The 230,686-nt window shown below is 69.3% G+C and carries 182 protein-coding genes, 2 tRNA genes, 1 other RNA gene and 42 pseudogenes (2 of these 227 running past the window's edge); 126 read left to right on the top strand and 101 right to left on the bottom strand.

Annotated elements, in window-relative coordinates:
• Together H3H54_RS17050 and H3H54_RS17045 are read left to right on the top strand one after the other, a co-directional pair.
• Nucleotides 1–349: the 3' portion of a DUF993 family protein gene (locus H3H54_RS17050; protein ID WP_316249235.1), read on the top strand. 53 nt of this gene lie to the left of the window's left edge; the window shows 349 of its 402 coding nt (coding positions 54–402); the start codon falls outside the window, past its left edge; the stop codon is at nt 347–349.
• Entirely contained in the window at nt 346–1,212 is an 867-nt protein-coding gene (locus tag H3H54_RS17045) for a sugar phosphate isomerase/epimerase (RefSeq protein ID WP_262424789.1), read from the top strand. The genes H3H54_RS17050 and H3H54_RS17045 overlap by 4 nt, the downstream gene beginning before the upstream one ends.
• Before the next feature lie 294 nt (nt 1,213–1,506).
• Here the strand turns inward: H3H54_RS17045 and H3H54_RS17040 are convergent, their stop codons facing one another.
• Nucleotides 1,507–2,511 carry a LacI family DNA-binding transcriptional regulator gene (locus H3H54_RS17040; protein ID WP_262424788.1) on the bottom strand — a complete coding sequence of 335 codons (1,005 nt, stop codon included), beginning with the start codon at nt 2,509–2,511 and terminating at the stop codon, nt 1,507–1,509.
• Between the two features lie 177 nt (nt 2,512–2,688).
• Nucleotides 2,689–3,471, bottom strand: a complete 783-nt coding sequence (locus H3H54_RS17035; protein ID WP_262424787.1) for a sugar phosphate isomerase/epimerase — start codon at nt 3,469–3,471, stop codon at nt 2,689–2,691.
• A gap of 152 nt (nt 3,472–3,623) precedes the next feature.
• Here H3H54_RS17035 and H3H54_RS17030 point away from each other — a divergent pair, with 152 nt between their 5' ends.
• Nucleotides 3,624–4,166: a hypothetical protein gene (locus tag H3H54_RS17030; protein WP_262424786.1), complete on the top strand. Its 543-nt coding sequence runs from the start codon at nt 3,624–3,626 to the stop codon at nt 4,164–4,166.
• Here H3H54_RS17030 and H3H54_RS17025 read toward each other — a convergent pair whose 3' ends face one another.
• The gene (locus tag H3H54_RS17025; RefSeq protein WP_262424785.1) at nt 4,167–4,793 is read right to left on the bottom strand and encodes a CE1759 family FMN reductase; all 627 of its coding nucleotides are present in this window, start codon (nt 4,791–4,793) and stop codon (nt 4,167–4,169) included.
• A gap of 70 nt (nt 4,794–4,863) precedes the next feature.
• A complete protein-coding gene (locus tag H3H54_RS17020) occupies nt 4,864–6,027 on the bottom strand; it encodes an LLM class flavin-dependent oxidoreductase (RefSeq protein WP_262424784.1) in 1,164 nt (387 codons plus the stop codon).
• A 311-nt stretch (nt 6,028–6,338) separates the two neighbouring features.
• Here H3H54_RS17020 and H3H54_RS17015 point away from each other — a divergent pair, with 311 nt between their 5' ends.
• From H3H54_RS17015 to H3H54_RS16990, 6 genes and pseudogenes are all read left to right on the top strand, one after another.
• Nucleotides 6,339–7,358: an isopenicillin N synthase family oxygenase gene (locus H3H54_RS17015; protein ID WP_262424783.1), complete on the top strand. Its 1,020-nt coding sequence runs from the start codon at nt 6,339–6,341 to the stop codon at nt 7,356–7,358.
• Between the two features lie 8 nt (nt 7,359–7,366).
• On the top strand, nt 7,367–8,725 hold the full coding sequence (locus H3H54_RS17010; RefSeq protein ID WP_262426523.1) for a cystathionine beta-synthase: 1,359 nt from the start codon (nt 7,367–7,369) through the stop codon (nt 8,723–8,725).
• Nucleotides 8,722–9,878 (top strand): annotated as a pseudogene (locus tag H3H54_RS17005) (cystathionine gamma-synthase). The gene H3H54_RS17010 and the pseudogene H3H54_RS17005 overlap by 4 nt, the downstream one beginning before the upstream one ends.
• A gap of 163 nt (nt 9,879–10,041) precedes the next feature.
• A complete protein-coding gene (locus H3H54_RS17000; protein ID WP_262424782.1) occupies nt 10,042–12,051 on the top strand; it encodes an alpha/beta fold hydrolase in 2,010 nt (669 codons plus the stop codon).
• Nucleotides 12,052–12,060: 9 nt separating this feature from the next.
• Nucleotides 12,061–12,483: pseudogene (locus tag H3H54_RS16995) on the top strand (tyrosine-protein phosphatase); the annotation flags it as partial.
• A 37-nt stretch (nt 12,484–12,520) separates the two neighbouring features.
• A complete protein-coding gene (locus H3H54_RS16990; RefSeq protein WP_262424781.1) occupies nt 12,521–12,871 on the top strand; it encodes a tyrosine-protein phosphatase in 351 nt (116 codons plus the stop codon).
• A 68-nt stretch (nt 12,872–12,939) separates the two neighbouring features.
• Here the strand turns inward: H3H54_RS16990 and H3H54_RS16985 are convergent, their stop codons facing one another.
• The 3 genes from H3H54_RS16985 to H3H54_RS16975 form a co-directional block, all read right to left on the bottom strand.
• Complete coding sequence (locus H3H54_RS16985; protein WP_262424780.1) at nt 12,940–14,133, bottom strand: hypothetical protein; 1,194 nt, start codon at nt 14,131–14,133, stop codon at nt 12,940–12,942.
• 364 nt (nt 14,134–14,497) lie between these two features.
• Nucleotides 14,498–14,581: transfer RNA gene (locus H3H54_RS16980), tRNA-Ser, on the bottom strand.
• A 69-nt stretch (nt 14,582–14,650) separates the two neighbouring features.
• Nucleotides 14,651–15,664 carry a LacI family DNA-binding transcriptional regulator gene (locus H3H54_RS16975; protein ID WP_262424779.1) on the bottom strand — a complete coding sequence of 338 codons (1,014 nt, stop codon included), beginning with the start codon at nt 15,662–15,664 and terminating at the stop codon, nt 14,651–14,653.
• A gap of 132 nt (nt 15,665–15,796) precedes the next feature.
• Between H3H54_RS16975 and H3H54_RS16970 the strand changes: the two are divergent.
• The 6 genes and pseudogenes from H3H54_RS16970 to H3H54_RS16945 form a co-directional block, all read left to right on the top strand.
• Nucleotides 15,797–16,549 (top strand): annotated as a pseudogene (locus tag H3H54_RS16970) (HAD family hydrolase); the annotation flags it as partial.
• A 241-nt stretch (nt 16,550–16,790) separates the two neighbouring features.
• Entirely contained in the window at nt 16,791–17,546 is a 756-nt protein-coding gene (locus H3H54_RS16965) for an HAD family hydrolase (protein ID WP_262424778.1), read from the top strand.
• Nucleotides 17,547–17,713: 167 nt separating this feature from the next.
• A complete protein-coding gene (locus tag H3H54_RS16960; protein WP_262424777.1) occupies nt 17,714–18,028 on the top strand; it encodes a hypothetical protein in 315 nt (104 codons plus the stop codon).
• Nucleotides 18,003–18,668: a cell division protein FtsQ gene (locus H3H54_RS16955; protein WP_262424776.1), complete on the top strand. Its 666-nt coding sequence runs from the start codon at nt 18,003–18,005 to the stop codon at nt 18,666–18,668. Before H3H54_RS16960 ends, H3H54_RS16955 begins: the two co-directional genes overlap by 26 nt.
• 44 nt (nt 18,669–18,712) lie before the next feature.
• A complete protein-coding gene (locus H3H54_RS16950; RefSeq protein WP_262424775.1) occupies nt 18,713–20,566 on the top strand; it encodes an ABC transporter ATP-binding protein in 1,854 nt (617 codons plus the stop codon).
• On the top strand, nt 20,566–21,390 hold the full coding sequence (locus H3H54_RS16945) for an energy-coupling factor transporter transmembrane protein EcfT (protein ID WP_262424774.1): 825 nt from the start codon (nt 20,566–20,568) through the stop codon (nt 21,388–21,390). The genes H3H54_RS16950 and H3H54_RS16945 overlap by 1 nt, the downstream gene beginning before the upstream one ends.
• A gap of 400 nt (nt 21,391–21,790) precedes the next feature.
• Here the strand turns inward: H3H54_RS16945 and H3H54_RS16940 are convergent, their stop codons facing one another.
• Both H3H54_RS16940 and H3H54_RS16935 read right to left on the bottom strand, forming a co-directional pair.
• The gene (locus H3H54_RS16940) at nt 21,791–21,898 is read right to left on the bottom strand and encodes a methionine/alanine import family NSS transporter small subunit (protein ID WP_262424773.1); all 108 of its coding nucleotides are present in this window, start codon (nt 21,896–21,898) and stop codon (nt 21,791–21,793) included.
• An 82-nt stretch (nt 21,899–21,980) separates the two neighbouring features.
• Nucleotides 21,981–23,628: pseudogene (locus tag H3H54_RS16935) on the bottom strand (sodium-dependent transporter).
• Between the two features lie 346 nt (nt 23,629–23,974).
• Here H3H54_RS16935 and H3H54_RS16930 point away from each other — a divergent pair.
• The 4 genes from H3H54_RS16930 to H3H54_RS16915 all read left to right on the top strand — a co-directional run bounded on the left by H3H54_RS16930 (nt 23,975) and on the right by H3H54_RS16915 (nt 28,347).
• Nucleotides 23,975–25,345, top strand: coding sequence for a M20 family metallopeptidase (locus H3H54_RS16930; protein ID WP_262424772.1), 1,371 nt, complete (start codon nt 23,975–23,977; stop codon nt 25,343–25,345).
• Between the two features lie 33 nt (nt 25,346–25,378).
• Complete coding sequence (locus H3H54_RS16925) at nt 25,379–26,962, top strand: AbgT family transporter (RefSeq protein WP_262424771.1); 1,584 nt, start codon at nt 25,379–25,381, stop codon at nt 26,960–26,962.
• A 225-nt stretch (nt 26,963–27,187) separates the two neighbouring features.
• Nucleotides 27,188–27,652 (top strand): CidA/LrgA family protein, encoded by a 465-nt coding sequence (locus H3H54_RS16920; RefSeq protein WP_262424770.1) that lies wholly within the window; start codon nt 27,188–27,190, stop codon nt 27,650–27,652.
• Nucleotides 27,649–28,347, top strand: a complete 699-nt coding sequence (locus H3H54_RS16915) for an LrgB family protein (RefSeq protein ID WP_262424769.1) — start codon at nt 27,649–27,651, stop codon at nt 28,345–28,347. The genes H3H54_RS16920 and H3H54_RS16915 overlap by 4 nt, the downstream gene beginning before the upstream one ends.
• A 34-nt stretch (nt 28,348–28,381) precedes the next feature.
• Here the strand turns inward: H3H54_RS16915 and H3H54_RS16910 are convergent, their stop codons facing one another.
• A complete protein-coding gene (locus H3H54_RS16910; protein WP_262424768.1) occupies nt 28,382–28,783 on the bottom strand; it encodes an arsenate reductase ArsC in 402 nt (133 codons plus the stop codon).
• A gap of 25 nt (nt 28,784–28,808) precedes the next feature.
• Entirely contained in the window at nt 28,809–29,234 is a 426-nt protein-coding gene (locus H3H54_RS16905; RefSeq protein WP_262424767.1) for a helix-turn-helix transcriptional regulator, read from the bottom strand.
• An 84-nt stretch (nt 29,235–29,318) separates the two neighbouring features.
• Between H3H54_RS16905 and arsB the strand changes: the two are divergent.
• The 5 genes and pseudogenes from arsB to H3H54_RS16880 all read left to right on the top strand — a co-directional run bounded on the left by arsB (nt 29,319) and on the right by H3H54_RS16880 (nt 35,367).
• Nucleotides 29,319–30,436: pseudogene (arsB, locus tag H3H54_RS16900) on the top strand (ACR3 family arsenite efflux transporter).
• Nucleotides 30,433–30,876 carry a low molecular weight phosphatase family protein gene (locus tag H3H54_RS16895; protein WP_262424766.1) on the top strand — a complete coding sequence of 148 codons (444 nt, stop codon included), beginning with the start codon at nt 30,433–30,435 and terminating at the stop codon, nt 30,874–30,876. The pseudogene arsB and the gene H3H54_RS16895 overlap by 4 nt, the downstream one beginning before the upstream one ends.
• A 69-nt stretch (nt 30,877–30,945) precedes the next feature.
• The gene (locus H3H54_RS16890) at nt 30,946–31,302 is read left to right on the top strand and encodes an iron chaperone (RefSeq protein WP_262424765.1); all 357 of its coding nucleotides are present in this window, start codon (nt 30,946–30,948) and stop codon (nt 31,300–31,302) included.
• A 212-nt stretch (nt 31,303–31,514) separates the two neighbouring features.
• Nucleotides 31,515–33,276 (top strand): annotated as a pseudogene (locus tag H3H54_RS16885) (ABC transporter ATP-binding protein).
• Nucleotides 33,273–35,367, top strand: a pseudogene (locus H3H54_RS16880) (ABC transporter ATP-binding protein). The pseudogenes H3H54_RS16885 and H3H54_RS16880 overlap by 4 nt, the downstream one beginning before the upstream one ends.
• Nucleotides 35,368–35,536: 169 nt before the next feature.
• On the opposite strand, the gene H3H54_RS16875 reads toward H3H54_RS16880, so the two are convergent.
• Nucleotides 35,537–36,913, bottom strand: coding sequence for an NAD-dependent succinate-semialdehyde dehydrogenase (locus H3H54_RS16875; RefSeq protein ID WP_262424764.1), 1,377 nt, complete (start codon nt 36,911–36,913; stop codon nt 35,537–35,539).
• Between the two features lie 563 nt (nt 36,914–37,476).
• On the opposite strand from H3H54_RS16875, the gene H3H54_RS16870 reads away from it, so the two are divergent.
• The 3 genes from H3H54_RS16870 (at nt 37,477) to H3H54_RS16860 (ending at nt 39,752) form a co-directional block, all read left to right on the top strand.
• On the top strand, nt 37,477–37,791 hold the full coding sequence (locus H3H54_RS16870) for a helix-turn-helix transcriptional regulator (protein ID WP_262424763.1): 315 nt from the start codon (nt 37,477–37,479) through the stop codon (nt 37,789–37,791).
• A gap of 450 nt (nt 37,792–38,241) precedes the next feature.
• Entirely contained in the window at nt 38,242–39,519 is a 1,278-nt protein-coding gene (locus H3H54_RS16865; RefSeq protein WP_262424762.1) for a hypothetical protein, read from the top strand.
• 53 nt (nt 39,520–39,572) lie between these two features.
• Complete coding sequence (locus H3H54_RS16860) at nt 39,573–39,752, top strand: hypothetical protein (protein ID WP_262424761.1); 180 nt, start codon at nt 39,573–39,575, stop codon at nt 39,750–39,752.
• A gap of 75 nt (nt 39,753–39,827) precedes the next feature.
• Here H3H54_RS16860 and H3H54_RS16855 read toward each other — a convergent pair.
• Nucleotides 39,828–40,300: pseudogene (locus tag H3H54_RS16855) on the bottom strand (DUF779 domain-containing protein).
• A 100-nt stretch (nt 40,301–40,400) separates the two neighbouring features.
• Between H3H54_RS16855 and H3H54_RS16850 the strand changes: the two are divergent.
• Entirely contained in the window at nt 40,401–41,405 is a 1,005-nt protein-coding gene (locus H3H54_RS16850; RefSeq protein ID WP_262424760.1) for an aldo/keto reductase family protein, read from the top strand.
• Between the two features lie 200 nt (nt 41,406–41,605).
• Here the strand turns inward: H3H54_RS16850 and H3H54_RS19795 are convergent.
• A pseudogene (locus H3H54_RS19795) lies at nt 41,606–43,178 on the bottom strand (alanine/glycine:cation symporter family protein).
• 280 nt (nt 43,179–43,458) lie between these two features.
• Here H3H54_RS19795 and ffs point away from each other — a divergent pair.
• From ffs to H3H54_RS16815, 6 genes are all read left to right on the top strand, one after another.
• An RNA gene (gene ffs / locus H3H54_RS16840) (signal recognition particle sRNA small type) lies at nt 43,459–43,554 on the top strand.
• 103 nt (nt 43,555–43,657) lie between these two features.
• Nucleotides 43,658–44,167 (top strand): hypothetical protein, encoded by a 510-nt coding sequence (locus H3H54_RS16835; protein WP_262424759.1) that lies wholly within the window; start codon nt 43,658–43,660, stop codon nt 44,165–44,167.
• Nucleotides 44,053–44,628: an NAD-dependent epimerase/dehydratase family protein gene (locus tag H3H54_RS16830; RefSeq protein WP_262424758.1), complete on the top strand. Its 576-nt coding sequence runs from the start codon at nt 44,053–44,055 to the stop codon at nt 44,626–44,628. Before H3H54_RS16835 ends, H3H54_RS16830 begins: the two co-directional genes overlap by 115 nt.
• Complete coding sequence (locus H3H54_RS16825) at nt 44,607–45,032, top strand: DUF1731 domain-containing protein (RefSeq protein ID WP_262424757.1); 426 nt, start codon at nt 44,607–44,609, stop codon at nt 45,030–45,032. The genes H3H54_RS16830 and H3H54_RS16825 overlap by 22 nt, the downstream gene beginning before the upstream one ends.
• A 116-nt stretch (nt 45,033–45,148) precedes the next feature.
• Nucleotides 45,149–46,348, top strand: coding sequence for a hypothetical protein (locus tag H3H54_RS16820; RefSeq protein ID WP_262424756.1), 1,200 nt, complete (start codon nt 45,149–45,151; stop codon nt 46,346–46,348).
• Between the two features lie 226 nt (nt 46,349–46,574).
• A complete protein-coding gene (locus tag H3H54_RS16815; protein WP_262424755.1) occupies nt 46,575–47,222 on the top strand; it encodes a hypothetical protein in 648 nt (215 codons plus the stop codon).
• Between the two features lie 24 nt (nt 47,223–47,246).
• Here H3H54_RS16815 and H3H54_RS19235 read toward each other — a convergent pair whose 3' ends face one another.
• The 4 genes and pseudogenes from H3H54_RS19235 to H3H54_RS16800 form a co-directional block, all read right to left on the bottom strand.
• Nucleotides 47,247–47,600 (bottom strand): hypothetical protein, encoded by a 354-nt coding sequence (locus H3H54_RS19235; RefSeq protein ID WP_316249073.1) that lies wholly within the window; start codon nt 47,598–47,600, stop codon nt 47,247–47,249.
• Nucleotides 47,601–47,617: 17 nt separating this feature from the next.
• Nucleotides 47,618–48,571, bottom strand: a complete 954-nt coding sequence (locus H3H54_RS16810) for an MFS transporter (protein ID WP_316249072.1) — start codon at nt 48,569–48,571, stop codon at nt 47,618–47,620.
• A 248-nt stretch (nt 48,572–48,819) separates the two neighbouring features.
• A pseudogene (locus tag H3H54_RS16805) lies at nt 48,820–50,223 on the bottom strand (dicarboxylate/amino acid:cation symporter).
• A 155-nt stretch (nt 50,224–50,378) separates the two neighbouring features.
• The gene (locus H3H54_RS16800; RefSeq protein ID WP_262424754.1) at nt 50,379–50,777 is read right to left on the bottom strand and encodes a VOC family protein; all 399 of its coding nucleotides are present in this window, start codon (nt 50,775–50,777) and stop codon (nt 50,379–50,381) included.
• Between the two features lie 134 nt (nt 50,778–50,911).
• Here H3H54_RS16800 and H3H54_RS16795 point away from each other — a divergent pair, with 134 nt between their 5' ends.
• From H3H54_RS16795 to H3H54_RS16775, 5 genes and pseudogenes are all read left to right on the top strand, one after another.
• Entirely contained in the window at nt 50,912–51,409 is a 498-nt protein-coding gene (locus H3H54_RS16795; protein ID WP_262424753.1) for a hypothetical protein, read from the top strand.
• Nucleotides 51,410–51,518: 109 nt separating this feature from the next.
• On the top strand, nt 51,519–52,055 hold the full coding sequence (locus tag H3H54_RS16790) for a hypothetical protein (RefSeq protein ID WP_262424752.1): 537 nt from the start codon (nt 51,519–51,521) through the stop codon (nt 52,053–52,055).
• Between the two features lie 32 nt (nt 52,056–52,087).
• Complete coding sequence (locus H3H54_RS16785) at nt 52,088–55,858, top strand: DNA polymerase III subunit gamma and tau (protein WP_262424751.1); 3,771 nt, start codon at nt 52,088–52,090, stop codon at nt 55,856–55,858.
• A 158-nt stretch (nt 55,859–56,016) separates the two neighbouring features.
• Nucleotides 56,017–56,609: pseudogene (gene recR, locus H3H54_RS16780) on the top strand (recombination mediator RecR).
• 18 nt (nt 56,610–56,627) lie between these two features.
• Nucleotides 56,628–58,328 carry a hypothetical protein gene (locus H3H54_RS16775; RefSeq protein WP_262424750.1) on the top strand — a complete coding sequence of 567 codons (1,701 nt, stop codon included), beginning with the start codon at nt 56,628–56,630 and terminating at the stop codon, nt 58,326–58,328.
• Nucleotides 58,329–58,337: 9 nt separating this feature from the next.
• Here H3H54_RS16775 and H3H54_RS16770 read toward each other — a convergent pair whose 3' ends face one another.
• The 5 genes and pseudogenes from H3H54_RS16770 to H3H54_RS16750 form a co-directional block, all read right to left on the bottom strand.
• On the bottom strand, nt 58,338–59,477 hold the full coding sequence (locus H3H54_RS16770) for an ABC transporter permease (RefSeq protein WP_262424749.1): 1,140 nt from the start codon (nt 59,475–59,477) through the stop codon (nt 58,338–58,340).
• Entirely contained in the window at nt 59,477–60,670 is a 1,194-nt protein-coding gene (locus tag H3H54_RS16765; protein WP_316249071.1) for an ABC transporter ATP-binding protein, read from the bottom strand. Before H3H54_RS16765 ends, H3H54_RS16770 begins: the two co-directional genes overlap by 1 nt.
• Nucleotides 60,671–60,840: 170 nt before the next feature.
• Nucleotides 60,841–62,282 (bottom strand): annotated as a pseudogene (locus H3H54_RS16760) (ABC transporter substrate-binding protein).
• 96 nt (nt 62,283–62,378) lie between these two features.
• On the bottom strand, nt 62,379–63,284 hold the full coding sequence (locus H3H54_RS16755; RefSeq protein WP_262424748.1) for a carbohydrate ABC transporter permease: 906 nt from the start codon (nt 63,282–63,284) through the stop codon (nt 62,379–62,381).
• A gap of 13 nt (nt 63,285–63,297) precedes the next feature.
• On the bottom strand, nt 63,298–64,161 hold the full coding sequence (locus tag H3H54_RS16750) for a carbohydrate ABC transporter permease (protein WP_262424747.1): 864 nt from the start codon (nt 64,159–64,161) through the stop codon (nt 63,298–63,300).
• A gap of 505 nt (nt 64,162–64,666) precedes the next feature.
• Here H3H54_RS16750 and H3H54_RS16745 point away from each other — a divergent pair.
• Nucleotides 64,667–67,014: pseudogene (locus H3H54_RS16745) on the top strand (NAD(+) synthase).
• Between the two features lie 272 nt (nt 67,015–67,286).
• A pseudogene (locus H3H54_RS16740) lies at nt 67,287–68,869 on the top strand (mannitol dehydrogenase family protein).
• Between the two features lie 412 nt (nt 68,870–69,281).
• Here the strand turns inward: H3H54_RS16740 and H3H54_RS16735 are convergent.
• A complete protein-coding gene (locus H3H54_RS16735; protein WP_262424746.1) occupies nt 69,282–70,250 on the bottom strand; it encodes a hypothetical protein in 969 nt (322 codons plus the stop codon).
• Between the two features lie 923 nt (nt 70,251–71,173).
• Between H3H54_RS16735 and H3H54_RS16730 the strand changes: the two genes are divergently transcribed.
• The 7 genes and pseudogenes from H3H54_RS16730 (at nt 71,174) to H3H54_RS16705 (ending at nt 77,988) form a co-directional block, all read left to right on the top strand.
• Nucleotides 71,174–72,541, top strand: a complete 1,368-nt coding sequence (locus tag H3H54_RS16730; RefSeq protein WP_262424745.1) for an aspartate kinase — start codon at nt 71,174–71,176, stop codon at nt 72,539–72,541.
• Nucleotides 72,538–73,635, top strand: coding sequence for an aspartate-semialdehyde dehydrogenase (locus H3H54_RS16725; RefSeq protein ID WP_262424744.1), 1,098 nt, complete (start codon nt 72,538–72,540; stop codon nt 73,633–73,635). Before H3H54_RS16730 ends, H3H54_RS16725 begins: the two co-directional genes overlap by 4 nt.
• A 137-nt stretch (nt 73,636–73,772) precedes the next feature.
• The gene (locus H3H54_RS16720) at nt 73,773–74,525 is read left to right on the top strand and encodes a TetR/AcrR family transcriptional regulator (protein WP_262424743.1); all 753 of its coding nucleotides are present in this window, start codon (nt 73,773–73,775) and stop codon (nt 74,523–74,525) included.
• Between the two features lie 288 nt (nt 74,526–74,813).
• A pseudogene (locus H3H54_RS19790) lies at nt 74,814–74,939 on the top strand (PRC-barrel domain-containing protein); the annotation flags it as partial.
• A gap of 152 nt (nt 74,940–75,091) precedes the next feature.
• On the top strand, nt 75,092–75,337 hold the full coding sequence (locus H3H54_RS16715; protein ID WP_262424742.1) for a hypothetical protein: 246 nt from the start codon (nt 75,092–75,094) through the stop codon (nt 75,335–75,337).
• A complete protein-coding gene (locus tag H3H54_RS16710) occupies nt 75,334–76,620 on the top strand; it encodes a glycosyltransferase family 4 protein (protein ID WP_262424741.1) in 1,287 nt (428 codons plus the stop codon). Before H3H54_RS16715 ends, H3H54_RS16710 begins: the two co-directional genes overlap by 4 nt.
• Nucleotides 76,621–76,707: 87 nt before the next feature.
• Entirely contained in the window at nt 76,708–77,988 is a 1,281-nt protein-coding gene (locus H3H54_RS16705) for an ROK family transcriptional regulator (protein WP_262424740.1), read from the top strand.
• Between the two features lie 83 nt (nt 77,989–78,071).
• Here the strand turns inward: H3H54_RS16705 and ccsB are convergent, their stop codons facing one another.
• Both ccsB and H3H54_RS16695 read right to left on the bottom strand, forming a co-directional pair.
• Entirely contained in the window at nt 78,072–79,139 is a 1,068-nt protein-coding gene (ccsB, locus tag H3H54_RS16700; RefSeq protein WP_262424739.1) for a c-type cytochrome biogenesis protein CcsB, read from the bottom strand.
• A gap of 56 nt (nt 79,140–79,195) precedes the next feature.
• Entirely contained in the window at nt 79,196–79,546 is a 351-nt protein-coding gene (locus H3H54_RS16695) for a hypothetical protein (protein ID WP_262424738.1), read from the bottom strand.
• A 59-nt stretch (nt 79,547–79,605) separates the two neighbouring features.
• Here H3H54_RS16695 and H3H54_RS16690 point away from each other — a divergent pair, with 59 nt between their 5' ends.
• The 7 genes and pseudogenes from H3H54_RS16690 (at nt 79,606) to H3H54_RS16660 (ending at nt 85,942) form a co-directional block, all read left to right on the top strand.
• Nucleotides 79,606–80,196 (top strand): TetR/AcrR family transcriptional regulator, encoded by a 591-nt coding sequence (locus H3H54_RS16690; RefSeq protein ID WP_262424737.1) that lies wholly within the window; start codon nt 79,606–79,608, stop codon nt 80,194–80,196.
• 200 nt (nt 80,197–80,396) lie between these two features.
• Nucleotides 80,397–81,560, top strand: a complete 1,164-nt coding sequence (locus H3H54_RS16685) for an ABC transporter permease (RefSeq protein ID WP_262424736.1) — start codon at nt 80,397–80,399, stop codon at nt 81,558–81,560.
• The gene (locus tag H3H54_RS16680; RefSeq protein WP_262424735.1) at nt 81,557–82,303 is read left to right on the top strand and encodes an ABC transporter ATP-binding protein; all 747 of its coding nucleotides are present in this window, start codon (nt 81,557–81,559) and stop codon (nt 82,301–82,303) included. The genes H3H54_RS16685 and H3H54_RS16680 overlap by 4 nt, the downstream gene beginning before the upstream one ends.
• A 119-nt stretch (nt 82,304–82,422) precedes the next feature.
• A pseudogene (locus H3H54_RS16675) lies at nt 82,423–83,370 on the top strand (phosphoglucomutase/phosphomannomutase family protein); the annotation flags it as partial.
• A gap of 196 nt (nt 83,371–83,566) precedes the next feature.
• Complete coding sequence (locus tag H3H54_RS16670) at nt 83,567–83,839, top strand: hypothetical protein (RefSeq protein WP_262426521.1); 273 nt, start codon at nt 83,567–83,569, stop codon at nt 83,837–83,839.
• A 13-nt stretch (nt 83,840–83,852) separates the two neighbouring features.
• Nucleotides 83,853–84,644 (top strand): sugar phosphate nucleotidyltransferase, encoded by a 792-nt coding sequence (locus H3H54_RS16665; RefSeq protein WP_262424734.1) that lies wholly within the window; start codon nt 83,853–83,855, stop codon nt 84,642–84,644.
• Nucleotides 84,641–85,942, top strand: a complete 1,302-nt coding sequence (locus tag H3H54_RS16660) for a galactokinase family protein (protein ID WP_262424733.1) — start codon at nt 84,641–84,643, stop codon at nt 85,940–85,942. Before H3H54_RS16665 ends, H3H54_RS16660 begins: the two co-directional genes overlap by 4 nt.
• Before the next feature lie 149 nt (nt 85,943–86,091).
• On the opposite strand, the gene H3H54_RS16655 is transcribed toward H3H54_RS16660, so the two are convergent.
• From H3H54_RS16655 to H3H54_RS16645, 4 genes and pseudogenes are all read right to left on the bottom strand, one after another.
• Nucleotides 86,092–86,895, bottom strand: a complete 804-nt coding sequence (locus H3H54_RS16655) for an adenosine deaminase family protein (RefSeq protein ID WP_316249070.1) — start codon at nt 86,893–86,895, stop codon at nt 86,092–86,094.
• 98 nt (nt 86,896–86,993) lie between these two features.
• Nucleotides 86,994–87,218, bottom strand: a pseudogene (locus H3H54_RS19230) (adenosine deaminase); the annotation flags it as partial.
• A 124-nt stretch (nt 87,219–87,342) separates the two neighbouring features.
• Nucleotides 87,343–87,861, bottom strand: a complete 519-nt coding sequence (locus tag H3H54_RS16650; RefSeq protein WP_262424732.1) for a gamma carbonic anhydrase family protein — start codon at nt 87,859–87,861, stop codon at nt 87,343–87,345.
• A 137-nt stretch (nt 87,862–87,998) separates the two neighbouring features.
• Nucleotides 87,999–88,439, bottom strand: coding sequence for a hypothetical protein (locus H3H54_RS16645; protein ID WP_262424731.1), 441 nt, complete (start codon nt 88,437–88,439; stop codon nt 87,999–88,001).
• A 65-nt stretch (nt 88,440–88,504) separates the two neighbouring features.
• On the opposite strand from H3H54_RS16645, the gene H3H54_RS16640 reads away from it, so the two are divergent.
• A complete protein-coding gene (locus H3H54_RS16640; RefSeq protein ID WP_316249234.1) occupies nt 88,505–89,407 on the top strand; it encodes a GAF and ANTAR domain-containing protein in 903 nt (300 codons plus the stop codon).
• Nucleotides 89,408–89,581: 174 nt separating this feature from the next.
• Here H3H54_RS16640 and H3H54_RS16635 read toward each other — a convergent pair.
• Both H3H54_RS16635 and H3H54_RS16630 read right to left on the bottom strand, forming a co-directional pair.
• A pseudogene (locus H3H54_RS16635) lies at nt 89,582–90,430 on the bottom strand (thiamine pyrophosphate-dependent enzyme); the annotation flags it as partial.
• 33 nt (nt 90,431–90,463) lie between these two features.
• Complete coding sequence (locus H3H54_RS16630) at nt 90,464–91,111, bottom strand: thiamine pyrophosphate-binding protein (protein WP_262424730.1); 648 nt, start codon at nt 91,109–91,111, stop codon at nt 90,464–90,466.
• A 355-nt stretch (nt 91,112–91,466) separates the two neighbouring features.
• On the opposite strand from H3H54_RS16630, the gene H3H54_RS16625 reads away from it, so the two are divergent.
• The 3 genes from H3H54_RS16625 to H3H54_RS16615 all read left to right on the top strand — a co-directional run bounded on the left by H3H54_RS16625 (nt 91,467) and on the right by H3H54_RS16615 (nt 94,279).
• Entirely contained in the window at nt 91,467–91,805 is a 339-nt protein-coding gene (locus H3H54_RS16625) for an ATP-binding protein (RefSeq protein WP_262424729.1), read from the top strand.
• A 77-nt stretch (nt 91,806–91,882) separates the two neighbouring features.
• Nucleotides 91,883–92,653 carry a hypothetical protein gene (locus tag H3H54_RS16620; RefSeq protein WP_262424728.1) on the top strand — a complete coding sequence of 257 codons (771 nt, stop codon included), beginning with the start codon at nt 91,883–91,885 and terminating at the stop codon, nt 92,651–92,653.
• A gap of 129 nt (nt 92,654–92,782) precedes the next feature.
• Nucleotides 92,783–94,279, top strand: coding sequence for a sodium:solute symporter (locus H3H54_RS16615; protein WP_262424727.1), 1,497 nt, complete (start codon nt 92,783–92,785; stop codon nt 94,277–94,279).
• A 304-nt stretch (nt 94,280–94,583) separates the two neighbouring features.
• Here the strand turns inward: H3H54_RS16615 and H3H54_RS16610 are convergent, their stop codons facing one another.
• The 4 genes and pseudogenes from H3H54_RS16610 to H3H54_RS16595 all read right to left on the bottom strand — a co-directional run bounded on the left by H3H54_RS16610 (nt 94,584) and on the right by H3H54_RS16595 (nt 97,799).
• Nucleotides 94,584–94,796 carry a hypothetical protein gene (locus H3H54_RS16610; RefSeq protein WP_262424726.1) on the bottom strand — a complete coding sequence of 71 codons (213 nt, stop codon included), beginning with the start codon at nt 94,794–94,796 and terminating at the stop codon, nt 94,584–94,586.
• 359 nt (nt 94,797–95,155) lie between these two features.
• Entirely contained in the window at nt 95,156–95,320 is a 165-nt protein-coding gene (locus tag H3H54_RS16605) for a hypothetical protein (protein ID WP_262424725.1), read from the bottom strand.
• Nucleotide 95,321: 1 nt separating this feature from the next.
• A pseudogene (locus H3H54_RS16600) lies at nt 95,322–96,760 on the bottom strand (rhodanese-like domain-containing protein).
• A 319-nt stretch (nt 96,761–97,079) separates the two neighbouring features.
• The gene (locus tag H3H54_RS16595; RefSeq protein WP_262424724.1) at nt 97,080–97,799 is read right to left on the bottom strand and encodes a hypothetical protein; all 720 of its coding nucleotides are present in this window, start codon (nt 97,797–97,799) and stop codon (nt 97,080–97,082) included.
• Between the two features lie 149 nt (nt 97,800–97,948).
• Here H3H54_RS16595 and arr point away from each other — a divergent pair, with 149 nt between their 5' ends.
• The gene (arr, locus tag H3H54_RS16590) at nt 97,949–98,374 is read left to right on the top strand and encodes an NAD(+)--rifampin ADP-ribosyltransferase (protein WP_262426519.1); all 426 of its coding nucleotides are present in this window, start codon (nt 97,949–97,951) and stop codon (nt 98,372–98,374) included.
• A 3-nt stretch (nt 98,375–98,377) separates the two neighbouring features.
• Here arr and H3H54_RS16585 read toward each other — a convergent pair.
• A pseudogene (locus tag H3H54_RS16585) lies at nt 98,378–101,541 on the bottom strand (amidohydrolase family protein).
• A gap of 352 nt (nt 101,542–101,893) precedes the next feature.
• Here H3H54_RS16585 and H3H54_RS16580 point away from each other — a divergent pair.
• The 9 genes and pseudogenes from H3H54_RS16580 (at nt 101,894) to wecB (ending at nt 109,670) form a co-directional block, all read left to right on the top strand.
• Nucleotides 101,894–102,694, top strand: a complete 801-nt coding sequence (locus tag H3H54_RS16580) for an ABC transporter permease (protein ID WP_262424723.1) — start codon at nt 101,894–101,896, stop codon at nt 102,692–102,694.
• A gap of 5 nt (nt 102,695–102,699) precedes the next feature.
• Entirely contained in the window at nt 102,700–103,788 is a 1,089-nt protein-coding gene (locus H3H54_RS16575; RefSeq protein WP_262424722.1) for an ABC transporter substrate-binding protein, read from the top strand.
• Nucleotides 103,785–104,585, top strand: coding sequence for an ABC transporter ATP-binding protein (locus H3H54_RS16570; protein WP_262424721.1), 801 nt, complete (start codon nt 103,785–103,787; stop codon nt 104,583–104,585). The genes H3H54_RS16575 and H3H54_RS16570 overlap by 4 nt, the downstream gene beginning before the upstream one ends.
• Before the next feature lie 517 nt (nt 104,586–105,102).
• Nucleotides 105,103–105,516: a hypothetical protein gene (locus H3H54_RS16565; protein WP_262424720.1), complete on the top strand. Its 414-nt coding sequence runs from the start codon at nt 105,103–105,105 to the stop codon at nt 105,514–105,516.
• Nucleotides 105,507–106,193, top strand: a pseudogene (locus tag H3H54_RS16560) (glycosyltransferase); the annotation flags it as partial. The gene H3H54_RS16565 and the pseudogene H3H54_RS16560, both read left to right, overlap by 10 nt.
• On the top strand, nt 106,127–106,543 hold the full coding sequence (locus H3H54_RS16555) for a glycosyltransferase (RefSeq protein WP_262424719.1): 417 nt from the start codon (nt 106,127–106,129) through the stop codon (nt 106,541–106,543). The pseudogene H3H54_RS16560 and the gene H3H54_RS16555, both read left to right, overlap by 67 nt.
• Entirely contained in the window at nt 106,536–107,429 is an 894-nt protein-coding gene (locus H3H54_RS16550) for an ABC transporter permease (protein ID WP_262424718.1), read from the top strand. Before H3H54_RS16555 ends, H3H54_RS16550 begins: the two co-directional genes overlap by 8 nt.
• Before the next feature lie 193 nt (nt 107,430–107,622).
• Entirely contained in the window at nt 107,623–108,510 is an 888-nt protein-coding gene (locus H3H54_RS16545) for an ABC transporter ATP-binding protein (RefSeq protein WP_262424717.1), read from the top strand.
• Nucleotides 108,507–109,670, top strand: coding sequence for a non-hydrolyzing UDP-N-acetylglucosamine 2-epimerase (wecB, locus tag H3H54_RS16540; RefSeq protein WP_262424716.1), 1,164 nt, complete (start codon nt 108,507–108,509; stop codon nt 109,668–109,670). The genes H3H54_RS16545 and wecB overlap by 4 nt, the downstream gene beginning before the upstream one ends.
• A 114-nt stretch (nt 109,671–109,784) precedes the next feature.
• Here the strand turns inward: wecB and H3H54_RS16535 are convergent, their stop codons facing one another.
• The 8 genes and pseudogenes from H3H54_RS16535 to H3H54_RS16505 all read right to left on the bottom strand — a co-directional run bounded on the left by H3H54_RS16535 (nt 109,785) and on the right by H3H54_RS16505 (nt 116,390).
• Nucleotides 109,785–110,900, bottom strand: a complete 1,116-nt coding sequence (locus H3H54_RS16535) for a polysaccharide pyruvyl transferase family protein (RefSeq protein WP_262424715.1) — start codon at nt 110,898–110,900, stop codon at nt 109,785–109,787.
• Between the two features lie 60 nt (nt 110,901–110,960).
• Complete coding sequence (locus H3H54_RS16530; RefSeq protein WP_262424714.1) at nt 110,961–112,118, bottom strand: hypothetical protein; 1,158 nt, start codon at nt 112,116–112,118, stop codon at nt 110,961–110,963.
• 16 nt (nt 112,119–112,134) lie between these two features.
• Nucleotides 112,135–112,752, bottom strand: coding sequence for a hypothetical protein (locus H3H54_RS16525; protein ID WP_262424713.1), 618 nt, complete (start codon nt 112,750–112,752; stop codon nt 112,135–112,137).
• Nucleotides 112,749–114,215, bottom strand: a complete 1,467-nt coding sequence (locus tag H3H54_RS16520; protein WP_262424712.1) for a hypothetical protein — start codon at nt 114,213–114,215, stop codon at nt 112,749–112,751. The genes H3H54_RS16525 and H3H54_RS16520 overlap by 4 nt, the downstream gene beginning before the upstream one ends.
• Nucleotides 114,216–114,384: 169 nt before the next feature.
• A pseudogene (locus H3H54_RS19785) lies at nt 114,385–114,720 on the bottom strand (glycosyltransferase); the annotation flags it as partial.
• 31 nt (nt 114,721–114,751) lie between these two features.
• Nucleotides 114,752–115,165 carry a hypothetical protein gene (locus H3H54_RS16515; RefSeq protein WP_262424711.1) on the bottom strand — a complete coding sequence of 138 codons (414 nt, stop codon included), beginning with the start codon at nt 115,163–115,165 and terminating at the stop codon, nt 114,752–114,754.
• A gap of 228 nt (nt 115,166–115,393) precedes the next feature.
• On the bottom strand, nt 115,394–115,822 hold the full coding sequence (locus tag H3H54_RS16510; RefSeq protein WP_262424710.1) for an IS30 family transposase: 429 nt from the start codon (nt 115,820–115,822) through the stop codon (nt 115,394–115,396).
• Nucleotides 115,823–115,844: 22 nt separating this feature from the next.
• Entirely contained in the window at nt 115,845–116,390 is a 546-nt protein-coding gene (locus H3H54_RS16505; protein WP_262426518.1) for a helix-turn-helix domain-containing protein, read from the bottom strand.
• Between the two features lie 298 nt (nt 116,391–116,688).
• Between H3H54_RS16505 and H3H54_RS16500 the strand changes: the two genes are divergently transcribed.
• The gene (locus tag H3H54_RS16500) at nt 116,689–116,859 is read left to right on the top strand and encodes a hypothetical protein (RefSeq protein ID WP_262424709.1); all 171 of its coding nucleotides are present in this window, start codon (nt 116,689–116,691) and stop codon (nt 116,857–116,859) included.
• Between the two features lie 196 nt (nt 116,860–117,055).
• Here H3H54_RS16500 and H3H54_RS16495 read toward each other — a convergent pair whose 3' ends face one another.
• Complete coding sequence (locus tag H3H54_RS16495; protein WP_316249068.1) at nt 117,056–117,439, bottom strand: ATP-binding protein; 384 nt, start codon at nt 117,437–117,439, stop codon at nt 117,056–117,058.
• On the opposite strand from H3H54_RS16495, the gene H3H54_RS16490 reads away from it, so the two are divergent.
• The 3 genes from H3H54_RS16490 to H3H54_RS16480 all read left to right on the top strand — a co-directional run bounded on the left by H3H54_RS16490 (nt 117,420) and on the right by H3H54_RS16480 (nt 120,116).
• Nucleotides 117,420–117,797 (top strand): hypothetical protein, encoded by a 378-nt coding sequence (locus tag H3H54_RS16490; RefSeq protein ID WP_262424708.1) that lies wholly within the window; start codon nt 117,420–117,422, stop codon nt 117,795–117,797. The genes H3H54_RS16495 and H3H54_RS16490 overlap by 20 nt on opposite strands.
• 214 nt (nt 117,798–118,011) lie before the next feature.
• On the top strand, nt 118,012–119,235 hold the full coding sequence (locus H3H54_RS16485) for a putative rhamnosyl transferase (RefSeq protein ID WP_262424707.1): 1,224 nt from the start codon (nt 118,012–118,014) through the stop codon (nt 119,233–119,235).
• Nucleotides 119,236–119,348: 113 nt separating this feature from the next.
• Nucleotides 119,349–120,116, top strand: a complete 768-nt coding sequence (locus H3H54_RS16480) for a hypothetical protein (protein ID WP_262424706.1) — start codon at nt 119,349–119,351, stop codon at nt 120,114–120,116.
• Between the two features lie 27 nt (nt 120,117–120,143).
• Here H3H54_RS16480 and H3H54_RS16475 read toward each other — a convergent pair whose 3' ends face one another.
• The gene (locus H3H54_RS16475) at nt 120,144–120,341 is read right to left on the bottom strand and encodes a hypothetical protein (RefSeq protein ID WP_262424705.1); all 198 of its coding nucleotides are present in this window, start codon (nt 120,339–120,341) and stop codon (nt 120,144–120,146) included.
• A 70-nt stretch (nt 120,342–120,411) separates the two neighbouring features.
• Here H3H54_RS16475 and H3H54_RS16470 point away from each other — a divergent pair.
• Nucleotides 120,412–121,577, top strand: a protein-coding gene (locus tag H3H54_RS16470) for an IS3 family transposase (RefSeq protein ID WP_262424704.1) whose coding sequence is annotated in 2 segments (ribosomal slippage) — nt 120,412–120,696 and nt 120,699–121,577 — 1,164 coding nt in all. Because the reading frame shifts where the segments join, the coding sequence is not laid out codon by codon here.
• 210 nt (nt 121,578–121,787) lie between these two features.
• Here H3H54_RS16470 and H3H54_RS16465 read toward each other — a convergent pair.
• From H3H54_RS16465 to H3H54_RS19780, 4 genes and pseudogenes are all read right to left on the bottom strand, one after another.
• Entirely contained in the window at nt 121,788–121,997 is a 210-nt protein-coding gene (locus H3H54_RS16465) for an ATP-binding protein (protein WP_262424703.1), read from the bottom strand.
• A 237-nt stretch (nt 121,998–122,234) separates the two neighbouring features.
• On the bottom strand, nt 122,235–124,106 hold the full coding sequence (locus tag H3H54_RS16460) for a hypothetical protein (protein ID WP_262424702.1): 1,872 nt from the start codon (nt 124,104–124,106) through the stop codon (nt 122,235–122,237).
• A gap of 276 nt (nt 124,107–124,382) precedes the next feature.
• Nucleotides 124,383–125,357 carry a GDSL-type esterase/lipase family protein gene (locus tag H3H54_RS16455; RefSeq protein WP_262424701.1) on the bottom strand — a complete coding sequence of 325 codons (975 nt, stop codon included), beginning with the start codon at nt 125,355–125,357 and terminating at the stop codon, nt 124,383–124,385.
• 250 nt (nt 125,358–125,607) lie between these two features.
• Nucleotides 125,608–126,018: pseudogene (locus H3H54_RS19780) on the bottom strand (hypothetical protein); the annotation flags it as partial.
• 691 nt (nt 126,019–126,709) lie between these two features.
• Here H3H54_RS19780 and H3H54_RS16445 point away from each other — a divergent pair.
• Complete coding sequence (locus H3H54_RS16445; RefSeq protein ID WP_262424699.1) at nt 126,710–128,323, top strand: hypothetical protein; 1,614 nt, start codon at nt 126,710–126,712, stop codon at nt 128,321–128,323.
• 164 nt (nt 128,324–128,487) lie between these two features.
• Here the strand turns inward: H3H54_RS16445 and H3H54_RS16440 are convergent, their stop codons facing one another.
• From H3H54_RS16440 to H3H54_RS16340, 21 genes are all read right to left on the bottom strand, one after another.
• A complete protein-coding gene (locus H3H54_RS16440) occupies nt 128,488–130,191 on the bottom strand; it encodes a DUF6270 domain-containing protein (RefSeq protein ID WP_262424698.1) in 1,704 nt (567 codons plus the stop codon).
• A complete protein-coding gene (locus H3H54_RS16435) occupies nt 130,191–132,026 on the bottom strand; it encodes a hypothetical protein (RefSeq protein WP_262424697.1) in 1,836 nt (611 codons plus the stop codon). Before H3H54_RS16435 ends, H3H54_RS16440 begins: the two co-directional genes overlap by 1 nt.
• A gap of 43 nt (nt 132,027–132,069) precedes the next feature.
• Complete coding sequence (locus H3H54_RS16430) at nt 132,070–132,291, bottom strand: hypothetical protein (RefSeq protein ID WP_262424696.1); 222 nt, start codon at nt 132,289–132,291, stop codon at nt 132,070–132,072.
• The gene (locus H3H54_RS16425) at nt 132,288–132,812 is read right to left on the bottom strand and encodes a heparinase II/III family protein (protein WP_395962980.1); all 525 of its coding nucleotides are present in this window, start codon (nt 132,810–132,812) and stop codon (nt 132,288–132,290) included. The genes H3H54_RS16430 and H3H54_RS16425 overlap by 4 nt, the downstream gene beginning before the upstream one ends.
• Complete coding sequence (locus H3H54_RS19775; protein ID WP_395962978.1) at nt 132,716–133,804, bottom strand: heparinase II/III family protein; 1,089 nt, start codon at nt 133,802–133,804, stop codon at nt 132,716–132,718. The genes H3H54_RS16425 and H3H54_RS19775 overlap by 97 nt, the downstream gene beginning before the upstream one ends.
• A 44-nt stretch (nt 133,805–133,848) precedes the next feature.
• Nucleotides 133,849–137,874, bottom strand: coding sequence for a glycosyltransferase (locus H3H54_RS16415; RefSeq protein WP_262424694.1), 4,026 nt, complete (start codon nt 137,872–137,874; stop codon nt 133,849–133,851).
• A 160-nt stretch (nt 137,875–138,034) separates the two neighbouring features.
• Nucleotides 138,035–138,556 carry a hypothetical protein gene (locus tag H3H54_RS16410; RefSeq protein ID WP_262424693.1) on the bottom strand — a complete coding sequence of 174 codons (522 nt, stop codon included), beginning with the start codon at nt 138,554–138,556 and terminating at the stop codon, nt 138,035–138,037.
• Nucleotides 138,557–138,825: 269 nt separating this feature from the next.
• A complete protein-coding gene (gene wecC, locus H3H54_RS16405) occupies nt 138,826–140,079 on the bottom strand; it encodes a UDP-N-acetyl-D-mannosamine dehydrogenase (protein ID WP_262424692.1) in 1,254 nt (417 codons plus the stop codon).
• Between the two features lie 174 nt (nt 140,080–140,253).
• On the bottom strand, nt 140,254–140,478 hold the full coding sequence (locus tag H3H54_RS16400) for a hypothetical protein (RefSeq protein ID WP_262424691.1): 225 nt from the start codon (nt 140,476–140,478) through the stop codon (nt 140,254–140,256).
• A 28-nt stretch (nt 140,479–140,506) separates the two neighbouring features.
• Complete coding sequence (locus H3H54_RS16395; RefSeq protein ID WP_262424690.1) at nt 140,507–141,967, bottom strand: heparinase II/III family protein; 1,461 nt, start codon at nt 141,965–141,967, stop codon at nt 140,507–140,509.
• A 34-nt stretch (nt 141,968–142,001) separates the two neighbouring features.
• A complete protein-coding gene (locus tag H3H54_RS16390; RefSeq protein ID WP_262424689.1) occupies nt 142,002–142,187 on the bottom strand; it encodes a glycosyltransferase in 186 nt (61 codons plus the stop codon).
• On the bottom strand, nt 142,184–142,288 hold the full coding sequence (locus tag H3H54_RS16385; protein ID WP_262424688.1) for a glycosyltransferase family 4 protein: 105 nt from the start codon (nt 142,286–142,288) through the stop codon (nt 142,184–142,186). The genes H3H54_RS16390 and H3H54_RS16385 overlap by 4 nt, the downstream gene beginning before the upstream one ends.
• A complete protein-coding gene (locus H3H54_RS16380) occupies nt 142,267–143,253 on the bottom strand; it encodes a glycosyltransferase (protein ID WP_262424687.1) in 987 nt (328 codons plus the stop codon). The genes H3H54_RS16385 and H3H54_RS16380 overlap by 22 nt, the downstream gene beginning before the upstream one ends.
• 712 nt (nt 143,254–143,965) lie before the next feature.
• Nucleotides 143,966–144,178 (bottom strand): hypothetical protein, encoded by a 213-nt coding sequence (locus H3H54_RS16375; RefSeq protein ID WP_262424686.1) that lies wholly within the window; start codon nt 144,176–144,178, stop codon nt 143,966–143,968.
• 604 nt (nt 144,179–144,782) lie between these two features.
• Nucleotides 144,783–145,178, bottom strand: a complete 396-nt coding sequence (locus tag H3H54_RS16370; RefSeq protein ID WP_262426517.1) for a M23 family metallopeptidase — start codon at nt 145,176–145,178, stop codon at nt 144,783–144,785.
• Nucleotides 145,179–145,471: 293 nt separating this feature from the next.
• Nucleotides 145,472–146,596 (bottom strand): LLM class flavin-dependent oxidoreductase, encoded by a 1,125-nt coding sequence (locus tag H3H54_RS16365; protein ID WP_262424685.1) that lies wholly within the window; start codon nt 146,594–146,596, stop codon nt 145,472–145,474.
• A gap of 11 nt (nt 146,597–146,607) precedes the next feature.
• Nucleotides 146,608–147,471 carry an ABC transporter ATP-binding protein gene (locus H3H54_RS16360; protein WP_262424684.1) on the bottom strand — a complete coding sequence of 288 codons (864 nt, stop codon included), beginning with the start codon at nt 147,469–147,471 and terminating at the stop codon, nt 146,608–146,610.
• On the bottom strand, nt 147,468–148,118 hold the full coding sequence (locus H3H54_RS16355) for an ABC transporter ATP-binding protein (protein WP_262426516.1): 651 nt from the start codon (nt 148,116–148,118) through the stop codon (nt 147,468–147,470). The genes H3H54_RS16360 and H3H54_RS16355 overlap by 4 nt, the downstream gene beginning before the upstream one ends.
• Nucleotides 148,004–149,284, bottom strand: coding sequence for an ABC transporter permease (locus H3H54_RS16350; protein WP_262424683.1), 1,281 nt, complete (start codon nt 149,282–149,284; stop codon nt 148,004–148,006). Before H3H54_RS16350 ends, H3H54_RS16355 begins: the two co-directional genes overlap by 115 nt.
• A complete protein-coding gene (locus tag H3H54_RS16345) occupies nt 149,281–150,237 on the bottom strand; it encodes an ABC transporter permease (RefSeq protein ID WP_262424682.1) in 957 nt (318 codons plus the stop codon). Before H3H54_RS16345 ends, H3H54_RS16350 begins: the two co-directional genes overlap by 4 nt.
• Nucleotides 150,238–150,245: 8 nt before the next feature.
• The gene (locus tag H3H54_RS16340; RefSeq protein WP_262424681.1) at nt 150,246–151,793 is read right to left on the bottom strand and encodes an ABC transporter substrate-binding protein; all 1,548 of its coding nucleotides are present in this window, start codon (nt 151,791–151,793) and stop codon (nt 150,246–150,248) included.
• 266 nt (nt 151,794–152,059) lie between these two features.
• Between H3H54_RS16340 and H3H54_RS16335 the strand changes: the two are divergent.
• From H3H54_RS16335 to H3H54_RS19765, 4 genes and pseudogenes are all read left to right on the top strand, one after another.
• A pseudogene (locus H3H54_RS16335) lies at nt 152,060–152,758 on the top strand (PLP-dependent transferase); the annotation flags it as partial.
• A gap of 83 nt (nt 152,759–152,841) precedes the next feature.
• Nucleotides 152,842–153,474, top strand: a complete 633-nt coding sequence (locus tag H3H54_RS16330; protein WP_262426515.1) for a PLP-dependent transferase — start codon at nt 152,842–152,844, stop codon at nt 153,472–153,474.
• A gap of 208 nt (nt 153,475–153,682) precedes the next feature.
• Nucleotides 153,683–154,282 (top strand): LLM class flavin-dependent oxidoreductase, encoded by a 600-nt coding sequence (locus H3H54_RS19770; RefSeq protein WP_395962972.1) that lies wholly within the window; start codon nt 153,683–153,685, stop codon nt 154,280–154,282.
• Complete coding sequence (locus H3H54_RS19765; RefSeq protein WP_395963796.1) at nt 154,216–154,710, top strand: LLM class flavin-dependent oxidoreductase; 495 nt, start codon at nt 154,216–154,218, stop codon at nt 154,708–154,710. The genes H3H54_RS19770 and H3H54_RS19765 overlap by 67 nt, the downstream gene beginning before the upstream one ends.
• Before the next feature lie 45 nt (nt 154,711–154,755).
• On the opposite strand, the gene H3H54_RS16320 is transcribed toward H3H54_RS19765, so the two are convergent.
• Entirely contained in the window at nt 154,756–155,643 is an 888-nt protein-coding gene (locus H3H54_RS16320; RefSeq protein ID WP_262424680.1) for a M23 family metallopeptidase, read from the bottom strand.
• 105 nt (nt 155,644–155,748) lie between these two features.
• On the opposite strand from H3H54_RS16320, the gene H3H54_RS16315 reads away from it, so the two are divergent.
• Both H3H54_RS16315 and H3H54_RS16310 read left to right on the top strand, forming a co-directional pair.
• Entirely contained in the window at nt 155,749–155,937 is a 189-nt protein-coding gene (locus H3H54_RS16315) for a hypothetical protein (RefSeq protein ID WP_262424679.1), read from the top strand.
• Nucleotides 155,934–156,206, top strand: a complete 273-nt coding sequence (locus H3H54_RS16310) for a GNAT family N-acetyltransferase (RefSeq protein ID WP_262424678.1) — start codon at nt 155,934–155,936, stop codon at nt 156,204–156,206. Before H3H54_RS16315 ends, H3H54_RS16310 begins: the two co-directional genes overlap by 4 nt.
• 160 nt (nt 156,207–156,366) lie before the next feature.
• Here H3H54_RS16310 and H3H54_RS16305 read toward each other — a convergent pair whose 3' ends face one another.
• The 11 genes and pseudogenes from H3H54_RS16305 to H3H54_RS16255 all read right to left on the bottom strand — a co-directional run bounded on the left by H3H54_RS16305 (nt 156,367) and on the right by H3H54_RS16255 (nt 167,501).
• Nucleotides 156,367–158,415 carry an acyltransferase family protein gene (locus H3H54_RS16305; protein WP_262424677.1) on the bottom strand — a complete coding sequence of 683 codons (2,049 nt, stop codon included), beginning with the start codon at nt 158,413–158,415 and terminating at the stop codon, nt 156,367–156,369.
• A gap of 435 nt (nt 158,416–158,850) precedes the next feature.
• Nucleotides 158,851–159,303: a hypothetical protein gene (locus tag H3H54_RS16300; protein WP_262424676.1), complete on the bottom strand. Its 453-nt coding sequence runs from the start codon at nt 159,301–159,303 to the stop codon at nt 158,851–158,853.
• A gap of 162 nt (nt 159,304–159,465) precedes the next feature.
• Nucleotides 159,466–159,780 (bottom strand): hypothetical protein, encoded by a 315-nt coding sequence (locus tag H3H54_RS16295; protein ID WP_262424675.1) that lies wholly within the window; start codon nt 159,778–159,780, stop codon nt 159,466–159,468.
• Entirely contained in the window at nt 159,744–160,565 is an 822-nt protein-coding gene (locus H3H54_RS16290; RefSeq protein WP_262424674.1) for a CocE/NonD family hydrolase, read from the bottom strand. Before H3H54_RS16290 ends, H3H54_RS16295 begins: the two co-directional genes overlap by 37 nt.
• 80 nt (nt 160,566–160,645) lie before the next feature.
• Nucleotides 160,646–161,443: pseudogene (locus tag H3H54_RS16285) on the bottom strand (CocE/NonD family hydrolase); the annotation flags it as partial.
• A 98-nt stretch (nt 161,444–161,541) separates the two neighbouring features.
• Entirely contained in the window at nt 161,542–162,843 is a 1,302-nt protein-coding gene (locus H3H54_RS16280; RefSeq protein WP_262424673.1) for an acetyl-CoA carboxylase biotin carboxylase subunit family protein, read from the bottom strand.
• Nucleotides 162,788–163,387: a hypothetical protein gene (locus tag H3H54_RS16275; RefSeq protein WP_262424672.1), complete on the bottom strand. Its 600-nt coding sequence runs from the start codon at nt 163,385–163,387 to the stop codon at nt 162,788–162,790. The genes H3H54_RS16280 and H3H54_RS16275 overlap by 56 nt, the downstream gene beginning before the upstream one ends.
• Nucleotides 163,388–163,485: 98 nt before the next feature.
• Nucleotides 163,486–163,764 (bottom strand): helix-turn-helix domain-containing protein, encoded by a 279-nt coding sequence (locus H3H54_RS16270; protein ID WP_262424671.1) that lies wholly within the window; start codon nt 163,762–163,764, stop codon nt 163,486–163,488.
• A gap of 577 nt (nt 163,765–164,341) precedes the next feature.
• Nucleotides 164,342–165,397 (bottom strand): patatin-like phospholipase family protein, encoded by a 1,056-nt coding sequence (locus tag H3H54_RS16265; protein WP_262424670.1) that lies wholly within the window; start codon nt 165,395–165,397, stop codon nt 164,342–164,344.
• Nucleotides 165,398–165,541: 144 nt separating this feature from the next.
• Nucleotides 165,542–166,652, bottom strand: a pseudogene (locus H3H54_RS16260) (Gfo/Idh/MocA family protein).
• Nucleotides 166,653–166,677: 25 nt separating this feature from the next.
• Nucleotides 166,678–167,501, bottom strand: a pseudogene (locus H3H54_RS16255) (sugar phosphate isomerase/epimerase family protein).
• A 135-nt stretch (nt 167,502–167,636) separates the two neighbouring features.
• On the opposite strand from H3H54_RS16255, the gene H3H54_RS16250 reads away from it, so the two are divergent.
• From H3H54_RS16250 to H3H54_RS16235, 4 genes are all read left to right on the top strand, one after another.
• The gene (locus tag H3H54_RS16250) at nt 167,637–168,254 is read left to right on the top strand and encodes a TetR/AcrR family transcriptional regulator (protein ID WP_262424669.1); all 618 of its coding nucleotides are present in this window, start codon (nt 167,637–167,639) and stop codon (nt 168,252–168,254) included.
• Nucleotides 168,255–168,303: 49 nt separating this feature from the next.
• On the top strand, nt 168,304–169,251 hold the full coding sequence (locus tag H3H54_RS16245; protein WP_262424668.1) for an L-lactate dehydrogenase: 948 nt from the start codon (nt 168,304–168,306) through the stop codon (nt 169,249–169,251).
• Nucleotides 169,252–169,333: 82 nt separating this feature from the next.
• Nucleotides 169,334–170,155 carry an MFS transporter gene (locus H3H54_RS16240; RefSeq protein WP_262424667.1) on the top strand — a complete coding sequence of 274 codons (822 nt, stop codon included), beginning with the start codon at nt 169,334–169,336 and terminating at the stop codon, nt 170,153–170,155.
• 52 nt (nt 170,156–170,207) lie between these two features.
• Nucleotides 170,208–170,708, top strand: coding sequence for an MFS transporter (locus H3H54_RS16235; protein ID WP_262424666.1), 501 nt, complete (start codon nt 170,208–170,210; stop codon nt 170,706–170,708).
• A 69-nt stretch (nt 170,709–170,777) separates the two neighbouring features.
• Here H3H54_RS16235 and H3H54_RS16230 read toward each other — a convergent pair whose 3' ends face one another.
• Nucleotides 170,778–171,911, bottom strand: a complete 1,134-nt coding sequence (locus H3H54_RS16230) for a hypothetical protein (protein WP_262424665.1) — start codon at nt 171,909–171,911, stop codon at nt 170,778–170,780.
• A gap of 133 nt (nt 171,912–172,044) precedes the next feature.
• Between H3H54_RS16230 and H3H54_RS16225 the strand changes: the two are divergent.
• From H3H54_RS16225 to H3H54_RS16205, 4 genes and pseudogenes are all read left to right on the top strand, one after another.
• A pseudogene (locus H3H54_RS16225) lies at nt 172,045–173,090 on the top strand (AAA family ATPase).
• Nucleotides 173,087–174,439 (top strand): DUF58 domain-containing protein, encoded by a 1,353-nt coding sequence (locus H3H54_RS16215; RefSeq protein WP_262424662.1) that lies wholly within the window; start codon nt 173,087–173,089, stop codon nt 174,437–174,439. Before H3H54_RS16225 ends, H3H54_RS16215 begins: the two are co-directional and overlap by 4 nt.
• Nucleotides 174,436–176,427, top strand: a complete 1,992-nt coding sequence (locus tag H3H54_RS16210; RefSeq protein ID WP_262424661.1) for a DUF3488 and transglutaminase-like domain-containing protein — start codon at nt 174,436–174,438, stop codon at nt 176,425–176,427. Before H3H54_RS16215 ends, H3H54_RS16210 begins: the two co-directional genes overlap by 4 nt.
• A gap of 286 nt (nt 176,428–176,713) precedes the next feature.
• Entirely contained in the window at nt 176,714–177,022 is a 309-nt protein-coding gene (locus H3H54_RS16205; RefSeq protein ID WP_262424660.1) for a hypothetical protein, read from the top strand.
• Nucleotides 177,023–177,090: 68 nt separating this feature from the next.
• On the opposite strand, the pseudogene H3H54_RS16200 reads toward H3H54_RS16205, so the two are convergent.
• Nucleotides 177,091–178,535: pseudogene (locus H3H54_RS16200) on the bottom strand (NAD(P)/FAD-dependent oxidoreductase).
• A 558-nt stretch (nt 178,536–179,093) separates the two neighbouring features.
• Here H3H54_RS16200 and H3H54_RS16195 point away from each other — a divergent pair.
• From H3H54_RS16195 to H3H54_RS19210, 8 genes and pseudogenes are all read left to right on the top strand, one after another.
• The gene (locus H3H54_RS16195) at nt 179,094–180,221 is read left to right on the top strand and encodes a metallophosphoesterase (RefSeq protein ID WP_262424659.1); all 1,128 of its coding nucleotides are present in this window, start codon (nt 179,094–179,096) and stop codon (nt 180,219–180,221) included.
• Between the two features lie 31 nt (nt 180,222–180,252).
• Nucleotides 180,253–181,488 carry a 5'-nucleotidase C-terminal domain-containing protein gene (locus H3H54_RS16190; RefSeq protein WP_316249233.1) on the top strand — a complete coding sequence of 412 codons (1,236 nt, stop codon included), beginning with the start codon at nt 180,253–180,255 and terminating at the stop codon, nt 181,486–181,488.
• Between the two features lie 122 nt (nt 181,489–181,610).
• Nucleotides 181,611–182,066 (top strand): annotated as a pseudogene (locus H3H54_RS16185) (lamin tail domain-containing protein); the annotation flags it as partial.
• A 500-nt stretch (nt 182,067–182,566) separates the two neighbouring features.
• Nucleotides 182,567–184,609, top strand: a complete 2,043-nt coding sequence (locus H3H54_RS16180) for an ExeM/NucH family extracellular endonuclease (protein ID WP_262424658.1) — start codon at nt 182,567–182,569, stop codon at nt 184,607–184,609.
• A 27-nt stretch (nt 184,610–184,636) separates the two neighbouring features.
• Nucleotides 184,637–185,479: pseudogene (locus H3H54_RS19225) on the top strand (APC family permease); the annotation flags it as partial.
• Nucleotides 185,362–186,003, top strand: a pseudogene (locus H3H54_RS19220) (amino acid permease); the annotation flags it as partial. The pseudogenes H3H54_RS19225 and H3H54_RS19220, both read left to right, overlap by 118 nt.
• A gap of 3 nt (nt 186,004–186,006) precedes the next feature.
• A complete protein-coding gene (locus H3H54_RS19215; RefSeq protein WP_316249245.1) occupies nt 186,007–186,132 on the top strand; it encodes a hypothetical protein in 126 nt (41 codons plus the stop codon).
• A gap of 98 nt (nt 186,133–186,230) precedes the next feature.
• On the top strand, nt 186,231–187,268 hold the full coding sequence (locus H3H54_RS19210) for an SRPBCC domain-containing protein (protein ID WP_316249066.1): 1,038 nt from the start codon (nt 186,231–186,233) through the stop codon (nt 187,266–187,268).
• On the opposite strand, the gene H3H54_RS16165 is transcribed toward H3H54_RS19210, so the two are convergent.
• Both H3H54_RS16165 and H3H54_RS16160 read right to left on the bottom strand, forming a co-directional pair.
• The gene (locus H3H54_RS16165; protein WP_262424657.1) at nt 187,167–187,862 is read right to left on the bottom strand and encodes a hypothetical protein; all 696 of its coding nucleotides are present in this window, start codon (nt 187,860–187,862) and stop codon (nt 187,167–187,169) included. The genes H3H54_RS19210 and H3H54_RS16165 overlap by 102 nt on opposite strands.
• Before the next feature lie 302 nt (nt 187,863–188,164).
• Nucleotides 188,165–189,676, bottom strand: coding sequence for an NAD(P)/FAD-dependent oxidoreductase (locus tag H3H54_RS16160; RefSeq protein ID WP_262424656.1), 1,512 nt, complete (start codon nt 189,674–189,676; stop codon nt 188,165–188,167).
• A gap of 555 nt (nt 189,677–190,231) precedes the next feature.
• Between H3H54_RS16160 and H3H54_RS16155 the strand changes: the two genes are divergently transcribed.
• The 5 genes and pseudogenes from H3H54_RS16155 to H3H54_RS16130 all read left to right on the top strand — a co-directional run bounded on the left by H3H54_RS16155 (nt 190,232) and on the right by H3H54_RS16130 (nt 196,198).
• Nucleotides 190,232–190,600, top strand: a complete 369-nt coding sequence (locus tag H3H54_RS16155) for a hypothetical protein (protein WP_262424655.1) — start codon at nt 190,232–190,234, stop codon at nt 190,598–190,600.
• Nucleotides 190,564–191,664 carry a hypothetical protein gene (locus H3H54_RS16150; protein WP_262424654.1) on the top strand — a complete coding sequence of 367 codons (1,101 nt, stop codon included), beginning with the start codon at nt 190,564–190,566 and terminating at the stop codon, nt 191,662–191,664. The genes H3H54_RS16155 and H3H54_RS16150 overlap by 37 nt, the downstream gene beginning before the upstream one ends.
• A 187-nt stretch (nt 191,665–191,851) precedes the next feature.
• A pseudogene (locus H3H54_RS16145) lies at nt 191,852–193,014 on the top strand (exonuclease SbcCD subunit D).
• The gene (locus H3H54_RS16135) at nt 193,011–196,124 is read left to right on the top strand and encodes an SMC family ATPase (protein WP_262424653.1); all 3,114 of its coding nucleotides are present in this window, start codon (nt 193,011–193,013) and stop codon (nt 196,122–196,124) included. The pseudogene H3H54_RS16145 and the gene H3H54_RS16135 overlap by 4 nt, the downstream one beginning before the upstream one ends.
• Nucleotides 196,052–196,198: a hypothetical protein gene (locus H3H54_RS16130; protein ID WP_262424652.1), complete on the top strand. Its 147-nt coding sequence runs from the start codon at nt 196,052–196,054 to the stop codon at nt 196,196–196,198. Before H3H54_RS16135 ends, H3H54_RS16130 begins: the two co-directional genes overlap by 73 nt.
• 64 nt (nt 196,199–196,262) lie before the next feature.
• Here H3H54_RS16130 and H3H54_RS16125 read toward each other — a convergent pair whose 3' ends face one another.
• Together H3H54_RS16125 and H3H54_RS16120 are read right to left on the bottom strand one after the other, a co-directional pair.
• Nucleotides 196,263–196,616, bottom strand: coding sequence for a VanZ family protein (locus H3H54_RS16125; protein WP_262426513.1), 354 nt, complete (start codon nt 196,614–196,616; stop codon nt 196,263–196,265).
• The gene (locus H3H54_RS16120; RefSeq protein ID WP_262424651.1) at nt 196,553–196,888 is read right to left on the bottom strand and encodes a hypothetical protein; all 336 of its coding nucleotides are present in this window, start codon (nt 196,886–196,888) and stop codon (nt 196,553–196,555) included. The genes H3H54_RS16125 and H3H54_RS16120 overlap by 64 nt, the downstream gene beginning before the upstream one ends.
• 244 nt (nt 196,889–197,132) lie before the next feature.
• On the opposite strand from H3H54_RS16120, the gene H3H54_RS16115 reads away from it, so the two are divergent.
• From H3H54_RS16115 to H3H54_RS16075, 11 genes and pseudogenes are all read left to right on the top strand, one after another.
• Complete coding sequence (locus H3H54_RS16115) at nt 197,133–197,567, top strand: DUF456 domain-containing protein (RefSeq protein ID WP_262424650.1); 435 nt, start codon at nt 197,133–197,135, stop codon at nt 197,565–197,567.
• A 70-nt stretch (nt 197,568–197,637) separates the two neighbouring features.
• Nucleotides 197,638–199,827: an ABC transporter ATP-binding protein gene (locus H3H54_RS16110; RefSeq protein ID WP_262424649.1), complete on the top strand. Its 2,190-nt coding sequence runs from the start codon at nt 197,638–197,640 to the stop codon at nt 199,825–199,827.
• Nucleotides 199,824–201,705, top strand: a pseudogene (locus tag H3H54_RS16105) (ABC transporter ATP-binding protein). The gene H3H54_RS16110 and the pseudogene H3H54_RS16105 overlap by 4 nt, the downstream one beginning before the upstream one ends.
• An 11-nt stretch (nt 201,706–201,716) precedes the next feature.
• Nucleotides 201,717–202,004, top strand: coding sequence for a hypothetical protein (locus tag H3H54_RS16100; RefSeq protein WP_262424648.1), 288 nt, complete (start codon nt 201,717–201,719; stop codon nt 202,002–202,004).
• 107 nt (nt 202,005–202,111) lie between these two features.
• Nucleotides 202,112–202,498: a class I SAM-dependent methyltransferase gene (locus tag H3H54_RS19195; protein ID WP_316249064.1), complete on the top strand. Its 387-nt coding sequence runs from the start codon at nt 202,112–202,114 to the stop codon at nt 202,496–202,498.
• Nucleotides 202,495–202,584, top strand: a pseudogene (locus H3H54_RS19190) (SAM-dependent methyltransferase); the annotation flags it as partial. The gene H3H54_RS19195 and the pseudogene H3H54_RS19190, both read left to right, overlap by 4 nt.
• A gap of 27 nt (nt 202,585–202,611) precedes the next feature.
• Complete coding sequence (locus H3H54_RS19185) at nt 202,612–202,992, top strand: hypothetical protein (RefSeq protein ID WP_316249063.1); 381 nt, start codon at nt 202,612–202,614, stop codon at nt 202,990–202,992.
• A gap of 106 nt (nt 202,993–203,098) precedes the next feature.
• A complete protein-coding gene (locus tag H3H54_RS16090) occupies nt 203,099–203,719 on the top strand; it encodes a WXG100 family type VII secretion target (RefSeq protein ID WP_262424647.1) in 621 nt (206 codons plus the stop codon).
• Nucleotides 203,716–204,039: a hypothetical protein gene (locus tag H3H54_RS16085; RefSeq protein WP_262424646.1), complete on the top strand. Its 324-nt coding sequence runs from the start codon at nt 203,716–203,718 to the stop codon at nt 204,037–204,039. The genes H3H54_RS16090 and H3H54_RS16085 overlap by 4 nt, the downstream gene beginning before the upstream one ends.
• 108 nt (nt 204,040–204,147) lie before the next feature.
• A complete protein-coding gene (locus H3H54_RS16080) occupies nt 204,148–204,945 on the top strand; it encodes a hypothetical protein (protein WP_262424645.1) in 798 nt (265 codons plus the stop codon).
• Nucleotides 204,942–205,637: a hypothetical protein gene (locus H3H54_RS16075; RefSeq protein WP_262424644.1), complete on the top strand. Its 696-nt coding sequence runs from the start codon at nt 204,942–204,944 to the stop codon at nt 205,635–205,637. The genes H3H54_RS16080 and H3H54_RS16075 overlap by 4 nt, the downstream gene beginning before the upstream one ends.
• A 262-nt stretch (nt 205,638–205,899) precedes the next feature.
• Here H3H54_RS16075 and H3H54_RS16070 read toward each other — a convergent pair.
• From H3H54_RS16070 to H3H54_RS16055, 4 genes and pseudogenes are all read right to left on the bottom strand, one after another.
• Nucleotides 205,900–206,595 (bottom strand): annotated as a pseudogene (locus tag H3H54_RS16070) (ISL3 family transposase); the annotation flags it as partial.
• A 42-nt stretch (nt 206,596–206,637) separates the two neighbouring features.
• Entirely contained in the window at nt 206,638–208,215 is a 1,578-nt protein-coding gene (locus H3H54_RS16065; protein WP_262424643.1) for an OmpA family protein, read from the bottom strand.
• Nucleotides 208,216–208,386: 171 nt separating this feature from the next.
• Nucleotides 208,387–208,596: pseudogene (locus H3H54_RS16060) on the bottom strand (ISL3 family transposase); the annotation flags it as partial.
• Between the two features lie 445 nt (nt 208,597–209,041).
• Nucleotides 209,042–209,692, bottom strand: coding sequence for a DUF6318 family protein (locus H3H54_RS16055; protein ID WP_262424642.1), 651 nt, complete (start codon nt 209,690–209,692; stop codon nt 209,042–209,044).
• Between the two features lie 149 nt (nt 209,693–209,841).
• Between H3H54_RS16055 and H3H54_RS16050 the strand changes: the two genes are divergently transcribed.
• The 5 genes and pseudogenes from H3H54_RS16050 (at nt 209,842) to H3H54_RS16030 (ending at nt 216,509) form a co-directional block, all read left to right on the top strand.
• The gene (locus H3H54_RS16050; protein ID WP_262424641.1) at nt 209,842–211,581 is read left to right on the top strand and encodes an ABC transporter ATP-binding protein; all 1,740 of its coding nucleotides are present in this window, start codon (nt 209,842–209,844) and stop codon (nt 211,579–211,581) included.
• Nucleotides 211,581–213,688, top strand: a pseudogene (locus H3H54_RS16045) (ABC transporter ATP-binding protein). Before H3H54_RS16050 ends, H3H54_RS16045 begins: the two are co-directional and overlap by 1 nt.
• A 75-nt stretch (nt 213,689–213,763) precedes the next feature.
• Complete coding sequence (locus tag H3H54_RS16040) at nt 213,764–214,696, top strand: ABC transporter substrate-binding protein (protein WP_262424640.1); 933 nt, start codon at nt 213,764–213,766, stop codon at nt 214,694–214,696.
• Nucleotides 214,693–215,661: an amino acid ABC transporter permease gene (locus H3H54_RS16035; protein ID WP_262424639.1), complete on the top strand. Its 969-nt coding sequence runs from the start codon at nt 214,693–214,695 to the stop codon at nt 215,659–215,661. The genes H3H54_RS16040 and H3H54_RS16035 overlap by 4 nt, the downstream gene beginning before the upstream one ends.
• Nucleotides 215,661–216,509, top strand: a complete 849-nt coding sequence (locus tag H3H54_RS16030; protein ID WP_395962959.1) for an amino acid ABC transporter ATP-binding protein — start codon at nt 215,661–215,663, stop codon at nt 216,507–216,509. Before H3H54_RS16035 ends, H3H54_RS16030 begins: the two co-directional genes overlap by 1 nt.
• Nucleotides 216,510–216,561: 52 nt before the next feature.
• Here H3H54_RS16030 and H3H54_RS16025 read toward each other — a convergent pair whose 3' ends face one another.
• A complete protein-coding gene (locus tag H3H54_RS16025) occupies nt 216,562–217,284 on the bottom strand; it encodes a hypothetical protein (RefSeq protein ID WP_262424638.1) in 723 nt (240 codons plus the stop codon).
• 427 nt (nt 217,285–217,711) lie between these two features.
• On the opposite strand from H3H54_RS16025, the gene H3H54_RS16020 reads away from it, so the two are divergent.
• Nucleotides 217,712–217,921: a hypothetical protein gene (locus H3H54_RS16020; protein WP_262424637.1), complete on the top strand. Its 210-nt coding sequence runs from the start codon at nt 217,712–217,714 to the stop codon at nt 217,919–217,921.
• Nucleotide 217,922: 1 nt separating this feature from the next.
• On the opposite strand, the gene H3H54_RS16015 is transcribed toward H3H54_RS16020, so the two are convergent.
• A complete protein-coding gene (locus H3H54_RS16015) occupies nt 217,923–218,585 on the bottom strand; it encodes a hypothetical protein (protein WP_262424636.1) in 663 nt (220 codons plus the stop codon).
• A gap of 377 nt (nt 218,586–218,962) precedes the next feature.
• A pseudogene (locus tag H3H54_RS16010) lies at nt 218,963–221,247 on the bottom strand (HAD-IB family hydrolase).
• A gap of 136 nt (nt 221,248–221,383) precedes the next feature.
• Here H3H54_RS16010 and H3H54_RS16005 point away from each other — a divergent pair.
• From H3H54_RS16005 to H3H54_RS15985, 5 genes and pseudogenes are all read left to right on the top strand, one after another.
• Nucleotides 221,384–222,160 (top strand): SDR family oxidoreductase, encoded by a 777-nt coding sequence (locus H3H54_RS16005; protein WP_262424635.1) that lies wholly within the window; start codon nt 221,384–221,386, stop codon nt 222,158–222,160.
• A 69-nt stretch (nt 222,161–222,229) separates the two neighbouring features.
• On the top strand, nt 222,230–222,985 hold the full coding sequence (locus H3H54_RS16000) for a lysophospholipid acyltransferase family protein (RefSeq protein ID WP_262424634.1): 756 nt from the start codon (nt 222,230–222,232) through the stop codon (nt 222,983–222,985).
• Nucleotides 222,982–224,690: pseudogene (locus H3H54_RS15995) on the top strand (FAD-binding oxidoreductase). The gene H3H54_RS16000 and the pseudogene H3H54_RS15995 overlap by 4 nt, the downstream one beginning before the upstream one ends.
• A gap of 5 nt (nt 224,691–224,695) precedes the next feature.
• Nucleotides 224,696–225,289 (top strand): histidine phosphatase family protein, encoded by a 594-nt coding sequence (locus H3H54_RS15990; RefSeq protein WP_262424633.1) that lies wholly within the window; start codon nt 224,696–224,698, stop codon nt 225,287–225,289.
• The gene (locus tag H3H54_RS15985; RefSeq protein WP_262424632.1) at nt 225,286–225,675 is read left to right on the top strand and encodes a hypothetical protein; all 390 of its coding nucleotides are present in this window, start codon (nt 225,286–225,288) and stop codon (nt 225,673–225,675) included. The genes H3H54_RS15990 and H3H54_RS15985 overlap by 4 nt, the downstream gene beginning before the upstream one ends.
• 64 nt (nt 225,676–225,739) lie before the next feature.
• Here the strand turns inward: H3H54_RS15985 and H3H54_RS15980 are convergent, their stop codons facing one another.
• Together H3H54_RS15980 and H3H54_RS15975 are read right to left on the bottom strand one after the other, a co-directional pair.
• Nucleotides 225,740–226,174 (bottom strand): hypothetical protein, encoded by a 435-nt coding sequence (locus H3H54_RS15980; protein ID WP_262424631.1) that lies wholly within the window; start codon nt 226,172–226,174, stop codon nt 225,740–225,742.
• Nucleotides 226,162–226,748: pseudogene (locus H3H54_RS15975) on the bottom strand (alpha/beta hydrolase). Before H3H54_RS15975 ends, H3H54_RS15980 begins: the two are co-directional and overlap by 13 nt.
• 695 nt (nt 226,749–227,443) lie before the next feature.
• Here H3H54_RS15975 and H3H54_RS15970 point away from each other — a divergent pair.
• Both H3H54_RS15970 and H3H54_RS15965 read left to right on the top strand, forming a co-directional pair.
• Nucleotides 227,444–228,209, top strand: a pseudogene (locus tag H3H54_RS15970) (ThuA domain-containing protein).
• Complete coding sequence (locus H3H54_RS15965; RefSeq protein WP_262424630.1) at nt 228,199–229,416, top strand: Gfo/Idh/MocA family protein; 1,218 nt, start codon at nt 228,199–228,201, stop codon at nt 229,414–229,416. The pseudogene H3H54_RS15970 and the gene H3H54_RS15965 overlap by 11 nt, the downstream one beginning before the upstream one ends.
• Nucleotides 229,417–229,538: 122 nt before the next feature.
• On the opposite strand, the gene H3H54_RS15960 is transcribed toward H3H54_RS15965, so the two are convergent.
• Nucleotides 229,539–229,611, bottom strand: a tRNA-Arg gene (locus H3H54_RS15960).
• A gap of 108 nt (nt 229,612–229,719) precedes the next feature.
• Nucleotides 229,720–230,686, bottom strand: the 3' portion of a protein-coding gene (locus H3H54_RS15955) for an LppM family (lipo)protein (protein WP_262424629.1). Its footprint extends 71 nt past the window's final position; 967 of the gene's 1,038 nt are visible here — the last part of the coding sequence; the start codon falls outside the window, past its right edge; the stop codon is at nt 229,720–229,722.

The following is a 230,686-nucleotide window of genomic DNA, read 5'->3' as shown; positions in this document are numbered from 1 at the left end:
CGCGGCCTCCGCCGCCGTGCAGGCACTGGACGCGGGCGACCCCGAGGAAGCGCGACGCATCCTCGACGCCTCCGAGGAGCTGGGCCGGCATGTGTTCTCCGCCCCCACCTTCCACTACAAGACCGGGGTGGCGTTCCTGGCCTGGCTCAACGGCCACCAGAAGGCGTTCGTCATGGTGGGTGGCATGCATAGCGCCCGCAGCCTTCCGCACCTCTCCCGCACCATCGAGCTCGCCGCCACCACCGGCAACCTCGAGCACCCGACGCTCGCCGCCGAGCGCTGGCACTCGATGCTGCGCCTGGCCGGGTACGAGATCGATGCCGCCGTCGTGACAGGAGCCTCCGCATGAACACCCCGCCCTCCGAGCGCCTGGGGACCGGCACCCCGCGCCTGTCCCTGAACCGCTGGAGCTTCCGCACCACGCCGCTCCAGGAGTTCCTCGAGGTCACCGCCTCCCACGGGATCGACGCCGTGGGCCTGTGGCGCCAGGACGTCGCCGAGGTGGGCCTGGACGCCCTGCGCCGACGGGTCGACGACGCCGGGCTGCGCGTCAGCACCGTGTGCCGCGGCGGTTTCCTCACCGCCTCCGCCGAGGCCGACCGCGTCGCGGCGCTCGACGACAACCGGCGCGCGATCGACGAGACCGTCGCGCTCGGCGCCCCCACGTTGGTGCTCGTGGTGGGCGGGGTGGACAAGACGGACAAGGACATCATCGGCGCCCGCGCCCGGGTGAGCGAGGCTGTCGCCGAGCTCGCGCCCTACGCCGAGGAGCGTGGGGTGACGCTGTCCATCGAACCGCTGCACCCGATGTTCGCGGCCGACCGCGCGGTGGTCTCCACCATCGACCAGGCCCTCGACATCGCCGAGGCCTCCGGCAGCGCCGCCGCCGGGGTTGTCGTGGACACCTATCACGTGTGGTGGGACCCGTACCTCGAGCGCGCCATCCAGCGCGCCGCCGCGACGAACCGCCTGTTCAGCTACCAGGTGTGCGACTGGAACCTGCCGCTGGCCGAGGAGCCGCTGAACTCCCGCGGCTACATGGGCGACGGCTTCATCGACTTCCCCTCGATCACCCGCATGATCAAGGACGCTGGCTACACCGGCGACATCGAGGTCGAGATCTTCAACGAGGACGTCTGGGCCACCCCGGCCGACGAATCCGCGAAGATCATCGCCGAGCGCTTCGAGCAGCTGGTGCTGCCTCACGCCTGACGACGAGCTGCGAGGGACGAGCGGGAGGGGTTGGGCAGGCAGGTGGAGCCTGAGGAGCAGGGCGGCCACAGCGGCCTGCCAGCCCCTCGCCACGTTGAGAAAGGTTCCACCCCGGTGGAACCTTTCTCGACGTGGGGCGTCTGCGCGCGATCATCCGCCTGTGTGCCCGACGTATCGGCCGGGGGCCGACTCACTCTTGCCGCGTGCGCCCCAGGTGCGCATCGAGCGCATGGCCTGCTTCGAGGGCGAGCTACGTCAGCTCCTCGCCCGGAGGAGCCATGCCCGGCCGGCCTCTCAGCCGGCGGCAGTGCCCAGCGCCGTCGACTCGCTCAGCAGCACGTCGCCGCGAACATGCACCTCACGGGATGGCGTCGGCGCGGAGTCGTCGTCGCCGGAGGGCTCAGCGGTCTCGAGCACCCACTCCACCGCCTGCTGCGCCATCTCGGCCAGCGGCAACGCGATGGTGGTGAGGGTCGGGTTGGAATCGGAGGCGCCGGGCACTCCGCCGAATCCCGCCACCGCGACCTGGCCGGGGACCTCGACGTCGCGGCGGCGCAGCTCCCCGAGGGCGCCCAGGGCCATGACGTCGGCCGGGGCGAAGACGCACAGCGGTTCGCCGTCGGCGGCGGGAGAGGTGAGCAGGTGGTCGTGGATGCGTTCGGCGAGCATGTGGCCGCCGTCGCGGGTCAGATCCGCCGCCGTGCTCAACTCTGGCTCGATCCCGGCCTCGGTGAGCGCGGCGACGAAGCCGCCGGTGCGGTCCCCGGCCGAGGGGATCCCGGCGATGCCCTCGACCACCGCGAAGCGTCGATGCCCCTCGACCACCAGCGCGGTGGCGAGCTCATGGGACGCGGCGGCGTTGTCCGGCACGATGGTCCGTCCCATCCCGAGGGACTGGCCCAGGCCCACCACCTTGCCGCCGTTGCGCTCGAAGCCCTCGAGCAGGGTGCGGATGGCGGCGTCGGACTCGGTGCCGTAGCGGTGCGATCCCACCAGCACCAGCGCATCGACCTGCTGGGCGATCAGGGAGCGCAGCGCGCGGATCTCGGTGTCGATCTCGCGGTCCGTCTGGGTGAGCAGCACCTGGGACTGCGAGGCGAACACCTGCTGCTGGACCTCGCGGGCGATCGTCGCGAAGTAGGGGTCGGCGATGTCGTGCACCACCAGGCCGATCAGGCCGGAGCGTGACCGGGCCAGGGCCTGCGCCTGGGCGTTGGGGACGTAGCCGAGCCGATCCGCTGAGGCCTGCACCTTGTCCGCGACGGCCTTCCCGGGCACCCTGCTGGAACCGTTGAGCACGCGGGAGGCGGTGGCCAGGAGACCCCGGCGTCCTGGGCGACGTCGCTGAGGCGCACGGCGGGCATCTGGGCTCCTTCTGCAGGGGGTCCGGGAAACGCTGTCCCCGATCTGGCAAGCATAACGACGCGGTGCGCCGCGAGGGGTGGAAAGGCCGACGCCGGGTGGCCATCGGCACGTCTACCGGAGGGTCTCTTCCCCTGCCGCGATCAGGGCGCGCAGCGTCTGCGCCTCACGGTGCAGCAGGGACGGATCGTCCTCGGGGACGAACTCGAGCAGCGCATCGCGCGGCGTGCCCTGAGCGGCGAGGATCCCGAACGCCTCGCGCCACAGTTCAGCGCGATCGGCCAGCGCTAGACGCTCGCTGCGCGGCCACCATGAGAAGACATGGATGGTGGAGGCGCGGGGGAGGACCCGGCGGAGCGTGTCGAGCGCGTCCGCAGCGGGCATGCCCTGATGCGGCTGCCAATAGGAGAGCACCGATCCGCGGTCGACCTCGTCGAGCAGTCGCAGGGTCGAGCCGATCTCGTCGGTGAGCGTGCGGCCGTGGAACTCGAGGCCGACGTCGATGCCGTGCACGGCGGCGCGGTCCGCGAACTCCTGCAGGCGGCGCACGATCCGTGCCCGGTCCTCGGCAGGGACGTCCGCCGAGTCGGCGCTGCCCGCCCAGACCCGGATCCGTGGTGCGCCGAGTTCCCGGGCGGCGGCGAGCGCTCCCTCGAACTCGGCGCGGACCTCCTTGTCGGTGCCCTCGAAGCGGAGGTACGAGCCGTAGGAGGCGACGGCGAGCCCTGCCTGCTCCGTGAGCTCGCGGGCTCGTCGCGCCGCGTCGATGTCGCCGGGCGGGACATGGGCGTCGCCGGCCCATTCGATGCATTCGAGCCCGGCGTCGCGGGCGTGATCGACGATGGTCGCGACGTCGAGGTCGCGGAAGGTGACGGAGCACAGGCCGGGTCGGATCATCGGTCCTCCTGGACGACGTGCGGACGGCAAAGGAAAGCGATTGCCTCGCCCCACTCTACCTTTCATGAGAGACCTCTCATGATCGTCTGTCCTAGCTCTCATGCAAACCGAGTGCACTGTGCTCATCCGCAGGTGACGACGAAGGGGCTGGCATGAGGAAGAAGACGATCTGGACCGTGGTGGCGGGCACCAGCGCCGCCGTGCTCGTCCCGGGTGTCGCCTACGCCCTGGTCGCCGGCGGCGCCTCGATGCCCACCGAGGGGCCCGGGGTCGGCAACGGCGGCGCCGACGCCTCGATCGAGGACCCGAGCCTGGCCTCGCCCGCCCTCGAAGCGGACCTCGAGCCCGCCTCCGAGGGGCCCGGCCCCACGCAGGTCCCCGCGACCGAGTCCCTGAAGTCCGCAGGGTCTGCGCTGTCGCCGATCTCCGCCCCGTCGGCCGTGACCGCGATCTCTGCGATCTCCGCCCCGACGCCGGCCCCCGCGCCGGCCCCGCGATCGACCACGCAGAAGGCGCCGGAGGCCCCGAAGTCCTCGACGAAGAGCTCGACGAAGACCTCGACCACGAAGAAGACCGCACCGGCGCCCAAGAAGAACGTGCAGTCGGCGCCGTCACCGGTCTCCGCGCAGTCCCCGGTCACCCCGCCGTCGCCGGACAGCCCCGACTCACCGCAATCCCCGGACTCCGCGGACTGATCAGTCGCGGCCCAGCAGCTTGCCCATCGGCACGAAGTCGGAGAACTCCGCGTCGAGCGAGCTGCCGGTGACAGGTGCCGCGGCAGCCTCCTGCTCTGTCCCGTCGGCCGCTTCGGCGGAGTCGCCGAGCCCGGAGCGCAGCATGGTCGCGAGCTCCGCAGCGGCCCGGCGCACCCGCACCGTCAGCGGCTGCTCGTCGGCCTGCCCCTCGGTGTCCGCACCGAAGTCCGCCGAGGCGGCGAACACCGCCGTCGGCACCATCTCGGACTTGAGGTAGCTGAACATCGGGCGGATCGCGTAGTCGATCGCCAGCGAGTGGCGGGCGGTGCCGGCCGTTGCGCCGAGCAGCACCGGCTTGCCTTTCCACAGCTCGATGTCGACCGCGTCGAAGAACGTCTTGAACAGCCCGGAGGGGCCGACGTTGAAGACGGGGGTGACGGCGATGACCGCATCGGCCGCCCGCACCTGCTCGATCACCATCGACAGCCGCTCGTTCGGGAAGCGCGTGAGCAGCGCATCGGTGATGTCGTGGGCGTACTCGCGCAGCTCCACGGTGCGCACCTCGACCTCGGTGCCGTCGCGGCCCAGCGCCGCCGCGGCCTCGCGGGAGAGCTGATCGGTGAGCATCCGGGTGGAGCTGGGGTGGAGAGCCCGGCGGTGAGCGCCAGGAGGCGATAGGTTCTGGGTGTCGTGCTCATCAGCGCTGTCCCTTCGCGTCCTCGGCGCGCAGGCCGGTCCAGTTGTCACCGGTCTCGAACCTGTAGGCGTCGTCGAAGGCGCCGCGCTCGGCTTCGGCGGCGGCGACCCGGGCGGCGTGGGTGGGGGCCTCGGGGACGTCGGCCGGACGGCGCGCGTCGAGCTCGCGGCGCAGCACCGGGACGACCTCGGTGCCCAGCAGCTCGATCTGCTCCAGGACTGTCTTCTGTGGCAGGCCCGCGTGGTCCATGAGGAACATCTGGCGCTGGTAGTCGCCGACGTTGTCCGCCATGGTCAGGTAGCGCTCGATGACCTGCTCGGGAGAGCCGACGGTCAGCGGGGTCTGCGCGGTGAAGTCCTCCATCGAGGGGCCGCCGCCGTAGACGGGGGCGTTGTCGAAGTAGGGGCGGAACTCGTTGATCGCGTCCTGGGAGTTCTTGCGCATGAACGCCTGCCCGCCGAGGCCCACGTAGGCCTGATGGGCCTTGCCGTGGCCGTAGTGCTCGTAGCGCTCGCGGTACAGCTGCACCATCTGCTTGGTGTGGGACATGGGCCAGAAGATGTTGTTGTGCAGGAAGCCGTCACCGTAGTAGGCGGCCTGCTCGGCGATCTGCGGGGAGCGGATCGAGCCATGCCAGACGAAGGGTGCGACGCCGTCCAGCGGGCGCGGGGTGGAGGTGAACTGCTGCAGCGGGGTGCGGAACTGGCCCTCCCAGTTCACGACGTCCTCGGTCCACAGGCGGCGCAGCAGGTCGTAGTTCTCGATCGCGATCTCGACGCCCTTGCGGATGTCCTGCCCGAACCAGGGGTAGACCGGGCCGGTGTTGCCGCGGCCCATCACCAGATCGACGCGGCCGCCGGTGAGGTGCTGCAGCATCGCGTAGTCCTCGGCGATCTTCACCGGGTCGTTGGTGGTGATCAGTGTGGTCGCGGTGGAGAGGATGATCTCCTCCGTCTGCGCGCCGACGTAGGCGAGGGTGGTGGTGGGGGAGGAGGTCACGAACGGTGGGTTGTGGTGCTCGCCGATCGCGAACACGTCCAGCCCCACCTGCTCGGCGAGCTTGCCCTGCTCCACCATGGACTTCAGGCGCTCGTTCTCGGTGGGCACCCTGCCGGTGGTGGGATCCGGCGTGATGTCGGCGATGGTGAAGATTCCGAACTGCATGGCTGGGGCTCCTTAAGGGTGCGACTGGTCCTCGGGAGGGGAGTCGGGGTGGCCGGGGCTCTTCGTCCGACACGCCCTCTCAGGTTGATTCAACTTTAAACTATCGGACGGCGAGGCGCAACCGTTCGGTGATGTCCGTCGCCGCGAGACGGCCGTCGACCCTTGGTGCAATAGTTTGCTAATGTCACCCCATGGCTCTACTTATGCTGCGTCGTCGCGTTGTGGACCTGCTGCGGTCGGGCGCGGACCGGTGTCCTGTTGCGCATGCGCGCTGACACCTCGCCACCCACATGACTCGAAGGGCCCCTCTCATGACTACGACATCGCTGTCCCTGCCCGTCCTCGACCTGTCCCTCGCCCACGATCCCGCCACCGCGGAGGACTTCCGCACCTCCCTGCGGGAGGTCACTCACGACGTCGGCTTCTTCTACCTCGTCGGCCACGGCGCGGACCCCGAGCTCGCCCCGCGCCTCATCGACGTGGCCCGACAGTTCTTCGCCCTGCCGGAGGCGGCGAAGCTCGCCATCGAGAACACGCTGAACCCCCACTTCCGCGGATACACCCGCATCGGCGGGGAGCGCACGCAGGGAAAGGTCGACTGGCGCGAGCAGATCGACGTCGGCCCCGAGCGCGATCCCCTGCCCACCGGACCCGACCACCCGGACTACAACGTGCTGCAGGGCCCGAACCCGTGGCCCGCCGCGCTGCCCGAGCTGCGCACTGTCCTCACCGCGTGGAACGCGGCGATGGCCGAGGTCTCCGACCGGCTCCTGGCCGCATGGGCCCAATCCCTGGGACAGCAGCGCGACGTCTTCGCCGCGGCATTCGGCGACGCACCCGCTTCCCTGACGAAGGTGGTGCGGTACCCCGGCCGAGAGCCCGGCGGCACCGAGCAGGGTGTGGGCTGGCACAACGACTTCGGAGTGCTGACCCTGCTGCTGGTCGAGCCGGGCACGCGTGGCCTGCAGGTCGAGTACGACGGTCAGGCGCTGGACGTCCCGCCCGTGGACGGTGCGCTCATCGTCAACATCGGCGAGATGCTCGAATGGGCGACCGACGGCTATCTCAAGGCCACCCGCCACCATGTGCTGGCGCCGCCCGCCGGCACGGACCGCATCTCCGTGCCCTACTTCCACAACCCCTCCCTCGACGCCGTCTTCCCCAGGATCCAGCTGCCGCCCGAGCTGGCCGCCCGAGCGCGGGGCGTGACCGCGGACGCGGACGAGGACGAGATCCTCGCCGAGTACGGCCGCAACGCGCTGAAGAGCCGTGCGCGCGCCCATCCGAACGTGGTGGAGGCACACCATCCCCACCTGAAGAGGAACCGATGAGCCGGGAGATGACGTATGCCCGCTCCGTGGTCGACCTCATCGGCGGCACCCCACTGGTCCGCCTGAACCGCGTCACCGCGGGGATCGAGGCCACGGTCCTGGTCAAGCTCGAGTACCTCAACCCGGGCGGATCGATCAAGGATCGGATCGCGGCGGCGATGATCGAGGACGCCGAGCAGTCGGGTGCCCTCGCCCCTGGTGGCACGATCGTGGAGCCGACCAGCGGCAACACCGGCGTGGGTCTGGCCATGGTCGCCCAGGGCAAGGGGTACCGGTGCATCTTCGTGGCACCGGACAAGGTGGGCGCGGAGAAGCTCGACGTGCTGCGGGCCTACGGCGCCGAGGTGGTCGTCACCCGCACGGACGTGCCGCCGGAGAGCCCGGACTCCTACTACGGAGTCTCCGACCGTCTCGTCCGGGAGATCACCGGCGCCCACAAGCTCGACCAGTTCTCCCACCCCGCCGCCCCGCGGAGCCACTACGAGACCACCGGGCCCGAGATCTGGGAGGACACCGCGGGGCAGGTCACCCATCTGGTCCTCGCCGCCGGCACCGGCGGCACCGTCACCGGCACCGGGCGATACCTCAAGGAGGTCTCGGACGGTGCCGTGGAGGTCGTCGTCGCCGACCCCGAGGGGTCGGTGTACTCCGGCGGGAGCGGACGGCCCTACTTCCTCGAGGGAGCGGGCGAGGACATGTGGCCGGCCAACTACGACCCCACCGTGCCCGACCGGGCCCTCGCCGTCGACGACGCCGAGGCCTTCGCCATGACCCGGCGCCTCGCCGAGGAGGAGGCGCTGTTCGTCGGCGGCTCCTCCGGCATGGCGGTGGTCGCGGCCCTGCGGACTGCTCGGGACCTGCCCGCTGAGGCCGTCGTCGTCGTCATCGCGCCCGACGGGGGCCGCGGCTACCTGGGCAAGGTGTTCAACGACGGCTGGATGCTGGCCCACGGGTTCACCCGGGCCGAGAAGGGCCCCGTGGCCGCGGACGTGCTGGACGCGCAGCGCGAGGTCGCCTCCGTCGGCCCGCGGACTTCCCTTGCCGACGCCGCCTCGACGCTGCGAGCCTCGGGACTCGGCCAGATCCCGGTCCTCGCCGCACCGCTGCCGGCCCGCGAGGGCGAGATCCTCGGCGCCGTCACGGCGGACGGCCTGGCCCGGGCACTGCTCGCGGGCGCCTCGCCCACCGACCCGGTCAGCGAGCACCTGAGCGAGATGCCGACCGTCGGCACCGGCCAACCGCTCGATGCCCTGGCCGACCTGCTGGCCGACGTCCCCTCCGCCCTCGTGCTCGACGGCGGCCGCGCCGTCGGGCTCCTCACCCGCCACGATCTGCTCACCCACGCCGCAACACAGGAGACACGATGACCGAGACCACCCCCGGATTCGACACCCGCGCCATCCACGCCGGGCAGGGGCCCGATGCGGCCACGGGCGCGGTGAACGTGCCGATCCACCAGTCCTCCACCTTCGCGCAGGACGGCATCGGCGGCCTGCGAGGCGGGTACGAGTACGGCCGGGCGGGCAACCCCACCCGGACCGCGCTGCAGGAACAGCTCGCCGCGATCGAGGGCGCGAAACACGCATTCTCCTTCGCTTCGGGCCTGGCCGCGGAGGACGCCCTCCTCCGCGCCCTGCTGAAGCCCGAGGACCGGATCGTCATCGGCAATGACGTCTACGGTGGGACCTACCGGCTCATCGACCGGGTGCTCGGCCCCTGGGGCGTGCGCCACCAGGTGGTCGACATGTCCGACCTCGCCGCGGTGGAGGAGACCGTGACCGGCGGCCCCACCGCCCTGGTCTGGGTCGAGACGCCCTCGAACCCGAGGATGACGATCTCCGATATCGCCGCGGTGGCCGAGATCGCTCACAGGGCCGGTGCCCGCCTCGTGGTCGACAACACGTTCGCCTCCCCCTACCTGCAGAACCCGCTCGCACTCGGCGCGGACATCGTGGTGCACTCCACCACGAAGTACATCGGCGGGCACTCGGACGTCATCGGGGGTGCGGTGATGCTCGACGACGACGCCGCGGCCGAGAAGATCGGTTTCATGCAGTTCGCCGCCGGTGCGGTCTCCGCCCCCTGGACGCCTTCCTCACCTCGCGCGGGATCAAGACCCTCGGCGTGCGCATGGAACGCCACTCTCAGAGCGCCCAGGCGATTGCCGAGTGGCTGCAGGGCCGCGAGGGCGTGCAGGCCGTGCACTACCCGGGGCTCCCCGACCATCCCGGGCACCAGCTCGCTGCCGCCCAGATGCGCGGCTTCGGTGGGATGCTCTCGGTGTCCTTCACCGGTGGGGCCGAGGCCGCCCGCACGGTGGCCGAGTCCACCCGCCTGTTCACCCTCGCCGAGTCGCTCGGCGGGGTGGAGTCGCTGGTGAACCATCCCGCGCAGATGACCCACGCCTCCGTGCAGGGCACGGAGCTCGCCGTGGGCGATGACCTGCTGCGTTTCTCCGTGGGCCTGGAGAGTCTCCCCGACCTGCTGGCGGACCTGGACCAGGCGCTCGCCCGCCTCTGAACCGGGGTCCGCGCCGCGGCGGAGGGCCGGCCCGGCGCCGCGGCGCGGCACCCCGTCCGGGCGCGGCCCTGGGAAACCGGTGCTCCGCCCCGGCCGTCGGTGGCAGGATGGCATGTCATGACACGAGCGAGCGAGCATCGAGACCCTGCTGGACGCGACCCGCTTGGCGGGCCTGATCACGACCGAGGGCGGCAGGATCCTCGCGAAGATCTCCTCCCTGGACGCGAAGGGCACCGCCTACCGCAGCTCCCTGGTCGAGCTGGACGGCGAACGGATCGTGCCGCTGACCCGGGGCAGCTCCTCCATCGGCGCCGTCGCCGCCGACGAGGACGGCACCACCTGCTTCACCGCCAAGCGCGTGGGCGAGGACGGCGAGGAGGCCGACGACGCCCAGCTGTGGGCGCTGCCCCTGCGCGGCGAGGCCCGCGAGCTCGCCTCCCGACCCGGTGGCTTCGGCGGCCTCGCCCTCGCGGGGCGCCACCTGATCGCCGAGCTCGAGGTCCATTCACAGGCCGCCGACGAGGTCGAGCATGCCCGCCTCACGAAGGAGCGCGAGAGCGCGAAGGTCAGCGCCGCCCTCCACTCCGGCTTCCCCAGCCGCTACTGGGACCACGACCTGGGCCCCACCCGCCCCGTGCTCGCGATCGCCACCCTCCCCGAGGACCTCGCCGGCGCCGAGGCCACCGCCCCCGCCGGGAAGGACAGCGAGGACGCCGCTGACTCGGAGGACGGCAGTCCCCGCGAGCAGGTGCTGCACTTCCGCCACCTGACCATGCCCGCCGGCCGCCTGGTGAGCTGGACCGTGGACCGCAGCGGAACCCGTGCGCTGGCCTCGATGCAGGATTCGCGCGGGGACCTGCTCGGCACCCCCGATCTCTACCTGCTCGACCTCGTCGGTGCCCAGCCCCCGCAGCTCCTGCGCGAGGCCACCGCCGAGCTCGAGTTCAGCCCCGGCGAGTTCAGCCCCGACGGCACGCATGTCCTCCTCGGCCGCGAGCGCACCTGGACCGCGGAGGCGAGCCTCTCCAGCACCGTCGAGCTGCTGGACCTCGCCACCGGCGAGTCCACGCCGGTGTGGCCCGAGCTGGACCACTGGGTCTCCCCGGTCTGGCTTGACGAGGACACCCTCGTCGCCACGAGCGACGACCAGGGCCGCGGCTCCGTCTGGATCGGCGGGGTCACGGATCCCGCACCGCGTCGCCTCGCGGGCGGCCCGGGCCAGGACCTCGCCTTCTCCGCGGCCTCCGTCGCCGGCGGCGCGATCATCGCCTCGGCCTCCGGGATCGCCGTGGCCCCCTACCCGGTGCGCATCGACCCCACCACCGGCGAGGTGCACGAGCTGCCGAATCCGGCTGACGCCGTCGCGCCCGTCGGCACCCTCACCGAGGTCACCGCGACCGCAGAGGACGGCACCGCGCTGCGCGCCTGGCTGCGCCTGCCCGAGGGTGAGGGCCCGCATCCGCTGGTCGTCTTCGCCCACGGCGGCCCCTGGGGCTCGTGGAACGCCTGGACGTACCGCTGGAACCCGAACCCCTTCGTGGACGCCGGCTACGCCGTGCTGCTGCCGGACCCGGCGATCTCCACCGGCTACGGCCAGGCGATGATCGACCGCGGCCAGCACGAGCTCGGCGGCGCGCCGTACACCGACATCATGGCGCTGACCGACGCCACCGAGGCCCGCGCGGACATCGACGCCGAGCGCACCGCCTTCGCCGGCGGCTCGTATGGCGGCTACATGGCGAACTGGGTGGCCGGCCACACCGGTGACCGCTTCCGCTGCATCGTCACCCACGCCTCCCTGTGGGACACCGAGACGATGGGGCACACCACCGACAACTCCGGCTGGGACCGTCCCATGCGCACCCAGAACCCGCAGTACAACCCCAAGGAGCACGTGCGGGAAATCGTCGCGCCGATGCTCGTGATCCACGGGGACAAGGACTACCGGGTGCCGATCGCCCAGGGCCACGCCCTCTGGTACGACCTGCACGAGTTCTCGGCCACGCCCCGCGACGCCGAGGGCCGCACCCGCCACCGTTACCTGTACTACCCCGACGAGGGCCACTGGATCCTCGGCCGCGGCAACGCGCAGGTCTGGTACGAGACCTTCCTCGGCTTCCTCGACGAGCACGTGCGCGGCGAGGCGTGGCAGCGCCCGGCGCGGCTGGGCTGAGGCGGGCCGATGGCGACCCTCCTGCCCGGGACCTCCAATGCACGCGACGTCGGCGGTCTGGCGCTGAGCGGCGGCGGCACCATCCGCGCCGGGGTGCTGCTGCGCGCCGACGCGCTGTCCTCGGTGACCGACGACGGCCTCGCACTGCTCCGGGGCATCGGGACCGTGATCGACCTGCGCACCCCCGCGGAACGTGAGGGCGCACCGGACCGGCTGCCGGGCTCCGGCAGGCTCCGCGTCCTGGAGCGACCGCTGCTCGAGGGCGCGATCGCGCAGCTGGCACCGCAGGCCGCGGCCCTCCGCGAACGGCTGACGGAGACCGGGCCGAGCGCGGAGATGATCGAGGCTCTCCGCGCGCAGATCCCCACCCTCGCCGGGCTCTACCTCTCGATGCTCGAGCATGGGGCGGAGATCATCGCCGAGTGCGCACGGGCCGTCGCAGCCCCTGCCGATCCTGACCGGGGGCGGTGTGCTCATCCACTGCACCGCCGGCAAGGACCGCACCGGCGTCGCCGTCGCGCTCCTGCTCGAGGCGGGCGGCGCGGAGCGGGAGGCTGTCGTCGCCGATTACACCCGCAGCCAGGCCGAGCTCGCCGGCCCCTGGGCGGAGCGCATGCTCGAGGGCGTGCGCGCCGCCGGCCTCCCCGTGCTGCCCGAGATCGAGCAGCTCGCGGTCTCCACCCCGGCCTCCGCGATCGAGGCCGCGCTCGCCGAGGTGGACGCGCGCGGAGGAGCGGCGGCATATCTGCGCTCCGGTGGGCTGAGCGATGACGAGCTCGCCCAGCTCCGCGCGCGACTGCGGGAGGAGTCCGGCGCCTGAGCCTCAGGCGGGGCGGCAGGCTGGAGCGGCTCCGAGGTGCCGGGTGCCTCCGGCATTCGGTCGTGGGATCAGGTCACCTGATCGACGTCGGCCGTCCAGGTGTTGCACCGGGACAGATCCCCTTGCGATTCGAAGCCGCGTTCGGTCCACATCGCCCGCGTCTCGGGGCGGACGTTCCGCGGAGCCTCGCCCTCGTTCCAGCTGGCCGGATCGGTGAGCGCTTCACGCAGCGCAGGGCCGGGCTCGGCGGCGGTGGGGACCTGCATCGACGCCGCAGCGGCCAGGCACTGCTGGCTCAGGTTGTAGCGCCGCCAGGACTCGTCGAAGCGCTCCTGGTCGGTGCCGTCGAGCTGCTTCCTCAGGGTCTGGAAGTAGACGATCAGCGTGCTGTTCCAGTGCACGGCGTGCATGTAGACGTACGAGAGGTCCCACAGGTAGGCCCCGGGCACGTTCGCGGGGTTGGTGAGCTCGAGCGCCATCCCGTAGCTGTCGGGCCAGTAGAGCGTGGAGTCGAGGTTGCACATCCGGGGGAAGTCGGCGGAGAAGTCCGTGTCGCAGGCGGCCTGCGCCGGCACCTCGGGATGCGTGTACACGACGATCTTCGGGCTCACCCAGGGCAGGCCGCGGTCCGAGCTCGCGGTGGACCAGACCTGGTTCAGGCAGGTCGCGGAGGCGTCCAGCACGGCCTGGAGCTCCTCGGCGTCCGGCTGGATCGGGGTCTCAGGCAGGTCGCAGGTGGGCAGGGTGGGCAGGGTGCCCTCGGTCAGAGGGTTGTTCCCCATGATCTCCCACAGCTCGTCGGGGCTGCCGGTCGGAGGGTCGTAGGGCACGGCCAGCTCGAAGGCGGTGGGCTCGGGGTCCGCAGGCGTCGTGGACTCCGTCTCGCTCGGCGTTGCCGGATCCGTGGAGCTCGTCGCGCTCTCGGCCGGGGTGTCCGACGCGATCGGGACGTCGTCCCCGCCCTGGCGCAGCACGAGGTACGTGAGCCCGCCGCCGACCACGAGCACCATCGCCAGCACGCAGGTCATCGCGACGCCGATCAGCGCCCACGGGGCCCTGCGCGGCGGCTTGCCGCCGGGGAAGCTCGGACCCTGGGGGCCCTGGGGGCCGCCGTATCCCGGGCCTGTCGGCCCGCCCGGGCCACCGGGAGGCTGGGCCTGCCACGCCGCGGGCGGCGTCGCGCCGTACGCGGCGCCCTTCGGCCCACCGCCGTGAGGCTGCCCCGTCGGGGGTTGTCCGTCCTGGGGCCCCCATGCTGCCACGGCCCGTCCTGCGGCCCCTGGCCCTGCCCGCCCCATCCTGAGCTCGACATCGGCTCCCCTCCGCTCGTGTCACAACCCTGCTGGGGGCAGGATATCGGCGCAGGCCGCGCTCGGCTGGGCGGAGACGGCGGCGCCCCCCCCAGCCAGGGCCGCCGAGGCCGTGGCTGCTCCTGGCGTCCGACGCCCTGACGTGCATGGACTCCGTGGGAGATGTGCCAGGTCCCGATGCGGTCACGAGTGTGCAAGGTCGACAGGGCGTGCAGGGCGGTCCGAGGTGACGCCCGGCGCGCGGCCAGCCGGGCGCGGGCATGTGAAAGGCCCCCGATCCGCGAACATCGTCGCAGGTCAGGGGCCATTCTCTGTGCGGAGGATGGGGGATTTGAACCCCGAGGGCGTTAACCCAACACGCGTTCCAGGCGTGCGCACTAGGCCGCTATGCGAATCCTCCAGCGCTCTCGTAAGAGCAGGCATCAGCGTACCCGACGCCCCGGGGTGGTGCGAACCAGGCGGATGCAGGTCACACTCCGGCTTCCGGGCTACGCTGCCGCAGCGCCGGGCCGGGGCCGGTCGAGTCGCGGACCTTCAGCACCGGCTCGACGCTCGCGGAGGCGTCGTGCGGGCGCCCGGCGAGGCGCTCGCGCAGCATCTGCGCGGCCAGCTTCCCCATCTCCTGGCGGGGTTGGTTCACGCTCGTCAGGTGGGGCCGCACCGTGAGCGCGACCGCGGAGGAGTCGTAGCCGACCACGCTGAGCTGCGCGGGGACCTGGACTCCGAGATCGGCGGCGCGGTGCAGCACCTCCACCGCCGCGATGTCATTGGCCGCGAACACCGCGGTGGGTGCGTCGGGATCGCCGCGGCGCAGCGCCCGTAGCAGCAGCTCGATGCCCTCGGGGGCGGAGCCGGGGCCGATCACCTGGACGCCCTCGCGCAGCCCCTGCCGCTCGGCCTCCGCGAGGAAGCCCACCCGCCGCATCGCCGGTCCCGGGCGGGTGGAGAGGGTGACGTGGGCCAGGCGCCGGTGCCCGTGCTCGACCAGGTGGCGCACGGCAAGCGCCGCCCCTACCTGGTCGAGGTTGCGCACCACATCGGTGCCCGGGACCGCATCCTGCATCCTCCCGATCACGACCACCGGCACCGCGGCACCGGCCGGTTCGAGCGCCTGTGGGGTCAGCCACGTGGTCACCGCGACGATGCCGTCCACGTCGAGCTCGAGCAGCCGCTGCAGCTGCTGCTCCAGATGGGCGCTGTCCCGCCGGCCATGGGCGATGACCACGCCGAGCCCGAGCGTTTCCGCCTCGGCCTCGATCCCTGCGATGACATCCGTGTGATACGGGTTCCCGAGGTCCGTGGGGATCACCCCGATCAGACCCGCGCCCCGCGCCCGTCGGCCGTAGCCGAGGCGTCTGGCCGTGGAGCGCACTCGCTCCCGGGTCGCTCGCGAGACCCCGGGGCGGTCGTTCAGCGCCATCGAGGCGGAGGCCGAGGAGACCCCGGCCGCCCGGGCGACGTCCGCGAGCGTGATCCGATCCATGACACCGGTCTACACCACGAATTCTGCCTGTTGACCTCCAGATCTGAAGAGTTTCAGGTCCAGAGCCGAAAGTGTGCCGGGAGGTTCACCGGGAATTCATGGGGCCACCGGAGTCTCTTCCTAGCGTTGCTGATGCGACGTCGGGATCCCGCCGTCCCCCTTCCTGATCGGAGAGACGTGAGCACTGCGCCTCGCAGCCCGCAGCCGGGCCCCACCATCCTCGGACCCGCCCCCACCGTCCTGTCGGCGACTCGGCCCGGCACCCCCGCTCCGGCCCCGCAGGCGCTGCTGCTGGACTTCGGCGGCGTGGTCATCTCCACCACCTCCCGCGTGACCTGGGCCCGGGAGCTCGCCGAGATCGTGGTGGAGCGCGCCCGCGCCGTCGGCGCCGTGCTCGAGACCGCCGAGGTCGAGGACTCCCTGCGCGTGGGCCGCGCCGCCCTGTCGCTGTGGAAGAACGCCGCCAGCCGCCGCCTGGCCCCGCGTGAGCTCGAGCCACGCGAGATCGTCGAGGACTTCCTGCTCGCAGACCTGCCGGCGACCGTGCGCAGCGCTCTGTCGCTCGACGCCCAGGAGCTGCTCGCCGCGATGGCGCCCCTGGTCGCCGAGCACCACCTGCGCCCCGGCATCACCGAGCTGCTCACCGAATGCGCCACCCGCGGGATCCGCCTCGGGATCGTCTCCAATGCTCACTCTGGCCGCGCGCACCGCACGATCCTCGAGAATCTCGGTCTCGCCGACGCTTTCGGAGTGCAGATCTACTCCGACGAGGTCGGGATCCGCAAACCGCATCCGGACATGATCCGCCTGGCCACCGAGGCGCTGGGCGTCACCCCGCAGGAGGCCTGGTACGTCGGAGACACCCTGGACCGTGACGTGGTCGCCGGGCGCCGCGCCGGCGTCGGCGCCGTGGTGATCACCCGCGACCGCCGCACCGACCACCCGCCCTTCCGCATCACCGACATCCCTGACCTGGTGCTCGAGTCCCCGGAGGGCCTGCTCGCACCGCTGCGGGAGGCGTTCGAGGGGAGGGAGCCCCGGTACCGGCCGATGGGGGCCCGCCCCGGCCCAGACTTCGAGCCCCGCGGCCGCACGCCGCCCGGCGCTGCTGCTGGACCACGGCGGGGTGATCACCCTGTCCACCCCGAATCCGCAGCGCTTCACCGAGGTCGCCGCCCGGATCCTCGCGCTGTCCCAGCGGATCGGGAGCCCGATCGACCTGGCCACCGCCGAGCGCGCCGCCGCGGAGGGCTGGGACCGCCACCGCGCCCGCAAGCGGGCCCGCGACGCCTCCGCCGACCCCGCGCACCGGCACGAGGAGATCGACCCGGCCATGCTCTGGGGCGACCTGGTCGGCGCTGATCTGCCCGCACCGCTGCGTGCCGCCCTGCGGCTCGAGGGCCCGCAGCTCTCCCTCGCGCTGCACCGGAACAAGAACCTGCCCGCTCCGCGCCCCGGCGCGATCGAACTCATCCGGTGGTGCCATGAGCAGGGGGTCGTCGTCGGCATCGTCTCCAACACCATCTCCGGCCGCGGGGTGCGGGAGATCCTCGGCCGCTACGGTCTGACCGCGATGATCGGCCCGTCCGCCTACTCCGACGAGGTCGGGGTGCGCAAGCCCGGCGGTGCGATCTTCGAGGCCGCCCTCGCCGGGCTCAGCACCGACCGGGCCGACGTCGTCTACGTCGGCGACAAGGCGCTCAACGACGGCCGCGGAGGCCGCGACGCCGGCATCGGCACGATCTGCCTGCTGCGCGGCGGCAAGGACTCCGACGAGCTCCTCGAGGCCGCGCTGGCCGGCGGCGACGCCGACCATGTGCTCGACTCCCCGGCCCAGGTCATCGACGTGCTCTCCGCGCTGCTGCCGGCTGGGGCGCGCTGATGCCCTGATGACCTGATGACCTGAGCCGCTGCCCGCTCAGCCGGTTCAGCCCCCTCGCCCGTCCGTCCGCCGCCGCCCCGTGACCCGGCCCCGACCGTCGTCGGCGCCCTCGCCGCAGTACACCCCGCCTCCCACCAGCCCCCTCCGGTCCCCCAAGGAGCGTCACCATGTCCACCCAGATCCCCGCCCCGCCCGCCGATGACCAGCGACGCGGCACCCTGCGCGGCGTCGTCGACGGCGTCCGTCGCGCCGAGCTGACCACCTCGCAGAAGCTGATGGTCTTCGTACTGTCGATGTCCCTGTTCGGGCTGTCGAACATCATCCTGGAGATCGTCCCGGACCCCTCGATCGGGCCCGTGGACATCTCCGTGTCCAACATGATCTTCGTGCCGCTCGCGATGGCGGCGCTGCTCTCCCCGTTCTGGGCCGCGCTCGGCGCCCCCGCTGGGCGAGATCGTGTTCACCGACCTGCTGATGGGTGACTTCTCCGGCCTCGCCGAGATCGAGGGCTACCTGCAGATGTTCCTCGCCATCTACATCGGCGGCTCGCTCGTGCGGAACCCCCGCAACCGGGTCCAGATCGCGATCGGCGCGGTCGCGATCATCCTGATCGACAAGATCCTCTCGGCCGTGGTGGACCTCGGCAAGGTGTGGATCGGCGTCGAGGACGCCGAGTACGTCGAGGGCCTGCCCGAGTCGATCCTGACCCTCGAGATCCTGGGCCTGGGCGTGGACGTCCTCATGAGCGGGATCCTGCTCGGCGCGATCCCCGCGATCTGGCTGATCCCCGCCCTGCACGGCAAGATCGAGCCGCTGATGGGGATGCGCCCGCGCGTGCCCGGCGAGCCGATCCCGGGCGACGCCCCGAACACCCCGCTGTTCGTCGGCTTCGCCCTGCTGCTCGCGATCTCCTCCTTCGGCTTCGCCTTCCTCGAGGCCTTCGACCTCAGCGCCGGGGCGTGGGAGCCGGACTTCCTGGACCGGTTCGGCAACTGGTTCCTGCTGGTCTCGGTCGCCGCGATCGCCCTGGTGATGCTGGTGGCGATGATGTTGTTCCGCCGCACTCGCACCCGCACCCACGTCACGCCCCGCGCCTCCGACGCCGAGGGCTCCGCGCGCTGAGGCGCCGGAGCCCTCACGCGCCGGACACCGAGACCAGGAGCATCATGCAGACCGTTCCCCCGCCCACCGTCGCCCCGCCCACCGTCGCCCCGGCGGCCGCATCCCCCGCGGCGCCCGCCCCGTCGGACCCCGTGATCGTGGTGGAGGACCTGTCCTTCCGCTACCCCGGGACCGACCGCGACACGCTGCGCAACGTCGATCTCACGATCCAGCGGGGCGACTTCGTGGCGGTGGTCGGGGGCAACGGCTCTGCCAAGACCACCCTGTGCAAGACCTTCAACGGCCTGGTCCCGCACTACTGGAACGGCGACTTCGCCGGCTCCGTGCACGTGAACGGGATCGACACCTGGGACTCCTCCGTCGCGGAGCTCTCGAGCCGCGTGGGCTACGTCTACCAGGACTTCCAGAACCAGCTGGTGCGGCCGACGGTCCGCGACGAGGTCGCCTTCGGGCCGTTGAACTTCGGGCACGCCGACCACCGCGAGCGCACCGACGAGGCGCTCGAGCAGCTGGGCATCTCCCACCTGCGCGACAGCTTCGTCTGGCAGCTCTCCGGCGGGCAGGCACACCTGGTGGCCCTCGCCGCGGTGCTCGCGATGCGGCCCGAGGTGATCGTGGTGGATGAGCCCGTGGCCGAGCTCGACCCGGCCCGCGCCCGTGAGATCTACCTGCGCCTGCGCGCCCTGAACCAGGAGCACGGCATCACCGTGATCGCGATCGAGCACCACGCCGAGTTCATCGCCGAGTTCGCCCGCTCGGTGGTGCTGATGGCCGACGGTGCCCCCGTGTGGCACCTGGGCGTACAGGAGGCGATGGACCGCCACGGCGACCTCGAGGCCCACGGCATCCCCGCGCCCGACGCGGTCTCGCTCACCGCCGCGGTGGGGGAGGAGAGTGTGGCGCTGGACGTGCCCTCCGCGGTGACGGCGCTGCGGCCGCATGTGAGGGAGCGCGCTGCCGGGCCCGAGCCGACGGCGGGTTCGTGGCCGACGGCGGACTCGCGGCCGACGGGTGCGGAGCTCGGGGACCCGGTCGCCACGCTGCGCGGCATCCACCACGGCTATCGCACCGTCGCCGGTGACCTCGCCCCCGTGCTGGTGGACCTCGAGCTCGACCTGCGGGCGGGGGAGCGGATCGCGCTGGTGGGCACCAACGGCGCCGGAAAGACCACCCTGATGAAGCTGCTGACCGGCCTGATCGTGCCTCGCCAGGGCACCGTCACCGTGGACGGGATCGACACCCGCTCCCGCTCCGCCGCACGGCTCTCCGACCACGTCGCCTACCTCTACCAGCACCCCCAGCAGATGTTCCTCAAGGACACCGTGCGGGCCGACGTCGCACTCTTCCCCACCGGCCGCAGGGTGCCGGACGCCGAGGCACGGGTCGACGAGGTGATCACGCGGGTGGGGCTGGACCAGCTCGCCGCGCGCGACGGTCGCACGCTCTCCGGCGGCCAGCAGCGCCGCGCCACCATCGCCATCGGCCTCGCGATGCGGCCCACCCTGCTGTTGCTCGACGAGCCCACCTCGAGCCTGGACGTGCGCTCCCGCCACGACGTCACCGGGATGCTCGACTCCCTCGCCGAGACCGTGCGCTGCGCCGTGGTCGCCACCCACGACATGGAGCTCGTGGCCTCCTGGGCCAGCCGCGTGATCGTGCTGGACCAGGGCCGCGTGCTCGCCGACCTCACCCCGCGCGAGCTGTTCTCCCGACCCGAGCTCACCGCCCGGGCCCGTCTGGTCCCGCCGCAGGCCGCCCGCATCGCCCACCAGCTGGGCCTGGACCCGCTGCCGCTGACCGCCGCGGAGCTGCGCACCTGGCTGCCACCGGGCTCCGCCCCGGAGCGGCCGACGCCGGCGCCGCCCCTGCCCCGTTCCACGATTTCGGAGGTGCACTGATGGCCCGCAAGACCCATGACGTGCTCAGCGTCGACTGGGTGCGCCTCGAGCTGCTGCGCACCGCCTACTCCACCCGCGGCGGCCTCTTCGCCCGCATGGACCCGCGCATGGTCATCGCCTGGTACCTGGTGATGGCGATCGCGCCCTGGTTCACCCACAACCTCACCGTGCTGATCGGGTTCTTCGCGCTCGGCGTGGTCTCGGTGATCCTCGCCCGGGTGGGCCCGCTCGTGCTGGGGCTGTTCGTGATCGGGCTCGGCGCGGACGTGATCGCCCTGTTCGTCGCCGCGTTCCTGTTCGGCGGCGACCTGACCACGCTGATCGCGCTCGCCGAGCTGAACCTCAAGCTCGGCGCCGTCTCGATGGCGTCGATGGCGGCCTTCGTGTCCCTGGACCCCGAGAAGCTCTCCGACGCCCTGCTCGCGCTGCGCGCCCCGAGCTGCTCGCCTTCGGGGTCAGCTACGGGTACCGGATGCTGCCGATCCTGGTGGACGAGTACGTCACCGTGTTCGAGGGACAGCGGCTGCGCCACGCCCCCGCCCGAGCGGCGCGGGCTGCTGGGCTGGCGCGTGGTGTGGCAGTGGTGCGTGATGGCGGTGACCGCGTTCTACCCGATCATGCTCAACACCGCCAAGAACGTGCGCACCACGGTCGAGGCGCTCGAGACCCGCGGCTTCACCTACGGGGCGAAGAACGCCGCCGGGCGCACGCTGCGCCTGGCCTACCTGCGGGTGTCCGGGTTGGACGTGGCCGTGCTCGCCGCGACCGCGCTCACCGTGATCGGCGCCTACTGGCTGGGCGCGCAGTTCCCGCTGCACCGGTGAGGGGGCGGGGAGCGCGGCGCGGGACTGCGGCCCCGTCCGGTGCGCGGTACTCCACGGCCCTGGCAGTTTCTCGATCCCCAAGGTCCTGGCCGGTGCACGGTGAGATGACGAGTACGGGCCTATGGCAGCACGCACTGGCGATATGACCAGTGAGTGCTGCCATAGGCCCGCGGACGACACGCCCCGAGCATGGCCGGGCGGCGACCCCGGTCCAGCCGTCCAGCTGTCCAGCTGCCCCGCCGCGCTGCCACGCAGAACGAAGCCCAGGGACCGATGTGCGATCAGACATCGGTCCCTGGGCGTCGAAAGCTGCTGTCAGGGGCAGGGGCAGGGGCAGGGGCAGGGGCAGGGGCAGGGGCAGGACCGGGCCGGGGCCAGCCCGGACCGGCCGCGGCTCAGGTCAGTCGTCGGTCTCCGGGTGACGGCGCAGGTTGATGATGGCGGCGGCGAGGCCGCCCCAGACGGTGACGATCGCGACGATCATCATGACGATGGAGGCGAAGGACATGATCACTCCTGGGGGATGAGGGGGATGAGGGTCTGGAGGGGAAGCGGTCGGCCGCCCCGTGAGGCGCGGCCGCCCAGCCTTGTCACGGGGCCGAGCGCAGCTCGTGCGGGGACTCGGCCTCGGGCACGACGACCAGGCCCTTGCCGGCCACGGCCTCCGGGGCGATCGGGTCGCCGTCGGAGTCGGCCTTGTAGAGGTTCGAGCCGGCGGGCCACGGGATCAGCGAGAGCCCGATAGCGACCACCACCAGACCGATCGCCATCACCCAGCCGAACACGAAGTTGAACCAGCCCGGGTACCCGGAGTGGGTCTTGCCGCTCGTGACGAGCTCGATGGTGCCGCCGATCAGGAGATGCCGAGCACGAGCGGGGCGATGATCGCCACGCACGCGTACCACCAGCGGCCGACGTGGAAGGAGCCGCGGAAGTTCAGGTGATCACGCAGCGTCGGCATGCCCCGCAGTACGAAGGCGACGATCAGCGAGGAGACCAGCGCCGCCGCGACGATGCCGTACTCGTTCGCCCACTTGTCCATCACGTCCAGCAGCGGCAGACCCATCGTGGTCGAGAACAGCGCCACCGAGACCACGGCCATCGGCACGCTGACCACGAGGGTCGGGAGAGGCGGGCCAGGCCGAACTTGTCCTGGACCGCGGCGATGACCACCTCGACGATCGAGATCAGGGAGGTGAAGCCCGCGAGCACCAGGGAGCCGAAGAACAGCACGCCGATCAGCGCGCCGGCCGGGGCCTCGGAGATGATCGTGGGGAAGGCGATGAACGCCAGGCCCACACCGTCGTCGACGACCTCGTCGACCGCGACGCCCTGTGCCTGCGCCATGAAGCCCAGCGCCGAGAACACGCCGATGCCGCACAGGATCTCGAAGCTCGAGTTCGCGAAGCCCACCACCAGGCCGGAGCCGGTGAGGTCCGTCTTCTTCTTCAGGTACGAGGAATAGGTGAGCATGATGCCGAAGGCCACCGACAGCGAGAAGAAGATCTGCCCGTAGGCAGCGATCCACACTCCCGGCTTCGCGAGCGCGGCCCAGTTCGGTCGGAAGAAGGCGTCCAGGCCGTCGATCGCGCCGGGCAGGAACAGCGAGCGCACCACCAGGATGATGAACATGACGATCAGCAGAGGGATGAAGATGATCGAGCTGGCGGCGATGCCCTTCTGCACGCCGAGCGCCATCACCACGATCACCGCGATCCACACCACCAGCATGGAGATCAGCACTGCGGGGACGTAGTCGAAGGAGACGGTCACGTCCGCGCCGCCGAGCGCCTGGGTGTACTCACCGAAGAAGCCGTCGGCCCCCTCCGGGTGGGAGTCCCAGCGCTGGTCGAGGGAGAAGATCGTGTAGTTCGTCGCCCACGCCAGGATCAGCGCGTAGTACAGCGCGATGATCAGGGCGATCAGCACCTGCCACCAGCCGATGAACTCGGTCCAGCGGCGGAAGCGGCGCCAGGCGGCGGGGGCGGAGCCGCGCCAGCGGTGCCCGATCGCGTAGTCGAGGAAGAGCAGCGGGATGCCCGCGGTCAGCAGCGCGACGAGATACGGCAGGATGAACGCGCCGCCGCCGTTCTCGTAGGCGACCGCGGGGAAGCGCCAGATGTTGCCGAGGCCGACGGCGGAGCCGATGGCCGCGAAGATGAAGGCGGTGCGGCCGGAGAAGGCGCCGCGATCGGCGCTCGGCGCTGCGGCGCCGGCGGATGAGGTCGATGCACTCACGGTGTGCCTCCGAGGGAGCTGCGCCGCGAGGCGGCGCGGGGTGGGAGCCGTCGACGATGACGGCCCGGGGAAGGGACGTGCCCGAGGGCGATGGAGGTCCGCGGGGGTGGGCGGGCCGAGAGCGCACGAGTACGGGATCGCCGCGTCGCGCTGTGTGGATGGTACCGCTCCGTGGGGGAGCGGCGGGAGCTGGCGGGCTGGCGAGCTGGCATGCAGGCCGGGCGGTGAGGCCGGGCCGGCCCGTCGGGCGGCGTGCGTCGACGCCGGGCAATCCTTCGGTGAACATTCACCCTCGGATCGGCCACATCGTGACCCCGCACGTGCGACCTGCCTTACATTGGCCGACATGTCTTCAGAGTCGATGGCGCAGTCCGAGGCCCGATGCCCCGAGGTCTCCACCAGTTATCTGCGGCAGCTCGATGAGGAACGCGAGGCCGCGATGCGCGTCTCCGTCCATCCGGGCTCCGCCTACGAGGGCGCCTCGGAGCAGCTCCATGCCCGGCTGGAGGAGCTCATCGCGCGCGAGGCTCCCGAGATGGCCGAGCTGATGCTCGACCTGGCCGCCCACCCGGAGGTCGCCTTCGAGGAGCACCGCTCCGCCCGCGCGATCGCGGACTCCCTCGCCGCGCACGGCATCGACGCGCAGGTGGGGGTGTACGGGCTGGACACTGCGATCCGGGCCGAGATCCGCGGGGCCGGCGCGGAGCACGACGATGTGCCGACGCTCGCGATCCTCTCCGAGTACGACGCCCTGCCCGGCGTGGGCCACGGCTGCGGCCACAACGTCATCGCCGTGATGGGGCTGGGAGCGTTCCTCGCCCTCGCGGCGATCGCCGAGGAGGACCCGTCGGCCGTGCCGGGACGCATCGTGTTCCTCGGCACCCCCGCCGAGGAGGGCCACACGGGCAAGGAGTACATGGCGCGCGAGGGCGCCTTCGAGGGGCTCGATGCCGCGGTGATGGCGCACCCCTACGGCTACGACCTCGCCGATCAGACCTGGCTGGGGCGGCGCACCCTCACCGTCGAGTACCACGGGCACACCGCTCACGCCTCCGCCCAGCCCTTCATGGGTCGCAACGCGCTGGACGCGGCGACCCTGATGTACCAGGGTCTCGGACTGCTGCGTCAGCAGACCCCGCCCACCGACCGCATCCACGCCGTGATCCGCGAAGGCGGGGAGCGGGCCAGCGTGATCCCCGACCACGCACGGCTCGATCTGTACGTCCGCTCGCAGCGGCCCGAGACCCTGAAGGTGCTCTCGGAGAGGGTCGAGGACGTCGCCCGGGGCGCGGCGCTGATGGCCGGCGTCGGCCTCACCGTGCGCTGGGACGAGCATCCGCCCTCTCTGCCGGTGCGCACCAACGAGACGCTCACCGGGCGCTGGGTGCAGGCGCAGCGTCGCCGCGGCCGCGACCCGCTGCCCCACGGCGTGGTCTCCCCGTCGCTCGCCGCCTCGACCGACTTCGGCAACGTCAGCTACCGGGTCCCCGGCATCCACCCGGTGATCCGCATCGCCCCGCCCGAGGTCGCGCTGCACACCCGCGAGTTCGCGGCCTGGGCCGTCTCCGAGCAGGCGCGCGACGCGGCGGCCGACGGGGCCTACGGCCTCGCCGCGACCGTGCTCGATACGCTCCACGACCCGGCGCTGGCGGCGTCGGTCGCCTCCGAGTTCGAGGCTGCCGGGGGCGCGATCGACGTGCCCGCCTACTTCGACTGACCTCCTCGTCCCGATACCCCTCTGGAGTCCCCCATGACCGCTGCACAGACCGGGCCCGCGAAGTCCGGACTCACCGATCGGGCCCTGAACTGGGTCGAATGGGCTGGCAACAAGCTGCCCGAACCGTTCATGCTCTTCATCGTGCTGTTCCTGATCACGGGAGCAGTCTCGACGGGGATGGAGATGGCGGGGGTCGTCGTCTCCGTGCCCGGCTCCGACGAGCCGACGGTGATCAAGGGCCTGTTCACCGGTGAGGGCATGGCCTGGCTGACCACCAACCTCGGCATCAACTACATCGGCTTCCCGCCCCTGGTGACCGTGATGCCGATCCTGCTCGCGATCGGCATCGCCCAGCACTCCGGGCTGCTCGCCGCCGCGATCCGCAAGCTGTTCGGCTCGGCCCCGGCCTGGCTGCTGCCCTACGTGGTGGGCTTCGTGGGCGTGGTCTCCTCGATCATGGCCGACTCCGCCTTCGTGGTGGTCCCGCCGCTGGCGGCCCTGGTGTTCAAGGCCGCCGGGCGCCACCCCGTGGCAGGCCTGCTGGGCGGCTTCGCCGCGGCGGGCGCCGGCTACTCCACCAACATCTTCCCCACCTCGCTCGATGCGCTCTTCGCCGGCATCACCACCTCCGTGATGGACGCGCTGCCCGGCTTCGAGTTCACCGCCGTGAACCCGGTGTCGAACTGGTGGTTCAACATCGTCTCCTCGCTCATCCTGGGCTTCGTGGCCGGCTTCATCATCGACAAGCTGATCGAGCCGCGCCTGCGCCGCCAGAACGTTCCTGTCGACGAGGTCGCCGTGGAGGACGCCGAGGACTCCGCCGAGAGCGCCGAGCAGATGCGCGCCGCCCTCACCCCGAAGGAGAATAAGGGCCTGCTGGTCGCGGTGCTGAGCGGCGTCCTGCTCACCGCGCTGATACTGCTCGCCGTGCTGCCCGAGGGCTCCCCGTGGCGGAACGAGGACGGCGGCTTCCTGCCGAAGTCCCCGCTGCTGAGCTCGATCGTGTTCATCGTGGTCGCGTACTTCATGGTGGTGGGCACCGCCTACGGCGTGATCGTGGGGACGCTGCGCAATACCCGCGATGCGGTGGCGATGATGTCCGACGCGCTCAAGGAGATGCTGCCGTTCATCGTGCTCGCGTTCATCCTCGGCAACTTCATCTCGCTGTTCAACTGGTCCGGCATCGGCACCTGGATCGCCGTGACCGGAGCGGCGGGCCTCGAGAACGCGGGCCTGACCGGCTTCGCCGCGATCATCGGCTTCATCCTGCTGGCGAGCGTGCTGAACCTGTTCATCATCTCCGGCTCCGGCATGTGGGCGATCATGGGCGCCGTGTTCGTGCCGATGTTCGCGCTGATCGGCTACGAGCCCGCCTTCACCCAGGCCGCGTTCCGCGTGGGCGACTCCGCCACCCAGGTCATCACCCCGATGAACCCGTACATGATCGTGCTGCTGGGCATGCTGCGGAAGTACGAGCCCGAGGCGGGTCTGGGCACGCTGATGGCGCGTATGCTCCCCTTCGTGATCCCGTTCTGGCTGGTGTGGACCGTCATCCTGGCCGTGTTCTTCTTCTTCGACCTCCCCATCGGCCCGGGCAACGGCATCTTCATGGAGTGAGCGCGGGCGGGGCGTCCCCCTGCACCCTTCCCCTGCGCCCGTCCCCTGCGCCCGTCCCCACCCCGGCGGGAGTGACGAACCTGGGCAATAGACGCATGGATAACCCCACGTTCGTCACCCGCGCCGACTCCTGACGGGTCACAGCCCCGTCTTCTCCCCCGTGCCGCGATCCCGCCTCCGTCCCGCGGCGCTTGCGAGACCTCGCCGCGATGGCACGATGTCCCCATGTCCCGCGCCGCCCTCCTCCCACCCGTGCTGCTGGGGCTGACGATCCTGCTGCTCGCGCAGATGGTGGGGCTCGCGGCGGAGGCGCTGCTGGGCCTGCCGATCCCCGGGGTGGTGATCGGCCTGGTGCTGCTGGTGGGGCTGGGTCTGCTGCGCCCCACCCGAGCCGTGGTGCGCGCGGCCGAGCCCGCCGCGACCCCGCTGCTGGCGCACCTGCAGCTGCTGTTCGTCCCGCCGGGCGTGGGGATCGTGCTCGAGATGCAGGCCCTCGCGCAGAACGCGCTGCCGATCGCGCTCGCCGTGGGCGGCTCCTTCGTGGCGACCCTGCTGCTCAGCGGTGCGCTGCTGCAGGCGATGCTGCGCCGCCAGGACCGCCGACGCGGCACAGCCGACGGCACAGCAGACGGCGCCGCGGGCGGCGCAGCCGACGGCACTGCGGGCGATTCCGAGGGGGAGCCGGCATGAGCGCGCTGTACGAGCTGCCCGTCTTCGGCCTCACCCTCACCCTCGGGATCTACCTGGTCTCCTACGGGCTCTACCACCGCCTGGGCCGGCCCGGTCTGCTCTCCCCGGTGCTGATCACGGTGATCGGGGTGGCGGCGGTGCTGCAGCTGACCGGGATGCCGTATGCCCTGTACATGCAACAGGTGACGCTGCTGACGCTGCTGCTGGGCCCCGCGACCGTGGCGCTTGCGCTGCCGCTGCTGCGCAACGGCCGGGCGCTGGCCTCCTCCGCCGCGGCCGTCGCGCTCACGCTCGTGCTCGGCGGGATCGTGAGCATCGGGGTGACGGTGGGAGCGATGGTGGGGCTCGGGGCCGACGAGGCCATGCTGCGCGCCGCGCTGCCGCGCTCGGTGACCTCGCCCGTCGGCCTCACCATCGCCGAGACGCTGCAGGCGTCCGTGCCGATGGCCGTGGTGCTCACCCTGATCTCGGGGACGCTCGGCGCCGTGGTGGGCCCGGCGCTGCTGACCCTGATCCGGGTGCGGGACGAGCGGGCGCGCGGCTTCGCGATCGGGCTGACCTCGCACGGCATCGGCACCTCGCGGGTGCTGTCCGAGTCGACGGTCTCCGGCGGCTGGTCGAGCGCCGCGATGGTGCTGAACGCCCTGGTGATGACGGTGACGCTGCCGATCGTGGCGGCGCTGGTCACGGGCTGATCCGGCAGCGGTGCCGCGCGCAGGCGAGCGCCGGTCAGGCTCCGAGGCTCGCGATCAGCTCCTCGACGCGAGCGCGGATGTCGTCGCGGATCGGGCGCACTGCCTCGACGCCCTGACCAGCAGGATCGGGCAGCTCCCAGTCCTCATAGCGCTTGCCGGGGAAGATGGGGCAGGCATCCCCGCACCCCATGGTGATCACCACGTCGGAGAGCTGGACGGCTTCGCGGGTGAGCACGGTCGGGGTCGCGGCGGTGATGTCCACGCCTTGCTCCGCCATCGCCTGGACGGCCGCGGGGTTGATCGAATCGGCGGGGGCGGAGCCGGCCGAGCGCACCTCGATGCGGTCTCCCGCGAGGTGGCGCAGCCAGCCGGCCGCCATCTGGGAGCGCCCGGCATTGTGGACGCAGACGAACAGGACGCTGGGGCGATCGGACATGGCGGCTCCTGGAGGGGACGGGAGGTCAGGACAGGTCGAGGAAGGCGCGCAGCTCGGCGAAGGCCGACGGGACCACTGAGTAGTGCGCCCAGCGGCCCTTCTGCTCCCGAGTGAGCAGCCCGGCATCGACCAGCTTCTTCATGTGGTGGCTGACGGTCGGCTGCGAGATGCCCTGCGAGGCTGCGAGGTCGCAGGCGCACACATCACCGCAGCCGCGCGCTGCGACGTGGGCGAGCAACTGCAGGCGGGTGGGATCGGAGAGCGCCTTGAGGCGACCGGCCAGGTGCTCCGCCTCTACGGCGTCGATCGGACCGGCGCCGAGGGCGCAGCAGTCCAGCGCGCCCGACGGGGCGGGTGCGCACGCGGTGTCGGCGGGCCTGCAGGACTCCCCGGATGCCTCGGCGGACGCCCCGATCGAGAGGCGCCCCGGACGGGAGGAGGAAGGAGTCATGGTCCCACGATACATTGACGGCCATCTATTCGACAGGTTAGCGTTCGCATCGATATCCGCCTATAGGAAGAGGCAGTTCCCCTCATGTCGACCACCTCCGCTCCTGCGGCGCCCACGAAAGTAGCTGGGAAGATGTCGTTCCTGGACCGATATCTGCCGGTCTGGATCCTGCTCGCGATGGCCCTGGGACTGCTGCTGGGCCGCGTCGTCCCCGGTATCGCGCCCGCGCTCGAGGCCGTGAGCATCGCCGGCGTCTCGTTCCCGATCGCCGTGGGACTGCTGGTGATGATGTACCCGGTGCTCGCCAAGGTGCGTTACGACGAGGCGCGCCGCCTCAGCGCCGATCGCCGCCTGATGATCACCTCGCTCCTGCTGAACTGGGTCGTCGGCCCGGCGCTCATGTTCGCCCTCGCCTGGATCTTCCTCGCGGACCTGCCCGAGTACCGCACCGGACTGATCATCGTGGGCCTCGCCCGCTGCATCGCCATGGTGCTGATCTGGAATGACCTCGCCTGCGGTGATCGCGAGGCCGCTGCGGTGCTGGTCGCGATCAACTCCGTGTTCCAGGTGCTCGCCTTCGGTGCGCTCGGCTGGTTCTACCTGCAGGTGCTGCCCTCGTGGCTGGGGCTGTCCACCACCTCGGTGGACTTCTCCCTCGGCGCGATCGTGCTCAGCGTGCTGGTGTTCCTCGGCATCCCGCTGCTGGCAGGATTCCTCACCCGCATCCTCGGCGAGCGGGCCAAGGGCCGGGAGTGGTACGAGAGCCGGTTCCTGCCGCGCATGGCCCCTTCACCCTCTACGGGCTGCTGTTCACGATCGTGCTCCTGTTCGCGCTGCAGGGGAACGCGATCCTCTCCGCCCCGATGGACGTGGCTCGCATCGCACTGCCGCTGCTGCTCTATTTCGTGCTCATGTTCGTGGGGGCCCTGCTGCTCAGTCGGGCGGTCGGGATGGACTACGCCCGCTCCACCACGGTCGCCTTCACCGCCTCCGGCAACAACTTCGAGCTCGCGATCGCCGTCGCGATCGGCACCTTCGGCGTCACCTCGGGGCAGGCGCTCGCGGGCGTCGTCGGCCCCCTCATCGAGGTGCCCGTGCTGGTCGGCCTGGTCTACGTCTCGCTGTGGCTGGGCAGGCGCCTGTTCCCCGGCGACCCCACCGTTCCCTCCTCCGCCCGCACCGAGCAGAAGGTCTCCGCATGAGCACCCCGAACCCCGCGCCCTCCATCCCGTCCGTGTTGTTCGTCTGCGTGAAGAACGGCGGCAAGTCACAGATCGCCGCCGCACTGATGGAGGCTCACGCTGCCGGCGCCGTCGAGGTCCACTCCGCCGGTACCAGGCCCGGCACGGCGATCAACGCCCTCTCGGCAGAGGTCGTCGCCGAGGCCGGAGCGGACATGTCCGCCGGGTCCCCGACGCCGATCGATCCCGTGCTCCTGGCCCGCGTGGACAGGGTGGTGGTGCTCGGGAACGAGGCCGTGGTCGACCCGGTCCCGGGAATGGCAGGGACGATCACCACCTGGATCACCGACGAGCCCTCCGAGCGCGGGATCGAGGGCGTCGAGCGGATGCGCCTGGTGCGCGACGACATCGACCGACGGGTGCGGGAGCTGCTCGCGGAGATCACGGCCGAGGAGACCTGAGCGTCGGGAGTACGCTGAGGACGCTCCTCCTCGACGCGGCGGAGAGCGACGACAGGAGGCCAGACACCCATGACGGCGATACCCGACCATGACGCCTACATCGCCGCGGCGCCCGAGGCGTTCCGCCCCGAGCTGCAGCGGCTGCGCGAGATCCTGGGCCGGGTCCTCCCGGACGCGGAGGAGATGGTCGCCTACGGCATGCCGGGGTTCCGCATCGGCGGCACCGTCGTCGCGAGCTATGCGGCGTTCAGCAGGCAGTGCGGTCTGTATCTCCAGGCGGGCGCGCTCGCCGAGCATGCCGAGGAGGTCGCGGCGGCCGGGCTGAAGGCCACCAAGACCGGCATCACCTTCACCCCGTCGAAACCGATCCCGGACGCTCTGGTCGAGAAGCTCGTGCGAGCATCGCGCGAGGACGCCGGGGTCTGATCTCGCAGGGGAGGGTGCTCCACCCCACCCCGCAGCACCGCCGAAAGTCGGGTGCGCCCTCCCGGGCCGGTCGGTGAGAATGCAGGGGCGCGGCCCGCCCCGGCCGCCCCCGTCGGAGGACAGGAACTGTCCTCCCGCGGCTCTACGCTTCACCGAGACCTCGGCCGCCCACCCCCGTCGGCCGCACCGCCCCCTGTTCGGGAGACCACCCCATGCTCTGGACCCTGATCCGGCACCACCTGCGGCCGTACCTGCCGCATGTGGCGGCCGTGGCCGTCCTCCAGCTCGCCACCGTGCTGGCCACCCTGTACCTGCCCAGCCTCAACGCCGACATCATCGACAACGGTGTGGCCACGGGCGATACGGACTACATCTGGCGCGTCGGCGGCCTGATGCTGCTGGTCGCGATGGTGCAGCTGATCACCGCGATCGCCTCGGTGTGGTTCGGGGCGAGGGTCTCGATGGGGATGGGCCGGGACATCCGCCGCTCCATCTACACCCGCGTGGACCGCTTCTCGAGCGAGGAGATGGCCCGCTACGGCGCGCCCACCCTGATCACGCGCGCCACCAACGACGTCCAGCAGGTGCAGATGCTGGTGCTGATGACGCTGAACTTCATGGTCATGGTGCCGATCATGTCCATCGGCGGGATCATCATGGCGATCCAGGAGGATCCGGGACTGTCCTGGCTGGTGTGGGTGTCGGTGCCGTTGCGATGCTGATCGTCGGGTTCCTGGTGCGGGAGCTGATGCCGCTGTTCCAGCGGATGCAGGACAACATCGACTCGATCAACGGCGTGATGCGCGAGCAGATCATGGGGATCCGCGTGGTGCGCGCCTTCGTGCGCGAGCAGCACGAGACCGAGCGCTTCCGCGACGCCAACGCCACCCTCACCGACACCTCGGTGCGGATCGGCCGGCTGTTCGTGATCATGGGCCCCGCGATCACGATCGTGCTGCACCTGGCCACCGCCGCCGTGCTCTGGTTCGGAGGTCACCGCGTGGATGCGGAGCTGGTGCAGGTGGGCGCGCTGACCGCGTTCATGCAGTACCTGCTGCAGATCCTGATGGCGGTCATGATGGGCACCTTCATGTTCATGATGTTCCCGCGCGCGATCATCAGCGGCCGCCGCATCAGCGAGGTGCTCGAGACCGTCCCCACCCTCGCCGAGCCCGCCCAGCCCGTCGCGCTCGAGGGGAGGGCGGCGCGAGCATCGAGTTCCGCGACGTCACCTTCGCCTATCCCGGCGCGGAATCGCCCGTGCTCGACGGTGTCTCCTTCACCGCCGAGGCGGGCAGGACCACCGCCATCATCGGCTCGACCGGCGCGGGCAAGACCACCCTGGTCAGCCTCATCCCGCGCCTCCACGACGCGACCGGCGGCCAGGTGCTGATCGACGGTGTCCCGGTCACGGACCTCTCCCGCCAGAGCATCTCCGCCGCGGTGGGCCTGGTGCCGCAGAAGCCGTACCTGTTCTCCGGCACCATCGGCCACAACCTCCGCTTCGGAGATCCGACGGCCGGCGACGAGCAGCTGTGGCACGCCCTCGACGTCGCCCAGGGCACCGAGTTCGTCACCGACCGCACCACCGGCGAGGGCGAGAGCGCCGCGACGGGGCTGGACTCCTCCGTCTCCCAGGGCGGCACGAACGTCTCCGGCGGCCAGCGGCAGCGCCTGTGCATCGCCCGCACCCTGGTCGCCGCGCCGCCGCGGGTGTACGTCTTCGACGACTCCTTCTCCGCGCTCGACGTCACCACCGACGCCAAGGTGCGCGAGGGACTCGCCCAGCACACCCGGGGCGCGACCACGATCATCGTCGCCCAGCGCATCTCCACCATCACCGGCGCCGACCAGATCCTGGTGCTCGAGGAGGGCCGCATCGTGGGCCGCGGCACCCATGAGGAGCTGCTCGAGAGCTCGCAGACCTACCGGGAGATCGTCGATTCCCAGATCACCGTGGAGGAGACGGCATGAGCGCGAAGAAGCAGAGCTCCGAGAAGCGGGCTGCGAAGAACGTCGGGGGCGCCGAGCTCACCGAGGCTGAGATCCTCGAGATGCAGGACTCGATGAGCAACGAGTGGGGCGAGGGCGCGCCCCGCAAGGCCAAGGCCTTCTGGCCCTCGGCGATCCGGCTGTTCAAGACCTTCGGCGACCACAAGCTGGGCCTCGCCGTCGTGCTCGCCTTCGGCATCATCTCGACCGTGCTGACGGTATGGGCACCGGCCATCCTGGGCGACGCGATGGACGTCATCTTCGACGGCTTCCTCAGCGGGCAGGGCGTGGACTTCGACGCGCTCGGCCGGCTGCTGCTGCTGGTGCTGGGCATGTACGTGGTCGCCGCGCTGTTCGACTGGCTGCAGGGCCGGCTGCTCAACGACGTGGTCATGAACATCGTCTACCGGCTGCGCGAGAGGATCGAGGCGAAGGTCAACCGCCTGCCGCTCTCGTACTTCGACACCCGTCAGCGCGGTGACCTGCTCTCCCGCACCACCAACGACGTCGACAACGTTCAGACCGCCCTCCAGCAGGCCTTCGCCTCCTTGGTCTACGCGGTGCTGACCATCGTGGGCATCACCATCATGATGTTCTGGCTGTCCTGGCAGCTCGCGCTGATCGCCCTGGTCGCGCTGCCGATCTCCGCCGTGGTCATCGGCATCATCGGCGCGAAGTCGCAGAAGCTGTTCACCGCCCAGTGGCGGAACACCGGGCGCCTGAACGGTCACGTCGAGGAGTCCTTCACCGGACACGACCTGGTGACCGTCTTCGACCGCCAGGACGCGATGCGCGAGCAGTTCGACACCCGCAACGAGGAGCTCTGGGAAGCCAGCTTCAAGGCGCAGTTCTACTCCGGCATGATCATGCCGATCATGCAGTGGGTGACCTACCTCGGTTACGTCGGGATCGCCGTGGTCGGCGGGCTGAGGATCGCCGCCGGGCAGATGTCGCTGGGCCAGGTCACCGCCTTCATCCAGTACTCGCGAGAATTCAACGCACCGCTCGGGGAGGTGGCAGGGATGGCGAACATGCTGATCTCCGGCGTCGCCTCCGCCGAGCGCATCTTCGAGCTGCTGGATGCCGAGGAGCAGGAGGCCGACGGGCAGATCGTCGCGGATGGCGAGCGGATCGAGCGCGCCGAGCTGAGCGGCGCAACCCGCGGCCGGGTCGAGTTCGACCACGTGGCCTTCTCCTATTCCACGGACAAGCCGCTGATCACCGACCTGTCGATGACCGCGGAGCCCGGGCAGACCATCGCCATCGTGGGCCCCACCGGTGCCGGGAAGACCACCCTGGTCAATCTCATCATGCGGTTCTACGAGATCGACGCCGGGCAGATCCGCCTGGACGGCGTGGACATCCGCGCGCTGGATCGCGGCGCCGTGCGCTCGCGGGTGGGCATGGTGCTGCAGGACGCGGTGCTGTTCGGCGGCACGATCCGCGAGAACATCCGCTACGGACGCCTCGAGGCGAGTGACGAGGAGGTCGTCGCCGCCGCGACCGCGACCTTCGTGGACCGCTTCGTGCACACCCTGCCCGACGGCTACGACACCGTCATCGAGGACGAGGGAGCGAACGTCTCCGCCGGTGAGCGGCAGCTGATCACCATTGCCCGCGCCTTCCTCGCCGATCCGGCGCTGCTGATCCTCGATGAGGCCACCTCCTCCGTGGATACCCGCACCGAGGTGCTGGTCCAGGAGGCGATGGCCGCGCTGCGCACACGACCGCACCTCCTTCGTGATCGCCCACCGCCTCTCCACGATCCGTGATGCCGATGTGATCCTGGTGATGGAGCGCGGCGACATCGTCGAGCAGGGCTCGCACGACCAGCTGCTCGACGCCGAGGGCGCCTACCACCGCCTGTACTGGTCCCAGTTCGCGGCCGGGGTGGATCCCGACGCCGACGACGCAGTGGTCGAGGGCACCACCACCGGTGCGGTCCCCGCGATCACCGGCGAGGTCGCTGCCGTGACCGGTGAGGTGGCGACGGTGACCGGTGCGATCCCGCCGGTGACCGGTGCAGAGGCGGCGGTGACCAGGGAGCCAGGGGACTCCGAGCCCAGGGCGTAACCCCTTGGGCAGCCCCCGGCGTCAGCGGGGCGTAGCCGGGGCGCCAGCGGGGCAAAGTTGGGGGAGTGGTTGCGCTATTCCCCCAACTTTGCCCCGTTCGATGCGAGGGGGCGAGGGGTCGAGGGTTGCGAGGGGTCGGGGCGAGGGATGGCCCCGGGTTCCGACGGGGTCAGGCGGCCGAGGTGCGGCGCAGGCGGACGTTGACGAACTCTCCCATGCCCCACCGACCGAGCTCACGGCCGAAGCCGGACCGCTTCACGCCGCCGAAGGGCAGTCCGGCCAGCGTCGTCCCGTGCTCGTTGATGTAGGCCATCCCGACGTCGAGACGGTCGGCGATCTCCTGGGCGCGTTCGAGATCGCGGCCCCAGACGGAACCGCTCAGCCCGAAGTCGACGTCGTTGGCGAGCTCCACGGCCTCGTCGGCCGAATCGACACCGTGGATCACGGCCACCGGACCGAAGATCTCCTCGCCGTAGGCGTCCATGTCCTGGGTGACGCCGGTGAGCACGGCGGGCTGCATGAAGGCCCCGTCGCGGTCGAGCGCCTGCCCGCCGGTATGGAGGGTGGCGCCCTGCTCGACGGCACGTTCGACCTGAGCGACGACGCCGTCACGCGCACCGATCGAGGAGAGGGGGCCGACGTCGACCTCCTCGTCCAGCGGATCGCCGATGGTCGCGTCCTCGAAGCTCTCGACGACGATCGCGACGAACTCCTCACGACGCGCCGCGGGCACGAAGATGCGCTTCGGGGAGTTGCAGGCCTGTCCCGCGTTCGACAGCCGTGCGGTGGCGACGGTGCGGGCGACCTGCTCGAGGTCGGCATCGTCGAGCACGATGAGCGGATCGGAACCGCCGAGCTCGAGCACCGACTTCTTCAGGTGCTTGCCGGCGTTCTCCGCGACCGCCGCACCCGCCTTCTCGCTGCCGGTGAGGGACACACCGCGCACCCGCGGATCGGCGATCATGTCGGCGATCTGGTCGTGGGAGGCGAAGACGTTGGCGTAGGCATCGCGCGGGACCCCGGCCTTATGGAGGATCTGCGCCATGATCTCCGAGGAGCCGGCGCAGATCTCCGCGTGCTTCAGGATGACCGTGTTGCCCGCCATCAGGTTCGGGGCGGCGAAGCGCGCCACCTGGTAGTAGGGGTAGTTCCAGGGCATCACTCCGACGAGCGGGCCGATCGGCTCCGTCTGGACCAGTGATTCCTGTGCGCCCTGCGGGTCCAGCTGCTCGGGCTGCAGCAGGTCCGGCCCGTGGGTGGCGTACCAGCGGTAGATCGAGCCGGCCAGCTCGGCCTCACCGATGGCCTGCTGCAGCGGCTTGCCCATCTCGACGGCGATCAGTTCTCCCAGCTCCCGGGAGCGGTCGTCGTAGGCGTCGGCGACCCGCTCCAGGATGGAGGCGCGCTCCTTCGCTGCGGTGGCGCGCCACTCGGCGAACGCGGCGTGGGAGCGATCGAGCACGTGCTCGACCTGAGCGCTGTCCAGGGTGGTGAATTCCTTGTCGGTCCGTCCCGTGGTCGGGTTGGTCGTCGTGTATTCAGCCATCTCCCTACCGTCGTCCGGAGGTCCCGGATCTGTAAAGCTCAGCCTTCCGAGCGGTCGTTGGAGCGCGGCGGTCACCTCCGCCCTCCGCGCTCCCGTCGTGCGCTGGGCGGCGCACCCGCGCGGGGGAGACACCCGCGCGGGGGAGACTGGGTCGCACACGTCGAACTGCCGCTCCTGGGGGAAGGGCCGCTGCGATGACCGACCCCCGCCGCCCCGCGCCGGACGCGGCCGTGGCCGATCCGGTCCGTCTCATCGTCGTCGATGATGAGCCCATGGTTCGGCAGGGCCTGGCCATGATCCTTGGCTCCGACCCTGAGGTCGTCGGTGCCGCCGGGACGGGGTGGAGGCTGTGGGCGTGGTCCGCTCCACCCGCCCCGAGGCGGTGTACAGGACGTGCGGATGCCGGGCAGTGACGGGATCCGTGCCACCGAGCTCCTGCCGAGCCCGCCGAAGGTGCTGGTCGTGACACCTTCGAGCATGATGAGTATGCGTTGGAGACCCTGCGCGCCGGAGCGTCGGGCTTACTGCTCAAGTGATCCCCGGCCGAGGAGATGGTCCAGGCAGTGCTGCGCACCCTCGCCGACCGCACGAGCCTATTATTCCCGCAGGTGATGCTCGACCTACTGCGTCCGCGCGCCCGCACCGCTGCCTACGAGGGACCGGCGCAGACACGGCGCGAGGGGGAGGTGCTGGAGTGGATCGCACAGAGCATGACCAACCCGGAGATCGCCGAGCACCCGTCCGTCGGGGTTGGGAACTTCAGCCCCCACGTCGGAAGCTTGCTCGGCATATTCGGCGCCCGGGGCCGCAGACAGGCAACCGTCATCGCCCTTCGCATCGGACTGGTGGATCCTGCCGGGACTCCGCCGCTCCGGTAGGTCGATCGCCAGCGGCGCCTGCGCAGCAGGGTGGTCCAGCGGCACCGCGTTGGTCTCGTGCCAGATGCCGACAGCCCCGGGATGCTTCCGGACCGCGGTGTTGAACTCATTTCAGGACGGGAGGTGCGCGCGAGGCCATCCGGGCGTAGCCGTGGAGGTGTTAGAGCGAAAGATTCGATGGGCCGAACACTCGCTTTCGCGACGAGTCTGCCGTGCGCCCGGTACAGACGTACAGCAGGAGCGCACGCAGGCCTTCGGAGTGCCAGCTCGTGTCTGGAAGGCCATGAAGTAGCGGCGTCCGGAGCCCCCGGCAGCTGACGATCGGCAAGCGTGTTGCCCAGGACTTCCGTAGTCTGTGGGTTCGCCAGGCTGCAAGGACTGGCGGTTTGGGGTGGAGCGGCGCCATTGGAAAAGGTGAATGCGTGCTTGCAATCGCGATGGAGGGTACTGGTGGTGGAGCGATTCAATCGGAGAGTGTTCGCGAGAGTCGACGTGGACACTCGCGCATACGAGCCGCAGCACTTCGAGAGCGCGTTCGAGGAGCGTAGATGGGGCTACCGGGCACTTGAGGGCCGGGGGTACATGCTCGCCATTCCTATGTATTGCTCGCGTATTGCTTCGATGGATGTCGCACGTGCGAAGATCGCAGATTTCCTGGAGGAAGTCGGCGGCATGGAAGTGAGGTATCTTCAGCGGTCACATCAAAAGGCTGAGCGACGATCGGCATTTCGCTCGTTTCGAAGCGAAGGTGGCTGGCTCTCTGCAATGCCGTTCGTGAAGCGGTTTCCTCCTGAGTGGCGAACTGTGGGGGCCGAGTGGGAGATCTACAGCGATCGCGACATATCCGGAGAAAACTTCTCCGGCGTGCGGAGTGTCTATCCGCAAATTGTTGGCACTGGGGCCTTCGGCCTCGCCCGCAGCCCAGGGCCTCGCGTGATAATTGACCCCGAGCGAAGGTGGCTTTCCTGGTTGGTTCAGAGGGCGATTCTTCTTCTTGGCCTGATTGTCTCCTTGGTCGCGGCCGCCACCGTTTTTGCTCCAGATGTCTCTCTCGCTCTGCGGATTTTGTGTGTTGCTGTTCTCATCGTATTTTCGGTGGCCATTGGGCTATGGTCGACCGGCAATAGCGACCGATGGATGGTCCGCATAGTGGGAGTTCTCCTGGCTGGCTCTTTCGTGACGGCTTTTGGGCTGTTGTCCCGTGCGGTGATAGAAGGGGCTGATCGGGTGCCGTGGTCCGCCTTTCTTCTGGCGTTTTTGCTCATGTTCTCGATGAGGGGCCTTCGTCACTTGGTGATCATCCAGCCCCGAACTCGAGTCGCGGGGACCGTCTCGGTGGTCGCACTGGCAACCGGCGCAGCATTTGCTGGAACTCGGGCTGCAATCGGTGCCGTGTCAGCCGAGTTTGGGATACCAATAGAGCGTGTCGTCTTCCCTCAATGGGTGACCTACGTCGCGGGGGCTGGATTGTTCGTCTACGTCGCGACGGCGCTGCTGCTCATCGCGGCCATATGGGGGTGGGCGGAGTACAACGGTATGGGGGCTGCTTTCCGGAAGTCTCGCGACATTCTGGCCCTCATGATCGTAATGACCCTCCTTCTGTACGGAACCGCTGCGACATATTTGGCTCTGGTTCAGGGGGACAGATCTATGAGGATTGGCTGGACGAGCTGCGAATGGGGGTCACGCCCTCCGCCACCTCGGACTTTGCCTACCGTGCGTGCCTGATCGAAGACGCAGAGGAGGGTGCAGGAGCCAGCCAGATCAGGACGGAGGTGCCGATGGTGATAGTCGAGTCCGTGGAGGGGCCGGGATGGGCATGGGACCCCATCGGGCGCAATCCCCGAGGCGAGACCGCGACCATCCCGATCGACCGCGACCTCTACGACGTCGTCAGGGTCGGTGACGGGGTCTTCGTCTGCCCGCCGCCCGACATCGCGAGGACGCAGTCGGGAGGGTAGGAACTCGCCAGCGACCTGCCGGGCTTCACCGGTTCCAGCTCGTTGGTAATGTGTCGTCGCTGCGGCTCAGGCAACTCAGTCGAGCATGCGCGACCTGGTCAGGAATCGCTTCCCGTCGGGCGTCTCGAGGCTGAAGCCGCCGCCGCGGCCGTCGACCAGGTCGATCGTGAGGTGGGTGTGGCGCCAGTAGGTGAACTGCTCGCGGCTCATCCAGAAGTCCAGCGGGCTGGTGGTGCCGTCCGGCAGCGGCACCTCGACGTGGCCCATCTTCACGTCGGCGTCGCCGGTGATGAAGTCCCCCTCGGGGAAGCACATGGGGAGGAGCCGTCGCAGCAGCCGCCGGACTGGTGGAACATCAGCGGGCCGTTGCGGTCGATGAGCCGCTGGATCTGGGCGACCGCGGCGGCGGTGAAGGCGACACGGGAGAAATTCTCGCCCTCGACTGTCGGCTCCATCTCCAGGACGTCGTCGCCGGGAGTGGGTTCGGGCAGCGGCGGGGCAGGCGGCTGCCCGGGCTGCGGCGCGGGCGTGGTGGAGGTTCCGGTCATGGTCGTCCCCTTCCGTGAGCGGCCGACGGGCGCTGACACCGCCGCCCTGTGACATGGACCACCAGGATAGGCCCCGCCCCGCGGCCATAAGGTTGCGGGTATGGAACATCGTCACCTCGGCCGCTCCGGCCTCAAGATCAGCGAGCTCATCTACGGCAACTGGCTCACCCACGCCTCCCAGGTCGAGGACGAGCGGGCCCGCGCCTGTGTGCGCGCCGCACTCGACGCGGGCATCTCCACCTTCGACACCGCCGACACCTACGCCAACACCGCCGCCGAGGTGGTGCTCGGCGAGGCACTGCAGGGAGAGCGCCGCGAGTCGCTCGAGATCTTCACCAAGGTCTACTTCCCCACCGGCCCGAAGGGTCACAACGACACCGGCCTGTCCCGCAAGCACATCCGCGAATCGATCGACGCGTCGCTCACCCGCCTCCAGACCGACTATGTCGACCTCTACCAAGCGCACCGCTATGACTACGCGACCCCGCTCGAAGAGACGATGCAGGCCTTCGCCGACGTGGTCCACTCCGGCAAGGCGCTGTACATCGGCGTCTCCGAATGGAACGCGGACCAGATCCGTGCGGGTCATCAGCTGGCCCGTGAGCTCGGCATCCAGCTGATCTCCAACCAGCCCCAGTACTCGATGCTGTGGCGCGTGATCGAGGAGCGCGTGGTGCCCACCTCGCGTGAGCTCGGCGTCTCCCAGATCGTGTGGTCACCGGTCGCGCAGGGCATCCTCACCGGCAAGTACAAGCCCGGCACCCCGGCGCCCGAGGGCTCGCGCGCCCGTGACGAGAAGGGCGGCGCGGACATGATCAAGCGCTTCCTGGACGACCCGGTGCTCGAGGCCGTGCAGGGTCTCGAGCCGATCGCCGAGGAGCTGGGGCTCTCCATGGCGCAGCTGGCCGTGGCGTGGGTGCTCAGCAACGACAACGTCGCCGGCGCCATCATCGGTGCCTCCCGTCCCGAGCAGATCACCGAGAACGTCAAGGCCACCGGCGTCACGCTGGACGCCGAGGTGAAGGCGCACATCGACGAGGTGCTCGGCGACATCCCCGAGACCGATCCCGCGATGACGGTCTCCCCGGCGCAGCGCCTGGCCTGACGCTCGTGCGGTTGTCACGGGCGGGCCGGGAGTGACGTGAGCTGGCGATATCGCCACCTCGTCGCGCCAGCGACCTGCCCGCGCCGCTGGGCCGGGTCGTGAGCTGCGCCGCCGGGCCGGCGCGGGAATGACGACGCCCGGTGTCTCGTGGGAGCCACGGGACACCGGGCGCTGTGCTGTGCGGCGTATGCCGAGAGGGCTCAGCTCTTCGTGGTGTCGATCCCCAGCTGCTCGGGAGGCAGCTCCCCGCCGGACTTGCCCTGGAGGACGTGACCGTCGGCCCGCAGCTCCCAGAACGTCGCGCCCTCGATGCCGAGCTTGCGCGGATCGAACTGCGGATCCAGGCCCGCCTTCTTCTGCTCGCGGAAGTCCTTGAGCGCCTTGAGGGCCGGGCCCTGCAGGAAGAGGATGCCGACGATGTTCAGCCAGGCCATCGAGCCCACGCCGATGTCGCCCATGCCCCAGGCCGCACCGGCGGTGTTCACCGCGCCGTAGGCCACGGCGATGAGCACCAGCGCCTGCAGCAGGCGCAGCATCGCCCGGGCGAGCACGCGGTTCTTCATCTTGCGGGTGAGGTAGTTCAGGTTCACCTCGGCCATGTAGTAGTAGGCCACGATCGTGGTGAACACGAAGAATCCGAGAGCGATGGCGATGAACGTCGGGCCGAGGCCCGGGAACACGGCGTCGAGCCCCTGCTGCACGTAGCCGGGGCCGGGCTCGACGTCGACCGGCAGGGGCTCCCCTCCGGGCCGATCACAGGGGAGGCGCCGGCGTTCCACTCCTCGTTCTCGAAGGTGTTGAACATGCCGGTCGAGATGATGATGAACGCGGTCGCAGAGCACACGAACAGGGTGTCGATGTACACCGAGAACGACTGGGCGAAGCCCTGCTTGGCCGGGTGGGACACCTCGGCGGCGGCTGCGGCATGGGGGCCGGTGCCCTGGCCGGCCTCGTTGGAGTAGATGCCGCGCTGGACGCCCCACTTGATGGCGAGGCCGACGATCGCACCGAAGATCGGCTGCACGCCGAAGGCGCTGCCGAAGATCAGGCCGAACACCCGGGGATGTCCTCGAAGTTCATGAAGAACACCACGAGCGCGATGATGATGTACAGGATCGCCATCACAGGGACCACGATCATGGCGAAGTGAGCGATGCGCTTGACTCCGCCGATGACGATGAAGCCCAGCGCGATCACGAGACCGATGGCGGTGACCCAGGTGGGGATGCCCCAGGCGTTGTCGATCGCGGAGGCCATGCCGTTGGCCTGCACGCCCGGCAGGAAGAAGCTCATCGCGATGATGGTGACGATGGCGAAGAGGATCCCGTAGAAGAGTGACAGGCGGGGAGCCTTGTGCTTGTAGGCCTTCTCGAAGTAGTAGGCCGGGCCGCCGCGGTACTCGCCGGTGTCGCGGTCCTTCTCCTTGTAGATCTGGCCCAGGGTGCACTCGACGAACGAGGTGGAGGCGCCGAGGAATGCAGAGACCCACATCCAGAACACGGCGCCGGGGCCACCGAAGGCGATCGCGGTGGCGACGCCGCCGATGTTGCCCATGCCGACGCGTCCGGAGAGGGACATCATCAGCGACTGGAAGGAGGAGGTGCCGTCCGGGGAGTTCTCGCCCTTCTTCAGCTGGTCGAGCATGTCCGGGAGGTTCCGGACCTGGAGGAGGCCGGTGCGGATGGTGAAGTACAGCCCGACGATCAGACAGAGCCCGATCAGGGGGACTGACCAGATCAGGTTGTTCGCGCCTTCGATCAAGTAGTCGAACATGTGTGCTCCTGGGGGAAAAGGGAAGCGGCGACACCCTTGGCGCCGCGCGCAGGAGGTGACCGCAGTCACCACCTGGTGCTGGACGGAACATACCGGACAACACGCCCTCTGAGGGTTCTTTCAGCGTCCCGTTGCCTGGTCGTTACGCAGCCGGGGGTGTGTTGAGCGTGTTTCTGCAGGCAGGAAGCGGCACTAGGTACTTCTGCGGAGGCTGCGGCGTGTCGTGAGCAGGATCGCGCTCGACGGCTCGAAGTGGCGGCCGACGAGCCGTTACACTTGTCGCGACCCCTCGTGCGGTGTCATCTTGCTGAACTCCCCAGGGCTTGACGGCAGCAAGGGCAGGTGAGCTCTGGCAGGTGCACGAGGGGTCGCTTCATGCCCGGACGCGGCCCTCCCTCTCCTTCCCCTGCGGCGTCCTTCCCACGCGGCGCGAGGATGCGTAGCGTGGCGGCACATCACCGCCGAGGCAGGGAGCCACCATGAGGATCGAAGCCGTCCATCGGGTGCCCCACCCCAGGTCCGAGGTGCTGGCCTGGCACGACAAGCCCGGCGCGCTCGTGCGCCTCACCCCGCCCGGACTCGCCTCCGCGGAGGCGCCCGCGACCGGCGGCATGCAGGCCGGCCGCCTCGTCGGCGTACGGATGGGCCCGCCAGCGCTGCCCACCGCGCTGCGACCGCGCTGGATCCTGCGCCATGCCGAGCACGAGCCGGAGGGGCGCTTCGTGGATCAGCAGGTCCACGGCCCCTGGCGCACCTGGCGCCACGAGCACCGCATCGACGACACCGCCGACGGCAGCGCCACCGAGATCCACGACAGCATCGATCTCGAACTGCCGCGCCACTCGAACGCCTCACCCCGCTCGTCGAGGCCCAGGTGCACCGACTGCTCGCCTTCCGGGCCCGGCAGCTGCGCGATGACCTGGCATTCCATGCCCGCTGGGCGCAGCTGCCGCGCCGCACCATCGCGATCACCGGCTCCTCGGGGCTGATCGGCACACAGCTCGCGGCCCTGCTCGAGACGGGCGGCCACACGGTGCGACGCATGATCCGCGAAAGCGAAGTGGGCCCGGGCGAGATCTCCTGGGACCCGCAGGCCGGGCAGCTGGATCCGGCCGACCTCGAGGGCGTCGACGTGGTCGTGAACCTCGCCGGACGCTCGATCGCGACCCGCTGGGGCGCCGGGGCCAGGCGCGAGATCCGTGACTCGCGCGTGCACGGGACCCGGCTGATCGCGCGGACCCTCGCCGGGATGCGAGATGGGCCCGCCGCGCTCATCCAGGCCTCCGCGATCGGGCTCTACGGACCACGGCGCCCGGGGAGCTGCTCACAGAGACCGACCCTGGTGGAGAGGGGTTCCTTGCCGATCTGGTCCGTGACTGGGAGGGCTCCGCCCGGGCGGCCGAGGAGGCCGGTCTCCGGGTCGCCTCCGTGCGCACCGGCATGGCGCTGACGGACGGCGGCGGATCGCTGTTGCCCCAGCTGCCCCTGTTCCTCGCCGGGGTGGGCGGCCGCCTCACCCGCCCAGATGCCATGACTTCATGGATCTCGCTCGATGACGTCGTGCGCGCCTTCGCCCATGCCGCACTCAGCGCGGAGGTGGAGGGGCCGCTCAACGGCGTCGGCCCCGAGCCGGTCAGCGCCCACGAGTTCGCCCGCACCCTGGGCGCCGTGCTGCGCCGCCCTTCCCTGGTGCCGGTGCCGCCCGTCGGCCCCCGACTGGTGCTGGGCGCTGCCGCAGCGGATGAGCTGATCAGCGTGGACCAGAACGTCTCCGACGCGCGGCTGCGGGCGAGCGGCTTCGAGCCCGCGCACCGGACCCTCGAGGACGCCCTGCGGCACGTGCTGCGGCGCTGAAGCTCTCCGACCAGCGCTCGTGCAACCGATGACAAGCGAGCCATTGACGCGATAGAGAACGCTTTCTAGGCTGGGTCGACGGCGGGCAGAGTGGCCCGCCCCGTCCGAAGGAGCTCGTGACCGTGAACGATCAGCTCGAACCCATCGCAGACTCTTCCGACAGGGCGGGAGCCGCCGGCCCCATGTCGTTCACCCGCCGCACCCTGCTCGGGGGCACCGGGATCGCCGCCGTCGGCAGCGCCTTTGCGGCACCTGCCCTGCTCGGCCCGGCCGTCGCGGCCCCCACCGCGCCCGAGGGTGAGATGGTGCCGATCCTCGAGGGCACGGCCTCGCAGACGGCCGCGATCAACGGGAACGCCTTCCATGACGGCGTGCTGTACGTCGGCTCCCGCACCGCACCCAGCCCCGGCACCCCGCGCCTGGCCGCTTTCGACCCGCTCGCCGAGGAGTTGCTGTGGGTCCAGGACCTCGAGCTCGGCTCCTCCAGCGGGATCACCCAGATCGCAGCCGACGACGATCACCTCTACATCGGCGCCTCCGGCCATACGCACCTGTTCCGTCAGGATCGCGCGACCGGGGAGACGGAGCAGTGGCTGCAGCTCGGCGGAGCCTCCACGATCCCGTACTCCATGCGCCTGGAGGGCGAGCACCTGTGGATCGGCACCTATCCGGACTGCAGGCTGCGGCGGATCACTGTCGCGAGCGGTGAGATCCTCGACTTCGGCCGGATCGGCGCCTCGACCTACATGGTCGGCATCGCGCTCGACGAGGACCACGTCTACGCGAGCACCGCCGCTCCCGGCGAGCTGAAGGTCTTCGATCATCAGGGGAACCTGCTGCACGATCTCACCGAGCATCTCGTCGAGTCCCCGGTGGGAACGCTCAAGGTGATCGCGCACGAGGGGCTGCTGTACGTCTCCGTCGGCCGTGCCGTGCTCTCGATGCGCCCCGACGGCACGGAGCGCGTGGAGCGGCCGATCCCGGACGAGGACCGCTACGTCGACCATTTCGACATCACCCCCGATGGCAGGCTGATCGCCCTGGCCCGCAACACCACCAATTACTACGAGGTGACCCCCGATGGGCTCGAGTGCCTCGGCGCCCCTCCTCGGACCTGCAGAACGTCGGATTCACGATCCTGGAGGACGGCACCCTGGTGGGCGTCAGCGGCATCGGGCACATCTGGACCACCCAGCTCGGCGGCGAGGCCTCGATCTTCTCCACCGCGGAGACCGACTTCGGATACCCGGAGACCGTGCAGTCCGTCCTCGCGCACAGCAGCAGCTCGGTGTGGGTGGGCGGGCACTTCGCCCTGACCAAGCACTCGCCGTCACCACGGCCGCGGGGGCGCCTCATCGATCCCGACCGGTATCGCCCCGGCCGGATCCCGACCCAGCGGCTGGACGTCAACGGGGAGCCGAAATCGCTGCTCGAGATCGATGACGGCACGGTCCTCGCCGGGCTCTACCCCTCCACCGACGTGATCGCGTCCACCCCGACACGCTCGAGATCCGCACCCTCGGCACCATCGGCCATGAGCAGATGCGACCGATGGCGATGGCCTGGGACGCCGACCGGCGCACAGCACTCGTCGCCACCACCGCTTCGCAGCAGATCCACACCGGCGCGCTGACCTTTGTGGACGTCGAGAGCGGCGACATGGATGTCCGGAACTTCCTGCCCGGTCAGAACACCCGCGCCCTCACCGTGGACGGCGATTTCGCGTACCTTGCGGGCGACGTGTATGCCGAGGGCACCGGTGAGCATCCGCTCGAGGTGGCGTCGGTCGCCGAGATCGATCTGCGCACCAGGGAGGTCACGCGGATCTTCGAGCCCAGGGGATGGGCCTCCCTCGAGTCCGTGGTGGTGCTGGACCGGATCCTCTATGTGATGGCACGCCGCCCCAGCGGGCACTGGTACGCCCTGGACCTCGAGGCGGAGGAGGTCGTCGCGAGCGGCGAGATGGGCGGGTACGGAACCCTGGCCGTCCATCTGGGTACCGTCTACACCTGGGACAAATGGACGGACTCGATCCAGGCGCTGACCCTCGAGGACGGCGGCGGGCGCCGCACCGTGTACGAGCACGTGCCCGACGGCTGGTTCAACAATCCCGACTTCGGTTTCGTCCGACGGATACGAGGCGCCTGGGGCGCTCACGGGACCGACCTGGCCTGGTTCCCGCTGACCTGATCCGCGCGGTCCAGCGGCGCCGGCTCAGAGATGCTCGGTGGGATGCTCCGCGAGCGTCCGGGCCTCCTCGAGGAGGTGCTCCTCGGGCTGCTCCTGCTCTGCAGCGAGGGTGGTGCCCGGCTCGCGGCAGGCCAGGGAGTTGACGATCGCGGCGAGCACCACCAGGCCGGCGGCGCTGACGGGCAGCCACATCGACGCCTGCGAGCCGGCCGTCTCGGCGACCGCGCCGGTCACGGCGGAGGCGGCGGACTGGCCGACGATCGTGGCCGAGCCGAGCATCGTCATCACGGTCGCCGAACGGCCCTGCGGGCTGCGCTCCGCGGCGAGACTGTACAGCGTCACGATCGTCGGCCCGATCCCGATGCCGGCGATCGCCATCGCCACGATGATGCCGGTCAGGCCCCCGCGAGGCCGAACCCGATCATCGCCGCGAGCATCAGCGCAGAGAAGCTGAGCCAGCGCGCGTGCAGGCGGAACCGTTCGGGGAACATCGCGACGGACAGCGCCAGGATGGTCGAGCCGATCCCCATCACGCCGTAGACGAGCCCTGCGGAGTCGCCGTTCCCGGTGTCGGAGAGGAGCGCGGTCAGCGAGGTCAGGACCGTGCCGAAGAACAGACCCACCCCGAGCGCTCCGGCGACGACCACCAGCACGCCGAGGCTGCGCAGCTCCCGCGCGGGGGCCTGGGCCACCGGCTCCTCGGTGGTGGGCGCAGCGACCTTCGCCGTGGGATGCAGGGCGAAGGCGGTGACGAACAGCAGCGTCAGCACCGCCGCACCGATCATCGGCGCGGCCGGGCTGAGCGTGGTCGCGAGCAGACCCACCACCACCGGGCCGAACACGAACGCAGTCTCGTCCGCGGCGGATTCGTAGCCCATGGTCGAGTTCAGGCTGCGGGCGCGCCGGCCCACAGGGAGGCGGGTGAGGATCAGCTGGACCAGGCGGCTGCGGGAGAACGGACCGATCTGCGGGGAGGAGGCGCCGATGACGAAGCCGACCGCGAGCACCGCCGCGTTCGGCAGCGAGCTGAAGGCCACGACCGCCATCGCCAGCAGCGCGAGCGAGTTCACGATCCCCGAGACGAGGATGACGGGGCGCTGGCCGATCCTGTCCGCCGCGGCGCCCAGCAGCGGGCCGATCAGGGCAGAGCCCAGGCCCACCACGGCCGAGTTGATGCCGCCGAGCGCGATCGACTCGCGCGCGGAGACGACGAGGGTGAGGGTGCCCACGACCATCATCGCGAAGGGGAACCGGGCGATGAACGCGATCGGGAAGTAGGCGGTGCCGGCGACTCCGCGCAGGGTGGTCTGCGCCTGCTGCGGGGCGGGGGCTGTCTGAGGAGTGGACATCGATGCTCCGGACGGTGGGTGCCGCCTTGGACGATCCACACCGTGGACCCGAGGTAGATGCACTGCGGGGGCCCGTGGAGCCGGGCCGGTCTGACGGCCCTACTTTAAGCGTGGGCGGCGTGGCCGGCCAGGGATCCGGCGCCGGTGGTGCGCGGATTCACCACTGTTTCCGTGACGACGCCCCGGGATCTCGAGGAGATCCCGGGGCGTCGAGAGATGTCGGCCGCAGCCGATGCTCCGCGGCCGCCTCAGGCGGTGGCGGGCTGCTTCTCGCTGCTGTCGGCCGCCTCGGCGGCGGCGTCTGCCGTCCCCTCAACCTCCGCAGCCTGCTCGGCCTGGAGGATCTGGAAGGAGGTGCGACGGGCGGCGTCGTACGCGCCCTGGTCCAGGATCTTCTCGCGCTTGGCGACGATCACGGCCACCAGCGACTGGCCGGTGACGTTCAGGGCGGTGCGGCCCATGTCGAGGATCGGGTCGACCGCGAGCAGCAGGCCCACGCCCTCGAGCGGCAGGCCCAGGGTGGACAGGGTCAGGGTGAGCATCACGGTCGCACCGGTCATGCCGGCGGTGGCGGCCGAGCCCAGCACCGAGACCAGCACGATCAGCAGGTAGTCGGTGATGCCCAGCGGCACCCGTAGAAGTTCGCCACGAAGATCGCGGCCAGCGAGGGGTAGATCGCGGCGCAGCCGTCCATCTTGGTGGTCGCGCCCAGCGGGATCGCGAAGCTCGCGTAGTGGCGCGGCACGCCCATCCGCTCGGTGACGGTCTGGGTCATCGGCATGGTGCCCAGCGAGGAGCGGGAGACGAAGCCCAGCGAGGTCGCGGGCCACACACCGCGGAAGAAGGAGCCGATGGAGAGTCCGTTGATCTTCAGCAGCACCGGGTAGACGATCAGAAGCACGATCAGCATGCCCACGTAGACGTCGAGCGTGAACACGCCGAGCTGGCCGATGGCCTCCCAGCCGTAGGAGGCGACGGCGTTGCCGAGCAGTCCGATGGTGCCGATCGGGGCGAGGCGGATGACCCACCACAGCAGCTTCTGCACGATCTCCAGCGCGGAGCCGGTGACCTTCAGGAACGGCTCGGCCTTCTCTCCCACGGAGAGCACGGCGATGCCGACGGCGATGGAGATGACCAGGATCTGCAGCACGTTGAAGCTCAGCGAGACGGAGCCGTCATCCCCGCGGAGCCGGCGATGCCCAAGAAGTTCGAGGGCACCAGGCCGCCCAGGAAGTCCATCCAGCCGCCCTGGGTGGAGGAGGCCTCGGCGGCGTCGGCGGAGACGCCCGAGCCCTCGCCGGGGCTGGTCACGGCGCCCAGTCCGATGCCGATCGCGACCGCGATGAGGGCGGTGATCGCGAACCACAGGAGCGTCTTCCCGGCCAGGCGGGCGGCGTTGGTGACGTTGCGGAGGTTGGCGATCGAGGTGATGATCGCGAGGAAGATCACGGCGGGACCAGGGCCTTCAGCAGGGTCACGAAGGTCGAGCCGATGGTCTGGAGGGTGGTGGTCAGCCAGTTCGGGCCGTCACCGCCATCCTCGCCGGCGCCGGGGACCGGGCCCATCTGGGCGGCGACGAGGCCGAGGACCACGCCGAGGACGAGTCCGATCAGGACCTGCCAGCCGAAGGGGATGCGGGCGATCTGACGCAGCGGGTTGCGCGTGCGCGAGGTCGCCTCGGGGAGGAGGTGGTTGATGTGCTCACGGCGAGGAACGCTACGCCGTTGTCACGCTGACATCAACAGTTTGGCAAGGGGGTCACAGTAGAAGAACTTATGAGTCGGGGGTGGTGGCAGGCAGCAGGGCATCAGTCCTGCTGCGCGACCTGTGCGAGGGAGCGCAGCACGCAGAATTGATTGCCCTCCGGATCTGCCATCGTCAGCCAGCCTGTCCCCGGGCCGTACAGGCCTCGGCGATCCGCGATCAGCCTCGCACCGTGCTCGAGCAGCCAGGTGCTCTCCTCGTCCTGAGTGCGCTCGCGGGGACGCACGTCGAAGTGGATCCGCTTAGGCGGCAGCTCCTCGTCGGGGACCTCATGGAACAGCAACGTGTGGCCGGTGGCCGGGTCCTGGATCGGGCACTGCTCATGCCCGGCGAGATTCGGGTCCTCGGGATCCATCGTGTAGTCCAGCGCGATGCGCCACCACTCGGACAGAGCGAAGGCATCATGGCAGTCGATCGTGGTGTGGGAGAGGAACACGCTCATGACGACAGTCTTCGCGCGCAGCCCACCGTGGTCAATCGATATCCACCCGCCTCGGCCGAACGGCCGATGAACCTCGACGGGAATGTAGTCCATCGGAGGATCTTTCGCGCCGCGGCGCTTGCCACCATGGGGTCATGCCGCAAAGCCCCGCCCAGCTCGATCCGCACCCCTCCCCGCACGAGGAGGATGAGGGTGTGCAGGATCCGTCGGCCGACGGGCCGGAGGCGAGTGGCGAGACCGCCGACGAGGAGCAGCCCGAGTTCGGCACCCAGAAGCCCACCCGTTTCGCCGCCGACGTCGAGTACCGCGGCCGCGCCGGGGGCCACGAGTACCTCGTGCGGGTCCGTCACCGCCTCCTGGACACCTCGGCCACCGTGATCATCGACGGTGTCGAGCACGACCCGCAGGCCGAGGAGAAGGCGCTGAAAGCGGCGGAGACGGGGAGAAGGGGGAGAAGGGCGCAGAGCCCGATCGCTCACCCGCCGGCGTCGGACCCCCTGGCGAGGAGCCCGGCGCCGACCAGGCGACTCCCACCGACGACCTGCGGTTCCGCTGCGAGGAGGGGTTCAGCTCGCTGCGCATCACGGTGCGACGCCCCGGCTCCGACGGCGACCACGCGGACGCCGAGGTGATCAAGGTGCGCACCCTCGGCCTGGGTGGGGCGGGTGAAGTGGATGTGCACCGGAGCTTCGGGCGGGTCCTGCTGGTGCCGGCCGACGGCACCCCTCCGCCGCGCGCGAGGTGAAGCGCACCGCCCATCCCACTCGGTACGCGCTGGTCACTGCGCTGGCGAAGTCCGCCCGCTACCTGATCCCCCTGCTCGGGCTCGGTGCGCTGTTCAGCGGGCTGCTGGACCCGCTCATGGACTGGGCGGAGGCGCGGGTGCGCCCGGCCGTCGAGGCGGTCGCGGCGTTCCTCGCCCCGATCCGGGATTGGGTGTCGGAGCTGACGCGGCCCGTCCGGGAGTTCATCGCTGCTCTGCTGCGCCCCGTGGCGGAGTTCCGGGACTGGCTGATGGACCTGCTCTTCGGGTGGATCCCGGAGTTCTCGCTGCCGTTCTCGATTCCCGAATGGGTCGTCGACGTGGCCGTCCCGGCGGTCCTGGTGCTGGTGGTGTTCGTGGCGACGTTCCGCGAGCTGAGGCGGCGCGGGAAGAGGCTCGAGGCCACCCGGAAGGCTTCGGGCAAGGCCTCGAACGGGGGTGAGGAGGCTGGCGAGGAGCCCGCGGAGGGGGCGGAGGACCGTTCCTCCACAGCACCTCCTCGTCCCCGCCGGTGAGGAACGTGGGCGGCCTCCATTAGCCTGTGTGGGTGGCCACTGCTCTGTATCGACGTTACCGCCCGGAGTCCTTCGCCGAGGTGATCGGCCAGGACCACGTCACCACGCCCCTGCGGCGTGCGCTGCGTGCTGGGCGGGTCGGTCATGCCTACCTGTTCTCGGGCCCACGCGGCTGTGGCAAGACCACCTCGGCGCGCATCCTCGCGCGCTGCCTGAACTGCGCAGAAGGGCCGACGGACACCCCCTGCGGCACCTGCGACTCCTGCCGCGACCTCGCGCGCGCCGGCGCTGGCAGCCTCGACGTGGTCGAGATCGACGCCGCCAGCCACGGTGGCGTGGACGATGCCCGTGAGCTGCGCGAACGCGCCTCCTTCGCACCGGTGCGTGATCGCTTCAAGGTGTTCATCATCGATGAGGCCCACATGGTCACCTCCGCAGGTTTCAACGCCCTGCTCAAGCTCGTCAGGGAGCCGCCGGACCATGTGAAGTTCGTCTTCGCGACCACCGAGCCGGACAAGGTCATCGGCACCATCCGCTCACGCACCCACCACTACCCGTTCCGGCTGATCCCGCCGCAGGTGCTGGGCCCCTACCTCGAGGAGGTCTGCGTCGCCGAGCAGGTGCAGGTCGGCGAGGGCGTGATGCCGCTGGTGGTGCGCGCCGGTGCCGGCTCCGCCCGTGACTCGATGTCGGTGCTGGACCAGCTGATGGCGGGGTCCGACGAAGGCGGGCTCGACTTCGCCACCGCGATCGCACTGCTCGGCTTCACCGACACCACCCTGCTGGACAGCGCGATCACCGCCATCGCCCAGCGTGATGCCGCCGCTCTGTACGGCGCGGTCGAGCACGTGCTGGCCACCGGGCATGAGCCCCGCCGCTTCGTCGAGGACCTGCTGGAGCGGATGCGCGACCTGATCGTGCTGGCCGCCGTGCCGGACAAGGGAGCCGACCTGCTGCCGCAGGTCCCCGCTGATGAGCTCGGGCGGATGCGGAGCCAGGCCACGCTCTTCTCGCCGGCCGATCTGTCGCTGTGCGGCGACCTCGTCCACGAGACCCTCTCCACGATGAGCGGCGCGACCTCGCCGCGACTCCACCTCGAGCTGCTCGCAGCTCGCCTGGTGCTGCGCAACGAACGGGCCGCGCTCGCCGCCGGTGAGGCCGGCGCCCCGGCCCAGGGCACTGCGCCCGCGGGGCCCGTCGGACAGCAGGCAGCTGCGGCCCAGAGCGCCCCCGGTGCTTCCGGTGCCCGCGAAGAGGCCCGTCGCATCGCGCAGGAGAAGGTCGAAGCGGCACGACAGGCCCGTGGCGGCCGACCTCAAGCCCCGGCGGAGTCGCGCGAGCGGCCCGGCGCGGCCCAGGAACAGCCTGCCCCCGCCCCCGAGCAGCCGGTCGATACCCGACCGGCCCCGCAGGAGACCCCGGCCCCGGCTGCTGGGACTCCGACGGCCCCTGCCCAGCAGGCTCCCGTCGCGCAGGCGCCGCAGGATTCCGCGCCCCAGCGCGAGCAGGATGAGGATCGTTCGTCGCAGGCCCAGGCTCCGTCCGACGCCCCGACCGCCCCGGCGCAGGAGCCGAGCGCGCCGGCTGCACCGCAGCGCGAGCAGGCCGCCCCAGCGGGAGGCGGCCTCGATGCGGACCAGGTGCGGGGGCACTGGTCCGCGATCCTTGACGAGCTCCAGCAGATCCGCCGCCCCAGCTGGGCGCTGGTCTCGCAGAACGCCCACGTCAACGGTGCTCATGGCGGCACGCTCGTGATCGGCTTCCGCACCGAGGGACTGGTCAACGCCTTCCACCGCGGCACCGCCGGGGAGAACCTGGCCGACGCCGTGCGCCGCATCATGCACACCGACGTCTCCATCGAGGCCGTGGTCGGAGAGGACCCCGGTCCCGGCGGCGGAGGTGCAGGGGGCGGCGGCCCCGCCGCTCCCGGCGGCAGCGGTCCCGGCGGTCCCACTGGCGCAGTCGGGCCGGTCCGTCCCCAGGCGAGCAGCCCGGGGGCAGGCACGGACCGAGCAGGAGCAGGCCAGCCCGCCCCGGCCCCGTGGGGTGACTCCGCGCCGTCGATGCCCCCGAGCGGCTCTGCGCCGGGCTCTGCCCAGCCGTCGGCCCAACCCTCGGCTGATTTCTCGCCCCAGTCCTCGGCTCAGCCCGCGCCGACCCAGCCCGCAGCGCCTGAAGAACCGGTCGCCTCGCTGGGTCAGCGAGCCTCGGAGCGCGCCATGCAGGCCGCAGCCCGCGCGGCACAGGCCGGTCGCAGCGGCGGCTCCACCGCCGAACGGGTCGAGGACTTCGCCCCCGAGCCCGACGACCCCTACCCGCCGGACCCCCGCGACACGTACCCGCCCGCCGACCACGGCGCCCCGCAGAGCAGCGCCCAGCCGTCACGTGCCCCGCAGGCCCCCGCGCAGGACCAGGGCCGCGGCTCCGCTTCCGGCCCCGCTCCCGCGAGCACCGGGCGCTGGTCCGATGCGCTGAACCAGGCGGGCGGGGAGCGCAGTGCACCGGCAGCCGCCGCCCCGACCGGCGAGATCCCGGTCGTGGAGGACGAGGGCCGGGACTCCGTCCCTGCGGACGAACCCCGCACCTACGGACAGAACGCCCTGAAGCGCGCGATCGCAGAGGGACGCGTCATCCACTCCCGGCCCGCACAGAACGTGGCCGCGCCCGCCCCGGCAGATACCGGCGACGGAGGGGCAGTCGGCGCGTCCCTGCACGCCATGCCGCCCGCCGTGCAGAGCCCCGCACTGAGCGCGGCATCGGCGAACGCCTCGTCGTATGAGAACCCTGCCGCACCCTCCCCGGACGCGCCGGACGGCTCCGCCTCCGCGCGCGCCGCCTGCCTCCTGGGGCACGGCCGGCTCGATCTCCGACTCCGGCCCGTCGGCCCCCGCACCGTCTGCCCCTGCACCGTCGGCCACTGCGCCGTCGGCACCCGCCCGCAGTGGCGCCGCACTCGTGCGAGAAGCAGCCCAGGCCTCACGCACCGCTGGTCAGCGCACCCGCGGCGCGCGCGGGACCATGCCCGACGAGCCCGAGGCGGACGCCGACCCCACCGGCGGAGCCACCCGGGACGATGCCGACGCGATCGGCGCGAACCGCAACGGGCGCGAGGTCATCGAGAAGATCCTCGGCGGCAAGGTCCTCGAAGTCATCGACGAGAACCGCCCCCGCTAGGAGCTCTGCACTGCGGGTTCCGCCGCGGCGCTTGGTACTCAGACGTCCCGCGGCTCCAGCTGGCTGAACAGGTCGGTGCGCAGCGTCGCCGGGTTCACGCCCGGCGCCGGGGGCGTCACGTAGAACTCCCAGAACGGGTAGGTCATCTGCTCCTCGGACTCACCGATGTCCTCGGTGAACGCTCCCCACTTCTCGGCCAGCCCGCCATAGCCGCCCAGGTGCGAGATCCAGCCCACGCGGCCGGCCGGCAGCACCGACCCGGTGACCTCGTACCCGCTGGGCAGGGACAGGGTCTCGGTGAGCGGAGCATCGATCGGGAACCCGACCTCGAGATCCGCGGTCGCCACCGGGGCGCGGTGGTGCAGCGCGAACGCCGGACCGATCGGGCGCAGACCCGCCTCCTCCAGCACCTCGACCAGATGCGAGAAGGTGCCATCCATCAGGGTGGGCATCTCGTACATCGGGAAGTCCTGCTTCGAGACCACGGCGGTGGGGACCTCCGGTGCCTGGGCGACCTGGCACTCGGAGGCCGGCTGCGCGGCATCGTAGGGATACGGCATCGACGACATCGATCCTGGTCCTGTTCAGAGTCGACAAAGGGCCGTGCAATCGCGACGACCCGCAGATGACGGTACAGCCCGCACCGGGGAGCCGCCACTCCGGGTGACCCGCGGCCCACCGTCGCCCCGGCGAGGTCGCGGAGCAGGTGACGGCGGGTACAGCCGAGCGATGGCAGGTCGATCACCTCGCGGAGTCGCGCGTCGGCCCTGGCAACTAGAGTGGGGGCGTGTACGAAGGCATCGTTCAGGACCTCATCGACGAGCTCGGCAAGCTGCCGGGCATCGGCCCCAAGTCGGCGCAGCGGATCGCGTTCCATCTGCTGGACGCCGACGACTCCTCCGTGCGCCGGCTCGCGGAGGTGCTGATCAAGGTCAAGGACACCGTGCGCTTCTGCGAGGTGTGCGGCAACGTCTCCGCTGAGGACGAGTGCCGCATCTGCTCCGACCCGCGCCGCACCGAAGAGATCATCTGCGTGGTCGAGGAGTCCAAGGACATCATCGCGATCGAGAAGATCCGCGAGTTCAAGGGCCGCTATCACGTGCTCGGCGGTGCGATCGATCCGATCGGGGGCGTCGGCCCGAACGATCTGCGCATCACCCAGCTGATGAGCCGGCTCGGCTCCGGGAGACCACCGAGATCATCCTCGCGCTGGACCCGAACATCGAGGGCGAGGCCACCTCCGCCTACCTGTCACGGCTGCTGGCGCCCCTCGAGCTCACGGTCACCCGCCTCGCCTCCGGGCTGCCGGTGGGCGGGGACCTCGACTACGCCGACGAGATGACCCTCGGCCGCGCCTTCCTGGGCCGCCGCGCTGTCTGAGCCGCGCCAGGAGCCCCGATGACCTCTCCCTACGCCCACCGGCTGCCCCCGCTGACAGACCTGCCGGCACCGCGTCGGCTGCCCCGCGAGGCCACCAACCTCATCCCGCCGGGCGAGATCATCGCCGAGTCCAAGCACGCGATCCTGCGCCGCCTGGTCCGGGTGCTCTGGGCCCCCGGCTTGGTGCTCCTGGGCCTGTGGTACCTGCTGCTGGTGCTGTACGTCGTCGGCGCCTCCCCGACGTTCTGGTTCTTCTCGCTCCTGGCCACGCTCGGCGAACCGGCCTTCTTCCGCACGGCCCTCACCCAGCTGGGGTTCACCAGCTCCGGTCTGACCATGGCCTTCCTGCTCCTCCCCGCCGCAGCGACAGCGCTCAGCCTGGCCGTGGCACCGCTGGCACCCCCTCTCCTCGCCGGGCTGCAGCCGCGCCGCTTCCTCAGCGAACAGCAGTTCCAGATGGAGGTCGCCACCCGCGTCACCGCGGTGCTGATGCTCCCGCCGGTGCTGGCCGTGCTCGCCGCGCCGCTCAGCGTGGTGCTGGGCCTGCCGCAGCCGTGGAGCGGTCTCGGGGCGGGGCCGCTGTCCTCCTGGTGCCTGGCGCTGTGCGCACTGCCCTTGGCTTGGGTGCTGGTGCGCCGGTTCGTCCCTGCCTCGAAGCTGCTGGGTATCACCGACGCGGCCTCCCTGCAGACCACCGCGCGGATCGGGCAGGACGTCGAACGGAGGAAGGTGGTCGCGAAGCAGGTGCGGGAGCAGGACCGTCGGCACCTGCCCCCGAACCTCGGGACGCCCGCGCTGAGCGCAGCGGCGACCCCGCGCGGGGCACTGGTCGCACTGGCCCGCACCGCCCGAGCGAGCCTGGTTTGGGTGCTGCCGGCAGCGGCCGGCACCGGATGGCTGGTCTTCGGGATCACGGACCTCGTGACCGTGTTCGTGGGGATCTCCACCATGGACCTGACCAGCGTCTCCTCCCCGCTGCGCTGGCAGCACGCGGTGGTGGGCGCACCGATCATGGGGATGGTGCTGCTCGGCGTCGCACTGGCCCCCGCGCTCGCCGTGCCGCTGGCCGCCACCCAGCGTGACCAGGTTCGGGACCAGCGCACCTATGAGGACTGGAATCAGCGCTCCCGTGCGAACCCGTGGGAGGCGCGAGTGGTGGGCCTGACCGGCTGGATCAGCGCCGCCTGGGGCCTGCTGGGCACGGTCCTCGCTGCGATCGTGCTGCAGCTGATGCAGGTCGCGACCGCCTTCTCCTGGGTCTCGCTGATCCTGATCGCGCTGGTGCTGGTGCCGCTGCTGGGTTTCGCCGCGGCCACCGGGATGCGCAGCGGCCTGCGGGACGTGCTCTACGGACCGGCCGGTGACTACATGCGCCGCGAGACCCCGCACGCCCTGGTCGCGCCCGATATCGGCACGCGCGCCGATCGCGCCGCGGATCCGGCGGTGCGGGCCGCGCTGCGCAAGCGGCTCCAGGCCGAGAGCGGGGATCATACGTTGGAGATCTTCGACCTCGACACCGCCGGGGAGCGGCTCTGGGTCGACGATGACGAGCCCGGGGCGACGGACACCGCGGTGCGCGCAGCGGACCTCGCCCGCGGCCAGCTGCCCGACTTCGGCGGGGAGGGCTCCGCCTTCACCGGCGGCGGGCAGAGCCACGACGATGCCGCTGCGCCGCGCCACGGCATCCCCGACTCCGTCACCGGCCTGCGGGAGCTGTAGCCCCGCAGCTCAGGCGATGCGGGTCCCCGCGCCCAGGCGCTTGATCGGGATGGCCAGCCTCCATGTGGCCACCCCGAGCGACCCTGCGCCGGCCAGCATCCACAGCGCCATGCCCATCGGCCACAGCGGCCTGTTCGGTGCCTCGCCGAGATGGTCGGGATAGCCCTCCGTGCCCGGCTCACAGGAGTTGTTGTGCGCAGGATGCGCGATGGTCGCGGTGAGCCTCATGCCCGACTTCAGCATCCGCAGCACGTCCGCGTTCCCCTCGTCCTCGCCCCAGTAGGTTCCGGTCATCGGCGGAGCGGTCTCGGCCAGCAGCACCACCGGGTTGCCCCACATCAGCGGCATGCTCAGATCGACTCGAGAGATGGTCTCGGTGCGGGTGGTCTCCACGCACCGCACGGGGTCGACCTCCGCGTCGGAGTAACTGGTGCGGTACGTCGTCACCTCTCGCTCGTACTGGAGGAAGAACGCTGAGCTGGCCCAGGCGAACGGCAGCACCACGGTCACCCCGAACACCACCACGTAGGCCAGCACCACCGAGCCCAGCTGCCGGTTGGTGATCGCCGACAGTCCCAGCCCCACCGCCGTCACACACAGGGTGAGCAGCACGATCACGACCACGATGCGCAGGAGGTAGAGCGGGCCGATGCGGCCCAGCACAGCGATCGGGATCACCGACGGCAGGGCGAGCACCAGGAAGGCCATGCCGGTGGCGAACCCGGCCAGCAGCTTGCCCAGCACGATCTCGAGCGGGCTGAGCAGGCTGGCCTGCAGCGTCGCGAGGGTCCCCGCGGTGCGGTCGCCGTTGATCGAGCCCGCGGACAGCGCCGGCACCACCAGCAGCATCGCGAACAGCACCAGGATGATCTGCAGGCTGAAGATCATCGCGGCGGCCGGCTCGACGTCGCCCCACTGCGCGGTGAACAGCGTCGGCGCCATCCCCAGCGCGCCGATGCCCAGCAGCACCACGGTCCAGCCCGCGAGCGCGATGTACCAGCGCTTAGAACGGATCCGTTGGCGCAGCTCGAGGGAGATCACCAGCCACAACCCGCGCGGGCGCAGCGCGAGGGTGCTGTTCAGAGCGCGTCTGCGGCCGACGGGCGCCTGCGGGGCAGGCGCGTCAGGGGCTGGGGCTTGCGTGCTCATCACAGGGCTCCTTCACGATGGGCGGCATCCGAGGCAAGGTAGGCGGCCTCGAGCCGCCCGGCCGCTGGACCGAAGCTGATGACCTGGGCTTTCGCTGCGGTGAGGTCGGTGAGCAGGCGGGAGGCGGTGGCCTCATCGGGCAGGGGGACGACCGTCTCGGCATGGCCGGAGGCGGTGCGTTCGGGGCCGAGCACCTCTCCGTGGCTCACTCCGAGCCGTGCGAGCGCGTCGGTCAGCGCCTGCGCATTCAGCGAGGCGACCTTCCAGGGGCGGGGACGGGCGGCCAGGTCGCGCACGCTCGCGGCGTCCACCACCCGCCCGGAGTCCATGAACACCACGTGATCGGCCATCTCCTCGAGCTCGGTGAGGATGTGGCTGGAGATCAGCACCGTCGTGCCCTCCGCCGCGAGGGCGCGCACCACCCGCAGCAAGCGGCGTCGCGAGGCCGGATCGAGGCCGGAGGCGGGCTCGTCGAGGATCAGCACGGACGGGGCATGGATGAGTGCCCGTGCCAGCCCCAGGCGCTGCTTCTGCCCGCGGGAGAGCACATGCGCTGGCTGCTGCGCGAGGGATACGAGATCCATCAGCTGCAGCAGCTCGTCGACGCGTTGCTTCAGCTGCGCGCTCGGCAGGAAGTAGGCACGGCCCATCACTTCGAGCACCTCGGCGACCCGCAGCGAGTCCCAGGCCCCGAACTGGTCCGGCATCCAGCCCACGCTCGCCCTCACCGCCGCAGAGTCGACCGACGGGTCCACCCCGTTGATCAGCACCCGGCCGGAGTCGGGGGCCAGCAGCGAGGCGAGCATCAGCATGAGCGTCGATTTGCCGCAGCCGTTGGGACCCACCAGCGCCGTCACCGCTCCGCGCGGTGCGGTGAAGGTCAGGCCGTTCACCGCCTTCACGCTGCCGAAGGCCCGGATGACCTGCTCGGCGACGATCCCCGGAGCGGTACCGGCCGCGAGGTCGGCACGTTCTGCAGGCAGCGGGGGCGGGGCTGCGGGGGCAGCACGGCCCGGGTAGCCCTCCGGCGAGGGCGGGGCCTGGCCCTGGGCCTGGCTCTGGCCCTGGTCGTCGGGCGGCGGGGCGGAGGGCTGGTGCGGCCCGTAGTCGTAGGCCTCGCCCGTGCCTTGCTCTCCGTGCGGGCCCGGGCCCCCGGCCGGGGTGTGCTGTGCGTCATGTGCACAGCGTGGCACGGGATGACCCGGTGCGCGCGGGACTTCGCGGGTGCAGCGCGCGAACAAATGGTGGGGGAATGGTGGAGCCCGGCCTCCGCGCGAAGAGAACCCGCGCTTCGACGGGAACTGGCGCTGGGCAGCACGCTCTGCAGATATAGCCACAGCGTGCGCTCCAGCGCCAGCAGTCGTCACCGTTGCCCCGCGAGGCCGGACTCCCGTGAACCCGAACCACGCGCGGGAACCCCCGAACCACGCGCGGCTATCGGCTCACTCCGCCATGGCGGAGTTGCCCTCCTCCTGCGCCTGGGGGATGCCGTCCTCGGCGGAGAGGCGGCCGATGAAGACCTCCTGGAAGATCGGGATCGCGCGCCGAGACCCGCGTTCGCGCGGGCTCCGGTGTCGGCCTCCGCGGGGTTCTTCGCGGCGTCCACGAAGACGCTGACGTCCACGCCCTTCTCCTCCCAGAACGCGATGAACGCGTCCTGCGCCTCCACGTGGCCGGGGAAGGAGACGCCCTGCTCGGCGAGCGGAAGCTGGCCGTCTTTGCTGCCCAGCCAGGTCAGCAGCTCGGCGATGCCCTCCTGCTGGTCGTCGTCGGCCTGTGCGTTGCCGACCGCGACCACGCCGTGCACCAGGGACTTCGCGCCCTCGGGGCCGGCCACCGGTGCGGCAAGCGCCCACTCGAAGGAGTCGTCCACGCCCTCGGAGATCGCCAACAGGTTGTACGGGCCGGACTGGAACAGGCCGAGCTTGCCCTGCGTGAACAGATCGCGGGTGAAGTCGCCGTTCTCGTTGGTGTCGGCGGCGCTGGGGGCGACGTTCTCGACGTTGATGAGGTCCGCCATGTATTGGAACGCCTCGATGCCTTCGGGGAGGCGAAGGTGTACTGATCGTCCTCCTGCCAGGTCGCGCCGTTCGAGGCGAGCATCGGGCCGATGATCGCCTGCCGGTCGGCCTGCGAGTTGAAGCCGAACTGCTCACGGGAGTCGACGTCGAAGCCGTCCTCACCCGGGTGCAGGCCCGCACCGTCCACAGTCAGGGCGCGGGCGGCATCCCGCAGCGAGTCCGTCTCGGCAGAGGGGTCGAAGGCGAGGGCCGATGGGTCCACGCCCGCCTCCTCGACCAGGCCCTTGTTGTAGAACACGGCGATCGAGTCCCAGATCTGGGGCACGCCCCACAGGCCGCCGTCGCGAGTGTAGAGGTCCACCACGGACTGCTCCCACTGAGCGGCGCCGTCGGGGACGACCTCGTTGATGTCCAGCAGCGCCTCGGAGTCCTTGAACTGCACGTAGTTCGCGGAGTTCATCCAGTACACGTCCGCAGCGTCGCCGCTGGCCACATCGAGGGGGAGGCGGGTCCAGTAGTCAGCCCACGGCACCACGTCGATCTCCACGTTCCAGCCGCTTTCGGCGGTGAACGCGGTGAACGATTCCTCGTACGCGGGCACGGCGTTGTCGTCCCAGAGGCGGAAGGTCAGCGTGCCCTTGTCACCGCCGGTGCTGCCGCCCGCGTCGGAGGCTGAGCTGCCGCTCTCGCCGCCGCCGTCATCGGAGGAGGGGGAGCAGGCCGCTGCGGTGCCGAGCAGGCCGGCGGCGGCGAAGGAGGAGAGGAGGGTGCGACGTTTGAGCATGGAGGTGTCCTTCCGGGAAGACGTGTGATCTCATTATCAACTGTTCGCGCAGGTTATGGGGGACCGATGAACCCATGTGGCGTGTGCTTCGGGGGCTCAGCGCAGGGTCGCGTCGCCCACGGAGCGGGTGATCTGCTTCTGGAACACGACCATCAGGATCACCAGCGGCAGCATCGCGAGCGTGGTGCCCGCCATCACGAGCGTCCAGTTGTTGTTGTACTGCGATTGGAGGGCGGAGGTCGCGACCGTGATCACCCGCCACTCCGGGCCCGAGGTGATCACCATCGGCCACATGAAGTTGTTCCAGTGCGTGACCACCGTGATCAGCACCAGGGTGACGATGATGGCGCGGTTCAGCGGGACCACCAGGTGCCACAGCAGGCGCAGGGTGCCCGCGCCGTCGATGCGCATCGCGTCCATCAGCTCGCTGGGCACACCGCGGAAGTTCTCCCGCAGCAGGAAGATCGCGTACGGCGAGCCGAGCACGAAGGGCAGCACCAGCGCCCAGAAGGTGTTGCGCAGCCCCACCTCGCTCATCATCAGGTACAGCGGCACCACCACGACCACCTGCGGCACCATCAGCGTCGCGATGTACACCCAGAACAGCAGATCACGGCCGGGGAAGCGGAGCTGGGCGAAGGCGTAGGCGGCCAGCACCGAGAACACCATCTGCCCCACCAGGATCACGGCGACCATCTGCACGGTGACCACAACGGGGGTGACGAAGCCGTCCTGCGAGCTGAACAGCCCGATGAAGTTCTCCAGCACCGGGGGCGCGGGGAACGACAGCGGGCCTTCCTGCGCGAACTGCCGGGTGGAGGTGAACGCGGTCATCACCGAGAACAGGAACGGGCCCAGCGTGAGCACCGCGGCGACGGCGAGCACCAGGTAGGTGGCGCCGTGCGCGAGCAGGCGCCGGGCGAGGAGCGAGCCGGTCAGAGGGCGGCGTCGGCCCGTCGGGCGCGTGGGTGCGGCGCCGGGGGCGTCGGTGGTGGTGTGCATGGTCGGCCTCCTCTCAGCTCATGTCGTAGGTGATGCGGCGGGAGAACCAGCGCTGTTGGATCAGCGTGATGACCACCAGCAGCAGGAACAGGATCACCGCGACCGCGCTCGCGCGGCCCAGACGGCTGGCCTCGAAGGCCTCGTTGTAGATCAGGGAGGCGATGACCTCGGTGCGGCGCTGCGGCCCGCCGCCGGTGAGGGCGTAGACCATGTCGAACACCTGGAAGCTCGCCACCACCTGGGTGACCGCGAGGAAGAACGTCGTCGGGCGCAGCAGCGGGATGGTCATGAACCACAGCTGCTGGGCGGGGCCGGCGCCGTCGATGCGGGCGGCCTCGTAGATCGAGTCGGGGATGCGGGTCAGCCCCGCCTGGAAGAACAGCGAGATGTAGCCGACGTTCTGCCAGATCGCCACGAATGCCACGGCGGGCAGCGCGAGGGACGTATCGGTGAGCCATTCGATGCGCACGCCCAGGATCTGGTTCAGAGCACCCACCGACGGCTGGAAGATCCACTTCCACACCACGCCGAGCGCGAGCGGGGCGCACACCCAGGGGATCACCACGATCACGCGCACGATCGCTGAACCCGGCAGAGCGCGCACCAGCTGAGTGGCGAGCACCAGGCCCAGCGCGAGCGAGACCGGCACCGAGATCAGCGTGAAGATCCCCGTGACCAGCAGCGAGTTGGTCAGCGCGCCGCTCGAGAGCAGCGTCGTGTAGTTCTCCAGACCGATGAACCGGCGGGTGCCCAGCAGATCCCAGCGGAAGAGGGAGACGACGAAGGCGAGCACCACCGGGAGGATCAGGAAAGCCGTCACCCCGATCAGGCTAGGGGCGATCAGCAACCACCCCAGCAGGGGCCTGCGCGAGTTCATGCGGCCCCTCTCATGTGCGGTGTCGTGCTCGATCTCATCGGATAAACGTATAGCAGGCGGGAGCCGCAGCGGGGCGGTGCGTCAGGGGATGGTCGGCGGCGTCTGAGGGGCGGGGCGGCGGATGGGGCCGCCGCCGAGGGAGCGGGATGATGGTCGAGAACTGGCGCGGGGGCGAGGCGGCGGATGGGGCCGCCGCCGAGGGAGCGGGATGATGGTCGAGAACTGGCGCGGGGGCGAGGCGGCGGATGGGGCCGCCGCCGAGGGAGCGGGATGATGGTCGAGAACTGGCGTCGGGGGCGAGGTGTATGCCGATATCTCCGCAGAGGTCGCTCCCACGCCAGCAACTGACCACGGCCCCGCGCCGCCACGGCCTCGGACGCCCACGGCTCCGGCCAGCACGGTTCCGGGCCAGCACGGTTCCCGGGGGCCCGACACCACCGACCGAATGGCAGCAGAACCGCGCCCCGCACCGCACCCGGCGCTGGGCCTCGATTACGCTCGGCCCATGAGCTCCGCGTCGCAGCCCGCAGCCCCGCAGCCCTCCGGCCAGGACCGGTCGCAGCCGCCCGGCCAGAACGAGCCGCCGAGCTCCGCCCCGGCACACACCCACGGCCTCGCGGCCTCCGCCCCGGTGCCCGGCGAGCACGTCCCCGGCGGCTCCGACCACCACCTTGACCGGGCGCTGCCCACGGTCACGCACGAGGACCCGTCGGACCCCCATGCCTCGATCTACGACCACGGCTTCCTGCGCGCCGCCGCTGTGACCCTCCCGGTCGCGCTCGCCGATCCGGCCACCAACGCCGAACGGCACCTCGAGGTGCTGCGCGACCTGCATGAGCAGCAGGTGGGGCTCGCCGTGTTCCCCGAGCTGTCCCTGACCGGGTACTCGCTCGAGGATCTGGTGCTGCAGGAGCCGTTGCTGGACGCCGCCGAACAGGCGATCACCACCGTGGTCGAGGCGAGCCGTGAGCTGATGCCGATCATTGTGCTCGGCGCGCCGCTGCGGGTCCCCTCGCGCAGCCGTCTGCTGAACTGCGCGATCACCATCCACCGCGGCCGGATCCTGGGCATCCAGGCCAAGCAGCATCTGCCCACGTATCGCGAATTCTCCGAGCGGCGCTGGTACTCCCCGGGCGATGACGCCTGCTGGGAGGGGTGCGCATCGGTGCGGAGGAGCACGCCCTCGCGCCGCACCAGCTGATCACGGTGCCGGATCTGCCGGGCCTGTCGCTGTTCGTGGAGATCTGCGAAGACCTGTGGGTGCCGATCCCGCCGTCGGCCGAGGCCGCGCTCGCCGGCGCGACCGTGATCGCGAACCTGTCCAGCTCGCCGATCACGATCGGTCGGGCCGACGAACGCAAGCTGATGGCCCGCTCCGCCTCCGCCCGCTCGCAGGCCGCGTACATCTACGCGGCCGCGGGCGAGGGTGAATCCACCACGGACCTCGCTTGGGACGGGCAGACCTTCATCTACGAATGCGGTGACCTGCTGGGCGAGACCGAGCGCTTCCCGCAGGGGCCGCGCGCGACCATCGCCGACATCGACCTGGATCGGATCGTCGCCGAGCGCCGCCGCATGAACACCTTCGACGACAACCGGCGTACCCACGCGGAGCGCGTGAAGGAGTACACGAGCGGGCCGGAGCCGCTGCTGTTCGGTGTGGAGGCGGACGTCTCGGATGACGGGATCTCCTATGACGACTGGGACCGTGACGAGGGCTCCCGGCCCGTCGGCCCTCCCGCGACCGGGCCGCTGCGCCGCAAGCTCGACCGTTTCCCCTTCGTGCCCGACGACCCGGCGCGCCTGGCCCAGGACTGCTACGAGGCGTTCTCGATCCAGGTGGCGGGACTGGCGCGTCGGCTGAGTGCGATCGGCGGGGACAAGGCCGGCGGCACCAAGCCGGTGCTCGGCGTCTCCGGTGGTCTGGACTCCACCCATGCGCTGCTGGTGTGCGCGAGGGCGATGGACCTGCTGGGCCGCGACCGCTCCGAGATCCTCACCTACACGATGCCGGGCTTCGCGACCACCGAGCACACCCGTTCCAACGCCGAGCTGCTCTCCCGCGCGGTGGGGGCGAGCTTCGAGACCATCGACATCCGCCCCGCCGCCACCCAGATGCTGAAGGACATGGGGCATCCCTACGGCGGCGGCGAAGCGGTCTACGACGTCACCTTCGAGAACGTCCAGGCCGGGCTGCGCACCGACTACCTGTTCCGTCTCGCGAATCATCACGGCGGGATGGTGGTCGGCACGGGTGACCTCTCCGAGCTGGCGCTGGGCTGGTGCACCTACGGGGTGGGCGACCACATGTCCCATTACGGCGTGAACGCCGGGGTGCCGAAGACGCTGATCCAGCACCTGATCCGCTGGGTGATCGACGAAGGCCTCTTCGGCCCCGACGCCTCCGAGGTGCTGCAGTCGGTGGTCGACACCGAGATCAGCCCCGAGCTGATTCCCGCAGGTGAGGGCGAGCAGGCGCAGTCCACCGAGAGCTCGATCGGCCCCTACGCGCTGCACGACTTCACGCTCTACCACCTGCTGCGCCGCGGCGACGGGCCCGCGAAGATCGCATACCTCGCCCATCAGGCCTGGGGCGATGTCGAGGCGGGGGAGTGGCCGGCCGGCTACCCCGAGGACGATGCGCGTGCCTACTCCCGTGAGGAGATCAAGCACTGGCTGACAGTGTTCACCCGCCGCTTCTTCGCCAACCAGTTCAAGCGCTCCGCGTTGCCCAACGCCCCGAAGGTGCTGGCCGGCGGCTCGCTCTCCCCGCGCGGCGACTGGCGGATGCCGTCCGACGCGGCGGCGAAGGCCTGGCTCGCGGAGATCGAGCGCGAGGTGCCCGGGGACTGAACCCTGGGGTGACGGGGCACGTGCCGGAATGACGCAGCGCGTGGGCAAGAATGACGTGGAGGGGCCAATGGTGAGGTGAGCTGGCAATATCGCCATCTCGCCTCACCATCGGCCCGTCTGTGCCAGGGCCCCGGCTCCTGGCCTCGTCCTGGTCTGCGGAGCGGCTGGCGCACCCCCTAGGCCACCCCGATCAGGTGAGCGGAGCCCCTGCTCAGCTGGCGTCGAAGTGTGTATCGTCGGCTTCCACCTCACTCGTCGATGAAGGATGAGCCATGACTGCGCTGACGTCCGCCTCCCTGACCGAGATCGCCGCAACCGGCCAGGTCGCCGTGCCCGGCTATCCGCTCGAGGAGCGGAAGATCGGCATCGTCCACTTCGGCGTCGGCGGCTTCCACCGCGCGCATCAGGCCATGTACCTCGACCGCCTGATGAACGCTGGCCGCGACCGCGACTGGGCGATCTGCGGGGTGGGCCTGCTGCCGGGCGACTCCCGCATGCGCGACGCCCTCACCTCGCAGGACGGCCTGTACACGCTCGTCACGAAGGCGCCCGACGGGACGCACGATCCCCGCGTCATCGGCGCGATCGGGAAGTATCTCTTCGCCCCTGACGATCCCGCGGCCGTGCTCGCCCAGATGACCGATCCGGCGGTGCGGATCGTCTCGCTGACCGTCACCGAGGGCGGCTACAACTACAACCCCTCCACCGGCCGCTTCCAGTACGAGACCGAGGCTGTCGCCGCGGACCTCTGCACCCGCTTCGACCTCGAGGGCGCCGTCGCGGCGGGCAGCGCGGGAGAGAACGCCGGCGGTGCGAACACCCCGCACCGCTCCGGGCATCCGCAGACGATGTTCGGATACGTGGTCGAGGCGCTGCGCCGACGCCGCGACGCCGGCACCGCCCCGTTCACCGTCATGTCCTGCGACAACGTGCGCGGCAACGGCGACCTCGCCAAGCGCATGCTCCTCGCCTACGCGAGCCGACGGGACGAGGAGGGCCTGCACGCGGACGCCCCGATCGCCGACTGGATCGACTCCGAGGTCGCGTTCCCCAACTGCATGGTCGACCGGATCACCCCGTCACGGCCCCCGAGGACATTCGGATGGTCGCCAGCGACTACGGCATCGACGATGCCTGGCCCGTGGTCAGCGAGGACTTCGTGCAGTGGGTCCTCGAGGACGACTTCCCCTCGGGCCGCCCCGCCTATGAGGAGGTGGGAGTGCAGATGGTCGAGGACGTCGAGCCCTACGAGCTGATGAAGCTGCGCCTGCTGAACTGCTCCCACCAGGCCATCGCCTACTTCGGCCTGCTGCTCGGGCAGACCTACGCCGACGAGGCCGCGGTCGACGAGCACCTCGCCCCGTTCACCCGCACCCTCTACATGGACGGCGAGGGCACGCCCGCCGTTCCCGAGGTGCCGGGCATCGACGTGGACGCCTACAAGGACGAGCTGATGGCGCGCTTCGCGAACCGCGAGGTCAAGGACACCCTCGCCCGCCTCGCCGCCGAATCCTCCGATCGCATCCCCACCTGGCTGGTCCCCGTGATCCAGGAGAACCTCGGCGCCGGCCGGGCCGTCACCGCCTCCGCCGCGATCGTCGCCTCCTGGGCGCGGTACGCCGAGGGCACGGGAGAGAACGGCGAGGAGTGGCCGGTGGTGGACCGCCTCCGCGACCGGGTCATGGCCGCCGCCGCACGTCACGACGAGGACCCGCTCGCCTTCCTCCGCGATGAGGAGCTGTTCGGCGACCTCGTCCAGCACGACGCGTTCACCACCCCGTATCTCCACGCGCTCGGGGTTCTCCGCTCCGACGGCGCGCGAGCTCTGCTGCGGGAGCTCGTCGCCGGGGCCTGAGGGTTGGCGCCTGCCTTCACTCTCCGACGTCGGTGAGTCGTGGGAACGGTGCATGTGAGGTGCCGAAATGTGCACGTGTCCCTGGACTCGGCCCGGGCCCCGACGTATCGCTGCTGGCCCCGCGCACCGCTGCTGCCCCCGTCACGCCGCGGCTGCCCCCGTCACGCCGCTGCTGACCCTGTGCACCTGCCCTCGCACCCCGGCTGCCCCCGCACCGGCTGCCCCCGCACCCCGGCTGCCCCCGCCCCGCACCGGCTGCCCCCGTCACGCACCTTCTTCGCTGCCGAGTCGTGGGGACTGTGCAGTTGAGCCCCGCAAAGACGTATCTGGCTCACGACTCGATCCGGTGCCAGCTGCGGTTCAGCGCTTCCGGGGAGGGGCGGGCATGGCGTGGGCGGTGCGGTCAGGCTGTTCATGAGAGCTGCACCCGCGTGCCGCGCCACCCGTGCTGGCGCAGTTTCTCCTCGATCCGCCCGATTGCTCTGGCGCAGCCATGGCGCAGGTCCCGTGCGGTGGTCTGCACTTCGATCCAGCCATGGTCCCGGCGGCGCTCGCCTCGGTCGATGTCACGTTCCTGCTGTTGCGGTGTCCGATGGTGCGGCCCTTCGTGCTCGACGCAGACCCGCCAGTCCGGCCAGGAGAGATCGGGTTGCCCGAGGTGAGAGGCGCCCTCGAAGATCTCGACATTGGCCTGAGGGGTGGGCAGTCCTGCCCGGAGGATCGCCAGGCGCAGTCTGGTCTCCGCGGGCGAGTCACTGCCCACGACCACCAGATCAAGAGCCTCGCGGAGGCGGACTGCCCCGCGACCTCGGTGCCGCTCGGCCATACTTCTCAGCTGTTCGATGCTCGCGTAGGGCTCCGTGCGTCCCTCGTACTTCGGCCTGGGGGTCCGCACCAGGTGGTCTCCGATGACCACCAGGTCCGCGAGGCTGAAGGAGCGGAGGTTGCCGGAGAGGTCGAGAAGGGTGCGCTGGCGCGAGGTGATGCGAAGGCCGCTGTCAGTGACAATCTCTTCCGGTGAGAGGTCGAGCTGGCTCCAGCGGAGCTGCCCGGAATCCTTGCGGTGCGTGGCCCGGTACGAGAGATGGATCCGGAAGCGGGAGTCTTCGAGGCGCCAGTCAGGGGTATTCACAGGGAACGGCAATCCATGGATCCTGGCCGCCGTTGTTCTGCAGACGACGGCCGCCGGTGTGGCGCGCTGGTAGGCCCTCACGACGTCCGCTTCGTCGACCCCCGAATTCCGGGCGACGTAGACGCCGCGGGAGAGACGGATGAACTTCGGATCGGAGAGCTGCCTCCGGTCGATGCCCGCCGCTCGGGCCTCGGCAAGGGTGAACGCGCCGGAGGCGAGGCTCTCAGGCAGCAGTGGGCGTCGTGGCATGCGAACAGGGTGGCCCGGTGAGCGAATTCCGCAGGGTTCTCTCCACACTGGCCTGGTCACGGCCTGCTCGACCGTTCCTCCACAAGCGGTCCGTGAGTGCCGCGGCGCTGGGATCGGATCACTGCCGCGGCGCAGGGAGTGCTGTGCCGCGGATCGGAGGGCTCCTGTCGGTTCGGGTGCCGTCTTCCAGGAGAGCCCCCTCTGGTCCGTCCGTCCGTCCGTCCGTCCGCCCGTCCGGCATCGAGCCGTGAGTTCGGTCCACTGCCGAGGGACGAGTCGTGGGTTTGGTACCCCTTGGGAGGGCTGGGGCGTACAGATCCCACGACTCGTGCAGGGCAGCGGTACTGAACCGACGACTGGCTGAGTGGCGCATCGGCACGCTTGCCCTGCCGCCGCTTGCCCCGCAACCGGTCGCCACACCGCTTGCCCCGCAACCGGTCGCCACACCGCTCGCCCCGCAGCCGGTCGCCACACCGCTCACCCCGCCGTCGGCGTCCCGAGCGCAGCCGACGGTGCCGCGAACTTCAGCGGGGCCGGCACCAGGAAGCTGTGCCGGAGGGCCCCGCCTCGCCCCGCCACGCCCGGGCGGATGTTGCCTGGGACACGTCGACAAGACCCCGCTACCAGGGCCTCCATCTCAAATGCCGAGGTCGTGGGCTTTCTGGGGACCTTTTCGTAGACTTGACGCTGGGCTCGTGCCCGGTCGCCGGGCTTCCGGTGCCGAGTCGTGCCGGGCGGGCGAGAGCTTCGCCCACCGGCGCAGGCGAGCGGCGGCCGCCTTCACGCGGCCCCGGCCACGGCCCCAGGACCTGCTCCCCGGCAGGCCCGCGACAGGGCTCGCTCCCCAGCGGTCCCGCACGGTCTGCCGCCCCGCAGCCCGCCCGCATTGCCCGATTGCCGCCGAACGCGAAGGAACCCGCCCCATGAGCCTGGTCGTCCAGAAATTCGGAGGATCCTCCGTCGCTGACGCCGACTCGATCAAGCGCGTCGCCAAGCGCATCTCCCTCTACGCGAAGGCTGGCCACAAGGTGGTCGTCGTGGTCTCCGCGATGGGAGACACCACCGATGAGCTGATCGACCTCGCCGAGCAGGTGACCCCGAACCCGCCGCCGCGCGAGATGGACATGCTGATCACGGCGGGCGAGCGCATCTCGATGGCGGTGCTGTCGATGGCGTTGAACGAGGTGGGTGTGACCGCTCGCGCCTACACCGGCTCGCAGGCCGGCCTGATCACGGACAGCGATCACGGCAAGGCGCAGATCCGCAACGTCACCCCTGCCCGCATCCAGGAGGCCGTGGATGACGGCGCGGTCGCGATCGTCGCAGGCTTCCAGGGCGTCTCGCATGACTCGAAGGAGATCACCACGCTGGGTCGTGGTGGCTCGGACGTCACCGCAGTGGCGCTCGCCGCGGCGCTGAAGGCGGACGTCTGCGAGATCTACTCGGATGTGGACGGTGTGTTCAGCGCCGATCCGCGGATCGCGCCGTCGGCCCGCCGGGTGCCGCTGATCTCGAGCGAGGAGATGCTGGAGATGGCGGCCAACGGCTCGAAGATCCTGATGGCGCGCAGCGTCGAGTACGCGCGCCGCTATGAGGTGCCGCTGCATGTGCGCTCCTCGTACTCGGGGCGGCTGGGCACGATCGTCGCCGACGATCCCGAGCGTGAGATCCCCATCGACCCCGACGTCACCCTCCGTACCGCGGATGTCGCCCGACGCGATGCCGCCGACCCGACCAAGGAGCTCCCCATGGACGACATCGCAGCACCGGGCCTCGAGGCACCGCTCATCTCGGGCGTCGCCCACGACAGCAGCGAAGGCAAGATCACCGTCGTCGAGGTGCCGGACGTTCCGGGCCGTGCGGCCCTGCTGTTCGACGTGGTCGCCAGCTCCGGCGCGAACATCGACATGATCGTGCAGAACTCGTCGACCGTGGATGACACGGTCGCGATCTCGCTGACGCTGCCGGAGGCGGATGCCCCCGCAGCGCTGAAGGCGATCGAGGCGGCGCATGAGGCGATCGGCTACACCGAGGTGCGCTACAACGACCAGATCGGCAAGGTCAGCATCGTCGGCGCCGGGATGCGTTCGCACCCGGGCGTCTCGGCGCTGCTGTTCCGCTCGCTCGGCGAGGCCGGTATCAACATCGACATGATCTCCACCTCGGAGATCCGCATCTCCGTCGTCACCGAGCAGGCTCGGCTCGACGACGCGGTGCGCGTGATCCATACGGCGTTCGGCCTCGACGCCGAGCAGACCGAGGCCGTGGTCTACGGAGGGACCGGACGATGAACAGCAGCAACAGCACTCTCGATTTCTCTCTCACCCCGGGCTATGCGGCCGACGGGCCGGTGATCGGCGTGGTCGGTGCAACCGGCCAGGTGGGCCGTGTGATGCTGGCCCTGCTCGCTGACCGGGCGGTCAAGCACTCCGCGATCCGGGTGTTCGCCTCGGCGCGCAGCACGGGCAAGACGGTCCAGTACGCGGGCCATGAGCTGACGATCGAGAACGCCGAGACCGCGGACATCACCTCCGAGGGGCAGAAGCTCGATATCGCGATCTTCTCCGCCGGCGGTTCCACCTCCAAGGCCCTCGCGCCGCGCTACGCCGAGGCGGGGGCGACGGTCGTGGACAACTCCTCGGCCTACCGTCGGGATGACGAGGTGCCGCTGGTGGTCTCCGAGGTGAATCCGGAGGCGCTGACGAACCCGCCGCGCGGGATCATCGCGAACCCGAACTGCACCACGATGGCCGCGATGCCCAGCCTGAAGGTCCTCCACGACGAGGCGGGGCTGGCACGGCTGAAGGTCGCCACCTACCAGGCCGTCTCCGGCTCCGGCGTCGACGGCGTGGCTGAGCTCGCTGGTCAGGTGCGCAAGGGCGTCGACGACGTGGAGAAGCTCGCGATCGACGGCTCCTCCGTGGACCTCGGCGAGCCGAGCATCTACGCCAAGCCCATCGCGTTCAACGTGGTGGCCCTGGCCGGGAGCCTGGTCGACGACGGCTCCGGCGAGACCGACGAGGAGCAGAAGCTCCGCAACGAGACCCGGAAGATCCTGGACCTGCCGGACCTGCCGGTCGCGGGCACCTGCGTGCGGGTGCCGGTGATGAGCGGTCACGCGCTGGCGATCCATGTCGAGTTCGACCGGCCGCTGCCCGCGGAGCGTGCACGCGAGCTGCTCACCGCGGCGCCGGGCGTGAACGTGGTCGAGCTGCCGAACCCGCTCGAGGCAGCGGGCCGGGATGGCACGTTCGTGGGCCGGATCCGCCAGGATCAGTCTGTGCCCGACGGAAAGGGCCTCGTCCTGTTCGTGGTGGCGGATAATCTCCGCAAGGGCGCTGCCCTGAACGCCATCCAGATCGCGGAGCTGATCGCTGCGCGTTGACATGAAGAAGGAGCGACGATGACCCTCGCTGCTGCCAGTGGCCCTCCGGGAGCGGGGGCCGGGCCGTCGCCCCTCTCGACCATGTTCTCCGACCGTGCCGGTGACGAGGCTGCGGGGGCGGATCCGTGAATCTGAGCATGGATCCGCTGGCCCGCGCCCTGCGCACGCTCGATTCGATCTCCGCGACCGAGCTGGGTGGCGGTGATGATCTGGGTGCGGTGATCGGTGCCCCGCCCGAGACGGGGCCCGTGGCTCCCGGCCAGGCGAGCCCCGCCGGAGAGACCGCTCCGCCTGCGGAAGATGCTCCGGCACCGGCCTCGTCGCGGCGCGAGGACATCCTCGACAGCGCCTCCGCCCTGTTCGCCGAGCGCGGGTACCACGGTGCGAGCCTGCGGGACATCTCCCGCCGGGTCGGCATCTCGCATCCGGGGATGCTGCATCACTTCTCCTCGAAGGACGCGCTGCTCGGTGCGGTGGTCGACCGCCTGGAGGCGCATGCACAGGGCCTGCTGGACTCGGTCGAGTCGCTGCAGACCTCGCCGCAGTCGCTGGTGGCGGCCCTGGCCGGGCCCTGGGATCCGCGGCAGCATTCGATGGCGCTGCTGGCAACGCTCTCGGCCGAGATCGTCAACCCGGACCATCCGGGACGTTTCCGCATCGCGCGCCTGCGCCTGGTGCACGAGCACGTGCTGGAGAAGGTGCTGGAGGGCCTGGCGGCGCACGGCCGCCTGGTCGAGGGCGCGGATCCGCAGATGCTGGCGCGCACGCTGTTCTCGCTGCTGCTGAGCCTCGCGGTGCGGGAGCACACGGTGCGCGAGCTGCAGAACCGTTCCGAGGCCGATCCCATCGAGGATGTGCAGGAGTTCGTGCGGTACTGCGTGACCGACTGACTTCGTCGCACCCCGTGATTCCTGGGTCGGTAGACTCCGAGGTTGTGATCCCCTGTGGAAGTGACCGATGAGCCCCGGCGTGCCGCCTGAGGGCTCCTCCTCTGGTCTGCCCGGTGGTCCGGAACCTGCCCCGGGAGTGAGCGCGCCGTGCGCGAAGGCATCGCCGCGACGGCCGAGGGTGCGGCGGCGCTGGTGCCGGGCGGTCGTCCCGAGGAGCGCCCGGCGGCCGACGGTGAGGAGCCGCGGGCCGGAGCCGAGAGGCGCCTGCGCCTGCAGGGCCTGGCAGGGATGACCGTGCTGGGCAGCGATGGGAAGACCGTGGGCCGGGTGCGGGACATCTACCAGCAGGATGCCGGCGGTGAGCTCGCCGCGATCACCGTCATGCCGCGTCAGCTCAGCGCCCGCAGCGTGCTGATCCCGGCTGCCGCGATCTCCGCCCTCCCCGAGGACGCCCACGCTCTCGGCCAGAACGCTGAGCAACAGGAGCAGGAGCAGGCAAGGAGCAGCAAAAGGCGCAGGAGCGGGAGCAAGATCAGGAGCAGGACGCCGACGAGCTCGAGCAGGAGGTGCCGACGACGATCACGCTCCTCATCGACACCGCGACCGCCAGAGCGGGGATCGCACCACCGGACACGCTGCACGCCGATCCGCAGGTCCTGCAGGACGCCGCAGAAGCCGTCGGCCTCGCACCGCAGCTGGCAGCCCCGCAGTCGGCCGCCCCGACGGACGAGACCTCCCCTGCTCCCGCCCCCGGCTCCCCGGCGCCCGCCACGCACACCGCCTCCCGTCCCGAAGAGTCCCCCCACGCATGAGACTGCTGCTCCTCACCCACTACTACGCACCGGAGTTCGGCGCCCCGCAGCGGCGCTGGTCGGCCCTCATCCAGCGCTTCATCGCCGCTGGGCACCGGGTCACGGTCGCCGCGCCGGTGCCGCACTATCCGGCAGGGCGCCCCACGCCCACCCAGCGCCGCACCCACCGGGTGGGCGGGGTCGAGACGGGCCCGCACGGGGAGACCGTCCTGCGCACCGCTTACCTCCCGCATCGTGCGGACATCGGCAGCCGCACCGCGGACCACGTCATCGCGGCGGCGGATTCGTTGCGCAGGCTCCGCCGCCGCTTCTCCCGCCCGGGCACCCGGCCCGACGTCATCGTGGCCACTGCCCCGGCGATCCCCACGCTGCTGCTGGGGCGCACCCTGTCGCTGCTGTGGGACGTGCCGTTGGTGGTGGAGATGCGAGATGCGTGGCCGGATCTGGTCACGCACGTCGGCCCCGTCGGCGCCCTCAGCCCGGAGGCCGCAGATGCTGTGCAGCGCGGTGCGCTGCGCCGGGTCGTGTCGTGGAGCATCGCGCTGGCCAAGGGCGAGGTGCATCAGAAGGTGACCAGCTGGCAGAGCGGCGCTCGAGCCGTCGTCACCACCACCGGCCGGTTCGCGGACGTGCTGCGCGAGCGGGGCGTGAGCACGGTGCATGTGGTGCGCAACGGCACCGATCTGTCCCTGGTCCCACCGCGGCGGGATCATCTGCCTGGCGACCATCCGGAGCTGCGCTGCCTGTATCTGGGCAACATGGGCCGCTCCCAGGGGCTGGACACAGTGGTCCGCGCGGCCGCGGCGCTGCGCCGTGAGGGTGTGGATGTGCAGGTGCGAATGGTGGGCCACGGCGTCGAGGCCGTCGAGCTGGCGGCGTTGGCCTATGAGCTGGACGCTCCGGTGGAGGTGATCCCGCGCATCCCGCACCGCGAGGTGGGCAAGCAGTACGCCTGGGCGGACACGGTGATCGTGTCCCTGCGGGACTGGGCACCGTTCGCGTGGACCGTCCCCTCGAAGCTGTACGAGATGCTCGCGACCGGTCGCCACATCACCGCGCTGCTGGATGGCGAGGCGGCCGACGTGGTGCGCGAGGCCGACGCCGGCGATGTGCTCCCGCCCGAGGACGTCGACGCGCTGGTCGAGCTGTGGCGCGGCATGGCCGCTGACCGCTCCCGTGCAGCGGTACGGGCGAGCGGCAGGGCATGGGTCGCCGAGCATGCGGACGATGACGTGCTCGCCGGGCGCTACCTCGAGATCCTCCAGAGCGTGCTGCGGGGCTGAGGCACCGGGCTCGCACCGGGCTCGCGGCGGGGCGGTGGCTCGGGACGCCGGTCGGGCACGCCCCTGACGCGGCCTACGATGGTCTCCATGACGTCACCGTCCGAGACAGGGCAGGGCAGCCGCCGCACAGCCCCGGTGGGCCACGCCGCGATGCGCTCGGCGAACCTGAGCCTGCTGCTGCGCCACCTGCATGCTCACGGCGGCCGCTCACGCGCCACGCTTGCCCAGGAGACCGGCCTCTCGAAGGCGTCGGTGACGTCTCTGGTCAGCGATCTGGTGGAGCGCGGGCTGGTGCAGGAGGGCAGCGTCGAGCGGCGGGGTGCGGTGGGCCGACCCGGCACCGAGGTGCGCCTCGCCCCGCAGCACGTAGCCGGGATAGGGCTCGAGCTGAACGTCGACTATCTCGCCGTGTGCATGCGTGATCTGGCAGGTCAGGTGCGCTTCACCGACTCGGTCCCGATGCCCTACGCCCTCGACCCCGCCGCCTCCGACGGGCGCTTCTACCCGCTCGCCCCGATCCTCGACCTCGCCGCCGAGCAGCTGCAGCGAGCGCTGACGGCCGCCGCCGCGCAGGGTCTCTGGGTCGCGGCAGCCACCATCGCCCCGCCGGGCCCGATCGACTACGACGAGGCGCGCGTACGCTTCGCCTCGAACCTCGGCTGGGCCGATGTGCCCCTCGGGGAGGAACTGGGTCGCCGTCTCGGCGAGGGTCATCCGATGCTCACCCTCGAGAACGACGCGAAGCTCTCGGCGCTCGCGGAGGCGCCTCGCCTGGCCCGGCGAGGCATCACGGATCTGGTCTATCTCACCGGTGACATGGGCGTGGGCGCGGGAATCATCGCCGAGGGCCGGTTGATCCGCGGCTGGTCCGGGTTCTCCGGCGAGGTGGGGCACATCGGCCTGGACCCGGCGGGGGAGTGGTGCCGCTGCGGGCGCCGCGGCTGCTGGGAGACGATGGTCGGCTTCGACACCGTCCTCGACGCGCTCGATGAGGACGACCCCGCTCGCTCCGGCCGCCTGCCGATGCTCGAGCGGCTCGCGCTGATCCGCGCGCTGCTCGAGGCCGGGCATGCCCCGCTGCAGGAGCGCTTCACGCGCCTAGCGGGTGACCTCGTGCGCGGCGCGGGCGTGCTCGTGGACGTGCTGAACCCGCAGGCCATCGTGCTCGGCGGCTACTTCGGCCACTTCGCGGACCTGTTGGTGGCACCGGTGCAGGCCGCGCTCGATGAGCGCTTGCTCGCCCCCGACGGGCGGGTCGAGGTCAGCGCCTCCTCGCTGGGGCTCGAGGCCGCCGCGGCCGGTGGTGCCGCGGTGGCGCTGGACCGCGTGCTCGATGACCCTCTCCTCGCCCCGGTGCTGCGCGGTTGAACCCCGGTTTCGTACCGTGGACGCGTCCCGCGCCGTGAGCCCACTTCCCCTCGGGCGTGGGCCCGGGGTGACGGTCGCGTCGCCTATAGCCCTGAGTACGAGTGCAGTCCGTTGATGACGGTGTTGACGATCGTGTAGTTGAAGACCACTGCGACGAAACCGGCCAGGGCGAGCGCGGCTGCTCGGTTCCCGCGGAACCCGCCGGTGGCGCGGGCGTGGAGATACGCGGCGTAGAGCACCCAGATGACGAAGGTCCACACCTCCTTCGGGTCCCATCCCCAGAACCGCCCCCAGGCCTCGCGCGCCCAGATGGAACCGCAGATCAGGGTGAAGGTCCAGCATACGAACGCCACAGAGTGCACGCGGAAACTGAGAGTCTCAAGCACTCCAGATTCGGGGAGACGGTCGAGGATGACCCCGGTCCGGCCCCGGTGCTCGATATGCTCGGCCCCGGAGGCGCTGCGATCGGCACGGCTCTTCTCGTCTCGGGCCTGGATGAGCTGAAGAGAGGCGACCAGCGCGCCCAAGATCGACAGTGCGGTGGCCAGGATGGCGACTCCGATATGGATGACCAACCAGTGGGAGTTCTGCAGGCTCGGTGTGAGCGCGGCTGCAGGGACGAGCCAAAAGGTCTGGGCCAGGAACATCAGCAGGAGTATCGCGCCGACGACGAACGTGCCGAGCAGACGCAGCTCACGCCGAGTGATGGAGAAGATGAGGAAAAGCAGCATCACGAGGGCGGCGCTGGTGATGGCGAACTCGTACATGTTCGCCCACGGCACTCGCTGGGTCGCGGCGGCGCGCAACCCCACACCAGCAACATGCACGAGCGTCCCGGCGCCCGCGATGAAGAACGCGAACTTCTGCGAGGACATCGAGCGAGGCGCATCACGGGACGGCGCAGTAATGGTGAGCGCTGATCCACCCGGCGTCCGTGAAGGGATGCCCTCTGCGGGCGCGCCACCCGCGGATACCACCACAGGATGCTTCGCTGCAGGTGCCTCGATGTGCTCGCTGCGCAGGCGCGCGTCGCTGCGTCGCTGCGTGCTCGAGGCCAGATCTCCCGCGAAGCCGACCAGCGCGAGGACGTAAAGCACGATCGCGACGACGATGGCCAGATTCGATACCTCGGCCAGCGATTGATCAACCATTGACGGTCTCCCGGTGTGTCAGGCGTAGTGTTCGGCGGTCCGCTGCAGGTCACCGATCACCACAGGACCGCAATTCCCATGTTGAGCAGGGCCAGCCCGCCCACGGCATGAGCCAGGCCGACAGGAACATCCTCGTCCCGCTTGACCTTCCGTCGGCCGATGAATGCGACGACCACCACGGCGATCACGACGAGGAGCTTGACGGCGATCTTCAGATGATTGACCGGTCCGCCATCTCCCATCTCCAGAAGGCCGACGAGCAGCACTCCGGAGATCAGCTGCAGCCACGCACCGATGAGCTGCAAACGGAGCACGGTGGGAGCGCGGAAAGTTGCCAGCCAGCCACCGATCAGCGCCGCCGCGCCGACGAAATGCGTCAGAAGAATGAGCGACTGTAAAAGATCCATGCCCGAACCCTACAAGATCCCGACACGATGTCGGGACCATCTCGACGTATGGTCGGCTCATGCCTCGTATCAGTCAGCCGACCGTCGCAGAGCACCGCGCAGCGCGCGAACGCTCGCTGCTCGATGCTGCCCACGACCTCCTCCTGGAGACCGGCGAGGCGCCGAGCCTGTCAGCAGTCGCTGAGCGGGCGGGACTTGCGCGCACCAGTACGTACCAGTACTTCGGCTCGAAGCAAGAGCTGCTGCAGGCAATGGTCCGCGACATCTATCCTCGCTGGGTTGAGCGAGTGACCGGCGCGGTGGCGGCGGCGCCGACGGTTGCCGACAGCGTGCTGGCCTACGCCGTGGCGAACGTCGAACTCGTCGCCGAGGGCGCCCATGCGGTGGGCACGGCCCTGGCTGCCCTGGAGCCGAGCGAAGCGATCGATCAGCAGGCCGTGCGCATGCATCGCGACCTCCAGGAGCCCCTGATCCAGACCCTCACCGAGCTCGGCGTGGAGTCCCCCGAGGCGACCGCAGAATTGGTCAACGCCGTAGTTCACGCCGCCACCCTGCAGCTCGAGACCGGCCTCGATCTGGACCAGGTGCGAAACCTCCTCGCGACCATGCTCGGACCGCTGGTGCGCGAGCTCGGTGGCCGAGGGCAGTAAGACGGGCGCCTGCCGGGCAGGCGCCGCTCGCCGCGCGGCAGTGATCGAGCACTCATGCCTTCGCGGTGCGCCCACATCGGAGATCGTGACACACTGTCGACATCATCTCGACGTGGTGTCGACAAAAGGGCGGGGCGCGATGCGTTTGAGCCCGGCCTGCCATCGGCGTCGCCCGTAACACCGACCCCGAAGGACTCCCAATGTTCCTCGCACTGCGCGAACTGGCTTTCGCCCGTGGACGCTTCAGCCTCATGGGCGTCGTCATCGCCCTGATCGCTGTCCTCATGGTCCTGCTCTCCGGACTCTCCGCCGGCCTGGTCAACGACGGAGTCTCCGGCCTGAAGTCGATGCCCGTCACCTCGTTCGCTTTCGATGAAGGCACGAAAGCGGACAACGCCTTCTCCCGATCGATCGTCGACGACGAGCAGATCGCGGCCTGGAAGGAGCAGCCCGATGTCGCCACCGCCTCTCCGATGGGCGCATCCATCATGAATGCGGAGACCGATCAAGGCCTCCAGGTCGACCTGACACTGTTCGGTATCGAACCGGACTCCTTCCTCGCGCCCGAGCTGTCCGCCGGTAGCGCGCTCGGCGCACCCGGCGGGATCATCGTCTCCGAGACCTTGCGCGGCGAGGGCCTGGAGCTCGGCTCTGTCATCACCCTGGACCAGGTGGGCACCGAGCTCGAAGTCATCGGCTTCACCGACGGGCAGGCCACCTTCGGACACGTCGACGTCGCCTACCTGCCCCTGGGCACCTGGCAGCTGATCGCCGCGGGCGAGGCCCCTGACGGTGCCGCGCCGACCGCGGAGCAGCTCGCGGCACTCGACTTCGAGTACGCCTCCGTGGTTGCTATCGAAGCAGTCGACGGCTCCCCGCTCGCCAAGGGAGACGCTGATGCCCTGGCAGCCGGCGACAGTGCCGCCGGGACGACGTCTATGACACTCGAGCAGTCCTTCAACGCTTCTCCGGGCTATCAGGCCGAGACCCTCACGCTGAGCATGATCCAGTGGTTCCTCTACGCGATCGGGGCGCTCGTCGTCGGCGCGTTCTTCACTGTCTGGACCATCCAGCGCGGCCACGAGCTCGCAGTCCTGCGCGCCATGGGCGCCTCGGCCCGATACCTGCTTCGTGACGGGCTCGCCCAGGCCGCGATCCTGCTCGTCACCTTCACCGCACTGGGCGCAGCGATCGGCGTGGGCCTTGGAGCGTTGATGCCCGCCGGAATGCCCTTCTCGCTCGAGGCCGGGCCCATCGCGCTGGCCTCCACCATCACCATCTCCCTGGGTCTCGTGGGTGCCGCCATCGCGGTCCTGCGCGTGACCCGTATCGAACCGATCTCCGCCTTGGGAGGCACACGATGACGAACACCACCACCGCGAGCACCACGCTCGACACCGCTGCCGAAACACGCCATCAGGGCCTGCACCTGCAAGACGTCACCCTGGAGCTCGGCGATGGCGAGGGAACCGTCCGCGCGCTCGACCAGGTCAACCTCGAGGTGAACGCCGGCGAGCTGGTCGCGATCATCGGCCCCTCCGGCGCCGGCAAGTCTTCCCTGCTGGCCGTTGCCGGGGCACTCGCCTCCCCCACCGCGGGAGATGTCCGGGTGCTGGGGCGGGACCTCGCCGCAGTGCGCAGCGACGGAGGGCAGGGCGCGCTGGCGCGATTCCGTCGAGAGCACCTCGGATTCGTCTTCCAGTCAGGCAATCTCATCCCTGCCCTGACCTCCGCCGACCAGCTGCGCCTGGCATACCGCCTCGCCCACCGACGTGGCAGGACCCGCACGTTCGATCCATCGCCGTTCCTGGAATCCGTCGGCATGGGGCACCGGGCCGACAGCCGCCCGGGTCAGCTCTCCGGCGGTGAACGCCAGCGCGTTGGGATCGCTCGTGCCCTGGTCAACGCGCCAGGAGTCCTGCTCGTGGACGAGCCGACCGCAGCTCTGGACCGTCAACGGAGCCAGGACATCGTGAAGCTGCTCGCCGAGCAGTGCCACGAGAAGAGCATCGCGGGGGTCATGGTGACCCACGACCATGAGATCCTTCCCTGCTGCGACAGGGTCCTGGAGATGGTCGACGGCCAGCTCACGCCGGTGCGCGAGTGACGAGTGCGGGCCTTGACACCCGCCTCCGTGCCGTCTAGTTTGTTCTGAACCTGAACGTATAGGGGTCAGGGGTCGGCGCCGAACGCTCGCCCGTCCCACCCCACGGCGAAGGAGCGACGATGATCCAGTTCGGCACCGGTGGCTGGAGGGCCATCATCGGGGACGAGTTCACCCGCGAGAACGTCCGGCTCCTCGCGCAGAGTCTGGCGGACCGCATGCACACCGAGGGCGCGGTCGAGCGCGGCCTGGTGATCAGCTACGACCGGCGCTTCCTCTCCGACGTCGCCGCCTGGTGGGCGATCGAGGTGCTGGCCGGCAACGGCATACCGGTGCGCGTGATCACCCGTCCGGTGCCCACCCCCATGTGCATGTGGACGGTGAAGCAGACGGGCGCCGCGTACGGCATCGCCGTCACCGCCTCCCACAACCCGGCCCTGTACAACGGGCTGAAGATCTTCACCGAGGGCGGGCGGGATGCCGATCTCGGGGTCACCGATGAGCTCTCGGCCCACGTGGCGACCCTCGCCCCGGCCGACGTCCGCTCCCTGGCCCCGCACGAGGTGCGTGACAGCGAGCTGGTCACCGAGCAGTCCTCGATCAACCGGTACCTCGATGCGATCATCTCCCAGCTGGATCTCGAGGCGATCCGCCACGCGCACCTGAACATCGTGCTGGATCCGATGTTCGGCGTGGCCCAGACCAGCCTGCAGACCATCCTGGTCAGCGCCCGCTGCCAGGTCGAGGTGATCAACGCCCGCCACGATCCGCTGTTCGGCGGGCGGATGCCGTCCCCAGCGGAAGGGAGCCTCTCCCCGCTGCGCCAGGCGGTGATCGAGCACGGCGCGGATCTGGGGATCGCGACCGACGGCGACGCGGACCGCCTCGGCATCATCGATGACCAGGGGAACTACCTCAGCCCCAATCAGGTGCTGGTGCTGCTGTACGAGTACCTGCTCACCGGGAAGGGCTGGCGCGGGCCGGTGGTCCGCAACTTCTCCACCACGCATCTGCTGGACCGGGTCGCGGCCGCGCACGGGGAGGTCTGCCATGAGGTGCCCGTCGGCTTCAAGTGGATCAGCGCCAAGATGGCCGAGACCGATGCGGTGATCGGCGGGGAGTCCTCCGGGGTCTCACGGTGCGCGGCCACATCCCGGGCAAGGACGGGATCCAAGCCGCCGGGCTGCTTGTGGAGATGGTCGCCCGCTCCGGCAAGAAGTCTCGCAGCTGTATGCGGAGCTGGTGGAGCGGCACGGGGCGCTCGTGATGGAGGAGGCGGCCTACGGGTACACCCCCGAGCGCCGCGAGGAGCTGGCGAAGCGGATCTTCGACGAGCACGAGCTGCCCGCCTTCGACCGCGAGATCGACCGGATCTCCTGGGAGGATGGCTGCAAGATCTATTTCGCCGACGATTCCTGGCTGACGATCCGCTTCTCCGGCACCGAGCCGGTGATCCGCGTGTTCTCCGAGGCGGAGAGCGCGGAGGATGCCCAGGCGCTCTCCCGCACCATCGCCGACCATTACGATCTGGGAGCATGATGACCTCCACCCCGTGATCACCACCGCCGTCCTCCTCGCGAGGGGCCTGGGCAGCCGTATGCGCGCCGCCGGCGGCGACGGCCTCAGCGCGGAGCAGGCCGCTGCTGCGGCCTCCGGCCACAAGGCGCTCATGCCGATCGGCGAGCACCGCCTGATCGACTATTCGCTCAGCGCCCTGGCCGACGCCGGCATCCGCCGGGCCGTGCTCGTGGTCGCGCCCGAGCACGAGGAGTTCACCCGCCACCTGGCCGAGGTCGCCCCCTCGCGCCTCGAGGTGCTGCTGGCCGTGCAGGAGGAGCCGCGCGGCACCGCCGACGCCGTCGCCTCCGCCCGCGAGGCCGTGGCCGGGGAGCCGTTCATCATGGTCAACGGCGACAACCTCTACCCCGGCGAGGGGATCGCCCGCCTGCTGCAGGCCCAGGGCAACGCGCTGCTCGGCTTCGAGCGCGGCGCCCTGGTCAGCGGCGGCAACATCCCCGCCGACCGCATCGCCGCCTTCGCGCTCATCGAGCGCAGCGGCGACCTGCTCGACCGGATCGTGGAGAAGCCCGACGCCGCCACGCTCGCCGCCGCCGGCGAGGACGCGCTGGTGAGCATGAACGCCTTCGCCTTCACGTCGGAGATCTTCGAGGCCTGCGACCGGATCGAGCCGTCCCCGCGCGGGGAGCTCGAGATCGTCGACGCCGTGCGAGAGCTGGAGAAGGTGCAGGTCATCCCCTTCGCGGGCGGGGTCCTGGATCTCTCGCGCCGCGATGACATCGATGAGGTGGAGCGCCGACTGAGCGGTACCGAGGTCACCCTGTGACGCCCACCCCGGTCACCTGGGAGATGCCCGGGCGGATCGAGGTGCTCGGCAAGCACACCGACTACGGCGGGGGACGGGTGCTGGTCTGCGCGGTGGACCGCGGGATCACCGTCCGGGCGGAGGCGGTGACGGGCCCGCCCGGCACCCTCGAAGCCGCGAGCGACGCCTACCCCGGAACGCTCCACCTCGAGGCGGACACGGTGCCGGACCTCCCGCCCGGGCACTGGGGCCGGTACGTCCACACGGTTCTCGCGAGGCTCACGAAGAACTTCGGCCCGCTGCCCGCCGCACGGCTCGCCGTAGCTTCGGACCTCCCGCCCGCCTCCGGGATGTCGAGCTCTTCGGCGATGATCACCGGCGCCGCGATGGCGCTCGCGGATCTGGCCGGGCTGAGCTCCACCGAGGCGTGGACTGCGCAGCTGCCGGAACGGATGAGCCTCGCCGGCTATGCCGCCTCGATCGAGAATGGCAAGAGCTTCGGCGACCTCGCTGGCCGGCCCGGGGTGGGCACCAGCGGCGGCTCCCTGGACCATACGGGGATGCTCGCGAGCGAACAGGGGCAGATCTCCTATGCGGAGTTCGACCCGATGCGCGTCATCGACCGGGTGGCCTTGCCGCAGGAGTGGTCCTTCGTGGTCGCCGTCAGCGGCGTGTTGGCCGAGAAGACCGGTAACGTCCAGGAGCTCTACAACCGCGGCCCCGCCCTGCTCGGCGCCATCGTCGAGCGCTGGAACCGCCAGACGGGCCGGTCCGACGCGACGCTCCAGGCGGCCCTGCGCTCCCTGATCGGGGAGGATCTGGAGGCCCCGCTGCGGGCCGAGATGGACCTCGCAGCACAGCTTCCCGCAGGTGGCGACCTGGCCGCCTCGCCCCTGGCCGGGGACGAACGGCTCACGCCGCTGCGCCGTCTCGCCGCCGAGGGCATGGAGCGGGACCGGCTGGACCAGTTCCTGATCGAATCCGCCGTGCTGGTACCGCGCGCGCACGCGTCCCTGCGGGACGGAGACCTCGACACCTTCGCCGCTGCGGTCGCCGCCTCGCAGCGTCTCGCCGAGACCCATCTGCGCAACCAGATCCCGCAGACCATCGAGCTGGTGCGCAGTGCCGAGCAGCTCGGTGCGAGGGCGGCCTCCGCCTTCGGCGCCGGGTTCGGCGGCAGCGTCTGGGCGCTGGTCCCCACGGCCGACGCAGACGGCTTCGCCGCAGCGTGGGGCGAGCGCTATCGCCGCACGGACGGAGCGCCGGAGACCGCGAGCGTTCTGGTCACACGGCCAGGAGCGCCGGGCCGACGCCTGTAGGTTCCGCGCGTCGGGCGATATCGAGTCGTGGGTTCGGTGCCGGTGGAGGGGCTCCAGAGGTACCGAACCCACGACTCGTTCAGCGCGGCAGCGGCTCAGGTGCCCTTCGCGGCGCCGTCACGACTCGCCCAGCTCGACGACACCGAGGCTCACGCGTCCTCGTCGGCGCCTCGCACGGCGCGGAAGGCCGGGAGGACGACCTCGTCCCGCAGCGCCTGCCGCTGCGGGGTCGCGGCGAATCCGTTCCCGAGCCCGGTGAGCACCACCTGCTCGAGGTCCGCGAGCGTCCAGCTGAAGGTCTGCGCCGTCAGCAGCATCTCGCGCGAGGTGCGGGTGCGGCTCATCAGGCGGTTGTCGCTGCTGAGGGCAACGGCGAAACCGTGGCGGTGCAGCGGGCCGACCGGGTGCGCGGTGATGTCGTCGGCGATACCGGTCTGCAGATTCGAGCTGGGGCATACCTCGAGGCAGATCTGATCGCGGTGCACGCGCTGCGCGACGGGGCCCAGCTGATCGCCGGTGACGTCCTCGAGCAGGCGCACGCCGTGCCCGATCCGCTCGGCGCCGCAGTCCAGGGCGTCAGCGATCGAGGCGGGCCCGTCGGCCTCCCCAGCGTGGATCGTCACCCGCAGCCCTGCGGCGCGCGCCGTCTCGAACTGGGTGCGGAACCGGGAGGCGGGGAACCCGTCCTCGGGGCCGGCGAGGTCCAGGCCCAGCACGCCGGTGTCACGGCGGGCCAGAGCGATCTCCACCAGGTCGTCGGTGGGGTCGAGGTGGCGCAGGTAGCACAGCAGCTGCCCCACGACGATGCGTCGCCCGGCCGCCTCCGCTGCGGCGACGCCCTCCTCGAGTCCGTCCTGCACGGCCTGGACGGCCTGGTCGAGGCTGAGCCCGGCCCCCGTGTGCTGGTGCGGGGCCCAGCGGGTCTCGGCGTAGACCACCCCGTCGGCGACCATGTCCTCCACGAACTCGCGGGCGATGCGGCGCAGGTGGGGGCTGTCTGCATGAGGGCGACGGTGCGTTCGAAGGTGGAAAGATAGGCGGGCAGCGAGCCGGAATCGGCGGCGGTGTGGAACCAGTCGGCGACGGCCTCGGTCTCGGAGGCCGCCGGGGCATCGGGCACCGCCAGGGTGGCGTCGGCGTCGGCGTCGATCCCGGGCACCGCGAGCCCCAGCTCGCGGCTCAGCTCGAGCACGGTCTCGGCACGCAGGCCGCCGTCGAGGTGATCGTGCAGGGCAACCTTCGGCAGCGCGCCGACGAGAGAAGGTGTGAGGTCCATCTTCGCAGGATACGCGGGCCGGTTAAGGGCCTCCCGGGTCGCGGAGGCGCTGGGGGTCTGCCGCCGCTGCAGGCATTCTCTGCCGACAACGGTTCCTGAGGGTGTCCGATGCCCACGGTGGCGGTCAGCCGCGGGTTTCTTCCCGGTGCTGTGCCGCGAGCACCACATAGGTGCGAGCGTTCTGTCGCAGCGCTTCGAGCGCGTCCTCGTCGAGCTGCTTGCGCACCTTCGCGGGCACCCCGGCCACGAGCGAGCCGGGCGGGATCTGCATACCCTCGGTGACCACCGCGCCGGCGGCGACCAGGCTGCCAGCCCCCACCACAGCGCCGTTGAGCACCACCGCGCCCATCCCGATCAGGGCGTCATCCTCGACAATGCAGCCGTGCAGCACGGCCCGGTGCCCGACGGACACCCCGGCGCCGACCACCACGGGATGACCGGGATCGGTGTGGACGACGCAGCCATCCTGGATGTTGCTGCGCTCGCCGATGGTGATCGCCTCCATGTCTCCGCGCAGCACTGCGGAGTAGAAGACGCTGGAGTCCTCTGCCAGCGTCACTTTCCCGATCAGGGTGGCGTTGGGTGCCGCCCACGCGTTCGCGGACACCTGGGGCGAGAAGCCCTCGAAGTCGATCGTGGTCATAGCGGGTTCTCCCTCGTCCGGCGGCGGAATATCCTCACCAAGGACGGTACGCGCACAAGCACCCCGTCGGGGACCCGGAGCGGCGCCGGGGGTGCGGAGCGTGCGGTCAGTGCCACCTTGGGCCGTGCTCACAGTGCTCACCACAGGCTGGCCACGGCCTGGCCGCCGACGGGATCGGGGCTACGTGATTCCGCGGCGGCGTCGATCAGCGTCGCCACCAGGCGCCTCGTGCGGTCGGAGACTCGTAGAGCGCCCAGGGAGGGCAGCGAGATGAGGGCGGCGTGGGCATCGGCGCTGACCTCGCTGAGCACCGGGTCGTGATCGAGATAGCGCGGCAGATCGGTGAGATAGACGAGATAGTCCCACCCGTGCTCCTCCAGCAGCTGCGGCGCGTTGGCGAGCAACGGAATGGTGCCGTCCGGGGCGAGCGGCAGCTCGCCCTCGCTGATATCGACCTGCCACGGCTGGCCCGACGTCCGGGAGAGATCCGCGGCCAGATCCTCGGCGATCCGTGCGGCGACCCGGGCCGGCACGCCGGGATCGGTGCGAAGCCCCAGGGTCAGGTTGATGGCGTCCATGCCCCAAGCACCGCATCGGCGGTGTCCGGCATCATAGGGCCCTTGCAGGGACCGGTATCGTGGGCATGCTGGAGATGCATCGACGGCCGACGGCTCACCGTCCGGCCGCTATGGGATGGAGATCGGTGGCAGTACACGAGGCGGAGGCACAGGGCATCCGAGCGGTGCAGAGCATGCTGTTGGACAGCGAGGACATCGCGGAGTTCCTCGACGGGCTCACGGCGATGATCGCCCGGCGCCTCTCGGTCGATGGAGCACGCATCCTGTGCTCGGTCACTCTCGAGCGTGACCGGCGGCCGGATACGGTGGCGGCCTCGGGCCCCGAAGCAGCCGAACTCGATGCGCTCCAGGACGACTATCCGGATGGTCCGTGCGCTGCGGCGGCCCGCGAGCACGCCGTTGTCCGCGTGGGCGACGTGCTCGACGACGTGCGGTGGGCGGCGTACCACGCGGCCGTCGCCGAGCGCGGGATCCGCTCCATCCTCGGCGTCCCCTTCGAGCTGCGCGGCGAAGCCTCGGCGGCCTTGAACATCTACTCCACCAGGCCCGGGGATTTCTCGCCCGAGGCGATCGAACACGTGCAGCTCGTGGTCGGCGAAGCCTCCACCGCGCTCCTGCTGGCTGTTCGCGCGAATCGCAGCGCGGAGACCGAAGCGGATCTGCGCGCGGTGCTGGCCTCTCGCGCGCCCATCGACCTGGCCGCAGGTGTGGTCATGGGGCAGAACCGCTGCACGTATCAGGAGGCCGTGGAGATTCTCAAGACCGCCTCGAACCATCGAAACGTCAAGCTCCGCGATCTGGCGATCGACCTCCTGAGCGGCTTCGGGGAGCGCCGTCGAACGCCCACTTCGACGGCTGACCAGATCGGCGTCACCGGCCCAGAGGCGGTCGCCTACTCCGCGCCGGCGTCGGCCTCCTGTGCTCGGTGTCGTCGCAGTGCCGCGGCGGTCGCGTCGGCGCCCTCCTGATCGAGCGCGGAGAGCATCGTGTCCACCTTCTGCTGCGGGGACCGCGGCGGGAGCAGCGGGGTGTCGGGATCGACCACGGCCCCGATCAGCACCGGACGCTCCGCGGACAGGGGTCTCCTGCCAGGCCTCACCGATCTGCTCGGCGTGCTCGATCCGGATGCCTTCGAGGCCGAGCAGGCGCGCGTACTCGGCATAGGGGAACCACGGCACCTCCTGTGAAGTCGGGAACCGGGGTTCGCCCTCCATCTCCCGCTGCTCCCAGGACACCTCGGCCAGGTCGCGGTTGTGCAGCACCAGCACCACGAAGCGGGGATCGGACCAGGAGCGCCAGTGGTGGGCGAGGGTGATGAGCTCGGAGTTCCCGTTCATCTGCATCGCCCCGTCACCGCACAGGGCCACCACGGGACGGTCCGGCGCCGCGAACTTCGCCGCCAAGCCGTAGGGGAGCCCAGAGCCCATCGAGGCGAGGGTGCTGGACAGGTGCGCGGGCACCCCGGGCGGCAGCTGGAGGTGGCGGGCGTACCAGTAGACGACGGAACCGACGTCCACGGAGACCTGCGCCTTCTCCGGCAGGTGCTGTGAGAGGGTCGCGATGACGCTCTGGGGGTTCATCGGCGTGGTCACCTCGGCGCTGCGTTCCGCCCGGAGCTCCCGCCAGCTGCTCACCATCTCCTCGACGTCGCCGCGCCATGTGCGGTCCGAGGCCGGTTCCAGGAGTGGCAGCAGCGCACGCAGCGTCTCGGCGGCGTCACCGGCCAGCCCCACCTCGATCGGATACTTGCGGCCCAGCTGCGCGGCGGAGAGATCGATCTGCACGGCGCGCGCCTGGCCGGGGGCGGGATAGAACTCGGTCCACGGATCGTTGCTGCCCACGATCAGCAGCGTGTCGCAGCCGGCCATGAGATCCGCGGAGGCGGGGGTGCCGAGGTGGCCCATCGTCCCGCACATGTACGGCAGCGACTCGTCCACGAACGGCTTGCCGAGCAGGGAGGTGGTGACCCCGGCGCCGAGCCGCTCGGCGATCTCCTCGACCTCGGCGGCGGCGTGCTGGGCGCCCTAGCCCACGAGCAGCGCGATGCGCTGGCCGGCGTTCAGCACCTCCGCGGCGCGGTCCCAGATCGTCCTCGCGAGCGAGGACCCGGGGCACGGCGGTGACCGGGGCGCTGGGCACGATGCCATGGGCGTGCTCGATGTCCGGCAGCTCCGCCTGCTGGATGTCGTGCGGGACGATGATGCAGGTGGGGCTAGAGGTGGCGAGCGCGGTGCGGAAGGCATCGTCCACCACCTGGTCGAGCTGTTCGGGGAGACCAGCTCGCCCACGTAGCTGCTGCACACGTCCTTCAGCAGCGTGGGCAGCTCGACCTCCTGCTGGTAGCCGCTGCCGAGCGCGGTGGTGACCACATGGCCCACGATCGCGACCACGGGCTTCCCGTCGAGCTTCGCGTCGTACAGGCCGGTCAGCAGATGCACCCCGCCGGGCCCCTGGGTGGCCAGGCACACCCCCACCTCGCCGGTGTACTTCGCGTGGCCGGTGGCCATGAAGGCCGCCATCTCCTCGTGCCGGGCGGTGATCAGCTCGATCTCGCCCTCCCGGCGCCGCAGTGCTCCCAGCAGCGGGTCCACGCCGTCGCCGGCGTAGCCGAAGATCCGTTCCACTCCCCAGGCCTGGGCCCGCTCGATGATCCCGTCCGCGACATTGCGCATGCTGGCCACCTCTCGCTCGGCGAGCCGTCGGTGTGCGGTCAGCGCCGCCAAGGCCCGCGTGTGTCCCCACTCTTGCAGTGCGCGCCGCGAAGCGGTAGGGCAGCCCGATTGAGAGCTGCGGTCAGATCGTCCCCGTCTCGGCCGTTTCTGCCCGCCGACCAGGGCGCTTGCCCAGCGCGCACCTCGCGGCGCGGTGGCCGACCGGCCGAACGGGTTGAGGTGCCGGCGGGTAACTCCACGCCTCGTCGCGGCGACCTCGCGGGCGGCAAAGGCCCTCGGGCCGTCGTGCTGTGAACTCAGGTTGCGCGACGCCCACAAACTATAAAGAATAAATACCAAACGACGAGGAGGGGTGATGGAGCGAAGGAAGCAGGACAACCAACCGAGTCCGTTCAACCCAGGGTATGGCAAGAAGCCAGCGGTGTATGGGGGACGGGACGCCGAGGTCGAAGAGCTCACCGACGTCTTCGACACGATGGACTTCGGTGAGCACAGTTCGGTCCTGGTCTCCGGATTGCGCGGCGCTGGCAAGACGGCGATGCTCACGGTGCTGCAGGACGCTGCACGGGATCGCGGCTGGATGGTGATCAGCGACGACGCGAGCAGGGGGCTCATGGATCGCATCCTGAAGTCGACGATCCCACAGTTGGTCGCGGCGCAGTCCCCGAGACGAAGGCGCGCCTCACCTCGTTGAGCATCTGGCAGTTCGGAGCCAGTTGGGAGTACGTGTCGAGATTCTCGGATGCAGTTCCGCAATTGCGCACGGAGCTCGTGGCGCTGTCGCAAGCGCTCGATGGCGCGGGGATCCTCATCACGATCGACGAGGTGTCGTCCGGAAGGACACGACTCCGCGAACTCGCCCAATTCGCCCTGCAGGTGCAACACGCGCTGACAGACGGGGCTCAGATCATGGTCGTCTTCGCCGGGGTGAAGGTAGACCTCGACGAACTGCTCCGGCAACAGCATCTGACGTTCCTTCGCCGGTCGAAGGAGTTCGATTTCAGACGACTCAGCGCGCTACAGACCGCTTCGGTCCTTCAGAGGACCATTGAGTTCGGGGGTCGCAGCGTCGAGCCGGAGGCGCTGGACCTCCTCGTGACGATCGCTCAGGGATATCCGTATCTGATTCAGCTGGTCGGCGACTATGCGTGGAGGCACAATGCCGCCGCGGACTCGATTTCGCTCGCTGACGCGCAGTACTCACTTGAGCGGGCGATCAAAGCAGTTCAGAGCCGCGTCATCAGCCGTGTCTATGACGACCTCTCTGAGGTTGACCAGGAATTTCTCCGCGCGATGGCGGTCGACGAAGGGCGCTCCCGCATCGCGGATATCAAAACGCGAATGGGCCAGAGTGATCAGTACATCCAGGTGTACAAGAACAGACTGATCGGAAGCGGGTACGTGCAGATGGCAGGCCGTGGATACGTCGAATTCTCCTTGCCGTATCTGGACCAGTACATCAAGACGCTGATCGGGCCCGGCGCGGACATCGACTCTGCAGATGACGGAGGGTGGGCCGACTATCCAGCCCCGAGGGTCTGACGTCCGGGCGGCTTGCCCTCGCAGCTCTCCTGTGAGCCAATGGGCGACTGTGTCTCGGAGCCGCTGCCCTCGCGGAGGCCTCAGAGCCGGGTGCACATCGTCCGAGGACGACCTCGAAGGAGAGCTCCCATGCAGACCATCGACCTCCTGGTGATCGCCGCCTACCTGATCGCCACCGCCTGGCTGGGCCTGAAGCTCAGCGGTAAGCAGACCGGGCTGAAGGACTACTTCCTGGGCGGGCGGAACCTGCCCTGGTGGGCGGTGTGCCTGTCGGTGGTCGCCACCGAGACCAGCGCCCTGACCGTCATCGGCATCCCGGCGATGAGCTACCTGGGGAACCTCTCCTACCTGCAGCTGGGGATCGGCTACATCCTGGGCCGCATCGTGGTCGCGTTCTTCATGTTGCCGCGCTACTACGACGGCGAGATGGTCACCGCCTACGCCTACCTCGGCAAACGCTTCGGCAGCTCCACGCAGACCACCGCCGGGGTCACGTTCCTGCTCACCCGCCTGCTGGCCGACGGGATCCGGGTGCTCGCCGCCGCGATCCCGCTGAAGGTCATCCTCGACGGGCTCGGCGTGGACCTCTCCTACTTCGCGATCACCGTGATCCTGTCGGTGGTGACGATCCTGTATACCTTCATCGGCGGGATCACCGCGGTGGTGTGGGTGGACGTGGTGCAGATGCTGCTCTACGTGGTCGGCGGTCTGATCGCGATCGTCCTCGTCGCCTCCACGATCGGGATGGGCTGGCTGGGGGAGGCGGCCGAGGCCGGCAAGACCCAGCTGCTGGTGTGGAGCGGGAACCCGCTCAGCGCGGATGACTCCTTCCTCGCCTCCGTGCTGGGCGGCGCCGTGTTCGCGATGGCCTCCCACGGCTCGGACCAGATCGTGGTGCAGCGCCTGCTGGCCTGCCGCTCCAAGGTCGAGGCGCAGAAGGCGATCATCGTCTCCGGCGTGATCGTCACGGTGCAGTTCGCGATCTTCCTCGTGGTGGGCCTGGCCCTGTGGGGCTACTACCAGGGCGTGGCCCCGGCCGAGCTGGGCCTCACCCGTGATGACGAGATCTTCCCGCTGTTCATCATCGAGGCCCTGCCCCCGGGCCTGTCCGGGCTGCTGCTGGCCGGCATCCTCGCCGCCGCCATGTCCACCCTGTCCTCCTCGCTGTCGGCGCTGTCCTCCTCGACCGTCACCGACGTGGTGGGGAAGCTGCGCCGCACCCCGATGACCGACCAGCAGGGCCTGCGGATCGGCCGCTGGGCCACCATCGGCTGGGGCCTGGCCTTCATCGCGCCAGCCACGATCTTCCGCTCCGACGAGGGCAGCATCGTGGTGCTCGCCCTCGGCGTCGCCGGCATCACGTACGGCGGGCTGCTCGGCGCGTTCATGTTCGGCATCGTCAACAAGCGCGCCCGCGCCGCCGACGCCAACATCGCCTTCGTGATCGCGGTCGCGATCAACGCGTTCTTCTTCGTGATGGAGAAGTACGTGATCGGCGAGGTGTGGGTGGCCTGGCAGTGGTACCCGCTGCTCGGCGTCATCGTCACGTTCGTGGTGGGTGGGCTGCTGTCGCTGCGGCACGACGGGCGTGCGCCGGTCGAGCCGGTGACGATCGAGAGCCGCTGAGGCGGGAGGCTGGCAGGGTTGATGCTCGCCGCACTAGCGAAGGTCTGCGGCACGTGAGCTGCGCCGAATCTCAGTCGACGTGACACCACCCGGACAACTCAACGATGAAAGCCCGAGGTCAGCCCGTCGCCGCTGCAGCGTCATCTTCGCAATGCTCCGCGACGGCACCTACCGGCATCCAATCACCACCCCTACACCTGAGCCGACCGCCCTCGCGGCTTGACTCGGGACCTCGGGAAGGACATCGGGAAGCCCCTCCTGCGGCGGCGTCGGAGGCTCGGCGCCGCCCCGGCGCCTCATGCGGTCAGGAGCCGCCTGAGTCGTGCTTCGAGGCGGCACCCTGCTCCGATCCGCCCTCCGCCTTGGAGGGACGGAGCGGATCCGCCTGCCTGTTCTCTCCCTGGACGCCCTCGATCGGCGTCTCCGCGGAGCTGTCGTCGGTGTCCTCCGCCTCGCCTTCGGCTTGAGAGGGCCGGAGGGGATCGGGATCGGTGTGGTGCTTCTGGTTCTCGCTCATGACTCTCCTTGATCAGTGCTCCCGAGGCGGGCGCGTCCCGCAGGGCTTCCGCGGGGCCGCTGCGCCGTGGTGTGGTAGGGGCCACGCTGGCATGGCGGCGAGCCGTTCAGAAGAGCCTGGACCGATCGGACGGGACCGAGGCCGGATCCATCACGGGCCAGGACCGACGAGTGGACAGCGATCGTCGCCATCCTCCGGAGCCCCGGACGCCACGGCGGATAAGTCGGTATGACAGCGAGAGGTGCTCGCTACGGTGCCGGTATGGCCACCAGAACGGTTCCGACCTCGCCGCCTCACCCGCCTCGGCGTCACGCGCACTTCAGTCTGGCTGCTCGGCTCCGAGCCCGCACGTGTAGTTCTCACCGTCCCAGCAGCCGTGCGAAGAATCCCTTCGTGGGCGCGACCTCGGCGTGACCGGGGCAGCGCTCGCCGGCGGGCACGCTGGCGAGCGCCTGTTCGATGTGATGGCCGCAGCCGGCCCAGGTGGTCTTGCCGCAGGTGCGGCAGGTGGTGGCTCGGCACATGTCAGAGGTTCCTCTCGGTGGGCGTGGTCTCCGTGTGATCGGTTCTCCAGCGGTCCCAGGCGGCGTAGCTGCCCTCCAGCTCGGTGACGTCGAAGCCGGCGCGGCGCAGGGCGGAGGCGGCGACGGTGTTGCGCAGCCCGGACTGGCAGAAGGTCATGATCGGCCCGGCCTCCGGTGCGGGCAGCTCGGCCTGGTGGAACAGCACCTTCCCGGCGGAGAGCTGCTGCGCTCCGGGGATCGTGCCAGCGGCGTGCTCGTTGCGGGTGCGCACGTCCAGCAGCGGCGGTGCCGTCCCTTCGCGGCGCTGTCGCTCCAGCTCGGCGGGGAGATCACCGACGGCACCGTGCTCGGCAGACCCTCGAGCGAGGGCACGTAGCCGAGCAGCGAGTCGACGCCGACGCGCACGAAGTGGTCTCCGTACTCCGCGGCGCGCTCGGCATCCTCGGCGAGGACCACCAGCTCCGCATCATCGGTGTCTGGGTCGAAGGCCCAGGCGATGTGACCGGCAGCTTTGCTGAGCATCGGGAGGTGAAGCGCTCCGGGCACGGTGCCGGCATGGACCTGGTCCACGGGGCGGGTGTCGATCAGGGCGAGCGTGCCGCTCTCGAGGCCGCGCGCCAGCTCCTCGGCCGAGATCTCGCGCGGCATCACGCGCTCGCCGAGCAGGGCGGGGCCCTCCTGGTTCTGGTGCTTCATCCGGGCGAAGTAGGCGTGGGCGTCGGGCTGGCCGTCCAGCAGCTCGTCGATGAAGCCCTGTTCGTCATCGTTCTTCAGGTGCTTGCCCCACCAGGCGAAGTGCCGCTCGTAGCCCACGGTGGTGGAGGGCAGCGCGCCGATGGCCTTGCCGCAGGCCGAGCCGGAGCCGTGGCCGGGGAACACCTGCACATGGTCCGGCAGGGTGAGGAACACGTTCTTCAGCGAGGCGAACAGCTGCTTCGCCCCGGTGAAGCGGGTGTCCTGCATGCCCACGGCCTCGTCCAGCAGGTCCGGCCGGCCCAGGTCGCCGGAGAACACGAAGTCGCCGGTGAGGATGTAGCCGGGCTCGTCGGCGAAGGCGCCGTCGGTGACCAGGTAGCTGAGGTGCTCGGGGGTGTGGCCCGGGGTGTGGCGGGCGGTGACGGTGATGCGGCCCAGCTGGATCGCGTCATGGTCGCTGAGGCGCTCGGCCTCGAAGCCGTACTGCCAGTCCTCACCGCCGGTGCCGGGCACGTAGGCGGTCGCGCCGGTGGCGGCGGCCAGCTCACGCGTGCCGGAGAGGAAGTCGGCGTGCAGGTGCGTCTCGGCGACCGCGGTGATCCGCAGGCCGTGCTGCGCGGCGAGATCCAGGTACTGCTGAATGTCGCGCCGCGGATCCACCACCAGCGCCTCACCGCTGGCCTGGCAGGCGATCAGGTAGCTGGTCTGGGAGAGGTCCTCGTCATAGATGCGTTCGAGACGCACGGTTCCTCCTGGGCGAGCGGCGGGCACGGCATCGGGTGGGGATGCCTTGAGCGTAATCGTTACTGGGTGGTCGGAACCTGGGCTCGCGTACGGCCGATCGCGGTGGGGCCGACGGGGGACTCTGCACTGCTGGCGCGTCGCCTCGCGCGGGAGAGGTGCGGTGCGCGCCCGCGAAAGTATGGCGGAGGTGCCGCGCGGCGCGTGACCATACTTTAGAGGCGCGAAAAGTATGGCGAAGGGGCCCGTGGGCCGAAGGCCATACTTTAAAGCGGCGAGAAGTATGGTCTCGAGCTTCCCCGGGGCCGCCGCGGCCCTGCCCTCACCGCAGCAGGAGCAGCTGGCGCAGCCACGGCACGTGTTCGCTGAGCAGGGCGATCACGCCGTCGCCGAGCACGGCGATGCCCGCGAGGGCGAGCAGGGCGGCGAGCGTGGTCTGCAGGGCGCGGCGCCGGGGGCCGAGGACCTCCATGACCCGCGTGACGAGCTGCTCGTGCTGGCCGAACGCGGCAGCTGTGAGCACGGCGACCAGCGGCAGCTGATAGACGAGGTTCCATAGCACCAGCAGCGCCACATGGCGCAGGAGGTTCTGTTCCTGGGAGGCCATGCCGACGGCGATCGTGAACCCGGGATCGGCCAGTGCCGTCGCCGAGAAGCCGACGCCCGCGAGCACCAGCGGAGCGGTGTCCAGCCGCTGCGGGGTGGAGCGTTGCTCGAGCCGGCCGCGCGACACGGGCGGCCGGGACGCGGCCCGGAACTGGTGGACGCTGAAGGCGGCCAGGGCGAGCCCCACCACGAGCTCGACGGCGCCGATCGCATTGTGGGAATCCAGCACGGGCCGCAGCCAGCGGTTCAGCAGCGCCAGCAGCGGGCGCAGGATCAGGGTCGCCGCGATGATGATCACCGTGTACCCGCCGACGAAGGCGAGCAGGTGTCGCACCGTGCCGCCGCGCAGCATGACGCCGATCGCGATGACGCCGCCCAGCACGTCCATCGTCACCACGGCGAGCCCGAAGAAGGCGAGGATCCCGGCGAACGTCATGCCGGAAGGCTACGAGAGGCCGCGATGCGGGGACGATGGGGCGGGCCCCAACGTGGGGTGGGGGATTCCCGCACGACGGTGCGCGAGGGGTCCGCATGCAGGAGGATGAGGGCCGGCCGGGCGAGGGCCCGGCGGAGAGCGAGGACGCGATGAGCGAGCCAGTCCCCTTCGAGGTGTACGAGGAGGGTTTCTACCTCCACGGCACCAGGTCCGTCCTGGCCCCGGGCGAGCTCCTCACCCCGGTGCAGCCCTCGAACTACCGCGACGACGCCCCGCTGCGGCACGTGTATCTCACCCAGACGATGCACGCCGCGGCCTGGGGCGCGCAGCTCGCGCGCGGCGACGGAGAGCCCCGGGTCTACGTCGTGGAGCCGACGGGCCAGCTCGAGGACGATCCGAACGTCACCGACAAGCGTCTCCCCGGCAACCCCACCCGCTCTTACCGCAGCACCGAACCGGTGCGCGTGGTGCGCGAGCTCGAAGACTGGCCCCGGCACAGCGAGGAGAGCGTGCGGGCGATGGAGGAGGGGCTGGCGGAGCTGCGAAGGACTGGGCAGGACGAGATCATCGAGTGAGGCTCAAGCCCGGAACACGACCTCGCCGTCCTTGATCGTCTCGAGCACTGCGATGTCTCGCAGGTCCTGCGGTGCGCTCGCGAGCGGATCAGCGGAGAGGATCACCAGGTCCGCCCGCATCCCCTCGCGGATCTGCCCCTTGGAGTCCTCCTCACCGTACTGGTAGGCGGCCTCGCAGGTGACGGCGCGCAGCGCCTCCCAGGTCGAGATCCGCTGCTCGGGGCCGACGGGCTGCCCGGTGCGGCTGATCCGGTTCACGGCGGCCCAGAGGGTCAGCATCATGTCCGGGGAGTGACCGGGGTGTCCTGATGGAGGGTGACCCGCACACCGCGGTCCAGGGCGGAGCGGGCAGGGGAGACGCGGCGCCCGCGCTCGGGGCCGAAGTTCCGCAGGTGCACATCGCCCCAGAACCAGGTGTGGCAGGAGAAGATCGAGGCGATCATCCCCAGCGGCGCCATCCGCTCCAGCTGATCGTCGCGCACCGTCTGGGCGTGAATCATCACCGGGCGCGCTTCGAGCAGTGCCGGATGCTCGGCGCCGATGCGCTCGGCGGTCTCGACCCACAGCTGCGCAGCGGCATCCCCGTTGCAGTGCACGATGAGCTGACGGCCCTGCTCGGCGACGGCGCGGGTGAAGGCCTCGACCTCCTCCGGGTTGTGGATCGGGTAGGCGCAGCCCGGCTCCTCATCGCCCTCGATCGGCTGATAGGGCTCGCTCATCCACGCTGAACGAGCCTGCGGCGAGCCGTCGAGGATCATCTTGTAGCCGCCCAGCCGTAGCCGGCCGACGTAGTCACCTGCGAACTCGGCATGCTCGTCGAAGGCTGTGGTCCCGAGCTGCACCACGGGGTAGACGACGACGTCCAGGCCGAGTGCCTCGGCGCGGGCGGCGGCCACGAGCCCTCCGATGGTGGCGGGGTCCGCGGCGCCCTCCTGGGCGGTGGTGATGCCGTGGCGGAGGTAGTCGGCGACGGCGAGCTCGGCGGCCCGCAGCGGATCGGCGATGCCGGCCGGCAGCAGCCCTCCTCCACCGCCGGGGAGAGGAGCGCGGCGAAGGCCGACATCGCCGGATGCTCCTCGACGTACCCGTCCGGCGTGCCATCGGCAAAGCGGCCGAAGCGCCCGCCCTCGGGGTCGGGCGTCTCGGCGCGTGAGACCGGCACCGTCGACGAGGAAGGAGTTGCCGACGGCCACGTGCATGCTGCGGTGCAGGGCGAAGACCGGCAGCGCGGTGGTGACGGCGTCGAGGTCCGCGCGGGTGGGGTGGCGGCCCTCGGCCAGCAGTTGAGTGTCGTACTTCGCCCCGACGAGCGGCGTGTGATCACCCGCTTCGCGCTGGGCGAGGCGGTCGCGGAAGGCAGTGACGATCTCCTCGATGCTGCTGGCGTTCTCGAGGTCCACGAGGGAGGCGAGCATGCCGTGCTGGAGCAGATGGCCGTGGGAGTCGATGAACGACGGCATCAGGGTGCGCCCGGCAAGGTCCACCGCGCCGGCGCCGGCTGAGGCTCGCGCGCGCACCTCGACCAGTGGGCCGATGGCGGCGATGCGACCGTTGCGCACCAGCACCGCCTCGGGGGCATCGTCCTGGTCGACCATCGTGAGGATGCGGCCGGAGTGGTAGAGCGTCTCCACGATGAGGTCCTTCGTTCGAGGCGGGCGGGGTGTGCTGGGTGGCGAGCTGAGTGGTGGGCGCGTCAGGGGTGATGGACGGCTCGGGATCCCGTGCGGTCTTTTGATCGACATTCCCCGGCGGGTCCAGGTGCGCGTGCTGAAGCTTCGGGTGACCAGCATGATCACGAAGTACGCGACGGTGAGCGCGGCCATCACGCCGACGGCGGCCCCCAGGCCGAGCTCGCCGGCGAAGGCGGCGGAGATGGTGAGCATCGCCGGGATGTACAGCATCTCGGGGAGGTTCATCAGCCCCATCTCAGCCATCGTGGTGGTGCGCATGCGCGGATCGAGGATCCGCACCAGGGCGAGGCCGGTAGGAGTCGTGCCGGTGAGGGTGCCGAACATGCCCATGGTGCGCTCGAAGTCGTGATCGCTGCCGTAGCGCTGACCGATCAGGAAGCACAGCGCCACGGTGACTGCCGTGACCAGGACGACCGTCACCAGGATGGGGACCAGCCAGGCGGCCACCACGGCGGCCTGCACCGCCAAGAAGGAGGCGACCACGACGTAGTCGGTGGTGAAGCCGGTGAGCTTGGCCTGCATCTGCCGGTCCAGGAGGTGCTCGACCCGGATCTTCCGCAGCACCCAGCGCAGGAAGTACGCGGCGAGCAGTCCGTTCATGAACATCATGCCGCTGATCGTGTCGCCCACGAACCCGGGGAGGTGACCGAAGATCCAGGCCAGCCCGTGAGCGAGCAGGTAGGCCAGCCCCATCATCGCGAAGTGGAAGGTGAGGGTATCGATATTGCCGGAGAACGTGGTCTCGGTGCCCATCGACTCCGTCTCCTCCTCCTTGCGGAAGTAGCCCTTGCCCACCGAGTCGGAGATGCCCATGGAGTGCGTGGCAAGGCCCTTGCTCATGCCCCATTTGGCCAGCGGCACGCCCACCAGGAACGCGGCGGCGAAGCCGGCGGAGGCGAAGGCGAGGCCCACGTTCACGGCATCGTCCCAGCCCTGCTGCTCGAAGATCCCCGCGAAGGTGACGGCCTGGCCGGGTCCCTGTGCGAAGGCGAACGGCACCATGAACCCGTAGATCGGGTCCATCCCGCCGAAGCGACCGGTGGCGGCGACCACGCCGACCCCGATGAGGGCCTGGATCGAGAACACGAGGGTCCAGGTGAGACCCATCGCCCAGGCACCGCGCAGCAGCACCTTCTGCGTCTTGCCGCCATCGCCCTTCGTGCTGGTCGGCGGAGGGGTGAGGCCGATCGAGATGAAGGACAGGGTGAACAGTTGCGCCGTGAGCATCGTGAACAACTCGTGGTCCACACCCTCGAGAACCCCGGAGAGACCGACGTTCATCGCGATCGCGCCGAGGAACCCGGCGATCACGAAGGCGGGGACCATATTGGTGCGCAGGGCGGGAATCCAGCGCCGCAGCGCCATACCGATCACACAGAAGATCCCGATCAGGGAGAGGCCGAACAGTGCGGACACGGGGTGCTCCTCGTCGTGTGCCGAGTGCTCGGCCGGTCGCGGCGCGAACCAGGCACACATGATGATCGTCGTAAGGGGAGGACGTTACCGGCAGTGGACACGGGGTCGGGTTCGCGACCACAGCATGGTAGTGAACGATCGGGTAACAGTCTGCCGCGAAAAGTTCTCGAACTCGGGTCCTGACCGGTCAGAGCAGATTTCTGTCCCATCCGACACGTGGCCACGAATTCTGCGGGGTAATGTCCTCCCAGCGACTCGGCGAGACGAGAGGGAGCTGACGCAGCCCATGAACGACGGCGCGAGAACGGCAGACGCCGAGCCCCCACCGCCACCAGGCCTCGGGACGACGACCACCGAGAAAGAGCATTCAGTGCGAGTGGCGAGAGCCGCAAGAAGGGGCAGATCCCGACGAATGCGTCGCAACCGCCTTCTGCAGGGCGGGGTGCTGCTCGGCGTGCTGGCCCTGTGGTGGCTGATCACGGCGATCGAGCTCGTCGACCCGCTGTATCTGCCGAGCCCCCAGGCCGTGCTCGGGGCATTCATCGATGCCAACCGCTGCCTGGTCGTCGACGAGAACTCCGGGCGCACCGTGTGCGGCGTGCAGAACTACTACCTCTGGGAGCACCTGATCGCCTCCCTCCAGCGCATCGGCGTCGGAGTCGCTCTCGCCGCGGTGATGGGCATCGCTCTCGGGGCGCTGATGAGCATGTGGGAGCCGGCGAACACGGCCTTCGCCCCATTCCTGAACTTCCTGCGGGCGCTGCCGCCGCTGGGATACATCGGCCTGATCATCGTGTGGGTGGGCATCGGCGATACCTCGAAGTACCTGCTGCTCTTCCTCGCCGCTTTCCCTCCGATCGTCATCGCGACTATCGACGGCGTGCGCGGCGTGCGCGAGGACTACCTCTCCGCCGCCCGGAGCATGGGGGCCAGCTCCCCGCAGATGGCACGATTCGTGGTGCTGCCGGCCGCCACCGCCTCGATCTTCTCCGGGGTGCGGCTGGCTGTGGGGTTCGCCTGGACCACTGTCGTCGCTGCGGAGCTCAACAACGGCATCCCCGGCATCGGCGGCCTCGCCTATATCTCCGGCACCCAGCTCAACACTGCTCTCACCATTGCCTGCATCATCGTCATCGGTTTCGTCGCACTCGCGCTCGACGGCGCGATCCGATGGGTCGGCGATCGCCTGGTGCCGTGGCACGGAAAGGTCTGAACGCCGTGAACACCCTGACCCCGACCCGTCGGCGCGGCACGGCGCTGCGCCTGGCCGCCGCCTCACTCGGCGTGATTCTCGCGCTCAGCGGCTGCGTGCAGTCCGGCCGCACCACTCATCCCGACAACTTCTCCGGTGAACTCACCTGCCCGGTCGAGCCGGACCCGAGCATCACCACCTCGGCGCGTATCGCCTGGCAGGCGATCCCCAATGGCGACCTGGTCGTGAAGGACCTCCAACTGCTCGAGGCCTGCATGCCGGAGGCGAACATCTCCTGGCTGAAGATGAACTCCGGCGGCGACGTGATCCAGGCATTCGGCTCCGACTCGCTGGACATCTCGCAAGTGGGCTCGAGCCCGGTGGTGAAGGCCGCTTCCCCGCCGCTGTCCAAGGATCTCAAGGTGATCTGGATCAGCGATGTGATCGGTGATGCGGAGTCGCTGGTTGTGAAGGATCCGAGCATCGAGTCGCTCGCCGACATGTCCGGCAAGACGATCGGCGTGCCCTTCGGCTCGACGGCGCATTACTCGCTGCTCACCGCACTGGGCGAGGAGGGGCTGAGCGACGAGGTGGGCGTCATCAACCTTGCGACCGACGCGATTCTCGCCGCCTGGCAGCGCGATGAGATCGATGCCGCGTGGGTCTGGGAGCCCACTCTCAGCGAGCTGCTGGCCGAGCAGGGGCACACCATCCTCTCGAGCGAGGCCAGCGCCGGGCTGGGCGCTCCGACCTTCGACCTGATCGCTGGCACCGATGCCTTCATCACCGCGAATCCCGAGTTCATGCGGATGTGGACGCTCGTGCAGGCCGAGGGCACGCGTCTGCTCAACGAGGAGCCCGAACTCGCTGCGACCTCGATCTCTGTGCAGCTGGGCGTGGAGCAGGAGGACGCGGAGAAGTTGCTGGACGGGTACATCTATCCCACACTCGAGGAGCAGGCCGGCGCGGAGTATTTCGGTGGGGACGGGCTCGCCACGGCCCTGACGAGCACTGCGGAGTTCCTCGAGACGCAGAGCGGGATCGACGCCCTCGCGGAGGACGGCGTGTACCAGGAGATGCCCTACGGTGAGGCGATAGAGGAGGTCACCCGATGAGCGACAGTACGCTCCACACCGACCTCGACTCCGCCGTCGTCTCCCTCGATGGCGTCTCGCAGCGCTTCGTCACCGATTCCGGGGACGTGGTGCACGCGCTCGCCGAGACGGACCTGACCATTCCCCAAGGGCAGTTCGTGTGCGTCGTCGGCCCGTCCGGATGCGGAAAGACCACCCTGCTGAAGATCATCGCCGGCTTCCTCGAGCCCACCGGCGGCACCGCCCGGTATCGTGGGCAGAAGATCACCGAGCCCGGCGCAGAGCGAGGGGTGGTCTTCCAACAGCCGAACCTGTTCCCCTGGTTCTCCGTGCGCGAGAACGTGGCCCTCGGCAAGCGGATGCGCAAGGTGGGCAAGAAGCAGCGCAACGAGAAGGCCCAGGAGTACCTGGACCTGGTAGGGCTCGGCGACTTCGGCGATGCGAAGCCGTACGAGCTCTCCGGCGGCATGCAGCAGCGCGCCCAGATCGCGCGGGTGCTCGCCAACGAGACCGACGTGATCCTGATGGACGAGCCGTTCGGCGCGCTGGACGCCATCACGCGGGCCAGGCTGCAGGCAGATCTGCTGGGCATCCAGCGGAAGCAGCACCGCACGGTCTTCTTCATCACCCATGACGTGGACGAGGCGGTGTTCCTGGGGGATCGGGTACTGGTGATGAGCGCGCGGCCGGGACGAGTGGTGCTGGACCAGGAGGTCACGCTTTCCTCGCAGGCGGGTCGGGTGCTCGGCGAGGAGATGCGACGACTGCCGGAGTTCATCGAGCTGCGGGAGAGGGTCGCCGGGGCGATTGAGCATTGAAAGCGGGGCCTGAGGTGCGATCGACCCACCGCTGCGCCAGAAGGTACGAACGTCACGTCCACCAGCAGCGGAGTGACACACTTCTTCCAGCTCTCGCTAAGATCGCCGGAGCGCATCGGCCGGCCGGTCGATCCCTGACCGAGCGGAGGCCCGTGCCCAGCACTCGACGCGTGGCGCTCAACGCGCGCCTCCTGCTCCAGTCCGCCGTCCAGCATGCGATGGACGATCCCGCTCTCCTCGTCGTGCAAGTGAGCCGTCGTCTGCCGTTCGTAGCCCGGATACGGGCCGGGAGGTTGCTCCGCACCATCGCCGCGACCCTGCCCGACTTCGCTGGCGCCGCGGCGCTCGGTGCCTTCATGGCGGGGGAATCCGACGACGCCCAGCGTCGACTCGCCATGGACCCTCACTCCCGCTCCACCCTTCACGGCGAGGTCTCTTGCTCCTTGACCGGCCCGAGCTGCTCTCCGATGAGGCGCCTGCCGCAACCCGCGCGCGCTCCGCCTGGTCGCGGGGCGAGATGAGTGAGGCCGTCGGGATCCTGGAGGCCGCCGGTCAGGGATTCTCCGCCTACGCGCGCCGCCTGCAGAGCGAGGTGGACCTTCTTCAACCCGGTCACCGACTAGCGATCCCCGAAGGGCACGTTGCCTTGAGCCCGTGTCGTACCGAGGGCGAGAACCTGCGGGTACTGCACCTGATCACCAACTCCTTGCCTCACACCCAGTCCGGGTACTCCCTGCGCACCCACCGGATCCTTCGAACCCTGGCCGACGGCGGCGTACGCTCCGTGGCGCTCACCCGCACCGGCTACCCGGTCATGATCGGAAAGGTGCTTGCCGGGGGCTCCGACACTATTGACGGAGTCGAGTACCGCCGCACCCTGCCTACCTCACTCGGTGCGACCCCCAGCGGCGCCTCGAGCAGGAGGTCGTAGCCGCACTCAACATCGTGCGTGAGCTGCGCCCCCATGTCCTCCATGCCACCACCGACTACCGCAACGCGATGGTGGCCCAGGCGGTCAGTGAGGCGACCGGCATCCCATGGGTGCTGGAGGTTCGCGGGCTGATGGAGCAGACCTGGATCGCAGCCCGCCACACTGAACAGGCGCGCGCCGCGGCCGAGGCCTCGGAGAAGGTACGGCTGGTGCGCGCGCGAGAAGGGGAGCTGGCGGCCTCAGCCTCGGCGGTGGTGACGCTGAGCGCCACGATGGCCGAGCAGCTCATCGAGCGCGGCGTGGACCCCGCGCGCATCACTCTGGTCCCCAATGGGGTTGACGAGAGTCTGCTGACGGACCACCTCCCGGTTGGCGAAGCTCGACGTCGTGTGGGCCTGGATCTGCCTGACGATGCGTTTGCCGTGGGCGCAGTGAGCGCCTTGGTGGACTATGAAGGCTTCGAGACCGTGCTCCGCGCCGCTGGCCAGCTGCTGCACAGCCCCGAAACCGATCCCGAGCTTCGCGAGCGCCTTCACGTGGTTCTCGTCGGAGACGGCGTCGCCGCCCCGGCCTCGCCGACCTCGCTCGTGAGCTCGGGATCCAGGATCGTGTGCACCTCCCTGGACGCGTTCCGGCCGCTGAGGCGCGACGCTGGGTCGAGTCGCTCGACGTGGTGACCGTGCCCCGCCTGGACCGCGCAGTCTCCCGCTCCGTCACTCCGCAGAAGCCGATCGAGGCGCTCGCCCTGGGACGCCCGGTGATACTTAGCGACCTGCCTGCCCTGCGGGAGACCGTCACGGGACCGGACGGTGCTCTCCACGCGACTCTCATCAAGGCCGGCTCTGCGGAGCAGCTCGCCGAGGAGATCGCCGGTCTGGCGGCCGACGGCGAACTTCGTGTGCGTCACTCCGTCGAGGGTCAGCGCATGGCCCGAGAACGTACCTGGAGTGCATTGGTGAGACGATATGAGCAGGTGTACACGAACGCGTTGCACCAGAAGGTCGAGGAGAACCGCAGTGGTGAATGAGGTGAAGAGCACCTCCGATGTGAAACGCGCGCTCGAGGCGAAGAACCTCGATCCGAGCGGACTCGCGCGGATCGGCGTACGCCCACCCCTGGGGGAGTACATTCAACAGCTCTGGCAGCGGCGTCACTTCATCTGGTACGACTCGCGGCACCGTGCCTCGACCCAGAACTCCCGGATGCATCTGGGGAACGTGTGGCTCTTCCTCCGCCCGCTCATCGATGCGGCGTTCTATTTCGTCATCTTCGGGCTCGTGCTCAAGATCGGTCGGGGTATGGAGAACTATCCCGCCTTCCTGATCATCGGAATCCTTCTGTACCGCTCGACGGCGACGTCGATCACCTCCGGAACGAGCTTGCTGCGCAGCAACAAGGCGATGATCAAGGCCTTCACGTTCCCGCGGGCGTCGATTCCGATCTCGGCCGTGCTGCAGGCGACGATGACCGCTGTCTTCACGATAATGGTGATGTGCTTCGCCATCATGGTGATCCCTCCGTTCGCTCTCCCGCAGATCTCCTGGGTGCTGGTCATTCCGATCTTCCTGATCCAGACGGTGCTCAACCTGGGCCTCATGCTCATCACCGCGCGGATCGGGTTCCATGTCCCTGACATGGCCAATGTGCTCGGGGTGGTAAGCCGATTCCTGATGTACGGCTCCGGCGTCATGTTCCCGATCGAACGGTTCGTGGACAATGAGACGGCGCTCAGCATCGTGACCCTCAACCCGCTCTACCAGATCATCGACATGATGCGCACTGTCCTGCTCGACGGCCAGGTTCCCGATCTGCGGGCATGGACGATCTCGATCGTGTCGGCAGTCGGGATACTGGTGATCGGGTTCATCTACTTCTGGCGAGCGGAGGAGAGCTATGGACGAGAGCTCGGCTGATCCGGCTCCGACCGAGGACGACGATCATCACGACACGTTGTGGGTCGCCCCGGAAGAGTCCCCGCTGACGGTCGTCGCTCATCGGGTGCGCATGCGCTACAAGGTTCCGCGCACCGATCGGGCTCCGCGGCCAGGCCTGCTCGGCAAACTTTCCACTCGTCGCTCCATGGTCTCTGTCTCCGCCGTGAGGGGAGTGGACCTGCTGGTGCGTGAGGGCGAGTTCGTGGGGATCATCGGCCGGAACGGCTCGGGGAAGTCCACCTTGCTGCGGATGCTGGCGGGGGTGGAGCCGCCCACAGCTGGAGCGGTCTATACCAGCGCCCGGCCCCAGCTATTGGGCGTGAGCGCCGCGCTGATGAGCGACCTCACCGGAGCCGAGAACATCAAGCTCGGGTTTCTGGCTCTCGGAATGTCCCCGGAGAAGGCGGAGGAGCTGGTACCTCACGCCGCGGAACTCTCCGCACTCGGGGAAGCCGTTGACCTGCCGATGCGGACGTACTCCTCAGGCATGTCGTCTCGCCTCAAGTTCGCGATCTCCGTGATGGCGCAGCCCAAGATCCTGATGGTCGACGAGGCGCTCTCCACTGGTGACGCGACATTCTCCAAGCGCTCCAAGTCCAAGATGGACGAACTGCTGGAGAATGCCGGCACCGTGTTCATGGTGAACCATGCACCGCGTGCAATCGAGAACGTGTGCTCCCGCGTGATCTGGATGGAGAGGGGCCGGGTCGTGATGGACGGGGACACGAAGGAGGTCTCCGCCATGTATCGCTCCTTCACGTATCGCATGGCACGCGACCGCGAGGACGAGGCAATGGGCATTCTCCGTGAAGCGATCGAGCACGGTGAGGCACAGCGGGCAGCCTCCGCACTCACTCTCCCGGAAGATCACGCTCCCGTAGCACCAGATAACGTCCCGGAGCTTGAGCCCGACCCGTTCACCTCGATCTTCGAGCTACAAATGCGCGCACAGAGTTTCCCCGGCACACTGCAACCGCGTGGACGCCGTGCCGCCACCAGACCTGCACCTTCCGCCACTGCCACCATCTCCACCACCGACCAACGAGGACGACACTCATGACACTCCGCATCATGACCATCTACGGCACGCGCCCCGAGGCGATCAAGGTCGCCCCGATCATCAAGGCGATCGAGGCCGATCCAGAACTCGAGAGCATCACCGTGGTGACGGGACAGCATCGCGAGATGCTCGACCAGGTCAACACCATGTTCGAGATCGTGCCGGACCACGACATGAACATCATGAGTGCGGGTCAATCGCTCAACACCATTGTTGCGAAGGTGATCGCTGGAGTGGACGTGATCCTCGAGAATGAAGCGCCCGACGCGGTCGTCGTGCAAGGTGATACGTCGACTGTAATGGGCGCGGCCATCGCCTCGTTCAACCGTCAGATTCCCGTGATCCACCTGGAGGCAGGCCTGCGCTCCGGTGACATCAACTCGCCCTTCCCAGAGGAGGCGAACCGTAAGCTCACCAGCCAGATCGCCGCCCTGCACCTCGCCCCGACGACGACCAGCAGGGGTAACCTCACGCGGGAAGACATCAGCGAGAACGACATCGTCGTCACGGGCAATTCTGTGATCGACACCCTCATGTTCGCCACCGAGAACCTCCGCGTCCCCTTCCAGGATCCGCGCCTCGAGGACCTCCGCGCTGCGAAGGAAACCGGTACGGCCGGGCGGGTTCTGCTGGTCACCGCCCACCGTCGTGAGAACCTCGGTTCCGCCATGGAGGACATCGGCCAGGCAGTCGCCGAACTCGCCCGGAAGTACCCGGACCTAGCCGTGGTGTTCCCCATCCACAAGAACCCGAAAGTCCGTGCCGCGATCCGCCCGGCAGTGGAGGACCTCGACAACGTCTACCTCATCGAACCGCTCGCCTACGCCGAGTTCACCCAGGTGCTTAGCCTTGCGGACGTGGTGCTCACCGACTCCGGCGGCGTGCAGGAGGAGGCACCGAGTCTGGGCAAGCCCGTGCTCGTGATGCGCGAAAACACGGAACGCCCGGAGGCTGTCGTCGCTGGCACGGTGAAGCTCATCGGGACGAACAAGCAGCGACTTGTCGACGAGGTGTCGCTGCTGCTCGACTCGGAGGAGGCATACGCAGGCATGGCGAACGCCGTGAATCCGTACGGTGACGGCGCCGCCGCAAAGCGCACCCTCGGGGCGATCAAGTGGAAGTTCTCCGGCGCCGGGCGCCCCGTTGACTTCGGTGCTTGAGGTAAGACTCGCTCGTGCGACGGAGAGATACTCTTGCCGATGAGGGATGAAGCGTTCGCCCCCTGCGCTGGACGAACGCCTCATCGCTCGTAGTTTCTCGGTCCTGGCGGCGCTTCAGTCCAGAGTCGGTGCAGCGACCTCAGGAAGACTCGAGGCACGTAAGAACGAGTTGAAAGTGTCGAAGTTCTCCCGCAGATCGCGGAACATTGAAGAGTAGTCCGCTTCAGCCATGATCTCGCGGTATGGCTTCTGTAGGGTCTCCTCTACCGAAACGTGGGGCAACGAGAGTTTGTCGCAGAGCTCTTCCGTACGCGAATCGTGAATTACCCATACGGCGGGGAGCCCACTGATCAGGCTGGCCATGTTCACGTGGAATCTGGTGCCGATCGCACCGTCCGACGACTCGCGGTTGAAGGCTATCCACGAGTCGAGATCGCGAAATAGCCTGTATCGTCGAGCGATGTACTCAGCGAGCCTTGACGTGTTCCATTCCGGATCTGCCAAGAATCCCTTGAGGAAGTAGGGCAACTCTGCTTCTGCCCCGTGGGCGATGGAATCGACGTAGTATTGGTGAAGTTTTGCGTTGACCGGCTCCACAAGAAAAAGGTCTTGCCTGATCGCCCTGTAGAGCTGCTCTTTCGGGTCCTTGAGATGGTGCAGACTGCCTGCGAAACTAAGATTTTCGTACGTAGGCCCGTTGTTGATCCGCTCTCGCAGGTGTCCAAAAGCTTCCGGGTGGGAAAAGAATGACGGGCATCCGGTAATGTGCACGTTGTCAACGCTGCCATATTTCTTGAAAATATTGTACGTGAACTCGCCTCGAACACTGACCGCAGGAGTTGACTCGGAGAGGCGTCTCACTAGGGATGTCATCCCCGGGCCGAGGTTAACGGAATCGATGTTTGAGTCAGAAGCCTGAGCGCCGAGGCCGAACGGAATCACTGGAACTGTGAATTGGTCCAGAGATTTCGCTACGGAGAAGCCTCGCTCGTCGTGCGCGGGGTCGGTGCGAAGGGTGTTAGCGAAGGGTATGATTACCGCCTCGCAGCGGTCATTGACGAATTCCGCGAAAGACTTGTAACCTTCGGCCCCGTATCCGTAATCCATGCCGACGGAATTTGGGAACATCTTGAATGGCGCTTGAGCGTGAACCATGTTGCCTGAGTTCTGGGGCGTTTCTTGCGGAAAAGTGGTGGGCATTTTTTCGCCCCAGGTCATCACTGCGTACATATTTTCCTGCCGATCGTTGGAGTGTAGAACGGGATGCTGACTCGAGCCTTTTCGCCGAGTCTATGAAGAGCTAGCTGCCCCTACAAGCATTCTGCGGATGGAGTCAATATCTCCGGTTCGGGCTTTGAAGGCAGCTGGGCGGATGTCCAATGGACTGCCTTCGAGGGCGATGGCCATGATGGGCGCCGAGCTGCCAGAGTAGTCCGAATACTTCGAGGGCAAAAAGGGTGACGGGATGCCGAATGGCGATGTGGCGATGTCGTTGACGAGAAGCGCGTCGTACGTATCTGAAGTGCGAAGGAAAGCGCTGAACGGAAGTGCCGGGCGCGTGTCGACATGGCTCTCTAGTTTTAGCGACCGAGCGGCCTTGAGTAGAGGAGACGCGTCGCTCGTGTAAACGTCCAGATGGATACGCCGGCGGATATCCTGGTCAAGCGTGCTTAGCGCTTCTAGGAATTCGCCGCCACCCCTGTTCGGATAGAAGTTGCCGAAGTAGCCGATTCGAAAACCGTCCGAAGATGGTTGGGGTAGCGCTTCAGGGCCCGTCTCGTAATAAGGCCGAGGGAGTGTTGGGTGAGGGGAGATGCGTGACCTCTCCTGAATGGACTTTCGCGCCCAGAGAGGAGCGTCCGCAATCATGATTTCCTGCTGTTGGCTGTTCGTAAAAACGAGTTCGTCAGCCAACAAGAAGGGCACGAATTGTGCCCACTCGAGGATCGAGTCTCGCTCTTGGAGGAGCCGCTGACCTTGAGCGCCCACAGATCTGAGGATCTTTGCTGAATGATTGTCAAGTGTTACGCGGCTGGACGGGCGAGGCGTGGCATCTGCGTGCCAGAGTATCGGGTCAGAAAATTCTGCGACCCACTCCAAGGCGAGTCCACTCGTCCGTGTATGCGCCGCTAGAAAATGGGAGTGTGGCCACATTGATCGCGAGTACACCGAAGTATAGGGATTTCTTGCCCTGCTTCGTAGCGAACTTATTCCCTTCGTGACAAAGGGGCGGACGCTTGTCTCGTCTGCAAACTTGATGGGGACAGAGAGGTGTTGAATGCTGTTGACCAGTGGGTGGACGAGCTCCGAAAGGGAGGGGTCCACGGAACGGACACGTGATAGATCCGCCGAAATTACGTCTACACGCTCGCCGACCTCGATGATGCGTTTCGCGACGGTGACAGCGCTTCCGTCGTTGAACGGCGGGAAGTTGAAGGCGACGACCAAGCGATTGGGTACCGGTTCAGGCACTGCGAAGTCCAAGCGCGGTGCACTCGAGAAGCCTAGCTGCTCGATGGAACTCCTCTGGTTCCTCAGCCGCAAACTCGGGGTCGATGATCTCGTTGACTTGAAGCGACTCCGCGAGGAGCGCGGCCGTGCCCAGCCGGATCAGCAGGGCGTCGGTTCGACGGGGTGCCAAATCCATGAGAACGCCAGCATTCGTAGCGACATGGACGCTGTTACCGATTCGTCCGCTCCCAGAGTCGGAGGGCAAGATTGCCAGGGACATTTCACCTATGGGCTTGCTGTCTCCGCTGAGGTGCAGGCGCTCATGGCCTCTGGGGAGAGGTAAGCCGCCCGTACGGACCGGGCCCGGCGCTGTCCAAATATTACGTAGTTGGAACCACTCGAGCAGGCGCTGTGCCGTCAGAGCAGAGATAGGCTTCTCATAGTCGCTACGCCCGGCGATCCAGGGCGCAAAGATGATAGACGTCGCGACTGCAGATCGATCGACGCTTCTAATCTCGGTCGGCCAGTTCACGCGAAAGCGAGGTATTGGCGGGTAGCCGTCGAAGTCTGTGCGCTCAGCAGAGATTTCAGTCCACGTCGACGTCTCTTGATTCTGAATCGTGAACTTCATTGTGTCTCCTCGGCGGCTTTTCGTTCCGCAGGGACCTCGACCACGAAGACGCTTCCGTGTGAGGTAAGTGCGGAGGCGGTCTTCCAGGCGGTGGAGAGGCCGTTGTCCCTGCACCTCGCCAAAAGCCAGAGCGTAGACCCGTCCGGGCCGACGACGACTCGATCTAGCACGACTGTCACCGATGGTTTAGTCATCAGCTTTTGTTGCGTAGTCTCGAAATCATGGTCCCTCACGCACACGGCGAGCCAGAGACTGTCGCGGTGACGGTCACCGTACGCTTCTTCTCCTGCACGTGCGAGCAGGAGTGCGGGACTGGTTGGGGAGTCCAGCACCGGCGCGTTCTCCGCGTAGCTCATCGACACCTCGGCGCCCATGGCCTTGAGCTCGGATTCAGCACGGAGTGCGTACCGGAGGTCGGTCCCTGTCCAGAGGTGTTCCCGACGAAGAACTGCGCCCGCACGCGTGCAGATCATCGACGATTCCCAGGAGTCGTCCCCTACGAGCCCGAGCGAATCGGTAATCTCTGACGATCCAATTGTCTCCACGTGTAAGGCGATTCGCCTGCCATAGAGAGCGGCATTTGCGCGGATGCCTAGGCCCCGGGACACCGGTTCCGGAATTTTCGGCACTGCAATCCCGCAACGCTCCATTGTTCCCAGCAGCAGAGAGTCGCACGACTCCTGTTCGCTTTTTGAGGCCTCTTCGTCAGCCAGTGTGCGAACAGTGGCGTGAAGCACCTCTGGCCGGACCACCCAATCCGCGCCGGCAGCAGCTACGACGTGGCGAAGCGTCTCGACCCAACCTGGGGCTGTCGCACGGGGCCAAGAATGGACCAATTCCGTCCGAACGAGGGTCGACCGCGGACATGGTGCTCCGCTCTTCACAGGTCGTAGCGGTGTCACTGGTGTGCCAGCATCATCCAGTAGAAGTTCGGCGGCTGAAGTTGAGAGGAGCCCCACCCCAGGCTTCCATACATCGAGCAGCCGTTCCAAAAAGTCGTCAGCCCAGATCTCACCAGGGCGAGCGGTCGCAACGAAGGTTCCTTCGGGGGCGACGTCGGCTTCCGTGATCTTTATCCTGGGATCTCGCTCGTCGAGCAAGCTGTGGTCGGTCACCAGGATCTCGATTTCCTGAATGGTCTGCCCGAGAATCGAGCTTAAGGTCTGCATGCATCGTGCGTCTGCGTCACTGGCGTCGAAGAGAATCGATACGAGAGGTGGCAAGTCGGTGGGGAGATACCTCGCCCCGACCCGATTTCGAGCGAATGTCTTGTCCTCCGTGTGGATGCGACGATTCTCGGTGATTGCAGCCACGGCTTTCGGTGATCTGGACGCGCTCGCACCAGAAGACGGATGCCATACGTGGTACATGGCAACGCCGGGCTCGTCGAGCCAGTCGATGCGCGCCCCGTACATCTGCGCACGCTTGCCGAAATCGATATCTTCTCCACCGTACGTGTGCATGCGCTCGTCCCAGCCGCGAAGACGATTCCAGACGTTGCGCTGGACCCCGACCAGCCCCCATGCCCCATCGGGGCCTGATCTGCGCGATGGCGGAGAATTTGTCCCAATCGAATCCTTCGCGCGAGATCACTTCGTGAGAATAGCCCGTGGGCAGATCTCTGCACTGAAGGATGACAATCTCCATGGGGTGCTGGTCGAGCTGGTCGACCACCCGACGCAATGCTCCCGGCGAGAAGACCATGTCGGCATCCGTTGCGAGTATGTACTCGCCACGTGATGCGCGCACTCCGGCGTTCAGCGCCCTTGATCGCGACCACTCGCCGTCGGTCTCGACGATCTCGTGATGTGCGTTAACCCGTCGTGCTGTATCGGCGACGGATGCACGGTCGCTGCTGTTGTAGTCGGAGACGATCACCTCGTGAGGTACGTCCCCGAGGGAGAGGTGAATTGAACGGATCGAGAGCTCTAGGCGCTCGATTCCCCAGTCTTTAAATCCGATGACCACGGACACCTTGGGGGAAGCTTGCTCTCGAAGGTCATGCAGCTTCACCCATCGGTGGGCAAATAACCCAGCTTCGGGCCCCTGGAGGCTCGTCCGCAGTCGGGCTGAAAGCCATTCCTAGTACTGAAGGCGCTTCCCGGTCTTTCTTCCACGCTATAACCTCGACATGTACAGCGTCGATGACAATCTCGCTTATCCAAGTCTCAAGTCGGAACGTCGGCTCGTCCTCAGTGGCCTGGTTGTACTGGAAGAATCGTTCGAGAGAATTCGAGTAAAGCCATGGCCCTTTTTTGGGGGCGATATCGTCCCCTGCGGCGTCGCGGACGGAAAGTGAGACCGCATATGTCTGCGCCGCGAGGTCATCAGAATCTGTGACAACTGCACATTCGAAAGATCTTACAGGCTCAGAGGGATGCCACGAGAATCTGACTCGTTCGGGATGTCTCACTCGACTACTCTCCTTGGGTCGGACGGGGAACCGGAGCGCAGTCGCCTGAGCTCGCGATCTAATCCTACGTTGATCTTGCATACGGGGTGTTCATGACCGACTTAGCAGGCTGGCCGCTTCGGCCTCCGTGGTCTGCCTCGAAGGTGGTCGATCCCCAGAGTGGATCTTGGCCGATTCACGGCGGAACCGTTGGTTCGGCTGGCGTCTGGCCGTGACGGCCCGGTGGTGTCAAATCGTGGAAGCAACATGGGGTTCGCCGACAAGTAGTCGTGCGAAGGATTCTGTCGGGGTCAGGAAGCCGAGTCGGCGACGAGGTCGGTTGTTGATCTCTTCGGCGATGGTGGTGAGGTAGGGCTGGTGGTCGGGGATCACGGTGCCCTTGGGGAGGTACTCCCGGTAGAGCCGGTTCGTGTTCTCGTTGGACGGCCGCTGCCACGGCGAGTGAGGGTCAGCGAAGTAGACCGGCATGTCCGTGCCCAGGGAAACTTTCGCGTGCTGCGCCATCTCGGAGCCCTGGTCCCACGCCAGCGAGGCCTGCATCATCCTGGGCAGCTCGGTGAAATACTCGATGACCGCGTCCGCCGTGCCCTCGGCATAGAGGGCAGGGCGAGCAGGCCGGTGAACCCGCTCATCCGCTCCACCAGGGTCGCGGCGCACGAGCTGCCGTTCTTCCCAATGATCAGATCGCCCTCCCAGTGCCCCGGCACCCGCCGCTTCGCTGCGTCCTCGCCCCGTTCCGCGATCGGGACCATCCCCACGATCGGCCCGCCCCGGGTCCGGCCGGTGGTGCGGGGCCGGCGCTTGGTCCGCTTGGACTGCAGGAAGATCCCGCGCCCCGCGAGTTCTCCGCGGGGATCGCGTAGATGTACTGGTAGATCGCTTCTCCGCTGACGGTGCGGCCCTGAGCGTCGGGAGAGTTCGCCATGCGTTCAACGGTCGGGTCTGCGGCCTCCAGACGCAAGCGGCCCGCGATCTCGTTCGGCGTCCATGACGCCGCGAGGTCGGCGCTCACCCGGGCCTCGAGCACCGGATCCTTCGCGACTTTCCGGACCTGTGGACGCGAGCGCTGGCGTTGCGCTTTCACGTCCGCGGTCACGGCTTGATAGCCACGAGTCTTCGTCGAGTTCCGTCGTAGTTCCCTGGAGACCACCGAAGGGCATCTACCCAGATGAGAAGCGATTCGACGGACTCCCCACCCGGCCTTCGATCCCGTCGAGATCTCCATCCGCTCCGCGAACGTGAGCCGCCGCCGCACCATCCCAGGCCTCCTCGCCTCGAGCCCCCATCAACCGGGAGTGTTGCTACGACGCTATGACATCACCTAGGACTCTTCAGAGTTAAGAGCAGGGCGAAGCGTCAACTCTGCCGGTGATGAGGAGCATGTGGGGGCGGTAGTGCTCGAAGTTTCGGATTCCGAGGGCGACGCTGCCTGAGTTGGACCTCTCTTCGCGCTGAGCGCTCTTCTGGAGGGTGTTTCCCCTGGTGAGGGCACTGGAGGAGTGTGTGGATGACACACTAATAGTGTGGTGATCCTGCGGAAGGTGAAGACGGCTTCGGGAGCGACGGCCGCGTGGATCGCCGAGGGGAAGGATCGCCGGGACGTGGTCCTTGAGCACCTCGGCTCCGCCCATACCGAAGCCGAGCTGGTGGCGCTGATGAGTGCCGGACGGGACAGGCTCAATGCGGCTCTTTAGAGAAAAGTGAGGGCGCGCCGGTGGTGTGATGTAGCTGGGGATAGTCGTCAAGGTCCTCGATGATGAGCGGACACTGAATATTCGTAGGCTTGGGGGCCGCTGAATCGTGCCTTCGGGGACCATCGATCGTGCCGGCGGGGGCCAGTAGCCGTCGCGGTGGGGACCACTGGGCCCGCGCCGGCATCACGTCACTGGGTCATCGCGGCGTGCTGGCGCATGTTCCGGGTGCCGGTGTCGACCCAGATGGTGTTGTGGACGATGCGGTCCATGATCGCATCGGCGTGGACCCCCCTCCGCCGAGTCGTGGATGCCAGTCCTTCTTGGCGTACTGCGTGCAGAACACCGTCGAGCCGGTGTCGTAGCGGAGTTCGAGCAACTCCAGCAGCATCGAACGCATGGCCTCGTCAGGATGGTCCAGCAGCCACTCGTCGATCACCAGCAGCGAGAACGTCGAGTACTTCCGCAGGAACTTCGTTGTGATGCGCAGATCGACCTTCGCCCCCGGTGTGCGGGCATGGAGAAAGCCCCGACGGATGACGGGGCCGATATAGGTTCTGCTTATGACCGACAAATTGACCACTCCGCAGACAGCCGACGCATCCGGAACGGGTACCGGCCAGACGCCCCCACGCGGCACGGGTCCCACCGCTTTCGACCGACATTCGCCAGGCGTTGCGCTGACCCTCTACGGAGCGGTGATTCTCCTGATCGCGCTCGGAGTGGCGCTGCCAGCGGTCTCGAAGTGGGGGAAGCCGGAAGCGATTTTTGCGACGACGGTCTTCATAGGCACGCTGGTCGGCGGTGTGGGGACATTCATCAACTTCGTGAAGGCGATCTCTCGCGACGGTTGGTCGCTCGACGTTCTCATCCAAGGCCTGCAGACGCTTGGTGTCTGGGTCGTGTGTCTTGGAACCCTTGCCAGCATCACCTCGCCGTAGCGCACGCCACTGCTGCTCCCGACTTGCGGCGGCCCACGCTCCCTTGGCATGCGGACATAGGGGCGGCCCCGCTGGTGAGCAGGGCCGAGGGAAGTTTGAAGATCACATGGCAATCGCGTAACAGCTGCCCAGAAGGTCGCACCGTGCCTATACGTTGGGTAGCGGGCCGTACCAGCGCGCTCATCTCAGATTGACGACCTGCGAGGGCCGAAGAATGTTCATTGGGCACACCCGATTCAGCCTGTACCAGCCCGGCTCCACCGCCTGGCACGCATCCAACCGGTTCGCCACCCAGGACGAGTATCGGGACTATCTCTTCTCAGCCGAACGGCTTGACCCGAGGATGGACATCTTCCTGTCGATGGCGCTCCCTCAGCTCGACCTCGCGGCGCGCAACTACGAGCTGCGGCACGTCGTCTCCTACTCGACGCTCCTGCCTCTGCCCTATCAGCGGCAGCTCGAGGCCGCCGCACACAAGTACCCGTGGCTCGTGCTGGACAAGGTCGCCCTCCGTTCTCCGCACGTCGACCCGATGTCCTACGCCCAGGCGGGGATGGTCGGCTCGTACCGGCTCGATGACGACGACATCCTGCCGACCGACTACTTCGACCGCGTCACCCCGTATCTCACAGAGGCGTTCACCGGGATGCTCGTGTCCCTCGCCGCGGGGCTCACCGCCATCTACCGCGACGGTGGCCTGTACTTCACCCGCCGCGCCTACGTGCCGATGATCGCGATCGGGCTCCTCTCCATCCACCGCAAGTACGAGGACGGGAGCATTGACTCCCCGCCGGCCGCGGCGCACAACTACTCCGACCGCGCGGCCCCAGTGATCCTCGATTCCCGCAAGCCCGGTTACATCTGGGTGCGCCACATCGAGCAGGACACCAACGTCCGGAGCCAGCACCTCAGCGAGGAACAGCGGCTCAAGAACCTGGTCACCTTCATGGAGGAGCGCCCCGCCGCATCGGACAAGGCCGAGGTGTCCGAGTACTTCCCGGTCCTCCAGGACCGGATCCATTCAGGGCTCGAGCCTGGCGAGACGCTACAGGTCCTTGTGAGTGATCCGACGATCGTGCCGCCGGAAGGGCTCCCCGTCGAGGTTGACCCCATCCATGGTGAGGTCGAGCTGATAGCCAAGGTTCGGCCGGACCCGGCCGCGGTGCGTCGGAACGTGCTGCTCTCGCTCGAGCTGCGCGACCAGGACGAGAACCCGGTGGGCCCCGAGCGAGCCGATGAGCTCCGTGAACTCGGGCTGTCCTACTCGCCGCGCGCCGGGTACTACAAGTACCTCCGCACCGAGCCGGGCCGCTTCGACACACGCCTGACGTTCACGCTGCCCGACGGGGTCACGCTCACTGGTGCGACGGCGCGGCGCTGGCACCGGCCCGAGACACGTGTCAGGATCGACGAGCTCGTCCTCACCTCCCGGGCTTGACGCGAGGCCCCGAAACTGCGAGGCCGGGTAATATTTCGGGGGTGACAGATCAGCCACATTTGCCGTTCGCAACGAGAACTACGACTGCTGGACTCTATATCGACTACCTGTCGATGAACGACCAATCCGACGGAATGGTCGTTTTGATGTCGAATGCAGTCGTCCCCGGACGGGAAGACCGCCAGTTCCCGGCCTTCCATCGTTGGTCTTGGGCGATGTCATGGCCAGACAGCCACGTCCTCGCAATAGCTGATCCTGCGCTGCGTGACAACCCTGCCCTCGACGGGGCCTGGTACCTTGACGCGACGCACGACACGATCCACGCGGTTGCTGAAGTGGTCGCTGTCGAGGCCGAACATCGCGGCATCCCGTTAGATCGCGTCATCTACTACGGCTCGTCACTCGGCGGGTTCGCAGCACTATGCGCCGCCTCAGTTACGCGCTGTCATGCCGTTGTCGAGGTTCCGCAAATCGACTTCCAGAACTGGTTCCCCGGTGCGATCAAGAGGGTCGAGGAGCATGTACTGCAGGGCTCGATCATGGAGCTGCGTGCACAGCACCCAGAGCGCGTTGATGTCTGGGAACGGTTCCTCTACGAGGGCCACATCCCCTCGTTCACGATCCTGACGAACGAGCTCGACAAGTCCTTCCAGGATCAGCTCGAACTTGTCAGCCAGGTTCGGGAACACGAGCTTTACAGTCACTCGCGAGCGGAGGTCGTGATCACCGCCCAGGCGCGAGGGCACCAGGTCCTGGTCAAGGATGTTGCTACCGCGATCGTTCGTGAGGCTCTCGACCGCACGCGGGAGCCCGAGGCCCCGCCGTCTAGTGTGAGTTCTGGGGAGCCAGGGGTTAGGTGGTGGAGGCGACGTCGTCGGTGAGCCCCGGATGAGGCCGGGGAGGGACGGTCAGGCGTCGAGCGCTGCGGCCTGTTCGGGGGTGAGCGCGTCATCGACACGCTCCCGCAGGGTTTCGGGGTCGCAGCCCGCCGCGACAGCATCGCGAGCCATCGCGGCGAGTTCACCGGGAAGTTGCGCGACCTTCACGCGCCGCTCCTGCTCGTCGAGGACGGCACGCCGCAGACCGTCAAGCTCGTCATCGGTCATGGGACTGATGCACGAGTAGGTGTCACATGAACTGTGGCGCTCCGCGGCGCTGCAGGGAAGGATGTGCACCATGCCCGCTCCCTACCCCCAGGAGTTCCGGGACGACGTCATCCGCGTCGCGAGGAACCGTGAGCCTGGACAGAAGCTCTCTGTGATCGCGAAGGACTTCGGGATCTCCGAGTCGTGCCTGACGAATTGGATGCGCCAAGCCGATGTCGAAGACGGCGCCCGGCCCGGGAAGACCCGGGAAGATTCGACCGAACTGCGCGATCTACGTCGACGAAATCGGCTGCTCGAGCAGGAGAACGAGGTCCTGCGTCGTGCTGCTGCCTATCTCTCCCAGGCGAACCTGCCGGGAAAAGGTGGTACCCGCTCGTGAGCGAGCTCGCCGCTGACGGTATCCCCGTCGCGGTGTCCCTGCGGGTCCTGAAGCTCTCTAGCCAGCCCTACTACCGCTGGCGGCACCAGCAGGTCACCGCAGCCGAGCTGATCGAGGCGTATCGCGCTAACTCCCTGCTCGACGCGCACCGCGACGACCCCGAGTATGGCTACCGGTTCCTCGCCGGCGAAGCGGGAGTCAACGGGCAACCTATGTGCGAACGGACCGCGTGGAGGATCTGCCGGGACAACCAGTGGCGGTCCGTCTTCGGGAAGAAGCGCGGCAAGAACGGGAAGCGCCCCGGCCCGCCAGTCCATGACGATCTCGTCCAGCGCGACTTCTCAGCCGACGACGTCAACGAGCTGTGGCTGACCGACATCACTGAGCACTGGACCGATGAGGGAAAGCTCTACCTCTGCGCCATCAAGGACGTGTTTTCGGGCCGGATCGTTGGTTACTCCATGGACTCCCGGATGAAGGCCCGTCTCGCGGTGAACGCCCTGGACAACGCTACTTCGCGACGCCGAGGCGCGGCCGGATGCATCGTGCATTCGGACCGAGGATCGCAATTCCGGTCACGGAAGTTCGTGCACGCCTTGAACCGTCATCACCTCATCGGATCGATGGGACAGGTCGGTGCGGCCGGGAACAACGCTGCGATGGAGTCCTTCTTCGCGCTGCTCCAGAAGAACGTCCTGGACCGCAAACGCTGGCGGACCCGAGACGAACTGCGGATCGCAATCATCACCTGGATCGAGAGGACCTACCACCGACGCCGCCGACAGGCCCGCCTCGGCCGATTGGCCCCCATCGAATACGAGACCATCATGAACCCGACCGTCAGCCTGGCGGCCTAACCGCAGCTGACACCAACTCGTGCATCAGTCCCGACCGCCCCATGCCCGCATGTGCTGGGACAGTGCTGAGTCGTGGACGGGGAGGACGGATGCGGACCCCACCGAGAGGGAGTCGCCGATTACCGCGACCACCGGGGTGTGTCGCCGCCGGGTGAAAACTGAGCCCGTGTCGACTTCTGAATCTTGACCCCTCAGTCGGGGTGTGTTCGTCTACCTCGTGTCGTTCGTGGTGGCCTTCAGTAGCGCGCGGCAGGTTTGGGTGCGTTTGGAGTCGCCGGAGCGTGTGAGGACCTTGGCGTGGTGGACGTGGTGGACGATCATGGCAGCCGCGACGATGTCGTCACCGAGGAACTCGCTCCGCCTCCCGAACGGTATGTTCGAGGTGACCGGGACTTGTGCACGGACATGTGGGTGTCTCATCTCTGCAGTCCGATCTCTACTACGTCGGTGCCCGTGCAGCGAAGAGGCGCCCGGTAGGAGACGCTGCGATCCTGGGCCCGAACCTGTCATCCTGCTCGCCATCGGGTTCCACCCGTGAGCTCGCAGCCGTGAGGAAGTCCGCGATCGTGACGGTCCCACCAGCGCAGTGCGCGACCTGGCGCCCGTTGCCGATGATTTCGAGAGAAGCCGAGTTCCAGCCGGGGCGCTGTGAAGAGTTCAGAACAGGGCTGATCTGATGTTTCGCTTCGAGCAGGCCGGTGCGAGGGTCGATGATATTGATGCCTTCCAGGTCAGCGATGAGTAGCCAGCCGGCGACGAGCTTCGGCGTGTAGAGCGCGCCCGTGCTGGGGATCGGCGATGTCTGCCAGATCTTCTTCTTGGTGGCGATGTCCAGCATGAAGATCTGGGCAGGACCGGCCGTGTCGTCCAGGCCAGATCCGTTCCGCACCGACGTCGTTCCGTAGACGTGTTCGTCATCCGCCACGAGTCCGATGATCGAGTGTCCTTCGACGATCCCCTTGCCGCCTCCGTCGAGCACCCACTCGGGGGTGTTCGACTGGGTGTCGATCTTCGCGAGGATTCCCCGGAACGCCCGTAGTTCGGAACGGTCCCGACGAACAGGCTGCTCGAGTTCGTCGCCAGCCCGAAGGGCCGGGACTGGTTGTAATTGGTGCTGAACCGGGCTATCCGCTTGTAGCTCGAGACGTCGTCCCGACGGCTGGTGTCGCAGCTGATGACATCGGCCCAGCTATAAGTTCCGAGGTAAAGACGATCAGCTCCGACGCTGATCATGTTCTCGACCTGATGGACGATGTCGAGAGCATCAGGGGAGTGCCATCGCGCATCCGAATCGGGATCGATCCCGGCGATCCCGGTCCCCATGAACCCGCCGACGTAGAGGGTGGAGTCCGTGGGCGCGAGGATGCTCTGCACCTTGAACAGCCCGGGCTCGAGACTCACCTCGGCCGGCTGCTCGCCGCGTTCCGAAGCCTCCGGTAACGGTGAGAGCGAGAATCCGTCGGGTGTTGCCGCGGAGAGGAGGGGTCCCGAATCGGAGAGGTGCAGCGTCGCACCAACGTCGGTGGCGACTTCGGCAACCTTGGCGGTGCCATTGCCGCGGTAAGCGATCAAATCGGTGCCCTGAACCATGTAGTAGGTGTCGTCGTGGAGGATGGTGGACGACGGTGTACGGACCCAGCCAGAGGCTCTGAACTTGCGAGTCCAGGTTCGGGAGTTCGAATCCAGCTCGAAGACGTCAGGCCAGCCGTCCGTGGTCACGCGCACCTTGGATGTTCCAGCACGGATTGCCGTGATGAACCCGCTCTTGAGCGGCTCTGGGAGCGGTATCTCGATTCTCGACGCGGTAGCCGTGCGGGGGAACATGAAGATTCTGGGATTGAGGGCGCCAGTGCCCGCCCACAGCTGCCCCTTGGTATCCATCGTCAGCCGCCTGACGTACTCGGCGTCGCTGGCGAATTGCGAGGAGACGTGGACGGACTTCGTGGCTGGGTCGACTGAGAAGACCGCTCCCAAGGGGAACGTCCCGCCCCAGATCAGTCCCTGAGGATCGATCAGGAGTTCATACAGCGCCGTCGCTCCAGGGATGTCGACGAGAGGTTCGATCGTTTTCGGTGCCGAGTATCTCCAGGCCCAGAGCGTTCCGCGCGCCGAGAGATACAGCGTGCGTGCCGCCGGGTCCCACGCCATCGACAAGATCTCTGCAGGTGGGTCCAACGGGATGTCCAGCAGGAGATGCGGCGAGGACTCACCGGAGCGAGTGATCTGGAGCTGATGTGACGGCCCGATGATGGAAGCGGCAGTCCAAGGCGCGTCTGCCTGACCAAGCCCGCTCAGTGGGAGTACATCACGGACCTTCAGCGAAGGGAACGCGCCACGGTACTCTCGCGCAATCGACAGAGCTCCCTTTGACTCCTGCAGCGTTGCCAGGAAGCGCTCGTCACGCGGTGCCCAAGGAGTGGCGGTGGCGGTCGATGGTGCAGTGGCCGCCGGTGTCGAGGAGTCGTCCTGGCTGCGCTGGCTTTGCATACGGGAGACGGCGGTGCCAGCGATAGCGCCTCCGCCGACCACCGCGCCAGCGGTCAGGAGAGCACGGCGAGAGGGGAGACGGCGTGGCCACTGCCGGCGCTCATCGTCCACTGGTGGCCCCTTCTGAGCTTGAGAACTCTTCGATCGTCCGACCCGAGACTAGTAAGTGGTTGCGGACCTGTAGGGGAGAGCCTGTTCCGCCTGTGGCCAGAGTCTCTCGCCCCAGCCGTCACTGACACGACGAGACCTGAAGAGCGATGTGGCGCTATGCATGACGGTCCACTGAGTGCACGGCACGTTCTTGCGGATCGGCAGAGTCTAGAAAGTTGCTGCCATAGCGGCTGATCCCAGGGAATTGAAGTGGATCCCGTCGGGGGAAACGAGTTGCGGGTGGGGCCCGGCTCCGTCTGGAGCCTCGACTGCCCTGGCCATGTCCACGACGCCGTCGACTCCGGTCGGCAGCGAACGCAGCCAGTTGTTGAATTTTTGACGCGTGGCTTCCCGGGTCGTCCCGACCCAGGCAGCACGCGGGGTCACCGTGCAGGCGATGACTGACTCGGCAACCCGGTCTCTGACGAGCTGCACCAGGGCGAGATAGTTCGTCTGGAGGGAGTCAAGATCATCGCTTGCGTGGATGTCGTTGTTGCCCAGTGCGAGGAGTGCTCGATCTGCGGTGCCGTACCGGACCACTTCCTGCCACTTGGCGGAGTAGGGATTTCCCCATGCTGGGCCGATCCACTCGTTGAGGGCAGTGCCGCCGTGAGTGTGCAGACGCGTGTATACGTCGCGCAGTCGATTTGCGACGGCAGCGGGCGCTTCGAGGATGGGGAACGTGGCATCAGATGCCGCGCTGATGGAATCCCCGATCACGACATCCGTCGTATAGGGCTCGGTGGGCGCAGTGCTCGAATCCACTTCGATACGAATATCGAACGGGATCCTGTTGGTCGGAAGCGCGGAGCTGTCGTCCGCCAGCTCGGCGTTGCTGGGTGAATATGAGGTCAGCCACCCTGCTCCCATGCTGCGCGTCACTGGAGTGCCGTTGGTCAGATATCCCAGGGCGAACATGTAATCCTCGCCCGGCTTGAGTTGCTCACTGATCCAGGGGCCCGCCCAGCCGTCGGAGAGATCCTTGACGAGGGTGTCTCGTGCGATCACGCGAGGAGCTGCGGTGAAACTGGAGGTGAGTGCCCCGTCTGCGTCGCGAGCAGGGGTGCCGTAACCGATGAACCGTAGGTTCACCTGGCCGCTGTACGCCTGGTTTGCGCGATAGTTGATATTGCGGATGACCACCCGCCATCGGTGCACCCCACGTGGCACGGCGAAGGGAATCCTGCATGAGCGCGACGTCGTGGTCTCTGTGCGGATGCCTAGCGGCTGCGTGAGAGAGATCGGCTCCATCCGGACACGCGCCGACGAGGCCTCGAGTGACTTCTGGTCGGTGCGGCGCGCAGCAGCGGGTGTCGGGGATGCTCGGGACGGTGGATGCCATGCGGCGGTAGCCTTCCGTGTTGAGATGGGAGCCATCCACGTCGAAAGCCGCATCGAGGATTCTGTCATCATGGGAAACCTCCATATGGAACTGGATGAACGGCGCCCTCCTCTCGGCGAGCCAATGATTATAGGAGCGACGAACTCCCAGGCGCTCATCGCTGGCCTCAGTGTTCGGAGTGATCGCGGCAAGCATCACCTGATCAGTGAGCCGATCGCGCACGATCTCCATAGTGTCCAGGTGACGAGCCTGCAGCTCCCAGGAGTCGGCACCATTGCCGATGTCGTTGAACCCCATCGCGTGAATCGCAAAATCCGGCCGGGTCAGATGCTCCCAGCGTCGCCACTTGAAATGGTTCGGGTCCGACCAGCTCTTCATGGTGTCGCCTGAAGCCGTGTAGTGGATCGGAAGAGCGGAGATCCGTTTGGCGTAGATCGATGGCCAGGAATCCTGAACCGGCATCGTTGCCTCTACCCCTGAGGAAAGAGAATCGCCGAAGACGGCGAAGACCGGGGTGCTGGCAGGAACTTCGGCCTCGATCCAGACGTCGAGCGGTTGGGTCCGGGTGTGTGCGAGTGGCGTTGCTGTCTGTGGGGTGTGAGGCAATCCAGCCGCCACCGACGACCCGGCGGGTGGGGTGGTCGCTGACCCAGCTGTATGCCAGGAGGTACTCTCGCCCCGCCAGCAGCGGAGTGTGCTGCCATTGAGAGACTTTGGGGATGCCCCGGAGCTGGTCGGCGATGACCCTCGGGGCGTTGGCCCATTTGCCGCCGCCTCCGGATTCTCCGATTGCGATCTGGCTCAGGCGTACGGACCCGTGCCCTTGGCGCCCTTCGCGAGGGTTCACGTTCTGGAAGTGGACTCTCCAGCGACGAATCGTGACGCCGTACGTGAACGGTATCCGAACGCTTCCAGCGGTTCCGTCCCAGTCGCGTGGGCTGCCACCCACCGTGAGGGAGAGGGGGACACGGCGGGTGGATGCGGGACTCATGATTGGTACTTCTATCAGCTTTTGAGGATGTCCGGGGCTGTTGCACGTTACAAAAAGGTGAAGCTGGCGAATGGCGGTGACGGGGATTGCAGTGCGCGGTTCTGCAGGCACGGTATGTGAGCCACGATAGAGTGCTCGCGGAGTCTCTCGAAGGAGCAACAGATGATTGCCAAGGTTGACGTTCTGCGGTTCCCCGACATCGAGGAGCGACGGCCGGCGGCAGATGCTCCGGCGGCGGACGACTTCACGATCGAGTCGGCATGGGGTGCGACTTTCGAGCCTGTCGAGGACCAGGACTGCTTCGCCGAAGGAGCACCGCTGGGTGGAGTGATCGCTCAGAGCGGAGAGTGGTGGTGCGTCGCACGGGCCCAGGACGGGCGCAGGCTGATCCTCGCGGATCGGTTCGGAATGCAGCCTCTCGCGATATCCCGTGCAGAAACACTCGACGCAGTGTCGCTGTTCGTCGGAACGTCCGCCGCGAAGACGGCGCACGCAGTACGGGCTGCCGGTGGCAGGTTGGATACCGACTGGGCTTACCTACTTGAGACCATCAGCGCGCGCCACGACTTCCTGGATTGCATCTTCGATTTCTCCACGCCGATCGACGGCGTGCGATGGTTGCCGCCGGATCGCGCGATCGAGGTGAGCGGGCACGGATTCCGAGTGGTGCCGCGTCCCGAGAACACTGCAGTCGGCGGGTACGACTCGTTATTGCGTGACGGCATCGACCGAGCGATCGCCGATGTGCAGAAGCTGGTCGACACGCATGAGCGGGTCGCCATCAACCTGTCGGGAGGCAAGGACTCGCGGGTGGTGCTGGCGCTCGTTCTCGGCGCTGGATGCGCAGATCGAGTCCAGATCGCAGCAACGGATCCGACTCCGCCAGGTGGAAGCATCGCGCATTCGCCAACTGTCCAGCAGGACCTCGAGATCTCCTCCAGGCTCGTTGAGGGGCTAGGGCTGGGATGGGTCGATTGGCGCAGTCCACGAGATCTATGGCCGACGACGGTCGAAGGAGAGCTCGCTCGATTCCAGAACTATCGACACGGCCTGACGAATCAATTCGTTCCGCTGGGGCTGACGTACCGGCTCACGGAGCCTGAAGCGCGGATCAATGGGGCTGGAGGCGAGATCTATCGAGGGTATTGGGCGGGGGTCTTGGAGTCCCACCCCTCGTGGAAGCGGATGGCGCACACAGAAGACTCGACAGACGCTGACGCGAGAACTCTCTTACAGGGTCTCCGAAGCCCGTTCCACATTCCTGGTGATCTCGCGGAGAAGGGTGAGCAGAGTTTCATAGAGGCTATAAGGTACTTGCCGGGCTCCACGCTTGCGCAGTCGCTCGACCGTCATTATGAGACGTTCAGGATGCGTGGACATGCCGGCGGTCGTCGCTGGGGGCAGACCTACGGGGCCACCAACGTCTCGATCCTGCAGCAGTCAGCTCTGCTGCGTGCCTCCGAGGCCCTCGACCCGGCCGAGCGGTACGAAGGGAAGGTCCTCTATGACATCGTCGAGAGCCTCGCTCCTGAACTGCATGATCTCGAGTACCAGTCTGGACCGTGGCCCTGGAGCGGGCAACGCTCTCCCATCCGGGACTGGTCGAGCATCGCCCCCGCATCGACGACTACCGGAAAGCACAGAAGCGGTCCCAGCAGGCGATACGTCCGAACCGCTATCGCGGCAGGCCACGGCCGGATATGGCGCCGGCGATCAGGACTGGTCTGTCGGCGCTGGCGGAGCAGATGCAGACGGACGGTCTGGAGACCTCTATGATCGATTCTCTTCGCGCCGCGCCGCCCACGGACTTGCGAGGACAAGGGCGGATGCTGGCTCGACTGTTCAATTGGGCCAGCAGCTACGGAGACGAACGGATGCTCCCCTTGGCAATGCCGGAGGCCCCACCCATGGTGCGGAGTTACATCGGCGCCTGAGGCAGTTCACCGCCCGGTGCGCTCCTTGACCATTTCTCTGCTCGGTTGAACGCTCGCGTGCCAGCCCCGAGCAAGGGAAACCCAGTCGCCGTCCGCGGAAGCTATGGATTCGATCAGCTTCTTCAGGACGACGGCTGGCGGCGGAACGTGGCCGTTGCCCCAATCGCCGAAGAGGAGCATGGCGTTCTGCCGCCAGCTGACGGCCTCGAACCAGGGGATGAGCTGCGTCGAGACGTGGGCGTCTGCCGAGTTCTGAACGTAGATCACCGTATTGGCGAACCCTGCTGCGTACACCGCGCGCAGGTCTGCCCGTGGGTGGGATTCCAGCGCCGCGCGTGACTGCGCGGTATCAGCTGTCCCGAAGCATGCTCGAGCCATGGCGTCCCAATGGATCTCGGCGTAATCGAGGATGCGGGTCTGCGGGTTGACGGGGAGGGCGAGAGATCCCGGGAACTCGTGAGAGAAGTTCAGGGCGGCGAACCCACCTCCGGACATTCCGAAGAACACGAGGTGCTTGGCGCTCATGCGGGACTGGAGCTCGCGGATTGCCTCGGTGAGCAGTGCGGTGAGGTTGAGCGAGTTCGTGCCCAGGTACCAGGCCAGGCCGAGGTCGTCCGCCGTGAGCAGCCCGGGATCCGAGACGAAGATCCTGTTCATCCCGCTGCCCGCGCTGATGGCGCGGCCCGTGAAGATGGGCGGCTTGAGACCGGATCCGCCGAGCGCCGCATGGAAGCTCACCAGGGTGGTCGGAGCACCGAGATTCTCGACGTAGAGGTCCAGTGGGTACCCGTTGTGCCAGATCGTCAGATACAGGGACTCCGGCAGCGTCGCGGGTATCTCGCTCGGAGTGCTGACGTCGGTGAAGTCGCCGTCGCCCCATGCGGAGGTGTCGCGGCGTGGGAATGGCTCTCGTCGAACGGTTTCCGCAGCGGAGTCGGTCACCGAGGTGATGGCGTTCGCGAAGTACTCGTAGGCGCTGTTCTGATAGTGGAACGGGCTGGGGCCCCACTGGTGGTCCCTGGAAGTCTTTGCGAGTTCCGGAGGAGGAAGCTCCGCCACCTGCAGTCCGCAATCGCGGAGGAAGGTGACGTACCGGGTGTACTCCTGGTTCGCGGTGGCGGGGTCCTTCATCCAGCTCTGGATCTCGAGCTGCTCGCCGGTGTCGAACTCGCTGGCCCACGGCGCGTGGAGCACAAGAGTGCGGGGCAGCAGCTCCGCGGCGCGAAGCGCGCCGACGAATCGTCGTGCCCCTTCCTGCCAGAGCGTGAAGTGCTCGTCGGTGCCGAAGGGGATCTGCGACGCGCCGCGTGACGCATCGCGCCCGCCGGCGCCCCAGAACTCGCTGAGCTTCGTCGCATAGGCGTCGCCGAAATCGATGACTCCGCCGCGCTCGTCGACGAGGTCCACCAGCACGATGTCGGTCTCCGCAGCATGCTGCTCGAGCGATCGGTACAGATCTCCCGTGAGATCGCCGAGGATCATCCGTGCCTGGAACTTCGACGCCGGATCGGTGATCTGCGCGCGCACGGCACTTGCGTTCGTGCCCGCGCTGATGAGCGACTGCCTGGCGACGTATCGCGTCAGGGTGAACTCTTCGGGGAGGAAGCCGAAGGTGTCTCGGCTGACGCAGCTTCCCCAGATGAAGACATCCGTCGGGGCCGCGGAGTCGTCACCTTCAGCGGCGGACGTGCTCTCGGGCTTGGAACTCATCAGGAAGGAACCTCGATCTCGATCATCTGACCCTCGGGAGCGGCCGTGCTCAACCACTGATCGTTCGCCATGAACTTCGCGGAGAACAGCGCCCAGGCGGCGGGTGCGCGGTACTTCTTGCCGTCGAACATCGCGCTCACTGCGGCACGATCGATGATGTCATCGAGCAGAGTCGATTCCTTGGAGAGGACGAACTGCTTGAAGTACGCGCTCAGCGGCTGGCTGTACGCGACGCGCCAGTTGAAGTTCGCACGGGGCTGATCGTGCGCGGTGTATGGCGCACGCTCGTCCCAGCTCTCGGGCTTGTACGTCGCATCCGGTCCGTTCTTCTCGAACGCCCAGCGATCTCGGAAGAACGGCAGGTCCACGATCTCGGGAGCGAGGATCGACATCACCTCGTGGGCGATCCGTTCCCCGAGGAGCATCGAGGAAGGCAGCGAGCGCAGCTGGCGGATCATCTGATTGTTGATCAGCAAGGTCGTGTGCGATGCCGTCACGGACTCTCCATGTCGCATGGTCGAGAGCCAGCGGCCCGTGCGGTTGGTGACATAGGCGAGGAACGCGGCCTGGACCGGGTCGCGATCTGCGATGTCCAGGTGCTCCTGCACGTCAGCAATGACAGCTTCGGCTGCAAGTGGAGTGAGCAGGTCCTTGTTGTTGAACCAGCGCGAGGTCAACGCCGTGAAGGCGTCGCTGCTGCTCGGATCGGTGGGAAGCTCCCGAGCGAAGCCCCCGCGGATGATCTCCCCACCCTGGCCGCCGAAGTTGGTCTTGGCCGTGACGGACAGATGCGCGCGAGACGGGTCCGGGAGCACGGTGAAGGCATTGCCCATACCTCCGGTGGAGCGCAGCGTCGCCCATGCCTGGGCCTCCGGGCGCGCCTCGAAGATCGACTTCCCACTGGCCGATCGCCGCACGGGTGGGGTGTGCAGCTTGTGCTCCACCCCGAGGGCCTCGGTGACACGGGTTCCCACGGCCGATTCGCCGCTCTCGGGCAACCCGTTGGTGTAGGTCGAGAAGTCGATGCCGGCGGCATGCAGGGTGGAGACGACCAGGCGGCTGTCCTTGCCTCCGGTGATCGCTGCAGCAACCTCCCCGGACCCGGCGGCGAGGATGCGCGCGTATTCGACGAGGCCCGTTGCGATCTTCTCCGCTGTGGCGTGGACGTCGATGGCACCGGCGTCCTGCTCCACCTCGTCGAACTCGATCCGGGCATCGGTGCGGTCGTCCGAGATCAGCTTGGCGGCGGCCTCGAGAGTACGAACTCCGGCGAACGGCGTCGCGTCCGCGAACGGGAGGCCGTGCATGAGGAAGGCAGCGGTGCCGATCCGGCTGTACTCCGGAGCCCCGTTGCCCCGCATCACCGCCAGGAGGGCCGCGGAGTTCGAGACCACCACGGCTGTAGGGGTCGAGATCCAATACAGCCCCTCGGAGCGGTGCTGGTTGGTGAAGGCCACCAGGGTGTCCGGTGTCGCGCCGAGCAGGGCGAAGCTGCCGATGCCCGACCAGACGGCGACATCGTCGACGGAATCGGCCTTCGATGCTTTCAGGCCGGCGTGCAGGTCGCTGCCCATGATTCCTGACCAGGACCAGATGCGTGCCTTGTTGCCGATCCACCCTTCCCGTTCGGGGATGGGCGGCTCCTCGTTGGAGCGGAAGAGCGTGGCGACCTTGCCCTCTCCGGGGATCCAGCGGAGATCCTGCGTCGTGTTCTCCTCTGGCCATGGCTGCACGGCATTGAGCGCAGCCTGCGCCGCACGCACGGCATCACGCAGAGGGCCGCGTTCGGAACGAGGAACATCGTTCTTGGTCCGGATTCCGACGAACAGGCGCATCAATTCTCCTTCGAGGTCCCTGCGGTGCAGGAGGGGTGAACGATTATCTCAGGGCCAGCGCGATTTCGGACGCGGTGTGGTCTCCGAGGGTGAGTGCTGCGGCAGAGTCCTGGACGAGCGCTGTGAATCTCTGGCTGTCGCCGCGTTGAATGTGCAGGAGCAGGCCCTCCTGCTCATCAGCTGCCGTGACCTCGAGGGAGCGCGGAGCAGCAGCCGGGGAGAAGCTGAGCCCCGTGACGATGCGGCCGGATCGCCCGGAGGTCATCGCCTGGATGGTGCGGGTCGGCTCGAGCTTGCGCCAGGTCGGTGAGAACCATCCTTGGTAAGGATTTTTCGTGCCGCGGGTGATCCGAGAAGCAGTGCTGTCCTCGGGCCAGGCGAGGCGAAGCTCATTGGTCGGCGTGCGCGCGATGATGGCAGGGTCCTCTCGCCGATGGCTCGCCTCGGGGACAGGTGCCACCACTGGCTCATGGTGACGTCACGGTCGGCGGTGAAGGAGTCGACCAGAACGGCGACCTGCCAGCGCAGAGAGATGAGCACGTTCCGCGTGAGCTGCACGCCTGCATAGCCGTGGTCATCGAAGCGGTAATGCTCGAAGTCGTCGTGCCTGCTCGAGGCGACGAGTTCGACGACAGCAGTCTTGTCATACTCGGAATCCGCGATCGTCACCGAGTTATGGGCTTCGCGGCTCAGCAGATGAGCTCGGTAAGGATCCTTCGCGTCGTACGCGTACTTCCCCGAGTCGACGAGCAGTGATTCGCCGCCGGCCCACAGCGTGAGCGCCATCCCGTCGGCATGGCCGTGGATTCTGTTCTGGGGCCCGAATCGGAGGCTGTAGAAGGAAGCATCCTTGAAGCGCTGGCGCGAGTCTCCCCAGGTGGAGCGGCCGTAGGCGTAGCCCGAGCCGAACACGGCCACCCTGTCCAATGGGGGATGCCCTTCGCGCCGGCGCTGCTCACATAGTCGATCGCCGGATGGCCGAGTGCGCGAGGGGTGAACTCTTCGGTATCACCGATCAGCTCGTACCGTCCGTCCGGGCGGGTCGCATGAGCCATCGCGAGGGGAGCCTTGGCCACCCGCTGAAACGCGTCCGGGGTGGAGCCGGTCGCGATCTGCACCCGCTTCCCGAGGGCGTTCCACCAGAGGAAGTTGATCTGGTGGTACTGGACTGCTCCCTCTTCGTTGATCCCCTGATCGTCATACGACTCATGGAGCATCTGCTCTGCTCGCTGCACCGCCAGCTCGACCCATTCCGGGCGCTCCAGCACGGTCCCGATGACCAGGAGTCCCTGGTGCTGCTGCAGCGCGTGATTGCCGGTGCGGATGTGCTTCTCCTCAGCCAGCCACTCACCGTGCTGCTCCAGCGAGTCGAGGAAGATCGGCAGCTTCTCCGGGTGATGGTCCTCGAGCACGGGGAGGGCGAAGGCGAACGTCATGGCCCGCGCAGCTTCGATCATGTCGGCCCAGGAATAGTTGGCGCGTCCCCGACCTGGAGGGTTCTTCTCGATCCATCCCTCCGCGATATGCAGCCAGAGGTCGAGGAGGGCGACATTCCCCTTCTCCGCCTGCCGACGCAGAGGATCGATCCAGCGGAGCATGTGGAACTGGGCGACCCAGTTCGGCTCCTTGAACGGATTCTCGTACCAGGTGATCTCCGCCGGCATCCTCCAGGTCTTGTTCGGCGGCAGGTCGAGGGTTCCTGCGACGAGGGCAGCGGCCTTTTGCGCGTCCTGTGGCGTCGGTGCGAACGGCGCGCCGAAGGCGAGCTGTTCGGCCATCTCGCGAGAGAAGCGCCGTGCCGGGGTCGTGGGATCCGCGCTGTTCATGAGGGGCGCCCGGTCTGTACGTCCGCCGCCTCGAGAGCATTCAGGAGCGCGGGCATCGATGTGCTCATGGCATACCGCCTCTCGATCTCTTCATGCTCGGTGCGCACCAGTTCCTGGCGCGCATGGATCGATGCGACCGTCCCGTCGACGGTAGCGCTCAGCCATTCCCGTGGGTACAGGAAGTCGCTTCCTGCCCAGGCCAGCAATGCGGGAAGCGCCCCGGAGGCCGCGCCATCGGCGATGGTCAGGTGGAACGACTCGAAATCGGAGACCGAGAGCGCGATCCCGATCTTTCGATACCACTCGGGCATGTCATCGCTCTGAGGGTCGAAGGTGACTGCCCCCGGGTGAGCGGCGTTGATCTCCTCGATACGGGAGTACTGCTCGCGGTACCAGTCCATCTCGTCCGGGCGGTTCACCATCCAGGGGAAATCCTCCGGGCGGCGTCCCTTGATGACCAGGCGGTACTCCGGGTCCACCTCGAGAAGCTTGGCGAGCACGTCCACCGCGAGGTCCAGGCGTTTGGCGCGGGGGACGATTCCGACGAACCCGATGGTCTTGGCGGCGCCTTCTCGCTTCTCGAGAGCGAAATCCTCGGTGCGCACGAAGTTCGGGACCAGCTGCGTCTTCGCCTCCGGGACCCCGTGCCCCTCCACGGCGGCGCGGCGGATCAGCTCGCCCACGAAGATATAGCGATCCACGCGGGAGTGGTCGACCCGGCTCAGATAGGGGCGGAACAGCTCCTGGGAGTGCACCCGCACGACGAGCCGCTGCTGGGGTCGCACATGCTTCGAGTACCAGATCGCGTTGCCGAGCCCCCACTCGCAGAAGACGGTGTCGGCCTGAGCCAGCAGCTCGATTGAGCGTTCCTCGTCATGCTGGGTGTGGCTCTCCCACTGGTCGATCAGCACCGTGTGCCCGGCGGACTCGAGGGCGCCGACCAGCGGTCCCACGAACTTCAGGTCGTGACCCGCCACGATGATCGTCTGTGGCGCGGCTGGCGGAGCATCCAGAGCATGGCTGTCTGCGGCGGTGCGGGCAGAGAGTTCTTCCGCGCGGGGCGCGGCCACCAGGAGCGTGACGGCGTCTTCGGTGCGAGTACGCAGGGCGTCCTCCACCGTGGGGGATCCGTTCGAGATCACCGTGGCCACGAGCCCTGTGGAGGAGCCTTCCGAGGCACCGGGCGCGGCCAGGGTGCGACCCACTGAATCAGCACCGGCCCTCTCCGCGTCGATGCGGTCCCAGCTCCCGAAGCGGGTGGCCAGAAGCAGGTCCTCGAACCAGGTGCGGGGGAGCGGAGCATCCATGAGCCCGATCCAGCGAGAATCGGCCTGGCCCGCCTCGGAGGAGTCACGGACGGTGATCCCGGCGAGTTCAAGCCGGCGCGTGGTCTCGGTCGAACCACCGGGAACGAACACCTCACGGGGCCGGTACGACTGCGTGAGGACCCCGTTGACGAGATCGGCCGAGCTCGCGGTGAGCACCACGGCGTAGTCGTCGAGCCGAGGGGCCCGCACCGGTACTCCCGCAGTGCGCAGCAGCAGCGTCATCGCGGTCAGCACCGTGTGCGAACGGTGCACCGCACGCATCTGGCGCCAGGCCTCGCGCACCCGGGCCTCCGGGTCCGTGGACCATGAGTGGAGGAGGGCTCGCCAGTACAGGGCATCCTTCGAGGCGGGGATGAGCCCGCCGAACGTCTCCTCGACTCCCCGGCCGGGGCCAGACAGTGCGATGCCGCCGCAGGCGGCGATCTCGACCACGCGGCGCGAGAACATCGACGGGGAGTTCATCACCGAGTTGCCGTTCAGATGAGCGAGGTGAGACTTGTAGGAATCGATCACCTCGTCATACGGCAGTGCTCCGTCGCTGAAGCGGGCGAACTCCGGCGGGAACTTGTACGGGGAGTCCGGGAAGGCGGCCTGCCGGTCATAGATCGTGAGTCCGAACCCTGCTGCGACCTCCAGCATGCGGTACAGATCCCGCGAGCGTTCCTTGTATCGGTCACCGTAGTAGGTCCCCGCGTAGGCGACCGTGTGGCGATAGGCGCGCTCGGTGGGCAGCGGGTTGTGGATCGCGGGCTGCGCGTAGAACGGCATCGAGGACACGGTGCGTGCGACCGAGCCGGGGGTGGCGAGATAGCGGCCAATGATTCCGCCATCGGTGGTGAACACGTGATCGCACAGCGCAGCGGTCGCTTCGAACCGCTGGAAGTGGATCGGATCCTCCTTGTTCCAGAAGGCGGTCGGGATCCCGTTCTCCCGGCAGTAGCCGAGCAGGTCCTGGATGTCCTGATGCTCATGGGGCTCGTACGCGCCCACAGCACGATGCCACTGCCCGTTGTTCCCTGACCAGGCGGATTCGACCAGCACGAGATCGACCGGATCCTGCTCGAGCTGGGCGAGCCAGCGCTCGCGATCGATGGCGACCGTGTTCACCGAGGCGGAGATCGACTTGGTCGTGAACTCGTCGGCAATGAGGCCGATCGTGACGTCGCTGAGGTCGACGCTCATGGGCGCGACCGAGGCCGCATAGTCCGCGACCGCCGAGCGGTGAGCAGCGCTCATCGTGCGGGCGACGGTGGTCCAGGTGCGCTCGTCGAGGACCCAGAGGCGGGCCGACCGTCCGAGGTCGCGACGTGCGTCCGCGTTGGTGAGCAGCTCCGCTAGAGCCTTGGAGAGGGACTCCGCATCGCCGGCCCGGAACAGACGCGCCCGGCCCTCCGTCTTCCCAGCGAGGTCCCGATGCGGAGCCACATCGGAGAGCAGCACCGCCTTCATGGTGGAGAACGCTTCGAGGGGCTTCAGCGGCGAGACCATCTCGGTCACCGGCAGGGAGAGGCGGGGCAGCGGCACGATGTCGAAGGTGCTCAGCAGGCGCGGCATCTCCTCGATCGGACGCCGACCCAAGAACATCACCTCCTTCGCACCGAGTTCTGCGCGCAGGGCACGGAGGTCCTTGTCCGCCGGGCCGGAGCCCGCGATGACCACCTGATGGTCCACACCCTGGCTCGAGAGGGTGGAGGACGCCTCGATGAGCGTGGCGAGTCCCTCGTATCCGACCATGCTGCCGGCGAAGCCGATCACCGGGACGTCTGTGCGGATCTTCCGGGACTTCGCGTAGGTGGCGTCCTTGGGGAGCGGCACGAACTCGTCCGTGTCCACAGCGTTGGGCGCGACGGTGATCTTGTGCTCGGGGATCCCTCGCCGGAGGAGCTCGTCCTTGACCTGACGGGTGATCGCGAGAACGTGATCCGCCTCCTGCGCGACCTGAGTCTCGAGCTGCTCGATGGTGCGGTACTGCTCGCTTCCGTCCCATGCGGGCTTGTCCGCAGCCTGGGACATCTCCCAGAAGCCGCGGATCTCGTAGACGAAGGGAACGCCAACCCGTCGAGCCGCGATCAGAGCGGGCATCGCAGTCCGGTAGTTCGACGCGGCCTGGATCACCGACGGGCGCTGGAGCAGTGCTTCCCTGGTGAAGGCATCTGCAGCTTCGATGAGATAGCGGTCCATGGGCACGGTGCCGAGACCGGTGCCGGGCAGATGCACGTACGGCACCTCATCGAGGGTTCGCACGGAGCGCACCGCGGCGGGCTTGGGCACATCGGCGCGGGTATCCCACGGGTAGCCGGCGCGTGCGACGACGCGAACGTCGGTGCCTGAATCATGGAATCCGTTCGCGACACCGCGGGTGCGCGTCGAGTACCCGTTGGAGTTGAACGCCGGAGTGGAGTGCACGCAATACATGACCCGCTCGGGCTCGGGCAGGTAGGCGATCCCCTCGGCGCGAGGCGGCACCGGGACGCCGTCATGGCGGAGCCGGTGATCGCCGAGGATGCGATCGGCGATCGACCGCTCCCGGGCGGCGAGCGCATCGACGAGCTCGGGGTGGTCGAGTATCAGCTGTGCGGGCTCATCGATCATGCCGTGCCCGTACCAGCTGCGGTTCAGGACCCGGTAGAAGGTCGCCGGGTCCGGATGGACCTCGAGCTCGTGGCGCAAGGTCTCCAGATCGCGCTGTCCCACCGGAAGCGGGGACTCCCACGCGGGTTCCTCTGCTGCCGGGGCGTCGGCGCGAACCGAGGGAGACGTCGCCTGCGGGGCGTGCGCGACGATCGCTGCCGGCGCCGTGGTGAGCTCCGAGTCAACGGCCTTGCTGGCGACAGGCTGTGGGGCCTTTTTGGCGTCAGTTCCTCAGGGGACTGCAGGGGCGCTGCGTCGCCTGCGGCCGTCGCGGGGGAAGCTCCGGAGACTGGTCGGTGACGGGCCCCTCGTTCGGTGCCGTTGTGGATCCGCGGAAGATCTTGGTGGGGCTCAGCACGGCCTTGCCGACACGGAATGTCCGTGACCCGCGTACCCGCTCGAGGTCCTCACGAAGCCGTCGACTCTCCCGCACGCTCTCCACGTGCCGTTCCTGCGCGTCTGTCAGGCGCTCCAGGAGCTCGTCCCGCTTGGTGCGGTGCATCTGCTCGAGCTTCTGCAGCTTCTGCTCGAGCCGACGGATCGTCACCTTCTGCTGTGTGGCAGTCTCCGCTGTCCTCGCAGCGGACTTGAGCTGCGTCTCCAGAGTCTTGATCTGCTGCCTCTGACGGCGGTCACGAGCGGCGAGCCCCTCGAATCGCCGGAGGAAGGAGACCGGATCGGACATCGCTTCCTGGGCGCGGAGGAGCTGAATCTCATCGGCAGGGCGGGTCTCGTCGTAGTTCATGACTCGTTCCGTTTCAGTCCAGGGGAGCGGGGGAGGGTGGGTGTCACAGGCCGATGGCAGTGCACGGCGTCCGGGCACTCAGGTCTCGTGAACAGAACGCGGTGCGTCTGAATCTACTGTCCCAGGAGACAGCGCGCCGGAGGAGCGCTATAGGTCGCGCCCAGAGTCGTGGGACTGCCGTGCGCAGGCCCGCGGGACACGCCTCTGCCCCACGACGCGCGGAGGCCGCAGCGTCGTGAGGCAGGGTGACCACGGAAATGCAGAAGCGCTCAGCGCCACAGGCCCTTGGTATCGATGACGATCTTCTCCTGGAGGAGATCGCGGTCGACCTCCTTGAAGGGGGCGTGATCCACCATCAGCAGCACGATGTCAGCGCGCTCGAGGGCGGAGCTGAGCTCGGTCAGCTCGACGTTGTCCTTCGCCGCGAGCTCTGCAGGGAGCTCGTCCACGTTGGGTTCCACGACGAGCACGGTGCCTTCGGTGAGCTTCTCGGCGAGGGCCCCGGCGATGTTGCGGCTGGGGGACTCGCGCAGATCGTCGATGTTGGCCTTGAACGCGATGCCGAGGGCCGCGACAGTCGGGTTCGTGAAACGGTCAGCCTTCTCGAGCACCTTCTCGATCACGAGCTCAGGCTTGGAGTCATTGACCTCGCGGGCCGTACGGATCAGGTTGGAGAACTGACGGTCGGCAGAGACGATGAACCACGGGTCCACGGCGATGCAGTGTCCACCCACGCCCGGGCCGGGCTGGAGGATGTTCACGCGCGGGTGGTGGTTGGCGAGCTCGATGAGCTCCCAGACGTCGATGCCCTGGCGGTCCGCAATGATCGACAGCTCGTTCGCGAAGGCAATGTTCACGTCACGGAAGGCGTTCTCGGTCAGCTTCGCCATCTCCGCCGTCTTCGCGTCGGTGAGCAGCAGCTCGCCGCGGCAGAAGCTCGCGTAGAGCTCGCGGTTCATCTCCGCGGCTTCCTTCGTCATGCCGCCGATGATGCGGTCGTTCTCCACCATCTCGATCATGATGCGGCCGGGAAGCACCCGCTCCGGGGCGTGCGAGACGTAGAGGGAGTTGGGGAGGTTCGGCTCGAGCGTGAACTCGGGCCGGGCATCCAGGATCACCTGGGCCATGTGCTCGGTCGCTCCGGGAGGGGCGGTGGACTCGAGGACTACCAGTTCACCACCGGAGAGCTGAGGAGCGATTCCGCGAGCGGCAGCCTCGATGTAGGAGAGGTCCGCGTCATGGTCGCCCTTGAACGGGGTGGGTACGGAGACGATGTACGCATCAGCCTTCGGCGTCTCCAACTGCGCGGAGAGCTTGCCCTGGGCGACGACGCCCGCGACGACGGTCTCGAGCCCTTCTTCAACGAAGGGGACGGTGCCGGCATTGATCGCGTCGACGTTCGCCTGCTTCACGTCGACCCCGATGACCGTCTTGCCCGCCTGCGCGAGGACTGCGGCCGTCGGCAGACCGATATAGCCGAGACCGATGACGCTGACGGTATCGAGGGGAGCGTTCGGGCTCATCGTGAACTCCTGGACATGAGGGGGGATAGGGCGTGCTCAGGTCACCGTATCTCGCGGGGGATCCCGAACGGACGGCAATGGCCCGATTGTCACCTAGACAACATCATCGTGACACCTGCACGAAAAATTACCGCTGAGTCATCACCACTCCGCATTCCTGAACGGGGACGTCCTCTACAGCCGCGTGGTGGACGGGATGGTGGGGAGGGACACCGCGGTCGGGGAGATCAGGATCCGTTCACGGAGCCTCCCGGTATCGATGTCCAAGCAGATCCAGTCAGGCTGGCCGAAGGGCACGGGATCGACCGTCGGAGTGCCGCCGGGGCCCGCAGCGAGCACGGTGACGAAACGGAGCTCCGTGCCGGAGCGTCGAGCCAGAACTGCCGTCGCCGGCGCCATCTTCTTCCACCCGGTCGAGACGAAGCCGTCAAAGGGTTCGTCCTGCGCGGTGACCGTCGACAGATCCAATGGTGCCTGGTCGAACCAGAGGGCCCCACGGCGCTCGCCCGAGGCGAGGCCGACCTGGTGGTCTCCCACCGTGGCCTCGACATCCGGCCCCAACTGCCAACGCTGGGTTTCCGGTCACCTTCCGCTTCGATGCCACATGGTCGATGACCACGAGGTACTCGCCAGTGATCGAGAAGATGACCCGGCGGCGCAGCTCGACGCCAGAGAAGCTGTCGTCCTCCAGGGTGAAGTCGTGGATCCGGGAGGTCGTCAGCTGACTCACCAGCTGGACATCGGCGTTCCTGAAGACCTTGCGGTTCTCGATCGTGAGCACGGAATGGGCAGCGCGCGACGTGAAATGGGCGCGCGCTGGACTCTTGTCGTACTGGTACTTCCCAGGATCTACCAGCCAGTTCACACCGCTCGCCGAATAGGTGAGCGATGTTCCGTCGGGATGGCCGTGCACCCGGCGCGACGGACCGAAACGAAGAGAGTAGAAGGTCTGGTCGGCGTACGGCCGCGATCGAGTGCCCCAGCCGCTGCGACCGAACACATAGCCCGCGTCGTAGACCTTCACCAGGTCCTTGGGGGCGGTGCCCGATCTGCCATTGGACGTCACGAATGTCGTGAACGGGCTCTCGACCATCTTCGGATTCTGAAGATCGGTGTCCCCGATGGAGACCAGCGTCCCGTCGGGTCGCGTGGCGTGGGCGATTTCCTCGGGGGCATGGAGGTGACGGTCCGCGCCATCTGGGCGGGGCATCCGCTCCGCATCGAAGCGCTTGAGCGCACGCTCCCACCACAGGTAGTTGTTGTAGTGATAAGCGACAGCGCCCTCGGCATTGACGCCCTGCTCGTCATACTGCTCGTGCAGAAGAGCGCTCATGCGGTCGGCGGCGAGCGTCCACAGGCCTTCGTCCCCCAGCACGCGGCCGCAGACGAAGAGCGATTCCTGCTGGTGCAGGGCATGGTTCGCGTTTCCCATGAACTTCGGGTCGGCGAGGTGCTCGGCATGGTCACGGATCACTGCTTCGAGCCATTCCAGCTGCTGCGGGTCCTGCCTCGCGATCAGTGGAGCGGCGAGGCAGAGCTGCTGTGCGCGGATCCCGTCGGACATATCAGTCCACGCCCAGGGAGACTGGGGTGCTGACCGAGGGTTCTTCTCCACCCAGTCCTTTGTCCATCGCCACCACATCGCGTACGCCCGCTGGTCACCCTTCGCCGCGGCGCGACGCAGCGGCTCCAACCAGCGGAGCATGTGGTACTGGAAGGTCCAGTTCCTGTCTGTGAACGGGTCCTCCTTCCAGGTGGGCTCCTCTGGGAGGGCCCACGCCGGATGAGGTGACATATGAAGTCGCCCAGTGAGCAGCTGCTTCACATCTGCTGGGCGGAACGAGGTGACGAAGTCCTGGCGGGTCGCCGCGAGTAGATCAAGGGTCATCGGCTGGCCGTCCGTCGGAGGAGCATCGAAGTATTCAGCGGGTCACCTCGGAGTAGACCTCTGCGATCCGCGCCGAGAGCTGCCGCCAGTCGCGGTTCTCCACGACCCACTGGCGGGCCTGCTTGCCGAGCAGCTGGACCTGGTCCTGCTGGTCGAGCAAGGTCGTGAGCTGTTCGGTCAACGACTCGGCGCTGCCCTTCTCATGCAGCAGACCATTCACTCCGGGGTGACGATCTCCGCCAGCGCAGCGACGTCGGAGGCGACCACGGCCTTGCCCATCGCCATCGCCTCGAAGGGCTTCAGGGGGAGACCATCTCGCACACCGGCAGCGGCAGGCGGGGGAAGGGCGTGATGTCGATGATCGAGTAGTAGCGCTCCACCTCCTCATGCGGCACCCGCCCGGTGAAGGTGATGACATCCCCGAGTTCGTCAGCCTTCGCCGCGGCCTGCAGCTCCTCGAGCTTGGCGCCGTCCCCGATGATCAGGACGTGGAAATCCTCGCGGGTGCGCTTCAGGGCGGCGGCGGATTCGAGCAGCAGGTCCAGGCCTTCGTAGTCCACGACGGTGCCCACATAGCCGATCACCGTCCTGCCGGTGACTCCGAGCTGAGCGGCGAGCTCTTCGTCGCGGGGGATGGGGGTGAAGCGCTCGGAGTCCACGCCGTTGGGGACGAGCGTGATCTTGTCGGCGTCGACGCCGCGGTCCACAAGCTCCGCCTTGAGCGCCTCGGTGATGGCGAGCACGCGGGTGGCGCCGCGAGCGGTGTCCGCCTCCATCCGTGCGAGGTACTTGTACTGATCGCTGCGACCCCATTCGGGATCGCGCGATGCTCGAGTGACCTCCCACAGCCCACGCACCTCGTAGACCGAGGGGATCCCGAGGATGCGGCCGGCCTTCACCGCGGCCAGACCGTTCCAGTGGTTCGAGGCCCCGTGGAGGATCGCCGCGCGCTCCGCCCGGGCGAGCGGGAGGAGAGCCTCCGTGTACCGCTCGGTGTAGTCGAACATCGGGTTCTTCTTCTCGATCTGGCGACCCGTGAGCAGGTGGTGGTAGTCGACCTCGCCCACGCGCTCGTGGTGCGGCAGATCGGGGACATCCGCCATCTTCGGCATGTCGTAGGGGTAGCCCAGGCGCGTCACGCCGTCCACATCCCAGCCAGCACGGTTCAGCTCGGTGAGCAGACCGTGCGTGCGGGTCGCGTACCCACCGGAGTGGTGGGGGAGGGCGTTGTGCAGCATGTACAGCACGTGATCCTGCCGCGGCGCGTACTCCGGCTCGGGCCGCATCTCGGGGAAGGGGAAGCCCTCACGTGCCAGGTCGGAGTTGCGGACTGCAGATCCTGAGCTCGCGTGCGCTCCCGACCGCTCTCCGTGCGCTCCCGACGGCTGTGCGCGCCGGGTGGCCTGACGGCTTCGCCAGGTGCGGAACCCCGAGATGCCGCCATGGCGAAGATGCCAGAGGCCCTTGCGGAATGAGGCCAGCCTCGTCGAGTCCTCGCGGCTCCACCAGAGCTTGACCTGGGCGGCACCACCTTGCCGGAAATGCCAGAAGGCCTTGCGGAGAGACGCAATGCTCTTGGACAACGGGACGGGCACAGCGGACCTCCGAGATGGGAATGGGCTGGCGCTCATCTTAGATGGCATCAGGAGCGCCCCGACGTCGCCCGCGTGCGTGCTGCCCAGTACTGTGGCACGGGCCAGCAGCCCTGACTCCCCGAAGGACGGCGATGACCGAGGTCGACCCGCACGTCGTATGGCGCCGTCGGGTTCGGCTCCTCCTCGGAGGGCTCTTTGCGGTGGCGCTCGTGGTGGTTCTCGCTGTGATGCTGAACCGTGAGGGAGATGGCGCCTCGCAGACCGCTCCGGAACCGTCGGCTGCTCCGGTCACGCCGCCACCGTTTCCCCTCGCCCCCGTCTCCACCGTGGACGACGTCACGCTCACCGTGCCCGAGGAGACCCGCTTTGCGCAGAACACCTTCTGGGCCGAGGCCGGCGCCACCTACGTGGTGACCATGGACCTCGAAAGCATGAAACCTGAGGGCAGCGGCGGACGCTCCATGTACCTGGGGATCACACTGAGCTGCTCACCGCAGGCGGGCGGCCCCGGCATCTCGGTGGGCGGCACCCAGAACATGCTCACCGGCGAAGTGACGCCGTACCGCAACCAGGGGATCATCAGCGTGCCCGAGGACGGCGCGATCGACTGCAGCATCAAGGCCTCCGCCCCCTACGACGACGTCGCCTCCAACGGCACCACCTTCCAGATCGAAGGCACCTGGCGCGCCGAACCCGTGGACGGGGAGACGCTCGAGAACTCGGAGGCGGGGCTTCCCCGCACCGTCGCCGTCGGCGCCGACGAAGTCGTCATGACAGTGGACCTGCCCTTGGAGGCCGCTGATGAGGAGGAGCTGCAGGCACTCACCACGCTCCACCTGACCGCCTGCACCGGCCTCAATGGCTCCCGAGAGGACGGTCGCGTCTGGTGCTCGGAAGACGCCCTCGACGAGGACGGCAGCACCGTCAGCGCCGAGCTGCAGGCTGCGCTGGTCGATGCGAGCGGAGCGGTGTGCGGTGTCCTGGGTGCCGAGTCGACGACGCCGGACCACATCGATATCTGGAGGCACCACCGGCTGCTGTCGCTCGAGCTCGTCGAGGCAGTGCCCCAGGAGCCGTGCGGAGAGATCGTGCGGTGGAGCGTGAGCGTGCACAACGAAGGGCCCGCGCCGGTGGTCGTGCATCGTTCGAACTCGTCGCTCGTCGTAATGGGGAGTAGCGCCGGCGTTCCTCGTCCACCTCCGTCGGGCGCATCCTTCGGCTCAAATCCCCACGACGAACAGCTCCTCGTTCGCCGGCACCCCGCGCCTCGGCGCACCGTCCTCGCCGAGGTACTCCCACTCGAACGGCAGGCCGTGCGCTGTGGTGATGTCCGGGCCGTCCATCAGCTGGAAGTGCACGTGCGGGTCCGAGGAGTTGCCGGAGTTCCCGCATTCGGCGAGCTGCTGCCCCGCGGCCACCCGCTCGCCGGGCGCCACCTGCAGCGAGCCGCGGCGCAGGTGTGCCAGCACGGCGACCACGGTGCCGTCGGGCGGGACGTCGGGTGCTGGGCCGTCGGCCCTCGCCGCCAAGCCGGCACCGTCTGCTCGTAGCAACACGTGATCGCCCAGCAGGTGCCGGGGCGCGCCCAGACTACGCACGAAGCCCTCGAGGAGCATGACGACCACCCCCAGGGGCGTCCTTGTCACGAGGGGCGGGCTCCCTGCGCCTTACGTGCCGAGGGCCGGGCGGGAAGCCTGTGGCCGCGGTGACGGGCCGCGGCGACGGTCGGGACATGGGCCCGACGCCTTCGTTTCCGCCGAAGCCGTCACAGATTGCGATGGTCGATCTTGCTGTGCGGAGGGTCCCCTATGATCTGGTTAGGACGCCTTCTGAGGTGCTGGACGACGTCTCGGCGCCGAGCGACCTGAGTTGAGTCCCGCATAGTGGTGTAGCGCAGGCACCTCTCGTCTCACACCCCCGCCAGCACCTCCCTCTGCGCCGCCTGCTTCTCCGCGATCCCGGCCCGGAGCGCCGGGATCAGCAGCTCACCCCAGTCCTGCACATCGCCGAGCTGGTCGAAGCCGCGGATGAGGAAGTTCTCCACGCCAAGGTCCCAATACTCCAGCAGCGCGTCGGCGACCTGCTGGCCGGTGCCCACATGCCCGCTGGAGTTGCCCTGCGGACCCATCAGCTTGGTGATCCCGAACCACAGCCGCTCGTCGTGCACGTCCCGCTCATGCGCGAGGCGCTGGAGGCGATCGGCGGAGACGGCGGTCGGCTCGCTCGGGGCGTGGCGGCGCAGCCGCAGCGGGTTGTTCACGGCGCCGGCCTCCTTGAGGGTCCGCGCCTGCTCGAGGTACGCATCGGCCTTCTCCCAGGCGGCCTCCTCGGTCTCGGCGACGACCGGCCGGGTCGACAGCGAGAACCTCAGCGCCTCGTTGCCGGCGGCCGCGGCCACCCGGCGGATCTCCGCGGTGCGGCCGGCCACCTCCGCCTTCGTCTCGCCGAAGAGCGCGTAGACGTCGGCGTGCTCGCCGCCCACCTGCACCGCGTCCTCCGAGAGTCCACCGAACCACAGCGGGATCCCGCCCGGGGTCACCGGATGCACGGCGCTCTGCGCGTCCTGGACCCGGTAGTGCTCCCCGGAGTAGTCCAGCGGCTCGTGGGAATCCAGGGCACGGCGCAGCAGGTCCATGAACTCCGCGGTGCGGCGGTAGCGCTCGGGTTTGGTGGAAAAGTCCCCGTCGCGCGCCTGATCGGCGTCGGACCCGCCGGAGATGTGGTGGATCGCCACCCGCCCGCCGCCGGAGAGCTGGTCGAGAGTCGCGAGCTTGCGCGCCACCACCGTCGGCGCGACGAAGCCCGGCCGGTGGGCGATGAGCACGCCCAGGTGCTCGGTCGCCTGCAGCACGGCGGAGGCGAGTGCGAACCCATCCGGCGAGGCGGAGGAGTACCCGATGAGCACCCGGTCGAAGCCGGCCTCCTCGTGGGCGCGGGCGAATTCGCGGATCCACCCGGGGTCGACGGCGGGGCCGGTGACCGGATCGGTCTCGGATCCGCGCTGGGACGAGAGCATGCCGAGGATCTCTGCCATTGCTGACTCCTTCAGTGAGAGGTGTGGCGGGGCGAACGCGGTGCGCGAGCGCCCTCGAGGGTGGGGATCGCGTCGATGAGGCGGCGCGTGTAGGGGTGCCGGGGAGCGCCCAGCACCTCGGCGGCGGTCCCGCTCTCCACGATCCCGCCGTCATGGAGGACCAGGACCCGATCGGCGATCGCGCCGAGCGAGGACAGATCGTGGGAGATGAGCAGGATGCCGGTGCCGGCCCGGGCCGCGGCCTCGATCGTGCGGACCACTTCGATGCGGCTGGAGGCATCCAGTGCGCTGACCGGCTCATCGCAGACCAGCAGCACCGGGTCCACGGCCAGGGCCCGTGCGATCGCGACCCGTTGCCGCTGACCGCCCGAGAGCTGGGCGGGCCGGGAGTCCCACAGCGAGCGGGCCAGGCCGACGGTGCGCAGGGCGTCCTCGGCATGCTGCGTGGCCTGGGCGGCTGGGAACGTCTGGCGGGCCCCTTCGAGCACCGAGTCCCGGGCGGTGAAACGCCCGTCGAGGCTGCGCAGCGGATCCTGGAACACGTACTGGGCGTGCCCGGCCCGGCGGAACGCACGCCAGCGTGCGCGGGTGTAGCCGCTGACCTCGTGGGCGTCGACGGCGACCGTGCCCCGGGTGGTGGGCACCAGCCCCAGCACGCTGCGTGCGAGCGAGGTCTTCCCCGAGCCGGATTCGCCGATCAGGCCCACCACCTCGCCGGGCGCGACCTCCAGGCTGACGCCATGGAGCACCTCCCGGTCGCCGTAGCGGATGGCGAGATCGTGCACGGCCAGGGCGGGGTGCGGTGGACTGTCGAGGACCGCCGGGTGCTCGGGAGCCCGGGCGAGGGCGGTGTCGGTGATCGCGGTGGTGGTCATAGCGGTGCTGCCTCCTTCTGACGGGCCGGCTCGCCCGACGCCGCTCCGGCGGCGCGGACGGCCTCGATCCCGAACACGGTGTGGTCGGCGACGAGAGTGCGGGTGTAGGGGTGCTGCGGGGCGCGCAGGACGGCGTCCGTCGGTCCCTCCTCGACCACCACGCCGTGGCGGAACACGTAGAGGTAGTCGCAGCTGTGGGCCAGTACGGCCAGATCGTGGGAGATCATCAGCACCGTGAGCGCATGCTCGCGGCGCAGCCTGCGCACCAGGGCGAGGACCTCCGCCTGCACCGTCACGTCTAGCGCGGTGGTGGCCTCATCGGCCACGAGCAGATCTGGTTCGCCGCTCACCGCGATCGCCAGCAGGATTCGCTGCAGCATCCCGCCCGAGAGCTCATGCGGGTACTGGCCGGCCACCCTGGACACCTCGCGCAGGCCCACATGGGCCAGCAGCTCGGCGCGGGTGGCGGCCGCCTCGCTCCGGCTCAGGCCGAGCGTGTGGCGCAGCACCTCGTCGACCTGGGCGCCGACCGTCAGGTGTGGGGTGAACCAGGTGGCCGGATCCTGGAAGACGGTGCCGATACGGCGCCCGTGCAGGTCCTTCCACGAGGCCTCACCCGCGGTGAGGTCGTGGCCGTCGAAGGCGATGCTCCCCCGGTGACGGAGACGCCGTCGGGCAGGACCCCGAGCAGCGACTTGACCGTCATCGTCTTCCCGGACCCGGATTCGCCCAGGATCCCGACGCTCGAGCCGCGGGGGACGCGCAGGCTCACGCCGCGCACCAGGTGCGCATCGGAGGACTCGGCATGGACGTGCAGATCCTCGATCTCGACCAGTGCCCGGTCGGTCTCGACCTCCGCGCCGCCCGAGCGGGGTCGCTGCAGCGGTGGGGTCGTGGTCGTCTCGGTGGTGCGCGCGCCGTCGGCGTCGTCGGTAGTGGCGGCGCGTTCGGAGAGCTCGGCGGGGGCGTCCTGCGCCGTCCCGTCGGGGCGGGCCCCTGCCCCGGTGCGCACATCGCGGAGCCTGTCGACCAGGACGCCCAGCGCCGCCACCGTGACCATGATCGCCAGCGCCGGGCCCACCGGATTGGCGGGCCGCGCGGCGAGATAGGACAGATCGGCGGCGAGCATGCCGCCCCAGGTGGGGGTGGGCGGCTGGACCCCCACCCCGAGGAAGGTCAGGCTCGCCACCACCAGCAGGCTCGCCGCGAGCGCGCTCGCCGAGGTCACCAGCAGCACCGGCACGATCCGCGGCAGCACGTGGGTGACGACGATCCGCGGGACCGGGACCCCGAACAGCCGCGCCGCCTCCACGAACTGCGTGTGGACGGTCTCGAGCACCGCGGCCCGCACCACTCGGAAGTAGGTGGGCGCGGCCAGGATCCCCACGGCGATCATCGCGGCATGGATGCTGTTGCCCAGCAGCGCACCGATCGCCACGGCGAAGGTGATGAAGGGGAGCGCCATGAACGAGTCGAAGATCCGCTCGATCAGCCAGCGCACCGGCCGCACCGCGAAGACCGCCACCAGGGCCGCGCCGGTGCCGAGCACGAGGGCGATCAGCACCGCCTCGAGGGCGGCCAGCACGGACAGCCGGGAACCGGCCAGCAGCCGCGAGAGGATGTCGCGGCCGAGGTAGTCGGTGCCCAGCCAGTGCGCCGCCGACGGCGCGGCCAGCACGTCCGAGGTGTTCTGCGCGAGCGGGTCATGCGGGGCGATGAACCCGCCGCACACGGTCAGGACTGCCACGACGCCGAGGACGAGCAGGGCCGCGAGGGCCGTCGGCCGGGCCAGCAGAGCACGGAAGGTGGTCATGCGAAGGTCCTCTCGGTGCGGGCGGCAGTGCGCTCCTCGGGGTTCAGCGCGGTCAGGAGGAGGTCGATCACGAAGGTGCTCAGCAGCACGGCCAGGACGGTCACCATCACCGCGCCGAGCACCACCGGCATGTCACCCTGGGTCGCTCCCTCGAAGGCCATCAGGCCCAGGCCCGGCAGGGAGAAGATCTGCTCGGCGATGATCGCACCACCGATCAGCCGCGGCACCTGGAGGCCGACCACCGACAGCGCCGGGCCGGCGGCATGGGGCAGTGCATGGCGCAGCAGGATCCGTGCCTCGGAGTGGCCGCGCAGCCGGGCGCCGATCACGAAGTTCTCCTCGTAGGTCGCCACCAGGGCGGTGCGCAGCTGACGGGCGATATCCGCTGCGGCCTCGAGCGAGAGGGCGATCGCCGGCAGGATGATGCAGGCCAGCCAGCCCGCCGGATCCTGGGTGAAGGGGACGAAACCGCCGGTGGGCAGGACCGGCACGGCCACGCCGAACACCAGGATCAGCATGATCGAGACCACGAACGGCGGCAGGGTCGCCAGCGTCGACGCAGCGAGGGTGACCGCGGTGTCGATCCAGCTGCCACGGTGCAGGGCGGCGAGGATCCCCGCACCTGCTCCGAGCGCGACCGCGAGCAGCAGCGCCAGGCCGGCGATCGACAGGCTCACCGGCAGGCGCTGGGTGATCGTGTCCGTCACCGCGATGCCGGTGAACCAGCTCGCGCCGAGGTCTCCCTGCAGCGCATCGCCGATCCACGTGAGGAACTGCACCACGAGCGGTCGGTCCCGGCCCAGCTCGTGGTCGAGCGCGGCGACCGCCTCGGCGGTGGCCGATTCGCCCAGCAGCAGCTCGGCCGGTTCCTGCTTCGCGAACGCGCCGAGCAGGAAGGTGATCGCGGCGGTGACCAGCAGCACCGGGACGGCGCGCAGGAGCGCGCGGGGCACGATGCGCCTCATGACCGCACCCCCACGCCCTCGAAGCGCTGCGTGTGCCGGCAGTGCGTGAAGCCGGTGACCCGCCCGTTCATCGCATGGGCGCGGTTCCAGTTCGCGATCCAGGCGTGCGGGGTCGCACCGACCACGGCGAGCTGGGTCGCGGCCTGCAGGTTCGAGGTGTAGTCGGGGGAGTCCAGCGGGGTGCGGCGGGCCAGGTCGAGGGCCTCGTCGAAGCCGCTCGGATGCTGCTCGGAGATGTTCATCCACCCGTCTTCGTCATAGAGGACCTCGAGCGCCTGGACCGGTGATTCCCGGCCGGAGAAGGAGGACATGTACAAGGTGTACGAGTGCGCCGCCTTCTGGCCGGAGCCCGGCGGCGCCATCTCCAGGGTGAGGTCGAAACCCGCCGCGGCGGTCTGGGCCTGGATCACCTCGGCGATCCTCGAGGAGGTGTCATCCCCTTCGCTGAGCACGTGGAAGGTGACGGAGATCGGGTCGGTGTGACCGGCCTCGGCCAGCAGGCTGCGCGCCCGCTCCACGTCGTGGTCCCAGTGCCGGTCCAGTGCGGGGTCGTAACCCTGCAGGTCGCGGGTGAAGGGCTGCCAGTCCGGTTCGCCGTGCCCGAAGAAGACGCTCTCGATGATCGCGTCGCGGTCGATCGCGCGGTTGAACGCCTCGACCACCCGCGGATCGTCGAAGGGAGCGTGGCGATTGTTGACCTCGATGGTGTGGACGTTGAAGCACGTGCCCGTGGTGATCCCGAACCCCGCCTGCTCGAGCGGCTCGATCTGGGAGTCGTCGATGTGGGCGATGTCGTACTGGCCGGAGCTCAGGCCTGCGTAGGTCACCGCCTCCGCCGGTCGCGGCACCACCCGCAGCTCGTCCAGGAGGATCTCCCCGGCGTTCCAGTGCTCCGGGTTGCGAACGAGGCGGGCGTGCGATCCAGGGACGTACCCGTCCAGGACGAACGGGCCAGCCCCCACCGGCGCCACGTTCAGCTCGACACCCGCGGCGATCGCCGCGGGCGAGACCAGATGGCCGATGAGACCGGCCAGCAGCAGGGGAACCTGGTGGTTCACCCCGGCCAGGTGCAGCGTCACATCGGTTTCGGAGTCGGCGGTGATGTCCACGATGACCGCGAGGGACTGCGCGCTCGTGGCCCCGGGCAGGTCCCGGCTGCGCTCCAGCCCGGCCTTGACCGCCGCGGCATCCACCGCGGTGCCGTCGCTGAAGGTCAGGCCCGGCCGCAGGTGGAAGGTCACGGCATCGCCCGCGTCGTTGTAGGTCCACGAGTGCGCGAGGTCCGGGGCGAGCTCACCGTCGGGATCCAGGCGGGTCAGGCCCGAGTGGACGAGGGACAGGACGTGGACGTCGTAGCCGATGCCGCGGGCGGAGTCCCATGTGGTCGGCAGCCGCCACCCCCAGGTGAGGGAGTTGGGCAGTCCCTCGGAGTCCCCGCCCCGCCCGCCGAGCCCGCCGAGGGCTCCCGAGGCAGGGGCGCAGCCGGCGGTGAGGGCGGCGGCGCCGAGCAGCCCGCCGAGCATCAGGGCCCGGCGCGGCAGCATGCGTCCTCGCTGCGGGACCGCTGCTGGGTTCTGCGGGGGCTGGGGAACCATCTTGCCTCTGACTGGTCGACTGGATCGGTCACCGGGGCGCGGGGCCCGGGCCGTCTCCCGAGGGAGCGCTGGGGCACACGGTGGCACGGGAGAGAGCCTTAGCGCCGCTTCGCGTTCATGGTTGGACTTATGGGGCCAATAAGTTTCACGAGGGTGCGGGGAGGTGGCGTCGTGACGCAGGATGACGGGCAGCGATCAGAGAGGAACTCACCGCGATGACACACCGCACCGCTGCGACCTCGGAGCAGGACACCCAGAGGACGCGGCCCCCAGGAGCCCCGACGGGCCGCGCCAGGGCGCTGTCCACGCGTCAGGTCCACGCCGGGTACACGCCGGGCGTCCCGCAGAACACGGTGGCCGTTCCCGTGTACCAGTCGGTGGCCTACGAGTTCGCGGACTTCGCGACCGCCCGCGACACCTTCGCCCTGAGCCGGCCCGGCAACATCTACAGCCGCAACGGGAACCCCACCAATGCGGTGCTCGAACGCCGGGTGAGCGACCTCGAGGGCGGGGCCGGCGCTCTTGCCCTCGGCTCCGGGCAGGCGGCCGTCGCCGTCTCCCTGCTGACCCTCATCGCCGCCGCAGGGCCGGGCGCGCACCACTTCGTGGCCTCGAACAAGCTCTACGGCGGCACCTCGGACCTGCTCGGCGACAGTTTCGCCGATCTCGGCATCGAGGTCACCTTCGTGGATCCCCTCGACTCCGAGGCATGGCGTGGGGCGATCCGCGACACCACTCGTGGCTTCTTCCTCGAGTCGATCGGCAACCCGGTTCTCACCGTGCCGGATCTCCGCGCGATCGCGGACGTCGCCCACGCCGCGCACATCCCCGTCGTCGTGGACAACACCATGGCCACCCCGGTGCTGCTGCGCCCCTTCGAGCACGGCGCCGACATCGTGGTGCACTCCGCGACCAAGTACCTCGGTGGCCACGGGACGGCGATCGCGGGCGTGATCGTGGACGGCGGCACGTTCGACTTCACCGCCGGTCCCGCGCGCTGGCCGCGCCTGACGGAGCCCTATCGTCGGTTCGACGGCATCGTGTTCACCGACGCCTTCGACGGCAGCGAGGGCCGCACCCCTTCCTGGTCCTGGCCCGGGCCAAGAGCGTCCACGACCTCGGGCCCACGCTCTCGCCGACCAGCGCCTCGCAGATCCTGCTCGGCATCGAGACCCTCGAGCTGCGCGTGCGCCGACAGACGGCGACGGCTCTCGAGCTGGCTCGCTTCCTCGATGAGCGGCACGAGGTGGCCCGCGTCCACCACCCTGGGCTGGACGGGCATCCCGAGCACGAGCTCGTGAGCAGCCTGCTGCCCGAAGGGTTGGGCAGCGTCTTCTCCTTCGATCTGGCGGGAGGTCCGGACGTCGTCGAGACGTTCATCGATTCCCTCGAGCTGTTCGCCCTGGTCGCCAACATCGGCGACGTGCGCTCCCTCGTCGTCCACCCCGCGACCACGACTCATTCGCGCCTGGATGAGAAAGGCCGGGCCGACGCCGGCATCGACCTCACCACCATTCGCCTGTCGATCGGCGTCGAGGATCCCGACGACCTTCGCGCCGACCTCGCCCAGGCGCTGCAGGCGGGGGCCAGAGCGACCGCGGCCGCAACGGAGGCCCCCGCACCGCACTGATCGGCCCCTTCCTCCGCGGACCCCACTCGCGGGCGGCTCCTGGGTTCGTTGACCACCGCCCGGACCTCGGGCCTGTTGACCATCCTCCCGGCTCTCGGGTCCGCCTTCCCCCCCCGCCCGACTCTCGGGCCTGTATTCCACACGCCCGGCCCACGGGCCTGTATTCCACCCGCGTGCCTTCCGGGCTCGCACCCACGTCAGGAGAGACATGAGATTCGGCTACTGGACCCCGGTGTACGGCGGCTTCCTCCGCAACGTCGAGGATGAAGGCATGCCTGCCACCTGGGAGTATGTTCGGAAGGTGAGCACGCTCGCCGATCGCCTGGGGTTCGAGCTGACGCTCGTCCCCGAGCTCTACCTCAACGACCGCAAGGGGCCCGAGGCGCCGAGCCTCGAGGCCTGGTCGCTCGCGACCGCCATCTCGGCCGTCACCGAGAATCTCGAGATCCTCACCGCGATCAGGCCCGGCTACCACAACCCGCAGGTCACGGCGAAGAGGCTGTCCACCCTGGCGGACATCTCTGGCGACCGCCTCTCCCTCAACGTCGTCGCAGCCTGGTGGGCGGAGGAGGCCTCGCAGTTCGGCGGGGTCTTCCCCTCCCACGACGATCGGTACGTGCACTGCACCGAATTCGTCGATGCCCTGCGTGGACTGTGGACCGAGACCCCTTACAGCCAGCACGGACGCTATTTCGACATCGACTCGACCGTGGTCGAACCGAAGCCGGCCACGCTGCCCCCATCTATGCCGGAGGGGAATCCGAGGGCGGGCGCGAGGCGATCGCAGCCTTCTCCGACTCCTACGTGACCCACGGAGGGACCGTCGACGAGCTGCGGAAGAAGGTCGCTGACGTCAACGCCCGCCGCGAGCGCCTCCAGGGCGCCGCCTTCGACTCCATCGGCATGAGCGCCTACGTCATCATCCGCGACAGCGAGGCCGAGGCACGCGCCGAGCTCGAGCGCATCACGACCATCAACCCGGACTCGCCCGGATACGCGTCCTTCGAAGAGTTCACCAAGCACTCGAACCTCGACGTGGAGGTCTCCGCCCGTGAGTACTCCGTCGGCACCCGGGCGCTGCGCCCCGAGCTGGTCGGCACCCCTGAGCAGGTGGCGGAGAAGATCCGCGCCTACGAGGAGGCGGGCGTGAACCTGCTGCTCATCCAGGCCTCACCGCTGCACGAGGAGCTCGAGCGGATCGCCACCGACCTCTTCCCGCTGGTCGGCAAGAACTGACATCTGCGTCATCGCGGTGGGCTGCGGACACGGGCTGAATCGTGGTCAGCGCTCGCCAGGGTCCGCTCCCGCCGGCGGCACCACGAACAGCTCCTCGTTGGCCGGCACGCCGCGCTGCGGGGCACCCTCGTCGGAGACGTACTCCCACTCGAACGGCAGGCCGTGCGCGGTGGTGATGTCCGTCCCGTCCATCAGCTGGAAGTGCACGTGCGGGTCCGAGGAGTTGCCGGAGTTCCCGCACTCGGCGATCTGCTGCCCCGCCGTCACGCGCTCGCCGCGCACCACCTGGACCGAGCCGCGACGCAGGTGCGCCAGCACGGCGACCACGGAGCCGTCGGGCGTGCCGCCGGTAGCCGCCCCACCGGCCGACCCGTCGGCCTCGGCGCGCAGGAGCACGTGATTTCCCAGCAGATGACGGGGCGTGCCCGCGCTGCGCACGACGCTCTCGACGAGCATGACGATCAGCCCGAGCGGGGACAGGCGCGTGAGGTGGTCCCGGCTGGTGCTGCGCGTCGCGACGACCACGCCGTCGAAGGGGGCGAGGACCGGCTGGCCGAACGACGGGAACTCCTGCGGCCGGCGCATCGGCGGCCACAACCAGTCCATCGCCCGCGGCGAGGTGCCCGGCGGCTCGTGCGTGATGTCGAGGGCGTACGTCTGGGCGAGGGCGTGCGTGTGCGAGGGGACCTTCGAAGCGGGGGAGTTCAGGCCCCGCCACCGCCCGGTCACCGGCGCCTCGATCAGCAGCGGTGCCCGCTCCTGCGTCGGGCGCTGGCGGCCCGCACTCAGGAACTGCCCCACCAGCCCCAGCACCACCAGCGCCACGCCCGCGAAGTACAGCGGACCGATCCCGTACCCGAATGAGACGGTCACGATGATCAGCACCGCGCCGAGGGCGATCGCGGGACCGGAGAGGCGGAGCAGCAGGGCCACGGTGAAGCCTTGTCTCGAGAGGGGCCGGGATGCCTGCACCGTACGCGCCGCAGGCCGAGCGGAAAACCCGTGGTCGAAGCGACGGGCCGCAGATACGGTCGGGACATGGACTCCGACGCCTTCGTTCCCGTCGACTTCGTGCCGCCCACTTCGCTGGCACACGAACGCTTCCGCCTCGAGCCGCTCGGCCCCCAGCACAACGCGGCCGATCTCGCCGCCTGGACCTCGAGCGTCGCGCACATCCGCGCGACCCCGGCTACCCCGACGGCTCCTGGCCGCCGCCCGAGGGCATGACCCCCGAGCGCAACCGGCAGGACCTCGAACGCCACGCCTCCGACTTCGCTGCGCGCCGAGGCTTCACCTTCACCGTGCTGGATCCGGAAGGCGGCGATGTGATCGGCTGCGTGTACATCTATCCCACGCCCTCGAAGGAGCACGACGCGGAGGTGCAGTCCTGGGTGCGGGCCTCCCACGCCGAGCTGGACGGACCGCTCGCGGGTGCCGTCGCGCAGTGGCTCGCCGAGGACTGGCCCTGGGACCGGGTGTACCGCCACGGGCGGTGACGAGCGGCGCAGCGGGTGACTGCTTCCGCGCCGTCACTCAGCTCCCCGCCGCGGTACCGAGAAGACTCGGGCGGTCAGAGTCTCGCCGCTGCCTGACGGATCCGTCTGCGGAGCAGGATCGACGCTCCTGAGCCCGGGTGCCCGGGGGCTCTCCTGCCCGTCACGCCACCATCGGCCCGATCTGCTCCCACAGGGGCTGGGCCATCTCGCGGCTGAAGGTCTGCGTGAGGTGGTGCTGATCGCGGAACACCACGGTGTTCCCGATGATCGCGGGGCAGGTGGCGTCGTTGCAGAAGTACCGGGTGAGGTCCACGTACTGCGCGTCCGTGCCGGAGTGGGCCACGGCCTCGGCCTCCGCGGCGACGAGAGGCTCATCGAACGCGTCCTGGCGCGGGGCGGCGCAGCTGTTCGCGGTCTCGAGGTGCTTGGCCAGGCAGTGGTTCGGTGTCTGGACCTGGGTGGGCACGTCCCTCATCACCGCCACCTGCGGGCCGTCGATCCGGGTGATCGTCTCGGCCAGCCCCGCTCGCCACTGCGCGTCGGCGTCGGCGCCCGAACCCGGCATGAGCCGTTCGCGATTGTTGAAGCCGGCGAGGACCACCAGGTCCGGCTGCTCCGCCTCGATCCGGTCCAGCACCCCGTCGCGCCACTGCGCGCACGAGTCGTACGGCCGGTCCAGGAACTGCTGCTCCGTCTCGAGCGGCAGGCAGGAGTTCTTGGTGTTGCTGTCCAGCCGGATCTTCCCCTCGTCCGCGAGCTGTTCGAGGGCCGGATACCAGCTGGCGGCGTGGGAATCGCCCACCAGGAACACCAGCGGCGCCTCGGCCTCCTCCCCGATCCGGCAACCGCTGGGATCGGAATTCTCCTCGTCGCGGTGGCAGCCCGCGTCGTAGACGGAGGGGTTGTCCGCGGCGACCGCGTCGAGGGTGGGGGAGAGGTTCGAAGGGACGAAGTCCGTGCCCACGGGATCGAGGGCCTGCTTCTCAGGGGCCGCCGTGCGCTCGGAGGACACCGCCTGCTGGGGGACGGCGATGGCGATGCCCGCCGAGGTCGCGATCACCGCGAGCGATGCTGCGGCCGCCAGGGCGCCGGTCACCCAGGACGGTCGGCGCCTCAGGGAGGGCCAGCGCAGCACGGGCCGCTCGACGAACCGGTGCAGCAACCAGGCCAGCGGCACCGCCGCCGCTCCGAGCAGCAGCCGGATCCACAGTGGCAGGGGCTCCTCGGAGAAGGTGGCGGCCTGGGGGATCACCTGCAGCGGCCAGTGCACCAGGTACAGCGAGTACGAGATCGTGCCGAGGAACTGCATCGGTGCGAGCCCCAGCACGCGCCCGGCATGCCACCGCCCCGGAGCGGCGCCGCCGACGATGAGCAGCGCCGTGGCCAGCACCGGCAGCGCCGCGGTCCAGCCCGGGAACGGGGTGCCCTCATCGAAGCCCAGCGCCACCAGCGCCAGCCCCGCCAGGCCCAGCCAGGCCAGCAGGCCCGTGCGCTCGGCGCGCAGCCAGCGCGCCCCGGACCTCAGGCCGAAGGCGACCAGCGCCCCCGCTCCGAGCTCCCAGGCACGGGTGGGCAGGGAGAAGAAGGTCCACGGCTGGGAGACGTCCATCAGCAGCACGCAGGCGAGGAAGGACGCGGCGGTGAGCACCGCGGCACCGATCATCAGGCGCCGCTCGCTGCGCCGCAGCAGCCAGAAGCCTGCCGCCAGCAGCAGCGGCCAGAACAGGTAGAACTGCTCCTCGATGCCGAGGGACCAGTAGTGCTGGAACACCGAGGGGGTGGTCTCGGCGAGATAGTCCGTGCCCTCCTGCGCGAAGAGGTAGTTCGGCACATACAGCGCGGTCGCGGCCGCGCCCCGCAGGACGTCCTGCATCAGCAGCGGGGACATCCAGATCCAGGCCGCGAGCATCGTCAGGAGCGCGACCAGCAGTGCGGCCGGCAGGATGCGCCGGGCCCGCTTGGCGTAGAAGGCGCCGAAGCTGATCCGGCCCTCCCGCGCGAGCGCCTCCAGCAGGTGGGTGGTGATGAGGAAGCCGGAGATCACGAAGAAGACGTCCACGCCCACGAACCCGCCGGAAAGCACCGAGACACCGGCGTGGTAGAGCAGCACCAGCATCACCGCGATCGCCCGCAGCCCCTGGATGTCAGGGCGGAAGCCAGGCCTGTGCGCAGGGCCTGTTCGCGGGGCAGAGACGGCAGGGGCGGTCACGGAACTCCTCGGGATGGACAGCACCCGCGAGGATAACGAAAAGGTCACGGCTGGGCGGGGTGAGGCTCGGCGTGCCGTGACCTATCCCGCGTGCCGATGTCTCGAGCAGCTGTGTGCGCATCTATTGGGATCACCCGGAGGGGTACACGCTCCAGCAGACAACCCTGCAGCAGGCGACCGGCGGCGTCGGCTCGATCCTCGAGCCTGTCCTCGGATTCAGCGTCAGCTCGAACACGACACAGAACGGCGACGGCACCTACACCACGACGATCCCCGCTGGCCTGCTCGGCCTGCTCGGGCTCGGATCCACGATGCGCTTCGGCATCACGGTCGAGGATCCGAGCGGGCGGCGATTGGACACCGCGATCATCGAAGCGCGATCCATCGATCTCGGGATCGGAACCTGCGAGAACCTGACGGGGCAAGCGCCGCAGCTCAGCGTTTCGGCGCCGTCCCGGCCTCCGCATCCTCGCCCATCTCCGCGATGTACGCGGAGAAGATCTCCTCGCGCAGCGCTTCGACGCGCTTCTTCAGCGTCTTGCGGTCCTTCCGGGTGGTGCCCGGCGCCTTCAGCAGCTGGGCGGCGCGCTGGCAGCTGTCCAGGCGCTTCGCCCAATCCTCGGCCCGTCGCGCCTCGCCGGCATCGTCTGCTGAGTCCGCGAGATAACCCACCTGCTCGCGGAGGATGCCCACCGTGGTGAGCACGCCGTCGGGCTTATCGGTGGTGACCTTCTGCAGCTTCGCGCCCTGCTCCTTGATCGACTCCCACACCTCGGGGTGAGAGGAGAGCCAGCGCGCCCCCGCAGCCAGCAGCGGGAGCAGCCACTTCGCGGTGTGGATGACCGACTTCGTCGTGGACGGGCCCGGGATCAGACTCTTTCCGGCCATGGTGTGCGCTCCTTCTGATCGCTGAGTGCTAGCCCAGGACTGGTTGCGTGCCGTGCTGAAACGATAACTGACATCGAGGTCACGGAGCCGCGCCCGAGTTATCGACGAGGCGAGCTGAGCGGCGCCGCAGCAGTCACGAAGCTGATCCCGGGCTCGCCGCTCTCACACCAGATCCCGCGGGATCCTCCGCTCCCAGTTCTGCGAGTACACCCGCGGGTCACCGCGCTCGGCGTCCAGCTCGAAGGCGTCCAGCTGCGCGTCGATCACGAACTCTTCGCTCGTGGAAGTGAGGATCGTGCGCGTGCTGATCATCGCGCCCCAGTCCTCCCGCTCCACCCGGCGCACCGTGCGGGTCTCGCCCCGCACCGAGTTCACGTCGTTCCAGCGGAAGCTGTACCACTCGGTGGTGGCGCGACGGATCCGGCTGCCGGTCTCCTCGATCACGAACTCACCCTGGTCATTGGCGACCTCGAGCACGGACTCGTTCGTCGCCAGGTCACGGGTGACCCGCCAGTGGTGCTCGCCGGGGAGACGTCGGTGACCTCGAGCGGCTCCGCAGCCTCGGGCTCGCCGAACTCACGCAGGTGCGCGTCCTCGCCGCGAACCGGTCGCACCGGCAGGCGCAGGCTGCTCGACCCGGTGGTCAGCGTGACCGTCGCCGCCTCGGGGGCCGGCCAGATCAGCGGCCAGTACGAGGTGGAGATCGACAGCCGCAGGCGGTGCCCGGCGGGGAAGGACTGGGCGATGCCGTTCAGCGGCACCTCCACCCGGTACTTCTTCCCCGGCTCGAGCGGCTGCGGCTCCTCGCTGCTATCACGGTGGGTCAGGTTCAGCACGCCGTAGGTCACGCGGGTCGCCTCCCCGGCCGGGTTCACGTCCGAGAGGCGCACTGCGAGCTGCGCGACGGGCTTGTCCGCGCTGACCTCGAGCACGCAGGTGGGCCGGCCGAAGATCTCCAGCTCCTCCGTCAGCTCCGCAGACTCGAAGAACAGCGCACCGCCATCCTCCTCCCGCTGGTCGAAGGGCAGATCCGGCACCGCCGCGTAGGAGGCCCACTTGCCGGCGAACATCCCCACGCTCAGCGGGGACTGCACCTCGACCTCACGATCCGGTTCGCCGGCCGGACCCTCCTCGAGATGGTGGCCGCGCAGCACGTACTCGCGCTCGGTGATCCGCGGGGAGGGCCACTGGTCCTCCCCGATCCAGCGCCCCGGGCGATCCTCGTAGGACGCGGCGGCGGGGAGACGCTGTCCTGCATCCACGCCCGCACCATCGGCTCATCCATCACGCCGGTGTCGGTGCCCTTGAGCCAGTGGTCCCACCAGCGCACCACCTCCTGCAGGAACCCGATCGCCGGGCCCGGCACCCCGATGTGCGGGTACTTGTGGCCCCACGGGCCGATCAGGCCCTTGCGCGGCACATCCAGGTTCTCCATCAGGCGGAAGATCGCGTTGGTGTACCCGTCGGCCCAGCCGCCCACGGCCATCACCGGGCACTGCACCTGGCTGTAGTCCTCGCAGACGGACGCCGGCTTCCAGTAGTCGTCCCGCCGCTGATGCGTCAGCCAGGTCTCCAGCCACAGCCCGCTGCCGGCGAGGCGCTCATGCCACATCTCGCGCCAGCGCTCGCCGACGATCTGCGGATCCGGCGGCAGCGAGTTGAAGGCGAACATCACCGTCGCCTCGGAGAGGTTGTCCGCCAGCAGCGCGCCGCCCATGTAGTGCATGTTGTCGACGTAGAGATCGTCCGTCGCCGACGCGCTGATGATCGCCTTCAGCGCCGGGGGCCGACGGGCCGCGAGCTGGAGGCTGTTGAACCCGCCCCAGGAGATGCCCATCATCCCCACATTCCCGTCGCACCAGGGCTGCTCGGCGAGCCAGGCGATGACGTCCTCGGCGTCCTCGTGCTCCTGGGGCCGGTACTCGTCGACCATCACCCCGTCGCTGTCACCGCTGCCGCGCAGATCCACCCGCGCGCACACGTAGCCGTGACCGGCGATGTAGGGATGGTTCAGATCGTCGCGGGCCCGGCTCGAGTCGCGTTTGCGGTACGGGATGTACTCCAGCACGGCGGGCACCGGCCGCTGCTCCGCATCGACGGGCAGCCAGAGCCGGGCCGCGAGACGGGCGCCATCCCGCATCGGGATGAACACGTTCTCGATCTCGCGGATCTCGTAGGGGAACTCGGTGACGGTCCTCATGCGTGGTCGCCTCCTGGTCGTCCTTGAGGGTGCGGTGGTCAGTCGTCCGTCGGGGCCGGGGCGAACTCGAAGGGGAGCTCGGCGGTGATCGCGGCGTAGTTCTCCAGCATCTGCTCGGTGCTGTTCGCGCCGAGGTACAGCTTGCCCAGCACGAACCGGTAGCTGTCCTGCCCCGGAAGCTCCGAGAGTCGGTCGCCCTCACCCACCATCAAGGTGAGCACGGTCCCGGGGAAACGGCGCTCGATCTCCGCCTTGTCCTCTTCGGAGGGGACGCGGGTGACGATCGCGTCCTCATCGTGGAAGATCATCGCCTGCGAGGCGACAGCGAAGTCACCCTCGCGGTGCGGCATCCGCGGCGGCTCGCCGAGCGCGATGTCGATCGCGACCTCATGGTTCGAGCTGCCATCCACCTTCGCGAACAGGTCGCTGTGGGACTGCGAGATGCGGGTGTTGATCTCGATCAGCCACAGCTGATCGTTCGCCTCGTCCCACATGAACTCGGAGTTGAAGCAGCCGTTGTCGTACCCCACCTGGCGCAGGTAGCGCTCGGTGAGGTCGATCATCCGCTGCTGCACATGCTCGGGCACGGTGCTGGCGGGGTAGTCGAGCCGCGAGAAGCTGGTGCCGGCCTCGTCCTTGTGCATGTCGAACACGCCATGGACACGGTACTCGCCGCGGAACATCGTGCCCTCCGGCGCGGCCTGGATGCCCTCCACGAACTGCTCGGCCAGGCAGCTGTTGCCCCCGGCCCCGGCGAGCTCGGGCGGCAGCTCCACCTGCTGGAGCACCTCGTTGAACGCATCGCCGATCTCGCCGATGTGCTCGCGGATCTCCACCACTGCCTCGTTGAACCCGGCCTCGTCCTCCACCTTGAAGCCGAGGGCGGAGGAGTGCGCCTTGACTGGCTTGACCCAGAACGGGAACTCCAGATCGATGCCTGCCAGCGCATCGTCCTCGAACGGGTCGAAGACGGCGAAGCCGGGCACGCACTCGGGCACCGACTTCTTCTGCTCGAGCCGGCTCCACCCCTTGTGCTCGCTCTTGAGCAGGCTGGTCAGCGAGGGGGCGGGCAGGTCGTGCTCCGCGGCGAGCATCGTGCTCATCACGCTGACCGGGAAGTCCCAGTGCGCGATGATCGCGTCGATGCTGCCGTCGAAGGCATCGAGCTCCGCCCGGGCGTCGCGCATCAGCTGTTCAAAGTCCAGATCTGTGGTGTTCACCAGGGTGTCGTAGTCGAGCACGCCGTGGAAGGCGTACTCCTCGGCCTGCCTCACCGTCTCGAGCTCACGGCGCTGCACGTCCGTCAGCCCCAGGACGAAGACGTTCTTCTTCGTGCTCATACGTGCTCCTCCGTGTGCCGGTGTCGGTCGGGGCGTCCACGCTAGCGTGCGCGGCTCTCGCGCGGCTCTCCGGCACGGTCCGATCGGTCGGGCCGAGCCGTGCGCTGCGCCCTTCCCATCTCTCCCATGGGCGCAGGTTCTCCAGGAGCCACCAGTGGAGGGCCACTTCGGCCCGGGCAGAACCACGGCCCGTCCCGGCGAGGCCGTCGATGAGTGCCTGGCCGATGGAGGTGAAGCGCAGTGCATGCCCGTCCGCGGCGCCCTCGAGCTCCGGTCCCTCCGTGCCGATCAGAAGCACGCCGTGCCCCGGAGGAGACTCCTCCTCGCGCAGCAGAGCAGCGACGGTCGCGGGGTCGCGCACGTAGATCTTCGGCTGCACCTGGAGGGAGGCGCGCGGGACTTCGAGCGCCATGGCCAGATCCGACACCGCATAGTCGGCCCCGATCTCGTCGATCCGCAGCGCGATCTCCCGCCACCGCCGTGCGTGCCCGATGCTGAGGGTGGGCCCGGGGAGGCCGGCGTGGTCCGCGAGTGTGGCCGCCACGCTCGCCATCCTGCCGAGGTGCAGGAACGAGGGCGGGTCTGTGATCCAGCCGGCGCGGCGCCATCTCTCCCGCCAGACCTCCGCGGCCTCGGAGGGGGTCAGCGGCGGGAAATCCTCGTCGTCGGCGTAAAAGACCTTGTCCAGCTCGATGCGCGCAGCAGCGGCAGCCGACCGGTCGCACAGTGGAACGACGTCGTCCCCTGGATGCGGAACCCCGTCTCCTCGAGGATTCGTGTGAGGGTCCCCCACGTGGGGTCGAGGGTCCTCTTCTCGATGCGGCCGACGGTGGAGGGGCTCAGCTGTGCAAGGCGCGCCAGTTCCGCTCGGGTGATCTCGAGGATGGTCCGGATCCGGTGGAGCATGTCCGCTGCGTCCATGGCCCTCCTTCCTCTGCGCGCGGAAGGGGGCGGGAATCGCGTCACCTGGGGCGCGCCAGTGCGGAAGAGGGACACTACCCGCCGAGCGCAGATGGCCTCACGGCTGTGCACAATGCCGTGCTCACCCGGGTTAGGGGGCTTGCCGGCCTGTGCCTGGTGCCTGGTGCTCGGTGCTCGGTGATCGGTGCTCCAACTTCCGACGTCGGGTGCTCCGATCTCCCGCGCTCTCGAAGGCCCGACACCGGTGCTGTCCGAGTTGTTCAGCGAATTGCGGACACGCAACTCACTGAACGGCGACGTACGGTCCCGCGCTGCCCCGCATCGCCGCCCGAATGATCTTGTAGATCTTGTAACTCTTGTAACTCTTGTAACTCTTGTAGCTCTTGTAGCTCTTGTAGCTGGTGCAGCCGGTAGCGCTGGGCGCTTGTGGTGTCGATGTTCAGAGAATTGCAGATACGCAATTCGCTGAACGGTTGCACACGAGCCCGGACCGTCATGTATCGCCAGGCCCGGCGCTACTCCCGGCGCTGTTAGCCCGTGCCGGACCGCGCCGCCGACTCCACGGCCTCGCGGGTTCTCAGTGGCTCCGCGGGTCGGGGCTGCTGCGGTACCGCTCCACGTACCGCTCGAAGTCCCACGCCTCCTGCTCGTGATCGCCATCCAGGAAGGCCGTCGCCGCCTTGCGACCCTTCCGGTACAGCAGCTCGCGCTCCTCATCGGAGAGGTCGAACTGGGTGGGGCGCACGGCGTCGGTGTCGATGAAGATCGTGCGCGCCACGGCGTGGGAGGCGTCGATGTGCATGCGGTCGTAGAAGCCGGTCACGGTGTCCACCACCGCCTTCCCGAAAGACAGCGGCCCGCGGATGCGGTTCTCCACCCCGAAATCCGCCTCCGGCTTCGCGGAGAGCTTGATCCCGAAGGTGGGCCAGCGCGGCAGTTGCTCATCGGGCCGGTCGAACACCGAGACCGGGAAGTTCGAGAGCATGCCGCCATCGACCAGCACCGTCGGCCGGCCGTGCACGTTCTTCCACCGCACCGGGCGGAAGAACAGCGGGATCGACGCGGAAGCCCGCACCGCATCCACCACTCGCAGCTGCTCCGGGGCGCTGCCGAGCGCTTCCGCATCCGTGGGCAGGTAGCGCAGCCGCCCCGCCGTGAGATCCGAGGCGGTGACCACCAGGCGGTAGCCCTGCGGACCGGCCAGCCGCTGCTCCGGATCGGGATCGCGGTAGCGCAGATCCGCGAAGGTACCGGTGCGGCCGGGCCCTGCATGCTCGACCAGCAGCTCCTCCAACCAGCGGGCGAGGACGGTGCCGCGGTGGACCCCGTTGTGCAGCAGGATGCCGAGCCCCTTGCCGAGCATCGACCGTGTCCACCACGGACCGTCCTCGAACTCCCGGTAGTCCGTCTCCCGCAGGATCTGCACCATCGTGCTCGCGGGGATCCCGGCAGTCGTCAGCGCCCCCGCGATCGACCCGGCCGAGGAACCCGCCACGCGGTTCACCCGGTAGCCGCGCTCCTCGAGCACCTCGAGTGCGCCGGCCAGGGCGATGCCCTTCACTCCGCCGCCCTCCATCACCAGGTCCACACGCTGCGCGGAATCGGGAGCGGGGACGGGCGCGGCGGTCATCATGGCCTCAGGTTAGGGGAGCGGTGCGACGCCCCGGCGGAGCCTCCGCGGCCCGGCACCGGAGACGAAGAACGGCCCAGCGACCGATGCGCGTGAACGCATCCGTCGCTGGGCCGCAGGCCGGGCCGCGTCAGGCGGCGACCGGTGTCAGACGGTGCGAGCCAGCGGATCGAAATCGGCAGGGACCACGGGCACCTCGGACACCGAGGAGTTCACGGTGACGAACTCGCCCGACGCTGCGGACTCCTCGGCCGAGAGCATCACGTCGAGCACGTGGTAGCCCACCTCGCCGCTGGCCACATGGGGGCGGCCCTCGGCGATCGCGCGGATCATGTCCAGCAGGCCCAGGCCGCGGCCGGTGACCGGACCGGCCTGCGGGATCTCGATCCACTCCTGCTCCGGGGAGCCTCGCCGAAGGCGGCGAAGGGGCGCACGTAGGCGATCCGGCCCTCAAAGGTGTTCGGATCGGGCACCACCAGGGAGCCCTCGGTGCCGTGGATCTCCACGACGCCCTGACGCGCCAGCGGCGAGTCGAAGCTGACCAGCGAGGTGCCGGTCTGGCCGCCCTCGAACTGGGTGAGCACGGAGATCGTCGACGGCGGGCCGACGGGGAAGGTCTGCCCGGCGTTCGGGCCCACCAGGATCTCGCGCTCTTCACGGGCCTTCAGGCCCATCGCGGCGACCTTGTCCACGGTGCCGAACAGGCTCACCAGGGTGGTGAAGTAGTACGGGCCGATGTCCAGCAGCGGGCCCGCACCCTTGGCGAACAGGAAGGCGGGGTTCGGGTGGAACACCTCGGGGCCCTGCCACTGCATCGAGGTCTGCGCGAACAGCGGCCGGCCGATCAGGCCGTCCACGATCGCGCGCTTGGCGGTCTGCACGCCGGCGCCGAGCACGGTGTCCGGTGCGCAGCCCACCCGCAGGCCGGCCTCGTCGGCCGCCGTGAGCAGTGCGGCGGTGGACTCGCGGTCCAGGCCCAGCGGCTTCTCGGTCCACACATGCTTGCCCGCGGCGATCGCCGCAGAGGAGACCTCCGCATGCACGGCGGGGATGGTCAGGTTCACCACGACCTGCACGCCCGGGTGGTCGAGCACGTCCTGTGCGGTGCCCGAGGCGGGCACGCCGTGCTTCTCCGCCTGGGATTTGCCCGGTCGGTGTCCAGATCGCCGAGGATCAGCACCTCGACGTCCGGGAAGGAGCCGAGGTTCTCCAGGTAGGTGTCGGAGATGACGCCGACGCCGATGAAGCCGATGCCCACCGGGCCGGAGAAGGGGAGAGAGTGGTCATGCTGCGAGTCCTCCGTCGATCAGGAAGCGGTAGCTGTTCTCGATGTCCTCGAACACGTCGCCGGGGGCGTTGTCGTACTCGATGACGGCGTACTTGACGTTCGTCGCGGCGTTCATCGCCTCGACGGTGGGAACCTCTCCCTGGCCGGCGTGGCGCTGGTCCAGGCTCGAGGAGTTGAACTTCGGCGCGTCCGGCGCGAACGGGTTCGTCGGCGGCTTGATGCCGTCCTTGACGTGGATCGCGACCAGGCGATCGCCGAGCTCCTTCACCAGGCCCACCACGTCCTGACCGCCCACGAGCGCCCAGAACAGGTCCAGCTCGATCTCGACCGACGGGTCGACCAGCGACAGGAAACGCTGGTAGGCGCTCTGGCCGTCGAAGTCCGCGAGGAACTCCTGGGCGTGGTTGTGGTAGCCCACCTTCAGCCCGAACTCGGCGGCCTTCTGCGAGGCGGCGTTGAGGCGCTCCGCGATGTCCTTCACGCCGTCCTCGGTGAGCCAGCGCTCGGTGGGGACCATCGGGTCGATGACCGTCTTCATGCCGATCTCGGCCGCGGCCTCGAACACGACCTCGTTCGAGGGGTGGGGATCGAGCCGTCCGGCGTCCACAGCTCATCGGAGAGCAGCGGCGCGTGGCCGGTGGGGGAGGCCAGGCCGGAAGCGTCCAGCGCGGCGCGGATCTCGGCCGGGCGGCGCACGAAGTCGAAGGCCTCGACGTTCTTCAGCCCGATCTTCGCGAGCTTGTCCAGGGAGCCGCTCATGTCGGCGGAGAACTCCGCAGCCAGCGTGTACAGCTGGACGGAGGCGAGGGGCAGTGCCACGTCGAACCTGCTTTCATACGTCGTCGTCTGGAAGTGCCCCGCGTCACGCGAGGCGTTCACGGGCTACAGTAACAGCAAACCCACCGGTTGGAGGTTTTCCGGGTGGAACACTTTGCTGAAGGGGACGGTGAGGCCATGAGTGCCGAGGACGACGCAGCGATCACGCCCCCGCGCATCGGTCGGGCCGGCTCCTATTCCAAGGGCATTGCCCGCCGCCAGGAGATCCTCGACCGCGCGATCGAGGTGTTCCGCCAGCGCGGGGCCGACGGGACCTCCCTGCGCCGCATCGCCGGCGCGATCGGCGTCTCCCACGGCGCGCTGCTGCACTACTTCTCCTCCCGCGAAGAGTTGCTGGTGGCCGTCTACGAGCACGCCGAGCACCGCCGCGACGTGGACAAGGAGGGGCGCGTCCCCGAGCGCTCGGTGGACGTCATGGCCAACGCCGCGCTCGCGAACCTCGAGGTGCCGGGACTGGTCCAGCTCTACTCGACCCTGGTGGCGACCTCCCTCGAGGCGGAGGCCGGGCCCGCCAAGGAGTACTTCACCGCCCGCTTCGAGCGGGTGCGCTCAAGCCTCGAGCGGAAGCTGCGCGAGGACCAGCAGGGCGGGATCGTGCGCTCCGACGTGGACGCCGCGCGCATGGCCGCGCTGATCGTCGCCGCCTCGGACGGTCTGCAGATCCAGTGGCTGCTCGAACCGACGATCGAGCTCAAGGAGACGCTCGAGACCTTCGCAGTGCTGCTGGCCCCGTGAGGGGAAGCGAGCCCTCGCCCCACGCGCCGGCAACGCGTAGATTCGTGGCATGAGCACAGTGAGCAAGCTGACCGTCGTCGGGGCCGGCGCCGTGGGATCGAGCGTCGCCTACGCCGCGATGATCCGCGGCGTGGCCCGCCACATCGCCCTGTACGACATCGCGGAGGAGAAGACCCGCGCGGAGGTGCTCGATCTCGCCCACGGCGCGAAGTTCATCGGCGCCACGGAGATCGACGGCGGCAGCGACATCGCCGTCACGGCCGGTTCCGACGTCGTGGTCATCACCGCCGGGGCCAAGCAGAGGCCCGGTCAGACCCGCCTCGAGCTCGCTGCCACGAATGCCCGCATCATCGGCAGCCTCATGGAGGATCTGGTCGCTGTTTCGCCGGATGCGATCTACGTGATCGTCTCCAACCCCTGCGACGTGCTCACCATGCTCGCCCAGGAGGCCAGCGGACTGCCCGTCGAACGGATCTTCGCCTCTGGCACGACCTTGGACACCTCTCGCCTGCGCTGGGAGATCGGCCGGCGTGCCCGCGTCTCCGCCTCGAGCGTGCACGCGATGATCGTCGGCGAGCACGGGGACACCGAGTTCCCGCTGTGGTCCAGCGCCAGCATCGGCACCGTCCCACTGGGGGACTGGCTCACCGACGGCGAGCACCTCTTCGACCCGGAGACCCTCGACCGGATCGCCGTGGACGTGCGCGATGCCGCCTACGCCGTGATCCAGGGCAAGGGCGCGACGAACTACGCGATCGGCCTGTCGAGCACACGGATCGTCGAGGCGATCCTCAGCGATGAGAACGCCGTGCTGCCAGTCGCGCCGGTGCTCACGGGGGTCTTCGGTCTGGACGGTGTCGCTCTGTCGGTGCCCTGCGTGGTCAACCGCTCCGGCGCGCACCCCATCGCCCAGACATCGTTCTCCTCGCACGAGCTCGAGCTGCTCCGCCGCTCTGCGGAGTCCCTCCGGGAGGTCGCTGCGGGCCTGCGAGGCTGAGCCGGGGCCGCAGGAGGCCGTTGATCGCGCACCGCAGCGCCGTGAGGGTCCAAGGATAAGCCGTAAAGTTGGACGCTGACCCGTGGGCGCCCACCTTACGGCGTATCTCGGGACCGGCGCCCGCCCTCGGGGAGACTGCACCAGGGCCCGGCGCGGCCGCAGTCGACGTTCGCCAGGCGCCGCCATCGAGTCCGAAAGAAGGCTGAGTCCCACGAACCTGCAGGCCCCGCGCCGTTTCGGTCCGCTGCGCGACAAGCACTCCCGCCCCTACCTGGTCACCGCCGGACTGTCGATGATGGGCGACAACATCGAGCACGTCATCACCTATTGGGTGCTGTGGCAGGTGTTCGCATCGCCGTGGCTGGTGGGCTTCCAGGTGATCAGCCACTGGCTGCCGTTCCTGATGTTCTCGGTGCTGTTCGGCTCTCTCGCCGAGAAGTACGACTGCCGGCGCATCATCCAGATCGCCCAGGGCCTGTTCGCCTTCGTGTCCCTGGCCTGGGGGCTGCTGTTCCTCACCGGCACGCTCGAGATGTGGAGCGCGTGCGTGCTGCTGGTGCTGCACGGCTGCGCCGGTGCGCTGTGGGGCCCGGCCGAGCAGCTGATGCTCCACGACTTCGCCGAGCCGCGCGAGCTGCCCAGCGCCGTGCGCCTGAACGCCACCTTCAAGAGCCTCGGCGTGCTGGCCGGCCCGGTGGTGGGCTCGGTGCTGATGCTGCTGCTCGGGCCCACGTTCGGTATCCTCGCCAACATCCTGTTCTACCTGCCGATGACGGTGCTGATGCTGCGCACCCCTTCACCGGCCACACCCGCAGCGGCATCGTGCGCCGCGAGAAGGTCTCGATCCTGGACACCCCGCGGGTGCTGCGCACCGTGGGCGGGGACAAGGTGCTGGTGGGCATGATCGCGCTCGCCGGACTCATCGCCGTGTGCGTGGGCGCCTCCTCCAGGTGGCGATGCCGAACTTCGCCGACACCCTCGGTGCCGGCGAGGAGGGCGGCCTCGGCTACGGCGCGCTGCTGTTCGCCAACGGCATCGGGGGAGTGGTGGGCGGCTTCCTGCTCGAGGCCACCGGCATCCTCAAGGTCGACGTGCGCGGCGCCGTGATCGCGGCGGTGACCTTCGGGCTGACCTCCCTGATCGTCGCCACCACCACCCACTACGCCATCGCGATCACCGCGCTCGTGATCGGCGGAATCGCGAACCTCGCCGCCACCGCGATCGGTCAGGCGCTGGTGCAGCTGCGCGCCCCCGAGGACCAGCGCGGGCGCGTGGTGGGCGTGTACTCGATGATCGGCAACGGCATGCGCACCGGCAACGGCATCACCCTGGCCTGGCTCGGCGCCCTGGTGGGCGTCAGCGGCGCGGTGGCCGTGGGCGGGGTCGCGCTGGTCGCGGGCGCGCTGCTGATCGCGGCACTGATCGCGCTGCAGACCCGCCGCGGCCGCACCGCCTGAGCACTATCGCTGCGACGGAGGTGCCGACCGACGGGACGTCCCGCGCCGGCGCTGGCCGTGCAGCTCTCGTCAGCTCTCGCGGCGGCGGTGATGCCAGAGCAGACCGGCACCGGCGGCAACCGTCAGCGCGGCCAGTGCCAGGGGACCACTGAGCTCCGTGCCGGTCTCGGCGAGCTCGCCGCCACCGTCCGAGGAGTCGCTGCCGCTCGACGAAGCGCCGTCCTCCGCGCCGCCCTCTGCGGTGCCGCCGCTCTCCGGGTTACCGGCCTCGGCGGGTGAGGTGCCCACCTCGCCGCCGGAGACTCCGTGCGCGAACAGCGAGGCCATCAGCGCGGCGAGAGCCGCGGTCTCCCGCTGCTCGTCCGGAGGTTCCGGGAAGGGATTGGTGCCCGGGGCGGGCGCGGCCGGGCCCGCCGGCGTAGGGCTCGGCTGCGAGGCAGAGGGCTGCTCGCCTGCCGTCGGCCCTGCGTCGCCGGAGCCGTCCTCGCTCGGAGAGGTCTCCGCGGGCGTGGGGCTCGCCGACTGATCGTCATCGCCTGTGCCGGTCGTCGGATCCTCGCTGGGCTCCTCGGTGCCCTCCGGCGGTGTGGTGGGATCGGTTGGCTCGTCCGGTTCGGTGGGCTCGTCGGTCGGATCCTCGGGCTCGGTGGGCTCGTCCGTCGGCTCCTCCGGCTCGGGCTCGGGATCCGGCGTGGGCTCGGGGTCGGGAGTCGACTCGGGGTCCGGTTCCGGGGCAGGCGTGGGCTCAGGGTCGGGCGTCGGCTCGGGGTCCGGTTCCGGGGTCGGTTCCGGATCGCCCGTGGCCGTGAACGTCCCGGACGCCTGCTGCGCGCCCACCTTGATGTCGATCGTGTAGTCGCCGGGCGAGGTCGTCTCGAGCTCTGCCGAGACGGTCCCGTTGCCACTGGCCGTGACGCTCTCCATCCTCTGCGTCGAGGAGTCGTCGCTCATGAAGATCGTGATCGTGCCCGGTTCGTACGGCGCGAAGCAGCTGCCCGTGACCGTGACGGTCCCTCCGGCCTCGACGGTCGGGGCCGAGGCGCTCGGCGTCGCATCGTTCGCGCACTCCGCACCACCCTGCATCGGCACGAACTCCCCAGGCACCGGCGCGGCCTGTGCGGCCGCCGGCCCCACAGCGCAGGCAGCGGCCAGGAGGAGCCCAGCACCCAGGCGCACGGCGACAGGGCCACGGCGGTCGAACATCAGAACTCCTCGGAAGACACATGGAACCGGTCATACTGTATGAGGCAACGCCGCCATCTGCTTCCCGGACAGTTCATCCCGGGGCAAATTTCTGATGAACACCTGAACCAATGGTGACCACAAGGAGCTCGACATGACTCAGGAAGACGCCTCTGTCGAGGTCGCTGTCGACCCTTGGTACCCGCAGAATCGTGAGCGCGAGTTCGGTGGCGCGCTCAGCGAGAAGGAGGCGCGGGAGATCGCCGCCGAGGCGGACTCTCTGGTCGAGGAGATCGCCACCATCGTCGAGGGCAAGGACGAGGTGGCCCGGATCGCGGTGCTGGTGCTGCTCGCGGGCGGTCACCTGCTCATCGAGGACATCCCCGGCGTGGGCAAGACCATGCTTGCCAAGTCCCTGGCCGCCGCTCTCGGCGCCGAGCGCCACCGCATCCAGTTCACCCCCGACCTGCTGCCCGGCGATGTCACCGGCGCGAGCGTGTTCAACCAGGCCACCAGTGAGTTCGAGTTCCGCCGCGGTGCAGTGTTCACCCAGATCCTGCTGGCCGACGAGATCAACCGCGCCTCCCCGAAGACCCAGTCCGCCCTGCTCGAGGCGATGGAGGAGCGGCAGGTCAGCGTCGACGGGACCACCTACCCGCTGGCCGAGCCGTTCATGGTGGTCGCCACTGCGAACCCCGTCGAGATGGAGGGCACCTACCGCCTGCCCGAGGCGCAGCGCGACCGCTTCCTCGCCCAGACCACGATGGGATACCCGGTCCCCGCGGCCGAGGCACGCATGCTCGCCGCCCAGGCCGGCCCCGTACGCGAAGGGGACCACGACCTGCTGGACACGGTCGCCGAGCGCACCACCCCCGAACGGATCGCCGCCCATGTGCGCGCGGTGCGCAACGTCTATGCCTCCCCACGATCCTGGACTACGTGGTCCGCCTCGCGGAAGCCACGCGATCCCACCCGCAGGTCACCCTCGGTGCCTCGCCCCGCGCCGCCGTGCACCTGGTGCGCGCCGCGAAGGCCAACGCCGCGCTGGGGGCCCGCACCTTCGTCACCCCGCAGGACATCGCCGACGTGATCATGCCGGTGTGGCGCCACCGCATGCACCTGACCCCGCAGGCCCTCTCACGCGGGGCGAGCGCGGGCGAGCTCGTCGACCAGGTGCTGCGCAGCACCCCACAGACGTGAACCCGCGCCCGGGCACGGTCCTGCGTCCCACCGGGCGCGGCATCGCCGTGTTCGTGGGCACCCTGCTGCTGTGGGTGCTCGGCGACCTCGCCCGGGTGATGCCGCTGCGCCACGCCGCCGCCGCCGGGCTGCTGATGCTGCTGATCGGGGCGATCGGGATCGCGGTGAGCAGCGTGGGGCTGCGCCCCCACCGCCGCCTGGTGGACGACGCCGTGCCCGTCGGCGGCGTCGCCCGCGTGATGCTCGAGCTGACCCGCACCGCCTGGATCACCGTGGTGCCGCTGGGCCGCGGCATCGCCCGGGAGCACCTGCCCGAAGCGCTCGGCGGCCAGGGCGACCTGCCGCTGGACCAGCGCATGCCGCACGTGCTGCGCATCGGCCGGCGCGGACCGCACGAGCTCGGCCCCTATTCGCTCATCGTCCGCGACGTGCTGGGGCTGTTCCATCTGCGCCGCACCGTCGCCGACGGCCTTGTGCTGAACGGGCTGCCGGTGATCTCCGAGATGGCCCCGGGCGCCGAGCGCGCCACCGGCATCACCCGGGAGGGTGCCATCAGCGCCGCCGCCGCTCCCGGCGTCGGCGAGATCGGCCCCATCTCACGCCCCTACACCGCCGGCGACGATATTCGCCGCATCCACTGGCGCGCGAGCGCCCGCACCGGCCAGCTGATGACCCGCGAGGACGAACCCGCCGCCGGGCACAGCGCCGTGATCATGCTCGACACCAGCCGGCGCGAGAACCCCTCCGGGCAGGTCGAGGACGCCCTGGTCTCCCACGCCGCGACCGTCCTGAACGCCCTGGGGCTGAACGGCTGGGAGGTGCGGATCGTGGACGCCTCCGGCGACGAGATCACCCGCACCGGGCGCCGCCGCGGCATCCCCGGACCCTCCCCGCTGGGCAGCGCGGCGGATGCCGTCGAGCAGCGCGCCTCCCTGCTCGCGCTCGCCGAAGTCGACTTCGACGACGACTCCGTGGGCATCGGCCAGGACCACGCCGCCGGCCACACCGCGCTCGCGATCGCGCTCGGCCCCGACGACGGCGAACCCTTCTCGGGCCTGGACCTCGACCGCTTCGCCGGCCGCTCCACCCACCGCACCGCGGTCGCCCTGCGCCCCGCGCTCGACGAGGACGAGCCCACCGAGAACCGGCCCCCGGCCCGCCGCATCGGCCCGGCCGACGGCGACGACTTCGGCCACGCCCACGAACAGCACGCGCGCGAGCTGCAGCACGCCCGCGAAAGACACCCTCCCACCCGTTCACGGCTCGGCTCCTGGACGCTGGTGCGCGGTACCAGCGCCGATACCCTCAACGACCTCCTGACCGCAGCCGACGAGGAGGTGCGACCGTGAGCCCCCTGGTGGGCCGCCCCTCCCTCGAGGGCCACCACCTCACCGGCCGCGCCCTGCTGCTGCTGGCAGCGATGCTGTGCGCCGCGGCGCCCGTCTCCCAGCTGCTGGCCGGCTCCTCCTGGCTGACGGTGACCTTCACCGCCGCCGCGCCCGTGATCCTCGGCGGCGTCGTGCTGCGCCACCTGCTGCGCCGCCCGATGCTGGTACCGGTGGCCCAGGCGGGCCTGATCGTGGTGCTGGTGCTGGTGGTCGAGACCGCCCAGGGCCTGATCCGCTGGTCCGAGGGCCCGATCGCGGTGATCCGTGCCCAGGGCGAGATCTTCACCGCCGCTGTCAACGAGCTCGCCAGCGGGATGGCCCCGCTGACCCTCGGCGCGCACGGCATCGTGATGGTCGTCTCTGTGATCGCCCTGGTGGCGCTGCTGCTGGCCGTGATGTACCTGGACCTGGGCTGGCACACCCCCACCGGTCTGCTGCTGATCGGCGCGATGTTCATCCCCGCCCTGCAGCAGCCCGCAGGCGGACCCTGGTGGACCATCGCCGCGCCGGTGCTCGCCGGTGTCGCGATCCTCGCCACCCGCACCGTCCACCCTGATCCGCGCTATATCCGCGGCGACCGTCGCCCGCAGGCGGGACCTGCCGCCCACCCCGGCCGCACCCTCGCCGCGACCGCCCTGTGCGTGGCGCTTATCGCCGGGCTCACGCCGCTGCTGGGCTCGGCCCTCCCGCAGCTGGCACCGGCGCGGATCGCCCTGAACATCGACGTGCTGCGGCGCTGGCAGGACCCCAACGCCCCCGCGCTCGGCCCGGTCATGATCGACGACGACGTCTCCGTGCGCCGCTCCCTCCTGGAGCAGGAGGACACCGAGGTGCTGCGCTACACGACCACCGCCGAAGAGCCCTCCTACCTGCGCCTGCGCACCCTGAACACCTTCGACGGCGAGACCTACCGCGGGAACGTGGAGGGTGAGGCGCTCGCGCTGGGACTGGCCGCCTTCAGCGACGCCCGCGACGACAGCGTGCCCGTGCACGGCAGCGCCGGGGACTTCATCGACACCGACGTGGAGATCACCAACCTCGCCGGGGACCGCCTCCCCGTGCCGGACAACGTGCGCTCCGTGGACGCCGCCGACGGTGTGCTGGACGAGTCGCTGGTGCTGCAGCCCTCCAACGGCGAGGTCGCCCTCGGCCAGGGCCCCACCGCACTGCTCGGACAGCGCTACACCATCGAGTCCGAGCAGCGCACCGCGACCGCCGAGCAGCTGCGGGCCGTCGACCCGGCCGTGTTCCAGCAGCCCTTCGAGGCGGGCTACACCTCGCAGGACGAGGTTCCCGAGATCGCGACCGAGCTCGCCGCCACCGTCGCCGCCAGCGCGGGCGCCGAGAACGGCTTCGACACCGCAGTCGCCTACCAGGACTACTTCCGCAACTCCTTCGCGTACTCGCTGACCGTCAACACCGGTCCCGGGGAAGACCCGCTGGATTCCTTCCTCACGGACCGCATCGGCTACTGCGAGCAGTTCGCCGCCGCGTTCGCGCTGATGATGACCTCCCAGGGCTATCCCTCCCGCGTGGTCATCGGCTTCACACCGGCCAGCCAGCAGGACGGCGACCAGTGGTCGGTCAGCGCGAAGAACGCCCACGCCTGGCCCGAGGTGTGGTTCGGGCCCGAGCACGGCTGGGTGCGCTTCGAGCCGACGCCCGCCGCAGCAGCCAACGGTGTGGACACCCCAGGCGTGACCGAGGCGAGCGCCGAGGAGGACAGCCCCGAGACCCCTGAGGACACCGAGGAGCAGGACGAGCCCACCGAGGAGGAGCCCAGCAGCGAGGAGGGCACCACCGACGAGGAGAACACCGAGGACACCTCCGCCGCGGAGTCCTCCGACAGCGGCGACGCCGGCCCCTCCGAAGAGACCGTCCAGCGCATCGAGGGGGAGTGGTGCTCACGCTCGCCCTGGGCGCGCTGCTGGCCGCTGCGGCCGCGATGACGGTGATCCTCATCCGGCGCCGACGCGTGCAGGCCCGCGAGGAGCGCTGGGCGGCACTGCTGGACGGTGCGGCTGACGGGGGTGGCGGGGATGGCGGGACTGACGGGACTGGCGCGGCTGGCGGGGCCGCATCGGCGCTGGCCAGGGAGCGGATGCATCGCCGCGCCGGCGAGCTGGCCTGGTCCGAGCTGACCCGTGAGCTGGCTGTGCGCGAGACCGCGATCCGCTGGCTCGCCATCACCGGGGCCTGGGGAGGCCGCCCACCCGCATCGGTCTCGACCCCACGTTGCCACCCGCTCGTGCGCTCGACGACCTGCTCGATCAGATCGCCGCCGGCGAGCTCGACGTCAGCCCGGAGCAGCGCGCCGCCGCGGCCCGCATCGCCGAGGCCTACACCGACGCCACCTACGCCCCGCCGCTGCCCGCCGCGACCACCGCCGGCAGCGGCACCACCACGGGCCGACCGTTGCACAGTGGGCGGAATGAGGCCCCCATAACGCCAAGTACGCAACGCTCGAGCAGCCCGGCCACGGGGACGCATCCGCTGCGCTACGACGCGGACCAGATCGTGGAGCTCATCCGCACCGCGCGATGACCGGCCCCGGGGGCGATTCCGTCGTCATCCCCGGGAGGCCAGCCCTTCGCCCAGCCTGTCTCGGGAGGTCAGTCCTTCGTCGGCTCGGCGACGTCGGCGCCGCCCTCGGCCTCGTCGGCGGCGATCTCGTCGGAGGGGCAGCTGGCCCCGGCGTTCGCGCCGAACATGCGGTGCGCGGCCTGCTCCTCGAAGATGCGGGCCGCACGCAGCGAGTTCACCTCGCCCACCACGGGGTTCGGCTGATGCGTGGCGCGGGTGCCGCCGTACAGGGAGACCAGGTTCATCGCGACGGCGCGCTGGTTGCGGTGACCGATCATCTTGGTGATGTGCACGCCCAGCCAGGCGGCCCAGCCCAGGGAGCCCGAGAGCCCGCCTAGTACGGGGATCTCCGCGATCGCGGCGTGACGACCGATGGTGGCCATGGTGCCGAGGTCGGTGTACTTGAACTTCTTGCGCGGCTTGCCGGAGACCTCGGCGGCGATGGCGCGGGCCGCCGCCTGACCGGACTGGATCGCGGGCTGGGCCAGCTGGGGGAGCGGCTCGTCCTGGCCGGCGATGTCTCCGGCGGCGTAGACCCCGGGAAGCCCTTGACCTGCAGATAATCGTCCACAGCGAGGCGGCCGCGCTTGTCCTGGGGGAAGCCCCAGGCGGCGACCGACTCGGGGATCGCGACGCCTGCCGCCCAGATGGTGATGTCCGATTCGAGGATCGAGCCGTCATCGAGGACCACGTGGTCGTAGCCCACTTCCTTCACGCCGTGGCCCAGGCGCAGCTGCACTCCGCGATCACGCAGCTCGTCGGCCGCGTACTGGCGGTACTTGGTGCTGAACTCCTTCAGCACCTCGTCGCCGCGCTGCAGCACCGTGACCTGCAGGGTCCCCGGATCCATCTCGGGGTAGAGGATGTCCAGCTCCTGCATGCGGAAGTCTGCGAGGGCGCCGGCGATCTCCACGCCCGTCGGCCCGCCGCCGACGATGCACACATGCAGCTTGTCGTGGCTGATCCCGGCCTCGCGGCTCGAGCGCTCCAGCTCCGAGAAGATGCGATCACGGATCGAGAGCGCCTGGCTGCGGGTGTACATCGGCATCGCGTGCTCTTCGGCGCCCGGGGTGCCGAAGTAGGTGGTGGTCGCGCCGTTGGCGACGATCAGGTAGTCGTAGGAGAGCTCGTGGATGCCCTTCTGGCCCTCGTCGAGCCGCACCACCTTCCGCTCGGGATCCACGCCCTCGACCTCGCCCTGGCGGTAGCGCATGTTCGGCACCTTCAGCGAGAGGCCGCGCAGGAACATGGTGACGTCGCCCGGGTTCAGGCCGGCGGTGGCGACCTGGTACAGCAGCGGCTGGAACGTCTTGTAGACGTTGCGGTCGATCAGGGTCACGCGCACACGGGCATCGCGCAGGGCACCCACTGCGTGGGCTCCGGCGAAACCGCCGCCGAGGATGATCACGTGCGGCCAGCTCGCGCCGTCCTTCGCGGGGACGGTGGGGCGGCGGGTGAGGAACGGCAGCGGCATGACCATGAGACGGCCTCCTTGGGATGACGGTGGACGGCGCCCGGGCGGGATGCTTGTGGCGTCCCGGTGCAGGGTGCCGGCGTCGGCGGGAGATGGGAGAAGTCGGCGGGCTGCGGTCGGTGCCGGGCGGCGACCCGGGGATGCGAGCTCGAGATCGGTCGAGCTCGGAGCCGGTGACGGATCGCGGGGGCGGGCCGTCCGAAGTCCCTGTCGATGCTACCCATTCGGTGCCGACGAGGGAGGCCGGACGGTCGGTTCCGGGCACGACTCACACGCTTCCGAGCGTGATCACAGGGAAGTTCCGTGGAGGTCCGCGTTCCTGCGCGGCCCGGACCGAACGGTTCAAGGGCGCGCAAAGTGTTGGCCGCGACTTGGCCAATCGTGGGGCGCCGGTCACAGCGGTGGGTGAACATCTGATGACAGCTGTTGGCCTGGAGGGCGACCCGTCGGCGTGTCCTGAGTCGCATGCGGTGAGATAGCTGGTGCACAGCCCTCGTACATCCGCTTCTCGCTTCGTTCCCAGGAGACACCCATGCCCGTCCCCTCCCCCGGCGCTTCGTGCGGGGCGCAACCGTCGGCCTGGGCGCCGCAGCGGTGGCGTTCGCCTCTGCCGTCGTGCCGCTCGGCGCCGCAGCCGCCGCCGAGACCGGTGACCAGGTTTCGCTGATGACCTTCAACGACTTCCACGGCGCGCTCGGCGGCGCTGGCGGTCTCGTCTGCGCGGTCGAGACCGTGCGCGCGGACAACCCCGCCTCGTTCCTCTTCTCCGCGGGGGACAACGTCGGCGGCACCGCCTTCGAATCCGCCGTGCAGAACGACGAGCCCACCATCGACGTGCTGAACGCGATGGGCGTGGACGCCACCGCGATCGGGAACCACGAGTACGACCAGGGCATCGGCGACCTCCTGGACCGCATCGAACCCCGCACCGACTTCCCCGACCTCGCCGCGAACGTCTACGACACCGCGACCGGGGAGCGCGTCCACGAGGCGTACACGATCGTCGAGCGTGAAGGTGTGCGGGTCGCCGTGGTCGGTGCGGTCACCACCAAGACCGTCGGCAAGGTCAGCCCCGTCGCCATCCAGGGCCTCGATTTCCGCGACCCGGTCGACTCGGTCAACGCCGCGATCGACGAGCTCAACGCCTCCGGCGACGAGTACGACGTGCTCGTCGCCTCGTACCACGAGGGTGCCAGCGCGAACGCCGATCCGGGCGTCGCCCCGAACAACACCGACCCGATCTTCGACAAGATCGTGGGCGAGACCTCCGCTGAGGTCGACGCGATCTTCAACGGCGACTCGCACCGCGCCTACAACTACAACGCTCCGGTCCCCGGCCAGGACGGCGCGGTCCGCCCGGTCGTCCAGACGGGCTCCAGCGCCGCGAACCTCGGCGTGGTCACCCTCGAATACGGCGAGGACGGCGACTGGTCCGTGCTCGGCGACCCCGAGCTGCGCCCCACGGCCCTGGCCGAAGGCGAGGAATGCGCGATCGACACCGAGGTCCCAGAACGTCACCCAGCTCGCCGACGACGCGATCGCCGAGGCCGCTGTGGTCGGTGCCGAGCCCGTCGGCTCCGTCGCCGGGGACGTCACCACCTCGTGGGACGACTCCAAGGCCTCCTACGTCGACGGCGTCCGCACCGCGAACGACCCGGTCGGCAACCAGGCCACCACCAAGGGTGACGACCGCACGCGCCACTCCGCCGCGGGCGACATGCTCGCCGACTCCATGAAGTGGTATCTCGAGGATGTCGGCCTGGACGGCGAGCACGAGGTCATCGGCTTCATGAACCCCGGCGGCATCCGCGCCGAGCTCTGGCACGAGCAGTCCGCCGCCGGCGAGGGCGATGGCGTGGTCACCTACGCCGAGGCCAATGGGATGGTGCCCTTCGGCAACACCCTGAACTCCGGCGACGTCTCCGGCGCCCAGTTCAAGCAGATGCTCGAGGAGCAGTGGCAGCGCACCGCCGACGGCGGCGACGTCGACTCGGGCGATGAGGCGTTCCTGGCCTTCAACGTCTCCGAGAACGTCGAGTACGTCTTCGACTCCACCCGCGAGCTCGACGACCGCATCGTCGACATCCGCATCAACGGCGAGTCGATCGACCCCGACGCCACCTACACGATCGTCACCGCGAGCTTCCTGTTCGAGGGCGGCGACAACATGTGGGCACTGTCCGAGGCGCAGAATGTGCGCGACTCCGGCGTGCTGGACCGCGATGCCTTCATCAGCTACCTCGAGGCGAACCCGGAGCTCGCCCCGGCTTCGCGCAGCGTCAGCTCGAGCTGCAGATCCTCGAAGGCGGCGAGTACGACTCCGCAGCCGGCGTGGACCGCGACCCGGTGCTCCGCATCGGCAACGTCGAGTCCCAGAGCCTCGGCGCACCCGAGATCGAGACCGTCGTCGTGGACGCCGGTGAGCACGGCACCTTCGAGGCTCCCTACGCCGCCGACGAGGAAACGGGCCGTCTGGTCGCCGACGTCACGCTCGCCGACTGGCTGGCGCGTGCCCGAGGGTGCCGTGGTGCCGCTGACGATCACCGCGATCCCCGAGGTCGGCACCGAGATCGTCATCGACATCCCGGCCTTCGAGTGGACCGTCGGCGGAGCTCCCGCCGAGTGCGGCGATGACGACGACGCCACCACCCCGCCCCCGGGCGACGGCGATAACGACGACGCGACCACCCCGCCCGCGGGCGATGGCGACGACCAGGGCAGCGACGACCAGGGCGATGCTGACCAGGGCGGCGCCGACCAGGGCGATGACAGCTCCCGGGACGACGACCCGGCCGCCGTCCTCCCCGTCGGCGACGACACCTCCGCAGGCGGCTCCCGCTCCGACCTCGCCCGCACCGGCGTGAGCGCCGGCTCGATGATCGCAGCGGCCGGACTGCTCTCCCTCGCCGGCGCCGGCGCACTGGGGCTGCGCCACCGCATGACGCGGCACTGACCCGCACCCCTGACGGAGGAGGGGCCGGACCCTCACCGAGGCCCGGCCCCTCCTCCTGTCTGCGGTGCTCCCCACACCGCCCCGTCGGCCCCGCTCTCCACCCCACCCAGGAGCATCTCCCCATGAGAAGCACTGCCCACGTCTCCGGCCTCCGCCCACGCCTCGCACGCGCCGGCGCCACCGCCGCCGCCCTCGCTCTCGGCCTGAGCCTCGCGCCCGGCCTCACCATCGCGGCGCAGGCCGCCGTCATCACCCCCGACGACATCCGCATCAACGAGGTCTACGGAGGCGGCGGCAACAGCGGCGCCGAGCTCACCCACGACTTCGTGGAGCTGACCAACAGCTCGGACACCGACGTCGACATCACCGGCTGGACCCTGGACTACGCCTCGGCCACCGGCAGCTTCGGCAACAGCTCGATGGCGCTGTCCGGGACCATCCCGGCGGGCGGGACCTTCCTGATCCAGCTCGCCCAGGGCAACGGCGGCAGCACCGCCCTGCCTGCTCCGGATGCGACCGGCACCCTCGCCATGGGCGGCTCGAGCGGCACCATCGCCCTGACGGACACCGAGGGGGCGCTCGTCTGCTCCGCAGCGGCCTGCTCCGAGGACCCGACCGTGGTCGACCTCGTGGGCTGGGGCAACGGTGCGAACAAGTTCTCCGGCGAGGCCCCGGCCGCCGCCACCTCGAACACCACCTCCCTCTCCCGCATCGCCGCGACAGGTGAGAACTCCACCGACTTCGAGGCCGGCGAGCCGACGCCCACGAACTCCGCAGGCGAGAGCGCAGGCGCGGAGCCGGGCGATCCGGGCGATCCGGGAGGCCCGGAGGACCCCGAGCAGCCGCCGGCCGACCCCACCGCAGCTTCGATTGCCGAGATCCAGGGCACCGGCCCGGCCAGCCCCCTCGCAGGGCAGCCCGTCATCACCGAGGGCGTCGTCACCGCGGTGTACGCCACCGGCGGCCTGAACGGCTACGTCATCCAGACCGGCGGCACCGGCGGTGCGCTGGACTTCTCCAGCCACGACGGCTCCACCGCCGTGTTCGTCTCGTCTACTCCTCCGCGACAGCTTCTGACGTGCAGATCGGCGACTCCGTGCGGGTCACCGGCGAGGTCTCCGAGTACTACGACTCCACCCAGATCACCGTCGGCGAGGAGGGCCTCGAGATCCTCACCGAGCCGCTCGACCCGGTCGAGCCCGCGACCCTCGAGGGCGGCTTCCCCGTCGAGGAGACGCAGCGCGAGAGCCTCGAGCACATGCTGTACCTGCCGGGCGAGGGCGACTTCACCGTCACCGACGTCTACAACACCGCGAACCATGGCGAGGTGACCCTCGCGATCGGCGACCAGCCGCTGCTGCAGGCCGGGGACATCATGCGCCCGGGCGAGGAGGCCACCGCCTACTTCGAGAGTCGCGACCCGCTGAAGGTGCTGCTGGACGACGGCCGCACCACGGACTTCCGGAACAACGCCGATCAGCCGATGAGCTGGCTGACCACCGAGGAGCCGGTGCGCGTGGGCGCCGCGGCGACCTTCACCGAGCCGGTCGTGGTCGCTTACAACTTCGACCAGTGGCGGCTGAACGTCACCACCCCATGGACCTCCGCGGACACCGACGGCGTGGACTTCGAGAACACCCGCCAGGACGCTCCCGACGATGTCGGCGGCGATCTGAAGGTCGCCACGTTCAACGTGCTGAACTACTTCACCACCCTCGGCGAGGACACCCCCGGCTGCGAGCCGTACACGAACATGCACGGCGAGGGCACCACCGTGCGCGGCGGCTGCGACCTGCGCGGTGCCTGGGGAGCCGACGACCTCGAGCGCCAGCAGTCCAAGATCGTCGACGCGATCTCCGGCACCGACGCGGCCGTGGTGGGCCTGACCGAGATCGAGAACTCGGCCCGCCTGGGGGAGGAGGCCGACGAGGCCACCGCCACCCTGGTCGCCGCGCTCAACGAGAAGGACGGCGAGGGCACCTGGGCATACGTCCCCACCGGTGACGCCTACGCCGCGCACGGGCTGGACGGCGGCCAGGACGCGATCACCAACGCGATCATCTACCAGCCCGCCGCGGTCGCCCCGCAGGGTGACGCGCAGATCCTCGCCGGTGATGACGCCTTCGACAACGCCCGCGAGCCCATCGGCCAGGTCTTCGTGCCCGTCCAGGCCGAGGGCGAGGGTGCGGGGCAGGTCGAGGGTGAGGAGCAGGTCGAGGGGGAGGCGCAGGTCGAGGGGGAGCCGTTCTTCTTCACCATCAACCACTTCAAGTCCAAGGGCTCGGGCGACGCCGAGGATGCGGGTCTCGCCGAGGATCCCGTCCAGGGCAATGCCCGCACCTCCCGCCTCCAGCAGGCCGAGGCGCTGCTGACCTGGGGCGAGCAGACCGCTGCTGAGCTGGGCGTCGAGGACGTCCTCCATGGCGGCGACTTCAACGCCTACACGCAGGAGGAGCCGCTGCAGCTCTTCTACGAGCAGGGCTTCGTGAACTTCGGTGAGGAGCATGACGGGGGCGGCTGGTCCTACAGCTTCGGCGGGATGATCGGCTCCCTGGACCACGTGATCGGCAGCGCGACCGCCGCGGAGCGCGTCACCGGCGCGACCGACTGGCAGATCAACGGCGCCGAGCCGGTGATGGCCCAGTACGGCCGCTACCAGAACAACACCACCGACCTCTACGAGGCCGGCCCCTTCGCTTCCTCCGATCACGACCCGATCATCGTGGGCCTCGAGGCCGGCTTCCCCGAGGAGGAGGCCCCCACGCCTCCTGCCGAGGGCGGAGATGACGAGGGCGACGAGGGCGAGGACGACGAGGGCACGACGCCTCCCGCCGACGGGGACGACGACGCGACCACACCCGGCGGCGGCACCGAGGGGCAGGACGGCGCAGGCCCGACGGACGGCGCAGGCCCGGCCGATGGCGCGGGTTCGGCCGATGGCGCAGGCTCGGCCGACACGTCGGGGTCCGGCTCCTCGACCGAGGGCTCGCGTCCCGGCGGCACCGCCTCCGCTCTCGCACGCACCGGCTTCGGTGCCCTGCCCTTCGCGGCGGGCGCCCGGCTGCTGGTGCTCGCGGGACTCGGCGCGATGCGCCTGCAGGGTCGACTGCCCCGCGGGTGATCTGATGTCCTAGACGGGACCGGGCCGATGCCGCCCGGTCCCGTCCCCATGCGCAGCCTGCGCACGCTGCGCTCCCCCCCGGCCCGTCGGCCGTCGACCCCCTCGAGAACGGATGCCATGAGCACCTCCCACGGCCGCCTGCCCGCCGGCAGCAGCATCGGGACCCCGGTCCAGGGCGGCCTCGTCCGCCGGCTCGGCCTGCGCGATGCCGTGGTGATCGGCCTCGCCTCGATGATCGGCGCCGGCGCCTTCGTGTCCCTCGGCGCCGCGCAGGACCTCGCCGGGGCGCTCGCCCCGCTGGCCGTGCTGATCGCCGCCGCGGTCGCCCTGTGCAACGCGACCTCCACCGCTCAGCTCGCGGCCCAGCACCCCAGCTCCGGTGGCACCTACCACTACGGGCGCGAGCAGCTCGGTCCATGGTGGGGCTTCCTCGCCGGCTGGTGCTTCGTGATCGGCAAGATCGCCTCCTGCGCCGCGATGGCCCTGGTCATCTCCGCCTACCTGGTGCCCGAACCGCTCCAACGGATCGTGGCAGCGCTCGTGGTGGCGGCACTGGTCGGTGTGAACCTCGTGGGCGTCACCCGCACCGCGGCGCTGGCCCGGGTGCTGGTCACCGTGGCGCTCGCTGCGCTGGTGCTCACCGGTGCGCGGCTCGTGGTCGGGCTGGCGACGGGTGCGCAGTCGGCGGGAGACGGCGAGGCGGCGAGCCCGTGGACCGCTCCCGGTCCCCTCGCCGGCAGCAGCACGGGCCTGTGGGACGGGGGACTGGCCGCGGTGCTCGGCGCCGGGACCGGCGGCATCGTCGGGATCGCGCTCGCCGTGGTGCAGGCCGCGGCGCTGATGTTCTTCGCCTTCGCCGGATACGCGAGGGTCGCGACCCTCGGCGAGGAGGTCATCTCCCCGCGCCGCACCATCCCCCGCGCCATCGTCACACAGCCCTGGCCGTGGTGGCCGTGCTGTACCTGGCGCTGTCGATCGTGCTGGTCCTCGCAGGCCCCGCCCCTGGCTCGCAGGGCTGGGGCCCCGCACCGTTCCTCACCGCTCTGCAGGCTGTGGGCGCCGGCGGGGCCTGGAGTGCGATCATCACCGTCGGCGCGGTGGCGGCCGCCGCCGGAGCACTGCTCGCCCTGGTCGCGGGGGTCTCCCGCACGATGCTCGCGATGGCCCGGGGCGGCGACCTGCCCCGACCGCTCTCCCGCTCCAGCAACCGGTACGGGGTACCGCAGCGGGCCGAGGTCGTCGCCGGCATCGCGATCATGCTGCTGGTGCTGCTGGCCTCCGACGTGCTGGTCGCGATCGCCGCCTCCTCCTTCGGCGTGCTGCTCTACTACGCGGTCGCGAACCTCGCCGCGCTCACCCAGGTGGGCCAGTGGCGCCTGTTCCCCAAGGCCATGCAGGTGGCAGGACTGATCGGCTGCCTGCTGCTGGTCGCGGCGCTGCCGGGGAGTACGGTCGTCTCAGGCGTGGGACTGGTGCTGATCGGCGTCCTCTACCGGGGGATCGTGCTGGCCGTGCGCCGCTGAGGCGGAGGGCCGCGCCCGTCGGCGGCTCCGCTCTTTGCCGGTTCGTCTGTACCCCCGCTCCACCTGGCCTTCCGCTCCACCTCTGAAGGAGATCTGACATGGTCGACGTCCCCACCCAGCTGCAGTCCGTCACCCGCACCTACCGCACCGAGGAGCGCGAGGGTGCCCCTGCGCACGTCCAGTCCCTCGAGCAGACCTACCCCGCCCCGCTCGCCGACGTCTGGGCGGCGGTCACCACAGCCGAGCGAATCGAACGCTGGTTCCTGCCGATCAGCGGTGACCTGCAGCAGGGCGGCCGCTACCAGTTCGAGGGCAACGCAGGCGGCGAGATCCTGGTGTGCGAGCCACCCGCCGATGGTGCCGCAGAGGTCGCCGTGACCTGGGAGATGATGGGCGCGGTGTCCTGGGTGACGCTCCGCCTGGCCGCCGACGGCGAGGCCGCCACCCGCGTCGAGCTCGAGCACATCTCCCGCACCGCCGACATCCCCGCGGAGATGTGGGAGACCTTCGGCCCCGGCGCCACCGGCGTGGGCTGGGACGGAGGCATGCTGGGTCTGGGCCTCCATCTCGGCGCGACCGAGGGATCGCTCGCCCCCGGCGAGGCCGAGGCCTGGGCAGGCACCGAGGAGGGCCGTTCCTTCTACCGCGGCGCGGCAGACGGCTGGGCCGTGGCCCACACCGCCTCCGGCGAGGACGCCGAAGTCGCCCAGCAGCGCGCCGACGCCACCTACGGCTTCTACACCGGCACCGGGGTGACTCCGGAGCTGACCAGGAGAGCTGAGGCCCGGCGCTCACACGGCGCGGGCTATCACCCGGCCCCCGCCCGGGCGCTGGGCGGCGGGGCAGGCTGCTGCGGCATGGGGCGACCGTACGGCGGCGGAGGTCAGCGGCGCGAGCGGATTTCGGCTGATCCGCGCCGCGCGTACGTGTATCCACCGGCCTCATACGTACAGTTCCCGCGGTGTACGAGCGGCGTATGCGCGGAGGACAGTGGATGCCGTGCCGGCGAGAAACCGGGGCGGCGCCGCCCCGGCTCAGGTGAAGGAGGTCCAGGTGGTGTCGGCGTCGATCAGCCAGTGATTGCGCAGGGTCAGCGCACGCTCCGTCGCCGCGAGCACACCGGCGATGATCAGTGACGTGTTCACCCAGGTGGGCAACTGGACCGGGGAGGTGAAGGTCCCCACTCGCTCGGCCACCATGTCCAGGCTCGTCACGAGCTCCGCGGCCTGCGGCACCATCAGCACGAGGCCCACCAGGAGGATCAGCACCGCCAGCAGGCCGACCATCCTGCTGACCGTCGGATGGCGACGGTCGAACCGTGCACGCAGACCCTCGAGCGAGCGCCGATGCGGGCGCAGCGCCCTGGCCGGACTGCCGTCATCTGGAACGTGGTGCATCCGCGTCAGCCCGTAATCGCTGGTCCCCACCTCGATCACCCCGCCCGGCACCGCGAAGGCCACCGGCGGATTCGCGATCTGTTGCTGATGGCCGTCCCGGTACAGCGCGATGGGGGCGTGCCGGAAACCCTCGGCGATCTTCCCGCCCTCGAGCTCGGCGGCGAGGTAGCGGACATCGACGGCATAGAACGAGGTGCGACCCTCATGCTCGGACGGATCCAGGAAGAACTGAGTGCGGGTGAGCAGCTGCCACCAGCCCAGATCCTTCAACGCGCTGCCGTCACCCGGCTTCGCCCGCCGGAGCTTACGGGAGCGCTTCAGTCGCGTGAACATGGTCCTCCCGGGGAACGGCATGACGCCGCAGTTCTGCGGCACGGTCCCATTTCACCCGATCCATCGGCTCTCTGACCAGTGCGATCTGTCATCTCCTCCGAAGGGAGGAGCCCGGCGGCTGAGAAGCGCGAATTGCCGGAGCGAGCGACGGCCCAGGGATCGGCCGGGCCCGGAACCTGCGGGGGATCTCGATCTATCCCGCTCGGACGGACCGTGCCATAGAGGGGACTGCGGATGTCGGACGTAGTCAGGCGCCGAGGGATCCGTGCCGGAGCGGCGCGGATCCCGAACGTCGCGGTCGCTCAGCTGCGACGCATCTCGGGCGGCAGCTCCTCAAGCAGGCGCAGCCACAGCTCGGAGGCGGTGGGGAAGCTCGGCACCGCGTGCCGCAGCACGTGCACAGGCACCGCGCCGACGATCGCGATGGTCGCCCCGTGGAGCAGCTCCGAGGCCTCCGGGCCCACGAATGTCGCACCCACCAGCAGCTGCGTGCGCGCATCGATCACCAGCTGCGCGGTGCCGTTGACGTCGTCGCGCAGCAGCGCCGTGCCCGCCGCCCCGCTGTAGGGGACACGCGCGGTGACCACCTCGTGTCCCGCATCGCGGGCCGCCGCGGCGGTGAGGCCGACGGAGGCGACCTGCGGATCCGTGAACACCACCTGGGGGACCGGCACGTTCTCGGGGACCGGTTCGAGCCCCTCACCGGTCGCACCCGCGCGGATGCTCTGCCCGATCACGCGGGCACGATATTTGCCCCAGTGCGTCAGCGGCACCTCCCCGCTCGCGTCACCCACCGCGTGCAGCCACGACGGCAAGGGTGTCCCGGCCCCGTCGTCGGCGGGAGGATGCTCGGCGTCGGTGATGTCATCCGCGGTGAGCCCGATCGCCTCGAGGCCGACGTCATCGAGGCGCGGGCGACGCCCGGTCGCGGCCAGAACCTCGTCGACCACGATCTCCCGGCTGCCGCTCGCGTCCTGGACACGCAGAGTCACGGGGCCGCCGTGGAGGCGGCCGAGACCCGCCGCGCGGGAGTCCTCGCGCTTCCCGGAGAGCACCGTGGTGCCGAGCTCGACGGTGATCGCGCGGTGACGCAGAGCATCCAGAACATGCTTCCCCGCGAAGGGTTCGAACCCGCTGAGCAGTGCGTCGCCGCGCACCAGCAGGGTGACCTCGCTCCCGAGAGCCGCCATCCAGGTCGCGGCTTCGACGGCCACCACACCACCGCCGACGATCGCCAGCCGGTCAGGGATCTCCCGTACCCCGGTCGCATCGCGTGAGGTCCACGGGGTGAGCGGCGCGAGCTCCTCGGGGATCGTCGCGCTCGAACCGGTGGCGATGACGACCGCGCGGCGGGCGAGCACGCGGGTCGAGCCGCCTGTGGCCGCGGCGCCGTCCGGTCCTTCAGCGGGTGTGACCAGCACTTCCCGTTCACCGACGATCCGGCCGTGACCGCGAAGCACCTGGATGCCGGCTCCCTCGGCCCATTCCACCTGCCCGGCGTCGTCGTAGTGCGAGACCCACTGATCCCGGCTCGCCAGCAGCTCCTCCCGTTCGAGCACCGGGGTGGAGAGCCCTGGCAGATGGGCCGCGGTGTCGGCGATCGTCGGTGGTCGCAGCAGCACCTTGGAGGGGATGCACGCGTAGTAGGAGCACTCGCCGCCGAGCAGCTCGGACTCGATGATCACGGCGGAGAGATCGGTGCCCTCGATCGCGTACTGGGCGAGGTTCTCCCCGACAGGACCCCCGCCGAGCACGACGACGTCGGCGGTGACTTCGGAGGTGGTGGCGGGCGTGGACGGGACGTCGGTGGCCATGACGGCACGCTACGCCGCTCCGGGCACGACGTCACCCGGGTCGGGCCGCGCTGTGGACAAAGCCCCCTTCTGGTCCCCGCTTCTCCGCCCTCGGACGTCCTTCGAACGCCTTCTGCGCAGGAGGTTGTGGACAACCCATTGCTGTGGAGGAGAAATGAAAGTTGTCCACATTCTCGGGGGTCATGGTGTGGAATGTGGATAGCAGTCACGCTGGGTATCCACATTTCCGGCTCGGCCTTCCGCGTCGAATGTGCCGCCAATACTCTGTAGGGGTCGGGATGGCAGTGGTCGCCCGATGGTCAGGGCCCGCATCAGGGACCGTTCGAACACCGGGAGAGTCAAGGGGTGGGATGCGATGAGCGAGGTGCAGAAGCGTGGCGCGCTGTTCGGCGATGACGAGGCGCCGCGCGAGAACCACAGCGACGCGGAGATCTTCCTCGAGTCCCTCCCGCGTCGCCTGCGAGTGGTCCGCGCACGGGAGGAGATGACGCGCGACTCCCTGCCCAGGCGCAGCAACAGCGCGGGGACCCCCAGCTCAGCGCTGCCGCTCAGCGGGTGTGGGACGCGGAGAAGCGGACCGCCGCCGCTCTCGCTGCGCAGTACCGCGCCCTCGCAGCACTGCACGAGCTGGACGGGAGCTACGAGGAGGCGGCGGAGCTCGATGACGTCGATCCGCTCCGTGCCGCGCTCGCGCTGAGGGTCACGAAGAACGCCGCCAGCTGGCAGCTGCGGGACGCCCACCAGGCCGTGCACCTCTTCCCACGAGCCCTCGAGATGCTCGAATCCGGGGCCATGCCGTCGGCATGGTTCCAGAAAATGCTGAAATCATCCCGCCCCTCAACGATTCCTCGCGCAGGAATCTCGATATCGCTGTCCAGGCCTGGTCGATGGATATCCCTGCCGAGCGGTTCTTCACGCTGCTGAGTGCATTGATCGACCTGCTCGAGCACCGTGAGGAGAAGCCCCACCCGAGCTCACGCCTCGAACGATCGGCCAGGCTGCTCCCCGGCCACGAGCCGGGTACCGGGATCCTGCAGATCGTCGGCCCCATCCCCGAGATCCTCTCGCGATGGAAGACGCTCGACGAAGCCGCCAGAGCGATCCAGACTGCCCAGCGCACCGCCCTGCGCGAGGGCACACCCATTCCGCACGATCCGGACGGTGACGTGCTGGCCACGGGGCGCGCATTGCCGCTGACCCAGCTGCGCTACCTGCTCATGAGCCTCGCTGAGCTCGACCTCGAGGGCGTGGAGGTGCCCACCGAGCGCTTCCGTCTCAACATCACGGTGCCCGTCCTCACCCTCCTCGGAGCCTCCGACGAGCCCGGCACCCTCGACGGCACCACCCCGTTGCCGCCGTCGATGGCGCGCTCTCTCGCCGGCAGCGCCCAGGTCTGGCACCGGGTCCTCACCGAACCCACCAGCGGCGCCTTCCTCCCGTTGCCCGCAGACAGATACGTGCCCACCGCGTCGATGCTCGAGCACCTCCGCCTGCGCAACAGCCTGTGCGCCGTGCCCGGCTGCACCCGGCCCACCTCCTGGGCCTCCGAATGCGACCACATCGAGGAGTGCCGGCGCGGCACCCCGGCACAGGCGCGCTCACCGAGGTCGAGAACCTCCACCTGCTGTGCTGGCAGCACCACCTCGACAAGACCAACGGCCTGCTGGACCCCACCCGTCTCCCCACCGGAGCCGCCGAACCAGGTCGCTCGCACTGGCGCATCGGCTCCCACGGCGACGCTGTCACCGTCACCGACGAGATCGACACCGCCAGCATCCAGATGGCCGAGGACCTCACCCTCGCCTGGACCTGCTTCCTGCGAGGCACCCACGCCGGGAACGTCGCCACACCGCCCGTCCCTGCAGGCGAGGAACCGTTCCGCACAGCACCGCCCCTCACAGGTGGCCGGACAGCGGAACCCCCACCACCACCGCCACCGGACCTGCATCCACCATCCGCACCGCCCCCTCAGCGACCTTCCCCGGTGATGAGGAGACGTCTCCCGACCCCTGGGGCGGTCAGGGACCACCACCCTTCTGACAGGGGAGGATCCCGCCTCCCACCCCACGCCGAACCCGGCGCGCACCCCCGTGCGCCGGGGCATCGGCATGCCCGCGACGTGCAGGATGTGCACGCTCGCGCCGGCTGTCGGCCCCCGCTCGTAGAGTCAGGGGCATGAAGATCCTGCACACCTCGGACTGGCACCTCGGGCGCACCCTGCACAAGGTCGACCTGCACGAGCACCAGGAAGCCTTCCTCGACTGGCTGGTCGCGCTGGTCGAGGCCGAGCGCGTCGACGTCGTCGTCATCCCCGGAGACGTCTACGACCGAGCCGTGCCCGCCGTGACCAGCGTGAAGCTGCTCGACAGCGCCCTGGCTCGCCTCGCCGGCACCGGCGCCACCGTGGTGCTCACCTCCGGCAACCACGACTCCCCGGAACGACTCGGATTCGGTCGCTCGTTCATGCGCCCCGGCATCCACCTGCTCACCGATGTCCCCGGCATCGACCACCCCGTCTCCGTCAACGATGAGCACGGCGAGGTGCTCTTCTTCGGCCTGCCCTACCTTGAACCCGACCGCGCCCGCACCGAGCTCGTCGCCGACGGGGAACCACCCTTGGCACGCAGCCACGAGGCCGTCACCCGCGCCGCCCTGGACCGCGTGCGCGACCGCGTCGCCACCCACTCCGGCGCCCGCACCGTCGTGCTCGCCCACACCTTCGTCACCGGCGGCGAAGCCAGCGACTCCGAACGAGACCTCTCCGTCGGCGGCGTCGACTCCGTCCCCGCCGGAGTGCTCGGCGGCATCGACTACCTCGCCCTCGGCCACCTCCACGGCTGCCAGGACCTCACCCGCACCATCGGCGCCCCGGCCTGGTACTCCGGCTCCCCGCTCGCGTTCTCCTTCTCCGAGCGCAACCACCGCAAATCCGTGCTCATGGTCGAGCTCGGCGCCCCGGGGACCCCAGCGGAGGTCCGACGGATCGAGACCCCCGTGCCACGCCCCCTCACCGAGCTGCGCGGCACGCTCGAACAGATCCTCGCCCGCCGCGACGAGCACGGCGGAGACTGGCTGAAAGCCATCGTCACGGACCCCGCACGCCCCGCCCACCTCCAGGAACAGCTGCGCGACGCCTACCCGCACCTGCTGGTGACCGAATATGCGCCCGAGGGGCGTGAAGCCCGCGAGGGCACCCCGTGGTGCGTCGTGAGCAGAACCCGCTTGAAGTCATGGACGAGTTCCTCGCCCACGTCACCGGCGCCGCTCCCACCACTGCCGAGCACGAGGTGCTGGACCGCGCCTACACCGCCGTGCGCCGTCAGCAGGAGGCCTCGTGAAGCTCCACCACCTGCGACTGACCGGCATCGGCCCCTTCGCCGGCACGGCCGAGATCGACCTCGCCGCCCTCGGCGCGAGCGGCATGTTCCTGCTCGAAGGGCCAACAGGATCCGGCAAGTCCACGATCCTCGACGCGATCGTCTACGCCCTCTACGGGCAGGTTGCAGGCGTCGCCACCAGCGCGGACAGGATCCGTTCCCAGTTCGCCGCACCCACCGAGCCGAGCATCGTGGACCTCGTGTTCGAGGTTCCCTCCGGCATCTACCGGGTGCGCCGGCAACCCGAATTCCAGCGCCTCAAGAGGCGCGGCACCGGCACCACCAAGGAACAGGCGAAAGCGCTGCTGTGGCGGATCGGTTCCCCGCAGCTGATCGCGGGCGTCGTCGCCGACACCGCCGGCGGTGGCGCCGGCGTCGAGGTCATCGCCAGCCGCATCGACGAGGTGGGCCGCGAGATCCAACGCGCCGTGGGCCTGTCCCGCGACCAGTTCACCCAGACCGTGCTGCTGCCCCAGAACGAGTTCGCCCGCTTCCTGCGCGCGGGCACCGGTGAGCGGCAGGCGGTCCTCCAGCGCGTCTTCGGCACCGAGACCTACGCGCAGGTCGAGAAGCAGCTGGAGGAGATGCGCAAGCAGGCCAAGCGCGAGGTCGACGCCGCCCAGCAGACCCTCGGCACGGCGCTCGCCCGCTTCACCGAAGCCACCGCCCTCGAGGACGAACAGGTCACCGCACTCCAGGAGCATGCGACGGCCCTGCGCCTGGAACCTCTCGCCGTGCGCGCCGAGGAGCACCTCGCCGCGGTCACCTCCCGCGCCGAGGAGACCCGCGACGCCGCCCAGAAGGCAGGGGCCCAGGAACAGGCCGCCCGCACCGCCGCCGAGGCCGCCACGCTCGCCCGCCGCCGCATCGACCGGCGCCGCGAACTCGATGCGCTTGCCACCCGCCTCGAGACCGAGAAGCCCGCCGCAGCACAGGCGCACACGGCCCTGCAGCGGGACGAGGCCGCCCGCCCCGTCGCCGAGCTGCTGCGCCGTCGCGACCTCGCCTCATCCACCGCGGAGGAGACGATCGCGGCGCTCGCCGCCCTCGCCACCGAGACCCGCGCCGCACACCCCCAGCTCGTCGAGCTGCTCGACCCAGCACGCGACCTGGACGCGACAACATCCGACGCCGACGCCGATGCCGACGAGGCACCCGCTCTCTTCGCAGCTCCGCACGATGGAGCAGACGCCGAGGCTGCACCTGCCGCCGCGACCCCGGACGGTGCTTCCGAGACGCTGACCGCTGCCGCGGAGGAGGCGACCGGCGCCGCCGGGGCGCTGCGTGAGCTGGTCGAGCTCGAATCCGGGCTGCCCGCACGGGAGAAGCAGCTCAGCGCCCGCCGCGAAGCCCTCAGCACACAGCAGAAGCAGCTCGACGCCGCAGTCACCCAGCTCGCGGCCCGCCCGGCGCAGCGCACGGCGCTGCTCGAGCAGCGGGATGCCGCCCGAACCGCCGCCGCCGGCCTCGGCGACGCCCGGGCCGCCCACCGCACCGCGCAGGAGGTTCAGCGGGCCACCACAGCCGCCGTCGCGCAGGAGAAGACCGTCGAGACGGCCCGTACCGCCGCCGAGGACACGCTGCGCACCGCGAAACAGCACGCCGAGGCCGAGGCCGAGCTGCGCCGCCGCCGCTTCGCCGGCATCGCGGCCGAGCTCGCCGCCGACCTCGAGGACGAAGCGGCCTGCCCCGTCTGCGGTGCCCTCGAGCACCCCCACCCCGCCGACCCGGCCGACGACGCCGTCAGCCCCGAGCAGGTCGAGGCTGCCGAGACCCAGCGGCAGCAGGCCGAACAGGCCCAGGCCCGCTCCGAGCAGGCCCATGCCCTCGCCCGCCAGCAGCTCCAGCAGCTGCGCGAGAACGCCGGGGACCACACCCCCGAGTCCGCACAGGTCGCTGTCACCAAGGCGAAGCAGGCCGTCGAGGCCGCCCTCACCGCCGAGCAGCAGGCCGCAGCCCTCGAGAAGCGCATCAGCGCGCACGAGGAGGAGACCCAGCAGCTCACCGCAGCGAAGGAGAGGACCGCCCTCACCGTCGAGCGCGAGCGCACCGCGATCGACGAAGCCGCCCGCACCCTCGAGGCCGACCGTGCCAAGGTCGCCGAAGCCCGTGGCGACGATGCCTCGATCGCCGACCGCCGCCGCGCCCACAGCGCCCGCGCCCGCGCTGCGACCACGCTGTGCGAAGCGCTGCGCCGCCGCATCGACGCCGAACAGCGCGCCGCCGACGCCGCCGCCGAGGCCGACCGTGCCCTCACAGACAGCGGGTTCGCCACCGCCGAGGCGGTCCGTGCCGCGGTCCTGCCCGCCGAGGAGCGCACCCGGCTCCAGAAGCTTGCTCAGGCCCGCGCCATCGACGAATCCCGCCTCGCCGACGGACTCGCCGAGGACGGCATCACGGCCACAGTCGCCACCGACGAATCCCGCGAGCAGGCCGAGGCCGCTCTCGCCGCCGCCGGTCAGACGCTCACGGCCGCCCAGGCCGCCGCCCGGGAGGCCGCCGGCCTCGCCGCCCGCACCGAGGGCATCGCCGAGCGCGGCCGCACCGCCCGCGCCGCGCTCGAGAAGGCGTCGGCTCAGGTGCGCGCCGTCAGCGAGAGCGCCGGCGTGACCGTCCGCGTCGCCGACCTCGCCACCGGCCGCTCCGCCGATGGAGAGCGCGTGCAGCTGTCCACCTACGTGCTCATGTGGCGCCTGGACGCGGTCATCGACGCCGCCAACTCCCGGCTCGCCCTGTTCTCCGGCTCCGATCTTGAGCTGCTGCGCGACACCGGAGCTCGCGGCGCGCGGAAGACGGGCCTCGACCTGCTGGTCCTGGATCGCCGCACCGACCAGGTGCGAGTGCCCGAGACGCTCTCCGGCGGCGAGACCTTCTTCGTCTCCCTCGCGCTCGCGCTGGGCCTGGCGGACATCGTCATGGGCGAGGCCGGGGAGTGCGGATGGAGACCCTCTTCATCGACGAGGGCTTCGGATCCCTCGACCCCGAGACCCTCGAGACCGTGGTCCGCGAGATCGGGCGCCTCGCCGAGAGCGGCCGCACGATCGGCATCGTCAGCCACGTCGGCGACATGAAGGCCCAGATCGCCGAACAGATCCACGTGCGCCGCGGCGCCGACTCCCGCTCGACGCTCACCGTCACCGCGTGAGCGGGCCAGAGGCCGCGGGTTGGTCGGCGCAGTGACGCCGGCGCGGCGACGAGCGGGGACCGCCTCAGCGCGCCGGCCCGTCGTCCGGGCGGGAGCCGCGATCGAACAGCGGCACCCCGAGCCGCGTGAGCAGCGGCGCGCACAGCGCCCCCGCCCAGGCGCCGGCGGTGTTCGCGAGCAGATCCTCGATGTCCGCGATCCGCACCCCGCACGGATAGATCCCGAACGCACCGGTGTACTGAGTGACCTCGATCAGCGCCGAGAGCAGCAGCGCCATCGCCACCGACGTCGTCGCATCCAGGCGGAACACGCCGCGCAGGATCATCCCCAGCGGCACGAACAGGGCGACGTTCATCAGCACCTGCAGCACCGGGAAGCTGGTGGCCATCTCCCACCACCCCGCCCCGACGCGATGCAGGGCGAGCAGCTCGGCCGCGGTGTGGAACGGATCCAGGCGCAGCGCGCCCCGGACCTGCTGCGACAGGTCACCGCCACGTCATAGGCCGGAGCGATCGTGAGCCCGGCGAGAGTCATCGTGTACACGCAGATCACGGCCACTCCGGCCAGACGCGGCGGCCGCACCCGCCCGAATCGCCGACGCTGCAGCCACATCGCCGGCAGCAGGATCACGGCGAAGACGCCGATCCCGCCCGCGATACCGACCAGGACCAGTCGCAGCAGCTCGCTCACAGGAACACGGTACGGTCCCGGGCTGGACGGTGACCGCTCTCGCCCGACGTGAGCACAGTCATCGCGACGCAGCCGCACCGCTAGGATGGACGCGGCCCAGCAATCGCTCTCCCACCCATCCCGCTCCAGGCACCGACGCTCCCGAGCCCCAACGCTCCCGAGCGCGACGTCTCCTGAGCACGATGGTTCCGGAGCGGCGCTGCGGCCCCGACGCCCCCTCTCATTCCCCTGGAGGACCACCGTGGTGGATTCCCTGACCGTCCAGATCATCGTGACGGTCCTCGCCGGACTCGCCTACGTCGTCGGCCTCGTGGGCATCGTGGTGCCCGTCCTGCCCGGCACCATCACCCTCGTGATCGCGACCCTGATCTGGGCGATCGTGGTGGGCGGCTGGCCCGCCTGGGTCGCGTTCGGGCTGGTGCTCGTGTTCGGCGCGATCGGCATGGGCACCAGCTACGTGCTCACCGGGCGCAAGCTCCACGCGGCCGAGGTGCCGATGTGGCCGATCTACGTGGGCATCGCCTCCGGCATCGTCGGCATCTTCGTGATCCCCTTCCTGGGCCTCCCGATCGGCTTCCTCATCGGGCTCTACGTCTCCGAAGCGCTGCGGCAGGGGACTGGAAGAAGGGGTTCACCTCCGCCTGGATCGCGATCAAGGCCCTCGGCGTCGGCATCATGATCGAGTTCTCCCTGGCCATGCTCTCCACGATCACCTTCGCGATCGCGGTCGTCGTCCACTTCGTGACCGCATGACCCGCGCCGACACCTCGCCCCGCCGCCGCCCCCGCACCGACACGCCCCGCGCCGCCGAGCCCGCACCGGGCCCAGCCCGCCTCGAACTGCCCGGGAACCAGCACCCGGCCGTGCTGATCCCCGGCCTGAAGCGCCTGCTCAAGGGCTCGTGGGAGCTGCGCAAGTGGTTCATCCTCGCCGTGCTCGGCGCGACCGCCTTCGCCCTGCTGCAGATCGCGACGTCCGCCGTCATCGGCCGCGTCACCGAGCAGGTCATCGTGCCCTCCTTCCAGCGCGGCGAGGCCGCTCCCGTGCTGCTCGTCGGCGGAGGCGTCGCGATCCTCGGCATCGCCGTGGCCCGCGCCGTCACCGTCATGGCGCGGCGCATCTTCGCCGCCGCCACCCAGTACGACCTGTTCCGCCTCTACCGTGAGCGGATCGTCGAGGTGTACGCGAAGGTGCCGCTGCTGTGGCACCGCCGCCAGGCCACCGGCACCCTCCTCAGCTCCGTCTACTCCGACGTCGAGGCGACGTTCTTCGCGATGGCGCCGTTCCCCTTCGCGCTGTCCACCATCGTGATGCTGGCGTACGCCACGGTGGTCGTGGCCCGCATCGACCCGGTGATCCTGCTGGTCATGCTCGCCCTGATCGTTCTGCTGATCATCCTCAACGTGCTGCTGCAGCGCTTCGCCACCCCGATCGCGATGCGCTCCCAGCAGCTGCGGGCCGAGGTCGCCGAGATCGCCCATGAATCCTTCGACGGCGCGAACGTGGTCAAGTCGCTCGGCCGGGAGGACATCGAGGAGGAGCGCTTCACCCGCGCGGCGGACGATCTGCGCGAGACGGGCATCCGCTTCGGCTACATCCGCGGCTGGTTCGACCCCGCGATCGACGCCCTGCCCAACCTCGGCATCCTCGCCGTCGCCGTGATCGGCGCCTGGCGGATCGGGGAGGGGCACCTCACCACCGGCCAGCTGGTCGAGGTCGCCTACCTGTTCACGCTGATGTCCCTGCCGATCCGCTCCTTCGGCTGGGTGCTCGGAGACCTCTCCCGCACCGTCGTCGGCGGCAGCCGCGTCCAACAGATCCTCGACGTCGCCGACGAGCGCACCTACGGCCCCGACCCGCTGCCCGAGGGGCCGGGCGTGCTGGAGATCGAGAGCGTCTCCTTCGTCTACCGCGACGACCCCGCCCAGGTGATCCTGGGCCGCGGCGTCCGCGCCGAGGACCTGCGGGTGCGCGAGGGCCACGCCCTGACCGACGTCTCCCTGCGCGCCGATCCGCGCGCCGGCACCCGGGTGCTCGCCGTCGTCGGTGCCACCGGCTCCGGCAAGTCCAGCCTCGCCCTGCTCGCCGCAGGCCTGGTCGCCCCGACCACCGGCACCGTCAGCCTCGACGGCGCCGAGCTGCGCACCCTCACCGCCGAGGCGCTCACCGCCGACGTCGCCCTCGTGCTCCAGCAGGCCTTCGTGTTCGACGCGACTGTGCGCGAGAACGTCACCCTCGGCGAGGACATCGACGAGCAGACCGTGCGCTGGGCGCTGCGAGTCGCCCAGGCCGAGGCTTTCGTCGACGCCCTGCCTGACGGGCTCGACACCGAGCTGGGGGAGCGCGGCGGCTCGCTCTCCGGCGGTCAGCGCCAGCGCATCGCGCTCGCTCGGGCGCTCTCCCGCAGGCCCCGACTGCTGATCCTCGACGACGCCACCAGCGCCTGCGACCCCAGCGTCGAGCTCGCCATCCTCGATGGGATCCGCCGCGAGATGACCGAGTCGACCCTGCTGCTGATCGCGTACCGCAAGTCCACCATTTCCCTCGCCGACCAGGTCGTCTTCCTCGACCACGGCCGCGTCTCCGACGCCGGCACCCATGAGGAGCTGCGCAGCCGCAGCGAGGGCTACCGCGCCCTGGTCGACGCCTACGACGAGGCCGCGATCTCCCACAACCTGCTCGAGTCCACGAAGCCCCAGCCCAGCGACGGCCCGGACCCCGCCGTCGCGGTCCCTGCCGAGCGCGAGCGCACCGTCACCGGTGCCATCGAGATCCATGGCACCGGCCGCTATCGCCGTGAGGAGATCTGGGGTGACGACCGCGAGTGCGAGGTGCCCACCCATACCGGCGCACTCCCCGCCGTCGGCCGCCCCGATGAGAGCGACCAGACCGACGACACCGACGAGACCGACGTGACCGACGAGAAGGCCGGCCGATGACCGCCGCACCCACCACCCGCACCTCCTCCGAACTGGGCTCGGAGACCACCACCGACGAGGGCGCGCTCGCCACCATCCGACGCGGCCTGGCGCTCACCCCGGAGCTGCTGCGCGGCCTGTGGATCACGCTGCTGCTGGCCGTCGTCGCCACCGCCGGCAAGGTGGTGGTGCCGATCGCGGTGCAGTCCATCCTGGACCGCGGCATCATCGCCCCCGAGACCCCCGACGTCGCGTTCGTCGCCGGCGCCGCGGGCCTGGCCGCCCTGGTGCTGCTGGTCACCGCGAGCTGCAACGTGCTGATGAACCGCCGCCTGTTCCGCCTGGCCGAGCACTCCCTGGCCACCCTGCGCAAGCGCGCCTTCCGCCACATCCACGACCTCTCCCTGCTCACCCAGGGCACAGAGCAACGCGGTGCCCTCGTCTCACGCGTGACCAGCGACGTCGACACCGTCAGCCAGTTCATGAGCTTCGGCGGGATCATGCTGGTGGTGATGAGCTTCCAGCTCGTGCTCGCCACCGCAGTGATGCTCTTCTACTCCTGGCCGCTCGCCCTCGCCGTCTGGATCTGCTACATCCCGATCCTGCTGATCATGGGCTCCCTTCAGAAGCGCATCCGCGCCCGCTACCAGGTGGTGCGCACCAACGTCGGCCGCATGCTCGGTGCGGTGTCCGAGTCCCTCGTCGGCTCCGCCACCGTGCGCGCCTACGGCACCGAGGACCGCACCCGCCGCGGGCAGGACGAGCGCATCGGCGAGGTGCGCGACGCGCAGTTCGCCGTTCTGAAGCCCCAGTCGGCCTCGTTCTTCCTCTCGGAGACGGCCGACGGGCTCGCCACCGCGATCGTGGTCGTGGTCGGCATCGTGCTGGGCACCGGGGCGCTCGGCGTGGACCTGCCGGGCAGCGACCTCACCGCCGGCGGCGTGATCGCCTTCGTCTTCCTCGTCTCGCTGTTCAGCCAGCCGGTGCGGATGGGCATCGAGATGCTCTCCGAGGCGCAGAACGCGGTGGCCGGCTGGCGGCGCGTGCTCGGCGTGCTCGACACCCCGGCCGACGTCGCCGACCCCGCCGGCGCCATCGACCCCCACACCGGCCGACGCGTCGAACCCGTGCCCGGCGCGACGCCGCTGCCGGAGGGTCTGCTTGACATCGAGATCCGCAACCTCCGCTTCGCCTACCCCACCGGCCCCGAGGTGCTCCACGGCATCGACGTGCACATCCCCGCCCGCTCCCGCATCGCGATCGTGGGGAGACCGGCAGCGGCAAGACCACCTTCGCCAAGCTGCTCACCCGCATGATGGACCCCGCCTCGGGCGAGATCCTGATCGGCGGGATCCCCCTGCACCTGGTGCCCTACGCCTCCCTGCGCGACCGCGTGATCATGGTGCCGCAGGAAGGATTCCTCTTCGACACGTCCGTGGCCGGGAACCTGCTCTACGGCAAGCCCGACGCGACCGTGCAGGAGATGCGCCAGGCGCTCGACGAGCTGGGGCTCGGCAGCTGGGCCGACGAGCTGCCCGAGGGGCTTGACACCCCGGTCGGCCAGCGCGGCGAATCCCTCAGTGCGGGGGCGGGCAGCTGGTGGCCCTCGCCCGCGCCTACCTCGCCGACCCGGACATCATCGTGCTCGACGAGGCGACCAGCGCCGTCGATCCCGCCGCGGACGTGCGCCTGCAGCAGGCCATCGACGGCCTCGCCCGGGGCCGCACCACCATCACCATCGCCCACCGCCTCTCCACCGCCGAGCGCGCCGATCGCATCATGGTGCTCGACGGTGGCGACCTCGCCGAACACGGCACCCACGCCGAGCTCGTCGGCCTCGAGGGCGGGATCTACGCCGGGCTGCACCGCTCGTGGGTGGCGCATCGCAGCGAGCGGTGAGCGGAGGAGCCATGGATGCGGACCGCGCACCGCGCACTGTCGCGATCCTTGCCCCCGTGATGGGTGTGGTCTCTGGCCTCTGGTCGGCTCTGGCGACGCTGATGGTGGTCACCTTCGCCAGCCTCACCTACTACCTGCCGCCGCCGCCCGGTTCGACGGAGGCCACCGAACACCACGACTGGAGCGTGCCGACGCTCCTGCTCGCCCCGCTGAGCGTCGTGGGCATGGTGCTTGCGGTGGTGGCATGCGTGGTGGGGGTGCGAGGACTTGTCAGGGGTTGGTGGTGCGTAGCTGGGTGATGCTCCTCCCCGGTGCGGCGCTGGTGCTGGCCACCCTCGCCATGCTCCTCGCCAGGTCGGTCACCCATGGCACGTACTGAACTGCGGGATCCCCTAGGATTCTGCGCGTGCCTGCACCGCTGACCCCGCCGGACCCCCAGCGCCCACCAGCTCGGCTGAACCCGCCGGTACCCCCGGTCTCTTCGCGTGACGAGCCCCGGTTTCGCGACCCCGAGCGCAAGAGTGCTCTGGCTGCCGCTTTCCAGGACCAGGGCGAGGTCTACGACCGGCTGCGCCCGGGTTATCCCGACGGTGCGCTCGCTGCGATGCTCGCGCAGACTCCGCCGGCCGCGGGGAGCGGTGGCGTCCGAGCAATCGATCTCGGCGCAGGGACCGGCAAGCTCTCCTGGGCGCTCGTCGGCTGCGGCCTGGAGGTCACCGCGGTGGACACCAGTGCCGCGATGCTCGAGACCGCGCGAGATGCCGGGCCGACGGGGGAGGGGGCAGACTCCTGACCACCCATCTCGCCCCCGCAGAAGCGACCGAGCTGCCGGCCGGCTCGGCCGAGCTGGTCACTGTCGCCCAGGCCTGGCACTGGTTCGACGCACAGGCAGCATCTGTCGAGGTCGTGCGACTGCTCGCGGACGGCGGGGTGCTCGCCCTGGTGTGGAACATGCTCGACGTGACGATCCCCTGGGTGCATCGCCTCTCCCGGATCATGCACGCCGGCGACATCCACCGCGAGGACTTCCTGCCCACCGTCGGCCCCGAACTGGAGCTCACGGAACGCAGCGTGCACCAGTGGCAGGATCCGATGCCCACCCAGGACGTCATCGACCTCGCCCGCACCCGCAGCTACGTGATCACCGCCCCCGAGGAGCGCCGCGCGAAGGTGCTCGCGAACCTCGACTGGTACCTCCACGAGCACCTCGGCCACGCGCCCGGTGACATCGTTGGGGTCCCGTACCGCACCGACCTGGTCCTGTACCGCGCCGCTGATGGGGAGTAGTCCCCATCGTGCTCCGACCCTTCGCTGACTACGCTGGAGAACCACAGCGGGGCCGACGGGGCGGGGGTCGGCTCACGGCACGAGGGACGACGGGAACGGGACAGGGATGAACAGCTTCTTCGGAGCGGACACCGAGGCGCTGCGCGACTACGCGCAGCGGGTGCAGACGGGCTCCGGGCGGCTGCTCGAGCTTCGGGCAGGTCTCACCTCCCAGGTCGCCTCCGTCGACTGGGTGGGTCCCGACGCCGACGCCTTCCGCAACGACTTCAGCGGCCGGATCTCCGCCCTGTTCGACCAGGTCGGCAGCGAGCTGGAACGGCGCCGCACCGATCTCGACATCCACGCCGAGGAGCAGGACGAGGCCAGCGGCGTCGACAGCGCAGGCAGTGGCAGCGGTGGGGGCGACGGCGCGGGCAGCGGCGACCGCTCCTTCGGCGACACGCTCGGGGACCTCCTGTCCAACCCGCTGACCGCACTCGGCAGCACCGTGAGCGCCGTCGGCGGGGCGGCCGGCGCGGCCTGGAAGGCGTTCAAGCAGGGACGCAGCCTGCTCTCCCTGCACAGTGCGATGAACACCCTCGGCCCCGCGGCACAGTCCGCGCAGACCTTCATCCGCTCCGGGATGGTCGACGACGCCGCCGGATTCCTCGGCAAGCTCGGCGGTGTGGGCCGCTTCCTCGGCGGCGCCGGGGAGTGCTCGGCATCGTCGGCGGAGTCTCCGACATGATCAGCCCGCCGCACGACGGTTGGCGAGGGATCGGCGACCGGATCGCCGGCGGCCTCAGCGTCGTCGGTGGGGCCGGAGGCCTCGCGGTCGCCCTCGGGGCCGGCGCCGCCCTCGGACCCGTCGGCCTCGGGGTCGTCGCCCTCGCCGGCGTCGGCGCCGGACTGTGGGCCGCGGGCAACGCCGTCTACGACAACTGGGATTCGATCACCTCCTTCGCCGGGGACGTCGGCGGGCACGTCAGCGACTTCGTCTCCGACGCAGGTGACGCCGTCGGTGGTGCGGTCGACGCCGTCGGCGGTTTCCTCGGCGGTCTGTTCTGATCCGCCCGCGCACGCCCGGTAGCCTCTGGACATGACTTCTGCGCAGCCCGACCCGTCGGACGCCCCCGCTTCTCCGCCGAGGACATCGAGATCGCGACCGAGCTGCTCATGCAGCCGCTCAAGGAGCCCGTCACCGAAATCGTGACCCTCACCGACGAGGAGCTCCTGGCACTGGACGGACTCGAGCGCGACTCCCTCACCCCGACCCCGTGGGTCACCGAATCCGCCGCGGGCCCCGACGCCCGCGCCCTCGTCACCGCCGCCGCGATGCGCTCCATGATCTCGCGCGGCATCGTCACCTCGAGCACCGTCCTGGACCCCCGACGCTACGAGGAGGGCAGCCAGGAACCGGCGCGCATGGTCGCCGTCCCCGCCCTCCAGGGCACCGCCGTGCTGCGCCGCACCTCCGATGCCGTGCTGATCGCCGAGCGGAAGACCGAGCGCGGCACCGCCTACAGCTACTTCTACCTCTTCCATGTCGAGGGCGGGGTGCGAGTGCTGTGGGAGGCCTTCGACGCGGCCGGATTCCACCTGTTCTTCCTGCTCGACGGCGCGACCCTGCCCGAGCAGCTGCTCGCCTTCGTCGACCCCGTCTCCGGCGCCGGCGAGGACGACGGCGACGCCGACGAGGTGCCCTCCGCAGCTTTCGCGACGAGCGCCGCCGCAGCCCGGCTCGCCGAGGCCCGCGCCGTCACCACGGTGCTCGTGCTGCACCGCGAGGACACCGAGGGACCCACCGCCTTCACCCTCTTCTCCACCCCCGACGCGCTCGAGCTGATGGAGACCGACGGCGAGGGCGAGGCCGCCGTCCAGCGCGTCGGCGCCGTCTCCACCGCCACCCTCACCGCCTTGGTCGAGGACCTCATCACCGGCACCCGCCCGGACGCTGCGGACGCGCAGCAGTGACCGCCCGCTCCGCAGCCCGTCGCCACCGCGACGAGGTCGGTGTGGTCCTCGCCGTCCACGCCGACCGGCCCGGACCGTTCGTGATCGGCGGATTCGTGCTCGCGTGGCTGCTGTTCTCGGGCCTGACGCTGATCAACCCCGGCGAGAGCCCCGTGCTCGCCGCAGCCCCGACCGTGATCTTCGCGCTCCTGTTCGGCCTGGTCCTGCTGTACGTCAGCGGGGAGCGGCTGATCGTGTGCGAGCGCGGCCTCGTGCTCGGCTCCGTCGCCCCCGGGCTGCGCCCCTCCGTGATCCGCTACGAGCAGATCGTGCCCGGCAGCATCGTGCCCGTGACAGGAGCGCGACGCTACGCCGCCCAGACCGGCACCGGCGGCTTCCCCCAGTCCACCGTGCGACGCTCGGTCTGGACTCGGCAGGGACTCCACTTCGTGGGCCCCTCCGCGCAGGAGGCCCGCCGGCACAAGGCCCTGCTCGCCCCGCTGCAGGACCCGCCCCCGCGCTCGGTCGACGGTCGCTGGGTCTGGTTCGTCGGCACCGGGGCCACGCGGCCCGAGCAGGTCACGGCGCAGATCGCCCAGGCTGCCGGAACCTGTGGCGCCGTCCAGCTCGCCCAGGCCACCAGCGCCGCCCCGGTGCGCGAGCTCAGCGGGAACCCGGCCGACGCCGCCCGCCACCTCCCCGGGCTCCGCTGACGGGGGCGGGGCGGGGCGGGGGCGCCTGCGCCGGTGCCCGCGTCTGCGCTGCGCTGTGGCCCTGCGGTTCGCGAGCTCCGCGCTTGCCGTCCCCGGGTGCGCGTCCCCTCGACCGTTGCGCAGTGGTGCTCCGCCGCTCGAGCGTTGCGCAGTTGGCGGTCTGAGCACGTAGAACGCCAACTGCGCAACGCTCGGCGCGGGGCCCCATCGTCGGTCGATGACGCAGCTCCAGCACTGCTTGATCCTCTCGTTATCTGGCTCTTCACGAACGAGGGTGTAGTTGGGGTCTGAATCCTCCTGACTCGAGTAGTGATCTGGCGATGTAGTGGCTGAGGTTGCGGAAGCTGAGGGCGGTGCCGCGGAGGTGTTCGAGTCGGCCGTTGATCGCCTCTGTCGGGCCGTTCGAGGTGCCGGGTCGGTCGAAGTAGCCGAGGACATCGCCGGCGCGTTGCTTCAGCGTGCGAGCAAGTTTTCGCACCTCGACAAGGCCTGCGGGAACGCCGTCGCCGATCCGGTTGATCGTGTCTTGCAGGAAGAACCGTCCCAGGCCGCGGTCCTTCTCCCGGTATGCGGTGATCATGTCCTGGTAGACGCCCCACGTGGCGAGAACTTCGACGTGCCGCTCGTCCGCGAACAGCGCGTCGAGCCGGGCCTGTTGTTTCTCGGTGAGGAGCCCGGCGCCGGTGAGCAGGGTGCGGCGGGCTTGGTAGAGCGGGTCACCCTTCATGCCCCGGCGGCCGAAGACGTCGTGCTGGACGCGGCGGCGGCAGTTCTCCAGTGCGTCACCGGCGAGGCGGATCACGTGGAACGGATCCATTACTGCGGCGGCCTTCGGAAGCTCTTCGGTGGCGGCGGTTTTGAACCCGGTGAAGCCGTCCATCGCGACGACCTCGATCCCATCGCGCCATGGCTTCGGCCTGTCAGCGAGCAGCGACCACACCCTCGTTCGTGAAGAGCCGGATAACCGAAGGAGGTCGGCGCGGTTACGCCGGACCTCCGCTCAGCTCGCGTCGGAGAGCACCGGTATGTCAGTGAGCCGGAATGCGTTGATCCCGGACCCGGGCCCAGCCTGGATGGTCACTGTCTCAACATCGCCCAATTTGGGATAGATGATGCTGTAGATGCGGGTTTGTCCCGAGTCGATCCTGCCCATGGTGTGCAGGTCTGTTGCGGGCAACCAGATCTCGGTGCCTGTCTTGTCGTCACCGTAGTAGTAGTCCATTGGTGCAATACGCGTCGTGCCCATCAGAATGGTGACCCCTGATGCTGACCGGTGGGCAGACCGGGTCTCTGAACCCCGATAGGACCAGAGACCAGCGAGGGAACCCAGACCGAACGACGAGTCGATCTCGTCGTCTACCGCAGTGACCTCGAGGTCCACGATCACGTGTCCATCGACCATTCGAGCTTGTGGCGCGCGGTATTCGAAGATGCGGGAGGAGTCGATCCGCACTCCTTTTTCCCCTGTTGCAGTGAGCCCTTCCTCCAACTCAGGGATGTCGCCGTCGGTCTCAACCTCGGTCTCTGTGGTGATCTCCGACGTGAGGGTCAGGGTGACCCGTCGATTGAGCGTGCGGTTCTCGTCTGAGTCGTTCGGGACAAGAGGTTCACCTTTGCCCTTGCCCGCGGTTTCGATTGGGAACTGTGCCTTGTCAATGTGTTTGGCGAGTTCTTCGGCAACGGCTTTCGCGCGCCGTTCGGAGAGTTTCTGGTTGTAGTCTGCGCTTGCGACGTCGTCGGTGTGACCGACGATCTCGATAGTTCCCGGCTCACGTGACTTCAGGTGTTTCGCGGCGCCCTTCACGGCATCGACGGCATCCTTAGTCAGAGTGTCAGCGTCTACGTCGAACAGGACGTCCGATCCGAGGGTGACCTCAACTTTCTCGGTTGAGCTCAGCGATTCCACGGCGCCGGCCAATTCGCTCGTGAATGATTCGAGCGGGAGGACCGGGGCCTGGACGACGGTCGTGATGTCGAAGGGCCGGTAGCGTTCCTCGGCGGGAATCGGTTCAGGGATGTCCCCGTCGATGATGGGAACAGAGTCGATGTAGGCGCCGCCCGGGAGGAAGAGCCCAAGCGAGTCGATTCCAGCATCGGGCGCGGCGAAAGCGAGTTGAATGCGTGGTTCTGGCCCATCCCCGGCACGGCCGTCGGCATACGTCGCAACTGCCTTGTCGTCGCTGTTCATCGCGACTGTGAACACTTGGTCGTTCGTGAGGTCGAGCAGGCGTAGCGCGGAGTAGGCAGGAATGCCGGTGAGTTCTCCGGTCAGCAGCGTGGTCGAGATGAAGCCGTCCGCGGGTAAGCCGTGGAAGTCGAGTGTCGCGACGACGAGGTCGTCTGCTCGAACCAGTGGTCGAACGGTGACTTCGACGTCGGCTCCAGCCAAGGGCACCGTGCGGGTCGCGACCGCGTCTTCGGGTGTGAGCGCCGCCTCGACTTCACTTGGGCTGTTGGTTGCGTTGATCGGACCAGGATCTGGCGAAGCGGTTCCAGAACAAGCTGTGAGCGTGAACGCAAGAGAGGCCGAAATGGCCAGGACAAGAACGGAACCCGTGTGGGTCTTGGCGCGGAGCATGAGCCAAAGGTAGCTGCGATCGGCTGAGACTTCCTCTCGGGGAACCTATGGATAGCACCAAAACCTGACGCGATCTATGAAAACAGCGCCGCCCGCTGCACGGGGCCGTCACTGCGGTGCCCTTCGACGGGCTTCGTCAGGAGTTTCGCCGAGAACAGCCTTGTATTGGCGTCCGAACGGTTCGTGCGCGAGTCGGCGCGCCACAGTGTCGCGTACCACGCCCTCGCACCCGCAGTTCCGACACCACCGGTCCGGCTCAACGACTCGGCACTCGATGACAGCGCGATCCGGCGACAGATGTTGCCCGACAGCGTGAAGTCCGAGCTCATCGAGCCGGCAGAACGTGGTCAGATCGGGCGTGACGAAAGTAGGCTGGGGCATGTCGAGGTCTTCCGGATGGGGAGTGTGAGAACTTCCATCCTCAGGGAGACCTCGACCCCTATCCGTCCAGCGACGCGCTCAGGCGACCACACCCTCGTTCGTGAAGAGCCCGTTATCTCTGTGTTGTTGACCTGGATCACATCCCCGGCTAGCGTATAGAAATCGTTTGCCGTCGCTGTCGGGTCGCCGTCGATCCGCGCCGTTCCCGACGAGCCGACGACCATGTCCCCAGCATTGCTCCCGCCCGCGAGGCCCCCGGGGCTGTCCACAAAGCCCAGGTCAGCGGGTGCTGGTCAGGTGCCGTGGCGCGTTGACGGGAGCGCCCGCGTCGACCGTTGCGCAGTGGGCGTTCTGCGCGCTCACACCGCCAACTACGCAACGGTCGCGCTGGCGGAGCACCAACTGCGCAACGGTCGTGCTGGCGTGCTGGCGGAACCCCTCGGGCTCAGCCCTTCGCGCCGCCGCTGTCGGAGGGGACGCCCGCCTCATCCTCTGGCGGGGCGATGGTCATGTCGGTCACGCGCCAGCGCTCACCGTCCCAGGCGACGGTGGCGATCAGCTGCCCGGTCACCTCGCTGAGCTGGTTGGCCTGCAGATTCGGATCGTCCACCAGGATCGACTCCTCTTGGGTGAAATCCGCGATCACGGTGCCCGTCGCGGGCGGCTCCCCGGTGCCCTCGAAGGCCGCCGAATGCACCACGAAAGCGCCGTCCACGAGGTAGCCGCCCTGCTCCGCGAGCGTCTCGGCATTGCCCAGGAAGCGTACGCACACCTCGCAGTTCGGATCCGTCGATCCTTCCCACACGGAGACGTCGCCGCTGCTCATCATGTAGTCGTAGGACTCGAGCAGGTAGGTGAGCGTGGCCTGCGCACCCTCGGCGCTCTGCTCGGTGAGCCCGGCAGGCTCCTCGGGTCGGGGCAGGTCGGGTCGGGGCGGCTGCTCGGCGGGGTCGACCGTCGGCCGGTTCTCCGGGTTCTCGACCGCCTGCTCCTCCGGGTCGGGGCCCAGCAGCTGGCCGAGGCCCACCGCGCCCAGCGGGACCACCAGCAGGACGGCGAGCGCGATGATGATGACGCGTTGGACAGGTCGATTCACCCGCACCACGGTAGACGACGAGCCTGGCCGCACAGTTCCGCCCTGCGCGGACCCGCCGTAAGTCGGATGCCGTATGTCTGTAGGAAAGCCTATGCTTCCTGGGTCGACAGGTCCGTGCCCGGCCACGTCGGCTCTTCGGAAGGATTCTCGTGACCCTGCTGCGCCTGGTGCTGAGGGGCTTGAAGCCGTACTCGATCTGGGTGCTCCTGGTGGTGCTCTTCCAGATCGTCGGCGTGCTGGCCGCCCTCTATCTGCCCACGCTCAACGCCGACATCATCGACGACGGCGTCGCCAAGGCGGACGTCCCTGTGATCTGGGAGCTCGGGCAGCTGATGCTGCTGATCTCCTTCGGCAACATCATCGCCCTGGTCGCCGCGAACTTCTTCGCCGCCCGCTCCGCGATGAGGACCGGCAAGGATCTGCGATCGAAGGTCTTCGCACAGGTCAGCTCCTTCTCTCCGCGTGAGCTCGCCGAGTTCGGCACCCCCTCGCTGATCACCCGTTCCACGAACGATGTCCAGCAGGTGCAGATGCTGGTCTTCTTCTCGCTGAACATGCTGGTCCAGGCCCCTGTCACCGGCATCGGCGGCGTGATCCTGGCGCTGCGGGTGGAGCCCGGGATGGCCTGGCTGATCGCGGTGATGGTGCCGGTGATGCTGGTCGCCGTCGGCATCCTGATCCTCAAAGCCGCCCCGCTGTTCAAGCAGATGCAGGGCAAGATCGACGACATCAACGGCGTGCTGCGCGAGCAGATCACCGGCATCCGGGTGCTGCGCGCCTTCGTGCGCGAGGACCGCGAGCGGGAGCGCTACGCGGTGGTCAACGACCAGCTCACCGACCTCAACCGCCGCATCGGCCTGCTGATGATCCTGATCAACCCGATCATCATGTTCATCCTCAACGTCTCTAGCGTGATGGTGCTGCTGGTGGCCGCACCGCGCATCGACGCCGGGCAGATGGAGATCGGTTCGATCACCGCGTTCATCGCCTATCTGATGCAGATCCTGATCGCGGTGATGATGGCGACCTTCATGACCATGATGATCCCTCGTGCGATGGTCTCCGCAGACCGCATCACCGAGGTGCTCGACACCGAGACCAGCGTCCACCAGCGCAGCGACGGCATCCGCGACGTCGAGGGGCCGGTCGAGCTGACCTTCGACAACGTCTCCTTCACCTATCCGGGCGCCGAGCGGCCCGTGCTCGAGGACATCTCCTTCACCGCCCGCGCCGGGCAGACCGTCGCGATCATCGGCGGCACCGGCGCCGGCAAGACCACCCTGATCAACCTGGTGCCGCGCCTCATGGACGCCACCGAGGGCAGGGTGCTGCTGAACGGGCATGACGTGCGCGACCTCGACGACGCACGCGTGCTCTGGGACCGGGTGGGCCTGGTCCCGCAGCGGCCCTACCTGTTCTCCGGCACGGTCGCCTCGAACCTGCGGTTCGGGGATCCGACGGCCGACGAGCAGGACCTCTGGCATGCGCTGACCGTCGCCCAGGGCCGCGACTTCGTGGCCTCGATGCCCACCGAGCTCGAGTCCCCGATCGCGCAGGGCGGCACCAATGTCTCCGGCGGTCAGCGGCAGCGGCTGTGCATCGCCAGGGCCCTGGTCGCGAAGCCCTCGCTCTACCTCTTCGACGACTCGTTCAGCGCACTCGACCTCACCACCGATGCGCGTCTGCGCGCAGCACTGGTCCCGGAGACGAAGGACGCGCTGATGCTGGTGGTCGCTCAGAGGGTCTCCACCATCACCGCAGCGGATCTGATCCTGGTGCTCGACAACGGCCGGATCGTTGGCCAAGGGACCCACACCGAGCTGCTCGAGAGCTCGGAGACCTACCAGGAGATCGTCCGCTCGCAGGGCGTCGAGGAGGAGGTGGCCTGATGACTGCTTCGAAAGACACTCCTCAGCATCATGAGGACCCCGCGACCCCCGTCGGCTCCCAGGCTCCAGCGACCCCCGCTGGCGACGAGGCGTCCACCGCGGCCGAGATCGCCGCGGAGAAGGAGGCCGCCCGCGGGCTGCGACCCGGCCAGAGCGCGAAGAACTTCTGGCCCTCGACCAAGCGCCTGGTGCGCGAGATGGGCCCCGAGCGGGCCTTCCTGTTCATCGCGATCGCCGTCGGCTTCGGGTCGGTCGCGTTCAGCGTCGTCGGCCCCCGGATCCTGGGCCGCGCCACCGATCTCATCTTCACCGGTCTGATCTCGAAGGAGCTGCCGGCCGGCGCCGACCCGCCGATGTCATCGCGCAGCTGCGCGCCGACGGGCAGGAACAGTTCGCGGACATGCTCTCGGGCATGACCCTCACACCCGGCGAGGGCATCGACTTCGGCGCGCTCTACCAGACGCTCGGCCTCGCCGTCGGCCTCTTCGCGATCTCCGCGCTGCTGATGTGGATCCAGGGCGTCGCCCTGAACCGCATCATCTACCGCATGGTCTCGCGCCTGCGCCGTGAGGTCGAGGAGAAGCTCCACCGGCTGCCGCTGGCGTACTTCGACAAGATGAAGCGCGGGGAGATCCTCTCGCGCGTCACCAACGACATCGACAACATCCAGAACACCCTGATGAACACCGTCACGGGGCTGGTCAACTCGATTCTGATGGTGTTCGGCGTGCTGTTCATGATGTTCACGATCTCGTGGCAGCTCTCCCTGATCGCGCTCGCGGTGATCCCGGTGGCGCTGCTGCTCACCGGGGTGGTCGGCAAGCGCGCGCAGAAGCTGTTCGCCCAGCAGTGGGACGCCACCGGCGTGGTCAACTCCGAGGTGGAGGAGGCGTACACCGGCCACGGCCTGGTGACCGTCTTCGGTCGCCGCGACGAGGTCGCCGCCCGCTTCGAGGAGCGCAACGAGACGCTGTTCCGCGCGACCTTCGGCGCCCAGTTCGTCTCCTCCCTGATCATGCCGCTGATGATGTTCGTGGGGAACCTCAGCTACGTCGCGATCGCGATCGTGGGCGGGCTGAGGGTCGTCTCCGGGCAGCTCACGCTCGGTGATGTGCAGGCCTTCATCCAGTACTCGCGCCAGTTCACCCAGCCGCTGTCCCAGGTCGCCTCGATGGCCACCATGCTGCAGTCGGGCGTGGCCAGCGCGGAGCGGGTCTTCGAGCTGCTGGATGCCGAGGAGCAGGAGCCCGAGACCACCGTGGACACCGCCGCGGCGGGCATCCGCGAGGGACGCGTCGAGTTCGAACATGTTGCTTTCTCCTACACACCCGAGCGCGAGCTGATCCGCGATCTCTCGCTGGTCGCGGACCCCGGGCACACGGTCGCGATCGTGGGGCCGACGGGGGCCGGCAAGACCACCCTGGTGAACCTCGTGATGCGCTTCTACGAGGTGGACGGCGGCCGGATCACGATCGACGGGATCGACATCCGTGACCTCACCCGTCCTCAGCTGCGCGAACGCACCGGGATGGTCCTCCAGGACACCTGGCTGTTCAAGGGCTCGCTCATGGAGAACATCCGCTACGGCCGCCTGGATGCGACCGACGAGGAGGTCATCGAGGCGGCGCGCGCCACCCATGTCGACGACTTCGCCCGCCAGCTGCCCGAGGGCTACGACACGGTCGTGGACGACGACGAGACCACCCTCTCCGCCGGTGAGAAGCAGCTGGTGACCATCGCCCGTGCCTTCCTCGCCCGGCCCAGCCTGCTGATCCTCGACGAGGCCACCTCGAGCGTGGACACCCGCACCGAGGTGCTGGTGCAGAAGGCGATGAACGCCCTGCGCGAGGGCCGCACCAGCTTCGTGATCGCCCACCGCCTCTCCACCATCCGCGATGCGGATCTGATCCTGGTGATGGAGGACGGTGACATCGTGGAGCAGGGCGACCACGAGCAGCTGCTCGCCGTCGGTGGCGCCTATGCCCGCCTCTACCGCTCGCAGTTCGAGGGCGCTGCGGTGGACATCGACGCCGAGGAGGAGCACGCCGGAGGCGGGAACGAGGACGAGGTGCCGACCACCACCGGCCCGATGGCGCTCGGCGGCTGAGCCGCGCGCCGGCGCCGCCGGTGAGACGCGTGACAGCGAGTTGTTTTCATGCAGACTCGTGAATACTATTCACCAGTGACTTCCCTCCGACCCCGCCGCCGCACCCTGCTGCGCGCCGCGCCTCTGGCCCTGGCCACAGGGTTGCTGACCCCCGCACTGGCCTCCTGCACCCGCGCCTCCGAGCGCCTCGACGCCGAATCGAACGCCGTGCCCGAGGTCGACCTCAGCGGCATCGCCGAGGTGCCCGAGATCTCCGCCCTGCTCCCGGCCGAGATCCGTGAGCGCGGCGAGCTCGTCAACGGCGCAGCGCTGAACTATGCCCCCGGCGAGTTCGTCGGCTCCTCCGGCGAGGCGATCGGCTACGACATGGACATCCTCGCGGCCATCGGCGCCGTGCTGGGCCTCGCCACCCGCACCGAGGCCGCAGTGTTCGCGCAGATCATCCCCGCCGTCGGCTCCAGCTACGACGTCGGCATCTCGAGCTTCACCGTCAACGAGGAACGGCTCGAGGCGGTCAGCATGGTCTCCTACTTCCAAGCCGGCATCTCCTACGCCGTGAAGTCCGGGAACCCCTACGACATCCATCCCGACGCCCTCTGCGGCAAAAGGGTCGCCCTCCAGGTGGGCACCTACCAGGAGGAGCTGTCCATCGAGCGCTCCCAGGAGTGCCGGGACGGAGGAGAGGGCGCCTACGACCTCCTCGCCTACGCCTCGAACTCCGATGCGGCGACCAACGTCGCCGGCGGCAAGGGTGACATCCTGATGGCCGACTCCCCGGTGACCGCCTACGCCATCGCCCGCTCCCGCGGGACCCTCGAGGAGATCGGCGAGATCGAAGAATCCGCCCTCAACGGCATCGTCGTCGCCAAGGACCAGCCCGAGCTGGCCGAAGCGATCCGCGCCGCCGTGCAGCACCTCATCGATTCCGGCCACATGGAGCGCATCCTCGCTGCATGGGGCAATGAAGCAGGCCTCATCCCGACCGCGGAAGTGAACCCCCAGCCGTGAGCACCACCCAGACCCCCGCCCCCGCTGACGCGCAGGGCTACACCCCGATCCGCGCCAAGGCCGCGCCCCGCCCCGGCACCTGGATCTCCGCCGCGATCACAGCCCTGCTGGTCCTGGGCCTGATCTCCTTCCTGGTGACCAACCCGGTGCTCGAATGGGGCACCGTGGCCACCTACCTCTTCGACATCAAGGTGGTCCAGGGCGTCGGCTGGACGCTGCTGCTGACCGTGCTGTCGATGGTGCTCGGCACCGTCGTGGCGCTGACCGCCGCGGTGATGCGCCGCAGCGACAACCCCGTCCTGCGGGGCGTGAGCTGGGCGTACATCTTCGTGTTCCGTGGGATCCCGGTCTACACCCAGCTGGTGTTCTGGGGCCTGTTCACCGTGATCGTGCCCAAGCTCGTGATCGGCGTGCCTTTCGGCCCCGAGCTGCTGAGCTTCTCCACCCGCGACCTGCTCACCGCCTTCTGGGCGGCCGTGATCGGGCTGGGCCTGAACGAGGGCGCCTACCTCGCCGAGATCATCCGCTCCGGCCTGAACTCCGTGGACAAGGGCCAGACCGAGGCCTCGAAGGCCCTCGGCATGAGCAACGGCCAGATCCTGCGCCGGATCATCGTGCCCCAGGCGATGCGCGTGATCGTGCCGCCGCTGGGCAACGAGACCATCGGCATGCTCAAGACCACCTCGCTCGTGCTCGCGGTGCCCTTCACCCTCGACCTCACCTTCGCCACCAACGGCATCGCCAACAAGCTGTTCACCCCGATCCCGCTGCTGATCGTCGCCGCGCTGTGGTACCTCGCGATCACCAGCGTGCTGATGGTGGGCCAGCACTTCCTCGAGAAGCACTTCGGCCGCGGCTTCGACGACCGCACCCCGGCCACCGGGCGCGGCACGCGCTCCCGTCAGGCCGCGGTCAACCGCGCCGGCACCACCCCGCACGACCCGCTCCCGGAGGTGGAGCTGTGATGACCCCTGAATCCCAGAACCCCCAGCACCCCCAGAACCCCCAGCACCCCGCTGAGCCGTCGGCCGCACCGGCATCCTCCACCGCCGTGATCCAGGTCGAGGGCGTCCACAAATCCTTCGGTGACCTGCATGTGCTCAAGGACTGCGACCTCACCGTCCGCTCGGGTGAGGTGGCCGTGCTGGTGGGCCCCTCCGGCTCCGGCAAGTCCACCCTGCTGCGCTGCATCAACCAGCTCGAGGAGCCCACCGCCGGGCGCGTGCTGATCGACGGCGTGGTCCAGGGCTACGACTCCGACCCGCTGCCCGACGGCCGCTGGCAGAAGCTCACCTCCGCCCAGATCGCCGCCCAGCGCTCCCGCATCGGCATGGTCTTCCAGCGCTTCCACCTCTTCCCGCACCTCACGGCTCTCGGCAACGTGATGGAGGCACCGGTGCAGGTGCGCGGACTGCCCAAGGCCGCCGCCGAGAAGAAGGCCCGCGCCCTGCTGGAGCGGGTGGGGCTCGCCGACCGCGCCGACCACTACCCCTCGGAGCTCTCCGGCGGACAGCAGCAGCGCGTCGCGATCGCTCGGGCGCTCGCGATGGACCCAGAGCTGATGCTCTTCGACGAGCCCACCAGCGCCCTGGACCCGGAGCTGGTCTCCGAGGTGCTCACGGTCCTCAAGGATCTTGCGGCCGACGGGATGACGATGGTCGTGGTGACCCATGAGATGGGCTTCGCCCGCGAGGTCGCCGACCAGGTGGTGTTCATGGACGAGGGCCGCATCCTCGAACGCGGCACCCCCGAGCAGGTCATCGACCACCCCGAATCCGAGCGCCTGAAGGGTTTCCTCGCCTCCGTGCTGTGAGCCGGCTCGTCCGTGCTCACCGCCGGCTCGGACCGGGGTGGGTGCGGCGCGATCAGCTCGCGGGGATCTCGAAATCGCCGCGGAACTCGGGGATGGTCTCGTCCTCGCCGAGGATCTTCGTCTCGGGGCGGATGTAGGCACCTTCGAGGGTGTCGGCGGTGGTCTCGACGTAGATCGGGACGTAGCCGGTGTGCTCGCCGTCGCGACGCGGGGCGCGCTCGAAGTACTCGTGGCCAGCCGCAGTCACCTCGTCCTCGACGTTGGCGTAGTTGACCTCCTCGCCCCCGTCGAGGAGGAAGAAGTCCCGGACGCTGATGGTGCCGCCGAACTGGTCGCCGGGCACCACCTTCACCTCGAGGTAGACCATCTCGCCATCCGGGTTGTCGCTGGCCATGTAGTACTCGGTGGGGTTGTGACGCACCGCGGAGACGATCGTGACCACATCGCCGGTCTCCTCATCGGTGAACTCGGTGCCGACCTCCACCACGGTGGGCTCGCCGGCCGCTGCGGCGTCGCCACCCTCGGCGTCGGCCTCCTCGTCGGTCGCGTCCTCGGAATCCTCGGTGGCGTCATCGCCCTCGCCGGCCCCCTCCTCGGCCTCTTCCGTGTCGGCGTCCTCGGCAGCCTCAACGTCCTGCTCGGTCTCCTGCTCCTCGACGCCTGCTGCCCCGTCCTCGGGGTTCTCGGTGGCCTCGTCGGTGCCGCCGCAGGCGGTCAGGGCGAGCATGGTGGCTGCGGCCAGTGCCGCGCCGCGGGCGATGATCGTGCGGGACATGATGTTCTCCTCTGGTGGTGCCGAGGTGCGGCGGTGGCCGTCCCCCGACGGTGACTGAGCTGCACGGATCGTGCTGCCCTGAGCAGTGCTCCGGCTTCTGTGCTGGGCTGCTGATGATGCTCGGAGCTTAGGCAGGCGGAGATGCGCGACGCCATGGGGAGAAGTCCCCGGGCAGGGCTGCCCCAGGTAGAGCTCCCCGCCGGCCCGGTCCCCGTTCATTCCTGCCCGCAGCTCACCACCGGCCCAGACTCCGTCGGTCCCCGCCGCCAACCATTCATCTGTCCTCAGCGTGGGTTGAACGGTCTATATCCGTTCAACTCTCGCTAGTGACAGATCTCTGGTGGCAGCGGGGCGCGGGAGACGGCGGGAGAGGTGGAGGGGCAGGAGAGGCGGCGGGAGCTAACGTGAGCCAGCGTGGGCCGAGACGATGTCTTCCGGCACCGGCACCGGCACCGGCACCGGCACCGGCACCGGCACCGGCACCGGCACCGGCACCGGCACCGGCACCGGCACCGGCACCGGCGCTCAGCGGGCGGCCAGCTGCTCGACCTTGCGTCGGCCGAAGGCACCGACTTCGTCGATGGTGGAGAGGATGTCCTCCTGCGTCGACTCCCATCGGCGCCAGACCTGCTCGTAGCTCAGCCGGAGCACCTGCAGCCCGTGGCGGATGGATCGCAGGTCACGGTTGCGATCCCGGCCGAAGGCGTCCTCGCCGGAATGGAAGGACCGCCCATCGATCTCCAGGAAGACCCCACCGACGTACGCGTCGATGAACCCACTCCTTCGACGAACACCTGCTGCTCCACATGGAAACGTCGCCGGCGCAGCCAGCGCACCACCCTGGTCTCGGATCCCGAGTCACTCGCAGTGGACAGCATCCCGATCCGGGACCGGACTGCGGCGGGTGCACCGTCGAGGAGCTCCTGCACTGCGGTGGGGGTCAGCAGGCGGTGTTCGATCGCGGATTCGAGCAGGATCGCGCACGTCTCACCGCTTTGACAGCGGAGCGCGTGCTCCAGGGCGAGAGGGAGGGAGGCGACCGCGTCCGCCTCGGGCCAGGTCCGGCTCCGCGGAGAATGCACCAGCAGGCCCGGCGGGGCCGTGGGTCCGCTGCTGGGCTTATGGACGTGCAGCAGGTCCTGCTCGGATGGGCTTCGGTGAGGAGTCCACAGCCCGTGCAATGCCGCCGCGTCCGCGCAGGTGAGTCGATACCCCGCGAGGAGGGCAGTGAGCACATCGGGCTGCGCGGTCGGCTGCGCGAACCAGCCGCGGGCGACACGTCGCAGCTCGCCGCGTTCCACAGCGGTGCGCAGTGACCAGTCGGTGTGGCCCCTAGCCAGCAGCTCTTCGCGCCGCGCGACACCGAGCTGCCTCGGCCCGAGGCGGAGCGTGCCCCGCCGCTGACGGAGCGGACGGTACGGGGGGCGCGCCGCGCTCCCCGGCAGCGTCAGTCGACTTGGCCCATGCATGTGCCGAGTCTCAGCGAGAGCGACGCTGCGGCAGGCGGAAGCGGCTGGCACTGTGGACTGGGACGCAGTGTGGAGGAGAGGTCGAGGCGGGGCCAGCCACCACAAAAATGTTGTAGGCGTGAGTTGAACGCTGTATAGCCGTTCAACTCACGCCTACGGCAGAGTTCTGGTGGCCGGCCCCGTCTGGTGGTTGGGGCGCCCTCAGCCCCTCACCACTCCAGGATCTGCCAGCGCTTCTTCTTCGCCACCGCGTACAGGCCCAGGTCCGGGGCGACCGCGGCGGGCGTGCCCACCAGGGCCAACCACGCGGCATCGGCATGGGAGTCGCCGTAGCCGTAGGAGGTGGACAGGTCCGCGCCGTGGAGGTCGGCGTACTTCCGCAGCCAGTTCGCGCGGGCCTCGTCGACCAGCGGCGGAGTGGCGAGGTAGCCGGTCATCACACCGGAGGCGTCCTCGTCCATGTGCGTGGCGATGACTTCGTCGAACAGGTCGGCGAGCGGCTCGACCAGCACGTCCAGCGCGCCGGAGACCAGCACCGTGCGGTGACCGGCGGCGCGGTGGCGTTCAATGGTCTCGAGGGCCTCGGGCAGGATCGAGGCGCGGATGCGACGCCCGGCCTCGCCCTGCATCAGGGTGCGCAGATCCGCGCTGCGGTAGCCCTTGTAGCGGCGGTTGACCAGGCGGATCAGCTCGGAGCGGTCCCGCTTGTCGGCGCGCAGGTAGCCGGGGACGGAGGCGAGCAGCCCGCCGATCTCCTTCGGCCAGGTGCGGCGCGGCTTCGTGGCGCGGACCACCGCGAAGTACTGCTGGACGATGTTCGTCGCCAGCACCGTGCCGTCGAGGTCGAACACGGCCAGCGTGTTCTCGGAGGGCTTGAGCTCGGGGGCGGGGCGGGATGCACGCTTCTTCTGCGCCGACTTCGCGCGGGAGTACGCCTTGGTCAGATCAGTGACGGCCGGCAGGTGCTGCTTCTGGAAGTAGTCCTTCCAGACGAGCCCCGTGATGTCGAAGTCGTGGGTCTCGAGGAAGTCCGCCGGCAGCTCCTCGCGCAGCGCGCGGGTGTTGGCGTCATCGAAGACCATCTCGGTCTTGGTGTAGTGCCGGTACAGCTCGATGTACTTGCGCAGCATGGTCAGCCCGGAGGTGGCCTTGTGCAGGCCGGCGGTCCATTCCCGGGTGCGCTTGGTGGCCGGGAGGTAGGCGACCGCGGCGGAGCCGAGCTTCGCGGAGAGCTCCTTGGCGCGGAATCGCTGCTCGACCATCTCGACCGCGGGGAACGTCCACTCGGGCACATGGATCGGGCGGCCCTTGTCATCCTCCAGCGGGTACTTCACGAAGTACTCGCGCACCGCGGAGACCATCTCGTGGAAGGGCAGCGGGTTCGAAGCGCCGGAGACCACCTGGAAGTACGCATCATCGCCGCGGCGGGAGACGTCCTGGGTGGCCAGGGCGACGATCACATTGACGACATGGTCCACCGGGATCACGTCGAGGATCGAGTCCGCCAGGCCGGGGAACTCGGGCAGCACGCCGCGGCCGTAGGCCATGATCAACGGATCGGCCACCTTGTAGCCGTCGATCCAGCCCGGGTAGGGCTTCTTCATCGCGGACTCGATGATGGAGGGGCGCACGAAGGAGACGCGGTGGCCGTTCGCGGCCCACAGCTCCTCGGCGACCTGCTCGGCCATCGCCTTGGTGAAGGTGTAGATGTCGGTCCAGCCGACGGACTGGGCGCGGGTGCGGCCGAAGTCGATCAGACGCTCGTCGACCCACTCGCGGCGGGCCTCCTCGGAGGCCGAGGCGACCGCCCTTGGGCCCATCCTGCCGTGGCGTCCCGTCGCCGCGTTGATCTGGGAGCGCAGAGTCTCGGGCCGGCGGGATTCGGCATCGACCCGGGCACGGGCCTGGAGGGCCGCCTCGTACTCGGCGCGCCAGTCGACGTCGGCCTGGAGCGAGCCCTCCTGGCGCAGACCCTTCGAGATGCCGCCGACGTAGGCGGTGGAGACGTGGATGACATGCGGGTCCTGGCCCGAGGCGAGCAGCGCCTCGTAAAGATTCTGCGCGCCGCCGACGTTGGTGCGGAACGCCTCGTCGATCGGCGGATCGAAGGACACTGACGACGCGGAATGGATCACCACGTCGTACGGCTCGGTGAGCTCGGGCATGTCAGTGAGATCGCCCTCGAGCACGCCGACGCGCTCGTCGAAGATCTCCTTCAGCAGCGCCTTGCCGTCGGCGCCGTCGGCCCCCAGCAGTTCTGCCCAGGAGGAGAACACGGGCTTGCGCAGCAGCTGCTCGAGCCGCTTGCGCGGCCGCTGACGGAGCCCTTGGGGCGCACGACGGCGGTGACGTGGACGTCGGACGTGGTCTCCAGCAGCGAGCGGAGCACCGCCTGGCCCAGGAAGCCGGTCACGCCGGTCAGCAGGATCCGACGCCCTCCGCTGGTCGTGCCGCCGGTGGCGGACTGAACGGCGGGGGAGGTGGTGTGCGACATGGGATCCTCTGATGGACGGGTACGGCGGGGGCGCGGCACGCGGTTCCGTCCGGCGCGCTCGCGGACTGCCCTGCGGGGCTCCCACCTGGGAGCTTCTCCGCGCTGGTCAGGGCCTCGCTAGTGTATCGTAGCCGCCATGCATAGGGCCCTGATCACCGGCGGCACCGCAGGCATCGGGGCCGCGTTCGCCAGAGCGTTCGCGGGTCGGGGGACAGCTCTCGTGCTGGTCGCGCGGAACCCTGAACGCCTCGCCGAGACCGCCGCACAGTTACGACGCGAGCACGGCGTCGAGGTCGAGACGATGGTCGCCGACCTCTCCGACCGCGAAGCGCAGCAGCACGTCGCCGACCGCCTCGAGTCGACCACCGATCCCGTGGACGTCTTCGTCAACAACGCCGGCTTCTCGGTGAAGTCCCCGCTGCTCGAGGAGGACCTCACCCAGCACGACCTCGGTTTCGAGGTGATGGTCCGCGCGGTGCTCAAGCTGGGCGGCGCCGCAGGCCGGGCGATGAGCGCCCGCGGCCGCGGCTGGATCATCAACGTCGGCTCCGTCTCCGCGCTGGTCACCCAGAACAACTACTCCGCCATCAAGGCGTGGGTGGGCAACTACTCCGAGTCCCTCGGCGTGCAGCTCAGCGGCACCGGCGTGAATGTCACCGCCCTCATGCCGGGCTGGGTGCGCACCGAGTTCCACACCCGCGCCGGGATCAAGGGCTCTTCGATCCCCGGGGTGCTGTGGCTCGATGCCGACCGCCTGGTCGAGGACTGCCTGCGGGACGTCGCCCGGGGCAAGCCGGTCTCCATCCCCTCGAAGCGCTGGAAGCTGATCGCGGGCGTGCTGCGCACCACCCCGCGTGGGATCGTGGCCCGGTTGAGCGCTGTGCTCAGCCATCGCCGCAGCCGGGAGAAGTGATCGCTTGACCCCCAGGACACGCCGGAAGAGCCCGTCCCCGCCGAACAGCCCAAAAGCCGCTCGGAACGGGTGCGGGCCTCGCTGTCCGCCCGCTCTCGCGGTGAGGGCTGGGAGAGGCCCGAGGGTGGGCTGGCCAAGTACCGCTCTCGCGCCCGAGCGGCGATGCGCTTCGTCCTGCAGCGCGGGTTCTTCGGCGCCGTGGTGAGCTCGAACCTCACCACCTCGAAGGTGGTGCACCGCAGGGTGCGCACCGTGCGCGGACCGTTCGTGCTGGTCGCGAACCACTCCAGCCACATCGACGCCCCGATGCTGGCCCGCTGCCTGCCCTGGGCGCAGGCCCGCTTCCTGTCCACCGGCGTCGCCGCGGATTACTTCTTCGCCGTCTGGTACCGCCGCCTCTTCGTCCGGGTGATCTTCAACGCTTTCCCCATCGACCGCGGCGGTTCCCGCAAGCACGCCGGCACCTCGCGCAAGCTGCTGCGGGCCGGGGTGCCGATCCTGGTGTTCCCCGAGGGGACCCGTCAGCTGGACGGGAAGATGGCAGAGTTCAAACCGGGCGCCGCGGCACTCGCGATCGGGGTCGGCGTGCCCGTCGTCCCGGCCGCGATCATCGGCGCGCATGAGGCGATGCCCAAGGGCCGCAGCTGGCCGAAGAAGGGCCGGCCCCCGGTCGCCGTCGTCTTCGGCGAGCCGATGATCTCCCACGAGGACGAATCCGCGGTGGAGTTCTCCACCCGGATCCGCGCCCAGGTGAAGAGCCTGTACGACGAGCATTACGACGAGGTCCTGGGCAGGGCTGTCCGGGACGAGGAGGAATCCGCATGAGCGAACGGCTGAGCGCACGCGAGGTCAAGCGGCACAAGTGGTGGGGGTGGGGTCTGGATGACGTCACCTTCCGCTACGACAACAAGCCGGCCTTCGCCCCTCTCGCGAAGAACAAGGTCGGCGTGGACCTGGCCATGAAGGACACCCCCGTCGAGCCCGAGCTCTCGGACTTCGAGGTGCCTGCCAGCCGCCTCCCGGCCGCGGTGCGTTCGCTGCTGACCGGCGTGGTCGGCGAGGCGAACCTGCTGGACGATGACGAGTACCGCGTCGTCCACTCCTTCGGCCGGTCCCTGCCGGATCTGTTCCGGGTGCGCGCCGGTGACTTCGCCCGCCTGGTCGACGCGATCGTCTACCCCGCCTCCGAGGACGAGGTCGCCGCGGTGCTGCGCGTCGTGCTGGAGGAGGACCTCGTGCTGATCCCCTACGGCGGCGGCTCCAGCATCTCCGGCTCCGTCACGCCCGACGTGGACGAGCAGCGCCCGATCCTCACCATGAACCTCGGCCGCATGCGCGAGGTCATCGAGATCGACGACACCTCGGGCCTCGCCCGGGCCGAGGCCGGCGTGTACGGCCCCGACCTTGAGGAGCAGCTGAACGCGAAGGGCTGGACCGTCGGCCACTTCCCGGACTCCTTCACCTACTCGACCCTCGGCGGCTGGGCCGCGACCCGCTCCTCGGGGATGCAGTCCGACAAGTACGGCGACATCGAGGACATCGTGCGCGGGCTCCGCATGGTCCATCCCGACGGCGTCGCGGTGACCAAGCCGATCCCGGGCCGCGACTCGGGCCCGAGCGTGCACGAGATGATCCTGGGCAGCGAGGGCCGCCTGGGAGTGATCACCGAGACGACCGTGCAGGTGCACCGCATCGCGCCGGTGCGCCAGGTCATCGCCTACATGTACCCCGACTGGGAGCACGGTATCCGCGGGATGCACGCGATCGCGCGCTCCACCGACGTCACCCCCACCTTCACCCGGCTCTCCGACGGTCCGGAGACCGAGTTCAGCCTCGCCATGGTCAAGGAGCCCAGCTCCACCAAGGGCAAGGTGGCCGCGAAGGTGCAGGACGGGCTCTTCGCCTACCTGCGCTCCAAGGGCTGGGACACCACGAACGAGATGTCGATCTCCTACGTCTGCTTCGAGGGCTCCAAGGAGTCGGTCGAGCAGCAGAAGTCGATCGTGAAGAAGATCGTGAAGAACAACGGGGGCATCACCCTCGGTGCGGGCCCCGGCGCGATCTACGACCAGAAGAAGTTCGACACCCCTACCTGCGCGACTTCCTGATGAACTACCAGGTCTTCGGGGACGTCTGCGACACGGGGGCGACCTGGGCGAACCTCAACGCCGTCCACGCTAAGGCCTTCGAGGCGTTCTACGCGGCGCAGGAGGCGCAGGGCCTGCCCGGCTTCATGTTCTCCCACATGTCGCACAGCTACCACGCGGGGGCCTGCCTCTACTTCACCTTCGCCTTCCCGTACTCCTCCGACGAGCAGGCGCTCGAGCAGTACTACGTGGCCAAGCGCGCCGTGCAGCAGACCTTCGTGGACCTGGGCTCCACGGTCTCGCACCACCACGCGGTGGGCACCGAGCACCAGCCGTGGATCACCGAGGACATCGGTGAGGTCGGTGAGCGCATGGTCAAGGGCCTGTTCGCGGACAACGACCCGGGCCGGAACCTGAACCCCGGCAAGATCACCACCCCCTGAGCGCCGTGACGAATCAGGTCTGGGTGCTGCGCCACGGCGAGTCCACTGCGAACGTCGAGGGGTTGATCGTCTCGGTCCCCGGGCCGCGGGCGCTCACCGAGGTGGGCCTGACGCCGCTCGGCCGTGCCCAGGCCCGCGAGGCCGCCGACGTCGGCGCTGCGCAGGGCCTGGGCCCGGGCACGGTGGTGGTCTCGAGCGATTTCGCCCGCGCCCTCCAGACCGCTGAGGAGTTCGCAGGCGGGCTCGGCACGGCCGCGCCGAGCCTGGATCAGCGCCTGCGCGAACGCAGCTTCGGCCGGCACGACGAAGGCCCCGCGAGCGCCTACGACCAGGTGTGGGAGATCGACCGCGGCCGCGGCGCCCACGAGCACGAGGTCGAGCAGGTCTCCGCCGTCGTCGCCCGGGTTCTCGCGGTGCTGCGCGAGGCCGACGAGATCGCCCGCACCGCACCCGTGGTGCTGGTCGCCCACGGGGACGTGCTGCAGATCGCGCTCGCGATCGGCGCCGGGATGGACCCTCACGATCACCGCGACGTCCCGCACCTGGCCAACGCCGAGCTGCGCGAGCTCGGCCCCTCCCGCGCGGGCGCCGACGCATGAGCGCGCACCCTGCGGCAGGCGTGGTCCTGACGGTGCGGGCGGAGCCGAGCGCCGTCCAAGCCCTCCTCGAGGAGTTCTTCACCGGGCGGGGCTGGAGCGCCCGTGAGCACAGCCCCGGCCGGCTCGTCTTCGAGATCGGCAGCCGACGCCGCACGGTGTTCCTCGGCGCGCTCGCCGGCTCCGCCTTCCACCTCACCGCCGCGATCGAGCTGCGTGAAAGCCCCGGCGCCACCGAGATCCGCTACCTGTGGGGCGAATCCGCGGGGCGGGCCCTCGGCGGTCTGCGGGGCCGTGCCCGGGCCGCGCGCACGCACCTCGAGACGGCCGCCGCTCTCGAGCAGCAGCTCGAGGCCGACGGCCGTCTGGTGAGGGCTCGGAGGATCTGAGCCGGAGGCTCAGGCGCGCCTTCTGGCCTGTTCTCCTGCCGCTCGCAAGCTCACAGCACGTCGATCAGGAGTTGAGCACCTCGAGCATGCCCGGGAGGTCCTCGGCGAAGCTGCGATTCCACAGGCCCCACTCGTGGGTCTCGCCGTCGTCGACGCGGAAGTCGTGCTCGATCCCGGCATCGGACAGCGCGTTCGAGAAGGCCGTCTGCGTGTGCATGACGACGTTCTCCTGCAGATCCATCCCGAACTGGTCCAGGCGCTCCTGGTACTCGCCGATCAGATCGTCCATCCCGTCGAAGCCCAGCAGGTCCAGCAGCGGGCCGTTGCCGGTGCGCAGGAAGATGCGCTTGTCGCGGTAGGCCTCGATGTTCGCCAGTGGGTTGTAGCCGTGGGCGATCTCCGGGTACGGCTCCAGGCCCCAGATTGCGCCGGGGCCGTTCGCGTTCAGGCCGTAGCGGGGGACGTCGCCGAGCGGCGAGACCATGATCAGCGTGCCCACCAGTAGCCCGGCGGGGAGGCACCGCAATCGGCGGGGCCGGAATAGGAGCTGACGGAGCGGAAGTGGCCCCAGTAGCGCTGCCCCAGAGCGAGGGCGCCGAAGCCGCCCATCGACAGGCCGGCGATGGCCATCCGGTCCGGGGCGGTGCGGAAGTTGGAGTGCACGAACGGGAGCACCATGTCCATGATGAACGACTCCCAGTTGGCGGTGAGCCCGGGCCGGGGAAGTTCGCGTTGGAGTAGAAGGAGCCCGCACCGCCGTCGGGCATCACCACGATGGCCTCGTGCTTCTCCGTCTGCTCGATGACGTTGCCGTGGTTCGTCCAGTCCTGGTACATGCCCCCGCCGCCGTGCAGGAGCAGCACCACCGGGTAGTGCTTGTCCGGGTTCTGGTCGTACCCCGCCGGGACGGTCACGCGCAGGGACGGGGCGAAGGTCTGCACCTGCCCGCCGGTGTCGAAGCGGAAGTCGACGGAGCGGATGTCCTCATGGGCCCAGTGGTCGATGATGCGCAGGTCGCCCGCGTCGTGGAAGCCGCTGAGGGCGGAGGCGCTGCCCGCGCCGAGGGCGACCATCGGTGCGACGGCCGCGGCTCCCAGGAGCAGGGCGCGGCGGGAGGGAACTGGCAGAGCGCGGCGGGAGGGCGCCGGCAGAGCGCGGCGGGAGGGAACTGGGAGATCTCCTCGGGAGGTGGCCGACGGGGCGGCGGACGAGTGGGCGGGCACGGGCCGGGACATGGGTCCTCCAGGACGCAGAGAATGGCAGTGTGTCACGCAGCACACTCGCCCGGCGTGACCGTGGTGCACAAGAGGTGCAGGTCGCCGTGGGGTGTCGGGGCCTGTCGGTGCGGCGCACCTTCGTAGAGGGGTGGCCGGAAGTGTCAGGCATGGCCGGAGGGCTCGTCCGTTGGTGCCGGGTCGATGTTCCCGTCGGTGCCGGGTCGATGGTGCTGAGTCCGCAAGGAGGCATCGGCCCGGCCCGTGCGGGGCTCCGGGCCCCGGCGGGGATCCCGGCGGCGGTCGCCCGCCCCGAGAAAATGCAGGCTCCCTCGCCATTGAAGGAGCCTGGAGTCGACCATAGTCGGACCAGGTGAGAAACAGATCACATCCCGGTCACGGTTCCGGGCGGCGCTCCGGTGGTGTCGGCCGGTGCGTGGAAGTGCTGTGCGCACCCGGACGCCGGGCCCGGGCGGCCACGCCGCGGCTCTACGATGGGACCACCGTCACCGCGGACGAGCCCGCGGACCACGAGCGACAGGATGAAGAGCACCATGGCACTGCGCATTGCCGTGTTCGGCGAGAACCGGCACGAAAAGGTCGACCAGAGGGTCCAGGAGATCTATCCCGAGGGGATGCACACGGTGATCGCCGAGGGGCTGCGAACGCTGCTCGCGCGGCCGACGGCGTCGAGGCTGAGGTGCGCATCGCCCTGCTCGACGACATCGAGGAGTCCCTCTCCGAGGAGGCGCTCGCCGAGACCGACGTGCTCACCTGGTGGGGTCACATGGCCCATGAGGACGTCCCCGACGAGATCGTCGAGCGCGTGGTGCGCCGCGTGCACGAGGGCATGGGCCTGGTGCCCCTGCACTCCGCCCACTACTCCAAGCCCTTCAAGGCGCTGATGGGCACCACCTGCAACCTGCTGTGGCGCAACGACGGCGAGGAGGAGCGGGTGTGGACCGTCAACGGCTCCCACCCGATCGCCCGCGGCGTCCCCCACCCGATCGTCGTCCCCGAGCAGGAGATGTACGGGGAGATGTTCGACATCCCCGCCCCGGACGAGCTGGTGTTCGTCTCCTCCTTCGCCGGGGAGAGGTGTTCCGCTCCGGTGCCGCCTTCCGCCGCGGCAAGGGCAAGATCTTCTACTTCAGCCCCGGCGACCAGGAGTACCCGGTCTACCATCAGGCCGAGATCCAGCGGGTGCTGGCCAACGCCGTGGTCTGGGCACGCCCCGAGGAGCGCGAGGCCGCGCCGGTCAAGATCGCCAACGCGCAGCGGGATTGGTTCCGCGGCGGAGAGGTCTCGCGTGTCATCTGAGGCGACCGTAGAGACCTTCACCGACACCTCGGGTGCGCCCACCCCGGGCCCCGGCCTGACCGAATTCCCGCGCCTGCCCTCGGACCGGCCCGCCCGCGTGGTGGTCGTCGGCGCCGGCGGGATGGGCAGCTGGTGGGCGCGCGAGATCGTCGCCAGCGGCGTCGCCGAGCTCGTGGGGGTCGCCGACCTCGTCGACGGCGCCCCGCAGCGTGTCATCGAGCAGTCCGGGGTCGCGGACCCGTCGGCCGTGCACACAGGCACCGACGGCGTCGAGCTCGCGCTCGAGCTGGGCGCCGATCTGCTGGTCAACCCGACCGTGCCGGTGGCCCACCACCCCGTGACGGTGAAGGCGCTGCACGCCGGCATCCCGGTGCTCGGCGAGAAGCCCGTCACCGAGACGCTGTCCGAGGCGCTCAGCCTGATGGCACACACGGAGCTGACCGGCGTGCCGTTCATGGTCTCGCAGTCGAGGCGCTTCTTCCGCCAGGTGCGGCAGCTGCGCAGCTTCGTCGCCGCCCACGGGCCGACGGTGATGACCAGTGCCTTCTTCTCCCTGTTCGTCGAGCACGACGGCTACCGCCGTACCCAGCAGCACCCCCTGCTGCGGGACATGGGGATCCACGCCTTCGACGCCGCCCGGTACATCACCGGAGCGGACCCGGTGGCGGTCACCGCCCATGGCACCCGCCCCGACTGGAGCGTGTACTCGCACGACGCGACCGTGAGCGCGACCTTCGAGATGTCCGACGACTCGCTGTTCGCGTATCACGGCACCTGGAACGCCCGCGGACTGCCGACCGGCTGGAACGCCGAATGGCGCGTCGCCGCCCAGCACGGCTCGGCCACCTGGGACGGCACCGACGCCCCGGTGCTCGGCACCGAGGACCTGGAGGCGACCGCACGGCTCCAGGACGAGGTTGCCGCCGAGACCGCCCCGGAGCCGGACCAGATCGCTGCGTCCCTCGTGGAGTGCGTGAGCGCCCTGCGCGAGGGCCGCACCCCGATGTGCGAGGTGCACGAGAACCTGCTCAGCTTCGCGATGGTCGAGGCAGCTGTCGCCTCCGTGGAGCGTGGGCAGCGGGTCGAGATCGACGAGCTGCTCGAGCAGGCGCGCGTCGGGGCGATCGCCGCCGAGACCGATCCCGCGGCGCGGGAGCGGATGCAGTCCTGGACCTCGGTGCGGGACGCCGCCACCGCCGCCGCCTGATCTCAGCCCCGCCGGCCCGGCAGCGGACCGGCGGGGCTGGGCCCGGGCCGGCGCACAGAGCCGACGACGAAGAAGCCCCTCACCACACCATTCGGTGCTGTGAGGGGCTTCTTCACACAAAGTGCGCCCGGAGGGATTCGAACCCCCAACCTTCTGATCCGTAGTCAGATGCTCTATCCGTTAAGCTACGGGCGCTTGCTGGCTGGACCAACCTGAACTACTTTAGCGGCCCGTCCAGATCGGCGCCAATCCGGGAGCCATGACCCTGCTCACATGGCCCCCGGACGGCTCACCGGTGCGAGGTCACCAGCCCGGATTCTGCGGAGGCTGCTGTCCCTGGCCGGGATGGTCCCAGGGCTGACCGCCCTGATTCGGCTGACCCTGCCCCGGCTGAGCCCACGGCTGACCCTCCTGCGGTGCGGGCGGGGGCGGCGAGGCCTGGCCCCACTGCTGACCGTCCTGCGGTGCAGGCGGCGGGGGAGAAGCCTGGCCCCACTGCTGACCGCCCTGCGGTGCGGGCGGGGGCGGCGAGGCCTGGCCCCACTGCTGACCGCCGGGCTGCTGCGGCGCAGGGGAGCCCTGGCCGTTCCACTGCGGGCTCTGCGGAGCCGCCGGGGGCGCGGCAGCGGCCGCTGCGCCGTAGCCGCCGGGCATGCCACTGGACGGGCCCGAGCCGCCACCCTTGTTCTTCCGGGCACGGATCACGAAGAAGGCCACCGCTGCGAGCAGGAGCAGGAAGAGGAAGCCGAGCACCAGGACGACCACGATCACGATCACCCAGGGGAAGCCGCCCGCGTCGGCGCGGATGTCGACCCCCGCGGTGAACTCCTCGAGGCTGGTGTAGGTGACGGAGCTGCCGTCGACCTCGCCGCCGACGGACTCGATGATCTCGCCGGGGAAGGTGAAGGTCATCTGGAAGTCGAATTCGGACATGTCCATGCCGGGGCCGCTGATGTCGTCGGCCGCGCCCTCCAGGCCGGTGATCGACAGCCGGTACTCGCCGTCCTCTTCGGTGAGGGAGAGGTCCGAGTCGAAGTTGTCGCTGGTCATCACGCCGGTGATGAGGCAGCCGAACTGGCTGTTCTCCTCATAGGACTCGATGTCCGGAGCCATCTCGCCCGCGATCGAGATCTCGTCGACCAGGTCGGCGCACATGGCCTCCGCAGTGTTGAAGCCGGTGGTCGCCACCTCCTCGTCGAGGGCGAAGTCGTAGCTCACATTGATGGTGTCGACGTCCTGGATCTCGAACTCCGCATGGAGCTTCCCGCAT

Source organism: Brachybacterium sp. Z12, from assembly GCF_014400405.1.
In the GTDB taxonomy this organism is placed as follows: domain Bacteria; phylum Actinomycetota; class Actinomycetes; order Actinomycetales; family Dermabacteraceae; genus Brachybacterium.
Note: the sequence above shows the minus strand (reverse complement) of the source record. Positions and strands in the feature narration are given on the sequence as shown.

Bases quoted from the DNA above. Each gene is read 5' to 3' on its own strand.
- H3H54_RS17045 (WP_262424789.1), top strand. From the start codon at position 346: ATGAACACCCCGCCCTCCGAGCGCCTGGGGACCGGCACCCCGCGCCTG.
- H3H54_RS17035 (WP_262424787.1), bottom strand. From the start codon at position 3,471: ATGATCCGACCCGGCCTGTGCTCCGTCACCTTCCGCGACCTCGACGTC.
- H3H54_RS17030 (WP_262424786.1), top strand. From the start codon at position 3,624: ATGAGGAAGAAGACGATCTGGACCGTGGTGGCGGGCACCAGCGCCGCC.
- H3H54_RS17025 (WP_262424785.1), bottom strand. From the start codon at position 4,793: ATGCTCACCGATCAGCTCTCCCGCGAGGCCGCGGCGGCGCTGGGCCGC.
- H3H54_RS17020 (WP_262424784.1), bottom strand. From the start codon at position 6,027: ATGCAGTTCGGAATCTTCACCATCGCCGACATCACGCCGGATCCCACC.
- H3H54_RS17015 (WP_262424783.1), top strand. From the start codon at position 6,339: ATGACTACGACATCGCTGTCCCTGCCCGTCCTCGACCTGTCCCTCGCC.
- H3H54_RS17010 (WP_262426523.1), top strand. From the start codon at position 7,367: ATGACGTATGCCCGCTCCGTGGTCGACCTCATCGGCGGCACCCCACTG.
- H3H54_RS16975 (WP_262424779.1), bottom strand. From the start codon at position 15,664: ATGGATCGGATCACGCTCGCGGACGTCGCCCGGGCGGCCGGGGTCTCC.
- H3H54_RS16960 (WP_262424777.1), top strand. From the start codon at position 17,714: ATGTCCACCCAGATCCCCGCCCCGCCCGCCGATGACCAGCGACGCGGC.
- H3H54_RS16950 (WP_262424775.1), top strand. From the start codon at position 18,713: ATGCAGACCGTTCCCCCGCCCACCGTCGCCCCGCCCACCGTCGCCCCG.
- H3H54_RS16945 (WP_262424774.1), top strand. From the start codon at position 20,566: ATGGCCCGCAAGACCCATGACGTGCTCAGCGTCGACTGGGTGCGCCTC.
- H3H54_RS16940 (WP_262424773.1), bottom strand. From the start codon at position 21,898: ATGTCCTTCGCCTCCATCGTCATGATGATCGTCGCGATCGTCACCGTC.
- H3H54_RS16930 (WP_262424772.1), top strand. From the start codon at position 23,975: ATGTCTTCAGAGTCGATGGCGCAGTCCGAGGCCCGATGCCCCGAGGTC.
- H3H54_RS16925 (WP_262424771.1), top strand. From the start codon at position 25,379: ATGACCGCTGCACAGACCGGGCCCGCGAAGTCCGGACTCACCGATCGG.
- H3H54_RS16920 (WP_262424770.1), top strand. From the start codon at position 27,188: ATGTCCCGCGCCGCCCTCCTCCCACCCGTGCTGCTGGGGCTGACGATC.
- H3H54_RS16915 (WP_262424769.1), top strand. From the start codon at position 27,649: ATGAGCGCGCTGTACGAGCTGCCCGTCTTCGGCCTCACCCTCACCCTC.
- H3H54_RS16910 (WP_262424768.1), bottom strand. From the start codon at position 28,783: ATGTCCGATCGCCCCAGCGTCCTGTTCGTCTGCGTCCACAATGCCGGG.
- H3H54_RS16905 (WP_262424767.1), bottom strand. From the start codon at position 29,234: ATGACTCCTTCCTCCTCCCGTCCGGGGCGCCTCTCGATCGGGGCGTCC.
- H3H54_RS16895 (WP_262424766.1), top strand. From the start codon at position 30,433: ATGAGCACCCCGAACCCCGCGCCCTCCATCCCGTCCGTGTTGTTCGTC.
- H3H54_RS16890 (WP_262424765.1), top strand. From the start codon at position 30,946: ATGACGGCGATACCCGACCATGACGCCTACATCGCCGCGGCGCCCGAG.
- H3H54_RS16875 (WP_262424764.1), bottom strand. From the start codon at position 36,913: ATGGCTGAATACACGACGACCAACCCGACCACGGGACGGACCGACAAG.
- H3H54_RS16860 (WP_262424761.1), top strand. From the start codon at position 39,573: ATGGTGATAGTCGAGTCCGTGGAGGGGCCGGGATGGGCATGGGACCCC.
- H3H54_RS16850 (WP_262424760.1), top strand. From the start codon at position 40,401: ATGGAACATCGTCACCTCGGCCGCTCCGGCCTCAAGATCAGCGAGCTC.
- H3H54_RS16835 (WP_262424759.1), top strand. From the start codon at position 43,658: ATGAGGATCGAAGCCGTCCATCGGGTGCCCCACCCCAGGTCCGAGGTG.
- H3H54_RS16815 (WP_262424755.1), top strand. From the start codon at position 46,575: ATGCGACCGATGGCGATGGCCTGGGACGCCGACCGGCGCACAGCACTC.
- H3H54_RS19235 (WP_316249073.1), bottom strand. From the start codon at position 47,600: ATGGCGATCGCCGGCATCGGGATCGGGCCGACGATCGTGACGCTGTAC.
- H3H54_RS16810 (WP_316249072.1), bottom strand. From the start codon at position 48,571: ATGTCCACTCCTCAGACAGCCCCCGCCCCGCAGCAGGCGCAGACCACC.
- H3H54_RS16800 (WP_262424754.1), bottom strand. From the start codon at position 50,777: ATGAGCGTGTTCCTCTCCCACACCACGATCGACTGCCATGATGCCTTC.
- H3H54_RS16795 (WP_262424753.1), top strand. From the start codon at position 50,912: ATGCCGCAAAGCCCCGCCCAGCTCGATCCGCACCCCTCCCCGCACGAG.
- H3H54_RS16775 (WP_262424750.1), top strand. From the start codon at position 56,628: ATGACCTCTCCCTACGCCCACCGGCTGCCCCCGCTGACAGACCTGCCG.
- H3H54_RS16770 (WP_262424749.1), bottom strand. From the start codon at position 59,477: ATGAGCACGCAAGCCCCAGCCCCTGACGCGCCTGCCCCGCAGGCGCCC.
- H3H54_RS16755 (WP_262424748.1), bottom strand. From the start codon at position 63,284: ATGCACACCACCACCGACGCCCCCGGCGCCGCACCCACGCGCCCGACG.
- H3H54_RS16750 (WP_262424747.1), bottom strand. From the start codon at position 64,161: ATGAACTCGCGCAGGCCCCTGCTGGGGTGGTTGCTGATCGCCCCTAGC.
- H3H54_RS16735 (WP_262424746.1), bottom strand. From the start codon at position 70,250: ATGCCACGACGCCCACTGCTGCCTGAGAGCCTCGCCTCCGGCGCGTTC.
- H3H54_RS16730 (WP_262424745.1), top strand. From the start codon at position 71,174: ATGAGCCTGGTCGTCCAGAAATTCGGAGGATCCTCCGTCGCTGACGCC.
- H3H54_RS16725 (WP_262424744.1), top strand. From the start codon at position 72,538: ATGAACAGCAGCAACAGCACTCTCGATTTCTCTCTCACCCCGGGCTAT.
- H3H54_RS16720 (WP_262424743.1), top strand. From the start codon at position 73,773: ATGGATCCGCTGGCCCGCGCCCTGCGCACGCTCGATTCGATCTCCGCG.
- H3H54_RS16710 (WP_262424741.1), top strand. From the start codon at position 75,334: ATGAGACTGCTGCTCCTCACCCACTACTACGCACCGGAGTTCGGCGCC.
- H3H54_RS16705 (WP_262424740.1), top strand. From the start codon at position 76,708: ATGACGTCACCGTCCGAGACAGGGCAGGGCAGCCGCCGCACAGCCCCG.
- ccsB (WP_262424739.1), bottom strand. From the start codon at position 79,139: ATGGTTGATCAATCGCTGGCCGAGGTATCGAATCTGGCCATCGTCGTC.
- H3H54_RS16695 (WP_262424738.1), bottom strand. From the start codon at position 79,546: ATGGATCTTTTACAGTCGCTCATTCTTCTGACGCATTTCGTCGGCGCG.
- H3H54_RS16690 (WP_262424737.1), top strand. From the start codon at position 79,606: ATGCCTCGTATCAGTCAGCCGACCGTCGCAGAGCACCGCGCAGCGCGC.
- H3H54_RS16685 (WP_262424736.1), top strand. From the start codon at position 80,397: ATGTTCCTCGCACTGCGCGAACTGGCTTTCGCCCGTGGACGCTTCAGC.
- H3H54_RS16680 (WP_262424735.1), top strand. From the start codon at position 81,557: ATGACGAACACCACCACCGCGAGCACCACGCTCGACACCGCTGCCGAA.
- H3H54_RS16670 (WP_262426521.1), top strand. From the start codon at position 83,567: ATGGAGGAGGCGGCCTACGGGTACACCCCCGAGCGCCGCGAGGAGCTG.
- H3H54_RS16655 (WP_316249070.1), bottom strand. From the start codon at position 86,895: ATGGTCGCCGACGGGGTGGTCTACGCCGAGACCCGCTGGGCCCCGCAC.
- H3H54_RS16650 (WP_262424732.1), bottom strand. From the start codon at position 87,861: ATGACCACGATCGACTTCGAGGGCTTCTCGCCCCAGGTGTCCGCGAAC.
- H3H54_RS16645 (WP_262424731.1), bottom strand. From the start codon at position 88,439: ATGGACGCCATCAACCTGACCCTGGGGCTTCGCACCGATCCCGGCGTG.
- H3H54_RS16640 (WP_316249234.1), top strand. From the start codon at position 88,505: ATGCTGGAGATGCATCGACGGCCGACGGCTCACCGTCCGGCCGCTATG.
- H3H54_RS16630 (WP_262424730.1), bottom strand. From the start codon at position 91,111: ATGCGCAATGTCGCGGACGGGATCATCGAGCGGGCCCAGGCCTGGGGA.
- H3H54_RS16625 (WP_262424729.1), top strand. From the start codon at position 91,467: ATGGAGCGAAGGAAGCAGGACAACCAACCGAGTCCGTTCAACCCAGGG.
- H3H54_RS16615 (WP_262424727.1), top strand. From the start codon at position 92,783: ATGCAGACCATCGACCTCCTGGTGATCGCCGCCTACCTGATCGCCACC.
- H3H54_RS16610 (WP_262424726.1), bottom strand. From the start codon at position 94,796: ATGAGCGAGAACCAGAAGCACCACACCGATCCCGATCCCCTCCGGCCC.
- H3H54_RS16605 (WP_262424725.1), bottom strand. From the start codon at position 95,320: ATGTGCCGAGCCACCACCTGCCGCACCTGCGGCAAGACCACCTGGGCC.
- H3H54_RS16595 (WP_262424724.1), bottom strand. From the start codon at position 97,799: ATGACGTTCGCCGGGATCCTCGCCTTCTTCGGGCTCGCCGTGGTGACG.
- arr (WP_262426519.1), top strand. From the start codon at position 97,949: ATGAGCGAGCCAGTCCCCTTCGAGGTGTACGAGGAGGGTTTCTACCTC.
- H3H54_RS16580 (WP_262424723.1), top strand. From the start codon at position 101,894: ATGCGTCGCAACCGCCTTCTGCAGGGCGGGGTGCTGCTCGGCGTGCTG.
- H3H54_RS16570 (WP_262424721.1), top strand. From the start codon at position 103,785: ATGAGCGACAGTACGCTCCACACCGACCTCGACTCCGCCGTCGTCTCC.
- H3H54_RS16565 (WP_262424720.1), top strand. From the start codon at position 105,103: ATGAGTGAGGCCGTCGGGATCCTGGAGGCCGCCGGTCAGGGATTCTCC.
- wecB (WP_262424716.1), top strand. From the start codon at position 108,507: ATGACACTCCGCATCATGACCATCTACGGCACGCGCCCCGAGGCGATC.
- H3H54_RS16535 (WP_262424715.1), bottom strand. From the start codon at position 110,900: ATGTACGCAGTGATGACCTGGGGCGAAAAAATGCCCACCACTTTTCCG.
- H3H54_RS16525 (WP_262424713.1), bottom strand. From the start codon at position 112,752: ATGAAGTTCACGATTCAGAATCAAGAGACGTCGACGTGGACTGAAATC.
- H3H54_RS16520 (WP_262424712.1), bottom strand. From the start codon at position 114,215: ATGCACACGTACGGTGGAGAAGATATCGATTTCGGCAAGCGTGCGCAG.
- H3H54_RS16505 (WP_262426518.1), bottom strand. From the start codon at position 116,390: ATGGAGATCTCGACGGGATCGAAGGCCGGGTGGGGAGTCCGTCGAATC.
- H3H54_RS16490 (WP_262424708.1), top strand. From the start codon at position 117,420: ATGACCGACAAATTGACCACTCCGCAGACAGCCGACGCATCCGGAACG.
- H3H54_RS16485 (WP_262424707.1), top strand. From the start codon at position 118,012: ATGTTCATTGGGCACACCCGATTCAGCCTGTACCAGCCCGGCTCCACC.
- H3H54_RS16480 (WP_262424706.1), top strand. From the start codon at position 119,349: ATGAACGACCAATCCGACGGAATGGTCGTTTTGATGTCGAATGCAGTC.
- H3H54_RS16475 (WP_262424705.1), bottom strand. From the start codon at position 120,341: ATGACCGATGACGAGCTTGACGGTCTGCGGCGTGCCGTCCTCGACGAG.
- H3H54_RS16465 (WP_262424703.1), bottom strand. From the start codon at position 121,997: ATGAGACACCCACATGTCCGTGCACAAGTCCCGGTCACCTCGAACATA.
- H3H54_RS16445 (WP_262424699.1), top strand. From the start codon at position 126,710: ATGATTGCCAAGGTTGACGTTCTGCGGTTCCCCGACATCGAGGAGCGA.
- H3H54_RS16440 (WP_262424698.1), bottom strand. From the start codon at position 130,191: ATGAGTTCCAAGCCCGAGAGCACGTCCGCCGCTGAAGGTGACGACTCC.
- H3H54_RS16435 (WP_262424697.1), bottom strand. From the start codon at position 132,026: ATGCGCCTGTTCGTCGGAATCCGGACCAAGAACGATGTTCCTCGTTCC.
- H3H54_RS16430 (WP_262424696.1), bottom strand. From the start codon at position 132,291: ATGACCTCCGGGCGATCCGGCCGCATCGTCACGGGGCTCAGCTTCTCC.
- H3H54_RS16425 (WP_395962980.1), bottom strand. From the start codon at position 132,812: ATGGCGCTCACGCTGTGGGCCGGCGGCGAATCACTGCTCGTCGACTCG.
- H3H54_RS19775 (WP_395962978.1), bottom strand. From the start codon at position 133,804: ATGGCCGAACAGCTCGCCTTCGGCGCGCCGTTCGCACCGACGCCACAG.
- H3H54_RS16410 (WP_262424693.1), bottom strand. From the start codon at position 138,556: ATGAACTACGACGAGACCCGCCCTGCCGATGAGATTCAGCTCCTCCGC.
- wecC (WP_262424692.1), bottom strand. From the start codon at position 140,079: ATGAGCCCGAACGCTCCCCTCGATACCGTCAGCGTCATCGGTCTCGGC.
- H3H54_RS16400 (WP_262424691.1), bottom strand. From the start codon at position 140,478: ATGGCGCCGGCGACGGCAGTTCTGGCTCGACGCTCCGGCACGGAGCTC.
- H3H54_RS16395 (WP_262424690.1), bottom strand. From the start codon at position 141,967: ATGACCCTTGATCTACTCGCGGCGACCCGCCAGGACTTCGTCACCTCG.
- H3H54_RS16380 (WP_262424687.1), bottom strand. From the start codon at position 143,253: ATGCGGCCCGAGCCGGAGTACGCGCCGCGGCAGGATCACGTGCTGTAC.
- H3H54_RS16375 (WP_262424686.1), bottom strand. From the start codon at position 144,178: ATGCTGCAGTCGATCGCGCCGTCCTCGGGCACGCTGATGATCCCCTGG.
- H3H54_RS16370 (WP_262426517.1), bottom strand. From the start codon at position 145,178: ATGCTCCTCGAGGGCTTCGTGCGTAGTCTGGGCGCGCCCCGGCACCTG.
- H3H54_RS16365 (WP_262424685.1), bottom strand. From the start codon at position 146,596: ATGGCAGAGATCCTCGGCATGCTCTCGTCCCAGCGCGGATCCGAGACC.
- H3H54_RS16360 (WP_262424684.1), bottom strand. From the start codon at position 147,471: ATGACCACCACCGCGATCACCGACACCGCCCTCGCCCGGGCTCCCGAG.
- H3H54_RS16350 (WP_262424683.1), bottom strand. From the start codon at position 149,284: ATGACCACCTTCCGTGCTCTGCTGGCCCGGCCGACGGCCCTCGCGGCC.
- H3H54_RS16340 (WP_262424681.1), bottom strand. From the start codon at position 151,793: ATGCTGCCGCGCCGGGCCCTGATGCTCGGCGGGCTGCTCGGCGCCGCC.
- H3H54_RS19770 (WP_395962972.1), top strand. From the start codon at position 153,683: ATGAGATTCGGCTACTGGACCCCGGTGTACGGCGGCTTCCTCCGCAAC.
- H3H54_RS16315 (WP_262424679.1), top strand. From the start codon at position 155,749: ATGGACTCCGACGCCTTCGTTCCCGTCGACTTCGTGCCGCCCACTTCG.
- H3H54_RS16310 (WP_262424678.1), top strand. From the start codon at position 155,934: ATGACCCCCGAGCGCAACCGGCAGGACCTCGAACGCCACGCCTCCGAC.
- H3H54_RS16300 (WP_262424676.1), bottom strand. From the start codon at position 159,303: ATGGCCGGAAAGAGTCTGATCCCGGGCCCGTCCACGACGAAGTCGGTC.
- H3H54_RS16280 (WP_262424673.1), bottom strand. From the start codon at position 162,843: ATGAGCACGAAGAAGAACGTCTTCGTCCTGGGGCTGACGGACGTGCAG.
- H3H54_RS16270 (WP_262424671.1), bottom strand. From the start codon at position 163,764: ATGGACGCAGCGGACATGCTCCACCGGATCCGGACCATCCTCGAGATC.
- H3H54_RS16265 (WP_262424670.1), bottom strand. From the start codon at position 165,397: ATGATGACCGCCGCGCCCGTCCCCGCTCCCGATTCCGCGCAGCGTGTG.
- H3H54_RS16250 (WP_262424669.1), top strand. From the start codon at position 167,637: ATGAGTGCCGAGGACGACGCAGCGATCACGCCCCCGCGCATCGGTCGG.
- H3H54_RS16245 (WP_262424668.1), top strand. From the start codon at position 168,304: ATGAGCACAGTGAGCAAGCTGACCGTCGTCGGGGCCGGCGCCGTGGGA.
- H3H54_RS16235 (WP_262424666.1), top strand. From the start codon at position 170,208: ATGCCGAACTTCGCCGACACCCTCGGTGCCGGCGAGGAGGGCGGCCTC.
- H3H54_RS16230 (WP_262424665.1), bottom strand. From the start codon at position 171,911: ATGTTCGACCGCCGTGGCCCTGTCGCCGTGCGCCTGGGTGCTGGGCTC.
- H3H54_RS16190 (WP_316249233.1), top strand. From the start codon at position 180,253: ATGCTCGCCGACTCCATGAAGTGGTATCTCGAGGATGTCGGCCTGGAC.
- H3H54_RS19210 (WP_316249066.1), top strand. From the start codon at position 186,231: ATGGTCGACGTCCCCACCCAGCTGCAGTCCGTCACCCGCACCTACCGC.
- H3H54_RS16165 (WP_262424657.1), bottom strand. From the start codon at position 187,862: ATGTTCACGCGACTGAAGCGCTCCCGTAAGCTCCGGCGGGCGAAGCCG.
- H3H54_RS16160 (WP_262424656.1), bottom strand. From the start codon at position 189,676: ATGGCCACCGACGTCCCGTCCACGCCCGCCACCACCTCCGAAGTCACC.
- H3H54_RS16150 (WP_262424654.1), top strand. From the start codon at position 190,564: ATGGATATCCCTGCCGAGCGGTTCTTCACGCTGCTGAGTGCATTGATC.
- H3H54_RS16110 (WP_262424649.1), top strand. From the start codon at position 197,638: ATGACCCGCGCCGACACCTCGCCCCGCCGCCGCCCCCGCACCGACACG.
- H3H54_RS16100 (WP_262424648.1), top strand. From the start codon at position 201,717: ATGGATGCGGACCGCGCACCGCGCACTGTCGCGATCCTTGCCCCCGTG.
- H3H54_RS16090 (WP_262424647.1), top strand. From the start codon at position 203,099: ATGAACAGCTTCTTCGGAGCGGACACCGAGGCGCTGCGCGACTACGCG.
- H3H54_RS16085 (WP_262424646.1), top strand. From the start codon at position 203,716: ATGATCAGCCCGCCGCACGACGGTTGGCGAGGGATCGGCGACCGGATC.
- H3H54_RS16080 (WP_262424645.1), top strand. From the start codon at position 204,148: ATGCAGCCGCTCAAGGAGCCCGTCACCGAAATCGTGACCCTCACCGAC.
- H3H54_RS16065 (WP_262424643.1), bottom strand. From the start codon at position 208,215: ATGCTCCGCGCCAAGACCCACACGGGTTCCGTTCTTGTCCTGGCCATT.
- H3H54_RS16030 (WP_395962959.1), top strand. From the start codon at position 215,661: ATGACCCCTGAATCCCAGAACCCCCAGCACCCCCAGAACCCCCAGCAC.
- H3H54_RS16025 (WP_262424638.1), bottom strand. From the start codon at position 217,284: ATGTCCCGCACGATCATCGCCCGCGGCGCGGCACTGGCCGCAGCCACC.
- H3H54_RS16020 (WP_262424637.1), top strand. From the start codon at position 217,712: ATGTCTTCCGGCACCGGCACCGGCACCGGCACCGGCACCGGCACCGGC.
- H3H54_RS16005 (WP_262424635.1), top strand. From the start codon at position 221,384: ATGCATAGGGCCCTGATCACCGGCGGCACCGCAGGCATCGGGGCCGCG.
- H3H54_RS15985 (WP_262424632.1), top strand. From the start codon at position 225,286: ATGAGCGCGCACCCTGCGGCAGGCGTGGTCCTGACGGTGCGGGCGGAG.